This is a genomic window from Pseudomonas sp. WOUb67, from assembly GCF_050058005.1.
GTDB classification, from domain to species: domain Bacteria; phylum Pseudomonadota; class Gammaproteobacteria; order Pseudomonadales; family Pseudomonadaceae; genus Aquipseudomonas; species Aquipseudomonas putida_R.
Genome location: NZ_CP170112.1, coordinates 57,672 through 284,248, shown reverse-complemented (window position 1 = coordinate 284,248; position 226,577 = coordinate 57,672). Strand labels below are relative to the sequence as shown.

At 62.2% G+C, this 226,577-nt stretch carries 209 protein-coding genes, 6 tRNA genes, 3 rRNA genes, 1 pseudogene and 1 riboswitch (1 of these 220 only partly in view); of the genes and pseudogenes, 129 read left to right on the top strand and 90 right to left on the bottom strand.

Annotated elements, in window-relative coordinates; translation table 11 throughout:
* The 4 genes from ABOC32_RS01335 to ABOC32_RS01320 form a co-directional block, all read right to left on the bottom strand.
* Positions 1-892: the 5' portion of a FecR domain-containing protein gene (locus ABOC32_RS01335; RefSeq protein WP_426809895.1), read on the bottom strand. 65 nt of this gene lie to the left of the window's left edge; only the first 892 of its 957 coding nucleotides appear in the window; the start codon lies at positions 890-892; its stop codon lies off the left edge, out of view.
* Positions 889-1,407 (bottom strand): RNA polymerase sigma factor, encoded by a 519-nt coding sequence (locus tag ABOC32_RS01330; RefSeq protein WP_234228262.1) that lies wholly within the window; start codon positions 1,405-1,407, stop codon positions 889-891. The genes ABOC32_RS01335 and ABOC32_RS01330 overlap by 4 nt, the downstream gene beginning before the upstream one ends.
* Before the next feature lie 235 nt (positions 1,408-1,642).
* On the bottom strand, positions 1,643-2,353 hold the full coding sequence (locus ABOC32_RS01325) for a 3'-5' exonuclease (RefSeq protein WP_426809894.1): 711 nt from the start codon (positions 2,351-2,353) through the stop codon (positions 1,643-1,645).
* Positions 2,350-4,287 carry a DUF294 nucleotidyltransferase-like domain-containing protein gene (locus ABOC32_RS01320; RefSeq protein ID WP_426809893.1) on the bottom strand — a complete coding sequence of 646 codons (1,938 nt, stop codon included), beginning with the start codon at positions 4,285-4,287 and terminating at the stop codon, positions 2,350-2,352. Before ABOC32_RS01320 ends, ABOC32_RS01325 begins: the two co-directional genes overlap by 4 nt.
* A gap of 116 nt (positions 4,288-4,403) precedes the next feature.
* Here ABOC32_RS01320 and ABOC32_RS01315 point away from each other — a divergent pair.
* Positions 4,404-4,942, top strand: a pseudogene (locus ABOC32_RS01315) (response regulator).
* Positions 4,943-5,080: 138 nt separating this feature from the next.
* Here the strand turns inward: ABOC32_RS01315 and ABOC32_RS01310 are convergent.
* Complete coding sequence (locus ABOC32_RS01310; RefSeq protein WP_086976874.1) at positions 5,081-7,258, bottom strand: malate synthase G; 2,178 nt, start codon at positions 7,256-7,258, stop codon at positions 5,081-5,083.
* Positions 7,259-7,707: 449 nt separating this feature from the next.
* On the opposite strand from ABOC32_RS01310, the gene ABOC32_RS01305 reads away from it, so the two are divergent.
* On the top strand, positions 7,708-8,226 hold the full coding sequence (locus ABOC32_RS01305) for a glycine cleavage system protein R (RefSeq protein ID WP_426809892.1): 519 nt from the start codon (positions 7,708-7,710) through the stop codon (positions 8,224-8,226).
* Positions 8,227-8,560: 334 nt separating this feature from the next.
* On the opposite strand, the gene rarD is transcribed toward ABOC32_RS01305, so the two are convergent.
* From rarD to ABOC32_RS01285, 4 genes are all read right to left on the bottom strand, one after another.
* Positions 8,561-9,448 carry an EamA family transporter RarD gene (rarD, locus tag ABOC32_RS01300; protein ID WP_426809891.1) on the bottom strand — a complete coding sequence of 296 codons (888 nt, stop codon included), beginning with the start codon at positions 9,446-9,448 and terminating at the stop codon, positions 8,561-8,563.
* 64 nt (positions 9,449-9,512) lie between these two features.
* On the bottom strand, positions 9,513-10,487 hold the full coding sequence (locus ABOC32_RS01295) for a serine/threonine protein kinase (RefSeq protein ID WP_426809890.1): 975 nt from the start codon (positions 10,485-10,487) through the stop codon (positions 9,513-9,515).
* A gap of 164 nt (positions 10,488-10,651) precedes the next feature.
* Positions 10,652-11,416 carry a TOBE domain-containing protein gene (locus ABOC32_RS01290; RefSeq protein ID WP_426809889.1) on the bottom strand — a complete coding sequence of 255 codons (765 nt, stop codon included), beginning with the start codon at positions 11,414-11,416 and terminating at the stop codon, positions 10,652-10,654.
* A gap of 59 nt (positions 11,417-11,475) precedes the next feature.
* Entirely contained in the window at positions 11,476-12,207 is a 732-nt protein-coding gene (locus ABOC32_RS01285; protein WP_426809888.1) for a ComF family protein, read from the bottom strand.
* 89 nt (positions 12,208-12,296) lie between these two features.
* Here ABOC32_RS01285 and bioB point away from each other — a divergent pair, with 89 nt between their 5' ends.
* The 9 genes from bioB (at position 12,297) to ABOC32_RS01240 (ending at position 22,841) form a co-directional block, all read left to right on the top strand.
* Complete coding sequence (bioB, locus tag ABOC32_RS01280) at positions 12,297-13,355, top strand: biotin synthase BioB (protein WP_016497669.1); 1,059 nt, start codon at positions 12,297-12,299, stop codon at positions 13,353-13,355.
* A gap of 1 nt (position 13,356) precedes the next feature.
* Positions 13,357-14,529, top strand: a complete 1,173-nt coding sequence (gene bioF / locus ABOC32_RS01275; RefSeq protein WP_426809887.1) for an 8-amino-7-oxononanoate synthase — start codon at positions 13,357-13,359, stop codon at positions 14,527-14,529.
* Complete coding sequence (locus ABOC32_RS01270) at positions 14,522-15,253, top strand: alpha/beta fold hydrolase (RefSeq protein WP_426809886.1); 732 nt, start codon at positions 14,522-14,524, stop codon at positions 15,251-15,253. The genes bioF and ABOC32_RS01270 overlap by 8 nt, the downstream gene beginning before the upstream one ends.
* Positions 15,246-16,064, top strand: coding sequence for a malonyl-ACP O-methyltransferase BioC (gene bioC, locus ABOC32_RS01265; RefSeq protein ID WP_426809885.1), 819 nt, complete (start codon positions 15,246-15,248; stop codon positions 16,062-16,064). Before ABOC32_RS01270 ends, bioC begins: the two co-directional genes overlap by 8 nt.
* 10 nt (positions 16,065-16,074) lie before the next feature.
* A complete protein-coding gene (gene bioD, locus ABOC32_RS01260; protein ID WP_426809884.1) occupies positions 16,075-16,755 on the top strand; it encodes a dethiobiotin synthase in 681 nt (226 codons plus the stop codon).
* Between the two features lie 238 nt (positions 16,756-16,993).
* Entirely contained in the window at positions 16,994-17,290 is a 297-nt protein-coding gene (locus tag ABOC32_RS01255; protein ID WP_174370944.1) for a pyrroloquinoline quinone biosynthesis protein PqqE, read from the top strand.
* A 291-nt stretch (positions 17,291-17,581) separates the two neighbouring features.
* Positions 17,582-19,387, top strand: coding sequence for a phenylacyl-CoA dehydrogenase (locus ABOC32_RS01250; RefSeq protein ID WP_426809883.1), 1,806 nt, complete (start codon positions 17,582-17,584; stop codon positions 19,385-19,387).
* A gap of 267 nt (positions 19,388-19,654) precedes the next feature.
* Complete coding sequence (locus ABOC32_RS01245) at positions 19,655-20,938, top strand: diguanylate cyclase (RefSeq protein ID WP_426809882.1); 1,284 nt, start codon at positions 19,655-19,657, stop codon at positions 20,936-20,938.
* Between the two features lie 124 nt (positions 20,939-21,062).
* Entirely contained in the window at positions 21,063-22,841 is a 1,779-nt protein-coding gene (locus ABOC32_RS01240; protein ID WP_426809881.1) for an acyl-CoA dehydrogenase C-terminal domain-containing protein, read from the top strand.
* Between the two features lie 380 nt (positions 22,842-23,221).
* Here the strand turns inward: ABOC32_RS01240 and ABOC32_RS01235 are convergent, their stop codons facing one another.
* A complete protein-coding gene (locus ABOC32_RS01235) occupies positions 23,222-24,145 on the bottom strand; it encodes a LysR family transcriptional regulator (protein ID WP_016484586.1) in 924 nt (307 codons plus the stop codon).
* 210 nt (positions 24,146-24,355) lie between these two features.
* On the opposite strand from ABOC32_RS01235, the gene ABOC32_RS01230 reads away from it, so the two are divergent.
* Positions 24,356-25,636 (top strand): aspartate aminotransferase family protein, encoded by a 1,281-nt coding sequence (locus ABOC32_RS01230; protein WP_426809880.1) that lies wholly within the window; start codon positions 24,356-24,358, stop codon positions 25,634-25,636.
* A 152-nt stretch (positions 25,637-25,788) separates the two neighbouring features.
* Positions 25,789-25,947, top strand: a complete 159-nt coding sequence (locus ABOC32_RS01225) for a YqaE/Pmp3 family membrane protein (RefSeq protein WP_003177654.1) — start codon at positions 25,789-25,791, stop codon at positions 25,945-25,947.
* Between the two features lie 126 nt (positions 25,948-26,073).
* Here ABOC32_RS01225 and ABOC32_RS01220 read toward each other — a convergent pair whose 3' ends face one another.
* The 9 genes from ABOC32_RS01220 to ABOC32_RS01180 all read right to left on the bottom strand — a co-directional run bounded on the left by ABOC32_RS01220 (position 26,074) and on the right by ABOC32_RS01180 (position 36,336).
* Positions 26,074-27,897, bottom strand: a complete 1,824-nt coding sequence (locus ABOC32_RS01220) for a S9 family peptidase (RefSeq protein WP_426809879.1) — start codon at positions 27,895-27,897, stop codon at positions 26,074-26,076.
* A complete protein-coding gene (pqqE, locus tag ABOC32_RS01215; protein ID WP_426809878.1) occupies positions 27,863-29,023 on the bottom strand; it encodes a pyrroloquinoline quinone biosynthesis protein PqqE in 1,161 nt (386 codons plus the stop codon). The genes ABOC32_RS01220 and pqqE overlap by 35 nt, the downstream gene beginning before the upstream one ends.
* Complete coding sequence (gene pqqD / locus ABOC32_RS01210; protein WP_426809877.1) at positions 28,995-29,270, bottom strand: pyrroloquinoline quinone biosynthesis peptide chaperone PqqD; 276 nt, start codon at positions 29,268-29,270, stop codon at positions 28,995-28,997. The genes pqqE and pqqD overlap by 29 nt, the downstream gene beginning before the upstream one ends.
* Positions 29,267-30,022, bottom strand: coding sequence for a pyrroloquinoline-quinone synthase PqqC (pqqC, locus tag ABOC32_RS01205; RefSeq protein ID WP_043202436.1), 756 nt, complete (start codon positions 30,020-30,022; stop codon positions 29,267-29,269). Before pqqC ends, pqqD begins: the two co-directional genes overlap by 4 nt.
* A 155-nt stretch (positions 30,023-30,177) precedes the next feature.
* Positions 30,178-31,089 (bottom strand): pyrroloquinoline quinone biosynthesis protein PqqB, encoded by a 912-nt coding sequence (gene pqqB, locus ABOC32_RS01200; protein ID WP_426809876.1) that lies wholly within the window; start codon positions 31,087-31,089, stop codon positions 30,178-30,180.
* Between the two features lie 79 nt (positions 31,090-31,168).
* Positions 31,169-31,240, bottom strand: coding sequence for a pyrroloquinoline quinone precursor peptide PqqA (gene pqqA / locus ABOC32_RS01195; RefSeq protein WP_008365141.1), 72 nt, complete (start codon positions 31,238-31,240; stop codon positions 31,169-31,171).
* A 172-nt stretch (positions 31,241-31,412) separates the two neighbouring features.
* Positions 31,413-33,701 (bottom strand): pyrroloquinoline quinone biosynthesis protein PqqF, encoded by a 2,289-nt coding sequence (gene pqqF / locus ABOC32_RS01190; RefSeq protein ID WP_426809875.1) that lies wholly within the window; start codon positions 33,699-33,701, stop codon positions 31,413-31,415.
* Between the two features lie 143 nt (positions 33,702-33,844).
* On the bottom strand, positions 33,845-34,639 hold the full coding sequence (locus ABOC32_RS01185; RefSeq protein ID WP_426809874.1) for a carbon-nitrogen hydrolase family protein: 795 nt from the start codon (positions 34,637-34,639) through the stop codon (positions 33,845-33,847).
* A 14-nt stretch (positions 34,640-34,653) separates the two neighbouring features.
* Positions 34,654-36,336, bottom strand: coding sequence for a flavin monoamine oxidase family protein (locus ABOC32_RS01180; protein WP_426809873.1), 1,683 nt, complete (start codon positions 36,334-36,336; stop codon positions 34,654-34,656).
* An 813-nt stretch (positions 36,337-37,149) separates the two neighbouring features.
* Here ABOC32_RS01180 and ABOC32_RS01175 point away from each other — a divergent pair.
* Positions 37,150-37,440, top strand: coding sequence for a hypothetical protein (locus ABOC32_RS01175; RefSeq protein ID WP_016484596.1), 291 nt, complete (start codon positions 37,150-37,152; stop codon positions 37,438-37,440).
* A 4-nt stretch (positions 37,441-37,444) separates the two neighbouring features.
* Here the strand turns inward: ABOC32_RS01175 and ABOC32_RS01170 are convergent, their stop codons facing one another.
* On the bottom strand, positions 37,445-37,906 hold the full coding sequence (locus ABOC32_RS01170; protein WP_426809872.1) for an Lrp/AsnC family transcriptional regulator: 462 nt from the start codon (positions 37,904-37,906) through the stop codon (positions 37,445-37,447).
* A 288-nt stretch (positions 37,907-38,194) separates the two neighbouring features.
* Here ABOC32_RS01170 and ABOC32_RS01165 point away from each other — a divergent pair, with 288 nt between their 5' ends.
* The 4 genes from ABOC32_RS01165 (at position 38,195) to ABOC32_RS01150 (ending at position 43,006) form a co-directional block, all read left to right on the top strand.
* Positions 38,195-38,773, top strand: a complete 579-nt coding sequence (locus ABOC32_RS01165) for a serine acetyltransferase (RefSeq protein ID WP_426809871.1) — start codon at positions 38,195-38,197, stop codon at positions 38,771-38,773.
* Positions 38,774-39,006: 233 nt separating this feature from the next.
* Positions 39,007-39,516, top strand: a complete 510-nt coding sequence (locus tag ABOC32_RS01160) for a sigma-70 family RNA polymerase sigma factor (RefSeq protein WP_426809870.1) — start codon at positions 39,007-39,009, stop codon at positions 39,514-39,516.
* Entirely contained in the window at positions 39,513-40,481 is a 969-nt protein-coding gene (locus ABOC32_RS01155) for a DUF4880 domain-containing protein (protein WP_426809869.1), read from the top strand. The genes ABOC32_RS01160 and ABOC32_RS01155 overlap by 4 nt, the downstream gene beginning before the upstream one ends.
* A gap of 107 nt (positions 40,482-40,588) precedes the next feature.
* Positions 40,589-43,006: a TonB-dependent siderophore receptor gene (locus ABOC32_RS01150; RefSeq protein WP_426809868.1), complete on the top strand. Its 2,418-nt coding sequence runs from the start codon at positions 40,589-40,591 to the stop codon at positions 43,004-43,006.
* 150 nt (positions 43,007-43,156) lie between these two features.
* On the opposite strand, the gene ABOC32_RS01145 is transcribed toward ABOC32_RS01150, so the two are convergent.
* The 5 genes from ABOC32_RS01145 to rpsU all read right to left on the bottom strand — a co-directional run bounded on the left by ABOC32_RS01145 (position 43,157) and on the right by rpsU (position 51,643).
* Positions 43,157-43,233 (bottom strand) — tRNA-Ile (locus ABOC32_RS01145).
* Positions 43,234-43,249: 16 nt separating this feature from the next.
* The gene (locus ABOC32_RS01140; protein ID WP_426809867.1) at positions 43,250-46,993 is read right to left on the bottom strand and encodes an EAL domain-containing protein; all 3,744 of its coding nucleotides are present in this window, start codon (positions 46,991-46,993) and stop codon (positions 43,250-43,252) included.
* A gap of 229 nt (positions 46,994-47,222) precedes the next feature.
* Positions 47,223-49,073: an RNA polymerase sigma factor RpoD gene (gene rpoD, locus ABOC32_RS01135; protein WP_086976849.1), complete on the bottom strand. Its 1,851-nt coding sequence runs from the start codon at positions 49,071-49,073 to the stop codon at positions 47,223-47,225.
* A 67-nt stretch (positions 49,074-49,140) separates the two neighbouring features.
* Positions 49,141-51,123: a DNA primase gene (gene dnaG / locus ABOC32_RS01130; protein ID WP_426809866.1), complete on the bottom strand. Its 1,983-nt coding sequence runs from the start codon at positions 51,121-51,123 to the stop codon at positions 49,141-49,143.
* Between the two features lie 304 nt (positions 51,124-51,427).
* Entirely contained in the window at positions 51,428-51,643 is a 216-nt protein-coding gene (gene rpsU, locus ABOC32_RS01125; protein WP_003255575.1) for a 30S ribosomal protein S21, read from the bottom strand.
* A 204-nt stretch (positions 51,644-51,847) separates the two neighbouring features.
* Here rpsU and tsaD point away from each other — a divergent pair, with 204 nt between their 5' ends.
* Positions 51,848-52,873, top strand: a complete 1,026-nt coding sequence (tsaD, locus tag ABOC32_RS01120; protein WP_426809865.1) for a tRNA (adenosine(37)-N6)-threonylcarbamoyltransferase complex transferase subunit TsaD — start codon at positions 51,848-51,850, stop codon at positions 52,871-52,873.
* A gap of 17 nt (positions 52,874-52,890) precedes the next feature.
* Here tsaD and plsY read toward each other — a convergent pair whose 3' ends face one another.
* Positions 52,891-53,460 carry a glycerol-3-phosphate 1-O-acyltransferase PlsY gene (plsY, locus tag ABOC32_RS01115; protein ID WP_086976846.1) on the bottom strand — a complete coding sequence of 190 codons (570 nt, stop codon included), beginning with the start codon at positions 53,458-53,460 and terminating at the stop codon, positions 52,891-52,893.
* 74 nt (positions 53,461-53,534) lie between these two features.
* On the opposite strand from plsY, the gene folB reads away from it, so the two are divergent.
* Positions 53,535-53,891, top strand: coding sequence for a dihydroneopterin aldolase (gene folB, locus ABOC32_RS01110; RefSeq protein ID WP_004375185.1), 357 nt, complete (start codon positions 53,535-53,537; stop codon positions 53,889-53,891).
* Positions 53,882-54,391: a 2-amino-4-hydroxy-6-hydroxymethyldihydropteridine diphosphokinase gene (folK, locus tag ABOC32_RS01105; RefSeq protein WP_426809864.1), complete on the top strand. Its 510-nt coding sequence runs from the start codon at positions 53,882-53,884 to the stop codon at positions 54,389-54,391. The genes folB and folK overlap by 10 nt, the downstream gene beginning before the upstream one ends.
* Positions 54,392-54,499: 108 nt before the next feature.
* On the opposite strand, the gene ABOC32_RS01100 is transcribed toward folK, so the two are convergent.
* The 11 genes from ABOC32_RS01100 to ABOC32_RS01050 all read right to left on the bottom strand — a co-directional run bounded on the left by ABOC32_RS01100 (position 54,500) and on the right by ABOC32_RS01050 (position 68,533).
* On the bottom strand, positions 54,500-55,606 hold the full coding sequence (locus ABOC32_RS01100; protein WP_426809863.1) for a multifunctional CCA addition/repair protein: 1,107 nt from the start codon (positions 55,604-55,606) through the stop codon (positions 54,500-54,502).
* A gap of 55 nt (positions 55,607-55,661) precedes the next feature.
* Positions 55,662-57,230 carry a SpoVR family protein gene (locus ABOC32_RS01095; protein WP_426809862.1) on the bottom strand — a complete coding sequence of 523 codons (1,569 nt, stop codon included), beginning with the start codon at positions 57,228-57,230 and terminating at the stop codon, positions 55,662-55,664.
* Positions 57,227-58,501, bottom strand: a complete 1,275-nt coding sequence (locus ABOC32_RS01090; protein ID WP_019470207.1) for a YeaH/YhbH family protein — start codon at positions 58,499-58,501, stop codon at positions 57,227-57,229. Before ABOC32_RS01090 ends, ABOC32_RS01095 begins: the two co-directional genes overlap by 4 nt.
* Positions 58,502-58,632: 131 nt before the next feature.
* The gene (locus ABOC32_RS01085) at positions 58,633-60,555 is read right to left on the bottom strand and encodes a PrkA family serine protein kinase (protein WP_426809861.1); all 1,923 of its coding nucleotides are present in this window, start codon (positions 60,553-60,555) and stop codon (positions 58,633-58,635) included.
* A gap of 284 nt (positions 60,556-60,839) precedes the next feature.
* A complete protein-coding gene (gene glpE / locus ABOC32_RS01080; RefSeq protein ID WP_426809860.1) occupies positions 60,840-61,172 on the bottom strand; it encodes a thiosulfate sulfurtransferase GlpE in 333 nt (110 codons plus the stop codon).
* A gap of 14 nt (positions 61,173-61,186) precedes the next feature.
* A complete protein-coding gene (locus tag ABOC32_RS01075; protein ID WP_426809859.1) occupies positions 61,187-62,053 on the bottom strand; it encodes a symmetrical bis(5'-nucleosyl)-tetraphosphatase in 867 nt (288 codons plus the stop codon).
* Positions 62,053-62,433 (bottom strand): Co2+/Mg2+ efflux protein ApaG, encoded by a 381-nt coding sequence (apaG, locus tag ABOC32_RS01070; protein WP_086974404.1) that lies wholly within the window; start codon positions 62,431-62,433, stop codon positions 62,053-62,055. Before apaG ends, ABOC32_RS01075 begins: the two co-directional genes overlap by 1 nt.
* 206 nt (positions 62,434-62,639) lie before the next feature.
* Entirely contained in the window at positions 62,640-63,443 is an 804-nt protein-coding gene (rsmA, locus tag ABOC32_RS01065) for a 16S rRNA (adenine(1518)-N(6)/adenine(1519)-N(6))-dimethyltransferase RsmA (RefSeq protein WP_426809858.1), read from the bottom strand.
* Complete coding sequence (gene pdxA, locus ABOC32_RS01060; RefSeq protein ID WP_426809857.1) at positions 63,440-64,429, bottom strand: 4-hydroxythreonine-4-phosphate dehydrogenase PdxA; 990 nt, start codon at positions 64,427-64,429, stop codon at positions 63,440-63,442. The genes rsmA and pdxA overlap by 4 nt, the downstream gene beginning before the upstream one ends.
* Positions 64,426-65,745 carry a peptidylprolyl isomerase SurA gene (surA, locus tag ABOC32_RS01055; RefSeq protein WP_426809856.1) on the bottom strand — a complete coding sequence of 440 codons (1,320 nt, stop codon included), beginning with the start codon at positions 65,743-65,745 and terminating at the stop codon, positions 64,426-64,428. Before surA ends, pdxA begins: the two co-directional genes overlap by 4 nt.
* Entirely contained in the window at positions 65,726-68,533 is a 2,808-nt protein-coding gene (locus ABOC32_RS01050) for an LPS-assembly protein LptD (protein ID WP_426809855.1), read from the bottom strand. Before ABOC32_RS01050 ends, surA begins: the two co-directional genes overlap by 20 nt.
* A gap of 130 nt (positions 68,534-68,663) precedes the next feature.
* On the opposite strand from ABOC32_RS01050, the gene ABOC32_RS01045 reads away from it, so the two are divergent.
* Genes ABOC32_RS01045 through ABOC32_RS01035 form a run of 3 tightly spaced genes read left to right on the top strand, consistent with a single transcriptional unit; the run spans position 68,664 to position 71,120 of the window.
* Positions 68,664-69,683: an aminoglycoside phosphotransferase family protein gene (locus ABOC32_RS01045; RefSeq protein WP_426809854.1), complete on the top strand. Its 1,020-nt coding sequence runs from the start codon at positions 68,664-68,666 to the stop codon at positions 69,681-69,683.
* On the top strand, positions 69,680-70,351 hold the full coding sequence (murU, locus tag ABOC32_RS01040) for an N-acetylmuramate alpha-1-phosphate uridylyltransferase MurU (protein WP_426809853.1): 672 nt from the start codon (positions 69,680-69,682) through the stop codon (positions 70,349-70,351). Before ABOC32_RS01045 ends, murU begins: the two co-directional genes overlap by 4 nt.
* Position 70,352: 1 nt before the next feature.
* A complete protein-coding gene (locus tag ABOC32_RS01035) occupies positions 70,353-71,120 on the top strand; it encodes a TerB family tellurite resistance protein (RefSeq protein WP_426811553.1) in 768 nt (255 codons plus the stop codon).
* Positions 71,121-71,424: 304 nt separating this feature from the next.
* On the opposite strand, the gene ABOC32_RS01030 is transcribed toward ABOC32_RS01035, so the two are convergent.
* Positions 71,425-72,423: an alpha/beta hydrolase family protein gene (locus ABOC32_RS01030; protein ID WP_426809852.1), complete on the bottom strand. Its 999-nt coding sequence runs from the start codon at positions 72,421-72,423 to the stop codon at positions 71,425-71,427.
* Between the two features lie 95 nt (positions 72,424-72,518).
* On the opposite strand from ABOC32_RS01030, the gene ABOC32_RS01025 reads away from it, so the two are divergent.
* The 9 genes from ABOC32_RS01025 (at position 72,519) to trpE (ending at position 83,477) form a co-directional block, all read left to right on the top strand.
* Positions 72,519-74,906, top strand: coding sequence for a PAS domain-containing sensor histidine kinase (locus ABOC32_RS01025; protein ID WP_426809851.1), 2,388 nt, complete (start codon positions 72,519-72,521; stop codon positions 74,904-74,906).
* A gap of 10 nt (positions 74,907-74,916) precedes the next feature.
* On the top strand, positions 74,917-75,546 hold the full coding sequence (locus ABOC32_RS01020; RefSeq protein WP_086974414.1) for a response regulator: 630 nt from the start codon (positions 74,917-74,919) through the stop codon (positions 75,544-75,546).
* Between the two features lie 297 nt (positions 75,547-75,843).
* Entirely contained in the window at positions 75,844-76,968 is a 1,125-nt protein-coding gene (locus ABOC32_RS01015) for an ABC transporter ATP-binding protein (RefSeq protein WP_426809850.1), read from the top strand.
* A 40-nt stretch (positions 76,969-77,008) separates the two neighbouring features.
* Positions 77,009-78,043, top strand: a complete 1,035-nt coding sequence (locus tag ABOC32_RS01010; RefSeq protein ID WP_426809849.1) for an ABC transporter substrate-binding protein — start codon at positions 77,009-77,011, stop codon at positions 78,041-78,043.
* Positions 78,044-78,109: 66 nt separating this feature from the next.
* Positions 78,110-79,357 carry an ABC transporter permease gene (locus ABOC32_RS01005; RefSeq protein ID WP_341797403.1) on the top strand — a complete coding sequence of 416 codons (1,248 nt, stop codon included), beginning with the start codon at positions 78,110-78,112 and terminating at the stop codon, positions 79,355-79,357.
* Between the two features lie 11 nt (positions 79,358-79,368).
* Entirely contained in the window at positions 79,369-80,196 is an 828-nt protein-coding gene (locus ABOC32_RS01000) for an ABC transporter permease (RefSeq protein ID WP_016497719.1), read from the top strand.
* A gap of 240 nt (positions 80,197-80,436) precedes the next feature.
* Positions 80,437-81,111: a ribulose-phosphate 3-epimerase gene (gene rpe, locus ABOC32_RS00995; RefSeq protein ID WP_019472940.1), complete on the top strand. Its 675-nt coding sequence runs from the start codon at positions 80,437-80,439 to the stop codon at positions 81,109-81,111.
* Complete coding sequence (locus tag ABOC32_RS00990; RefSeq protein WP_426809848.1) at positions 81,108-81,926, top strand: phosphoglycolate phosphatase; 819 nt, start codon at positions 81,108-81,110, stop codon at positions 81,924-81,926. Before rpe ends, ABOC32_RS00990 begins: the two co-directional genes overlap by 4 nt.
* A gap of 69 nt (positions 81,927-81,995) precedes the next feature.
* Positions 81,996-83,477, top strand: a complete 1,482-nt coding sequence (gene trpE, locus ABOC32_RS00985) for an anthranilate synthase component I (RefSeq protein WP_426809847.1) — start codon at positions 81,996-81,998, stop codon at positions 83,475-83,477.
* 131 nt (positions 83,478-83,608) lie between these two features.
* On the opposite strand, the gene estP is transcribed toward trpE, so the two are convergent.
* Positions 83,609-85,498 carry an esterase EstP gene (gene estP / locus ABOC32_RS00980; RefSeq protein ID WP_426809846.1) on the bottom strand — a complete coding sequence of 630 codons (1,890 nt, stop codon included), beginning with the start codon at positions 85,496-85,498 and terminating at the stop codon, positions 83,609-83,611.
* A gap of 367 nt (positions 85,499-85,865) precedes the next feature.
* Here estP and ABOC32_RS00975 point away from each other — a divergent pair, with 367 nt between their 5' ends.
* From ABOC32_RS00975 to ABOC32_RS00960, 4 genes are all read left to right on the top strand, one after another.
* Positions 85,866-86,459: an aminodeoxychorismate/anthranilate synthase component II gene (locus tag ABOC32_RS00975; RefSeq protein ID WP_039613257.1), complete on the top strand. Its 594-nt coding sequence runs from the start codon at positions 85,866-85,868 to the stop codon at positions 86,457-86,459.
* 9 nt (positions 86,460-86,468) lie between these two features.
* Positions 86,469-87,518 (top strand): anthranilate phosphoribosyltransferase, encoded by a 1,050-nt coding sequence (gene trpD, locus ABOC32_RS00970; RefSeq protein ID WP_426809845.1) that lies wholly within the window; start codon positions 86,469-86,471, stop codon positions 87,516-87,518.
* A complete protein-coding gene (trpC, locus tag ABOC32_RS00965) occupies positions 87,515-88,348 on the top strand; it encodes an indole-3-glycerol phosphate synthase TrpC (protein WP_426809844.1) in 834 nt (277 codons plus the stop codon). The genes trpD and trpC overlap by 4 nt, the downstream gene beginning before the upstream one ends.
* Before the next feature lie 166 nt (positions 88,349-88,514).
* On the top strand, positions 88,515-89,219 hold the full coding sequence (locus ABOC32_RS00960; protein ID WP_043202800.1) for a lipoate--protein ligase family protein: 705 nt from the start codon (positions 88,515-88,517) through the stop codon (positions 89,217-89,219).
* On the opposite strand, the gene crp is transcribed toward ABOC32_RS00960, so the two are convergent.
* Positions 89,216-89,860 (bottom strand): cAMP-activated global transcriptional regulator CRP, encoded by a 645-nt coding sequence (gene crp, locus ABOC32_RS00955; protein WP_016497727.1) that lies wholly within the window; start codon positions 89,858-89,860, stop codon positions 89,216-89,218. The two genes, ABOC32_RS00960 and crp, sit on opposite strands and share 4 nt — an antisense overlap.
* A gap of 189 nt (positions 89,861-90,049) precedes the next feature.
* Between crp and ABOC32_RS00950 the strand changes: the two genes are divergently transcribed.
* A complete protein-coding gene (locus ABOC32_RS00950; RefSeq protein WP_004376171.1) occupies positions 90,050-90,472 on the top strand; it encodes an OsmC family protein in 423 nt (140 codons plus the stop codon).
* A gap of 137 nt (positions 90,473-90,609) precedes the next feature.
* On the opposite strand, the gene ABOC32_RS00945 is transcribed toward ABOC32_RS00950, so the two are convergent.
* From ABOC32_RS00945 to hemJ, 6 genes are all read right to left on the bottom strand, one after another.
* Positions 90,610-91,650, bottom strand: coding sequence for a DUF2157 domain-containing protein (locus tag ABOC32_RS00945; protein WP_426809843.1), 1,041 nt, complete (start codon positions 91,648-91,650; stop codon positions 90,610-90,612).
* Positions 91,651-91,660: 10 nt separating this feature from the next.
* The gene (gene coq7, locus ABOC32_RS00940) at positions 91,661-92,308 is read right to left on the bottom strand and encodes a 2-polyprenyl-3-methyl-6-methoxy-1,4-benzoquinone monooxygenase (protein ID WP_086974424.1); all 648 of its coding nucleotides are present in this window, start codon (positions 92,306-92,308) and stop codon (positions 91,661-91,663) included.
* A 65-nt stretch (positions 92,309-92,373) separates the two neighbouring features.
* Positions 92,374-92,712, bottom strand: coding sequence for a histidine triad nucleotide-binding protein (locus ABOC32_RS00935; protein ID WP_003255518.1), 339 nt, complete (start codon positions 92,710-92,712; stop codon positions 92,374-92,376).
* A 63-nt stretch (positions 92,713-92,775) separates the two neighbouring features.
* Complete coding sequence (locus ABOC32_RS00930; protein ID WP_426809842.1) at positions 92,776-93,558, bottom strand: SDR family NAD(P)-dependent oxidoreductase; 783 nt, start codon at positions 93,556-93,558, stop codon at positions 92,776-92,778.
* A gap of 67 nt (positions 93,559-93,625) precedes the next feature.
* A complete protein-coding gene (locus ABOC32_RS00925; protein ID WP_426809841.1) occupies positions 93,626-94,582 on the bottom strand; it encodes an NAD(P)H-dependent flavin oxidoreductase in 957 nt (318 codons plus the stop codon).
* A 28-nt stretch (positions 94,583-94,610) separates the two neighbouring features.
* Positions 94,611-95,036 carry a protoporphyrinogen oxidase HemJ gene (gene hemJ, locus ABOC32_RS00920; RefSeq protein ID WP_049275156.1) on the bottom strand — a complete coding sequence of 142 codons (426 nt, stop codon included), beginning with the start codon at positions 95,034-95,036 and terminating at the stop codon, positions 94,611-94,613.
* 142 nt (positions 95,037-95,178) lie between these two features.
* On the opposite strand from hemJ, the gene argC reads away from it, so the two are divergent.
* On the top strand, positions 95,179-96,213 hold the full coding sequence (argC, locus tag ABOC32_RS00915) for an N-acetyl-gamma-glutamyl-phosphate reductase (protein ID WP_012270224.1): 1,035 nt from the start codon (positions 95,179-95,181) through the stop codon (positions 96,211-96,213).
* Between the two features lie 146 nt (positions 96,214-96,359).
* Positions 96,360-96,710: an iron-sulfur cluster insertion protein ErpA gene (gene erpA, locus ABOC32_RS00910; RefSeq protein ID WP_086974427.1), complete on the top strand. Its 351-nt coding sequence runs from the start codon at positions 96,360-96,362 to the stop codon at positions 96,708-96,710.
* Positions 96,711-96,769: 59 nt separating this feature from the next.
* On the opposite strand, the gene ABOC32_RS00905 is transcribed toward erpA, so the two are convergent.
* Positions 96,770-97,861 carry an anhydro-N-acetylmuramic acid kinase gene (locus ABOC32_RS00905; RefSeq protein ID WP_086974428.1) on the bottom strand — a complete coding sequence of 364 codons (1,092 nt, stop codon included), beginning with the start codon at positions 97,859-97,861 and terminating at the stop codon, positions 96,770-96,772.
* A 4-nt stretch (positions 97,862-97,865) separates the two neighbouring features.
* Positions 97,866-99,287 carry a peptidoglycan DD-metalloendopeptidase family protein gene (locus ABOC32_RS00900; RefSeq protein ID WP_426809840.1) on the bottom strand — a complete coding sequence of 474 codons (1,422 nt, stop codon included), beginning with the start codon at positions 99,285-99,287 and terminating at the stop codon, positions 97,866-97,868.
* 213 nt (positions 99,288-99,500) lie between these two features.
* On the opposite strand from ABOC32_RS00900, the gene tyrS reads away from it, so the two are divergent.
* The 54 genes from tyrS to bfr all read left to right on the top strand — a co-directional run bounded on the left by tyrS (position 99,501) and on the right by bfr (position 143,099).
* On the top strand, positions 99,501-100,700 hold the full coding sequence (gene tyrS / locus ABOC32_RS00895; RefSeq protein WP_426809839.1) for a tyrosine--tRNA ligase: 1,200 nt from the start codon (positions 99,501-99,503) through the stop codon (positions 100,698-100,700).
* Between the two features lie 734 nt (positions 100,701-101,434).
* Positions 101,435-102,971: ribosomal RNA gene (locus ABOC32_RS00890) — 16S ribosomal RNA — on the top strand.
* Positions 102,972-103,249: 278 nt separating this feature from the next.
* Positions 103,250-106,142: ribosomal RNA gene (locus tag ABOC32_RS00885) — 23S ribosomal RNA — on the top strand.
* 135 nt (positions 106,143-106,277) lie between these two features.
* Positions 106,278-106,393 (top strand): 5S ribosomal RNA (rrf, locus tag ABOC32_RS00880).
* Together the 16S, 23S and 5S rRNA genes form the textbook arrangement of a ribosomal RNA operon.
* A gap of 206 nt (positions 106,394-106,599) precedes the next feature.
* Entirely contained in the window at positions 106,600-107,559 is a 960-nt protein-coding gene (gene birA, locus ABOC32_RS00875) for a bifunctional biotin--[acetyl-CoA-carboxylase] ligase/biotin operon repressor BirA (protein WP_426811552.1), read from the top strand.
* Positions 107,549-108,298: a pantothenate kinase gene (locus ABOC32_RS00870; RefSeq protein ID WP_426809838.1), complete on the top strand. Its 750-nt coding sequence runs from the start codon at positions 107,549-107,551 to the stop codon at positions 108,296-108,298. The genes birA and ABOC32_RS00870 overlap by 11 nt, the downstream gene beginning before the upstream one ends.
* A gap of 7 nt (positions 108,299-108,305) precedes the next feature.
* Positions 108,306-108,731: a hypothetical protein gene (locus tag ABOC32_RS00865; RefSeq protein WP_234229351.1), complete on the top strand. Its 426-nt coding sequence runs from the start codon at positions 108,306-108,308 to the stop codon at positions 108,729-108,731.
* A gap of 152 nt (positions 108,732-108,883) precedes the next feature.
* Positions 108,884-108,967: transfer RNA gene (locus ABOC32_RS00860), tRNA-Tyr, on the top strand.
* 24 nt (positions 108,968-108,991) lie between these two features.
* Positions 108,992-109,065, top strand: a tRNA-Gly gene (locus tag ABOC32_RS00855).
* 29 nt (positions 109,066-109,094) lie between these two features.
* Positions 109,095-109,170: transfer RNA gene (locus tag ABOC32_RS00850), tRNA-Thr, on the top strand.
* Between the two features lie 78 nt (positions 109,171-109,248).
* Entirely contained in the window at positions 109,249-110,442 is a 1,194-nt protein-coding gene (tuf, locus tag ABOC32_RS00845) for an elongation factor Tu (RefSeq protein WP_426809837.1), read from the top strand.
* A gap of 54 nt (positions 110,443-110,496) precedes the next feature.
* Positions 110,497-110,572 (top strand) — tRNA-Trp (locus ABOC32_RS00840).
* Between the two features lie 44 nt (positions 110,573-110,616).
* A complete protein-coding gene (gene secE, locus ABOC32_RS00835) occupies positions 110,617-110,985 on the top strand; it encodes a preprotein translocase subunit SecE (protein WP_016484648.1) in 369 nt (122 codons plus the stop codon).
* A gap of 9 nt (positions 110,986-110,994) precedes the next feature.
* Positions 110,995-111,528: a transcription termination/antitermination protein NusG gene (gene nusG, locus ABOC32_RS00830; protein WP_003255501.1), complete on the top strand. Its 534-nt coding sequence runs from the start codon at positions 110,995-110,997 to the stop codon at positions 111,526-111,528.
* 119 nt (positions 111,529-111,647) lie between these two features.
* On the top strand, positions 111,648-112,079 hold the full coding sequence (rplK, locus tag ABOC32_RS00825; RefSeq protein WP_003255500.1) for a 50S ribosomal protein L11: 432 nt from the start codon (positions 111,648-111,650) through the stop codon (positions 112,077-112,079).
* On the top strand, positions 112,079-112,774 hold the full coding sequence (gene rplA, locus ABOC32_RS00820; RefSeq protein WP_234229350.1) for a 50S ribosomal protein L1: 696 nt from the start codon (positions 112,079-112,081) through the stop codon (positions 112,772-112,774). Before rplK ends, rplA begins: the two co-directional genes overlap by 1 nt.
* Positions 112,775-112,971: 197 nt before the next feature.
* The gene (gene rplJ, locus ABOC32_RS00815) at positions 112,972-113,472 is read left to right on the top strand and encodes a 50S ribosomal protein L10 (RefSeq protein WP_234229349.1); all 501 of its coding nucleotides are present in this window, start codon (positions 112,972-112,974) and stop codon (positions 113,470-113,472) included.
* 77 nt (positions 113,473-113,549) lie between these two features.
* On the top strand, positions 113,550-113,915 hold the full coding sequence (gene rplL / locus ABOC32_RS00810) for a 50S ribosomal protein L7/L12 (RefSeq protein WP_007957596.1): 366 nt from the start codon (positions 113,550-113,552) through the stop codon (positions 113,913-113,915).
* Positions 113,916-114,135: 220 nt separating this feature from the next.
* Positions 114,136-118,209 (top strand): DNA-directed RNA polymerase subunit beta, encoded by a 4,074-nt coding sequence (gene rpoB, locus ABOC32_RS00805; protein WP_258654899.1) that lies wholly within the window; start codon positions 114,136-114,138, stop codon positions 118,207-118,209.
* Between the two features lie 64 nt (positions 118,210-118,273).
* Positions 118,274-122,473 (top strand): DNA-directed RNA polymerase subunit beta', encoded by a 4,200-nt coding sequence (gene rpoC / locus ABOC32_RS00800; RefSeq protein WP_063426236.1) that lies wholly within the window; start codon positions 118,274-118,276, stop codon positions 122,471-122,473.
* A gap of 211 nt (positions 122,474-122,684) precedes the next feature.
* Complete coding sequence (gene rpsL / locus ABOC32_RS00795) at positions 122,685-123,056, top strand: 30S ribosomal protein S12 (RefSeq protein ID WP_003255492.1); 372 nt, start codon at positions 122,685-122,687, stop codon at positions 123,054-123,056.
* Between the two features lie 106 nt (positions 123,057-123,162).
* The gene (gene rpsG / locus ABOC32_RS00790; RefSeq protein WP_008089143.1) at positions 123,163-123,633 is read left to right on the top strand and encodes a 30S ribosomal protein S7; all 471 of its coding nucleotides are present in this window, start codon (positions 123,163-123,165) and stop codon (positions 123,631-123,633) included.
* A 30-nt stretch (positions 123,634-123,663) separates the two neighbouring features.
* Positions 123,664-125,808 carry an elongation factor G gene (gene fusA, locus ABOC32_RS00785; protein WP_063426234.1) on the top strand — a complete coding sequence of 715 codons (2,145 nt, stop codon included), beginning with the start codon at positions 123,664-123,666 and terminating at the stop codon, positions 125,806-125,808.
* Between the two features lie 27 nt (positions 125,809-125,835).
* Entirely contained in the window at positions 125,836-127,029 is a 1,194-nt protein-coding gene (gene tuf / locus ABOC32_RS00780) for an elongation factor Tu (RefSeq protein WP_086974834.1), read from the top strand.
* A gap of 142 nt (positions 127,030-127,171) precedes the next feature.
* A complete protein-coding gene (gene rpsJ / locus ABOC32_RS00775) occupies positions 127,172-127,483 on the top strand; it encodes a 30S ribosomal protein S10 (protein ID WP_003186070.1) in 312 nt (103 codons plus the stop codon).
* A gap of 80 nt (positions 127,484-127,563) precedes the next feature.
* Positions 127,564-128,199, top strand: coding sequence for a 50S ribosomal protein L3 (gene rplC, locus ABOC32_RS00770; RefSeq protein WP_003257089.1), 636 nt, complete (start codon positions 127,564-127,566; stop codon positions 128,197-128,199).
* 12 nt (positions 128,200-128,211) lie between these two features.
* Complete coding sequence (gene rplD / locus ABOC32_RS00765) at positions 128,212-128,814, top strand: 50S ribosomal protein L4 (RefSeq protein WP_086974835.1); 603 nt, start codon at positions 128,212-128,214, stop codon at positions 128,812-128,814.
* Positions 128,811-129,110: a 50S ribosomal protein L23 gene (rplW, locus tag ABOC32_RS00760; RefSeq protein WP_003255484.1), complete on the top strand. Its 300-nt coding sequence runs from the start codon at positions 128,811-128,813 to the stop codon at positions 129,108-129,110. Before rplD ends, rplW begins: the two co-directional genes overlap by 4 nt.
* A gap of 14 nt (positions 129,111-129,124) precedes the next feature.
* Complete coding sequence (gene rplB / locus ABOC32_RS00755; RefSeq protein ID WP_016393391.1) at positions 129,125-129,949, top strand: 50S ribosomal protein L2; 825 nt, start codon at positions 129,125-129,127, stop codon at positions 129,947-129,949.
* Positions 129,950-129,965: 16 nt separating this feature from the next.
* Positions 129,966-130,241 (top strand): 30S ribosomal protein S19, encoded by a 276-nt coding sequence (gene rpsS, locus ABOC32_RS00750; protein ID WP_234229346.1) that lies wholly within the window; start codon positions 129,966-129,968, stop codon positions 130,239-130,241.
* Between the two features lie 11 nt (positions 130,242-130,252).
* Positions 130,253-130,585: a 50S ribosomal protein L22 gene (gene rplV / locus ABOC32_RS00745; protein WP_003103908.1), complete on the top strand. Its 333-nt coding sequence runs from the start codon at positions 130,253-130,255 to the stop codon at positions 130,583-130,585.
* A gap of 13 nt (positions 130,586-130,598) precedes the next feature.
* Entirely contained in the window at positions 130,599-131,285 is a 687-nt protein-coding gene (gene rpsC, locus ABOC32_RS00740; RefSeq protein ID WP_003255481.1) for a 30S ribosomal protein S3, read from the top strand.
* Positions 131,286-131,297: 12 nt separating this feature from the next.
* Positions 131,298-131,711, top strand: coding sequence for a 50S ribosomal protein L16 (gene rplP / locus ABOC32_RS00735; RefSeq protein ID WP_003255479.1), 414 nt, complete (start codon positions 131,298-131,300; stop codon positions 131,709-131,711).
* The gene (gene rpmC / locus ABOC32_RS00730; RefSeq protein ID WP_002555481.1) at positions 131,711-131,902 is read left to right on the top strand and encodes a 50S ribosomal protein L29; all 192 of its coding nucleotides are present in this window, start codon (positions 131,711-131,713) and stop codon (positions 131,900-131,902) included. Before rplP ends, rpmC begins: the two co-directional genes overlap by 1 nt.
* A gap of 2 nt (positions 131,903-131,904) precedes the next feature.
* A complete protein-coding gene (gene rpsQ / locus ABOC32_RS00725) occupies positions 131,905-132,171 on the top strand; it encodes a 30S ribosomal protein S17 (protein WP_023534981.1) in 267 nt (88 codons plus the stop codon).
* Positions 132,172-132,194: 23 nt separating this feature from the next.
* Positions 132,195-132,563 (top strand): 50S ribosomal protein L14, encoded by a 369-nt coding sequence (rplN, locus tag ABOC32_RS00720; RefSeq protein WP_002555479.1) that lies wholly within the window; start codon positions 132,195-132,197, stop codon positions 132,561-132,563.
* Positions 132,564-132,574: 11 nt separating this feature from the next.
* A complete protein-coding gene (gene rplX / locus ABOC32_RS00715; RefSeq protein WP_003255476.1) occupies positions 132,575-132,889 on the top strand; it encodes a 50S ribosomal protein L24 in 315 nt (104 codons plus the stop codon).
* Between the two features lie 20 nt (positions 132,890-132,909).
* Entirely contained in the window at positions 132,910-133,449 is a 540-nt protein-coding gene (gene rplE, locus ABOC32_RS00710) for a 50S ribosomal protein L5 (RefSeq protein WP_003255474.1), read from the top strand.
* A 13-nt stretch (positions 133,450-133,462) separates the two neighbouring features.
* A complete protein-coding gene (gene rpsN / locus ABOC32_RS00705; RefSeq protein ID WP_426809836.1) occupies positions 133,463-133,768 on the top strand; it encodes a 30S ribosomal protein S14 in 306 nt (101 codons plus the stop codon).
* A gap of 209 nt (positions 133,769-133,977) precedes the next feature.
* Positions 133,978-134,370 carry a 30S ribosomal protein S8 gene (gene rpsH / locus ABOC32_RS00700; protein WP_003255471.1) on the top strand — a complete coding sequence of 131 codons (393 nt, stop codon included), beginning with the start codon at positions 133,978-133,980 and terminating at the stop codon, positions 134,368-134,370.
* Between the two features lie 12 nt (positions 134,371-134,382).
* A complete protein-coding gene (gene rplF / locus ABOC32_RS00695; RefSeq protein WP_003255469.1) occupies positions 134,383-134,916 on the top strand; it encodes a 50S ribosomal protein L6 in 534 nt (177 codons plus the stop codon).
* Between the two features lie 10 nt (positions 134,917-134,926).
* A complete protein-coding gene (rplR, locus tag ABOC32_RS00690) occupies positions 134,927-135,277 on the top strand; it encodes a 50S ribosomal protein L18 (RefSeq protein WP_003255467.1) in 351 nt (116 codons plus the stop codon).
* A 3-nt stretch (positions 135,278-135,280) separates the two neighbouring features.
* Positions 135,281-135,781 carry a 30S ribosomal protein S5 gene (gene rpsE, locus ABOC32_RS00685; RefSeq protein WP_003255465.1) on the top strand — a complete coding sequence of 167 codons (501 nt, stop codon included), beginning with the start codon at positions 135,281-135,283 and terminating at the stop codon, positions 135,779-135,781.
* A 2-nt stretch (positions 135,782-135,783) separates the two neighbouring features.
* A complete protein-coding gene (gene rpmD / locus ABOC32_RS00680) occupies positions 135,784-135,960 on the top strand; it encodes a 50S ribosomal protein L30 (RefSeq protein WP_016497744.1) in 177 nt (58 codons plus the stop codon).
* A 3-nt stretch (positions 135,961-135,963) separates the two neighbouring features.
* Entirely contained in the window at positions 135,964-136,398 is a 435-nt protein-coding gene (gene rplO / locus ABOC32_RS00675; RefSeq protein WP_003255461.1) for a 50S ribosomal protein L15, read from the top strand.
* Positions 136,399-137,730 carry a preprotein translocase subunit SecY gene (secY, locus tag ABOC32_RS00670; RefSeq protein WP_003255459.1) on the top strand — a complete coding sequence of 444 codons (1,332 nt, stop codon included), beginning with the start codon at positions 136,399-136,401 and terminating at the stop codon, positions 137,728-137,730. It abuts the gene before it with no gap.
* Positions 137,731-137,758: 28 nt separating this feature from the next.
* On the top strand, positions 137,759-137,875 hold the full coding sequence (gene rpmJ / locus ABOC32_RS00665) for a 50S ribosomal protein L36 (RefSeq protein WP_002555468.1): 117 nt from the start codon (positions 137,759-137,761) through the stop codon (positions 137,873-137,875).
* 131 nt (positions 137,876-138,006) lie between these two features.
* Positions 138,007-138,363, top strand: coding sequence for a 30S ribosomal protein S13 (gene rpsM / locus ABOC32_RS00660; protein ID WP_003255457.1), 357 nt, complete (start codon positions 138,007-138,009; stop codon positions 138,361-138,363).
* A gap of 18 nt (positions 138,364-138,381) precedes the next feature.
* Positions 138,382-138,771 carry a 30S ribosomal protein S11 gene (rpsK, locus tag ABOC32_RS00655; RefSeq protein WP_003255454.1) on the top strand — a complete coding sequence of 130 codons (390 nt, stop codon included), beginning with the start codon at positions 138,382-138,384 and terminating at the stop codon, positions 138,769-138,771.
* Between the two features lie 15 nt (positions 138,772-138,786).
* On the top strand, positions 138,787-139,407 hold the full coding sequence (gene rpsD / locus ABOC32_RS00650) for a 30S ribosomal protein S4 (protein WP_012270238.1): 621 nt from the start codon (positions 138,787-138,789) through the stop codon (positions 139,405-139,407).
* Between the two features lie 22 nt (positions 139,408-139,429).
* Positions 139,430-140,431 (top strand): DNA-directed RNA polymerase subunit alpha, encoded by a 1,002-nt coding sequence (locus tag ABOC32_RS00645; RefSeq protein ID WP_003255452.1) that lies wholly within the window; start codon positions 139,430-139,432, stop codon positions 140,429-140,431.
* Between the two features lie 42 nt (positions 140,432-140,473).
* A complete protein-coding gene (gene rplQ, locus ABOC32_RS00640) occupies positions 140,474-140,860 on the top strand; it encodes a 50S ribosomal protein L17 (RefSeq protein WP_003255451.1) in 387 nt (128 codons plus the stop codon).
* Positions 140,861-141,031: 171 nt separating this feature from the next.
* A complete protein-coding gene (locus ABOC32_RS00635; RefSeq protein WP_426809835.1) occupies positions 141,032-142,471 on the top strand; it encodes a catalase in 1,440 nt (479 codons plus the stop codon).
* A gap of 163 nt (positions 142,472-142,634) precedes the next feature.
* Positions 142,635-143,099, top strand: coding sequence for a bacterioferritin (gene bfr / locus ABOC32_RS00630; protein WP_003257116.1), 465 nt, complete (start codon positions 142,635-142,637; stop codon positions 143,097-143,099).
* A gap of 72 nt (positions 143,100-143,171) precedes the next feature.
* On the opposite strand, the gene uvrA is transcribed toward bfr, so the two are convergent.
* Complete coding sequence (uvrA, locus tag ABOC32_RS00625; RefSeq protein ID WP_426809834.1) at positions 143,172-146,006, bottom strand: excinuclease ABC subunit UvrA; 2,835 nt, start codon at positions 146,004-146,006, stop codon at positions 143,172-143,174.
* Positions 146,007-146,135: 129 nt separating this feature from the next.
* Between uvrA and ABOC32_RS00620 the strand changes: the two genes are divergently transcribed.
* Together ABOC32_RS00620 and ABOC32_RS00615 are read left to right on the top strand one after the other, a co-directional pair.
* Entirely contained in the window at positions 146,136-147,530 is a 1,395-nt protein-coding gene (locus ABOC32_RS00620; RefSeq protein WP_016497748.1) for an MFS transporter, read from the top strand.
* 9 nt (positions 147,531-147,539) lie between these two features.
* Positions 147,540-148,091 (top strand): single-stranded DNA-binding protein, encoded by a 552-nt coding sequence (locus tag ABOC32_RS00615; protein WP_426809833.1) that lies wholly within the window; start codon positions 147,540-147,542, stop codon positions 148,089-148,091.
* A gap of 70 nt (positions 148,092-148,161) precedes the next feature.
* On the opposite strand, the gene ABOC32_RS00610 is transcribed toward ABOC32_RS00615, so the two are convergent.
* A complete protein-coding gene (locus ABOC32_RS00610) occupies positions 148,162-148,638 on the bottom strand; it encodes a heme-binding protein (protein ID WP_265100713.1) in 477 nt (158 codons plus the stop codon).
* A 256-nt stretch (positions 148,639-148,894) separates the two neighbouring features.
* On the opposite strand from ABOC32_RS00610, the gene fdnG reads away from it, so the two are divergent.
* The 7 genes from fdnG (at position 148,895) to ABOC32_RS00575 (ending at position 158,099) form a co-directional block, all read left to right on the top strand.
* A complete protein-coding gene (gene fdnG, locus ABOC32_RS00605) occupies positions 148,895-151,963 on the top strand; it encodes a formate dehydrogenase-N subunit alpha (protein WP_426809832.1) in 3,069 nt (1,022 codons plus the stop codon).
* Positions 151,963-152,913: a formate dehydrogenase subunit beta gene (gene fdxH / locus ABOC32_RS00600; RefSeq protein ID WP_234229338.1), complete on the top strand. Its 951-nt coding sequence runs from the start codon at positions 151,963-151,965 to the stop codon at positions 152,911-152,913. The genes fdnG and fdxH overlap by 1 nt, the downstream gene beginning before the upstream one ends.
* Positions 152,910-153,566 (top strand): formate dehydrogenase subunit gamma, encoded by a 657-nt coding sequence (locus ABOC32_RS00595; RefSeq protein WP_426809831.1) that lies wholly within the window; start codon positions 152,910-152,912, stop codon positions 153,564-153,566. Before fdxH ends, ABOC32_RS00595 begins: the two co-directional genes overlap by 4 nt.
* Positions 153,567-153,570: 4 nt before the next feature.
* The gene (gene fdhE / locus ABOC32_RS00590) at positions 153,571-154,491 is read left to right on the top strand and encodes a formate dehydrogenase accessory protein FdhE (protein ID WP_426809830.1); all 921 of its coding nucleotides are present in this window, start codon (positions 153,571-153,573) and stop codon (positions 154,489-154,491) included.
* 159 nt (positions 154,492-154,650) lie between these two features.
* The gene (selA, locus tag ABOC32_RS00585) at positions 154,651-156,078 is read left to right on the top strand and encodes an L-seryl-tRNA(Sec) selenium transferase (protein WP_426809829.1); all 1,428 of its coding nucleotides are present in this window, start codon (positions 154,651-154,653) and stop codon (positions 156,076-156,078) included.
* Complete coding sequence (selB, locus tag ABOC32_RS00580) at positions 156,075-157,997, top strand: selenocysteine-specific translation elongation factor (RefSeq protein ID WP_426809828.1); 1,923 nt, start codon at positions 156,075-156,077, stop codon at positions 157,995-157,997. Before selA ends, selB begins: the two co-directional genes overlap by 4 nt.
* Before the next feature lie 6 nt (positions 157,998-158,003).
* Positions 158,004-158,099: transfer RNA gene (locus tag ABOC32_RS00575), tRNA-Sec, on the top strand.
* A 121-nt stretch (positions 158,100-158,220) separates the two neighbouring features.
* Here the strand turns inward: ABOC32_RS00575 and ABOC32_RS00570 are convergent.
* Positions 158,221-159,219, bottom strand: coding sequence for an asparaginase (locus ABOC32_RS00570; protein ID WP_426809827.1), 999 nt, complete (start codon positions 159,217-159,219; stop codon positions 158,221-158,223).
* Positions 159,220-159,282: 63 nt separating this feature from the next.
* Positions 159,283-160,725: an alanine/glycine:cation symporter family protein gene (locus ABOC32_RS00565; RefSeq protein WP_086974846.1), complete on the bottom strand. Its 1,443-nt coding sequence runs from the start codon at positions 160,723-160,725 to the stop codon at positions 159,283-159,285.
* A gap of 178 nt (positions 160,726-160,903) precedes the next feature.
* Here ABOC32_RS00565 and ABOC32_RS00560 point away from each other — a divergent pair, with 178 nt between their 5' ends.
* Entirely contained in the window at positions 160,904-161,713 is an 810-nt protein-coding gene (locus ABOC32_RS00560) for a helix-turn-helix domain-containing protein (RefSeq protein WP_043199392.1), read from the top strand.
* An 11-nt stretch (positions 161,714-161,724) separates the two neighbouring features.
* Here the strand turns inward: ABOC32_RS00560 and ABOC32_RS00555 are convergent, their stop codons facing one another.
* The 3 genes from ABOC32_RS00555 to ABOC32_RS00545 are packed head-to-tail and all read right to left on the bottom strand — an operon-like array spanning position 161,725 to position 164,426.
* Positions 161,725-162,570, bottom strand: coding sequence for an alpha/beta hydrolase (locus ABOC32_RS00555; protein ID WP_426809826.1), 846 nt, complete (start codon positions 162,568-162,570; stop codon positions 161,725-161,727).
* A gap of 8 nt (positions 162,571-162,578) precedes the next feature.
* Positions 162,579-163,370, bottom strand: a complete 792-nt coding sequence (locus tag ABOC32_RS00550; protein ID WP_426809825.1) for a TSUP family transporter — start codon at positions 163,368-163,370, stop codon at positions 162,579-162,581.
* Between the two features lie 15 nt (positions 163,371-163,385).
* Positions 163,386-164,426 carry a hypothetical protein gene (locus ABOC32_RS00545; RefSeq protein ID WP_426809824.1) on the bottom strand — a complete coding sequence of 347 codons (1,041 nt, stop codon included), beginning with the start codon at positions 164,424-164,426 and terminating at the stop codon, positions 163,386-163,388.
* A 265-nt stretch (positions 164,427-164,691) separates the two neighbouring features.
* Between ABOC32_RS00545 and ABOC32_RS00540 the strand changes: the two genes are divergently transcribed.
* A complete protein-coding gene (locus ABOC32_RS00540) occupies positions 164,692-165,576 on the top strand; it encodes a sugar nucleotide-binding protein (protein ID WP_391131071.1) in 885 nt (294 codons plus the stop codon).
* The gene (locus ABOC32_RS00535) at positions 165,569-166,501 is read left to right on the top strand and encodes an NAD-dependent epimerase/dehydratase family protein (RefSeq protein WP_426809823.1); all 933 of its coding nucleotides are present in this window, start codon (positions 165,569-165,571) and stop codon (positions 166,499-166,501) included. The genes ABOC32_RS00540 and ABOC32_RS00535 overlap by 8 nt, the downstream gene beginning before the upstream one ends.
* Positions 166,502-166,618: 117 nt before the next feature.
* Here ABOC32_RS00535 and ABOC32_RS00530 read toward each other — a convergent pair whose 3' ends face one another.
* Positions 166,619-167,062 (bottom strand): winged helix-turn-helix transcriptional regulator, encoded by a 444-nt coding sequence (locus ABOC32_RS00530; RefSeq protein WP_426809822.1) that lies wholly within the window; start codon positions 167,060-167,062, stop codon positions 166,619-166,621.
* A gap of 102 nt (positions 167,063-167,164) precedes the next feature.
* Between ABOC32_RS00530 and ABOC32_RS00525 the strand changes: the two genes are divergently transcribed.
* Positions 167,165-168,370 (top strand): MFS transporter, encoded by a 1,206-nt coding sequence (locus ABOC32_RS00525; protein ID WP_426809821.1) that lies wholly within the window; start codon positions 167,165-167,167, stop codon positions 168,368-168,370.
* Here the strand turns inward: ABOC32_RS00525 and ABOC32_RS00520 are convergent.
* From ABOC32_RS00520 to ABOC32_RS00500, 5 genes are all read right to left on the bottom strand, one after another.
* A complete protein-coding gene (locus ABOC32_RS00520; RefSeq protein WP_014589498.1) occupies positions 168,358-169,041 on the bottom strand; it encodes an OmpW/AlkL family protein in 684 nt (227 codons plus the stop codon). The genes ABOC32_RS00525 and ABOC32_RS00520 overlap by 13 nt on opposite strands.
* 109 nt (positions 169,042-169,150) lie before the next feature.
* Positions 169,151-169,663 (bottom strand): DUF3299 domain-containing protein, encoded by a 513-nt coding sequence (locus ABOC32_RS00515; protein WP_426809820.1) that lies wholly within the window; start codon positions 169,661-169,663, stop codon positions 169,151-169,153.
* A 126-nt stretch (positions 169,664-169,789) separates the two neighbouring features.
* Positions 169,790-171,055 (bottom strand): ABC transporter permease, encoded by a 1,266-nt coding sequence (locus ABOC32_RS00510; protein ID WP_086974853.1) that lies wholly within the window; start codon positions 171,053-171,055, stop codon positions 169,790-169,792.
* Positions 171,055-171,765 carry an ABC transporter ATP-binding protein gene (locus tag ABOC32_RS00505; protein WP_426809819.1) on the bottom strand — a complete coding sequence of 237 codons (711 nt, stop codon included), beginning with the start codon at positions 171,763-171,765 and terminating at the stop codon, positions 171,055-171,057. Before ABOC32_RS00505 ends, ABOC32_RS00510 begins: the two co-directional genes overlap by 1 nt.
* Positions 171,766-172,344: a DUF2796 domain-containing protein gene (locus ABOC32_RS00500; protein ID WP_426809818.1), complete on the bottom strand. Its 579-nt coding sequence runs from the start codon at positions 172,342-172,344 to the stop codon at positions 171,766-171,768.
* Positions 172,345-172,474: 130 nt separating this feature from the next.
* On the opposite strand from ABOC32_RS00500, the gene ABOC32_RS00495 reads away from it, so the two are divergent.
* Positions 172,475-172,819 carry a hypothetical protein gene (locus ABOC32_RS00495; protein ID WP_426809817.1) on the top strand — a complete coding sequence of 115 codons (345 nt, stop codon included), beginning with the start codon at positions 172,475-172,477 and terminating at the stop codon, positions 172,817-172,819.
* Between the two features lie 143 nt (positions 172,820-172,962).
* On the opposite strand, the gene trxA is transcribed toward ABOC32_RS00495, so the two are convergent.
* From trxA to ABOC32_RS00480, 3 genes are read right to left on the bottom strand one after another with little or no spacing between them, the layout of a single operon-like run.
* Complete coding sequence (gene trxA, locus ABOC32_RS00490; RefSeq protein ID WP_426809816.1) at positions 172,963-173,835, bottom strand: thioredoxin; 873 nt, start codon at positions 173,833-173,835, stop codon at positions 172,963-172,965.
* A 31-nt stretch (positions 173,836-173,866) separates the two neighbouring features.
* Positions 173,867-174,526 (bottom strand): class I SAM-dependent methyltransferase, encoded by a 660-nt coding sequence (locus ABOC32_RS00485; RefSeq protein WP_086974858.1) that lies wholly within the window; start codon positions 174,524-174,526, stop codon positions 173,867-173,869.
* The gene (locus tag ABOC32_RS00480; RefSeq protein WP_426809815.1) at positions 174,527-174,979 is read right to left on the bottom strand and encodes a YbaY family lipoprotein; all 453 of its coding nucleotides are present in this window, start codon (positions 174,977-174,979) and stop codon (positions 174,527-174,529) included.
* 106 nt (positions 174,980-175,085) lie between these two features.
* Between ABOC32_RS00480 and nrdR the strand changes: the two genes are divergently transcribed.
* The 12 genes from nrdR to ABOC32_RS00420 all read left to right on the top strand — a co-directional run bounded on the left by nrdR (position 175,086) and on the right by ABOC32_RS00420 (position 183,967).
* Positions 175,086-175,550 carry a transcriptional regulator NrdR gene (gene nrdR / locus ABOC32_RS00475; RefSeq protein ID WP_009685710.1) on the top strand — a complete coding sequence of 155 codons (465 nt, stop codon included), beginning with the start codon at positions 175,086-175,088 and terminating at the stop codon, positions 175,548-175,550.
* 2 nt (positions 175,551-175,552) lie between these two features.
* Positions 175,553-176,683, top strand: a complete 1,131-nt coding sequence (gene ribD / locus ABOC32_RS00470; protein WP_426809814.1) for a bifunctional diaminohydroxyphosphoribosylaminopyrimidine deaminase/5-amino-6-(5-phosphoribosylamino)uracil reductase RibD — start codon at positions 175,553-175,555, stop codon at positions 176,681-176,683.
* Positions 176,684-176,725: 42 nt separating this feature from the next.
* Positions 176,726-177,391, top strand: a complete 666-nt coding sequence (locus ABOC32_RS00465) for a riboflavin synthase (RefSeq protein WP_016497780.1) — start codon at positions 176,726-176,728, stop codon at positions 177,389-177,391.
* Positions 177,392-177,409: 18 nt separating this feature from the next.
* Complete coding sequence (gene ribBA, locus ABOC32_RS00460; RefSeq protein WP_019472340.1) at positions 177,410-178,501, top strand: bifunctional 3,4-dihydroxy-2-butanone-4-phosphate synthase/GTP cyclohydrolase II; 1,092 nt, start codon at positions 177,410-177,412, stop codon at positions 178,499-178,501.
* Positions 178,502-178,592: 91 nt separating this feature from the next.
* The gene (ribH, locus tag ABOC32_RS00455) at positions 178,593-179,069 is read left to right on the top strand and encodes a 6,7-dimethyl-8-ribityllumazine synthase (protein ID WP_003255395.1); all 477 of its coding nucleotides are present in this window, start codon (positions 178,593-178,595) and stop codon (positions 179,067-179,069) included.
* A complete protein-coding gene (gene nusB / locus ABOC32_RS00450; RefSeq protein WP_016497782.1) occupies positions 179,066-179,566 on the top strand; it encodes a transcription antitermination factor NusB in 501 nt (166 codons plus the stop codon). Before ribH ends, nusB begins: the two co-directional genes overlap by 4 nt.
* Before the next feature lie 18 nt (positions 179,567-179,584).
* Entirely contained in the window at positions 179,585-180,553 is a 969-nt protein-coding gene (gene thiL / locus ABOC32_RS00445; protein ID WP_063424852.1) for a thiamine-phosphate kinase, read from the top strand.
* Positions 180,550-181,053, top strand: coding sequence for a phosphatidylglycerophosphatase A family protein (locus ABOC32_RS00440; protein ID WP_003255391.1), 504 nt, complete (start codon positions 180,550-180,552; stop codon positions 181,051-181,053). The genes thiL and ABOC32_RS00440 overlap by 4 nt, the downstream gene beginning before the upstream one ends.
* A 15-nt stretch (positions 181,054-181,068) precedes the next feature.
* Entirely contained in the window at positions 181,069-181,812 is a 744-nt protein-coding gene (locus tag ABOC32_RS00435; RefSeq protein WP_426809813.1) for a substrate-binding periplasmic protein, read from the top strand.
* 309 nt (positions 181,813-182,121) lie between these two features.
* Entirely contained in the window at positions 182,122-182,739 is a 618-nt protein-coding gene (gene ribA / locus ABOC32_RS00430; protein WP_043199361.1) for a GTP cyclohydrolase II, read from the top strand.
* Positions 182,736-183,155 (top strand): MFS transporter, encoded by a 420-nt coding sequence (locus ABOC32_RS00425; RefSeq protein WP_426809812.1) that lies wholly within the window; start codon positions 182,736-182,738, stop codon positions 183,153-183,155. Before ribA ends, ABOC32_RS00425 begins: the two co-directional genes overlap by 4 nt.
* The gene (locus ABOC32_RS00420; RefSeq protein WP_426809811.1) at positions 183,155-183,967 is read left to right on the top strand and encodes a cobalamin-binding protein; all 813 of its coding nucleotides are present in this window, start codon (positions 183,155-183,157) and stop codon (positions 183,965-183,967) included. Before ABOC32_RS00425 ends, ABOC32_RS00420 begins: the two co-directional genes overlap by 1 nt.
* Here the strand turns inward: ABOC32_RS00420 and ABOC32_RS00415 are convergent.
* The 5 genes from ABOC32_RS00415 to ribB all read right to left on the bottom strand — a co-directional run bounded on the left by ABOC32_RS00415 (position 183,945) and on the right by ribB (position 189,981).
* Positions 183,945-185,816: a TonB-dependent receptor domain-containing protein gene (locus ABOC32_RS00415; protein WP_426809810.1), complete on the bottom strand. Its 1,872-nt coding sequence runs from the start codon at positions 185,814-185,816 to the stop codon at positions 183,945-183,947. The two genes, ABOC32_RS00420 and ABOC32_RS00415, sit on opposite strands and share 23 nt — an antisense overlap.
* A gap of 104 nt (positions 185,817-185,920) precedes the next feature.
* On the bottom strand, positions 185,921-187,816 hold the full coding sequence (gene dxs, locus ABOC32_RS00410; protein ID WP_426809809.1) for a 1-deoxy-D-xylulose-5-phosphate synthase: 1,896 nt from the start codon (positions 187,814-187,816) through the stop codon (positions 185,921-185,923).
* Positions 187,817-188,006: 190 nt separating this feature from the next.
* The gene (gene ispA, locus ABOC32_RS00405) at positions 188,007-188,894 is read right to left on the bottom strand and encodes a (2E,6E)-farnesyl diphosphate synthase (protein ID WP_426809808.1); all 888 of its coding nucleotides are present in this window, start codon (positions 188,892-188,894) and stop codon (positions 188,007-188,009) included.
* Positions 188,891-189,133, bottom strand: a complete 243-nt coding sequence (locus tag ABOC32_RS00400; protein WP_003255380.1) for an exodeoxyribonuclease VII small subunit — start codon at positions 189,131-189,133, stop codon at positions 188,891-188,893. The genes ispA and ABOC32_RS00400 overlap by 4 nt, the downstream gene beginning before the upstream one ends.
* A 197-nt stretch (positions 189,134-189,330) precedes the next feature.
* Positions 189,331-189,981, bottom strand: coding sequence for a 3,4-dihydroxy-2-butanone-4-phosphate synthase (ribB, locus tag ABOC32_RS00395; protein ID WP_426809807.1), 651 nt, complete (start codon positions 189,979-189,981; stop codon positions 189,331-189,333).
* An 80-nt stretch (positions 189,982-190,061) separates the two neighbouring features.
* Positions 190,062-190,203: riboswitch (FMN riboswitch) on the bottom strand.
* A 90-nt stretch (positions 190,204-190,293) separates the two neighbouring features.
* Between ribB and ABOC32_RS00390 the strand changes: the two genes are divergently transcribed.
* Together ABOC32_RS00390 and ABOC32_RS00385 are read left to right on the top strand one after the other, a co-directional pair.
* Positions 190,294-191,499: an RtcB family protein gene (locus ABOC32_RS00390; RefSeq protein ID WP_426809806.1), complete on the top strand. Its 1,206-nt coding sequence runs from the start codon at positions 190,294-190,296 to the stop codon at positions 191,497-191,499.
* A gap of 94 nt (positions 191,500-191,593) precedes the next feature.
* Positions 191,594-192,580 (top strand): zeta toxin family protein, encoded by a 987-nt coding sequence (locus tag ABOC32_RS00385; protein ID WP_426809805.1) that lies wholly within the window; start codon positions 191,594-191,596, stop codon positions 192,578-192,580.
* A 38-nt stretch (positions 192,581-192,618) separates the two neighbouring features.
* Here ABOC32_RS00385 and ABOC32_RS00380 read toward each other — a convergent pair whose 3' ends face one another.
* The 3 genes from ABOC32_RS00380 to ABOC32_RS00370 all read right to left on the bottom strand — a co-directional run bounded on the left by ABOC32_RS00380 (position 192,619) and on the right by ABOC32_RS00370 (position 195,630).
* Complete coding sequence (locus ABOC32_RS00380) at positions 192,619-193,509, bottom strand: alpha/beta hydrolase (RefSeq protein ID WP_426809804.1); 891 nt, start codon at positions 193,507-193,509, stop codon at positions 192,619-192,621.
* Between the two features lie 82 nt (positions 193,510-193,591).
* Positions 193,592-194,938 carry a HAMP domain-containing sensor histidine kinase gene (locus ABOC32_RS00375; protein WP_426809803.1) on the bottom strand — a complete coding sequence of 449 codons (1,347 nt, stop codon included), beginning with the start codon at positions 194,936-194,938 and terminating at the stop codon, positions 193,592-193,594.
* Positions 194,938-195,630: a response regulator transcription factor gene (locus tag ABOC32_RS00370; protein WP_426809802.1), complete on the bottom strand. Its 693-nt coding sequence runs from the start codon at positions 195,628-195,630 to the stop codon at positions 194,938-194,940. The genes ABOC32_RS00375 and ABOC32_RS00370 overlap by 1 nt, the downstream gene beginning before the upstream one ends.
* A gap of 181 nt (positions 195,631-195,811) precedes the next feature.
* On the opposite strand from ABOC32_RS00370, the gene ABOC32_RS00365 reads away from it, so the two are divergent.
* Together ABOC32_RS00365 and ABOC32_RS00360 are read left to right on the top strand one after the other, a co-directional pair.
* Positions 195,812-197,989 (top strand): TonB-dependent siderophore receptor, encoded by a 2,178-nt coding sequence (locus ABOC32_RS00365; RefSeq protein ID WP_426809801.1) that lies wholly within the window; start codon positions 195,812-195,814, stop codon positions 197,987-197,989.
* Positions 197,990-198,279: 290 nt separating this feature from the next.
* Entirely contained in the window at positions 198,280-199,500 is a 1,221-nt protein-coding gene (locus ABOC32_RS00360) for a glycosyltransferase family 4 protein (RefSeq protein WP_426809800.1), read from the top strand.
* A 3-nt stretch (positions 199,501-199,503) separates the two neighbouring features.
* Here the strand turns inward: ABOC32_RS00360 and ABOC32_RS00355 are convergent, their stop codons facing one another.
* Together ABOC32_RS00355 and ABOC32_RS00350 are read right to left on the bottom strand one after the other, a co-directional pair.
* A complete protein-coding gene (locus tag ABOC32_RS00355) occupies positions 199,504-200,460 on the bottom strand; it encodes a FecR domain-containing protein (RefSeq protein ID WP_426809799.1) in 957 nt (318 codons plus the stop codon).
* Positions 200,453-200,992 (bottom strand): sigma-70 family RNA polymerase sigma factor, encoded by a 540-nt coding sequence (locus ABOC32_RS00350; RefSeq protein WP_426809798.1) that lies wholly within the window; start codon positions 200,990-200,992, stop codon positions 200,453-200,455. The genes ABOC32_RS00355 and ABOC32_RS00350 overlap by 8 nt, the downstream gene beginning before the upstream one ends.
* A gap of 189 nt (positions 200,993-201,181) precedes the next feature.
* Here ABOC32_RS00350 and ABOC32_RS00345 point away from each other — a divergent pair, with 189 nt between their 5' ends.
* Positions 201,182-204,121, top strand: a complete 2,940-nt coding sequence (locus ABOC32_RS00345; protein ID WP_426809797.1) for a TonB-dependent receptor domain-containing protein — start codon at positions 201,182-201,184, stop codon at positions 204,119-204,121.
* A 289-nt stretch (positions 204,122-204,410) separates the two neighbouring features.
* Here ABOC32_RS00345 and ABOC32_RS00340 read toward each other — a convergent pair whose 3' ends face one another.
* The 9 genes from ABOC32_RS00340 to exaC form a co-directional block, all read right to left on the bottom strand.
* Positions 204,411-205,112, bottom strand: a complete 702-nt coding sequence (locus tag ABOC32_RS00340) for a LexA family transcriptional regulator (RefSeq protein WP_426809796.1) — start codon at positions 205,110-205,112, stop codon at positions 204,411-204,413.
* 185 nt (positions 205,113-205,297) lie between these two features.
* Complete coding sequence (gene ppa, locus ABOC32_RS00335) at positions 205,298-205,825, bottom strand: inorganic diphosphatase (RefSeq protein ID WP_016497835.1); 528 nt, start codon at positions 205,823-205,825, stop codon at positions 205,298-205,300.
* A gap of 92 nt (positions 205,826-205,917) precedes the next feature.
* Positions 205,918-206,733, bottom strand: coding sequence for a zinc-dependent peptidase (locus tag ABOC32_RS00330; RefSeq protein WP_426809795.1), 816 nt, complete (start codon positions 206,731-206,733; stop codon positions 205,918-205,920).
* Positions 206,734-206,753: 20 nt separating this feature from the next.
* Positions 206,754-207,401: a DedA family protein gene (locus ABOC32_RS00325; protein ID WP_041167541.1), complete on the bottom strand. Its 648-nt coding sequence runs from the start codon at positions 207,399-207,401 to the stop codon at positions 206,754-206,756.
* 276 nt (positions 207,402-207,677) lie between these two features.
* Positions 207,678-208,136 (bottom strand): GNAT family N-acetyltransferase, encoded by a 459-nt coding sequence (locus ABOC32_RS00320; protein ID WP_086975001.1) that lies wholly within the window; start codon positions 208,134-208,136, stop codon positions 207,678-207,680.
* Positions 208,137-208,245: 109 nt separating this feature from the next.
* Positions 208,246-209,064, bottom strand: a complete 819-nt coding sequence (gene eutC / locus ABOC32_RS00315) for an ethanolamine ammonia-lyase subunit EutC (RefSeq protein WP_426809794.1) — start codon at positions 209,062-209,064, stop codon at positions 208,246-208,248.
* Between the two features lie 8 nt (positions 209,065-209,072).
* Positions 209,073-210,467, bottom strand: a complete 1,395-nt coding sequence (locus ABOC32_RS00310; RefSeq protein ID WP_426809793.1) for an ethanolamine ammonia-lyase subunit EutB — start codon at positions 210,465-210,467, stop codon at positions 209,073-209,075.
* Between the two features lie 46 nt (positions 210,468-210,513).
* On the bottom strand, positions 210,514-211,962 hold the full coding sequence (gene eat / locus ABOC32_RS00305; protein WP_426809792.1) for an ethanolamine permease: 1,449 nt from the start codon (positions 211,960-211,962) through the stop codon (positions 210,514-210,516).
* Between the two features lie 227 nt (positions 211,963-212,189).
* On the bottom strand, positions 212,190-213,710 hold the full coding sequence (gene exaC, locus ABOC32_RS00300) for an acetaldehyde dehydrogenase ExaC (protein ID WP_426809791.1): 1,521 nt from the start codon (positions 213,708-213,710) through the stop codon (positions 212,190-212,192).
* A gap of 255 nt (positions 213,711-213,965) precedes the next feature.
* Here exaC and ABOC32_RS00295 point away from each other — a divergent pair, with 255 nt between their 5' ends.
* The 4 genes from ABOC32_RS00295 (at position 213,966) to ABOC32_RS00280 (ending at position 218,265) form a co-directional block, all read left to right on the top strand.
* Positions 213,966-215,939: a sigma-54-dependent Fis family transcriptional regulator gene (locus ABOC32_RS00295; protein WP_426809790.1), complete on the top strand. Its 1,974-nt coding sequence runs from the start codon at positions 213,966-213,968 to the stop codon at positions 215,937-215,939.
* A 66-nt stretch (positions 215,940-216,005) separates the two neighbouring features.
* A complete protein-coding gene (mpl, locus tag ABOC32_RS00290; RefSeq protein WP_043199317.1) occupies positions 216,006-217,355 on the top strand; it encodes a UDP-N-acetylmuramate:L-alanyl-gamma-D-glutamyl-meso-diaminopimelate ligase in 1,350 nt (449 codons plus the stop codon).
* Positions 217,352-217,981 carry a flavin prenyltransferase UbiX gene (gene ubiX, locus ABOC32_RS00285; protein WP_019472370.1) on the top strand — a complete coding sequence of 210 codons (630 nt, stop codon included), beginning with the start codon at positions 217,352-217,354 and terminating at the stop codon, positions 217,979-217,981. Before mpl ends, ubiX begins: the two co-directional genes overlap by 4 nt.
* Entirely contained in the window at positions 217,978-218,265 is a 288-nt protein-coding gene (locus ABOC32_RS00280) for a YceK/YidQ family lipoprotein (protein ID WP_426809789.1), read from the top strand. The genes ubiX and ABOC32_RS00280 overlap by 4 nt, the downstream gene beginning before the upstream one ends.
* Positions 218,266-218,372: 107 nt before the next feature.
* Here the strand turns inward: ABOC32_RS00280 and ABOC32_RS00275 are convergent, their stop codons facing one another.
* The 7 genes from ABOC32_RS00275 to ABOC32_RS00245 form a co-directional block, all read right to left on the bottom strand.
* Positions 218,373-219,017, bottom strand: coding sequence for an oxidoreductase (locus tag ABOC32_RS00275; RefSeq protein ID WP_426809788.1), 645 nt, complete (start codon positions 219,015-219,017; stop codon positions 218,373-218,375).
* A 27-nt stretch (positions 219,018-219,044) separates the two neighbouring features.
* Positions 219,045-220,778 (bottom strand): C13 family peptidase, encoded by a 1,734-nt coding sequence (locus tag ABOC32_RS00270; protein ID WP_426809787.1) that lies wholly within the window; start codon positions 220,776-220,778, stop codon positions 219,045-219,047.
* Positions 220,779-221,021: 243 nt separating this feature from the next.
* On the bottom strand, positions 221,022-222,086 hold the full coding sequence (locus ABOC32_RS00265) for a 2,3-butanediol dehydrogenase (RefSeq protein ID WP_241496074.1): 1,065 nt from the start codon (positions 222,084-222,086) through the stop codon (positions 221,022-221,024).
* A gap of 52 nt (positions 222,087-222,138) precedes the next feature.
* On the bottom strand, positions 222,139-223,245 hold the full coding sequence (locus ABOC32_RS00260; RefSeq protein ID WP_426809786.1) for an acetoin dehydrogenase dihydrolipoyllysine-residue acetyltransferase subunit: 1,107 nt from the start codon (positions 223,243-223,245) through the stop codon (positions 222,139-222,141).
* Positions 223,242-224,264: an alpha-ketoacid dehydrogenase subunit beta gene (locus tag ABOC32_RS00255; RefSeq protein ID WP_013970705.1), complete on the bottom strand. Its 1,023-nt coding sequence runs from the start codon at positions 224,262-224,264 to the stop codon at positions 223,242-223,244. The genes ABOC32_RS00260 and ABOC32_RS00255 overlap by 4 nt, the downstream gene beginning before the upstream one ends.
* Before the next feature lie 33 nt (positions 224,265-224,297).
* Positions 224,298-225,275 carry a thiamine pyrophosphate-dependent dehydrogenase E1 component subunit alpha gene (locus ABOC32_RS00250; RefSeq protein ID WP_426809785.1) on the bottom strand — a complete coding sequence of 326 codons (978 nt, stop codon included), beginning with the start codon at positions 225,273-225,275 and terminating at the stop codon, positions 224,298-224,300.
* A gap of 22 nt (positions 225,276-225,297) precedes the next feature.
* Positions 225,298-226,353 (bottom strand): ATP-NAD kinase family protein, encoded by a 1,056-nt coding sequence (locus ABOC32_RS00245; protein WP_426809784.1) that lies wholly within the window; start codon positions 226,351-226,353, stop codon positions 225,298-225,300.
* Positions 226,354-226,577 lie beyond the last annotated feature (224 nt).

Here is a 226,577-nt window from a genome sequence, read left to right as displayed (position 1 = left end):
CCAGCGACTCCAGCGCCAGGTCGGTGTTGGTCAGCGGGAAGCTGCCTGTCACGCGCAAATCGGCGACCTGCTCGTCCACCCCGAGGTGGCCGCTGCGGTACTTGCCAAGGGCAGCCAGCAAGTCGCCCAGGCGTACGTTGTCCACCACCAGCATGCCGCGGGTCCAGGCGTCGGCCCCGACCGGTACGGCGCCGACCTGGCCAAGGCCGTTGGCGTTCATCAGCACCTGCTGGCCTTCGCGCAGCACGTGTTCGTCGCCGCTGTTGTGCGGCATGGCGGCGACCGAGGCTTGCAGCACTTCCAGGCGGGTACCGCCGGTTTCGCGGCGCACCAGGAAGCGCGTGCCCAAAGGCCGCAGGCGGCCATCGTCGGTGCGTACCAGCAGCGGACGCGGGTCCTGGTGACCGGTTTCGACCGAGATCTCGCCCTGGTGCAGCACGATTACCCGCTGCTCGCCGGCGTAGTCGATGTCTACGGCGGTGTGGGTGTTCAGGCTCAGCAGTGTGCCGTCTTCAAGGCGCAGGGTACGCAGCTCACCGGTAGCGGTACGCTGGTCGGCCAGCCAGTAGCTTGGGGCCAGCGATGGTGCGCCGACCCAGGCCAGCAGCGAACCCAGCATGAACATGCCGGCCAATCCGCCGCCAACTTTGCCGATGCGTCGACTCAGGCTGGCGCGCGATTGCAGCAAAGCCTGGCGTGCCGGGCCGGCCGCTGCGCTGACGCGCTGGTCCATGGCACCCAACTGGCGCCAGGCACGGGCGTGTTCTTCGCTGGCGGCATGCCAGCGCATGAACGCATTGCGTTCATCAGGCGTGCCGCTGGTGTCTCCGAGGCTGAGCTTCCAGGCGATGGCGGCTTCCAGGACCCGGGACGAAACCGGTGCGTTGCTCACGTCGGCTCCCCGTACAGGGCCACGTAGCACTGGCGCATGCCTTGGGCGATGTACTGGCGCACCCGCGACACCGACACACCCAGGCGTTCGGCAATTTCGGCATGGCCCATGCCGTCCAGGCGGTTGTGCAGGAATGCCGCGCGGGCCTTGCTCGAGAGCTTGCCGAGCAGACGGTCGATGGCCTTGAGGTCCTCGAGGATCAGCAGCTGCACTTCCGGGGACGGTTGTTCGGCTTCCGGGATCAGTGCCAGCTCGGCCAGGTAGGCCTGTTCCAGCGCGGCGCGGCGGAAGTGGTCGAACATCAGCCCTTTGGCCACGGCGGCCAGGAACGCGCGGGGTTCGCGGGGCGTGTCCAGCTGCTCACGGCCGAGCAGGCGCACGAAGGTGTCCTGGCTCAGGTCTTCGGCACGTTGGCGGCAGGCCATGCTGCGTTGCAGCCAGGCGAGCAGCCAGCCGCGGTGGTCGCGGTACAGCGTACCGACCAGATCGGCGTGTGGGCTCTGTGCTGAAGACAAGCAGCGTCCCCCCGGAACGAATGCATTAACTAACGATAATTATTCGCGATTGTTGCAGAGGGGAGGGGGTGGGTGCAATGGACGCTTATCGGATTGCCATCACTAGGGATGTGTTGCCTGTGCCGGCCTCTTCGCGGGTAAACCCGCTCCCACAAGATTTCATCGGCCTCACGGGTAGCGCAGTCCCTGTGGGAGCGGGCGTGCCCGCGAAGAGGCCAGCAAAGCCAATACAAAGCTAAAGGCCGTGACTCTGCACGTTACGCCTGCGCCACCCCCGCAACCGCTGCTCCAGCTGCAACGGGCTGTCCAGCTGCTGGCGCCGGGCCTGGCTGAACAGGATCAGCGCCAGCTCTGCCGTCACCTGGGCATCGGCACTGGCATGGTGGCGCTCTTCCACCTGCAAACCAAACCGCGCCACCCAGTCATCCAGCCCGGCCTCGCGCAGCACCGTGTCGGGGTTGAGCATCGGCGCCAGTTCGGCAACGTCGAGGAACAGTGACTGCAGGCGATGCCCAAGGCTCTCCTTCAGGGCACGGGCCAGCATGCGCTGGTCGAAGGGTGCGTGAAACGCCAGCACCGGGCTGTTGCCAATGAAATCGAGCAAGTCGAGCAAGGCCTCGGCCGGGTCGCAACCGGCGGCCAGGGCGCTGGGGCCCAGGCCATGAATCAGCACGCTGGCGTTGGTCTTCTGCAAAGGCCTGTGCAGGGTGCGTTCGAACTGCTGGGCAAAATCAATGGCGCCGTCTTCGATGGCCACTGCGCCAATCGACAACACCTGGTCCCGGTTGGGGTTGAGCCCGCTGGTTTCCAGGTCCAGCACCACCCAGCGCTGTTCGCGCAGGGTGCATACCCCCAGCGGCGCGGGCTTGGGCAACCGGCTCAGGCGCTGGCGTGTGGCGTGGTCCAGTTCGGGCGCGCTGGGGCGCAGCCAGGCGAACAGGCTCATAGCTGGTACCGCAGGGCCAGGCTGCTTTGCAGGCGCTGGGCCTGGCGCAGTGCCTCGCGCAGGATGCGCCGGTCGAGGTGGTTGAGGCTGTCCGGGTCCAGGCGGTTGGAGTAAGGCAGGTTGTCGCGGGCCTGGCGCTGGTGCTGTTGCATGCGGGTTTGCTGGATGAAGTGGTAAGCCTCTTCATAGGCCGCGCCATCCAGTGGCTCGATCACGCCTTGGGCCACCAGCTGGCGCAGCCGCTCCAGGGTATTGCAGGCACCGACGCCATTGGCCAACGCCAATAGCCGGGCACCGTCGACGAAGGGCGTCAGGCCCTGGACCTTGAGGTCGAGGGTGGCGGCCTTGTCATTGCCCTGACGGGTCAGCACGAACTCGCGCAGGCGGCCCACCGGCGGGCGCTGGCGCAAGGCGTTATCGGCCAGCATGCGCTGGAAGATGCGGTTGTCGGCCACCTGCTCCAGCAGGCGTTGGCGCAGTTGTTCGCAACCTTGCTCATCGCCCCACACCACGCGCAGGTCGAAGTAGATGCTCGAACCCAGCAGGTTCTCCGGGCTGGCTTCACGCACAAAGCCGGCAAAGCGCCGCGCCCATTCGCTGCGCGACAGGCACAAGTCAGGGTTGCCGGCCATGACGTTGCCCTTGCACAGGGTAAAGCCGCACTGGGCCAGGCACTGGTTGATGTATTGCGCCAGCGGCAGCAGGCGGGCACGTATGGCGTCGGCTTCAGCGCTGTCGGCGGCTTCGAAGAGGATGCCGTTGTCCTGGTCGGTGTGCAGGGTCTGCTCGCGGCGCCCTTCGCTGCCAAAGCACAACCAGCTGAACGGCACGCCCGGGTCACCGCGCTCGGCCAGTGCCAGCTCGATTACCCGGCACACGGTGTGGTCGTTGAGCAGGGTGATGATCTGGGTGATCTGCGTCGACGACGCGCCATGGGCCAGCATGCGTTCCACAAGCTGGCTGATTTCCCCGCGCAGCGAGACCAGGGTGTCCAGCCGGGGCGCATGGCGGATGGTACGTGCCAGGTGCACCAGGTCGACCCGTTGCAGCGAGAACAGGTCACGCTCGGACACCACCCCGCACAGGCGCCGGTTTTCCACCAGGCACACGTGGGCGATATGCCGCTCGGTCATGGCCATGGCCGCGTCGAAGGCGCTGGCCTGAGGGCTGAGGTAGAAGGGTTTGACCGTCATGTGCCGCTCAATGGGGGCGCCCAGGTCGGCATCCGCCGAGGCCACCACCTGGCGCAGGTCGCGCAGGGTGAAGATGCCGGTGGGGTAGCGCTGCGGGTCGACCACCACGATGCTGCCGACCTGCTGTTCGTGCATCAACCGTACGGCTTCGCGCAGCGGGGTTTGTGCAGTGCACACCACCGGGTGCCGCATGGCCAGTTCACCCAGGGGCGTGTTCAGCGAATACTGGGTGCCGAGGGTTTCCACAGCGCGCTGGCGCACCTGCTGGTTGACCTGGTCGAGCAGGCTGCTGACCCCGCGCAGGGCAAAATCCCTGAACACTTCAGACATCGAGAACACGCGGATGAACGCGGCCTTGTTCAACTGCAGGCAGAAGGTGTCTTCACCGGCCAGGTGCTCGGTGCGGGTCGCCCGCTCGCCCAGCAGGGCGGCCAAGGGGAAGCATTCGCCACTGGTGATTTCGAAGGTGGTCTCCACGCCAGGCCTGACCAGGTGCTGGCGCTCGCCAACCACGCGGCCCTGCTTGACGATGTAGAAGTGCTCGACCGGCCCGTCGGCAGGTTTGACGATGCTTTCGCCGCAGGCATAGAACCGCAGCTGGCACTGCTCGACCAGGTAGGCCAGGTGGCTGTGCTCCATCTGGTTGAACGGCGGAAAGCGCTGCAGGAACTGCAGGGTGCCTTGGATGTTCTGCAGTACTGCTGTTCTGCCCGCCTGGCTGTAGGCGTCCTTTTTGCTCATGAAACTGACCGTATCGCTACGCCGAACTATATATATCTATATATAGGTGCCGGCCTTGTTGTTCTCTGCCTCCATGGTCGGCTTGCGGCGGGGTGGTGCCCATTGGACGTAAGTCTATGAACGCCCCTGTCAAAGACCCGACGAAAGGCGAATCGGGTGACGCAAGTAATGTGGTCCTAATGCTGAAGCGGAATTTTTTGACGAGATGGCCATGCCTGAGCAAACCGACATCCTGAGCGACGCCGAGCGTGAGGCCTTGGCCGTGGTGAGTGCGCCAGTGGCGCCCAAACCGTTGGTGCTGGTGGTGGATGACAACGCGGTCAACCGCGAGGCGCTGATCCTGTACCTGAAAAGCCGGGGCATCGATGCGGTGGGGGCGGACGGCGCGGAAGAAGCCAGGTTGTACCTGCATTATCAGCAGCGGATCAGTTTGATGATCACGGATTTACGCATGCAGCCAGAAGATGGCCTGGATTTGATCCGCACGATTCGTGAGTCGGAGCGGGCGGCGTTGTCGATCATCGTGGTGTCGGGCGACACCGATGTGAAAGAGGCGGTGGACGTGATGCACCTGGGGGTGGTGGACTTCCTGCTCAAGCCGGTGGACCTGGGCAAGCTGTTGGAGCTGGTGAAGAAGGAATTGAAATTGGAGTAAGCACAGGCCTGTTCCGGCCTCATCGCCGGCAAGCCAGCTCCCACAAAGACCGCACAGATTTCAAGGCCTGTGCAGTCCCTGTGGGAGCTGGCTTGCCGGCGATAGGGCCGCAAAGCGGCCCCCTTGCACAAATGCTACTTACAACCCGTTACGCGCCTTGAACTCGCGGCGACGGCGGTGCAGCACCGGCTCGGTGTAGCCGTTCGGCTGCTTGCCACCTTCCACCACCAGCTCTACAGCGGCCTGGAACGCGACGTTGTCGTCGAAGTTCGGCGCCATGGGGCGGTACAGGGCGTCACCGGCGTTCTGCTGGTCGACCACCACGGCCATGCGCTTGAGGCTTTCCAGTACCTGATCCTGGCTGACCACGCCATGGCGCAGCCAGTTGGCCAGCAGCTGGGCCGAAATACGCAGGGTGGCACGGTCTTCCATCAGGCCGACGTTGTTGATGTCCGGCACCTTCGAGCAACCCACACCCTGGTCGATCCAGCGCACCACGTAGCCGAGGATGCCCTGGGCGTTGTTGTCCAGTTCGTTGCGGATTTCTTCGTCCGACCAGTTGGTGTCGGCGGCCAGCGGGATGGCCAGGATGTCGTCCACCGATGCCGGGGTACGCGAAGCCAGTTCACGCTGGCGCGCCTGTACGTCCACCTTGTGGTAGTGCAGGGCGTGCAGGGTGGCGGCAGTCGGCGACGGCACCCAGGCGGTGTTGGCACCGGCCAGCGGGTGGGCGATCTTCTGCTCGAGCATGGCAGCCATCAGGTCGGGCATGGCCCACATGCCTTTGCCGATTTGCGCACGGCCTTGCAGGCCGGTGGCCAGGCCAACGTCGACGTTGTTGTTCTCGTAGGCGCCGATCCACTTCTCGTTCTTCATGGCACCTTTGCGCACCACGGCGCCGGCTTCCATCGAGGTGTGGATTTCATCGCCAGTGCGGTCGAGGAAGCCGGTGTTGATGAACGCTACGCGCTCGGCGGCTGCCTTGATGCAGGACTTGAGGTTGACCGTGGTACGGCGTTCCTCGTCCATGATGCCGACCTTGACGGTGTTGCGTGGCATGCCCAGCAGGTCTTCGACCTGGCTGAAGATTTCGGCGGCGAAAGCGACTTCCTCCGGGCCGTGCATCTTCGGCTTGACGATGTACACGCTGCCGCTGCGGGTGTTCTTGCGGCTGGTATTGCCGTTGAGGTTGTGCAGGGCGATCAGGTTGGTGAACAGGCCGTCCTGGATACCTTCGGGGATTTCGTTGCCTTGGGCATCGAGGATTGCCGGGTTGGTCATCAGGTGGCCAACGTTACGCACGAACAGCAGCGAACGGCCGTGCAGGGTCACGCTGCCGCCATTGGGCGCGGCGTACTCGCGGTCCGGGTTCATGGTGCGGGTGAAGGTTTTGCCACCCTTGCTCACGGTTTCGGCCAGGTCGCCTTTCATCAGGCCCAGCCAGTTGCGGTAGACGACGACCTTGTCGTCGGCGTCGACGGCGGCAACCGAGTCTTCGCAGTCCATGATGGTGGTCAGTGCCGATTCCATCAGGATGTCTTTGACGCTGGCGGCGTCGGTGCTGCCGACCGGGGTGTTGGCATCGACCTGGATTTCGAAGTGCAGGCCGTTGTGCTTGAGCAGCACCGCGGTTGGTGCGGCGGCGTCACCGTGGAAGCCGATGAGCTGGGCGTCGTCACGCAGGCCGCTGTTGCTGCCGCCTTTCAGCGCAACAACCAGCTTGCCGCCTTCGATGCGGTAGCCGGTGGAATCAACGTGGGAGCCGGCAGCCAGTGGCGCGGCCTCGTCGAGGAAGGCGCGGGCGAAGGCGATGACCTTGTCGCCACGGACCTTGTTGTAACCCTGGCCTTTTTCGGCGCCGCCTTCATCACTGATGGCGTCGGTGCCGTACAGGGCGTCATACAGCGAACCCCAGCGGGCGTTGGCAGCGTTCAGGGCGAAGCGGGCGTTCATGACCGGCACCACCAGCTGCGGGCCGGCCATGTGGGCGATTTCTTCGTCCACGTTCTGGGTGGTGGCCTGGAAATCGTCGGCTTGTGGCAGCAGGTAGCCGATTTCCTGGAGGAATGCTTTGTAGGCTACGGCGTCGTGTGCCTGGCCTTTGCGTGCCTGGTGGTAGGCGTCGATCTTGGCTTGCAGCTCGTCGCGCTTGGCGAGCAGGGCTTTGTTCTTTGGAGCGAGGTCATTGATGATCTTCTCTGCACCCGCCCAGAACTGCTCGGCGACGATGCCGGTCCCGGGGATGGCTTCGTTGTTCACGAAGTCGTACAGGACCTTGGCGACCTGAAGGCCACCGACTTGAACGTATCCAGTCATTGCTTGCCTCACTCTGCTCAGCTATTTCGCTCTTCTGTATTAAGCCTGTAGCGCTTCTCTAAACACGGCACCAGTGCGTGCTCCCGGGTTGTACCGGGCGCGGCTGGGTGCGGCTTGCCAGACAGGCCGGCAGGCAGTGTGCGTATTTTCACAGGCGCCTTGGCAGACATCCAAACGACGTTTTGTAGTCCGCGCCACGGGATACTACATGAAGCAGTAGGCGGGGCAAAATCAGACTAAAAGCGCCGTTATGCGACCCGTTGGTCGCGTATGGTCACGCTGGGAGTGGGTATGTTCGCAAAAAACAGGTGGATTGTTCCAGATAAATCTTGAAACAGTACACGATTCGTTGTGCTGGCCGCCCTGCGGCAGGTTGCCGCGCCTTGCCTATACTGAGTCGATCCCCCGATTTTCTGCCGCCGGGCGCGGTCCGACACGAGGAAGGGCTTGTGGATCATCTTGTACTGACTGTTATTGCCCCTGACAAGGCCGGCCAGGTCGAACGCATTGCCCAGTGCATCGCCGACCACAGTGGCAACTGGCTGGAAAGCCGCATGTCGCGTATGGCCGGGCAGTTTGCCGGCATCTTGCGGGTGGCGGTGCCGGCTGAAAATTACGCTGAACTGGTGGCGTCGTTGCAGGGGTTGGCCCGGTATGACATTCGCGTGCTGATTGCCGAGAGCGGCATCGAGCCGTCGTGTACCTGGAAGCCGATTGCCATGGAGCTGGTGGGTAATGACCGGCCGGGGATCGTGCGGGACATTACCCGGTTGCTGGCGGATCTGGGGGTGAACCTTGAGCGGTTTACCACGGAGGTGCGGCCGGCACCGATGAGCAGCGAGCCGCTGTTTCATGCCGATGCATTGCTGGCGCTGCCGTTGACACTTTCGCTGGATGAACTGCAGCTGAAGCTGGAGAGCCTGGCGGATGATTTGATGGTGGAGTTGAACTTGCGGGCGGAGGATTGATTCGGGATTGCCGGGGCTGCCTTGCAGCCCATTCGCAGCACAAGGCTGCTCCTACAGGAGTTATGCATTCCCCTGTAGGAGCAGCCTTGTGCTGCGAATGGGCTGCAAGGCAGCCCCTTGGGGTTATCCCGATATCACGGGGAAGGCCCTGTGGATAACCTGGGGGCGTACCTCTCCAGCCCAGGTATCCTGTGCCTTGCACAGTTCTGATCAAAAAACACCCAATAATCAGCAGCTTGTGCACAAAGCACGGGGACGAGGGTGTGGATAACCTTTGGAGATGTCTCTGCAGGCCCCGAACCGCATGGCTTGCAGAGTTTTGATCGTTTTTTGATCAGCTGCGCTTGCGCAAATTCATCCACGCATCGACGCTGTAGATCGCCAAACCTGCCCAGATGAACATGAACGCCACCAAGGTGCTCGACGACAAATGCTCATCGAATAGCAGTACGGCCTGCAACAGCACCAGGGTGGGCGCCAGGTATTGCAGGAAGCCCAGGGTGGTATACGGCAGGTGCCGGGCCGCAGCGTTGAAGCACACCAGCGGTATCAGCGTCACCGGCCCGGCCGCCATCAACCACAGTGCTTCGCTGCTGGTGTAGAACGCCCCCTGGGCACTCATCGCCGCCGGGTGTAGCAGCAGCCAGCCAAGGGCCAGCGGCACCAGCATCCAGGTTTCCACCACCAGGCCCGGCAATGCCGCCACTGGCGCCTGTTTGCGAATCAGCCCATAGAAGCCGAAGCTCAGCGCCAGCACCAACGACACCCAAGGCAGGCTCCCCACTTGCCACACCTGCTGGGCCACGCCCACGGCGGCCATGCCCACCGCCAGCCATTGCAGGCGGCGCAGGCGCTCGCCAAGAATCAGCATGCCCAGCAACACATTGACCAGTGGGTTGATGTAGTAACCCAGGCTGGCTTCGAGCATGCGCCCGTTGTTCACCGACCACACGTAAGTCAGCCAGTTACCGGCAATCAGTGTTCCGCTCAGCGCCAGGACACCCAGCCGGCGCGGGTTGTCGCGCAGTTCGCGCCACCAGCCGGGGTGTTTCCACACCAGTAGCAGCAGCGAGCCGAACAGTGCCGACCAGAGCACCCGGTGGACAATGATCTCCACCGCCGGCACGCTCTGGATCGCTTTGAAGTACAGGGGGAACAGGCCCCAGATGATGTAGGCACTGAGGCCCAAGATGTACCCGCGACGCGGGTTTGCGGCGTGCATGCAGAATCCTTGCTTAGGTAGCTAAATAAAGCGACACCTATTGTAGACAGAGGCAGGCATGCTTCTAGAACAATTTCAGCGGCGCTTCATCCAGCGCGGCCATTTGCTCGCGCAGGGCGAGAATCTGGTCGCCCCAGTAGCGGGGTTGGCCGAACCACGGGAAGCTGGGCGGGAACGCCGGGTCGCTCCAGCGCCTTGCCAGCCATGCGCTGTAGTGCAACTGGCGCAGGGCACGCAGGGGCTCGATCAGCGTCAGTTCGCGCGGGTCGAAGTCGTGGAACTCGTTGTAGCCGTCAATCAGCTCGGCCAGTTGCCCCAGGCGCTCCTCGCGGCTGCCGGCCAGCATCATCCACAGGTCTTGCACTGCCGGGCCCATGCGGCAGTCGTCGAGGTCGACCACGTGGTACACCTCGTCACGGTGCATCAGGTTGCCGGGGTGAAGGTCGCCGTGCAGGCGGATGAGCTTGTGCGGTGTGCGGGCGTAGATATCCTCGACACGTTTCAGCAGGTCGCGGGCCACGGATTCGAAGGCCGGCAACAGTTCGCGAGGGACAAAACCACCGTCCAGCAAGGTGTTCAGCGAGGCGTGGCCAAAGTTGTCCACAGCCAGGGCCTCACGGTGCTCGAAGGGTTTGGTGGCGCCCACGGCATGCAGGCGGCCGAGCAACTGGCCAAGGCGGTAGAGCTGGTCGAGGTTGCCCGGCTCGGGGGCATGGCCGCCGCGGCGGGGGAACAGGGTGAAACGGAAGCCCTGGTGTTCGAACAAGGTGCGGCCGTCGTGCTGCATCGGCGCAACCACCGGCACTTCGCAGTCGGCGAGTTCGGCGGTGAAGCTATGTTCTTCGAGGATGGCCGCATCGCTCCAGCGGCCTGGGCGGTAGAACTTGGCGATCAGCGGCTGCGCGTCTTCGATGCCCACCTGATAGACGCGGTTCTCGTAGCTGTTCAGTGCCAGCACCCGTGCATCGCTGAGAAAGCCGATACTTTCCACGGCGTCCAGGACCAGGTCGGGGGTGAGGGTGTCGAAGGGGTGGGACATGGTGACTCCGGAGGGTAAGCAGCGTGGGGCCATGGTAGCGCGTTCCGCCTGCGCCGGCCTCTTCGCGGCTAAAGCCGCTCCCACAGGTTTTGTGCAAATGCCTCAGGCGGCGCGGTCCTTGTGGGAGCGGGTTCACCCGCGAACCGCGCTTAAGCGCGGCCAGGCTACGCAGGAACCCCAATCAACACATAAGAGGGGTGAAACTGCGCCCGCACCGAACTGCCAGCCGCCACCGATTGCCCGGCCAACCAATCCGCCTCGGCAATGGCACACAACGTCTGCCCATTACCCAACGCCAGCCGGACCTCACTGGGCCCTTCATCCTCGGCCAGTACTTCTTCCACCGTTGCGTTCATGCAGTTGCTGCCCGCTTCGGCAGCTTCCCCCTCCGCCAGCAACCGTACCCACCCCGCCTTGAGCAGCGCCACCACCATCGTCCCCAGTGTCAGCTCCAGCCGCGCGGTACTGTCGTGGGTGATCAGCGCATCGATCTCCAGCCCACCGCCCAATGCCAGGCTGACGCGGTCATACCGGCCCTCGCGGCGCAGGCCGCTGACCTGGCCCTGTAGCTGGTTGCGCGCACTGGTACGCAGCATCAGGCGCCCGAGCAGGTCGAGGTCGCTGGATTGTTCGGCGGCTTCAAGCATTTGCGCCTGCAGTGACTGCAGCCTTTGATACAGACGCAGCACCCGCTCGCCTTCCGGCGACAAACGCGCACCGCCACCGCCACGGCCACCGGTACTGCGTTCGACCAACGGCTGGCTGGCCAGGTTGTTGAGCTCGTCGATGGCATCCCAGGCGGCTTTGTAGCTGATGCCTGCGGCCTTGGCGGCGCGGGTGATCGAGCCTTGCTCGGCAACGTGCTGCAGCAGCGCGATGCGCTGGGGGCGGCGGGCAATGTGCTGGGTAAGCAGGGTGGGTAGGGGCATGGGCATTGAGTCGTTGTAGGTTAAGGTCCTGACAGTGGATTGTGGAGGACTGCGCTGGGTCATGCATACCCCGGCTTGGGCGTACGCGCCAGGCAATACACATCCACCCGCCGCGCGCCGGCCTTGCGCAGTACCTCGGCGATGGCCTGCGCGGTGGCACCGGTGGTCAATACATCATCGACAATGGCGACGTGTTTACCGGTCAGCTCACCCGAGACCGCAAACGCTTGTCGCAAATTGCGCCGCCTTGCCTTGGCATCCAGCTGTTGCTGCGCAGGCGTCTCGCGCGTGCGCAGTAGCAAGCGCTCATCGCACGGTAGCCCAAGTTGCGCAGCCAACCACCGCCCGAGCATCCCGGCCTGGTTGAACCCGCGCTCGCGCAGTCGACGGCTGGCCAGGGGCACAGGCAACAGCAGGTCAGGGCGCGGTAGCCCCTCGGCAAAGCGATGCAGCAGCCCATACCCCAGCAGTTCAGCCATCAAACGCCCCAATGGCCAATGGCGGTTGTGCTTGAAGCGGCTGACCAGCGTGTCGACCGGAAAGCCGAATTGCCATGGCGCAATCACTTGCTCGAACGGCGGCAAGTGCCGGCAGCACTGGGCGCAGGTCAGGCCAGCCATAGGCAGCGGCAGGGCGCAGCGCAGGCACTGATCGCCCAGCCAGGGCAGTTCCTGTTCGCAGGCGACGCACATCGGGTAGGCCTGCTCGGCAGGCGCGTCACACAATAAACACATCTGATCAATAAGTGAGCACTTGTAAATCAGTCTTTTCCAGTGTGGTTGACAGTTCATGGGCCTTCCGTGAGTATGCGAGCTATCCGTGATGCGCTTGTGGGCTTTTCTGTCCCAGCGCCAGAAACAGCCTAAACAAGGAAACGCCGATGAGCGCCAGCACAACTGCAACAACACGTCACGACTGGTCCCTGGCCGAGGTCAAGGCGCTGTTCCAGCAACCGTTCAATGACTTGCTGTTCCAGGCGCAAACTGTGCACCGCGCGCATTTCGACCCTAACCGGGTACAGGTTTCGACCCTGCTGTCGATCAAGACCGGCGCCTGCCCGGAAGATTGCAAATATTGCCCACAGTCCGGCCACTACAACACCGGGCTGGAAAAACAGAAGCTGATGGAAGTGCAGAAGGTGCTGGAAGAGGCTGCCCGCGCCAAAGCCATCGGTTCCACCCGCTTTTGCATGGGCGCGGCGTGGAAGCATCCGTCGGCCAAAGACATGCCCTACGTGCTGGAGATGGTCAAAGGGGTGAAGGCCATGGGCCTGGAAACCTGCATGACCCTCGGCAAGCTCGACCAGGAGCAGACCGCAGCCCTGGCCCAGGCTGGCCTGGACTACTACAACCACAACCTCGACACCTCGCCGGAGTTCTACGGCAGCATCATCACCACCCGCACCTACAGCGAGCGCCTGCAAACCCTGGCCTACGTACGCGATGCCGGGATGAAGATCTGCTCCGGCGGCATCCTGGGCATGGGCGAGTCGCTGGACGACCGCGCCGGCCTGCTGATCCAGCTGGCCAACCTGCCCGAGCACCCGGAGTCGGTGCCGATCAACATGCTGGTCAAGGTTGCCGGCACGCCGCTGGCCGAGGAAGAGGACGTCGACCCGTTCGACTTCATCCGCATGCTGGCCGTGGCCCGCCTGCTGATGCCCAAGTCGCATGTGCGCCTGTCCGCCGGCCGCGAGCAGATGAACGAGCAAATGCAGGCCCTGGCGTTCATGGCGGGTGCCAACTCGATCTTCTACGGTGAAAAACTGCTGACCACCGCCAACCCGCAGGCCGACAAGGACATGCAATTGTTCGCACGCCTGGGCATCAAGCCCGAAGCGCGTGAAGAGCACGCCGACGAAGTGCATCAGGCGGCCATCGAGCAGGCGCTGGTCGAACAGCGCAGCAGCGAGATGTTCTACAACGCTGCATCGGCCTGACATGGCCTTCGACCTGGCGGCGCGCCTGGCCGAACGGCGCGCCGCAGACCTGTATCGGCAGCGGCCACTGCTGGAGAGCCCGCAAGGGCCGGAAGTGGTGGTCGACGGCCAGCGGTTGCTGGCCTTCTGCAGCAATGACTACCTGGGCCTGGCCAATCACCCCGAAGTCATCGCCGCCTGGCAGGCCGGCGCCGAGCGCTGGGGTGTCGGTGGCGGTGCCTCGCACCTGGTGGTCGGCCACAGCACGCCGCACCACCAGGTTGAAGAAGCGCTGGCCGAACTCACTGGCCGCCCGCGTGCGTTGCTCTTCTCCACGGGCTACATGGCCAACCTGGGCGCCATCACCGCGCTGGTGGGGCAGGGCGATACCGTGCTGCAAGACCGCCTGAACCACGCCTCGCTGCTGGATGGCGGGCTGCTCAGCGGTGCCCGCTTCAACCGCTACCTGCACAACGACGCCGCCAGCCTGGCCAGCCGCCTGGACAAGGCCGTTGGCAATACACTGGTGGTCACCGATGGCGTGTTCAGCATGGACGGTGACCTGGCCGACCTGCCGGCACTGGCCGATGTCGCCCGCGCTCGCGGTGCCTGGCTGATGGTAGATGACGCCCACGGCCTGGGCACACTCGGCGTACAGGGCGGCGGCATCGTCGAGCACTTCGGCCTGGGGGTGGATGAGGTCCCGGTGCTGATCGGCACGCTGGGCAAGGCATGCGGTACCGCGGGTGCCTTTGTTGCCGGCAGCGAAGAGCTGATCGAGGCGCTGGTGCAGTTCGCCCGCCCCTATATCTACACCACCAGCCAGCCACCGGCGCTGGCCTGCGCCACGCTCAAGAGCCTGGAACTGTTGCGCCGCGAAACCTGGCGCCGCGAGCACCTGGCGGCGTTGATTCGCCAGTTCCGCGAAGGCGCCCAGCAGATCGGTCTGGAGTTGATGGACAGCCCGACGCCGATCCAGCCGATCATGATCGGCGACAGCGCAAAGGCTTTGCGCCTGTCGCGCATGCTGCGCGAGCGCGGCTTGCTGGTGACGGCCATCCGCCCACCCACCGTGCCGGCGGGCAGCGCACGCCTGCGGGTAACCCTGAGCGCCGCGCACAGCGAGGCACAGGTGCAGCTATTGTTGAATGCATTGGCCGAGTGTTATCCACAGTTGGAGAACGCCGATGCGTAATCGTCTTGTATTGCTGCCCGGCTGGGGCCTGGGCACTGCTTCACTGGAGCCGCTGGCAGCCAGCCTGCGCGCCCAGGATGCCCGCTTGCAGGTAGAGCTGATGCCCTTGCCGGAACTGGCCGACAGCGATGTTCAGGCCTGGGTCGACCACCTTGACCGCAAGCTGCCGAGCGATGTGTGGTTGGGTGGCTGGTCGCTGGGCGGCATGCTGGCCAGCGCACTGGCGCACAAGCGCGGTGACCATTGCTGTGGCCTGCTGACCCTGGCCAGCAACCCCAGTTTCGTGGTTCGACCCGACTGGCCCCACGGCATGCCCGAAGACACCTTCGGCACCTTCCTCGACGGCTGCCGCAGCCATACCCAGGTCACCCTCAAGCGCTTCCGTACCTTGTGCAGTGATGGCGCCCAGCAGCCACGCACGTTGCTGCGCCAACTGGGTGTCGGCGTGCCGGACACCGACCCACTGTACCTGGCCACCGGGCTTGAGGTGCTGGCCAAGCTGGACACCCGCGAAGCCCTGCAGGCATACGCCGGCCCGCAATTGCACCTGTTCGCCGGCAGCGATGCGCTGGTGCCGGCAGAGGCAGCCAAGGCGTTGAGCGAGCTGCTGCCCGATGTGGAAGTGGGCCTGGTCGAAGACAGTTCCCACGCGTTCCTGCTGGAGTACCCGCAGGAGTTGGCGGCGGGCATCAAGAGTTTCCTGCATGAGAGTGGCGATGACTGACCTTTCCCGTCCGACCCTGCCCGGCGCCTTGCCCGACAAACGCCAGGTGGCGGCTTCGTTCTCCCGCGCCGCGGCCAGCTACGACAGCGTGGCGGCCTTGCAGCGCGCCGTAGGCCTGAACCTGCTGGAGCAGTTGCCGGCCGGCTTGCAACCTTCGCACTGGCTGGACCTGGGCAGCGGCACCGGCCATTTCAGCCGAAAGCTGGCCGAGTGTTTCGCACAGGCCAGCGGTGTGGCAGTGGACATTGCCGAAGGCATGCTGCGCCACGCGCGGCATGAACAAGGTGGCGCGCACTACCACGTGGCCGGTGACGCCGAGCGCTTGCCGCTGCGTGATGCCAGTGTCGACCTTGTGTTTACCAGCCTGGCCGTGCAGTGGTGCGACCAGTTCGCCAGCGTGCTGGCCGAGGCATTGCGGGTACTGCGCCCGGGTGGCGTGCTGGCTTTCAGCAGCCTGTGCGTGGGTACCCTCGACGAGTTGCGTGCCAGCTGGCAGGCCGTGGATGGCCTGGTGCATGTGAACCGCTTCCGCCGGTTCGAGGATTACCAGCGCCTGTGTGCCGGCAGCGGCTTTGAACAACTTGCGCTGCAGCGCTGCCCGCATGTGCTGCACTACCCGGATGTACGCAGCCTGACCCATGAGCTGAAGGCGCTGGGCGCGCACAACCTCAACCCGGGCCGCCCCTCGGGCCTCACTGGCCGGGCCCGCATGCAGGGCCTGTTGCAGGCCTACGAAGCATTTCGCCAGCCCGAGGGGCTGCCAGCCACCTATCAGGTGGTCTATGGTGTGTTGCGCAAGCCACAGGCGTAAGGGGAGCGAGATGAGTCAGGCCTATTTCATTGCCGGTACCGATACCGATGTCGGCAAGACCACCATCGCCGCCGGGCTTTTGCATGCGGCGCGCTTGCAGGGTATGAGCACGCTGGGTGCCAAGCCGGTGGCCTCCGGCTGCACGATGACACCAAAAGGCTTGCGCAACAGCGATGCCCAGGCGCTGATCGACGAAAGCACGATCAAGCTGCCCTATGAGCAGGCCAACCCGTTTGCCTTCGAGCCTGCCATTGCCCCGCATGTGGCAGCGCGTGAGGCGGGTGTGACGCTTTCCGTTGCAGAGCTGCTGGCCGCGATGCGCAATGTGCTGCAACAAAATGCCGATTTCACCCTGGTCGAAGGGGCGGGTGGCTGGCGTGTGCCGCTGTCGGGCCTGGAAAACCTGTCTGACCTTGCCGTTGCTTTGCAACTGCCGGTGATTCTGGTGGTGGGGGTGCGGTTGGGTTGCATCAGCCATGCCTTGCTCAGTGCCGAGGCGATCGAGCGGGATGGGCTGCAATTGGCCGGGTGGGTGGCAAACATCATCGAGCCCCGTACTTCGCGTCTTGAAGAGAACCTGGCCAGCCTGGCAGAGCGCTTGCCGGCGCCGTGCCTGGGGCGGGTGCCCAAACTGAAGCAGGCCAGTGCCGACATGGTGGCTGAGCATTTGCAGCTGGATCTGCTGGATTAGCTTTTCCAGGCCCGGCCCTTTCGCGGGCAAGCCCGCTCCCACAGAGACCGCACATTACCTGAACCTCGCACATAACCTGTGGGAGCGGGCTTGCCCGCGAAGAGGCCGGTGCAGGAATAGCAGGAATACCCAAGGCCTATCAACTGGCACCGAGCCATTAGGGATTTAAACGGGCCTTTTCGCGCCCGGCCTGCTTTAATTGGGGTTGTTCGTCATCCAGCGTCAATGGAGTCCTGACATGGAAATCACCGGTAGCTCCGCGTATTACGCGGGCCTGAGCGCAATTCAAACCGGCCAGAACCGCGTGGATCAGGCCGCCGGCCAGATCGCCAACACCACGGCCGAACGTACTGCCACCAGCCAGTCCAGCGATTTTCAGGCTGAACGCCTGCGCGCAGTAGACCGCAGCCAGCAGATGGACCTGGCCACCAGCACCGTGCAAATGGCCGTGGGCAAAACCGAAGTCGAGCTTGGCGCAAAGGTGGTCAAGGCATCCGACGAAATGCTCGGCCGGATCATCGACACCTACGCCTGACAGGTCACCCCCCTCAAATCAAACACAGCCCCCTGTGGGAGCGGGCGTGCCCGCGAATGCGTCAGGTCAGGCACCTCTATTGTCTGGCCGGGCCCTTTCGCGGGCACGCCCGCTCCCACAGAGGCTGCGGTTTTCCTGGGTGTGGCGTAAACGCCATTTTTCGTGGCGCAAATGGCACCATAGTCCCTCCTTGACATAAGCCGGAGCTAAACGTAAGTTTCAAACAACTGTTTGATAGACGGCCGCCAAGAGCTGGTCACCCCCACAGAACTCACCCAGAGGTTCATCGCAATGCCTGATTACAAAGCCCCCTTGCGTGATATCCGCTTCGTTCGCGACGAACTGCTTGGCTATGAGGCGCACTATCAGAGCCTGCCGGGCTGCCAGGACGCCACGCCCGACATGGTCGACGCGATCCTCGAAGAAGGCGCGAAGTTCTGTGAGCAGGTGCTGTCGCCGCTGAACCGTGTGGGTGACCAGGAAGGCTGCACCTGGAGCGAATCGGGCGTTAAAACCCCGACGGGCTTCAAAGCGGCCTACGAGCAGTTCGTCGAAGGCGGCTGGCCAAGCCTGGCCCATGACGTCGAGCATGGCGGCCAAGGCCTGCCAGAATCGCTGGGCCTGGCCCTGAGCGAAATGGTCGGCGGTTCGAACTGGTCGTGGGGCATGTACCCAGGCCTGTCGCATGGCGCGATGAACACCATTTCTGCGCATGGCACTGCCGAGCAGCAGCACACCTACCTGACCAAACTGGTGTCCGGTGAGTGGACCGGCACCATGTGCCTGACCGAGCCGCACTGCGGCACCGACCTGGGCATGCTGCGCACCAAGGCCGAGCCTCAGGCCGACGGCAGCTACAAAGTGTCGGGCACCAAGATCTTCATTTCGGCTGGTGAGCACGACATGGCCGGCAACATCGTCCATATCGTCCTGGCCCGCCTGCCGGACGCACCGGCCGGTACCAAAGGTATTTCGCTGTTCATCGTGCCGAAGTTCCTGCCCAACGCCGAAGGCGGTGTGGGTGAGCGCAACGGCGTGAGCTGCGGCTCCATCGAACACAAGATGGGCATTCACGGTAACGCCACCTGCGTGATGAACTTCGATGCAGCCACCGGCTACCTGATCGGCCCGGCCAACAAAGGCCTGAACTGCATGTTCACCTTCATGAACACTGCTCGCCTGGGTACCGCGCTGCAAGGCCTGGCCCACGCTGAAGTGGCGTTCCAGGGTGGCCTGAAGTACGCCCGCGAGCGCTTGCAGATGCGCTCCCTGACCGGCCCGAAAGCACCGGACAAGGCTGCTGACCCGATCATCGTCCACCCGGACGTGCGCCGCATGCTGCTGACCATGAAAGCCTTCGCCGAAGGCAACCGCGCGATGGTGTACTTCACCGCCAAGCAGGTGGACATCGTCAAGTACAGCCAGGACGAGGAAGAACGCAAAAAGGCTGATGCCCTGCTGGCGTTCCTGACCCCGATCGCCAAGGCGTTCATGACCGAAGTCGGTTTCGAAGCCGCCAACCACGGCGTGCAGATATACGGCGGCCACGGCTTCATCGCCGAGTGGGGCATGGAGCAGAACGTGCGCGACAGCCGTATCTCCATGCTGTACGAAGGCACCACCGGCATCCAGGCCCTCGACCTGCTCGGCCGTAAAGTGCTGATGACCCAGGGCGAGGCCCTGAAAGGCTTCACCAAGTTCGTGCACAAGTTCTGCCAGGCGCAGGAAGGCAATGAAGCGGTCAAGGAGTTCGTCGAACCGCTGGCGGCCATCAACAAGGAGTGGGGCGAGCTGACCATGAAAGTGGGCATGGCCGCCATGAAGGACCGCGAAGAAGTGGGTGCGGCCTCGGTGGATTACCTGATGTACTCCGGCTACGCCTGCCTGGCCTACTTCTGGGCCGACATCGCCCGCCTGGCGGCCGAGAAGCTGGCAGCCGGCACCAGCGAAGAGGCGTTCTACACCGCCAAGCTGCAGACTGCGCGCTTCTACTTCCAGCGCATCCTGCCGCGTACCCGTACCCATGTGGCAACCATGCTGTCGGGTGCCAACAACCTGATGGCGATGGACGAAGAGCACTTCGGCCTGTCGTACTGATTCACCCGCTGCACCCAAAACCCGCCTGCCCTCACCGGTAGGCGGGTTTTTTCATTCTGCAGCCGGATGCCTATCCCTTGTAGGAGCAGCCTTGTGCTGCGAAGAGGCCATAACTGCCAAAGAAAACCTTCTGTCATACCGGCCCTTTCGCAGCACAAGGCTGCTCCTACAGGGACCGCGTCGGAACTGAAATTCAACTGTTCATGTGCGCTGCCGATGAAGTAAGGGCACAATGCCACTATTGATCTGCCGGGTTGGAGATTACCCTTGTTTCGTCTTAACGCTGTTCGCGCAAGCCACTTCCTGCCTTCGCTGATCTTGTTGCTGGCAGGGCTCGCCGCAGCCTATGTGAGAGACCTCAGTGTCTTTTTCACATCGCTGTTCAACGTCCTGCCCACCCTGGTGCTGTTGCTGGGCGGTGCCTACTGCGCGGTGTACCGCCGCCAGCGTGAGCTGTTCATGATGCTCACGGTGTACATCGCCTACTACCTGCTCGACACCCAGACTGATTTTTACCGTGACCACGGCCGCGTGCGCGAGGACGCGGCCGTGACCTTCCACCTGGTATGCCTGCTGCTGCCCGCCCTGTTCGGCCTGTACGGCGCCTGGCAGGAACGCACCCACCTGCTGCAGGACATGGTCGCCCGCGGCGCCGTGCTGTTCGCGGTGGGCAGCGTGGCGGTAGCCCTCGAACAAAGCTACCCCGAAGTGCTGCTGACCTGGCTGGCGGAGATCCGCTGGCCAACCTTGCATGGCCAGTGGATGAGCCTGATCCAGATGGTCTACCCCTTGTTCCTCGGCGTGTTCATCTTGCTGGTGGTGCAATACCTGCGCGCACCGCGGCCGCTGCACGCCGCGTTGATAACCGGCCTGTTGGGCATTTTCTGGATGCTGCCGCAAACCTTCATCCTGCCGTTCACCCTGAACATCATGTGCAGCCAGGTGATGTTGATGATCGCCGCAGCGGTTGCGCACGAGGCCTACCAGATGGCCTTCCGTGACGAACTGACCGGGCTGCCGGGGCGCCGTGCGCTGAATGAGCGCATGCAGCGCCTGGGGCGCAACTACGTGATCGCCATGACCGATGTCGACCACTTCAAGAAATTCAACGATACCCACGGGCACGACGTGGGCGACCAGGTGTTGCGCCTGGTGGCCAGCCGCTTGTCCAAGGTGACTGGCGGTGGCCGCGCGTACCGATATGGCGGCGAGGAGTTCGCCCTTGTGTTCGCCGGCAAGACGGCCGAAGAGTGTGTGCCCCACGTGGAGGCCGTGCGTGAGGTGATCGCCAACTATGTGATGCACTTGCGCGACCAGAGCAGCCGCCCACAGGACGATACCAGTGGGCGCCAGCGCCGGGCGGGCAACAGCGGCGGGACGGTGTCGGTCACCATCAGCATCGGGGTGGCCGAGCGCCAGGTTGACCACCGTAACCCCGAGGCGGTGCTGAAATCCGCTGACCAGGCGCTGTACAGCGCCAAAGGCGCAGGGCGCAATTGTGTCATGGTGTATGGGCAACAATCGCAGCGAGGTGCAGTGCGGACGGTGTGACCGAACAAGACTGTATGGTCAGGTGATGACCCTATGTCTCGTAAAAGTTGTTCGGTTACACTGCCAGTAACCCCAGTGTCGCGGTTCCCCGAGACCGCCCCGACCCGACTAGCGAGAGGTTGTCATGGCTGACTATAAAGCGCCCCTGCGCGACATGCGCTTCGTACTGAATGAAGTCTTCAACGTGGCCGAGCAGTGGGCGCAGTTGCCCGGGCTGGCTGAGGTAGTCGATGCCGACACGGCCATGGCCGTGCTGGAAGAAGCCGGCAAGGTCACCGCCAAGACCATCGCGCCGCTCAGCCGCGCCGCCGATGAAGAAGGCTGCCACTGGGACAACGGTGCGGTACGCACACCGGCCGGTTTCATCGAGGCCTACAACACCTACGCCGAAGGCGGCTGGGTAGGCGTGGGCGGCGACCCGCTGTTCGGCGGCATGGGCATGCCCAAGGCCATCTCGGCCCAGGTCGAGGAAATGGTCAACGCCTCCAGCCTGGCCTTCGGCCTGTACCCGATGCTGACCGCCGGCGCCTGCCTGTCGATCAACGCCCACGCCAGCGAAGCGCTGAAGGACAAGTACCTGCCGAACATGTACGCCGGCGTGTGGGCAGGTTCGATGTGCCTGACCGAGCCGCATGCCGGTACCGACCTGGGCATCATCCGCACCAAGGCCGAGCCCCAGGCCGACGGCAGCTACAAGGTCAGCGGCACCAAGATCTTCATCACCGGTGGCGAGCACGACCTGACCGAGAACATCATTCACCTGGTGCTGGCCAAGCTGCCTGATGCACCGGCAGGGGCGAAAGGCATTTCGCTGTTCCTGGTGCCGAAGTTCCTGGTCAACGAAGACGGCAGCCTGGGTGCGCGCAACCCTGCTACTTGCGGCTCGATCGAGCACAAGATGGGCATCCAGGCCTCGGCTACTTGTGTGATGAACTTCGACGAGGCCGTCGGCTACATCGTCGGTGAGCCGAACAAGGGCCTGGCGGCCATGTTCACCATGATGAACTACGAGCGCCTGGGCGTTGGCATCCAGGGCCTGGCCTCGGCCGAGCGCTCCTACCAGAACGCCGTGGAATACGCCCGCGACCGCCTGCAGAGCCGCGCCCCGACCGGCCCGCAAGCGAAGGAAAAAGCCGCCGACCCGATCATCGTCCACCCGGACGTGCGCCGCATGCTGCTGACCATGAAGGCGCAGATCGAGGGTGGCCGCGCCTTTTCCACCTATGTCGCGATGCAGCTGGACAGCGCCAAGTACAGCGAAGACGCCGCCGTGCGCAAGCGCAGCGAAGAGCTGGTGGCCCTGCTGACACCGGTGGCCAAGGCGTTCCTCACCGACCTGGGGCTGGAGAGCACGGTGCACGGCCAGCAGGTATTCGGTGGGCACGGTTACATCCGTGAGTGGGGGCAGGAGCAACTGGTGCGTGATGTGCGCATTACGCAGATCTACGAAGGCACCAACGGCATCCAGGCCCTCGACCTGATGGGGCGCAAGGTGGTGGCCAGCGGTGGCGCGTACTACCGGTTGTTCTCCGATGAAATTCGCCAGTTCATTGCCGGCGCGGGTGGCGAGCTGGGCGAATTTGCCAAGCCGTTGGCGGCCAGCCTCGACCAGCTCGACGGGCTGACCGAGTGGGTGCTGGAACAGGCCAAGGCCAACCCGAATGAGATCGGCGCGGCGTCGGTCGAGTACCTGCATGCCTTTGGTTATGTGGCCTATGCCTACATGTGGGCACTGATGGCGCGGGCGGCCCAGGCCGGTGAGGGGGACGAGGCGTTCTACTCGGGCAAGCTGGGGACGGCGCGGTTCTACTTTGCACGGTTGCTGCCACGGGTGGATTCGCTGGTGGCTTCGGTGAAGGCGGGGAGCGAGTCGCTTTACCTGCTGGATGCTGAGCAGTTCTGACGGTTTTCGGGGGGCTGCTGCGCAGCCCATCGCCGGCAAGCCAGCTCCCACAGGTAATGCACAAGCCTTGAGGGTTGTGGAGTTCCTGTGGGAGCTGGCTTGCCGGCGATTGGGCCGGTACAGGCAACACATTACCCAGATTTGGTAATGAATCCCCTTTGTAAGCTTTTTCCTACACGACGTGGTGACTTTTCACCACTGTTCTCAGATTGGATCCACGGTTAATCTTTACCACATGGACGTTGCGCAGGAAGCGCAAAGGACAGATCAAGGACGACGACGAAGGACCACCTGCCAGGACGGCGGGGCGATACGGATGTCACAGGGAAACAGTCTGGGAAACCCCGCTTCGGCGGGGTTTTCTTTGTGCGCGTGTTTTTTCAGGCCAGCACATCCAGCGGCGACGCCCCCAACAGGCGGGCGTCCGTCTCTTCCTCCAGCAGCGTGCGCAGCAGCTCCACAGAGGCCTGCTGGCGCTGTGCATCGCGGAACACCAGGCCAACCTTCAGCGGCACCCGCGGCTCGCTCAGCGGCTTCCACAGCAGCCCCTGATCATCCTCGGCGGCTTCCTTGGCCCGGCCCGGCAGAATGGTCGCCAGTGCCGTGTGCGCCAGGCTGTCGAGAATCCCCGCCATGTTGTTCATCTCTGCCTGCACGTGTGGCCGTCGGCCCTGGCTGGCCAGCTGCGCCTGCCAGATCTGGCGGATCTGGAACTCCTCGCCCAGCATCAGCATGGGCAACTCGGCGGCCTGGCGGATGGACACCTTCTTGAAATCCTTCAGCGGGTGGGTATCTGGGATTACCAGCTGCAGTTCGTCTTCGTACAGCAGCAGGCCATGCAGCCCAGGCTGGCGCGGTGGCAGGTAGCTGATGCCGATGTCCAGGCTGCCGTTGAGCAGCCGCCGTTCGATCTCCAGCCCCGACAACTCGTAGATCTGCACGACCAGGTGCGGCTGTGCCTTGCGCAGCCGTTCGAGCAGCTGCGGCACCAGGCTTGGCCGCACGGTCTGCAACACGCCGATAGCCAAGGTGCGCAGCGACTGGCCCTTGAAGTTGCGCATGGCCTCGTGGGCGCGCTGCAGGCCATCGAGCAATGGCAAGGCGTGGTTGTACAGGGTGTGGGCAGCCAGGGTGGGCAGCAGGCGCTTGTTGCTGCGCTCGAACAGGCTCAGGTCGAGGCTGTGTTCCAGCTGGCGGATCTGCTGGGAGAGGGCCGGCTGGGACAGCGACAGGCGCTCGGCGGCACGGCCCACGTGGCCTTCTTCGTACACCGCGACGAAATAACGCAGTTGGCGGAAATCCATAAGTAACACTTATCGAAAATGCTGGAAAAACGAAATGGTCGAAAACCCTCGCGAAGCCTAGTCTATCGCCGTATTCCAACGGGTTACAGCGATCATTGGGTCGATTGTTACCCCGGATGAAAAACACTTTTGATAGGCAAGGCAAAATATCGAGTGCCGGCACCAAGACCGCACCGTAGCCGCCCTTTACCGTGATTGGTTGGAGCCCTGATGAACCTGTTCAACCTGCGCCGCTCGGCCCCTGCCGCTGTCGCCGAGCCCAAGCGTGCGCCGGTGATCGTGCCGCACGCTGATGAGTTGTCGCGTGATCGCCTGATGCCCAGCGCCGAACGGGCAGCGCAGGTGTTCGTGCGTGGTCAGGGCTCCTGGTTGTGGGACAACGAAGGGCGTGCCTATCTGGACTTTACCCAGGGTGGCGCGGTCAACAGCCTGGGCCATAGCCCCAGCGTGCTGGTGAAAGCGCTGGGCAACCAGGCCCAGGCGCTGATCAACCCGGGCTCGGGCTTCCACAGCCGTGGCCTGCTGGGTTTGGTCAACCGCCTGTGCCAGAGTACCGGCAGCGAACAGGCCTACCTGCTGAACAGCGGTGCGGAAGCCTGTGAAGGTGCGATCAAACTGGCGCGCAAGTGGGGCCAGCTGCACCGCAACGGCGCCTACCACATCATCACTGCCAGCCAGGCCTGCCACGGCCGCAGCCTGGGCGCGCTGTCGGCGTCCGACCCGCTGCCATGCAACCGCTGCGAGCCTGGCCTGCCGGGCTTCAGCAAGGTGCCGTTCAACGACCTGGCCGCTCTGCATGCCGCCGTGGATTCGCGCACCGTGGCCATCATGCTTGAGCCCATCCAGGGCGAGGCGGGTGTCATCCCCGCCACGCAGGAATACCTCAAGGGCGTGGAAACACTGTGCCGTGAACTGGGCATCCTGCTGATCCTCGATGAGGTGCAGACCGGTATTGGCCGCTGTGGCGCACTGTTGGCCGAGGAGTTGTATGGCGTGCGCGCCGACATCATCACCCTGGGCAAGGGCCTGGGCGGCGGTGTGCCACTGGCTGCCTTGCTCGCCCGGGGCACGGCATGCTGCGCCGAGCCCGGCGAACTGGAAGGCAGCCACCATGGCAATGCGCTGATGTGCGCTGCGGGCCTGGCCGTGCTGGACACCGTGCTGGAGCCTGGCTTCTTCGCCCAGGTGCAGGACAACGGCCGCCACCTGCGCGAAGGCCTGAGCCGCCTGGCCGGGCGCTATGGCCAGGGTGAGGTGCGCGGGCAGGGCCTGCTGTGGGCGCTGCAACTGAAAGAAAACCTGGCCAAAGAGCTGGTGGCAGCGGCACTGCACGAAGGCCTGCTGCTGAATGCACCGCAAGCGGATGTGGTGCGTTTTTCGCCAGCGCTGAGCGTAAGCAAGGGCAACATCGATGAGATGTTGCTGCGCCTGGCCCGCGCCTTTGCCCGCCTGCATGCCCAGCAGCAGGCCCGCCGCGAAGTCCCGGCGTAGCTGTTTGGCAAGACCGAGAATTCTACGAACCGTCTGGCGTTCCTGCGCATCGCCCCTGGCCTGTTTCATTCGGCCCGGGGCGTTTTTTTTTGCCTGTGGAACCTCTGTGGCGGGCGGCTAGTCTTTGATGTAACCCTTCAGGAGAGACTCGCATGGACTTTATTCGCATCATCATCGCCATTCTTCTGCCACCGCTGGGTGTGTTTCTGCAGGTGGGGTTTGGCGGGGCGTTCTGGCTGAATATTCTGTTGACCTTGCTGGGTTACATTCCGGGGATCGTGCACGCGGTGTACATCATCGCCAAGCGGTAAGCGGCGAACACGGTCCCTGTAGGAGCAGCCTTGTGCTGCGAAGAGGCCATTACAGGCGCAGCAAATGCGCGGCCTGTGACGGCCCTTTCGCAGCACAAGGCTGCTCCTACAAAGGGCTAGCTCGGCTTACTGCGACAACACCCGGCAATAGAATTTCCACTCTTCTTCCAGCGCGTGCGCCAGGTTCTCCGCCTTGCGGAACCCATGCCGCTCCCCCGCATAGAAGTGCCCCTCAGCCTCGATACCGTTAGCCTGCAACGCCGCCAGCATGGCGCGTGTCTGCTCCGGCACCACTACAGCATCCAGCTCACCCTGAAAGAAAATCACCGGCACCTTGATCTGCCCTGCGTGCAGCAGCGGCGTGCGCTGGCGGTAGCGCTCGGCATCCTGCTGCGGGTCGCCGATCAGCCAGTCCAGGTAATCGCCTTCGAACTTGTGGGTGGCACGGCCCAGGGCAACCGGGTCGCTGACCCCGTACAGGCTGGCGCCGGCGCGGAACACGTCATGGAACGCCAGGGCGCACAGGGTGGTGTAGCCACCGGCGCTGCCGCCGCGGACGAACGCCTTGTGCTTGTCGACCAGGCCTTGAGCAGCCAGGTATTCGACCGCCGCGCAGGCGTCGGCCACATCGCTCTCGCCCCAGCGCAGGTGCAGTGCCTGGCGGTATTCCCGGCCATAGCCGGTGCTGCCCCGGTAGTTCAGGTCGGCCACGGCAAAGCCGCGTTGGGTCCAGTACTGGATGCGAGGGTCTAGCACGGGGTAGCAGGCCGACGTCGGCCCGCCGTGGATGAACACCACCAGTGGTGCGGCGCCTTTTGCCTGCGCTGGAGGGTAGAAGAAACCATGGGCCTGCTCGCCGTCGCTGCCATAGTGGATCGACTGCGGCAGGCTGATCTGCTCTGCCGGCAGCATCTCGGCACCACCGGCCAGCACGCGTACCTCGTGGTTGATGCGGTCGATGGCGATCACGGCCGGCGGGCTGATGGGCGAGGCGGCAATGGCATACAGGTGTTCGCTGTCCATGGTCAGGCTGCGAAAGCGTGTGTAGGCACTGGCGAAACGCTCCATGCGGCCATCTTCATGACGCAGCCCCAGTTGCCCGAAGCCGTCTTTGAACCAGCTGGCCAGGTAGCTTTGTGGGCCCAGCGCCAACCAGGTACAGGTGCCCAATTGCCAAGGCGCAGCCGCGTGGTCCGCAGGCCCGGCAGGCAACGCCTGCCAGTGGCCATCGACTTCACCCCAGGGTTGCCAGAAGCCATTGCGGTCGGACAGGCAGTAGAGCCGGCCTTCGGCATCGAAGCGTGGCTGTTGCAGCGATTCATCATCGTTGGCCACGCACTGCGCGGGTCCCCAGTGGCCACTGCTGTCGCGTATGCGGCACATCAATCGGGTGAGGGTCCAGGACTGTGCCGGGCGGTCCCACTCGATCCACGCCAGGCGCATGCCATCGGCACTCACCGTGGGTGAGGCGTAAAAATCGGCGCCCTCGGCGAGCACCTCGCGGCTGCTTTCAGCCAAAGCGACCAGGCGATGCTCCACCTGCTCGGCATGGCGTTCCTCGACAGCCAGCACCTGGCCATCGTGCCACTGCACATCGCCGTAGCGGCAACTGGCATCCTGGGTCAGCGCACGCGGTTGCGAATCGTCCAGCGGCTGGGTGTAGACCTGCTGGTCCTTTTCGTTGACGAACACCAGCCCGTCGCCACCCAGGCAGAAGCTGCCACCGCCATACTCGTAGACCCGGCTGCGCACACTGAAGCCATCCGGGGTCAGGCAGCGGGCCTGGTGGTACAGCCAGTGCCAGACACGGCAGGCACCGTCGGCGGGGCGAAATTCGACCCAGAACAGCCCGTCGGCACTGACTTTGAGTTCGGCGAAGTCGGTACCGGCGGCAACTGCCTGGGCCGCGCTGAATTCAGCCGCGGGCGATGACACGGGAGTTTCGATCATTGCGGAAAGTCATCTGTTCAATGGCGAGCTGGGCGGTTTCCGCCTCCTCGCGGGCCTTGAGGATGATGCCATGCTCGGCCGACTTGGCGCACACCGGGTCGGCGTTGCTGGCATCGCCGGTCAGCATGAAGGCCTGGCAGCGACAGCCGCCGAAGTCCTTTTCTTTTTCGTCACAGGAGCGGCACGGTTCGCGCATCCATTCATAACCACGGAAGCGGTTGAAGCCAAACGACTCATACCAGATATGGTGCAGGTCGTGGTCGCGTACATTGGGGAACTGCACGGGCAACTGGCGGGCGCCGTGGCAGGGCAGCGCGGTGCCGTCCGGGGTAATGGTGAGGAACAGGTTGCCCCAGCCATTCATGCAGGCTTTGGGGCGCTCTTCGTAGTAGTCCGGGGTGACGAAGATCAGCTTGCACGGGTTGCCCTCGGCCTTGAGCTTCGCCCGGTATTCGTTGGTGATGCGCTCGGCCCGCTCCAGCTGCGCACGGGTTGGCAGCAGCCCCAGGCGGTTGAGGTGCGCCCAGCCGTAGAACTGGCAGGTGGCAAGCTCGACAAAGTCGGCTTCCAGGGCAATGCACAGCTCGATGATGCGGTCGGTCTTGTCGATGTTGTGCCGATGGGTGACGAAGTTGAGCACCATCGGGTAGCCGTGGGCCTTTACCGCACGGGCCATCTCCAGCTTTTGCGCAAAGGCCTTCTTCGAGCCGGCCAGCAGGTTGTTGACCTGCTCGTCACTGGCCTGGAAGCTGATCTGGATATGGTCCAGGCCGGCCTTCTTGAAGTCGGCGATGCGCGCTTCGGTCAGGCCGATGCCCGAGGTAATCAGGTTGGTGTAGTACCCCAGCCGGCGGGCTTCGCCGATCAGCTCGGCAAGGTCCTGGCGCACCAGCGGTTCACCGCCGGAAAAGCCGATTTGTGCCGCGCCCATTTCCCGCGCTTCGGCCATGACCTTGAACCACTGTTCGGTGCTCAGCTCTTGGCCCTGGGCGGCAAAGTCCAGCGGGTTGGAGCAGTATGGGCACTGCAGCGGGCAGCGGTAGGTCAGCTCGGCCAGCAGCCACAGCGGCAGGCCGACCGCAGGCGTTGGCGGCAACTCAGGCGAGGACGATCCAGTGTTCGGCACGGGCCACCTCCATGAACTGCTCGATGTCGTCGGCTACTTCCGGGGCATCGGGGAATTGCTGTTCGAGTTCGCTGATGATCGCTGCCACGTCACGCTGGCCGTCGATCAGGCCACCGATCAGGCTGGCGCTTTCGTTGAGCTTGATCATGCCTTCGGGGTACAGCAACACATGGCCCTTTTGCGCCGGCTCGTACTGGAAGCGGTAGCCGGGGCGCCAGCTCGGCACTTGATTGCGATCAAGACTCATAGGGTGATTCCCTTGTGCCACACCCGGTCCTGGGTGACGGAGTGATAAGGCGGGCGGTTCAGCTCGTAGGCCATGCTCATGGCGTCGAGCATGCTCCAGAGGATATCCAGCTTGAACTGAAGTATCTCCAGCATACGCTCCTGGCCCGCGCGGGTGGTGTAGTGCTGCAGGGTAATCGCCAGGCCGTGTTCCACGTCACGCCGGGCCTGGCCCAGGCGGGTGCGGAAGTACGCGTAGCCGGCCGGGTCGATCCACGGGTAATGCTGTGGCCAGCTGTCCAGCCGCGACTGGTGGATTTGCGGGGCAAACAGTTCGGTCAGCGAGCTGCTGGCGGCTTCCTGCCAGCTGGCGCGGCGGGCGAAGTTGACGTAGGCATCCACCGCAAAGCGTACGCCGGGCAGTACCAGCTCCTGGGAACGCAGCTGGTCCGGGTCGAGGCCGACGGCCTGGCCCAGGCGCAGCCAGGCTTCGATGCCGCCGTCCTCGCCGGGTGCGCCGTCGTGGTCGAGCAGGCGCTGGATCCACTCGCGGCGTACTTCGCGGTCCGGGCAGTTGGCCAGGATCGCGGCATCCTTCATCGGGATGTTGACCTGGTAATAGAAGCGGTTGGCTACCCAGCCCTGGATCTGCTCGCGGGTAGCGCGCCCCTGGTACATCGCCACGTGGTACGGGTGATGGATGTGGTAGTAGGCGCCCTTGGCGCGCAGGGCCTGCTCGAATTCGGCAGGGGACATTGGCAGTGCGTCGCTCATTCGGCTGGCTCCTGTAAAGCTGAGTCTCGGCTCGATCCCTGTGGGAGCGGGTTTACCCGCGAACACCGGCAGAGCCGGTGCCATACACCGTGTTGGATTCTTCGCGGGTGAACCCGCTCCCACAGGGGTGCTGTGTTGCTTGTGCGCTCTCGGTGTTACAACTCGATGCTCATGCCATCGAAGGCCACTTCCACACCGCGGCGCAGGACTTCGGCGCGCTCGGGGGAGTCTTCATCGAGAATCGGGTTGGTGTTGTTGATGTGGATAAGTACCTTGCGCTGGCGCGGGAAGCCGTCGAGCACTTCCAGCATGCCGCCTGGGCCGTTCTGGGCCAGGTGACCCATCTCGCGGCCGGTGCGGGTGCCCACGCCACGGCGCTGCATCTCGTCGTCTTCCCACAGCGTGCCGTCGACCAGCAGGCAGTCGGCACCGTGCATCATCGCCAGCAGCTTTTCGTCTACCTGGCCCAGGCCCGGGGCGTAGAACAGCTTGCCGCCGGTGCAGGTGTCTTCGACCATCAAACCCAGGTTATCGCCCGGGTGCGGGTCGAAGCGGTGCGGGGAGTAGGGCGGCGCGGCGCTGCGCAGCGGGAACGGGGTGAAGCGCAAGTTGGGGCAGGCGTCGATCACGAAGCTGCCTTCCAGCTCGATGCGGTTCCACTGCAGGCCACCGTTCCAATGGCTGAGCATGTTGAACAGCGGGAAACCGGTGGTGAGGTCCTGGTGGACCATGTCGGTGCACCACACCTGGTGCGGGCAACCCTCGCGCAGGCTGAGCAGGCCGGTGGTGTGGTCGATCTGGCTGTCCAGCAGGACAATGGCGTTGATGCCGGTGTCGCGCAGCGCCCGGGCCGGCTGCATCGGCGCAAAGGCCTGGAGCTGGGCGCGGATGTCGGGCGAGGCATTGCACAGTACCCAGTGCACGCCGTCGTCGGACAGGGCGATGGACGACTGGGTGCGCGCCGTGGCCCGGAGGGTGCCGTCACGGTAGCCCTTGCAGTTGACGCAGTTGCAGTTCCACTGCGGGAACCCGCCACCGGCGGCGGAGCCGAGAACCTGGATGTACATGGCCACTCTCTATGCAAAAAACCGTGTCGTAAAAACGAAAACGCCCCGGCGGGCCGAGGCGTTGAGGCGCAAGCCTGGCTTAGCGGCTTGCGAAGTACATGGTGACTTCGAAGCCGATACGCAGGTCAGTGTAAGCAGGTTTGGTCCACATGGGATTACTCCTTCCGGATGAGGGTTGGGTTGCTCAGCTACTACTTGGGTACCGCCAATGCGTGGACAGTTCCCTGAAACTGGGATTGCGCTATCTTACAAGAAAATTTTGTACCGAAAGGTTAATTATTCGAAAAGCGCCGTTGCGTATGGCGTAACAATCGGTACGTTGCTCACTGCCATGAAGGGATTGGCGCGGCAGCGTTGGCCAAGCAGAGCCAAGGGCAATCCTTGTCGAGCAGGGTGCCCAGCAGCTGGTCCAGATCCGTCTGCCGCGTCTTCAAGATAGCCCTGCGCAGCGCATCCAGCGTACCGGGTTGTGTAGCCAGGTGTGTCTGCCATGCCCATTCAGCCACGTCGGCGTTGGCCATGGCGGGTTCGTCGAATTGCCCGGCCAAGGCCAGGCGAGCGCCCGGATCCAGCGTGATGCCTTGCCTCAGCAGGGTAAGCAGGTGGTCGAGGATCTGCGCCTGGCGGGTCTGTGGCGACTGCACCCCGAACAACAGGCCGCCGACACCCTCGACCTGACGAAAGGTACTGAATACCGCGTAGCCGAGTTGCAGCTCCACCCGCAGCCGCTGGTAAACCGGCCCTTGCAGCAATTGTGCGAGCAGGCGGCCGCTGGCTTCGCTGGCCGCAGGGAGCGGACAGAACAGCAGCAGTGCATGTTCACTGCCCGGTACTTCGGCGTGCTGCCAACGACGTGTGGTCCATGTGGGCGGGGGGCCAGGTAACGCGCCTTGCCCAGGGCAGTGCTGTAACGCAGTGCCCAAAGCGCTTAGCGCAACATCGTCGAAACCCGTGGCAAGGCCATGCCAGTGTGCGTGCTGCCACAGGCTGTCGAGTTGCGACTGCGTCGGCATGCCGGCAGGCGCACTTGTGGGGTGGGCGCCCAGTACCGCGTCGGGCAGTTGCTTGAGCAAGGCCCTGATGGGGATCAGTGGCGGTGGCGTCGCCGTGTTGGGCTGCCAGCAACTGGCTGTCGGCTTGATCATCAGTGCCAGGGCCTGCTCCACAGCCCGAAGCACTGCTGCCGGTTGCCCGGCGCAGCGCAATTGCCAGTATTCGCCAACGGCACTGAACTGCAGTTGCACCGACGCGCGCTCGCAGCGCTCCTGCAGTGGGGCGAGCGCCTGTTCCAGCACGCCCTGCAAGCGCTGGCGGAAGGGCGAAGGCAGGTGCCAGCGCAGGTAAAGTGCGGCGTACTGACGAGCACCAGGAAGCAGGCTGCTGGTCTTCAGGGCCGCCGGCAGCGGTTGCGCTGGGGCATTGGGTAAATCTGCCATTAGCAAGGGGTCGATTGGGGGCAGTTGCCATTGCCCATGCGCGTGGCCTGGCAGGCCTTTCAGCAGCGCGCCCAGGGCCTGCAGGCCTTGCGCATCCAGGTTGGCGAACGGCTGGCCGGTGCTGTCCCGGCGGGCCAGCTCAAGCGCGCCGGCGCTGCGTTCGCGGCTGCGTTGCAGCAGGCCGAATTCGTGGTTCACCTGCTCAAGGTGGGCCTGGCGAATGAAGCTGAACCAACCTTGCAGCAGGGCATCTGCTTCGTCCGGGTTGGCGTCTGCGCTCAGTTGCAGGTCAATGTGCCAAAGTACCTGCCCGGCGAAGGCGTACAGCACCTCGGCCTTGAAGCTTTGCAGCCATCCACGTTGGCGAAGCGCATCCAGCCAGGTACCTGGGCGGTTGTCGCCGAGGCAACTGATCAGTAATTCCAGGGCCTGCTCGGCACCTGCCGGGAGCCTTTCGTGGGTGAAGACCCGGCGTGCGTTCGTTGGCGACAGCGGCGGTGCCAGCGCTTGTGGCACCTGCCTGCCCGTTGAGAACAGGCTGGCATGCTGCCTGGCCAACTGTTCCAGCTCATCCAGCGGCTGTGGGCCACACAGGCTCAAAGTCATCTGGCCGCCCTGGTAATACCGTTGGTGAAAGCCTTCGAGGGCTTGCTGGAAGGCCGGGTCCTGCAAGGCCAGGGTGTGCCGGTTACCAGCGTGAAAAGCGCCTAGCGGATGGCCCGGCGACACGGATTGCAGCAAGGCGAACTGCTGCTGAGCCTGCGGGTTGCGCGACCAGGCAATGAACTCGGCGTGGATCACTTCGCGTTCGCGGCGTTGGCGCTCGATGCCCAGATCCGGTTCGGCCAGCATCTGGCACAGGCGCTCCAGGCCTCCGGCCAAGGCATTGGGCTGGACTTCGAAGAAAAAATCGGTGGCGCGTTCCCGGGTGCTGGCGTTGACCTGGCCACCGAGGGCCTGCACGTAGCGCATCAGGCCATCGTCCAGGGGGAAGCGCGCGGTGCCGAGGAAGAACAGGTGTTCGAGGAAGTGGGCCAGGCCGGGCCATTTGCCCGGTGCGTCGTGGCTGCCCGCATGCACCCGCAAGGCGGCTGCCGAGCGCTTCAGGCGCGGGGCGTGGCGCAGGGTGAGCTGCAGGCCGTTGACGAGGGTGAGGTGGCGGGTGGCGGGTGGCATGGGGGCTCCAGTTGCTGTTATCCATCCTAACCCATTTGTTTCCAGGCCCGGCCTCTTCGCGGGCACGCCCGCTCCCACAGGTACTGTGGGATCTGCAGATCGACGTCAATCCTGTGGGAGCGGGCATGCCCGCGAAAGGGCCGTCAGCTTTTACGCAGGTGCAGGTCCTGGCGCAGGTCAGTCAGGTAAGGAAATGCCTGCCGCCCCTGCACAATCCGTTCATGTTCCAGCTCCGCCAGCAGCAGGCATTCATCCTGCCCGCCCATGGCCAGCAGGCTGCCGTCCGGGGCGATGATGCTGCTCTGCCCGCAATACTGGATCTCGTCTTCCGAGCCGCAATAATTGGCATACACCAGGTAGCACTGGTTTTCCTGCGCCCGTGCCCTCACGGTCACCTGGCAGACGAAGTCGTACGGGGCCATGTTCGCCGTCGGCACCAGGATCAGTTCGGCACCGCCCAGCGCCAGGCGTCGGGTGTTCTCCGGGAACTCGATGTCGTAACAGATCAGCAGGCCGACTTTCCAACCGTCCAGTTCCACCACCGGGAAGTGGTCGGCGCCGGCGCTGAACATCGCGCGGTCCAGCTCACCGAACAGGTGGGTCTTGCGGTAGTTGCTCAGGCTGCGGCCGTGCGCATCGATCAACTGCACACTGTTGTAGATCGCCCCGTCATCGCCACGCTCGGGGTAGCCATAGACGATAGCGATGCGGTGCGCCTGGGCGATCTCCACCACGTCCATCGCCGCCTGGCCATCGTTGGCTTCAGCCAGCCGTTCGACCTGGGCCAGGCCGATGTTGTAACCGGTCAGGAACATTTCCGGGCACACCAGCAACTGTGCGCCGCGTTCGGCTGCCTGCTGCGCCTGATGGCGCAGCCGTTGCAGGTTGCCGGGCACGTCCAGTGGCTTGGGGGCGCCCTGGAACAGAGCAATGCGCATGGTGCCTCCTTGGGTCAGTCTGCCAGGGCGATCGGGCCGATTTTGTCGAACACATCGCCCGGGCCGGGGTTGTCCGGGTGGGTCTGGCCACCGAAGTGGTTCATGATACCCCACACCGCATTCAACGACGTCTGCACCGCGCCTTCCACCCACGCCGGGGTCCACGACACGTCGTCACCGGCGATGAACATGCCACGCTGCTCGGCAGGCATGTCCTGCTGCATGAAGTGTGCGTACATGCGCTGGTTGTAGCGGTAGTGGCCCGGCAGTGCGCCCTTGAAGGCGCCGAGGAAGTGCGGGTCGGCTTCCCAGGAAATGGTGATCGGGTCGCCGATGATGTGCCCGGCGATATCGGTCTTGGGGTAGATCTTCTTCAGCGCATCCAGGGCCAGCTGCACGCGTTTTTCCACCGGGTGCGGCAGCATCTTCAGCGCGTCGCTCATCCAGGCGTAGGACAGGCAGATCACCCCTGGCTTTTCGTCGCCGTTGTCGAACAGGTAGGTGCCGCGGGTGAGGCGGTCGGTGAGGGTCATGCTCATCAGGTCGCGACCGGTTTGCGGGTCTTTGTCCTTCCAGAACGGCCGGTCGACCATGACGAACGTCTTGGACGACTGCATGTAGCGGGTGCGGTCCAGGGCCATCCACATCTTCTGCGAGAACAGCGATTCCTCGCAGTCGATCTGGGTGGTCAGCAGCCAGGTCTGGCAGGTGGCGAGCACGGCGCCGTAGTGCCGGGTATCACCCCAGTTGTCGGTAACCGCCAGGCGGCCATCGGCGGCACGGGCAATGCGCTTGACCCCGGTACGCGGCGCGCCGCCATGCAGGCCGCTGAGGCTGGTGCCTTCCGGCCAGTGGGCGCAGCGCTCCGGCACGTGCCGCCAGATACCTTGTGGCACCTGCTCCACACCGCCGACGACCAGGTGTTGGTGGTCGTCGCAGTTGGTCATCACCACGCGGAAGATTTCCAGCATCGAGTTGGGGAAGTCCGAGTCCCAGCCGCCGGTGCCAAAGCCGACCTGCCCGAACACTTCGCGGTGCTGGAAGCTCAGTTTGGCGAACGAGCGTGAGGTGGCGACGAAGTCGTAGAAGGTGCGGTCGTCCCACAGCGGAACCAGCTTGTTCCACAGTTCCTTCAAGCGCGGTACATCCCGGTCGCGGATGGCTTGCTGGATGTCGGCGAACTGGGCGCCGCTTTCCAGCGCGTCGGCCCAGGCGTCGGCCACTTCGTGGAACAGCGTGGGCAGGTCGGCGGTTTTTTCCGCGTAGTAGGTCTGGCCTTCCAGGTCGATCACCGTGCTGCCCGACGCCGGGGTCAGCGGGTTGGGGAAGGGCTTGGTCTCCAGGCCCAGCTTGTCCACATAGTGGTAGAAGGCAGTGGACGACACCGGGAAGCGCATGCCGCCGAGTTCGGCGATGATCCCGTCGGTGCCGTTGAAGGCTTGCGAACGCAGCCGACCACCCAGCTTGGACGCCTCGTACACCACCGGCTTCAAGCCCAGCTTCATCAGCTCGTAAGCCGCCACCAGGCCAGCGATACCGGCACCCACGATGGCCACTTCCTCACCCTGGCGGTCAGCCGGAATGCTGCCCAGGCCTGCGGGGTGTTCCAGCCAGTCGTCGAAGGCGAACGGGAAGTCCGGGCCGAAGATGGTGATGGGCTGCTTGCCGTCGGCGGGGTGGCGGTTTTTCTTGTTCATGAAGTGACCTTGCCAGAGGGGCTGCGCGGGGAGCGGAGCCTGAGTATAGGAGATGCCTGGCGGTCATTTTAGGGAGTGGGGCGTTCGTAATTAAGGTTCAGAGTGGTGTCTGAATGTATGACTTTTCGTCGAAAGCATAAGTTTGAAGTTATTTATGACGAAATGCTTGTAGTGCGATTTGCTGTGCCTATCCGATCGAGCGCCGCCCGCGCGGCGCATCGCGAGCTGCGCTCGCTCCTACGTTTGTTTCGGGCCAGTCATGCCTGTGACAGGCGCGCGCAACCGCCCTGTTTGTACGACGCGGTAGTGGGATATGCGCCAAGGCGTTCGCGCGCGAATCTCCCAGGAATAATTGGCCGGAAACAAACGTAGGAGCGAGCGCAGCTCGCGATGCGCCGCGCGGGCGGCGCTCGGTCTGATAGGCGCAGTAAATTGCAAGGCAAGCACCTGGTGGCCTCATGCGCCTCTCTGGCGGGCATAAATACAATTTGGATGGGGTGTGATCAGCCAATTCCTACACCCAAGGCTCGAATTAAAGAATTACCCTACGCTCGCTATCGCCTCAGTCTGGCATCGCGGGAACGGCTTCATCGTTAACTTCAACGGGTCGCCGAAAATTCGGTGATCGGGCGTGAGAACCCGCTGATCTTTCTAGAGGCGCACTGCTATGGCAGCTGTGCGCGGGCAGGCTTTGCCTGGCCGGGTATACGCCTCCAAGTTCGCCGGTTCTCACCTCGCGCATGGCTGCCACCCAATTCCCGTGAGAAGGAAGCGATTGGCCGCCAGTCATCCCTGTGATCTGGAGGCTATACCATGACTGACCGTTTGCCCGATCAACCTGTAAAACTGCAACCCACCGCTGAAAAACCCTTTTGCAACTGCGAATCCAGCCACCCGCCGTTATTCGCCATCCGCCCCGGCATCGACGCCGCAGACGCCTTGGTCCACGCCTGCCTATTGGCCCGAGGCCTCAACCAGATCGCCACCGACTACGCCCAACACCATGCCCCCGAGCGCAGCCGTGACATCGTCTGGTCGATGCAGCATTCTGCCGAGAGCCTATCGGCAATTCTGGAGGGACTGCTAGACGGGCAGGAGGCCTGATTGATCAGAGCGGCTGCCCGCGATCCACCTTGCTGCTGAGAATGATCGACGTGGTGGTTTTCTCCACCCCGTCGACACTGCCGATCTGGTCGAGCAACTGGTCCAACTGTTCGGGCGAATCCGTACGTAGCCAAGCCACATAGTCGAATTCGCCGCTCACTGCACACAGCTGCTGCACCTGGCCCATGGCACTCAACCGGCGCACCACTTCCTTGCCGGAACGCGGCTGCACCTTGATCCCCACGTACGCTTGCAGCCCGCCGCCTAACACACTCTGGCCCAGGCGCACGCCATAGCCCGAGATGACCTTATTCTTCTCCAGCCGTTCCAGGCGCGAGTTCACGGTGGTGCGGGCGATACCCAGCTGCCGGGCGAGGGTGGCGACGCTTTCGCGTGCGTTGATCTGTAGCAGGGCGATCAGCTGGCGATCGATTTCATCCAGCGTGATGGAGCGGGAATCTGACATGGCGAGTCTCTACGGTTGGCCCGCTAGCCTAGCCAGCCAGTGGCAATCGGGGCAAGGCCGGGCACAGGTGACCAATCTGACGCGATCCTCTGTAGGAGCGGCCTTGCCGGGGCGCCGGACCGGTCGGAAAGGGCCGCAAAGCGGCCCCAGGATTTCAGCAGTGACGCAAATATTGCTGGGGCTGCTGTGCAGCCCTTTCGCGACACGAGGCCGCTCCTACAACGACCGCTCTGGCCTGGTGACTGTGCCTTCGGCATGATGAAGCGCTAGTCCATCGGGAGTTTCGGTGTGAACCTCGACAATCTGCTCGAATGCTGGCGACTGGAAGTCTCCAACAAGAAAAGGCCCGGACGCCGCATCAGCCTGCTGTTCAACGTGCTGCGCCGCGCACGCAAGGACAACAAACTGCGTTTCCTCTTCACCTATCGCCTGGCTCAGTACCTCGACGCCCGCGGCGGACTGGCCCGGCGCCACGCCCGGCGCATGCAGCAGCGCCTCAACCTCAAATACGCCGTAGACATCGATATCGGCGCCCAGATCGCCCCCGGCCTGCGCATCGCCCATCTGCCGGGGGTGGTAATTACCCGACACGTGAGCATCGGGCGCAATTTCTTCATCCGCCAGAATTGTTCGATCGGCATCAAGACCCTCGATCAGGAAGACTATGCCCTGCGCATTGGCGACAATGTGAGCATGGGCGCCAACAGCTGCATCGTTGCCGACCGTATCGAGATTGGCGACGACGTGGTGATCGGCGCGATGTCCCTGGTTACGCGGGATATTCCGGCTGGGATGACCTTCTATAACCCTCGGCAGGCGGAGATGCGGCCGACGGGCGAGCAAGGGCTCACAAAATCTAACGATTAATCCCTGCGGACTTGGCCGTTGTGGGGTCGAGAATCGTCCGCTCCTGAGGCGGAGATCGGAGCCGAACCCATGGGCACCCATCATTTTCAGTTGATCAAAGTCCGTGGCCAAAGAGGATCCTGAGGCCCCGGATGACACTCCCAGGCCGGGCGGGGGATAAACTCCTAACCCATCCCTAATGAGAAGTATTATCATGCGCGTCATTCTTAAGCCGCCCGCTGGATATCACGCCGATGGCCACATCTTCTTCTGCCCATCGTGTTGTGGGTGAGCTTTATGCCCAGCACCATGATTGGGTGGTGCAGTTGCTCCGGCGCAGGTTGGGAGGGCACGAACTGGCCCTGGATCTGGCGCAAGATACATTCGTGCGGATTCTGAGCAGTGGGACCGTGCCAATCTTTCGCGAGCCCCGGGCCTACCTCACCACCGTTGCCGGTCGCCTGTGCGGGCAATATTATCGGCGACGGGCGCTGGAGCGGGCGTATGAGCAGTCGCTGACGCTCCTTGAGCCGGAACTTGTGCCCTCGCCGGAAACCCGCCTGCTGGTGCTGGAAGCGCTAGACGCAGTCGGGCAGGTATTGGATGGGCTGGGCAGCAAGGTGCGTGAGATTTTCCTGCTCTCACAACTCGATGGCCTGACTTATCCACAGATCGCCGAACGCATGGGTTTAAGCGTGAATGTGGTGCAGAAAGCCATGCTCAAAGCCTATCGCCATTGCTACCTGGGGGTGTACGGCGCATGAACCGCCTCCCGGCGGCCAGCGATCAAGCGTTGGACGAGCGAGTGCTGGACGAGGCCTTGCATTGGATCGTCACGCTGCAATCGGGCACCAGCGATGCCGCCGAGCAGCATGCCTGCCAACAATGGCGCAATGAAAACCCCCAGCATGAATTAGCCTGGCAACGATTGGCCGGTCTCAGCCGCGACATGCGCATCAACACCTACGCGCTGTCGGCACCCAATGCCCGGCAATTATTGCGCGCCCGTAGCACGCCTTCGCGACGCACCTTGCTCAAAGGCTTTGCTGGCCTGGGTGTGGTCACCGCCCTGGGGTTGAGCGTGCGCGAGCGGGTGCTGTTGCCGGAATTGTTCAGTGATTACCACACCACCACGGGCGAGCGACGGCATCTGCGCCTGGCTGACGCGGGGGCGTTGCAGCTGGATACCCGTACGGCGGTGGATATTCGTGGCGCCGACATGGCACTGAACCTCGGCAGGCTGTTGCTGAGCTCCGGCACCAGCGGCATGACGGCGATCAAGACCACCAATGGCTGGGTGCGGCCGACCGCCTTGTCACGGTTGATCATCAGCCAGGGTCTGCCCCGCCAGCAGGGAACCGAAGTGCAATTGCTTTTGGGTAGCGCGTCTGTCGAGCCGCTGCATGGCGTCGGTATCAGGCTCAGTGCTGGCCAGCAATTGACCTTCGACAGCCACCACAGCGGGCAACCGGCAAGCGTGCCATCAACCGCCGAAGCCTGGACCCAGGGCCTGCTGATCGCCGAGCGCATGCCCTTGATTGAAGTGGTCGAGCAACTCGACCGCTACCGGCGTGGCATGCTGCGCTGCGATCCGGCCATCGCTGGTCTGCAGGTGTCGGGTTCCTTCTCGCTGGATCGTCCGGAGGACAGCCTCGGCTTGCTGGCCAAGGTGCTGCCGGTGCGTGTGCAACGGGTGTTTGGTTATCTGGCGATGGTTGTACCGGCCTAGTCCCGAATTTTTTGTCACTGCACCGGCAGTATTTTTCATTTCGAGCATCAAGACAGGCAAGACGCTGAAAAAGCGCCCACCCAACCCTTCTCCACAGGACAGTCTTTATGCTCAGCCGCGTCACTCCGCTTGCCAGCGCCTTGCGCACCGTCATCTTCGGTTTATCGGTGGCTATCACCAGTTATGGCGTCATGGCCGCGACCCCGGCACCCGACCGGGAACACACCCAACGCCAGGCTTATGACATTCCCGCCGACAGTCTCGATCGCGTGCTGGGCGCTTTCGGGCAGCAGGCGAGCGTGATGATCGGCATTGACGCCTCATTGGCTGCCGGCATCCAGAGCCAGGGCCTGAAAGGCAACTTTGCTGTGGATGAAGGGCTCGAGCGGCTGTTGAGCCCGGTGGGTTTAAAGGCCGAGCACGAGCAAGGCGGGTATCGTGTGATTGCCAAACCCGCCTCTCAGGATGGACAGGTGGAGTTGCAAGCGACGCAAGTCAGTGCGAACCAGTTGGGTACGGTGACCGAGGGCACTGGCTCGTACACGCCAGGCACCATCGCCACAGCCACGCGCCTGGTGCTGACCCCGCGGGAAACGCCGCAATCGATCTCGGTGGTGACGCGTCAGGTGATGGATGATTTTGGCCTCAATGCCATCGACGATGTGATGCGCCACACGCCGGGCATTACCGTGTCCACGTACGACACCGAGCGTACCAACTACTATTCCCGCGGTTTCTCCATCGTCAACTTCCAGTACGACGGTATCCCCACCCTGCGTGATGCCCAATACTCGGCGGGCCAGACCCTGACTGACATGGCGATCTATGACCGCGTCGAAATACTCAAGGGTGCCACCGGCCTGCTTACCGGTGCTGGCGGCCCTGGCGGCACCATCAATCTGATTCGTAAAAAGCCCACCTCCGAGTTCAAGAGCAGCATCGAGCTGGGCGCCGGCTCCTGGGACAACTATCGCTCGCAAGTCGACGTCAGCGGGCCTTTGACCGAGACCGGCAACGTTCGCGGCCGGGCGGTGGCGGCGTATCAGGACAAACATTCGTTCCTCGACCATTACTCCCGCAAGACTGGCGTGCTGTACGGCATCCTTGAGTTCGACCTGGACGAAAACACCCTGCTGACATTGGGCGCCGACTATCAGGACAGCGACCCGAAAGGCTCCAGCTGGACCGGCACGCGTACCATTTTCGACGCGACTGGCAACAAGCTGGACCTACCGCGTTCGTTCAACAACGGCCCGAAATGGGGTTCATGGGAACAGTACAGCCGCACGGCATTCGCCACCCTGGAACATACGTTTGATAGCGGCTGGGTCACCAAAGGCCAATACAACCATCAGATCAATGGCTATAACGCACCCCTGGGCTACATCTCCCAGGACTCGGCCACCGCCAGCTCCATCTATGCGCGCAAATACGTTGGTGACACCACCAGTGACAGCCTGGATGTCTACGCCTCTGGGCCGTTCGAGCTGTTGGGCCGTGAACACGAACTGGTGATTGGTCAATCCTTGTCCATCTCCAAGTGGAAAGCCAAGGACTACACCGCGACCACTTACTTCGACAACAGTTATGACTTCTACAATTGGCATGGCCAAGCCATCGAGCCACTGTGGACTGCCACCAAGGTCAATGACGAAACCACCCGCCAGACCGGTACCTACGTCACCGGCCGCTTCAGCCTGACGGATGAACTGCACCTGTTGCTCGGTTCGCGCATCGCCAACTACCAGGTCACCGGTACCAGCGACACCCAGGAAAGCGGCAAGGTAGTGCCGTACGCTGGTCTGACGTATGACCTGAACGATAACTTCACGGCGTATGCCAGCTATACCGAGATCTTCCAGCCACAAACCCAATACCGCGACCGAACGCGCTCCATGCTGGACCCCAACGAGGGCAAGAACTATGAACTGGGCCTCAAGGGCGAATTCTTCGGCGGTCGCCTGAACTCCAGTCTCGCCTACTTCGAAGTCCACGAAGAAAACCGTCCAATCGCTGACACCGCCTGGAACTCCCAGCCGGGCGTTGACTACTCGTACGTGGGCACCAAAACGAAGACCAAGGGTTACGAAGCGGAAGTCTCCGGTGAACTCGCGCCAGGCTGGCAGTTGCAGGCGGGCTACACCCATAAGATCGCCCGAGATGACGACAACAAAAAGGTCGCCACCTGGGAGCCGGAAGACCAGGTCAGCTTCTATACCACCTACAAGCTCAAGGGCAACCTCGATAAGCTCACAGTGGGCGGTGGCGCACGCTGGCAGAGCGCTGGCTGGCAGACGGTGAATAACTGGGGCTATCCCGGGGGCGGACGCTCGGAGAAGTTCACGCAAGACCCGTACTGGCTTGTCGATTTGATGACCCGCTACCAGCTCACCGACAACCTGTCGGCGACCCTCAACGTCAACAACCTGTTCGACAAACACTATTACACCAACATTGGTTTTTATGACTCGGCGTATCCGGGCGACCCGCGCAATGTGATGGTGACGACGCGTTGGGATTTCTAAGAGAGGTGTGACGCGTTAAAGCCGAGGTGTTACGGCATCTCGGCGTTCAGACACATTGTGGACACATGAAGAGTTTTGAAAGGTGAGCGAGGGGGAAATGGCAGGGGCTAGAGACGACAAAGCCGCGCAATGGCGCGGCTTTGTCGTATTTGGTGGGCCCACACGGACTTGAACCGTGGACCAAAGGATTATGAGTCCTCTGCTCTAACCAACTGAGCTATAGGCCCTCAGTAAGTGGCCGGATTATAACGAGGGTTTCGCACCGGTGCCATCTGAAAGATCCGATAGTGCTATGCGAAGAAACGTTGCCGCGAACTCCCCTGGTGGCAGCGGCAGGCTGACGATGTAGCCCTGGATCTGCTCACACCCTTCCGCTGCCAGGAAACGCTGCTGGGCCTGGTTTTCCACGCCCTCGGCAATGATGGTCAGTTGCATGCTGCGGCCCAGGGCAATGATCGCACGGGCGATGGCGGCGTCGTGCGGGTCGTCGGGCAGGCCGCGGATGAACGACTTGTCGATCTTGAGAATGTCCAGCGGCAGGCGCTTGAGATAGCTCAGCGATGAATAGCCGGTGCCAAAATCGTCGATGGCCAGCTGCACGCCCAGTTTTTTCAGCTGGTACAGCACGGCCAGGGCTTCTTCCGCCTGGCTCATGATGAAGTTTTCGGTGATCTCCAGTTGCAGGTCACCCGCTTTGAGCTGGTAGTGCTTGAGCAACTGTTCGATGCGCCGGGCCAGGTGTGGCTGGCGTAGCTGGGCGCCGGCGAGGTTGATCGACAATGGGCCGAAGGGTTCGTAGTGCTGCTTCCAGGCCTGCATTTGCCGGCAGGCCTGTTCCAGTACCCAGTCGCCGAGCTGGAGGATGGTGCCGTTCTCTTCTGCCAGGTGAATGAAGTGCTCCGGCGGCACTTCACCAAACGTCGGGTGGCTCCAGCGGATCAGCGCCTCGGCGCCGACCAGGTTCTGGGTCTTGAGGCTGAGCTTGGGCTGGAAGCACAGGCTCATTTCGTTGCGTTCGACGGCACGGCGCAGCTCGTGCTCCAGGGCGATGCGCTCGCTGGCCTGGGCAGTCAGGTCGCGGGTGTAGGCTTCGACGCGGTTGCGGCCTTTGGCTTTGGAGCGGTACATGGCCGCGTCGGCGTTACGGATCAGTGTGGCCACGTCGGTGCCGTCCTGCGGGTACAGGCTGATGCCGATGCTGGCGCTGGTGAAGAACTCGTGCTCACCGGCCTGGAACGGTGCGACGAAGCAGGCCAGCAGCTTGTTGGCGATGGTGCTGGCGTCGCTGGGCTTGTGCAGGCCGGGCAACAGGATGATGAACTCGTCGCCGCCCAGGCGGGCCACGGTGTCGACATCACGCACCTGCTCCTTCAGGCGCTGGGCAATGCCCTTGAGCAGCAGGTCGCCGACCGGGTGGCCGAGGCTGTCGTTGATGTGCTTGAAGCGGTCGAGGTCGAGGAACAGCACCGCACCCTGACGGTTGGATACCTGCGAGCAGGTGAGCACGGCCTGCAGGCGGTTTTCGAACAAGGCACGGTTGGGCAGGCCGGTCAGCGGGTCGTGGTGGGCCTGGTAATCGAGCTTGGCCTGGGCGTGCTTGAGACTGGAAATGTCGGCGAACACGGCAACGAAGTGGGTGATCTCGCGCTCGCTGTTGCGCACGGCGCTGATGGTCAGCCAGCCGGGGTACAGTTCGCCGTTCTTGCGCTTGTTGTAGATCTCGCCTTGCCAGTGGCCCTCGGCGGTAAGCTGGTGCCACATGGCGGCATAGAAGGCGCTGTCGTGCTGGCCGGAGGCAAGCAGGCGCGGGGTCTGGCCGAGGGCTTCGATCTCGCTGTAGCCGGTGATTTCGCTGAAGGCGCGGTTGACGGCACTGATGCGCTGGTCGATGTCGGTGATCAGTACGCCTTCGGCAGTGTTCTCGAACACGGTGGCGGCCAGCTGCAGTTTTTCCTGCATCAGGTGGCGCTCGGTGATGTCGCGGGCGATGGTCAGCATGCAGTCGACGCCGGCAATCGGCAGGGGCCTGGCGGACAGCTCGCACAGACGGATCTGCCCGTCGCTGCGGCGGATGTGGCAGGTGAAGTCGCGCACGAAGCCGTCGCGGTTGAGCTGGTCGACCATGCGTTTGCGTTCGTTGAGGTCGACCCAGATACCCAGATCGAGCGAGGTCTGGTCGATGGTCGGGTTCAGGTCGTAGCCTGTGAGGCGGCAGAAGCCTTCGTTCACCTCAAGCAGTAAACCGTCGCTCTGGCGCGACAGCAGCAGGCCGTCGGGCGAAGCGTGGAAGGCCTTGGCGAATTTCTCTTCCGAGGTTTGCAGTTGCCCCTGGGTTTCCTTCAGCTGGCTGATGTCGCGCACCGCTACCACCAGCGCCGGGGTGCCGTCGAGCTCGAAGGTTTCGGCCGAGGTGAGGCCGGTGAACAGTTGGCCATTGCTGCGCCGGAAGCTCATTTCCAGGTTGCGGATGCCGCCCTGGTGCAGGCGCTCGAGCAGCGGCGGGCCGGAGCCTTCGACACCCCACAGGTTCAGCTCGGTGGCGCTGCGGCCAATCACCTGGCCCGGGGTCAGGCCAATCTGCTCTTCGAAGGCTTCGTTCACCTCCAGCAGGCAGCCGTCGCTGTGACGGGCGATCAGCAGAATGTCGGGGCACTGCTGGAACACCGAGGCAAACTTTTGCTCGGAAAGGCGCAGGGCGTCCTCGGTGCGCTTGGTTTCGCTGATGTCGATCATCAGGCCGCGCATCACCGGCTGGTGCCCGTGTTCGATCATGCTGACGATATTGCGCACCCACAGGGGCTGGCCGTCGGCCCGGATTACCCGGTAGTCCAGGCTATGGTCGCGCCCGGCTGCGGTTTCGCTGTCGCAGTAAGCCTGGGCCCAGAGGGCGTCCTCCGGGTGCAGGATGCTGCGCCAGAAGCCCGGCCTGAGCCAGTCGCTCAGCGGGTAACCAAGCAGGTCTTCGGCATGGGGGGAAACGTAGCTGTAGGTATAGTCGTTGGCATCGGCTTCCCAGGCGATGGCTGACAGGCTCTCGACCAGGCCGCGGTAGTGGTACTCGCTGCTGCGCAGCTCCTGCTCAAGCGCGATGCGCCGGGAAATTTCCGAGCTGAGGCGGCGGTTGATACGGATGACCACGGCCAGAACGGCCATCAGCAACAGCACCGTTGGCAGGCCATACACCAGCAGGTCGGACCAGAACATTCGCTGGTCAACCACATTGCCCACCCAGCGCTGCTGGATCTGGCTGACTTCGCCGCTGCTCATGTCGGCCATGACTTTGTCCAGAATCCCCACCAGCACCTTGTTGTCGCGGGGTGCGGCCATGGCCAGCTGGTAGCGGTAGGGCGTTTCGCCACTGACGTAGAGGCCATCGAGCTTGAGCTGACGCAGGCTCCAGATGCTTGAAGCGAGGTCGCCGACCACGGCGTCCACCTGATCGGTGGCCAAGGCCTGCAAGGTGGAGCTTACATTGGGCAGCGCCACCAGGTTGAGGTCGGGGTGATGGGTGCGCAGCAGTTCGTGCGGGGCGTAGTTTTCGACCACGGCGATCTTCAGGCCGTACAGGTCGTCCAGTTTGCGCGGTTGTGCGCCGCCTTTGTGGGCGAGGATGACGATGGGGAAGTCGAGGTACGGGCGGGTGAAGGCCAGGTAGCCCTGGCGTTCGGGCGTGGACATGATGCCGGGCAGCAGGTCGATGCGGTTTTCCCGCGCCTGCGCCAGTACCTCGGTCCAGCTGCTGGGCTCGACCGGTTTGAGCGTCACGCCCAGGCGTTGCTGGATCGCGGCGATGTAATCGGCGGCCAATCCCTGGTACCGGCCCTCCTGGTCGCGAAACTCGAACGGTGGCCAAGAGGCGTCTACGCCCAGGCTCAGCTGCGGGTGGGCAGCCAGCCAGGCTTTTTCCTCGTCTGTCAGGGTCAGGGCGCCGGCCGTAGTGTTCCACAAAATCAGGAGCAGCAGCAGAATGGCCGGCATGAGCGGCATAGCGGCCTCGCATTTTTGGGGTCTGACGTCGAGTGTAGACGGGCATTGCGCAAGCGTGGGGTAAGCGAGATAGGTGTAGGAGCAGCCTTGTGCTGCGAAAGGGCCGGTATGGGCGAAGGTAGTCGGTGACCCGCATGGCCTCTTCGCAGCACAAGGCTGCTCCTACAGGGACCGCGAGCGTTTCAAAAGGCAGAAAAGAAAAACCCCGGCCTGGGCCGGGGTTTTGTCATCACTCGTCGAGGAAGGAGCGCAAATGCTCGCTGCGAGTCGGGTGGCGCAGTTTGCGCAACGCCTTCGCTTCGATCTGACGGATCCGCTCACGCGTTACGTCAAACTGCTTGCCCACCTCTTCGAGGGTGTGGTCGGTGTTCATGTCGATACCGAAGCGCATGCGCAGCACCTTGGCTTCGCGTGCTGTCAGGCCCGAGAGCACGTCACGGGTGGCTTCCTTGAGGCTTTCGACCGTGGCCACGTCGATCGGGGACTGCATGGTCGAGTCCTCGATGAAGTCGCCCAGGTGCGAATCTTCGTCGTCACCGATCGGGGTTTCCATGGAGATCGGCTCTTTGGCGATCTTCAGTACCTTGCGGATCTTGTCCTCAGGCATTTCCATGCGCTCGCCCAGCTCTTCCGGGGTCGGTTCGCGACCCATTTCCTGCAGCATCTGGCGGGAAATACGGTTGAGCTTGTTGATCGTCTCGATCATGTGCACCGGAATACGGATGGTGCGTGCCTGGTCGGCGATCGAACGGGTGATCGCCTGACGGATCCACCAGGTGGCATAGGTCGAGAACTTGTAGCCGCGACGGTATTCGAACTTGTCCACCGCTTTCATCAAGCCGATGTTGCCTTCCTGGATCAGGTCAAGGAACTGCAGGCCACGGTTGGTGTACTTCTTGGCGATGGAGATAACCAGACGCAGGTTCGCCTCGACCATTTCTTTCTTGGCGCGACGGGCCTTGGCTTCACCGATCGACATGCGACGGTTGATGTCCTTGATCTCGGCAACGGTAAGGCCGGTTTCGGTCTCAAGGTCAATCAGCTTCTGCTGGCAAGCAACGATGGCGGCGTCCTTTTCACCCAGGGCGGCAGCCCATTTGGTGTTGCGCTTGGCCAGGTCACCGCTCCAGGTCTGGTCGGTTTCGTTGCTCGGGAACATGCGCAGGAAGTCGGCACGCGGCATGCGGGCATCACGCACGCACAGCTGCATGATGGCGCGTTCTTGCTGACGCAGACGGTTCAGGGCATCACGAACACGCTCTACCAGGACCTCGAACTGCTTGGGTACCAGCTTGATCGGCATGAACAGGTCGGCGAGGGCTTGCAGGGCCGCGATGCTTTCCTTGTGGGCACGACCGTTCTTCTTCACGACCTTGACGGTCGCCTGAAGCTGGTCGGATACCGCACCGAAACGTTGGGCTGCGACTACCGGGTCCGGACCGCTCTCGGTCTCTTCCTCGTCGTCACTGCTCTCGGCTTCTTCCTCTTCGTCGTCGGACTCTTCCTTCGCGGCGGCGGCCTTGGCGCCAGGGATCGGCACCTCTTCGGTCGGCGCGGCGATGTTGTCGTCAGGGTCGATGTAACCGCTGAGCACGTCCGACAGACGGCCGCCCTCGGTGGTGACGCGGTCATATTCGCCGAGAATGTAATCGACAGTGCCCGGGAAGTGAGCGATGGCGCCCATGACTTCACGGATGCCTTCCTCGATACGCTTGGCGATTTCGATCTCGCCTTCGCGGGTCAGAAGCTCGACGGTACCCATTTCACGCATGTACATGCGCACCGGGTCGGTCGTGCGGCCGATATCGGTTTCAACTGCCGCCAACGCAGCAGCGGCTTCTTCGGCCGCGGCTTCGTCGGTGTCGGCTTCCGCCAACAGAAGGGCATCCGCATCCGGAGCACTCTCGAATACGTTGATCCCCATGTCGTTGATCATGCGGATGATGTCTTCCACCTGTTCAGGATCTGAAATATCCTCAGGCAGGTGGTCGTTGACCTCCGCGTAAGTCAGGTAGCCCTGCTCACGACCGCGGGTGATCAACTCTTTGATACGAGACTGCTGTTGCGCTTTTCCGGACATAACACCCTATCCACTGAAGGTCTTGGCGGGCAAAAAACAAGCCGAGGATTATACCCGAGCATGGGCCTCACGCGCCAGATGAGGTCGGCGTTTGTGCGGGAACATTCCGGCTCAGCAGGGCGAGAAGCTGGGTTTTTTCCTCGCTGGTCAATTCACTTTGACGTGATTTCCTGAGCAGTTGTTCCAGGCTGCGCTCGCGTTGGCGGGCGGACAAGCTAGTTATAGTGTCGAAAAACTGTTGTTCAAGGTTGTCGGCTACGATCAGCCATTCCTTTTCCGCCAGGGCCCGCAGCAGGCGGCCCTGTTCGGTGCCGTGCCAGCGTGCAATCAACTGCATTGAGCTTAGCCCAGGATTTTTCTGTGCGGCTTCGATCAATGCCACCAGCAGCTGGCTGTACAGGTGTTCTTCGTCGGCGAAGTGGCTGGCATCTTCCACCTTGCCGGCCAGCAACGGGTGGTGCAGCAAGGTGCGCAGGGCCGCCAGGGTAGGCGGCTCGACCGGGGCTGGCACACGCGGTGGCGCTTCGTCACGTTGCTGCCAGGGCTTACCGCCCTTGCGGTTCTTGTCCCAGGGCTTGTCGCTCCACTGCTTCTTGCCACCGCCCTTGTTCGGCTTCCACGCCTGCTCCTGCTGAGCGGGGGCGAAGTCATGCTGCGGCATGTCGCCGTAATCAGGGGTGTAGCTGGCCATGGCGTCGTAGTCGTAGCCAGGGTCGTAGTCCGGCACACTGCTGGCCGCTGGCGCTTGTTGCGCCAGTTGCTCGACCTGCTGCGGGTCCAGGCCGGTGATTTCCTTCAGGCGGTTGCGCATCAGTTGGCGCAGGTTGGCGCCGGGGATCTTTTCGATCAACGGTGCCGCCAGGGTCGCCATGTGCGCCTTGCCTTCCAGCGAGCGCGGGTCGGCTTCAACGCCCAGTTGCTCGAAGAAGTAGTCGGCCAGCGGCTGGGCGTGCTGGTTGATGCGGGCCCTGAAGGCATCGGTGCCTTCGGCGCGCACCAGGCTGTCCGGGTCTTCGCCTTCGGGCAGGAACAGGAAGCGCGCGCGGCGGCCGTCCTGCAGGTTCGACAGGGTCGACTCCAGCGCACGCCAGGCGGCCTTGCGCCCGGCCTGGTCGCCGTCGAAGCAGAACAGCACGCTGGGCACTACCCGGAACAGGCGCTTGAGGTGCTCTTCGCTGGTGGCGGTGCCAAGGGTGGCCACGGCATTGCGCAGGCCCTGTTGAGCCAGGGCGATGACGTCCATGTAGCCCTCGACGACGATGATCTCGTCGAGGTTGCGGTTGTGCTTGCGCGCCTCGTACAGCCCGTACAGTTCCTGGCCCTTGTGGAACACCGGGGTTTCCGGGGAGTTCAGGTACTTGGGCTTGTCGTCGCCCAGTACCCGGCCGCCGAAGGCGATGATGCGCCCGCGGCTGTCGCGAATGGGGAACATCACCCGGTCGCGGAAACGGTCGTAGCGCTTGCCGCTTTCGGCGTTTTCGATCAGCAGGCCGGCGTCGATCATCACCTTCTGCTGCAAGGCATCAGCACCCAGGTGCCTGAGCAGGTTGTCCCAGCCGGGCGGGGCGAAGCCCAGGCAGAAATCGCGGGCGATTTCCCCGGACAGGCCGCGGCCCTTGAGATAGTCCACCGCGGCCTTGCGGGTCGGGTGGCTGCGCAGGGCCTGGCGGTAGAATTCCGAGGCGGCGTCCAGCAGCGGGTACAGCGGCGAGTCGGTTGGCTGGCGAGGCTTCTGGTCGCGGCGGCCTTGCTCGCGGGGCACTTCCATGCCAGCGGCGCGGGCCAGTTCTTCGACAGCCTGGGGGAAGTCCAGATTGTCGTGGTCCATGACGAAGCCCAGGGCGTTGCCGCCGGCGCCGCAGCCGAAGCAGTAGTAGAACTGCTTGTCGGGGCTGACCGTGAAGGACGGTGTCTTCTCTTTGTGGAACGGGCAGCAGGCCGAGTAGTTTTTGCCGGTTTTTTTCAGCTGGACGCGCGAACTCACCACGTCGACGATGTCGAGGCGGTTGATCAGGTCGTCAATGAAACTCTGGGGAATCAGCCCGGCCATGGCAGTCTCGTCATCTGGCAACTGGCAAGTCTAATCGCTCACGCGCCGAATGGGGCAGGTGATGCTTGGGGAAGTGCGAGGGAATGTGTGCTCGTCGCCAGCCCCTAAGGGCCCGTCAGTCGGACGTGCACGTCTGGTCATACAGCAAGAAAGACCAGCTCTGACGTTTCAGGCAGGTTGCCCCTGTGCAGTTTGCGTAAAGCTAATGCGGGGGCCTTGAGCTAGCTGCTCAAGTTTGAAACGACCGCTGCCATCACCCGGCGGTTAGCCGGGCAGGGCAGAAGCTTTGCGTAGAACGTCTGTATTAGTACAGACGAACGGCGCGGCGCTGTTCGCGCTGTACTTTCTTGGCGTGACGCTTAACAGCAGCAGCTGCTTTGCGCTTACGCTCGGCGGTCGGCTTCTCGTAAAACTCGCGGCTACGAACTTCAGCCAGTACACCGGCTTTTTCGCAGGAGCGCTTGAAACGACGCAGAGCTACGTCGAAGGGTTCGTTCTCTTTAACTTTGACGGCTGGCATCCAGGGCTACCTTAATTCATTACCGGGGTAGACGTGCTCCTGGCAAAACAAAGGTGTGCTGGAGAACGTCGGTTTTCAAGGGTTGCGGATGTTAACCCTTAGCAAGCCGGAATGCAAAGCCTCTGATCGAAAACCGCTGGTCGGCACCCGACACGGGGACTATCATGCGCGCCTTCGAATTCAGCCCCCACAAGGGACGAACCCATGCTAGTACTGGGATTGGAAACATCCTGCGACGAAACTGGCGTCGCATTATACGACAGTGAGCGCGGCTTGTTGGCCGACGCACTGTTCAGCCAGATTGACCTGCATCGCGTGTTTGGCGGTGTGGTGCCCGAGCTTGCCTCGCGTGACCACGTGAAGCGCATGTTGCCGCTTATCCGCCAGGTGCTGGAGGAGGCGGGCTGCGTCGCCACCGAGATCGACGCCATTGCCTACACCGCGGGTCCTGGCCTGGTCGGTGCATTGCTGGTGGGCGCCTCCTGCGCCCAGGCGCTGGCCTTTGCCTGGGACATTCCGGCGATTGGCGTGCACCACATGGAAGGCCACCTGCTGGCGCCCATGCTGGAAGAAAACCCACCTGAGTTTCCGTTCGTCGCTTTGTTGGTTTCGGGCGGACACACCCAGCTGGTACGCGTCGATGGCATCGGTCAGTACGAGCTGCTGGGCGAAAGCCTGGACGATGCCGCCGGCGAAGCGTTCGACAAGACCGCCAAGCTGATCGGCCTCAACTACCCCGGCGGCCCGGAAATCGCGCGCCTGGCCGAGCAGGGCGTACCTGGGCGCTTCGTGTTCCCGCGGCCGATGACCGACCGCCCTGGGCTGGAATTCAGCTTCAGTGGCCTCAAGACCTTTGCCCTGAACACCTGGCAGCAATGCAAGAACGCTGGGGACGACAGCGAGCAAACCCGTTGCGACCTGTCCCTGGCATTCCAGCAGGCGGTGGTGGAGACTTTGACCATCAAGTGCAAGCGGGCGCTCAAGCACACCGGCCTCAAGCGCCTGGTCATCGCGGGTGGCGTAAGTGCCAACAAGGCCTTGCGCGCGTCGCTTGAGGACATGCTCGGCAGCATCAAGGGCAATGTGTACTACGCGCGTCCGCAGTTCTGTACCGACAACGGCGCGATGATCGCTTACGCCGGTTGCCAGCGCCTGTTGGCCGGGCAGCAGCAGGACCTGGCGATCAGCGTGCAGGCACGCTGGCCGATGGAGCAGTTGCCGCCGCTGTAACGTGTGAAGCCGAAAGCTCAGAAGTGCCGTTCGCGACCGGCGAACAGGTCGCGCAGGTTTTTGCGGTGGCGCCATACGATCATCACGGTCAGCACGGTGATCGGCAGCAGGGCTTCGGGCTCGCGCCAGGCCAGCAATGGCAAGGTCAGCGGCGTGGCAATCAGCGCCGCCAGCGAGCTGGTGCGGGTGAGGTAGAACGTCAGCAGCCAGGCGCCGATGGCCAGCAGCGCGGCCGGGAAATACAGGCCCATGAGCATGCCGGCAGCCGTCGCCACACCCTTGCCGCCCTGGAAGCGGAAGTACAGGGGGAACAGGTGGCCCAGCACCGCGCACACGCCCACCCAGGCTTGCGCGTGCAGGTCCAGCCCGGCAAGGCGGGCAAGCAATACCGGCAAAAGGCCCTTGCACAGGTCGCCAAGCAGGGTCAGGATCGCCAGTTTACGGCCTGCCAGACGTAGCATGTTGGTGGCGCCGGCATTGCCTGAGCCGCTGGAACGCGGGTCCGGGCTGCCCGAAAGGCGGCTGAGGAGAATGGCGAAGGACAGTGAGCCGAGCAGGTAGGCGAGCAACGCCAGTAACCAAAACATGCTAACTATTCCGGGCGAGGACGCCCTGATTCTAACGGCGCCAGTCGCCCTTGTCGTGCTGTGGAGAGAAGTGCTTGGACAGAGTGTTCATCGAAGGCCTGGAAGTCGATACCGTCATCGGTGCCTATGACTGGGAGCGGGATATTCGCCAGTGCTTGCGCCTGGACCTTAGCTTTGCCTGGGACAACCGCCCGGCCGCAGCGGGTGACGACCTGAACCTGGCGCTGGACTACGCCAGCGTCTCGGCACGCATCCAGGCGTTTGCCGAGCAGGCGCGTTTCGAGTTGGTGGAAACCTTTGCCGAGCGCCTGGTGGCAACCTTGATGGAAGAATTCCATATCCCCTGGGTGCGGTTGAAACTGACCAAGCCGGGTGCGGTACCGGCGGCCCGTGGCGGTGTTGGCGTGGAGATCGAGCGCGGATGTCTCTGAGCACGGTTTACCTGGGCCTTGGCAGCAACATCGACCGTGAGGCGCACTTGTGCGCCGGGCTCGATGCGTTGGCGGGCATCCTGACCGACATGCGCTGCTCGCCGGTGTTCGAAAGCCAGCCGGTGGGGATCAAGAGCGGGCCGTTCATCAATTTCGTGGTGACTGGGCAAACCGCGCTGCCACTGATCGAACTGGACCGTCGGCTGAAGTTCATCGAGGCCGAAAATGGCCGTTACGCGCCGGACCGCAAAGGGCTGCCGCTGGATATCGATGTGCTGATGTATGGCGATCTGCACGGCACCTTCGATGGGCTGGTGCTGCCCCGGGCTGAGATCCTGAAGAACGCGTTTGTGCTGTGGCCGCTGTCGTTGCTGGCCCCTGAGCTGGTGCATCCGGGGGCAGGCAAGAGCATGGCCCGGTTGTGGCAAGAGGCCCAGATCGACCAGGTACTGGCCCCGGTCGCCTTCGAGTGGCGTGGGTTGCAGCTGACTCCAGCTTAAGCCTGTGTTGGCCTCTTCGCGGCTAAAGCCGCTCCCACTGGGACCGCAGATGCCAAGTGTTGTGCGGTCCCTGTGGGAGCGGCTTTAGCCGCGAAGAGGCCGGTATGGTCAGCTGCGTTTGTAAGCCTCGAGCGCCTTCAACCGCTCGCTCTTGAGGGCTTCGCCCAGTGCCTGGCCTGTCAGCCCAGCCTGCACCAACGGCTTCACATCCACCGCTCGCGCCGCTGCTGCTGCGCCACGCAGGTAATCGGCCTGTGGATAACCTGGCTTGCCATCGCCCAGCGCCGCCATCTCGCAAGCGACCACAAAATCCTCGAACCGCTGGGGCCGTCGGTAAACATCGAACTTCTGCAACAGCTCCAGAAGTGCCGTGGCTGGCAGCTCCAGCGCCTGGTTGGCCTGTGCCAGGCACTCTCCGGTCAGTAAGGCCAGCTCCTGGCAATCCCTTGGCGCCTTGAAGCGCTGGTTGACGGCTTTGATCGAGGCCGGTGCAAGCCCGCGCAACAGGCAGGCCCAGCGCACGTGCAGAGGCTGTTCGTGCGCCGCTGCCTGCTCCAGCGCCGCCAAGGCCCGGGCATCATCAACAAGCTCAGGCAGCAGCGCCTGCAGGGCATCGCAGTCGCGCAGCACCTGGAAGAAAACCTGGGGTTGTGCCTCCATCAGCGCGCGCTCGATTTCCTTCCAGCTGCGCTCGGCAGTCAACGCCTGCAGTTCGCCAGAGGCGCTGATCTGACGCATCAGTTCAAGCGTTGCTTCGGCAACCCCGAAACCCAGCGGTGCATACCGGGCAGCAAAGCGTGCAACGCGCAGCACGCGCAAAGGATCTTCGGCGAATGCCGGTGAAACGTGGCGTAAAATTCGTCTTTCGAGATCGTCTTTGCCGTGGTGGGGGTCGTACACCGTGCCCGCTTCGTCCTCGGCCATCGCGTTGATGGTCAGGTCACGGCGAATCAGGTCTTCCTCCAATGTCACGTCAGGGCTGGCGTGAAAAGTGAACCCGCCATAACCGCGCCCGCTCTTGCGCTCGGTACGCGCCAAGGCATATTCCTCGCCGGTTTTCGGGTGCAGGAACACCGGGAAATCAGCGCCCACCGGCCGGTAACCCTTGGCGTGCATTTCTTCAACGGTAGCGCCTACCACCAGCCAGTCGATATCGCTGACAGGAAGGCCGAGCAGGCGGTCGCGCACGGCGCCGCCGACTTTGTAGATGTGCATGTGCAGCTCTCCATAACTGCCGACAGGATAACCCGTCGGCAGCCATGGCGTTGCACTAGAGGTGGTGAATGACAGCCAGGTCCATGCGCCCGTAGTCGGCGCTTTCGCCGTGCTCGCCACGGGGTGGCATGTGGTGGGTTTTCATCACTTGCTCGCCCTGCACGGTCTCCAGGTGGATATCGAAGCCCCACAGGCGATGCAGGTGCTTGAGCACTTCATCGGTCGAGTCGCCCAGCGGTTTGCGGTTGTGTTGCTGGTGGCGCAGGGTCAGCGAGCGGTCACCGCGACGGTCGACGCTCCAGATCTGCACGTTCGGTTCACGGTTACCCAGGTTGTACTGCGCGGCCAGCAGCTCACGAATCACCCGGTAGCCGGCTTCATCGTGGATGGCGGGCACCAGCAGGTCGTCGCGCTGGTCGTCGTCGAGGATGCTGAACAGCTTGAGGTCGCGCATCACCTTGGGCGAAAGGTACTGCAGGATGAAGCTCTCGTCCTTGAAGCTGCTCATGGCAAACTTGATGGTAGAAAGCCAGTCACTGCCGGCAATGTCGGGGAACCAGTGGCGATCTTCTTCAGTCGGGTTTTCGCACATGCGGCGGATGTCGGTGTACATCGCAAAGCCCAGTGCGTAGGGGTTGATGCCGCTGTAGTAGGGGCTGTCGAAGCCGGGCTGGAACACCACGCTGGTGTGCGACGTCAAAAACTCCATCATGAAGCCTTCGGTGATCAGCCCCTCGTCGTACAGGTCGTTCATGAGTGTGTAGTGCCAGAAGGTTGCCCAGCCTTCGTTCATTACCTGGGTCTGGCGCTGCGGGTAGAAGTACTGGGCGATCTTGCGCACGATGCGCACCACTTCACGCTGCCAGGGTTCGAGCAGCGGGGCATTCTTCTCGATGAAATACAGGATGTTCTCCTGCGGTTCGGCGGGGAAGCGCCCTTCATCGCGTTCGTTGCCCCTTTCGGCGCTTTTCGGGATGGTGCGCCACAGGTCATTGATCTGGCGCTGCAGGTGCTCCTCGCGCTCCTTCTGGCGCCGCCGTTCCTCTTCTGCGGAGATGGGGTAAGGGCGCTTGTAGCGGTCCACGCCGTAGTTCATCAGGGCATGGCAGGAGTCGATCAGGTCCTCCACGGCGTCGATGCCGTGGCGCTCTTCACATTGGGCGATGTACTGCTTGGCAAACACCAGGTAATCGATGATCGAGCTGGCGTCGGTCCAGGTGCGGAACAGGTAGTTGCCTTTGAAGAAGCTGTTGTGGCCATAGCAGGCGTGGGCAATCACCAGTGCCTGCATGCACATGGTGTTTTCTTCCATCAGGTAGGCGATGCAGGGGTCGGAGTTGATCACGATTTCGTAGGCCAGGCCCATCTGGCCCCGGCTGTAGGACTTTTCTGTGCTGAGGAACTGTTTGCCGTAGGACCAGTGGTGGTAACCCAGTGGCATGCCGACCGAGGCATAGGCGTCCATCATCTGCTCGGCAGTGATTACCTCGATCTGGTTGGGGTAAGTGTCCAGGGCGTAACGTTCAGCCAGCCGGCCGATTTCCCGGTCGTAGGTCTGGATCAGCTCGAACGTCCACTCGGACCCGGTGGAAATGGGTTGGCGTCTCTGTGCTCTGGCGGTCATGTGGCTAACCTGCGCTGGAAGAGTTCACGGAAGACCGGGTAGATGTCGCCGGCCGATACCAACTGCTGCTGGGCGAACGTGTCGGGGAAGGCTTCGCCGATGCGTTCGTATTCGTACCACAGCGCCTGGTGCTCACGGGGGGTGATCTCGACGTAAGTGTAGTACTGCACGTGCGGCATGATCTGTTTGGACAGGATGTCGCGGCAGATCGGCGAGTCGTCGTTCCAGTTATCGCCGTCAGAAGCCTGGGCGGCGTAGATGTTCCAGTCGCTGGCCGGGTAGCGTTCGGCCATGATCTCCTGCATCAGCTTGAGCGCGCTGGAGACGATGGTGCCGCCGGTTTCCCGCGAGTAGAAGAACTCTTCCTCGTCGACTTCCCGGGCGCTGGTGTGGTGGCGGATGAACACCACTTCGATGCGGTCGTAGTTACGCTTGAGGAACAGGTACAACAGGATGAAGAAGCGCTTGGCGATGTCCTTGGTGGCCTGGGTCATGGAGCCGGACACGTCCATCAGGCAGAACATCACTGCCTTGGAGCTGGGGTTGGGCTGCTTGACCAGCAGGTTGTACTTGAGGTCGAAGGTGTCGAGGAAGGGCAGGCGGTTGATGCGTGCCTTCAGGCGTTCGATTTCCTGTTCGACTTCCTGGATATCGGTGAAGTTGTCCGGCTCCTCGACCCGCAGGCGGTCGAGTTCCTTTTGTGCTTCGCGCAGCAGTGCGCGGCTGCTGCCGGTCAGGGCAATGCGCCGGGCATGGGCCGAGCGCAGGGTGCGCACGATGTTGATGCGTGACGGGTTGCCCTCGTTGGCGATGCCCGCGCGCACGGTCTTGAAGGTGTCGGTCCCGGTCAGGTGACGTTTGACCAGGTTGGGCAGTTCGAGGTCCTCGAACATGAATTCGAGGAATTCTTCCTGGGTGATCTGGAAGACGAAATCGTCCATGCCGTCGCCGGAGTTGCCCGCTTTGCCGCGGCCGCCTCCGCCCCCCCCACCACCTTGCGGCCTGGGGATATGTTCGCCGGCAGTGAATTCCTTGTTGCCTGGGTGCACGACGGTCTGTTTGCCGCCGCGACCGTGGTGAAGCACGGGCTCGTCGATGTCACGCCCCGGAATGCTGATCTGCTCGCCATGTTCCATGTCCATGATGGAACGGCGGCTTACCGCCTCTTCGACGGCTTTCTTGATGTGTTCACGGTACCGCCGCAGAAAGCGCTGGCGGTTGACCGTGCTCTTGTTCTTGCCGTTCAGGCGTCGGTCTATAACGTAGCTCATGGTCCCTCCGGTAGCTGGGAACAGCTGCACGCTTCAAGCTACGGGCTTGCTGCAGCCAAAGGCAGCAAGGCAGTTGCTGCCGCCCGGGGCTGGCGTAGCAGCCCTGGGCGCGCAGTGTGTAGCTTGTCGCTTTATTGCGATTTCCTGACCCGCAGGTACCATTCCGACAGCAGACGAACCTGTTTGTCGGTGTAGCCACGCTCCACCATGCGCGTGACGAAGTCGTTGTGCTTCTGTTGGTCTTCCTTGCTGGCCTTGGCGTTGAAGCTGATGACCGGCAGCAGGTCTTCGGTGTTGGAGAACATTTTCTTCTCGATCACCACCCGCAGCTTTTCATAGCTGAGCCAGCTCGGGTTCTTGCCGTTGTTGTTGGCACGGGCACGCAGCACGAAGTTGACGATTTCGTTGCGGAAATCTTTCGGGTTGCTGATGCCGGCCGGTTTCTCGATCTTCTCCAGTTCTTCGTTGAGGGCGATGCGGTTGAGGATTTCGCCGGTTTCCGGGTCGCGGTATTCCTGGTCCTGGATCCAGAAGTCGGCGTACAGCACGTAGCGGTCGAAAATGTTCTGGCCGTATTCGCTGTAGGACTCCAGGTAGGCAGTCTGGATTTCCTTGCCGATGAACTCGATATAGCGCGGTGCCAGGTACTCCTTCAGGTAGCGCAGGTAGCGTTCGCGCACTTCGGCAGGGAACTGTTCCTGTTCGATCTGCTGTTCGAGCACATACAGCAGGTGAACCGGGTTGGCCGCAATCTCGTGTGGGTCGAAGTTGAAGACCTTGGAAAGGATCTTGAAGGCGAAGCGGGTCGACAGGCCGTTCATGCCCTCGTCGACGCCTGCCGAGTCCCGGTACTCCTGGATCGACTTGGCCTTCGGATCGGTGTCCTTGAGGTTCTCGCCATCGTAGACGCGCATCTTCGAGTAGATGTTGGAGTTCTCTGGCTCTTTGAGGCGCGAAAGTACAGTGAACTGGGCAAGCATCTTGAGGGTGTCGGGCGCGCAATGGGCCTTGGCCAGCGAGCTGTTGACCAGCAACTTGTCGTAGATCTTGATCTCATCGCTGACGCGCAGGCAGTACGGCACCTTGACGATGTAGATCCGGTCGATGAACGCCTCGTTGTTCTTGTTGTTGCGGAAGGTGTGCCACTCCGATTCGTTGGAGTGGGCCAACAGGATGCCCGTGTAGGGAATGGCGCCCAGCCCCTCGGTACTGTTGTAGTTACCTTCCTGAGTGGCCGTGAGCAGTGGGTGCAGGACCTTGATCGGGGCCTTGAACATCTCGACGAATTCCATCAGGCCCTGGTTGGCCCGGCACAGCGCGCCCGAATAGCTGTAGGCGTCGGCGTCGTTCTGCGGGAATTCTTCGAGCTTGCGGATATCGACCTTACCGACCAGGGCGGAAATGTCCTGGTTGTTCTCGTCGCCCGGTTCGGTCTTGGCGATGGCGATCTGGTTGAGGATCGACGGGTACAGCTTGACCACCTTGAACTTGCTGATGTCGCCGCCGAACTCCTGCAGGCGTTTGGTGGCCCAGGGCGACATGATGGTGTTCAGGTAGCGCCGCGAGATGCCGTACTCTTCCTCGAGGATGGCCCCGTCTTCGGTGGCGTTGAACAGCCCCAGGGGCGACTCGAATACCGGCGAGTCCTTGATGGCATAGAACGGTACCTTTTCCATCAGCTGCTTGAGTTTTTCGGCCAGCGACGATTTACCACCACCCACCGGGCCCAGCAGATAGAGGATCTGTTTCTTTTCTTCCAGGCCTTGGGCGGCGTGGCGGAAATAAGACACGATCTGGTCGATGCACTCTTCCATGCCATGGAAGTCGGCAAAGGCCGGATAGCGGCGGATAACCTTGTTGGAGAAGATGCGCGACAGCCTGGAGTTGGTAGAGGTGTCGATCAGCTCTGGCTCACCGATGGCCAGCAACAGCCGTTCGGCCGCCGATGCGTAGGCACTGCGATCCCCTTTGCACAGCTCGAGGTACTCCTGCAGCGAGAGTTCTTCCTGGCGCGTGGACTCGAAACGTTGTTGGAAGTGGCTAAAAATACTCATGACGTCACCTCGCTCGATACGTGGAGACGACGCCGGATCAGTCAGCTGATGCTGGCATGCAACCGGTTTCGCCGGTTGCTGTATACCCCCCAGAACACCCTGTAACGCTACCGATGACCCGCACGCCGGTGTACCGGCTCTCCCCTTTTTCTGGATGGCCTGCGCTTAAGAATAGTTGGTTATCGGTAAGTTCAAGGGAGAGGGGCGGAGAAGTTGCGAACGACCGTTCGTCAGATAAGCCGCAAGCCCGCACAGGGCGCGGGCTGCAGTAAAAATGAAAATATTTATTCGGCGGTGCCTTGGGCGGTCTCGGCCGGGTAGGTGGCGCGCCACAGCTCAAAGCCGCCGTCCACGCTGTACACGTTGGAGAAACCCTGGCCCACCAGGTAGGCGGCGGCGCTCTGGCTGGAGTTGCCGTGGTAGCAGACCACCAGGGTCGGGGCGTCGAGGTCGGCATTGCGGATGAAATCGGCAACCGACGTGTTATCCAGGTGGCGGGCGCCGGTGATGTGGCCGGCGGCGAAGGCTTGCGAGTCACGAATGTCGACGACGACCGCACCTTCTTGCTTGCGAAGCTCCAAGGCCTGCTCGGGAGGGATGCGCTTGAATTCGCTCATGGGTACTACTTCCTTCAGGTGTGGTCGTTGAGTGTAGTGGGTTGTGCCGGCTGGCGCAGGGTGCCGTCGTCGGCACAGTCGCAGCGGTGGTATTCGCCGCTGTCGACGTTGTACAGGGTCATGGCGCCGCCCCACACGCAGCCGGTGTCCAGGGCGATGACGCCCGGCTCGTCGACGCGGCCTTCGAGGGCGGCCCAGTGGCCGAAGATGATCTTCACATGCCGCGAGCGGCGGTCCTTGTGGGCAAACCAGGGCTTGTAACCCTTGGGCGCGGTGCCCAGGCCTTCCTTGCTCTTGAGGTCGAGCTTGCCCTCGGCGGTGCAGAAGCGCATGCGTGTGAAGTAGTTGGTAATGACCCGCAGGCGCTCGATGCCGGTGAGGTTCTTGCTCCACTTGTTCGGCTCGTTGCCGTACATGCCGTCGAGGTACAGCTTCAGGCGGCCATCGTCGCGCAGTACCTCTTCCACCTCTGCTGCATAACCCAGGGCCTGGCCGAGCGTCCACTGTGGCGGGATGCCGGCGTGCGCCATGGCAATGCCGCGTGCCTCGTCGTAATGCAGCAGCTTTTGCTGTCGCAGCCAGTGGAACAGCAGGTCGGCGTCCGGTGCTTCGATGATCTCGCGCAGCGTATCGCTTTTTTTCAGGCGCTCGACGTTGTGCCAGGCGGCCAGCAGGTGCAGGTCATGGTTGCCCAGCACGCAGACCAGCGACTGGCGGATCGAATACAGGAAACGCAGGGTTTCCAGTGACTCGGGGCCGCGGTTGACCAGGTCGCCGACCAGCCACAGGCGGTCGACGGCCGGGTTGAAGCTGACACGTTCGAGCAGGCACTTGAGGGGCTGCAGGCAGCCCTGCAGGTCACCGACAGCGTAGGTTGCCATCAGTGCAGCGCCCCGGGCACCGCAAGGCGGAAGGGGGCAATCTCGGCGTCGAAGCGCTTACCGTCTTCGGCGAACATCTGGTAACTGCCCTGCATGGTGCCCACGCGGGTACTGATAACCGCACCGCTGCTGTAGGTGTGGCTTTGGCCCGGGTCAATGTTGGGCTGCTGGCCGACTACACCGGAGCCGCGCACTTCCTCGACCTCGCCGTCACCATTGGTGATCAGCCAGTGGCGTGACAGCAGCTTGGCCTTGAGCGAGCCGCCGTTGTGCACGGTGATGGTGTAGGCGAAGGCGAAACGACTATTTTCGGGGTCGGATTGTTCTTTGAGGTAGCGGGTCACGACGCTGACGTCGATCAGATAGCGAGGATCGGACATGCAATGGCCTTGGGCGAGCTGACGCAATAATGCAGTCTAGGCCATTGGGAGGGGGGAGGGCCAGCGGTGTAAGGCATGCGGATTTGTGTTGTCGGTGCTGGCCCTATCGCCGGCAAGCCAGCTCCCACAGGTACAGCACAGATCTTGAGTGCTGTGGAGTTCCTGTGGGAGCGGGCGTGCCCGCGAAAAGGCCAGTGCAGGCTGGATCAGGCTTGTTGCTGATCAGCCAGCTGGTCAGCCAGGCGCACGAAGGCGGCCAGGTCCAGCTGTTCGGGGCGCAGGCTGCCGTCCACGCCGGCTGCCTCGATGGTCGCGCTGTCGAGCAGGCCTTTCAGGGTATTGCGCAGTGTCTTGCGACGCTGGTTGAAGGCTTCGCGAACGACGCGCTCCAGCAGCAGGTGGTCCTTGGCCGGGAACGGCAGCACTTCGTGCGGTACCAGGCGGACGATGGCCGAGTCCACTTTCGGCGGCGGGTTGAAGGCGCCAGGGCCCACGTTGAACAGGTGTTCTACGCGGCAGTGGTACTGCACCATGATCGACAAACGCCCCCAGTCACCACCGCCAGGGCCGGCGGCCATACGCTCGACCACTTCCTTTTGCAGCATGAAGTGCATGTCGCGGATCAGCCCGGCATGGCTGAGCAGGTGGAAGATCAGCGGGGTGGAGATGTTGTACGGCAGGTTGCCGACCACCTTCAGGCTGCGCGGTGGCACGCCCAGCTGGTTGAAGTCGAACTTCAGGGCGTCGCCCTGGTGCAGGCGGAAGTTGCTGCGGTTACCGAACTTGTGCTGCAGGATCGGCACCAGGTCCTTGTCCAGCTCCACCACGTCCAGTTGAGCACCGCTGCCCAGCAGGCCTTCGGTCAGGGCGCCCTGGCCCGGGCCGATCTCCAGCAGGTGTTCGCCGGCCTTGGCGTTGATGGCGCGCAGGATGCGGTCGATGATGCCGGCGTCGTGCAGGAAGTTCTGGCCGAAGCGCTTGCGCGCCCGGTGTTGGTATTGCTCGTTCATGGTCGGTTCTCGGCCATCTGGTAGGCGGTTTCCAGCGCGACGCGCAGGCTTCCGGTGTCAACGTTGCCGGTGCCGGCGAGGTCCAGGGCGGTGCCGTGGTCGACCGACGTGCGGATGATCGGCAGGCCCAGGGTCACGTTGACTGCAGCGCCGAAACCTTTGTACTTGAGCACAGGCAGGCCTTGGTCGTGGTACATCGCCAGCACTGCGTCGCAGTGCTCCAGATATTTGGGGGTAAACAGGGTATCGGCCGGCAGCGGCCCGCGCAGGTCCATGCCTTCGGTGCGCAGGCGGGCCAGGGTCGGCTCGATGATGTCGATTTCTTCGCGGCCCAGGTGGCCGCCCTCGCCCGCGTGCGGGTTGAGGCCACATACCAGTATGCGCGGGTTGGCAATGCCGAACTTGTCGCGCATGTCGGCATGCAGGATACGGGTTACACGTTCGACGCGCTCGGCAGTGATGGCGTCGGCGATGTCACGCAGCGGCAGGTGCGTGGTCACCAGGGCCACACGCAGGCCGCGGGTGGCCAGCATCATTACCACCTGCGCGGTGTGGGTCAGCTCGGCAAGGAACTCGGTATGCCCGGAGAAGGGGATACCGCTTTCGTTGATCACGCCCTTGTGCACAGGGGCGGTGATCATGCCGGCAAAATGCCCATCGAGGCAGCCTTGCCCGGCGCGGGTCAGGGTTTCCAGCACGAACGCCGCGTTGGCTTCGTCGAGCTGGCCTGGCACTACCGGGGCTGCCAGCGGGGTATCCCATACGTACAGGCTGCCCGCGGGTGCCGGCCGGTCGGGCCATTGGCCCGGGGCGGCTGGCAGCAGGCTGACGGCCAGCCCCAGCTGCGTGGCCCGCTCGGCGAGCAGGTCACGGCTGGTGATGGCGATCAGGGGGTGAGGCTGGGCGTCTGCGGCGAGCAGCAGGCACAGGTCGGGACCTATGCCGGCAGGCTCGCCAGGGGTGACGGCGAAGCGCAGGGGCTTCACTGGGCGGCCTGGTCAGCGCCAGGCAGCTTGATTTCAACGTAGGCTTCATCGCGAATCTGGCGCAGCCAGGTTTGCAGCTCTTCGTCGTACTTGCGGTTGCGCAGGACGCTCTGGGCCTGTTGCTCACGTGCCTGTTCGGTGCTGTCGGTGGCACGGCGGCCGAGCACTTCCAGAACGTGCCAGCCGTACTGGGTCTTGAACGGCTTGGTCACTTCGCCTTGTTGGGCGTTGGCCATCTGTTCGCGGAACTCCGGTACCAGGCTGTTCGGGTCTACCCAGTTGAGATCACCGCCGTTGAGCGCCGAACCCGGGTCTTCCGAGAAGCTCTTCGCCAGCTCGCCGAAGTCTTCACCGTTCTTGATGCGATCGTACAGGCGCTCGGCCAGCTGCTCGGTGGCCGCTTCGCTGCGGATTTCACTTGGCTTGATCAGGATGTGGCGTACATGCACTTCGTCACGCAGCACGTTTTCACTGCCGCCGCGCTTCTCCTCGAGCTTGAGGATGATGAAGCCGTTGGGGATGCGAATAGGCTGGGTGATTTCACCGACCGGCATGCTGCTGAGCATCTTGGCGAAGTCTGGTGGCAGCTGGCCGGCTTTACGCCAGCCCATCTCGCCGCCTTCCAGGGCGTTTTCGCTGGCGGAACGGGCAATGGCCATCTGGCCGAAGTCCGCGCCTTGCTTGAGCTGCTTGTAGACATCGCCGACCTGGCGTGCGGCCGCCTGGATGGCTTCCGAGTTGGCGCCTTCCGGGGTGGGGATGAGGATGTTGGCCAGGCGGTACTCTTCCGACATCTGCATCTTGCCCATGTCGGAGTTGAGGAAGTTCTTCACTTCCTGCTCCGTCACCTGGATGCGCTCGGCCACGCGGCGCTGACGCACGCGGCTGATGATCATCTCGCGTTTGACCTGCTCGCGAGCGTCGTCGAACGACAGGCCGTCATGGGCCAGGGCGGCGCGGAACTGGTCCAGCGACATGCCATTGCGCTGGGCAATGGTGCCGATGGCCTGGTTCAGCTCTTCGTCGGTGATGCGGATGCCGGAACGCTCGCCGATCTGCAGCTGCAGGTTCTCGACGATCAGGCGTTCCAGTACCTGCTGTTCCAGGGCACCGGTCGGCGGCACGCCGCCGCCGCGCTTGGCGATGGTTTGCTGTACCTCGTGGACACGCTGGTCCAGCTGGCTTTGCATGACCACGTCGTTGTCGACGATGGCCACCACGCGATCAAGAGGTTGCACCGCGGCATGCACCGCGCCACTCAGCAAAGCGGCGCCCAGCAACACTGGGCGCAGACGATCAATAAGCTTGGTCTTCACGTTCACGGTAACCTTGAATGCCTTGGTCGAGGAAAGATTCGACCTTGTTGCCCACTACACCACCGAGGCCTTTCAGAACGATCTGAAGGAAGATACCGTGGTCGCCTTTTTCGTTCTGCGGAAGCGCCTGGCTGAAGTCGTCGTAATCGATCCAGTAACGGTTGATCAGGCGCAGCTTCCAGCAGCAGTTGTCGTACTCGAAACCACCCATGGCTTCCAGGGTACGGTTGCGGTTGTAGTCATGCTGCCAGCGGGCGATGACGCTCCACTGCGGAACGATCGGCCAGATGACCGAGAAGTCATGCTGCTGGATCTTGTAGTAGTCCTTGATGTAGTTCGGATCACCCGGCGTGCCGTAGTCGCCACCGCCCACTTTCCAGGTACCTGTGGTCGAGTCGAAGGCAATGGTGTCGTTGCGGTAGCGATAGCCGAGGTTGACCACCTTGTTCGGGTTGTCTTCAGGCTGGTAGTGGAACATCGCGCTGCCCGAACGGGTGCTGCGGCTGTCCGGGTCCCAGTTGAAGTCCGAATTGAAGCGCCAGTCGCGGTTGAAGTAGTAGTTGTACACCAGCGCGTATGGCGACACATCGGACTGTGCATCCTTGCGGGTGCGGTAGTCGATGCCCGGCAACTGGACCTTGCGATCCTTGAAGTAGTAAGCCTGGCCGATGCTGAAGTTCTGGCGCTCGAAACCGCTGTCTTCGATCCAGCGGGTGGTCACGCCCAGCGACAGCTTGTTCTCGTCGCCAATACGGTCGGTACCGCTGAAACGGTTGTCGCGGAACAGCGAGTCGTAGCTGAACAGCGTTTCGCCGGTATCGAACAGCGGGATGTCCTTCTGGTCCTTGTACGGGACGTAGAGGTAGAACATGCGCGGTTCGAGGGTCTGCTTGTAACTGGTACCGAACAGCGACGTGTTGCGGTCGAAATACAGGCCGCTGTCGACGCTGAAGATCGGCACATCGCGGCTCACGGTGCTGTCATAGCTACCGTAGGCGCTTGGGTTCGCGTTGCGCAGGTTGATTGCGTCGGCTTTGCCTTTGCTGTCCAGGTCGAGATCGTACTGGGTGTAGGCATACTTCAGCTTGGGCGTGAGGAAGCCGTAGCTGGCAGTCATCGGGTAGCTGATTGACGGCGCGACGTTCAAACGTGTTCCGTTGGCGCGTTCAATACCCTGGATGTTCTCGTCAAGCCGGCGACCGGCTGCCCCGGCAGAGAAGTCCGGGTTGCCATCTTTGTCCCGAACGAAGTCGTTCTTCAGATCACGTTCGAAGCGTGCAGCCTCGGTTTCGTAAGCGAAGTTCAAACCACCCGGCTGATAGGGCAGCACGCCATTGAAGGTGATCTGCGGCAGGCGATCGTAAGGCGTGATCTGCGAAATGGTCGCTGCCTCGTAGGCATGCACGTTCAACCGCGCGGTGTAGCTGTCGCCGCGGTAGGTCAGCGCGCCCTGCTGATCGAGGAAGTCCTTGCTTTCAACGCCGATCTGGTCGGACTCCAGGTCCTGGAAGTAGAACGGGTCGCTGATGTCGGTGTAGTTCACCTCGGTCATCAGGCGCTCGTCCAAACCGCCTTTGTGCTGCCAGTTGACCATCCAGCGCTGTTCTTTGTAGTCAGTCTGGTCTTTGCGGTCGTCGTTCTTGTCGTTCAGGTAGGCGCCGCCGAACTGGCCTTCGCTGGAAGGTGTCAGGTAGCGGAACTCGCCTTCCATCAGCAGGCCGCGTTTGGTCATGTAACGCGGGTACAACGTGGCGTCGTAGTTCGGTGCCAGGTTGAAGTAGTACGGCGTGACCAGCATGAAGCCGGTGTCGCTGCTGCTGCTGAACGAGGGCGGCAGGAAGCCGGACTGGCGACGGTCGTCGATCGGGAAGTAGATGTACGGTGTGTAGAACACCGGGAAATCCTTGACCCGCAGCGTAACGTTGGTCGCAGTACCGAAACCGGTGGCCGGGTTCAGGGTGATGTTGTTGCCCTTCAGCTGCCAGGCGTTGCTGCCCGGTTCGCAGGTGGTGTACGTACCGTCCTTGAGGCGGATGATGGCGTTTTCACCACGCTTGGCATACAGGGCACTGCCGCGGATGTGCGACTTGTGCATCACGTATTCGGCGTTGTCGACCTGGGCTTCGCCCGTATCGAGCTGGATCTGTGCCTGGTCACCGACCACCAGCGACCCGTTGTCACGGATCTTGACGTTGCCCTTGAGCTCGCCACGGTTTTCGGTCTGGTAGAGGTTGGCCTCGTCGGCCTCGGCCTGCATGCTGCCCTGGCGCATTACCACGTCACCGGCGAGGGTAGCGATCTGCTGCTCCTGCTGGTACTTGGACACCTTGGCGTTGATGTAGGTCGGCGACTCGTCCTTCGGCGTGGTGTCGGCCATGCCCGGGCGGGTTGGCTCGATATAGGCGCCACCGCAGTACGGGCCGGTTTCGGCCAGCTGTGCGGCGGTGAGCTTGTCACGCGGTACCCAGTCGAGGTGGCTGTAGTCTTCGCTGCGCGACTTCAGGCCACGGCCCTTGGCCTCGGTGACCAGCATCGGCTGGTCTGCGGTTTCGGCCTCGCTCGCGGCTTCTGTGCCGGAGCTGACGGCCGCACCCTCGTGCACCGGGCGCGGCGGCAGGTTGTTGACTGGCGCTTTGGGCTTGCAGTCCCAACCACCGGAGGCGGACACTTGGCAGTCGAACTGTTCGGCTGCCACTACATATGAGGTGGCCAGAGGTTGCAGGGCCAGCAGACCGCCGGTTACCAGCAACGGAAACTTTCTACGAAACGCGGGGGATTTCAATGCCATCTTATTAGTCCGGGCTTCCTGCGTGCCATCTGCCCGCGTGTGGGGCCGCACGCCTCTCGATGGTCTGAAAAAGATGCTGGATAATAAAGCATGACCCGCTTGACGGCTAGGGCCGTCGGAGACCCTTGTAATGCCTGAACACGATGTACGCCTGCAACAACTGACGGTCTGGCTCCATGAGCAGCTCAATGATCTTTTCCTGAACAACGGCTGGGGCGACGTGCCCGCAGGCAGCCTGACCGCGGCCAGCAGCGACGCCAGCTTCCGCCGTTACTTCCGCTGGCAGGGGGCTGGGCACAGCTTCGTGATCATGGACGCGCCCCCCCCGCAGGAAAACTGCCGACCGTTCGTCGCCATTGATCACTTGCTGGCCAGCGCGGGTGTGCATGTGCCGCAGATCCATGCCCAGGACCTGGAGCGCGGTTTCCTGTTGCTGGGGGATCTGGGCCACCAGACATACCTTGATGTAATTGATGCCGACAACGCTGATGGCCTGTTTGCCGATGCCATCGAGGCCTTGCTGGCCTTCCAGCGCCTGCCGATGGATGCGCCGCTGCCCAGCTACGACGATGCGCTGTTGCGCCGTGAAGTAGAGCTGTTTCCCGAGTGGTACGTGGGGCGTGAGCTGGGCCTGGCCTTGAGCGAAGCGCAGAAAGCCACCTGGCAGCGCGTCAGCCAACTGCTGATCGACAGCGCCCTGGCCCAGCCCAAGGTGCTGGTGCACCGCGACTACATGCCGCGCAACCTGATGCAGAGCACCCCCAACCCGGGTGTACTGGACTTCCAGGACGCGGTGTACGGCCCGGTCACCTACGACATCACCTGCCTGTTCAAGGATGCCTTCCTCAGCTGGCCGCAGGCACGGGTCGAAGGTTGGCTGCGAAATTACTGGCAGCAGGCCAAGGCGGCCGGCATCCCGGTGCAGGACGGCTTCGAAGCATTCCAGCGTGCCAGCGACCTGATGGGTGTGCAGCGCCACCTGAAGGTCATCGGCATTTTCGCCCGCATCTGCCACCGTGATGGCAAACCGCGCTACCTGGGCGACGTGCCGCGTTTCTTCGCCTATATAGAAGAAGTGATTGGCCGCCGGCCCGAATTGTCGGAGCTGGGTGAGCTGATTGCCGAGTTGCAGGCCGGAGTGCGTGCATGAAGGCAATGATTCTGGCAGCGGGCAAAGGCGAGCGCATGCGCCCGTTGACCCTGCATACCCCAAAACCACTGATCCCGGTCGCCGGCCAGCCGCTGATCGAGTACCACCTGCACGCCCTGGCGGCGGCGGGTGTTACCGAGGTGGTGATCAACCATGCCTGGCTTGGCCAGCAGATCGAAGACCACCTGGGCGATGGCAGCCGCTTCGGGGTGAGCATCCGTTATTCACCCGAGGGCGAGCCGCTGGAAACCGGTGGTGGCATCTTCAAGGCCCTGCCGTTGCTGGGTGACGCGCCGTTCCTGCTGGTTAACGGCGATGTCTGGAGCGACTACGATTTCACTGGCCTGCAGGCCCCCTTGCAAGGCCTTGCTCACCTGGTACTGGTCGACAACCCTGGCCATCACGGCCGCGGTGACTTCCGCCTGGTGGGCGAGCAGGTCGTCGATGGCGATGACGCTCCCGGCACGCTGACCTTCAGCGGCCTTTCGGTGCTGCACCCGGCATTGTTCGACGGTTGCCGGCCCGGTGCCTTCAAGCTGGCGCCGCTGCTGCGTCAGGCCATGGCGGATGGCAAGGTCACTGGCGAGCACTACCGTGGGCATTGGGTGGATGTAGGCACGCTTGAGCGCCTGGCCGAGGCTGAGCGTTTGATTGGCGAGCGCGCCTGAGATGTGGTGGCCAGGCACGGTGATTGGTGTGGGTGCCGGTTTTGCTGTTGCCAGCATTCCGGGGGCCTTGCTCGGTGGGTTGCTTGGGCAGGCCATGGACCGCCGCCTGCGCTTGCAAGGCTGGGACGATATGCGCGAACGCCTGGGCGGGCGCTCGGCCTTGCGCGACGACGAGTTGCTGTTCGTGATGCTCGGGCGCCTGGCCAAATGCGATGGCCGTGTGGCCGAGCAGCATATCCGCCAGGCGCGCCAGGAAATGCTGCGTCTGGACCTGGCCGAAGCGGCCCGGCTGCGCGCGATAGCCGCGTTCAACCGTGGCAAGGCGGGCAAGGACCGGCTGGGCAGCCATTTGCGCCGCATTCGTCAGCAGCCGCATGCGGCGGAAGGCACTCTGCGTGCGTGTTGGCGCATGGTCTGGGCCGACGGCAAGATGGGTAACAAGGAGCGTGAGCTGCTGCTGGACTGGGGGCAGAAGCTGGGCCTGAGCAGGCGGCAGGTGCAGGCGATGTCGCTGGAGTACGAGCCGCGCAAGGCCGCCGGAACGGAAGGGCTGGCCATGACCTATGCCGCAGCGTTGCGCTTGCTGGCGGTTGAGGCGGACACCGAGACCGACAAGGTCAAGCAGGCTTATCGCCGGCTAGTCAGCCGGCATCACCCGGACAAGCTGGCCGGCACCGGTGCCAGCGAGGCGCAGGTGCGTGAGGCGACCGAGCGCACCCGCGAGCTGCACCAGGCCTATGCCATGATCCGTAAGCGGCGGGGCCTGTAAGGGCCTCTTCGCTGTAATGATGTGCCTGCCTTGGGTTTTACAGTGCCCGTGAAATCGAGCGCCGCCCGCGCGACGCATCGCGAGCTGCGCTCGCTCCTACGTTTGTTTCGGGCCAATGTCTCCTGGGGGATTTGCGCGCGAACGCCTTGGCGCATGGCGCGATGTTGCGGCGTACAAACAAGGCGGTCGCGCGCGCCTGCCACAGGCGTGACTGGCCCGAAACAAACGTAGGAGCGAGCGCAGCTCGCGATGCGTCGCGCGGGCGGCGCTCGATCTCACAGGCGGCAAAGCTTCGCAGTCGGACTCAACCCTGCGGGCTCAACCACCCGCGTACCCTGCGGAACAACTGCTCTTGTTCCGCCGCCTTGTTCCCTGGCATGGCAATCAACGACAACTGCCGGTACTGGCTGTCCTTCTGCCGCTTGCTGGCCTGCAGGCGCTGCTCGGCCGCGTTGCGGTCGCTGCTACGGGTGACGTAGTAGATATCGGCAGTCGGCACCTTCAAGGTCGGTGCCAGGCTTTCCAGGTCATGTTCAACCCTGGCCGGTGTCTGTGCGGCGACCATCACCAGCTTTTGGACCTGTGGTGGCTGTTTCTCGCTCAGGTAGCGGGCCGCCCAATACGCCCCGCTACCATGGCCGATCAGCACGATGCTGCGGGCGTTGTGTTGCTGGGCGTACGCCACGGCGGCATCGAGGCGGGCGAAGATACGCTCGGCATCTGCCGGGTCGGCCTGCTCGCTGGCCTGTTCGGCGTCTGTGCTTTCTGCGGTATCGGCATCGGCTGCCGTGGCCTGGGCCACGTTGGCGTTGGCGTCGGCCGGTACGTCCTTGGCCGGTGCGCTTTCGCCTTTGTCTTTTTCAGGCTCGGCAGGCGGAGCGGCCTCGACCCTTGCCTGGGGGCTGTCGGCGAGCAGGTCGGGCAGGCTGACGCTCAGGCTGTGCCAGCCGACATCAGGGAATTTCTGCCGCAGTGGGCCGACCGCATTTGGCCAGTCGGCCGTCTCGCCTGCACCTGGGATGATGATGACTGCCCCTTGCGGGTCGTTGTCATTGGCGGGTTTCCACAGGGCCAGGAAACTGTCGGCACCGGCCTGCAGGGTCTGCTGCTCGGCCTTGGGCACCAGCCGCTCCAGCGCCTGGGCATCTTCCTGGCTGCGCTCCAGCAAGGGCGGGCGCGGGGCCTCGGCGGCTGGAGCCTCGGTGGTGGCAGGTGGTTTTTCGGCATCGGCAGCCAGGGCGCCGAGTGGAAGGATCGAGGCCAGGCAGCACATTGCCAGCGTCGTGCGATAAAGTGTGGACATGAGTCAACCCAGGGCCAGAATGATACCGGCAGCCTAATAGTATTTGCCCGTGACGGCCATGCTGCATGGCCGCCTTTGCCAAGACGAGCGTTTAGATGAAGCGAGTGCGTCGCCTGTTGGTTATCGGCTGCTTGTGGCTGCCCTTGATTGCATTGGCCCGGCCCGAGGTGGTGCCCGCCGTTACGCTGGAGCCTGCGCAGCAGCAGTGGCTGGACGCGCACCGCAGCTTGCGCGTCGGCCTGGTATTACAAGCACCCTACGCTCAGTTCGACCGGCGCCTGCAGCAACTGTACGGGGCCAACGTAGAGCTGGTGAACAGCCTGGCGCAGGCATTGCGCCTGGACCTGACCTGGCGCAACTTCAGCGACCAGGCCAGCCTTGAACACGCCCTGCTGGCCGGGGAAATCGACTTCGCTCCGGGCCTGACCCAGACGCCAGCCAGCCTGCGCCTGTGGTTGTTCAGTGACCCGTACATGCGCGTGCCGCAACTGGTGGTGGGCCCGCGCACCGGGGCCATGGCCGTAGAGCTGGAAAAGCTTGAAACCGAGCAGCGGGTGGTGGTTCGCATGCCCAGCCAGTTGGCGGATTACCTGCGCAGCAACTACAGCAACCTCAACCTGCAAGGGGTGCCCAACGAGCGTGAGGCCCTGCAACTGGTAGTGGGTGGCCAGGCCAGTTTCGCGGTGATGGATGAAGCCCAGCTCAGCCGCCTGTCACGCGAAAGCGAGTTCAGTGAGCTGGCGGTAGTCGGCGATATCGGCCTGCCGCAGTTGCTGCGCATCGGCTCGCGGCGTGACTGGCCGCTGCTGGCCGATGTGCTCGAACGCGGCCTGCAGGCGCTGCCGGCCAAGGAGCTGGAGCAACTGCACCAGCGGTGGTTGCAGCCCAAATACCCACGCCTGAGCGAGTCACCCGGCTTCTGGCAGAACCTGGCCTTGCTGTTCGGTATGTTGCTGTTGTGTGCCTTGGCAACCCTGGTGTGGCAACGCCGGCAGCAGCGCCAACTGGAGCGCAGCCTGCTGACCACCCGGGAAAGCCTGGTGGAGCGGCAAGTACGTGAAGAGGCCCTGCGCCTGAGCCAGTTCGCCATCGACCAGAGCACGGTGGGCATTCTCTGGGTCAACTGGGACAGCCACGTACGCTACGCCAATCACGCCGCCGAGCGCATGCTGGGGTATGGCGACGGCGAACTGCTGGAGCGGCCGTTGAGCACCTTCGAACCGAGCCTGAACATGGACCGCTGGCTGGAGTTGTGGAAAGGCGCACGCACGGGGGAGGGCGGTGTCGGGCAGTTCGAGGCGCAGTGCCGGCGGGCCGACAACAGCCTGCTGCCGGTCGAGCTGTCACTGAGCTTTCTGCGCTTTCGTGATTCCGAATACCTGGTGGTGTACCTCGCCGATGTTACCGAGCGCCACCGCGCCCTGGCGGCACTGCGCGAAAGCGAGGCGCGGCTCAAGGGCATTGCCGGCAACGTGCCGGGGCTGGTGTTTCGCCTGGAGCGTGACCCGGCCGAGGGCGAGCTGGAGTTCCCCTACATCAGCGAGGGCAGCGAGGCGCTGGTGGGGTATGCGCCTGTCGAGATCCAGCACCCGCAGATGGGCCTGCGCAACCTTGTTCATCCCGAAGACCGCGCCGACTACCACCGGGTCCAGGACCTGGCCTTGGCCAGCGACCAGGACTGGTCCTGGCAGGGACGCATCCTGACCCGCCAGGGTGAACAACGCTGGGCCGACATCAAGGCCAGCACCCGGCGCCTGGCCAACGGCCAGGTGGTGTGGGACGGTGTGGTATGGGACATCACCCAGGGCAAGCGGGCCGAGTTGGCGTTGGCGAAATCCCAGGAGCAGCTGCGCGAGCTGTCGGCCCACCTGGAAAGCGTGCGCGAGGAAGAAAAGGCCCGCATCGCCCGGGAAGTGCATGATGAGCTGGGGCAGATGCTGACCGTGCTGAAGCTGGAAGTGTCGATGTGCGAGCTGGCGTTTGCCGAGCTGGACCCCGGCCTGAATGAGCGCCTGACCAGCATGAAGCGCCTGATTGCCCAGCTGTTCCAGCTGGTGCGTGATGTCGCCACTGCCTTGCGCCCGCCGATCCTCGATGCCGGCATTGCCTCGGCCATCGAATGGCAGGCACGGCGCTTTGAGGCCCGCACGCAGATTCCCTGCCTGGTACAGGTGCCGGATAATCTGCCAGCATTGAGCGATGCCAAGGCCACCGGCCTGTTCCGTATCCTGCAGGAGGCGCTGACCAACGTGATGCGTCACGCCCAGGCCCACAGCGTGGAGATCGAACTGGTGCGTGAAGACGGGCAATTGCGAATGACGGTCAGCGATGATGGCCAGGGCTTTTGTCACGAGCAGACCCGGCCCACGTCATTCGGCCTGGTGGGTGTACGCGAGCGGGTGCTGATGCTGGGGGGCAGCATGGCGCTGCACAGTGAACCGGGCGAAGGCACCAGCCTGAGCGTGGCCATTCCGTTGGAGTAGGAGAGCAAGCGTGATTCGAGTACTGGTGGCCGAAGACCACACCATTGTCCGTGAAGGCATCAAACAGTTGATTGGCCTGGCCAAGGACATGCAGGTGGTGGGGGAGGCGGGGAATGGCGAGCAGCTGCTCGACACCCTGCGCCACACGCCGTGCGAAGTGGTGCTGCTGGATATCTCGATGCCGGGGGTGAACGGCCTTGAGGCGATCCCGCGGATCCGTGCGTTGCACGATGCGCCGGCAATCCTGATGCTGTCGATGCACGACGAGGCACAGATGGCGGCGCGGGCGCTGAAGGCCGGTGCGGCGGGCTATGCCACCAAGGACAGTGACCCGGCGCTGCTGCTGACCGCGATACGTCGGGTGGCCGGTGGCGGGCGTTATATCGACCCATCGCTGGCCGACCGCATGGTGTTCGAAGTGGGCCTGACCGAGTCGCGGCCACTGCACACGCTGCTGTCGGAGCGGGAATTCTCGGTGTTCGAGCGCCTGGCCCAGGGGGCCAACGTCAACGACATCGCCCAGCAGCTGGCGTTGTCGAGCAAGACCATCAGCACCCACAAGGCGCGCTTGATGCAGAAGCTGAAAGTGAACTCGCTGGCGGAGCTGGTGAAGTACGCCATGGAACACAAGCTGGTCTGATTGCGACATAGGCTCTTCGCCGCATGCACCACCCCCCTGTGGGAGCGGGTTTACCCGCGAAAGGGCCTGGCCTGCCATGTGCGGTGCCTGGGCTGGCCTCTTCGCGGGTGAACCCGCTCCCACAGGGGGCGAGGTGATACTGATCGCGAGCATTCCAATCCCGTCATCCTTGTAGGGCAATCCCTACGGCAAATCTTCCATCCGGATGATGGCATTCTCTCTGCACCCCCGATTTTCGGGCGCTTGTGCCTCTTCTACTCTTTTGCCTACGCAGTCATCCAACAAGAAGGTGCAGGCATGAGCGAGGCGAAGTCGAACGCTGCAACCAGCGAAACGCTGGTCAGCTTCCGTGGTGTGCAGAAGAGCTACGACGGCGAGTCGCTGATCGTCAAAGACCTCAACCTGGACATCCGCAAAGGTGAGTTCCTCACCCTGCTCGGCCCGTCCGGCTCGGGCAAGACCACCAGCCTGATGATGCTCGCCGGCTTCGAAACCCCTACCGCCGGTGAAATCCAGCTGGCCGGGCGCTCAATCAACAACGTGCCGCCGCACAAACGCGACATCGGCATGGTGTTTCAGAACTACGCGCTGTTCCCGCACATGACCGTGGCCGAGAACCTGGCCTTTCCGCTGACCGTGCGCAACCTGAGCAAGACCGACGTCAGCGAGCGGGTCAAACGCGTGCTGAACATGGTGCAGCTCGATGCCTTTGCCAAACGCTACCCCGGCCAGCTCTCCGGTGGCCAGCAGCAGCGGGTGGCGCTGGCCCGTGCGCTGGTGTTCGAGCCACAGCTGGTGCTGATGGACGAACCGCTCGGCGCGCTGGACAAGCAACTGCGTGAACACATGCAGATGGAGATCAAGCACATCCACCAGCGCCTTGGCGTGACCGTGGTGTACGTGACCCACGATCAGGGCGAAGCGCTGACCATGTCCGACCGCGTGGCGGTGTTCCACCAGGGCGAGATTCAGCAGATCGCCGACCCGCGCACCCTGTACGAAGAACCCTGCAATACCTTCGTCGCCAACTTCATCGGCGAGAACAACCGCATCAACGGCACCCTGCTGGCCAGCGATGGCAAGCGCTGCCAGGTGCAGCTGCCGCGCGGCGAGCGGGTCGAGGCGCTGGCGGTGAACGTCGGCCAGGCCGGCGAGGCGGTAACCCTGTCGATCCGCCCCGAGCGCGTCCGCCTGAATGGCCACAGCGAAAGCTGCGTCAACCGCTTCTCGGGCCGGGTGGCCGAATTCATTTACCTGGGCGACCACGTGCGGGTACGCCTGGAAGTTTGCGGCAAGGCCGATTTCTTCGTGAAACAGCCGATTGCCGAGCTCGACCCGGCCCTGGCCGTGGGCGATGTGGTACCGCTGGGCTGGGAGGTGGAGCACGCCCGCGCGCTCGATCCGATTGCCGAAGCCCATTGATGGATTGCTTCACCAACCCTGTACTGTGGAGAGAATAAGAATGCGCAAGCAGTTGAAACTGACCGCCCTGGCCCTGGGGCTGTTCGCCGCTGGCCAGGCCATGGCCGCAGACCTCACCGTGATCTCGTTCGGGGGCGCCAACAAGGCCGCCCAGGTCAAAGCGTTCTACGAGCCATGGGAGAAGGCAGGCAATGGCAAGATCGTCGCCGGTGAGTACAACGGCGAAATGGCCAAGGTAAAGGCGATGGTCGACACCAAGAGTGTGTCGTGGAACCTGGTAGAGGTGGAGTCGCCGGAGCTGGCGCGCGGTTGCGATGAGGGCATGTTCGAAGAGCTCGATCCGGCACTGTTCGGCAACGAGGGGGATTATGTACCCGGTGCCATCCAGCCGTGCGGTGTGGGCTTCTTCGTCTGGTCCACGGTCATGGCCTACAACGCCGACAAGCTCAAGACCGCGCCCACCAGCTGGGCCGATTTCTGGGACACCAAGCAGTTCCCGGGCAAGCGTGGCCTGCGCAAGGGCGCCAAGTACACCATGGAATTTGCACTGATGGCCGATGGCGTTGCGCCCAAGGACGTCTACAAGGTGCTGGCCACCAAGGAAGGCCAGGACCGCGCCTTCAAGAAACTCGATGAACTCAAGCCCAACATCCAGTGGTGGGAAGCGGGTGCACAGCCACCGCAGTTCCTGGCCTCGGGCGACGTGGTCATGAGCTCTGCGTACAACGGCCGTATTGCCGCAGTGCAGAAAGAGAGCAACCTCAAGGTGGTGTGGAACGGCGGCATCTACGACTTTGATGCCTGGGCGATCCCTAAAGGTGCCAAGAACGTCGAAGAGGCGAAGAAGTTCATCGCCTACAGCGTCAAGCCCGAGCAGCAGAAGATCTACTCCGAGAACATCGCCTACGGCCCGGCCAACTCCAAGGCCGTGAGCCTGCTGTCGGACGAGGTGAAGAAGGACATGCCGACCACGCCTGAAAACATTGCCAACCAGGTGCAGATCGACGTGGCCTTCTGGGCTGACAACAGCGAGCAGCTGGAGCAACGCTTCAACGCCTGGGCGGCGAAGAAGTAAGGCGCATCAAAGGGGCGCTGACCATTGGGCCGGCGCTCCCCGTTTCCCTGTTTTGCGGAGTTCGCCATGGCCATTGCAGTGCCCCTCAACGAAGGCGCAGGTCCAAGTCTCAAGCAGCGCCTGAAACACGCCGAGCGGGTCAACCGCTGGAAGGCGCAGGCGTTGATCGCGCCGCTGGCGCTGTTTCTTCTGCTGGTGTTCCTGGTGCCGATTGCGGCGCTGCTGTACAAGAGCGTCGGCAACCCGGAAGTGGTCGCCGGCCTGCCACGCACGGTCGACATCATCAGCCAGTGGGATGGCAAGAGCCTGCCGGGCGAGGATGTGTACAAGGCGCTGAGCCAGGACCTGGCCGAGTCGCGCAAGAACCAGACCCTTGGCGACCTGTCCAAACGCTTGAACATGGAACTTGCCGGCTACCGCAGCCTGTTGACCAAGACCGCCCGGGCACTGCCATTCAAGGCTGAACCGGCCTCTTATAAAGACGCGTTGCAGGCCGTCGACGAGCGTTGGGGCGACCCGGCCTACTGGCAGGCGATACGCCGCAATACCAGTACGGTGACCTCGTTCTACCTGCTGGCCTCTGTGGACCACCGCATCGACGACCTGGGTGAGCTGGCCAAGGCCACGCCGGACCAGGCCATTTACCTGGATATCTTTGCCCGCACGCTGTGGATGGGTGTGGTGATTACCGCCATCTGCCTGGTGCTGGCTTACCCGCTGGCCTACCTGCTGGCCAACCTGCCGACCCGGCAGAGCAACCTGCTGATGATTCTGGTGCTGCTGCCGTTCTGGACCTCGATCCTGGTGCGGGTGGCCGCGTGGATCGTGCTGCTGCAATCGGGTGGCCTGATCAACAGTGCACTGATGGCCATGGGCATCATCGACCAGCCGCTGGAACTGGTGTTCAACCGCACCGGTGTGTACATCTCCATGGTGCACATCCTGCTGCCGTTCATGATCCTGCCGCTGTACAGCGTGATGAAGGGCATTTCGCCCAGCTACATGCGTGCCGCGATCTCGCTGGGCTGCCACCCCTTCGCCAGCTTCTGGCGGGTGTACTTCCCGCAGACCTATGCCGGTGTTGGCGCGGGTTGCCTGCTGGTGTTCATCCTGGCCATCGGCTACTACATCACCCCGGCGCTGCTGGGAAGCCCGAACGACCAGATGGTCAGCTACTTCGTTGCCTTCTATACCAACACCAGCATCAACTGGGGCATGGCCACCGCGCTGGGCGGGCTGTTGCTGCTGGCTACCGTGCTGTTGTACCTGATCTATAGCTGGCTGGTCGGCGCCAGCCGCCTGCGCCTGAGCTGAGGAGCCTTGCCATGTTGAGCCCCTATATGTCGCCCGTGGAGCGGGTCTGGTTCTACAGCCTGCGCATTCTTTGCGGCCTGGTTTTGCTGTTCCTGATCTTGCCGGTGCTGGTGATCGTGCCGCTGTCGTTCAACAGTGGCAGCTTCCTTGTGTACCCGCTGCAGGGCTTCTCGCTGCAGTGGTACCAGGACTTCTTCGGCTCTGCCGAATGGATGCGGGCGCTGAAGAACAGCATCATCGTCGCCCCGGCGGCCACGGTGCTGGCCATGGTGTTCGGCACCCTGGCGGCCATCGGCCTGACCCGTGGCGATTTCCCCGGCAAGTCGCTGGTGATGGCGCTGGTGATTTCACCGATGGTGGTACCGGTGGTGATCATCGGCGTGGCCAGCTACCTGTTCTTCGCCCCGTTGGGGATGGGCAACAGCTTTACCTCGCTGATTCTGGTGCATGCGGTGCTGGGCGTGCCGTTCGTCATCATTACCGTGTCGGCAACCTTGCAGGGCTTCAACTACAACCTGGTGCGGGCGGCTGCCAGCCTGGGTGCGTCGCCGCTGCTGGCCTTCCGTCGGGTGACCCTGCCGCTGATTGCGCCCGGGGTGATCTCGGGGGCGCTGTTCGCCTTTGCGACGTCGTTCGACGAGGTGGTGGTGACACTGTTCCTGGCCGGGCCGGAGCAGGCGACCCTGCCGCGGCAGATGTTCAGTGGTATCCGCGAAAACCTGAGCCCGACCATTGCGGCTGCGGCGACCTTGCTGATTGCGTTTTCGGTTGTGTTGCTGCTGACCCTGGAGTGGCTGCGTGGGCGCAGCGAGAAGCTGAGAACCCAGCAGCCTGCCTGATTAGTAGCTCAAGAGCTGCGCATCCTCCTGTAGGAGCAGCCTTGTGCTGCGAAGAGGCCGGTAAGGCACAAGTTGTTCGTCGGCCATACCGGCCTCTTCGCAGCACAAGGCTGCTCCTACAGCCGCGAAGAGGCCAGTACGGGTTGAAGCAGCTGGTCGACACGGATTGATACCAATCAGCCTCTACCCGTTTCCCTGAGTTACAATGCGCGCCACCGTGATTCTGCCAACAGGTGCGCCATGCAGCCCTACGCTATTGCCCCCTCCATCCTCTCCGCCGATTTCGCCCGCCTGGGTGAGGACGTCGACAAGGTCCTGGCTGCGGGTGCCGACATCGTCCACTTCGATGTCATGGACAACCACTACGTTCCCAACCTGACCATTGGCCCGATGGTCTGTACCGCCCTGCGCAAGTACGGCGTCACTGCCCCCATCGACGTGCACCTGATGGTCAGCCCGGTCGACCGCATCATCGGCGACTTCATCGAAGCCGGCGCCACCTACATCACCTTCCACCCGGAAGCCTCGCAGCACGTCGACCGTTCGCTGCAACTGATCAAGGACGGCGGCTGCAAGGCCGGCCTGGTGTTCAACCCGGCCACCAGCCTGGACGCCCTGAAGTACGTGATGGACAAGATCGACATGGTGCTGCTGATGAGCGTCAACCCAGGCTTTGGCGGGCAGAAGTTCATCCCGGGCACCCTCGACAAGCTGCGCGAGGCGCGTGCGCTGATCGACGCCAGTGGTCGTGATATCCGCCTGGAAATCGACGGTGGCGTGAACGTCAACAACATCCGCGAGATCGCTGCCGCTGGCGCTGACACCTTCGTGGCCGGTTCAGCGATCTTCAACGCCCCGGACTACCAGGAAGTCATCGCCAAGATGCGCGCCGAACTGGCTCAGGCCCGCCCATGAGTGGCTTCGAGCAGCTGTTCCCGGGGACGCTGCCCAGGCTGGTGATGTTCGATCTGGACGGTACCCTGATCGACTCTGTGCCAGACCTGGCCGCCGCCGTGGACCGCATGCTGCTCGAACTGGGTCGCCCGCCCGCCGGCCTTGAGGCCGTGCGCCACTGGGTTGGCAACGGCGCCCAGGTGCTGGTGCGCCGGGCGCTGGCGGGTGGCATCGACCACGCCGCCGTGGACGATGCGCTGGCCGACCAGGCGCTGGCGCTGTTCATGGATGCTTATGCCGAAAGCCATGAGCTGACAGTGGTCTACCCCGGTGTGCAGGACACCCTGCGCTGGCTGCGCAAGCGGGGCGTGGAGATGGCCCTGATCACCAACAAGCCCGAGCGTTTCGTCGGCCCGCTGCTGGACCAGATGAAAATCGGCAACTACTTCCGCTGGATCATTGGCGGCGACACCCTGCCGCAGAAAAAGCCCGACCCGGCGGCGTTGTTGTTTGTCATGCAGATGGCCAGCGTTACCCCGCAGCAGTCGCTGTTTGTCGGCGATTCGCGCAGTGACGTGCTGGCGGCCAAGGCGGCTGGCGTGCAGTGCGTGGGGCTGACCTACGGCTACAACCATGGCCGTCCGATCCACGACGAATCCCCCAACCTGGTAATCGACGATCTGCGCGCATTGCTGCCTGGTTGCGCAGACCCGGCCACTGGGATAACGTTGGCCAACCTTCAAGCCTCACAAGACAGAGAGCCCACCGTGGTGGTTACTGGCAAATTCTGGATGAAAGTCATCAAGGCCCTGGCCCGTTGGCGTTGGCGCGCCTGACTTCAGCCTGCCGGCGCGTGCCGGCCCGTCCGTTTGCCTGACCTATTGCTGCTTGCCACGAGGCTACTCATGAACCGCGAAGAATTCCTGCGCCTGGCCGCTGCCGGCTACAACCGCATCCCCCTGGCCTGCGAAACCCTGGCCGACTTCGACACGCCGCTGTCGATCTACCTGAAACTGGCTGACCAACCCAACTCGTACCTGCTCGAATCGGTACAGGGCGGCGAGAAATGGGGCCGTTACTCGATGATCGGCCTGCCGTCGCGCACCGTGATGCGTGTGCACGGCTACCACATCAGCATCCTGCAGGATGGTGTCGAGGTTGAAAGCCATGATGTCGAAGACCCGCTGGCGTTCGTTGAAACCTTCAAGGACCGCTACAAGGTTGCAGACATCCCCGGCCTGCCGCGCTTCAACGGCGGCCTGGTCGGTTACTTTGGCTACGACTGCGTGCGTTATGTGGAAAAGCGCCTGGGCGCCAGCCCTAACCCGGACCCGCTGGGCGTGCCGGATATCCTTCTGATGGTGTCCGATGCGGTGGTGGTGTTCGACAACCTGGCAGGGAAGATGCACGCCATCGTGCTGGTCGACCCGGCTGAAGAGCAGGCCTTCGAACAGGGCCAGGCACGTCTGCAAGGCCTGCTGGAAACCCTGCGCCAGCCGATCACCCCGCGCCGCGGTCTGGACCTGAGTGGCCCGCAAGCCGCCGAGCCGGAATTCCGCTCCAGCTATACCCGCGACGACTACGAGAACGCGGTCGGCCGTATCAAGGAGTACATCCTGGCCGGTGACTGCATGCAGGTGGTGCCGTCGCAGCGGATGTCGATCGACTTCAAGGCTGCGCCCATCGACCTGTACCGTGCGCTGCGCTGCTTCAACCCGACGCCGTACATGTACTTCTTCAACTTTGGCGACTTCCATGTGGTCGGCAGCTCGCCTGAGGTGCTGGTGCGTGTCGAGGACAACCTGGTCACCGTGCGCCCGATTGCCGGTACCCGCCCGCGTGGCGCGACCGAAGAGGCTGACCGCGCGCTGGAAGACGACCTGCTGTCGGACGACAAGGAAATCGCCGAACACCTGATGCTGATCGACCTGGGCCGCAACGACGTGGGCCGTGTGTCCTCGACCGGCAGCGTGCGCCTGACCGAGAAGATGGTGATCGAGCGTTACTCCAACGTGATGCACATTGTCTCCAACGTCACCGGCCAGCTGCGTGAAGGGCTGACGGCGATGGATGCACTGCGGGCGATCCTGCCGGCTGGCACGCTGTCGGGTGCGCCGAAGATCCGCGCGATGGAGATCATCGACGAGCTGGAGCCGGTCAAGCGTGGGGTCTACGGTGGTGCGGTCGGCTACTTTGCCTGGAACGGCAACATGGACACCGCGATTGCCATCCGTACTGCGGTGATCAAGGACGGCGAACTGCATGTGCAGGCCGGGGGCGGCATCGTTGCCGATTCGGTACCGGCGCTGGAGTGGGAAGAAACCATCAACAAGCGCCGGGCGATGTTCCGTGCGGTGGCGCTTGCTGAACAGTCCTTGGCTAAATAAACAGATTGGGGCTGCTTTGCAGCCCTTCGCGGGCTCGCCCGCTCCCACAGGTAAATTACAGGCGTCAAGGTCTGTGGAGTACCTGTGGGAGCGGGCGAGCCCGCGAAGGGCCGCAAAGCGGCCCCAAAAATTCAGAAGTCCACGCTCACTCCCAAGCTAACCCCCTGCTGCGTCAACTCATCACTCTTGCGCCAGTTGTAGTTCCCGCGCAGATGCACCCCCGCCACCACTTCATGGCTCACCCCCAGGCTCGCCCGGGTCAGGTCGCTGTGCGGCGTATACCCGGTCAAGGTGAAGTCATTGGCCGGCAAGCTGGTCAGGTGCATCGTCACATCCTGCTGGTCATCCTCGAATTCATGCTCCTGCGCCACTTCGGCAAACAGCCGGGTACTCGGCAACACTTGCACACTGCCCAGCAACCCCAGGCCCAGGCGGCGTGACGTGCGTTCCTGGTCATCGAAGCCCAGTGCCGTCGAACGCCCGCTCTTCTCGTCATAGCCATCCACCTTCACCCGCGCATAATCTGCACTGATGAACGGCGCCAGCTGCCAGCGGCTGCTTTCGGCTGCCAGGTTGTAGCCCAGCCGCCCGGACATCGCCCAGGCCTCGCCGTCGGTGTCACCCTTTTCACTGCGCTCGCTCACGCCAAGGGCGAAGGTGCGCTTGAGGTCGCTGTAGTCCAGGTGCCCGGCGCTCAGTGCAGCATCGGCCCACCAGCGGTCCTGGCGGTACTGGGCGAAGGCGCTGGCCAGGTAGCTGTTCAGCTTGTAGTCCGAATCATTGGCGCCGGCCTCGAGCTTTTGCCGGTACGCGCCGCCGGCCAGGCCCAGGCGCCAGGCGTCGTTCAGGCGATAGCTGCCGCCCACGGTCAGGTTGTAGCCACGGCCATCGCCGCTGGCCGCGCTGCGCTGGCTGTCGAAGTCCAGGTCCTGGGCACCGGTGGCGACGAAGGCCTGCCACTGGCCAACGGCTTGCCAGGGTGTCTGCCATTGGTTGCGCAGTTCGTCCTGGTGGGCGCGCAGGCTGGCATGGGCCATTTCCGGTAGTAGCGTCAGTTCCCACGGTGCGGAAATGATCGAATAGGCGTAATCGGCAATCAGTTGCTGGCCAGCAATGGTCGGGTGCACCAAGTCGTTGAACAGCAGCTTTGTCGGGTCTGGGTTTGTACCGTTGATGCCGTACACCGGGTTTTCCACACAGCTATTGCCGCTGTAGCAGGTGCCCACCAGGTTCTGGTCGCTGGCCAGGCCGAACTGGTTGGGGCTGGCCAATGCCTCGCTCAGCAGCACGGGGATGTTAAGCGGGATGATCTCGGCATCGATCTGCCCGAGTTGGCTGATCAGTGACTGGTTGAACGCGCCAGACAGCAGTGACAGCGGGTTTTGCTGCGGCGTGCCGCTGAAGTTGGGTGTCTGGCCGAGGTCGGGCAGCAGCCAGACCATGATGTAGCGCGCGCCACCTTGTTGCAGGGCCTGAGCGCTGGCCGCAAGGCGGGCACCGGCTGCCACGGCGTCGGCGGGGCTGTTCACTAGCCCTTGCAGGAAGTCGTTGCCGCCGCCCGTCAGGTAGTAAAGGGCGCTGGGGTCGGCACGCAGGCCATTGGCTAGGTAGCCGGGTTTTTCCCGCAGTACCAGCCCGCCGCCGGGGTTTCCTGGCGGGATGACGGTCTCGGAGGTTGTGGTGATCGAATCCAGGATTTGCTGGGTGGTATAGCCGCCGACAGCCCAGTTGTTGCCATCGGGGCGGATGCCTATCGATGTTGATGGGTTCAGATCGTCTGGTGTGACCCCCAGTCGGCCACCGAGGATCATCGGTGACACCGGGGCGAAGTTGCCGTCGGCATCGCGGTTGGTGGACCGCAGGCCTGAAGTACCGCCGGTCAGGTCGGGAAACTGCCCCGCATCGGCGAGGCTGTCGCCGAACACGATAAGCGTGGAGTAGGGCGAGGGGGCAGCGAACGCCTGGCTGCAGGCCAGGGCCAATGAAGCGAGGGTAAAGCGCAATAACGGGGCTTTTCGCATCTGGGAACATCCTTTTCTTTGTTTTTATCTGGACAACCTGATCGACCTTAGCAAATCGCAGTGCATCCCTCCCAAGTGCATTCGTTTCCCCGTGTTTACAGGCATATTGCGCCCGCCGCCCCGGTAAGCTACTGTGCCGGGACGTATGAGCGAGACCTATCCTGTGTTGATCGTCAGTAAACTCTTGATGCGCGTAATCAAGGCCCACGCCCGCTGGCGTTGGCGCGCCTGACTTTATCCCCTGCCGGCCCGCCCGGCCCGCCCCCGTTTGCCTTCTTCTTCACTGCCCTTTGTGGCGAAGCCGTGCCTGTAGCGGCTGCAAGAAGGTTCGAATTCTGAAGTCAGTAAATTCAAGAGGTTCAACACCATGTTACTGATGATCGACAATTACGACTCATTCACTTACAACGTCGTTCAGTACCTTGGCGAGCTGGGTGCCGAGGTCAAGGTCATTCGCAATGACGAAATGACCATCGCCCAGATCGAAGCCCTAAACCCCGAGCGCATCGTCGTATCCCCGGGCCCGTGCACGCCGAGCGAAGCGGGCGTGTCCATCGAGGCCATCCTGCATTTTGCCGGCAAGCTGCCGATCCTGGGTGTGTGCCTGGGCCACCAGTCCATCGGCCAGGCCTTTGGCGGTGACGTGGTGCGTGCCCGCCAGGTCATGCATGGCAAGACCAGCCCGGTACACCACCGTGACCTGGGCGTGTTCGCCGGCCTCAACAACCCGCTGACCGTTACCCGCTACCACTCGCTGGTGGTCAAGCGCGAAACCTTGCCTGATTGCCTGGAAGTCACTGCCTGGACCGCTCATGCAGACGGTTCGGTGGACGAGATCATGGGCCTGCGCCACAAGACGCTGAATATCGAAGGGGTGCAGTTCCACCCCGAGTCGATCCTGACCGAGCAGGGCCACGAGCTGTTCGCCAACTTCCTCAAGCAGACCGGCGGCCGCCGCTAAGGATCGAACATGGATATCAAGAGCGCGTTGAGCCGTATCGTCGGCCACCTGGACCTTTCTACCGAAGAAATGCGCGATGTGATGCGCCAGATCATGACCGGCCAATGCAGCGAGGCGCAGATCGGCGCCTTCCTGATGGGCATGCGCATGAAGAGTGAAAGCATCGATGAAATTGTCGGTGCGGTGTCGGTGATGCGCGAGTTGGCCGACAAGGTTGAACTGAAAAGCCTGGAGGGCGTGGTCGATATCGTCGGCACCGGCGGTGATGGTGCCAATATCTTCAACGTGTCCACCGCCTCTTCGTTCGTCCTGGCGGCGGCGGGCTGCACCGTGGCCAAGCACGGCAACCGCGCAGTGTCGGGCAAGAGCGGCAGTGCCGACCTGCTGGAAGCGGCCGGCATCTATCTGAACCTGACGCCAGTTCAGGTGGCCCGCTGCATTGACAGCCTGGGCATCGGCTTCATGTTCGCGCAAAGCCATCACTCGGCCATGAAATATGCTGCCGGCCCGCGCCGCGAGCTGGGGTTGCGTACCCTGTTCAACATGCTCGGCCCGCTTACGAATCCGGCCGGAGTGAAGCATCAGGTGGTCGGCGTGTTCGCCCAGGCCCTGTGCCGCCCGTTGGCTGAAGTACTGCAACGCTTGGGTAGCAAGCATGTGCTGGTGGTGCACTCGAAGGATGGCCTGGATGAGTTCAGCCTGGCTGCCCCCACCTTCGTTGCCGAACTGAAAAACGACGAAATTACGGAATACTGGGTCGAGCCGGAAGACCTCGGCATGAAGAGCCAGAGCTTGCATGGCCTTGCCGTCGAGAACCCGCAGGCGTCGCTGGAGCTGATCCGCGATGCGCTGGGCCGCCGCAAGACCGAAAACGGCCAGAAGGCTGCGGAAATGATCGTGCTCAACGCAGGCGCGGCACTGTATGCCGCCGATCATGCAATGACCCTGGCTCAAGGTGTGGAACTGGCCCACGACGTGCTGCACACCGGGCTGGCCTGGGAGAAGCTGCAGGAACTGGGTGCCTTTACTGCAGTATTCAAGGTGGAGAACGAAGCATGAGTGTGCCGACGGTGCTGGAAAGGATCATTGCCCGCAAGTTCCAGGAAGTGGCCGAGCGCAGCGCGCGCGTCAGCCTTGCCGAGCTGGAAGGCCTGGCCAAGGCTGCCGATGCCCCGCGTGGCTTTGCCAACGCGCTGATCGAGCAGGCCAAGCGCAAGCAGCCAGCGGTTATCGCCGAGATCAAGAAGGCTTCGCCGAGCAAGGGCGTGATCCGCGAGCACTTCGTGCCGGCGGAAATCGCTGTCAGCTACGAGAAGGGCGGCGCTACCTGCTTGTCGGTGCTGACCGATGTCGATTACTTCCAGGGTGCCGACGAATACTTGCAGCAGGCCCGTTCAGCCGTTTCGTTGCCGGTTATCCGCAAGGATTTCATGGTCGACCCTTACCAGATCGTCGAAGCCCGGGCACTGGGTGCGGATTGCGTGCTGCTGATCGTCTCGGCGCTGGACGACGTGAAGATGGCCGAACTGGCCGCGACCGCAAAAGACGTCGGCCTCGACGTGCTGGTGGAAGTGCACGATGGCGATGAGCTGGAGCGTGCGTTGAAAACCCTGGATACGCCGCTGGTCGGGGTGAACAACCGCAACCTGCACACCTTCGAGGTCAGCCTGGAAACCACCCTCGACCTGCTGCCGCGCATTCCGCGTGATCGCCTGGCGATTACCGAGAGCGGCATTCTCAACCGGGCCGATGTCGAGCTGATGGCGATCAACGAGGTTTACTCGTTCCTGGTGGGCGAGGCGTTCATGCGCGCTGAGCAGCCTGGGCTGGAGTTGCAGCGGCTGTTCTTCCCCGATCAAGTGAAGAAGACTGTTCAGCCACTGGACTGATCAAATGAAGCCGGCTTTTTTGCCGGCTTTTTTGTATGCCTGACATGGCCTCTTCGCGGGTAAACCCGCTCCCACAGGTTCCCCACCACCTTCGGGCCTATGGTATTGCTGTGGGAGCGGGCGTGCCCGCGAAGAGGCCCTCCAAAACTACATCAAAGGTGGATCAATGACCGATCAACCCCTGGCCCTGACTGTCGAACAAGGCCTGCACGCCGAACAGGACCTGCTGGCTGCCGTGTGCCGCGGCGAACGCGAAAGCGGTGTGCTGTTCTGGCGCCCCACCGACCATGCGCTGGTCATGCCCCGGCGCATGAGCCGCCTGGACAACTTCGAGGCCGCCTGCTCGGAGCTGGCGATTGCCGGCTGGCCGGTGCTGCTGCGCGAGACTGGCGGTGAGCCGGTGCCTCAGTCCCATTCCACCGTCAACGTTGCACTGGTCTACGTTGCCCCGCGCAGCGAAGGCGATCATGGCCGCATCGAAAGCGCCTACGAGCGCCTGTGCCTGCCGCTGTGCGATGTACTGCGCGAGTGGGGCGGGGTGGCGTCGGTGGGTGAAATCGACGGGGCGTTCTGCGATGGCCGCTACAACGTCAACCTCAATGGCCGCAAGCTGGTGGGCACCGCCCAGCGCTGGCGTCAGGGCCTGGGTGGCAAGCGCCCGGTAGTGCTGGTGCACGGTGCGTTGCTGCTGGACAACGAGCGTGAGTCGATGGTGGCGGCGGTCAACCGCTTCAACGAGTGCTGCGAGCTGGAGCAACGTTGCCGCGCCGATGCACACATCGCCTTGCATGAAGTGGCGCCTGCGGCGCCCTGGTTCGAGCGCTTGTCGCAGGCCTATGCCAAGGTACTTGCAGACCTGCCGAAGGACTAGCGGGTACCGTAGACCACCATGGTCTTGCCCTTCACCTGCACCAGGCTGCGTTCCTCAAGGTCCTTGAGGACGCGGCCGACCATTTCCCGGGAGCAACCGACGATCCGCCCGATTTCCTGACGGGTGATCTTGATCTGCATGCCGTCGGGATGGGTCATGGCATCGGGTTGCTTGCACAATTCCAGCAGGCAACGGGCAACCCGCCCGGTGACGTCGAAAAATGCCAGGTCGCCGACCTTGCGCGTGGTGTTGCGCAGGCGCTGGGCCATCTGGCTGCCCAGGGCATAGAGTATTTCCGGGTCCTGGCGCGCCAGTTCGCGAAACTTCTCGTAGCTGATCTCGGCCACTTCGCACTCGGTCTTGGCGCGCACCCAGGCACTGCGCTGCTGTTCGCCGTCAACCGGCTCGAACAACCCCAGCTCGCCGAAGAAATCGCCATTGTTGAGATAGGCAATGATCATTTCACGGCCGTCGTCGTCTTCGATGAGGATGGTCACCGAACCCTTGATGATGAACGACAGTGTCTCGGCCCGATCGCCGGCGCAGATGATGTTGCTTTTGGCGGTATAGCGGCGGCGCTGGCAGTGTACCAACAGCTTGTCGATGTTCTTGATCTTGGCGGGTAGGGCAGAGGCAACCATCACGAAATCCTGTTCGATACGACCCATAGGCTTTTTATAAGGCTGTCTGGCGCAAGCGCCATTCATTTGGCGCCAGCTTATCAGACGCCGCCGGATGTTTCGGTACTAAACCGACACGTCTCGTGCTTTTCCCACAGCCACACAAGGTCTAAGCTGACACCCTTTTCCGAATATCAGGAGTCCGGGTAGATGAAGGCACGTATCCAGTGGGCCGGTGAGGCCATGTTCCTCGGCGAATCGGGGAGTGGCCATGTCGTCGTAATGGACGGCCCGCCCGAGGCCGGCGGCCGCAACCTGGGTGTGCGCCCGATGGAAATGTTGCTGTTGGGCCTGGGTGGCTGCAGCAGCTTTGACGTGGTGAGCATTCTGAAGAAGTCGCGCCAGGCGGTGGAAAGCTGCGAGGCGTTTCTGGAGGCCGAGCGCGCCAGCGAAGACCCGAAGGTGTTCACCAAGATCCACATGAACTTCGTGGTGAAAGGGCGTGGGCTGAAAGAAGCGCAGGTCAAGCGGGCGGTGGAGCTATCGGCAGAGAAGTACTGCTCGGCTTCGATCATGCTCGAGCGTGCCGGGGTAGAGATTACCCATGGGTATGAAATCGTAGAGCTTGGTTAAGGCCACGATTTTGGGGCTGCTTCGCAGCCCATCGCCGGCAAGCCAGCTCCCACAGGGACCGCACCAGACTCAAAGCCAGCGCAGTACCTGTGGGAGCTGGCTTGCCGGCGATGGGCCGCAAAGCGGCCCCGGCATTATCAGCTCCGAAGCGCCGGCAGTGCAGCCAGCGCCCAGCTTGGCAACCATCTGCGCATCACCTGGCTCAACCGCTCCCGCCGCTTCTGGTAAACCAGCCCGAGCCAGATAACCCCCAGCCCGATCAGGGTCACCACCACCGGGAACAGCAGCGACTCGGCAAACACCTCGTACGACAGGTACCCCAGGTAAGCCGCCACCCCCAGCGCACCAAACACCATGAACACCGGCCGGCGCAGCAGCACCGCCATGCCCATCAGCACAACGTTGATCAGGCAGTACAGGGCCTTGCCCAGCTCACTGCCACTGTCCACCAGCGTCAACCCGCCCCAGAATGCCGCCAGCCCGGCCAGGTAGCCCCAGCGGGCGTAGTCCTCTCGCGTGCGGCCGTCTATCACCAGGAACACCACCAGCAAAGCCAACCCGAACCACAGCGAAACCTCGCGGCGCTGCTCCCAGCTGAACGGCGAGCCGAAGAACCATTCGCTCAGGTCCATCGACATGAACCACAAGGCCACGGCTATCGGCATGACGACGAACGGGTAGGGGATCAGCCGCAGCATCAGCAGCCCGGCGAGCACCGTGGCCGCTTCCATCGCCAGCCAGCCGCCCTGCACGTAGGTGTAATACTGGTGATAGTTGGCTTGCGCGTCGTCCAGTGGCCACCAGCCCACCAGGCGTTCGATGGCGAACACTGCCAGCGGCACGATGCTGACCGCGACGGCCGCCAGCACTCCGGCAGCAACAGGCTGGGCGCGGCGTTGCAGATTGAGGGCGAACAAGGTGATCAGCAGGATATAGAGGCTGGCGATGACCAGCAGGGCGCCGTCACCGATGCTCATCCAGGCTTCGGTGAGCAACCAGCCCATGGCGGCCATGATCAGCATGGCGCCGAAGTAGAAGGCGACATGGGCCAGTTGGAAGCTGCCCCGGTGTGCCGGTTGCTGGCGCAGGAATACCAGCAGGGCCTGGTCCTGGCCTGGCTGGAGAATGCCGGCTTGCACGGCGCGCGCCAGGTCCTTGGCGTCGAATCGATCCGTCATGGCGTTGCCTTCAGATGCGGTAGGTGCTCTTGGTCATGACCTTGGCCAGCAAGCTCATGCCAAAGCGGACAGGGGCCGGGAAGCGATAACCACCGGCTTCCAGTGCAGACTCGGCGTGCTGCTCTTCGTCGATGCGCATCTGTTCGAGAATGGCACGGGACTTTTCGTCTTCGTGCGGGATCTGCTCCAGGTGCTCGTCGAGGTGCTTGCACACCTGGTGCTCGGTGGCGGCGACGAAGCCCAGGCTGACCTTGTCGCTGACCAGGCCGGCGAGTGCGCCGATGCCGAACGACATGCCATAGAACAGGGGGTTGAGCACGCTGGGGTGGCTGTTCAGCTGGCGAATGCGCTGCTCGCACCAGGCCAGGTGGTCCACTTCTTCCTCGGCGGCATGCTCCATGGCTTTGCGTACCTGGGGCAGCTTGGCGGTCAGCGCCTGGCCCTGGTACAGCGCCTGGGCGCACACTTCACCGGTGTGGTTGATACGCATCAGCCCGGCAATGTGGCGGGTCTGTTGCTCGTCCAGGTCTGCGTCCGGCTGGACGATGGCCGGCGATGGCCGGGCGGGTTGGCCGCTGAAGGGCAGCAAGGTGCGCATGGCGGTATCGGCCTGCAGCAACAAGCGGTCGAGCGGCGAGTAGTGACGTTCGGTAGCCATCGGGCACCTCCGCAAGAATGTGCCCGACAGTTTACCGCAATAGCGGCAGGGTCGCTTGCCGTGGATCAGCCCGGTGGCCAGTTCATCTGGCGCTGGCCAAGCACGTGCATATGGATGTGATAGACGGTCTGGCCGCCTTTGGGGTTGCAGTTCATGACCACGCGGAAACCTTCTTCGCAACCTTGCTCGACAGCCAGGCGCTGGGCGGTGAACAGGATGTGGCCAGCCAGGGCCTTGTCTTCTTCGGTCAGGTCATTGAGCGTGCGGATGTGTTTTTTCGGGATGACCAGAAAATGTACCGGTGCCGCGGGTGCAATGTCCTTGAAGGCCAGGATCTGGTCGTCTTCGTAGATGATATCCGCCGGGATTTCCCGATTGATGATTTTGAGGAATAGATCGTCCACAGCACTTGCTCCATGGTGAGGGTCGGGCCGAGTGTACTCAGCCGAGCGCCGCTCGCCCAGTGGCTATTCCATGCCGGCCGGGCAATAGCGGCGGTGGATGGCCCCGGCCAGTTTGCACACCAGCCAGCGCGGCAGCAGGCGCGGGGCAAATGCCAGCCAGCGGTTGCGCCGGCCGGGCATGATCAGCGCGCGGTTCTTGTCCAGCGCACGCACGGTGTACAGCGCGACTTCCTCGGGGCTGAGGCAGCGCGGGTTGCCGTCGAGCCGAGCAATGCGCCGGCGCGGGGAGCGTACCGGGCCGGGGCACAGCACCGAGACCTTGATGCCCGCACGCTTGAGCTCCTCGCGCAGGGCCTGGGAAAAGCTCAGTACGTACGCCTTGCTGGCGGCATAGGCCGCCATCCACGGGCCAGGTGCCACCCCGGCCAGGCCGGCGACGTTGAGGATCTGCCCGCCACCCTGCACGGCCATCAGGTTGCCGATGGCGTGGCACAGGCGGCTCAGGGCCAGCACGTTGACCTCCAGCAGGTCCTGCTCGTCGGCCCACTCATGGGCCAGAAACGGCCCATAGGTGCGCAGGCCGGCACAGTTGACCAGCAGGTCGATACGCCGCTCGCCTTCTTCCAGTTCCAGCACGAAGCCCGACAGGCGCAGCGGCTGGCTGAGGTCGCAGGCGCGAAACAGCACCTCGACACCAAAGCGCTGGGTTAGCTCGATGGCCACGGGTTCAAGCGTTTCACGCTGACGTGCCACCAGGATCAGGTTGCGCCCGCGCCGTGCCAGCGCTTCCGCCAGGGCCAGGCCCAGGCCGCTGGAAGCACCAGTGATCATGGCGTAACGGGTCATGCAAGGCTCCTGGGGGCGAAAGAGGGCGCCTAGTGTACAGCTTGGCCGGGCAAGGTGTTGCCTTTTGCTACAAGGTGCGGGCGTGCAGAATCTGGCAGCGCTCCAGGGCTTCCCGGTACTCATTGTGCAGGCGTTCGATCAGTGCGCCGGCGCTGGGCAGGTCTTGGATTTCGCCGACGCCCTGGCCCGCCGACCATACGGTCTTCCAGGCTTTGGCTTCATCGTCGATCGGCTTGAGCTTGCCTTGTTCGTGGCTGCCTTTGAGGGCATTCATGTCGTAGCCAGCCTGCTCCAGACTCGGGCGCAGGAAGCTGGCAGGGATGCCGGACACTGCCGGGGTGTGGATGATGTCGGCGGCATGGGCATCGAGCAGCATCTGCTTGTAGGCATCCTGCGCCTGGCTTTCTGCGGTGGCGATGAAGCGCGTGCCCATGTAGGCCAGGTCGGCGCCCAGCACTTGTGCGGCGAGGATTTCGTGGCCGTGGTTGAGGCAGCCGGCCAGCAGCAGGGTCTTGTCGAAGAACTGGCGAATCTCTGCGGCCAGGGCGAACGGGCTCCAGGTGCCGGCATGGCCGCCCGCGCCGGCAGCGACGGCGATCAGCCCGTCGACACCCGCTTCGGCGGCTTTCTCGGCATGGCGGCGGGTGGTGACATCGTGGAACACCAGGCCGCCGTAGCCATGCACGGCATCGACCACTTCCTTGACCGCCCCCAGGCTGGTGATGACGATCGGCACGCGGTGTTCCACGCACAAGGCCAGATCGGCCTGCAGGCGTGGGTTGGTCGGGTGCACGATCAGGTTGACGGCATAGGGGGCGGGCGCCTGCAATTGCGCCAGGCCTGCCTCGATCTCCTCCAGCCAGGCCTTGAAGCCGGCGCTGTCGCGCTGGTTAAGGGCCGGGAAGCTGCCGACCACGCCGCTGGCGCAGCACGCCAGCACCAGTTTGGGGTTGGAGATCAGGAACATCGGCGCCGCGACCACTGGCAGGCGCAGGCGTTGTTCGAGCGAGGCAGGTAGCGACATGGCAAGGCTCCTTGAACGGGTGGTGATGTCAGAACGGTTTGACCACCACCAGAATTACGATGCCCAGCAGGAACAGCACGGGCACTTCGTTGAACCAGCGATAGTAGACGTGGCTGCGGGTGTTGTTGCCGCTGGCGAAGCGTTTGCGTTGGGCGCCGCACATGTGATGGTAGCCGGTCAGCAGGATGACCAGGGTCAGCTTGGCGTGCAGCCAGCCCTGGCTCAGCCAGCCGGGGGTGAGGTAGAGCATCCATGCGCCGAACACGTAGGTGGCGATCATCGCCGGGTTCATGATGCCGCGGTACAGCTTGCGCTCCATGGTGACGAAGCGGTCCTTGCTGATGCTGTCCTCGCTCTGGGCGTGGTAGACGAACAGCCGCGGCAGGTAGAACAGGCCGGCGAACCAGCAGACCACGCTGACGATATGCAGCGCTTTGATCCATAGGTAAAGCATGGAGGGAGTTCCTTCAGGTATTCACGGTCGTCAGATAGTAGTGGTCAAGCGCCCGAAGGGTCACCCGAAGAGTTGTTACAGGCGCTTCGCGCCCCTATTATCGTGCGCTTTCCAGACGGCTCGTTGATAAGGGGCAAGCGTTATGATCAAGGTCGGTATTGTCGGCGGCACGGGTTACACCGGCGTCGAACTGTTGCGTCTGCTGGCACAGCATCCACAGGCCGAAGTGGCGGTCATCACTTCGCGCTCCGAGGCGGGCGTGGCGGTGGCGGACATGTACCCGAACCTGCGCGGCCACTATGACGGGCTGGCGTTCAGCGTGCCGGACAGCAAGGCCCTGGCCGCCTGCGATGTGGTGTTCTTCGCCACGCCGCACGGTGTTGCCCATGCCCTGGCTGGCGAACTGCTGGCGGCCGGTACCAAGGTGATCGACCTGTCGGCCGACTTCCGCCTGCAGGATGCTGCCGAGTGGGGCAAGTGGTATGGCCAGCCGCACGGTGCGCCAGAGCTGCTCAAGGATGCGGTATATGGCCTGCCTGAAGTCAACCGCGAGAAGATCCGCCAGGCGCGCCTGATCGCCGTGCCGGGTTGCTACCCGACCGCCACCCAGCTGGGCTTCCTGCCGCTGCTGGAAGCGGGCCTGGCCGACCCGTCGCGCCTGATTGCCGACTGCAAGTCGGGTGTCAGCGGCGCTGGTCGTGGTGCGGCAGTGGGTTCGCTGTTCTGCGAGGCCGGCGAAAGCATGAAGGCCTATGCGGTCAAGGGCCATCGTCACCTGCCGGAAATCAGCCAGGGCTTGCGCCTGGCCGCTGGCAAGGACATCGGCCTGACCTTCGTGCCGCACCTGACGCCAATGATCCGTGGCATCCACGCCACCCTGTACGCGAACGTTGTCGACACCTCGGTCGACCTGCAGGCGCTGTTCGAAAAGCGCTACGCCGACGAACCGTTCGTCGATGTGATGCCAGCGGGCAGCCACCCGGAAACCCGCAGTGTGCGCGGCGCCAACGTCTGCCGCATTGCCGTTCATCGCCCGCAGGGTGGTGACCTGGTGGTGGTGCTGTCGGTGATCGACAACCTAGTCAAGGGCGCGTCGGGCCAGGCGGTACAGAACCTGAACATCCTGTTTGGCCTGGATGAGCGCATGGGCCTGTCCCACGCGGGCTTGTTGCCGTAAGCAAGCCGCTATCGAAATGGCCCGCCTCGTGCGGGCCATTTTGTTTGTCGCGACTAAAGCCGCACAATTGTTGACCGATTTTCTCGGGAAAGCGGATAATGCGCGTCATCGAGTTTTAAGGCGGCAACTGCGCCGGGAGAGTCAACATGAGCGTCGAAACCTTCACCCCTACCGGTCTGGAATTCACCCATGGGGCAGCCCAGAAAGTGAAGAACCTGGTCGATGAGGAAGGCAATGAGCGTCTGAAGCTGCGGGTGTTCGTGACCGGTGGTGGTTGCTCGGGCTTCCAGTACGGCTTCACTTTCGATGAGGATGTGGCCGAAGACGACACCATCGTCGAGCGCGAAGGCGTGTCGCTGGTGGTCGACCCGATGAGCTTCCAGTACCTGGCTGGCGCTGAGGTGGACTATCAGGAAGGCCTGGAAGGTTCGCGCTTTGTGATCAAGAACCCGAACGCTGCCACTACGTGCGGTTGCGGCTCCTCGTTCTCGATCTGAGGGCTGGCCATACGAAAACGCCGCGCAATTGCGCGGCGTTTTGCTTTCTGGCGTAGCGGTTATGCCGGGTAGATTGCGCCCAGTACCCGCAGGCCCTTGGCCGCCGTCACGCTTGGGCGGTTGGCGCTGATGCCTTCCAGGCAGCAGTGAGCCAGCCAGGCAAAGGCCATGGCCTCAACCCAGTCAGGGTCTACGCCATGGGCGCCGGTGCTGGCGACACGGGCTTCGGGTAGCAGCTGGCCGAGGCGGGCCATCAGGGCGCCGTTACGCGCGCCACCCCCACACACCAGCAACGCCTTGGTGCCTTGCTGGGCATTGCTCAGCGAGTCGATGATGCTGCGAGCGGTAAGCTCCAGCAGCGTCGCCTGGACGTCCTCGTCCTGGTAAGCGGGCAGGCCTGCCAAGTGGCTATCCAGCCAAGGCAGGTTGAACACCTCGCGGCCCGTACTCTTCGGGCCGCTGCCGGCGAAGAACGGGTCGGCCAGCAATACACTGAGCAAGCCCGCCTGTACCACGCCCGAGGCCGCCCAGGCACCATCGGCATCGTAGGCCTGGCCGCGCTTGCGCTCTATCCAGGCATCCAGCAGCACGTTACCCGGGCCGCAGTCGAAGCCGTGGACCGGCTTGTCCTGCTCGATCAGGCTGAGGTTGCTGAAACCGCCCACGTTCAGGACTGCCAGGCGCTGGCCCAGGTGGCCAAACAGGGTTTCGTGGAAGGCCGGTACCAGGGGCGCACCTTGGCCACCGGCAGCCACATCGCGCCGGCGGAAGTCGGCAACCACGCTGATGCCGGTAAGCTCGGCGAGCAGCGCGGGGTTGCCGATCTGCACGGTAAAACCGCGTGCGGGTTCGTGGCGGATGGTCTGGCCGTGGCTGCCGATGGCGCGGATGGCATCAGCCTGCAGACCCTGACGGGCCAGCAGTTCACGGATACCTTCGGCTGCCAGGCTGGCCCAGCGGTTTTCTGCCAGCGCCGCGCGCGCGATCTCGTCAGGGCCGCTGCTGCACAGGGCAAGCAGGTCCTGACGCAGGTCGCCTGGCATGGGCAGGTAATGGGTGGCGAGCAGTTCAAGCTGCTCGCCTTGTTTGATCAAGGCAATGTCCAGGCCATCGAGGCTGGTGCCGGACATCACCCCCAGGTAGAGCGCCATGGGCTTAGCGCTTGTTCGCTGCGAGCAGGGTGGCTTTTTCCTGATCCATACGGGCGATCAGGGGCTGGCTCTGCTGCTGGAAGCGCTGGCGCTCGTTTTTGGCGATCGGGTCGGCCATTGGCACTTTCTGGCTGAGCGGGTCGACGTGCACACCGTTGACCTGGAACTCGTAGTGCAGGTGCGGGCCGGTGGACAGGCCGGTGGTGCCGATGTAGCCGATGATCTGGCCCTGCTTCACCGAACTGCCAGTCTTGATGCCCTTGGCAAAGCCTTGCATGTGACCGTACAGCGTCTTGTAGCGGTTGCCGTGCTGGATGATCACGGTGTTGCCGTAACCGCCACGGCGCCCGGCCAGTTCGATGCGGCCGTCACCGGCAGCTTTGATTGGCGTACCGCGCGGGGCGGCGTAGTCGACGCCTTTGTGGGCGCGGATCTTGTTCAGAATCGGGTGTTTGCGGCCGGCGGAAAAGCGCGAGCTGATGCGGGCGAAGTCCACCGGAGTACGGATGAAGGCTTTGCGCAGGCTGTTGCCGTCGGCAGTGTAGTAGGTGGTGTTGCCCTGCTTGTTGGTGTAGCGCACGGCGGTGTAGGTCTTACCGCGGTTGGTGAAGCGGGCGGACAGGATGTTGCCGGTGCCGACGACCTTGCCGTCCATTACCTTCTGCTCGTAGACCACGTCGAACTCGTCGCCCGGGCGAATATCCTGAGCGAAGTCGATGTCGTAACCCAGCACCCGGGCCATGTCCATGGTCATGCTGTGGGACAGGCCGGCGCGCTGGGCCGAGGCCGACAGCGAGCTCTTGATCACGCCGTGGGCGTAGGCAGTACGCACCACCGGCTTGCTGATTTCACGGTTGAAGGTGTAGCCCTTGGCGGACTTGGTCAGGCGAATGGTTTCGAGGTTGCTGACCTTGCTGTGCAGGCTGGCCAGTTGGCCGTCCTTGTCGAGCTCGAACTGCAGCACCTGGCCGTGCTTGAGCTGGCTGAACTGCTTGGCCTGCTTGTTGCTGGCCAGCAGGTCGTGCACCGCATTGCTCGGCAGGCCAACCTTGGCGAACAGGGTGGACAGGGTGTCGCCACGGGCCACGGTGACCTCGCGGTGGCCAGGCTGCTTGGCGGCTTCGGCGACGGGGTCGGCGGCAGGGGCTGGCTGCTCGGCCTTTTGGGTCTCGGGGGCGGCCTCTTCGATCTGGGCGAATGGCGAGCCTTGCTCACCTTCGGCCTGCACCAGGGGCGCAGCGCGGGATTCGTCTTTCAACTGCTCGGCTGGGCTCTCCAGCTCGAGGTTGAGGGTGGTTTTCTTGGCTTCCACTTCGCTGGAGGGGAATACCAGCAGAGCAAGACTGAGCAGGGCGGCAATGCCGCTGGCGGCCAACAGATGGCTTTTCGGATAAAGCGGGGGCGCTTTAGGCGGTTCGTTGGTCATGGGTAAGGTGACTTTGAAAAAAGTGAAATGGAAAAGATGAATGACATGATGAAGATGAAATAACTGTATAAAATATAACCAAATCCATTTTCACGCAAGGGCGCGTAGACGCCGCAAGCCCGTGCCCGGGTCACATTCCTTTGCGAAACTTGTATTTGACGGCCGATCTTGTATGGTTGGCTCCCCCTGAATCTGAGCCTTGCGGGTTTGTCTATGAAGTCGGTTGAAGAGCAGCTGGCGCTTATAAAGCGCGGCGCGGAAGAAGTACTGGTCGAGTCGGAACTGGTGGAGAAGCTCAAGCGCGGCCAGCCTCTGCGCATCAAGGCCGGCTTTGACCCGACTGCGCCTGACCTGCACCTGGGTCACACGGTGTTGATCAACAAGCTGCGCCAGTTCCAGGAGCTGGGCCACCAGGTCATCTTCCTGATCGGTGACTTCACCGGCATGATCGGTGACCCCAGCGGCAAGAGCGCCACGCGCCCACCGCTGACCCGTGAGCAAGTGCTGGACAACGCCGAGACCTATAAACAGCAGGTGTTCAAGATTCTCGACCCGGCCAAGACCGAGGTCGCGTTCAACTCCACCTGGATGGACAAGCTGACCCCAGCCGACTTCATTCGCCTGGCGTCGCAGTACACCGTGGCGCGCATGCTTGAGCGCGACGACTTCGACAAGCGCTACACCACCAACCAGCCGATCGCCATCCACGAGTTCCTCTACCCGCTGGTGCAGGGCTATGACTCGGTGGCGCTGAAGGCAGACGTCGAGCTGGGTGGTACCGATCAGAAGTTCAACCTGCTGATGGGGCGCGAGCTGCAACGCGCCTACGGCCAGGAAGCGCAGAACATCGTGACCATGCCGCTGCTCGAAGGGCTCGACGGCGTGAAGAAGATGTCCAAGTCGTTGGGCAACTATGTAGGCATCCAGGAAGCGCCGGGGGTGATGTACAGCAAGCTGGTCTCGATCCCGGATACCTTGATGTGGCGCTACTTCGAACTGCTGAGCTTCCGTTCGATGGAAGAGATCGAGCAGTTTCGTGCCGACGTCGCCAAGGGTGCCAACCCGCGCGACATCAAGATCAAGCTGGCCGAAGAGATCGTTGCGCGCTTCCATGGTGAGGAGGCTGCGGCCAACGCTCACCGTGGTGCAGGTAACCGCATGAAGGAAGGTGAGTTGCCGGAAGACCTGCCGGAAGTCGAAGTCACTGCAGAGGAGGCCTTGCCGATTGCGGCCGTGCTGAACCGGGCCGGCCTGGTGAAGAACTCGGCTCAGGCGCGGGATCTGCTGAGTGGTGGTGCTGTTAAGGTCGACGGTGCGGTAGTTGACCGTGACTTCGTGTTTGCGCTGGGTGCGACCCATGTGTGCCAGGCGGGCAAGAAGTCGTTTGCGCGGGTTACCCTCAAGGCTGAGTGAGTGCTTGCAGGTGTAGCTATATAGAAGCGGGGAGGCCGAAAGGGCTCCCCGCTTTGTTTTTGGGGTTCTGGTTGTTGCTGTTGTGGGCGTCGGGGGCGGCTATGGGCCTGCCTCTAGATGGCATTGGCTTTGAAAGGTGTCCGCCTTTGTTTCTTTTGCGCCTGGGAGATCGAGCGCTGAATATGTTGTGGCGGGCACCTGGTGGCCTTTTTAGGGTCTTTTGCCCTTATATTTCACTTTCTTGAAATTAAGTGTTGACGCCCTTTCGAATCCCCTTATAATGCGCCCCACTTCCAGCGACATCGGAACGACAAACTCCTTGAAATTCAACGAGTTAAGTAGTTAAGGTGATGCTGTAAGGGCTACGATCGAAAGATCGCAAGCGATTGAAATGGTGGTTGACAGCGCTTCTAAACGCTGTATGATTCACCTCCCGCTACGAGAGATCGCAGCGAGTTAAGTGTTTGAAGCTAAACGAGTTTCTCGGAAAAAACTTCAAAATAAACGCTTGACAGGCTCTGAGGAAAGCGTAGAATGCGCGCCTCGGTTGAGACGAAAGGCTCTTAACCAAACGCTCTTTAACAAATTGAATCAAGCAATTCGTGTGGGTGCTTGTGAGTACGGACTGATAGTCAAAAAGATTATCAGCATCACAAGTGACCATGCGAGAAATCACATAGTCATTTGAGATTGCTGAGCCAAGTTTAGGGTTTCTTAAAAACCCAAGCAGTATTGAACTGAAGAGTTTGATCATGGCTCAGATTGAACGCTGGCGGCAGGCCTAACACATGCAAGTCGAGCGGATGAGAAGAGCTTGCTCTTCGATTCAGCGGCGGACGGGTGAGTAATGCCTAGGAATCTGCCTGGTAGTGGGGGACAACGTTTCGAAAGGAACGCTAATACCGCATACGTCCTACGGGAGAAAGCAGGGGACCTTCGGGCCTTGCGCTATCAGATGAGCCTAGGTCGGATTAGCTAGTTGGTGAGGTAATGGCTCACCAAGGCGACGATCCGTAACTGGTCTGAGAGGATGATCAGTCACACTGGAACTGAGACACGGTCCAGACTCCTACGGGAGGCAGCAGTGGGGAATATTGGACAATGGGCGAAAGCCTGATCCAGCCATGCCGCGTGTGTGAAGAAGGTCTTCGGATTGTAAAGCACTTTAAGTTGGGAGGAAGGGCATTAACCTAATACGTTAGTGTTTTGACGTTACCGACAGAATAAGCACCGGCTAACTCTGTGCCAGCAGCCGCGGTAATACAGAGGGTGCAAGCGTTAATCGGAATTACTGGGCGTAAAGCGCGCGTAGGTGGTTTGTTAAGTTGAATGTGAAAGCCCCGGGCTCAACCTGGGAACTGCATCCAAAACTGGCAAGCTAGAGTACGGTAGAGGGTGGTGGAATTTCCTGTGTAGCGGTGAAATGCGTAGATATAGGAAGGAACACCAGTGGCGAAGGCGACCACCTGGACTGATACTGACACTGAGGTGCGAAAGCGTGGGGAGCAAACAGGATTAGATACCCTGGTAGTCCACGCCGTAAACGATGTCAACTAGCCGTTGGAATCCTTGAGATTTTAGTGGCGCAGCTAACGCATTAAGTTGACCGCCTGGGGAGTACGGCCGCAAGGTTAAAACTCAAATGAATTGACGGGGGCCCGCACAAGCGGTGGAGCATGTGGTTTAATTCGAAGCAACGCGAAGAACCTTACCAGGCCTTGACATGCAGAGAACTTTCCAGAGATGGATTGGTGCCTTCGGGAACTCTGACACAGGTGCTGCATGGCTGTCGTCAGCTCGTGTCGTGAGATGTTGGGTTAAGTCCCGTAACGAGCGCAACCCTTGTCCTTAGTTACCAGCACGTTATGGTGGGCACTCTAAGGAGACTGCCGGTGACAAACCGGAGGAAGGTGGGGATGACGTCAAGTCATCATGGCCCTTACGGCCTGGGCTACACACGTGCTACAATGGTCGGTACAGAGGGTTGCCAAGCCGCGAGGTGGAGCTAATCTCACAAAACCGATCGTAGTCCGGATCGCAGTCTGCAACTCGACTGCGTGAAGTCGGAATCGCTAGTAATCGCGAATCAGAATGTCGCGGTGAATACGTTCCCGGGCCTTGTACACACCGCCCGTCACACCATGGGAGTGGGTTGCACCAGAAGTAGCTAGTCTAACCTTCGGGAGGACGGTTACCACGGTGTGATTCATGACTGGGGTGAAGTCGTAACAAGGTAGCCGTAGGGGAACCTGCGGCTGGATCACCTCCTTAATCGACGACATCAGCCTGCTGATGAGCTCCCACACGAATTGCTTGATTCATTTGCTGATCAGAACTCAGAAATGAGCATTCCCTGCGAATGTTGATTTCTGGCTTTTGTCAGATCGTTCTTTAAAAATTCGGATATGTGATAGAAATAGACTGACATGCACTTTCACTGGTGTGTGATCAGGCTAAGGTAAAATTTGTGAGTTCTGCTCGAAAGAGCAACGTGCGAATTTTCGGCGAATGTCGTCTTCACAGTATAACCAGATTGCTTGGGGTTATATGGTCAAGTGAAGAAGCGCATACGGTGGATGCCTTGGCAGTCAGAGGCGATGAAAGACGTGGTAGCCTGCGATAAGCTTTGGGGAGTCGGCAAACAGACTGTGATCCAGAGATCTCTGAATGGGGGAACCCAGCCAGCATAAGCTGGTTATCTTGTACTGAATACATAGGTGCAAGAGGCGAACCAGGGGAACTGAAACATCTAAGTACCCTGAGGAAAAGAAATCAACCGAGATTCCCTTAGTAGTGGCGAGCGAACGGGGACCAGCCCTTAAGTTGGTTTGAGATTAGTGGAACGCTCTGGAAAGTGCGGCCATAGTGGGTGATAGCCCCGTACACGAAAATCTCTTATCAATGAAATCGAGTAGGACGGAGCACGAGAAACTTTGTCTGAATATGGGGGGACCATCCTCCAAGGCTAAATACTACTGACTGACCGATAGTGAACTAGTACCGTGAGGGAAAGGCGAAAAGAACCCCGGAGAGGGGAGTGAAATAGATCCTGAAACCGTATGCGTACAAGCAGTGGGAGCCTACTTTGTTAGGTGACTGCGTACCTTTTGTATAATGGGTCAGCGACTTATATTCAGTGGCGAGCTTAACCGAATAGGGGAGGCGTAGCGAAAGCGAGTCTTAATAGGGCGTTTAGTCGCTGGGTATAGACCCGAAACCGGGCGATCTATCCATGGGCAGGTTGAAGGTTAGGTAACACTGACTGGAGGACCGAACCGACTACCGTTGAAAAGTTAGCGGATGACCTGTGGATCGGAGTGAAAGGCTAATCAAGCTCGGAGATAGCTGGTTCTCCTCGAAAGCTATTTAGGTAGCGCCTCATGTATCACTGTAGGGGGTAGAGCACTGTTTCGGCTAGGGGGTCATCCCGACTTACCAAACCGATGCAAACTCCGAATACCTACAAGTGCCGAGCATGGGAGACACACGGCGGGTGCTAACGTCCGTCGTGAAAAGGGAAACAACCCAGACCGTCAGCTAAGGTCCCAAAGTCATGGTTAAGTGGGAAACGATGTGGGAAGGCTTAGACAGCTAGGAGGTTGGCTTAGAAGCAGCCACCCTTTAAAGAAAGCGTAATAGCTCACTAGTCGAGTCGGCCTGCGCGGAAGATGTAACGGGGCTCAAACCATGCACCGAAGCTACGGGTATCACCTTTTGGTGATGCGGTAGAGGAGCGTTCTGTAAGCCTGTGAAGGTGAGTTGAGAAGCTTGCTGGAGGTATCAGAAGTGCGAATGCTGACATGAGTAACGACAATGCGAGTGAAAAACTCGCACGCCGAAAGACCAAGGTTTCCTGCGCAACGTTAATCGACGCAGGGTTAGTCGGTCCCTAAGGCGAGGCTGAAAAGCGTAGTCGATGGAAAACAGGTTAATATTCCTGTACTTCCAGTTATTGCGATGGAGGGACGGAGAAGGTTAGGCCAGCCTGGCGTTGGTTGTCCAGGTTTAAGGTGGTAGGCTGGAATCTTAGGCAAATCCGGGATTCCAAGGCCGAGAGCTGATGACGAGTTGCCTTTAGGCGACGAAGTGGTTGATACCATGCTTCCAAGAAAAGCTCCTAAGCTTCAGATAACTGGGAACCGTACCCCAAACCGACACAGGTGGTTAGGTAGAGAATACCAAGGCGCTTGAGAGAACTCGGGTGAAGGAACTAGGCAAAATGGCACCGTAACTTCGGGAGAAGGTGCGCCGGCGAGGGTCAAGGACTTGCTCCGTAAGCCCATGCCGGTCGAAGATACCAGGCCGCTGCGACTGTTTATTAAAAACACAGCACTCTGCAAACACGAAAGTGGACGTATAGGGTGTGACGCCTGCCCGGTGCCGGAAGGTTAATTGATGGGGTTAGCGCAAGCGAAGCTCTTGATCGAAGCCCCGGTAAACGGCGGCCGTAACTATAACGGTCCTAAGGTAGCGAAATTCCTTGTCGGGTAAGTTCCGACCTGCACGAATGGCGTAACGATGGCGGCGCTGTCTCCACCCGAGACTCAGTGAAATTGAAATCGCTGTGAAGATGCAGTGTATCCGCGGCTAGACGGAAAGACCCCGTGAACCTTTACTATAGCTTTGCACTGGACTTTGAATTTGCTTGTGTAGGATAGGTGGGAGGCTTTGAAGTGGGGACGCCAGTTCTCATGGAGCCATCCTTGAAATACCACCCTGGCAACTTTGAGGTTCTAACTCAGGTCCGTTATCCGGATCGAGGACAGTGTATGGTGGGTAGTTTGACTGGGGCGGTCTCCTCCCAAAGAGTAACGGAGGAGTACGAAGGTGCGCTCAGACCGGTCGGAAATCGGTCGTAGAGTATAAAGGCAAAAGCGCGCTTGACTGCGAGACACACACGTCGAGCAGGTACGAAAGTAGGTCTTAGTGATCCGGTGGTTCTGTATGGAAGGGCCATCGCTCAACGGATAAAAGGTACTCCGGGGATAACAGGCTGATACCGCCCAAGAGTTCATATCGACGGCGGTGTTTGGCACCTCGATGTCGGCTCATCACATCCTGGGGCTGAAGCCGGTCCCAAGGGTATGGCTGTTCGCCATTTAAAGTGGTACGCGAGCTGGGTTTAGAACGTCGTGAGACAGTTCGGTCCCTATCTGCCGTGGACGTTTGAGATTTGAGAGGGGCTGCTCCTAGTACGAGAGGACCGGAGTGGACGAACCTCTGGTGTTCCGGTTGTCACGCCAGTGGCATTGCCGGGTAGCTATGTTCGGAAGAGATAACCGCTGAAAGCATCTAAGCGGGAAACTTGCCTCAAGATGAGATCTCACTGGGATCTTGAATCCCCTAAAGGGCCGTCGAAGACTACGACGTTGATAGGTTGGGTGTGTAAGCGCTGTGAGGCGTTGAGCTAACCAATACTAATTGCCCGTGAGGCTTGACCATATAACACCCAAGCAATTTGCTAGCGCAGATTGCGGTGGTGAAGATGATACGAACCGAAAGTTCGAACGTAACCCACAAATATCGCATATCCGAATTCGCTGGGCTGTCCATCTGGACATTCTGGCTACAGAATTTCTTGACGACCATAGAGCATTGGAACCACCTGATCCCATCCCGAACTCAGTAGTGAAACGATGCATCGCCGATGGTAGTGTGGGGTTTCCCCATGTGAGAGTAGGTCATCGTCAAGATTCATTTCGCAAAACCCCTATCTGCGCATGCAGGTAGGGGTTTTGTCTTTGCGGCTAAAAATTTCCCTGCCTGCTCGAATCCCTCGGGGAACGGGCATGCACGCGAAGCAGGCGGTGCGACGCAAGGCCGCTCCTGCAGGCCCTTTTCCTATGCAAGCCAACAGCCCATGGCTATCATGCGTGCCTTATTCCAAGTCGAGACTGGCATGCTGAAGTTGTTGAATCTCCTCAAGGATGGCCGGTTCCATTCCGGAGAAGCTCTGGGGGCAGCCCTCGGGGTGAGTCGCAGCGCCGTTTGGAAGCAGCTGCAGCACCTGGAGAGCGAGCTGAACCTCACCATTCACAAGGTTCGTGGGCGCGGCTATCAGCTGGCGGCACCACTGGCTTTGCTCGAGGCGCAGGCAATCGCCGGGTTTGCCGAAGGCGAGCAGTGGCCGGTTGTCATCCACGAAATCATCGACTCGACCAACGCCGAAGGCTTGAGGCTTGCCAATCAAGGGCAGGTAGCCCCATTTGTGGTCCTGGCCGAGCGACAAAGCGCCGGCCGCGGCCGACGGGGCCGGCAATGGGTCAGCCCGTTTGCCGAAAACCTCTATTACAGCCTTGTCTTGCGTGTGGATGGCGGCATGCGCCAGCTTGAAGGCTTGAGCCTGGTGGTAGGGATTGCGGTAATGCGCACTCTGCAGTCGTTCGGGGTCAAGGATGTAGGGCTCAAATGGCCCAATGACGTGCTGGTTCGCGGGCAGAAGATCACCGGCATTCTCCTCGAGCTGGTGGGTGACCCCGCCGATGTCTGTCATGTGGTACTGGGTATCGGTATCAATGTGAACATGCAGGTCAATGACCAGGTCGACCAGGAGTGGACTTCGATGCGGCGTGAGGTGGGCGCGGCTATAGACCGTAACCACTTGGTGGCTTCGCTCAATCAGCAAATGGAGCACGAATTGGCACGCCATCGTCGCTACGGGTTTGCCGCATTCCAGGAAGAATGGGAGCAGGCCCACCTTTGGCAGGGGCGCAATGTTTCGCTGGTTGCCGGTAATACGCGCATCGATGGCGTGGTTCTTGGCGTCGACGGGCAGGGCGGCTTACGCCTTGAGGTGGACGGAGTTGAAAAGAGCTTCAGTGGTGGTGAGCTCAGTTTGAGGTTGCGTGATGATTCTTGAGCTCGATTGCGGTAACAGCTTCATAAAGTGGCGCGTGATCCATACCGCTGATGCAGTGATTGAAGGTGGCGGGATCGTCGATTCCGATCAAGCGCTGCTGGCTGAAGTGGCTGCGCTGGCTTCAGTGCGCCTGACGGGATGCCGCATTGTCAGTGTGCGCAGCGAGGAAGAAACCGCCGCGCTTTGTGCGTTGATTGCCCAGGCATTTGCCGTGCAGGCGCATGTTGCGCATCCGGCCCAGAGCATGGCCGGCGTACGCAACGGCTATGACGACTATCAGCGTTTGGGCATGGACCGTTGGCTGGCTGCGCTCGGTGCATTTCACCTGGCCAAGGGCGCGTGCCTGGTGATCGACCTCGGTACGGCAGCCAAAGCGGACTTTGTGGCCGCAGACGGCGAGCATCTGGGTGGCTACATCTGCCCGGGCATGCCACTGATGCGCAGTCAGTTGCGTACCCATACCCGGCGCATTCGCTATGACGATGCTTCCGCCGAGCGCGCATTGACCAGCCTGTCGCCGGGGCGCTCTACCGTCGAAGCTGTCGAGCGTGGTTGCGTGTTGATGCTCCAGGGCTTTGCGCGTACCCAGCTTGAGCAGGCGCGTGCGCTGTGGGGTGAAGAATTCGCGGTGTTCCTCACCGGGGGCGATGCGCCGCTGGTGCGGGAGGCCGTGCCGCAGGCGCGTGTCGTCCCTGACCTGGTTTTCGTTGGCCTGGCCATGGCCTGCCCATTGGATTGAGGTGCCTATGCGTTGGTTGTTTCTGTTGTTACTGGTGCTCAACGTCTTCTATTACGTGTGGCATCAGCAGGAAGCACCGCTGAAGGTCAAGGAAGTCGCCCCCCTGTCACTGTACAAGGGAAATCAGCAAGAAATCCGCCTGTTGCGTGAAACGGGTGTGTCGGCACCACCCAGGCGCCGCGACGAATGCCTGGTAGTGGGGGGTGTGGCAGGGCAGGAGCAGCTGGATGCGCTGCGTCAGCGCTTGCTGAGCCTGGATATTGCCACCTTGCCGGTGGCGGGTCAGCTGCCTGGGGCCGATGGTCGCTGGCTCAAGGTTGCCCCGGAAAGCGAGCGTTTACTGGACCAAACGGTCCTTTCGGCTCTTTCCAATGATTTCAAAGACTTAAAACATAAAATTATTTTCTGCCAGGGTATTGCAACTGGTGAATAGCTTGATAGAATGGCGCCCGCTTCACAGGGAACACCACTCAGGTGGTAGAACTGGAAGCGGTGTCAAAGCAGCTAAGTTTCAGATTTGATTGAAAAAATTTGAAAAAACGCTTGACACTAGGACGGCAGACACATAGAATGCCGGCCACATCTGGAGGGATTCCCGAGCGGTCAAAGGGGACGGACTGTAAATCCGTTGCGAGAGCTTCGAAGGTTCGAATCCTTCTCCCTCCACCAGTTTTAGCGAGAGCCGCAAGCTCCGCGGGTATAGTTTAGTGGTAGAACCTCAGCCTTCCAAGCTGATGATGCGGGTTCGATTCCCGCTACCCGCTCCAAGTTTGCTGGATTTTGCACAAAGTGTTTCGCTCTTGTAGCTCAGTTGGTAGAGCACACCCTTGGTAAGGGTGAGGTCAGCGGTTCAAGTCCGCTCAAGAGCTCCATTTAAACAAGGCAGATATGAAAATATCTGCCTTTGTTTTATCAGCGCAAGACTATTTCTTCTGCGGAGGATTGTATCGATGGCTAAGGAAAAGTTTGATCGTTCCCTTCCCCACGTTAACGTCGGCACTATCGGCCACGTTGACCACGGTAAGACCACTCTGACCGCAGCTCTGACTCGCGTCTGCTCCGAAGTTTTCGGTTCGGCAGTCGTTGAGTTCGACAAGATCGACTCGGCTCCGGAAGAAAAAGCGCGCGGTATCACCATCAACACCGCTCACGTCGAGTACAACTCGAACATTCGTCACTACGCTCACGTTGACTGCCCAGGTCACGCTGACTACGTGAAGAACATGATCACCGGTGCTGCCCAGATGGACGGCGCGATCCTGGTTTGCTCGGCCGCCGATGGTCCGATGCCACAAACCCGTGAGCACATCCTGCTGTCCCGTCAGGTTGGCGTTCCGTACATCGTGGTCTTCCTGAACAAGGCTGACCTGGTAGACGACGCTGAGCTGCTGGAACTGGTCGAGATGGAAGTTCGCGACCTGCTGTCCACCTACGACTTCCCAGGCGACGACACTCCGATCATCATCGGTTCGGCTCGTATGGCGCTGGAAGGCAAAGACGACAACGAAATGGGCATCACCGCTGTCAAGCGTCTGGTTGAAACTCTGGACAGCTACATCCCAGAGCCAGAGCGCGCTATCGACAAGCCGTTCCTGATGCCAATCGAAGACGTATTCTCGATCTCGGGTCGTGGTACCGTTGTTACCGGCCGTATCGAGCGTGGTATCGTCCGCGTTCAAGAGCCGCTGGAAATCGTTGGTCTGCGTGACACTCAAACCACCACCTGCACCGGTGTTGAGATGTTCCGCAAGCTGCTGGACGAAGGCCGTGCTGGCGAGAACTGCGGCGTTCTGCTGCGTGGTACCAAGCGTGACGACGTTGAGCGTGGCCAGGTTCTGGTCAAGCCAGGTTCGGTCAAGCCGCACACCAAGTTCACCGCAGAAGTCTACGTCCTGTCGAAGGAAGAAGGCGGCCGTCACACTCCGTTCTTCAAAGGCTACCGTCCTCAGTTCTACTTCCGTACCACTGACGTGACCGGTAACTGCGAACTGCCGGAAGGCGTTGAAATGGTAATGCCAGGTGACAACATTCAGATGACTGTTACCCTGATCAAGACCATCGCAATGGAAGACGGTCTGCGCTTCGCTATCCGTGAAGGCGGTCGTACCGTCGGCGCCGGCGTCGTAGCAAAAATTATTGAATAAGTAGTTGATTTACTTGATCAGGCCGGTATAATGGCCGGCCTGATACAGCGTTACAGGTCAGTAGCTCAATTGGCAGAGCGACGGTCTCCAAAACCGTAGGTTGGGGGTTCGATTCCCTCCTGACCTGCCATTTCACTTCGGTGTGATGGCTTTCTTCTTACAGGATCCTCCTCGATGACTCCCAAAACTGAAGCCCAAGAATCGCGTTTTGATCTATTCAAGTGGCTGGCTGTAGTTGCTTTGGTGGTTGTAGCTGTTGTGGGTAATCAATATTACTCCGCGTCTCCGATCCTGTATCGCGTCCTCGCACTTCTCGTCCTGGCTGCTGTCGCGGGCTTTGTAGCTCTGCAGACTGCGAAGGGCAAGTCGTTCTTTGCGCTGGCGAAGGAAGCTCGTACCGAAATCCGTAAAGTCGTGTGGCCGACCCGCCAGGAAACCACCCAGACCACGCTGATTGTCGTGGCTGTCGTGCTGGTTATGGCACTGCTGTTGTGGGGTCTTGATTCCCTGCTCGGCTGGGCGGTCTCCCTGATCGTTGGCTAAAGGTGTCCCGTGGCTAAGCGTTGGTATGTTGTGCATGCTTACTCGGGTTACGAGAAGCATGTAATGCGCTCCCTGATCGAGCGCGTCAAGCTGGCTGGCATGGAAGACGGTTTCGGCGAGATCTTGGTTCCGACCGAAGAAGTCGTCGAAATGCGCAACGGCCAGAAGCGCAAGAGTGAGCGTAAATTCTTCCCTGGCTATGTACTGGTCCAGATGGAGATGAACGAAGGGACTTGGCACTTGGTCAAGGACACCCCTCGCGTGATGGGCTTTATCGGCGGTACCGCAGATAAGCCTGCACCGATCACCGATAAAGAAGCTGAAGCTATCCTGCGTCGCGTTGCCGACGGCAGCGACAAGCCGAAGCCGAAGACGCTGTTCGAGCCAGGTGAAGTGGTTCGTGTCATTGACGGTCCGTTCGCCGACTTCAATGGTAGTGTCGAAGAAGTTAACTACGAGAAGAGTCGCCTCCAGGTGGCGGTGCTCATTTTCGGTCGCTCTACTCCGGTGGAGCTCGAGTTCAGCCAGGTCGAAAAGGTCTAGGCGGACGAAGCATCCCAAACCCCGCAGCCCTGTGTGTTGCGGGGTTTTGTCGTCACTGGGATAAAACGCAAGTCATCCGGGGAGCCATCAGGCGTTCGTACCCGATTTTGGAGTAGCTCATGGCTAAGAAGATTCAGGCTTACATCAAGCTGCAAGTTAAGGCCGGCCAGGCCAACCCAAGCCCACCCGTCGGTCCAGCACTGGGCCAACACGGTGTGAACATCATGGAATTCTGCAAGGCCTTCAACGCCCGTACTCAGGGTCAAGAAGCCGGCCTGCCGACTCCTGTGATCATCACTGTCTACAGCGACCGTAGCTTCACCTTCGAGACCAAGAGCACCCCTGCCTCGGTTCTGCTGAAGAAAGCTGCTGGCCTGACCAGTGGTTCGGCTCGTCCGAACACCGTTAAAGTCGGTACCGTTACCCGCGCTCAGCTGGAAGACATCGCCAAGGCAAAACAGGCTGATCTGACCGCTGCTGACCTGGACGCTGCTGTACGCACCATCGCTGGCTCTGCCCGCAGCATGGGCCTGAACGTGGAGGGTGTGTAATGGCTAAGCTGACCAAACGCCAAAAGGCAATCGCCGAGAAAATCGAAGCAGGCAAGTCCTACAACTTCGAAGAAGCGGCAACTCTGCTGGCCTCGCTGCCTGCTGCCAAGTTCGTCGAGTCCTACGACATCGCCGTTAACCTCGGTGTTGACCCGCGTAAATCCGACCAGGTCGTTCGTAGCGCTACTGTGCTGCCACACGGCACTGGCAAGACTGTTCGCGTTGCCGTCTTCACCCAGGGCCCAGCTGCTGAAGCCGCTCTGGCTGCCGGCGCTGACCGTGTAGGTATGGACGATCTGGCTGCCGAAATGAAAGCCGGCGACCTGAACTATGACGTAGTCATCGCATCGCCTGATGCCATGCGCGTTGTAGGTCAGCTGGGTCAGGTTCTGGGTCCTCGCGGCCTGATGCCTAACCCAAAAGTTGGTACCGTTAGCCCAGACGTAGCCACTGCCGTGAAAAACGCCAAGGCTGGTCAGGTTCGCTACCGTACCGACAAAAACGGTATCATCCACACCTCCGTTGGCAAAATCGGCTTTGAAGCTGACAAGCTGAAGGAAAACGTTGAAGCCCTGATCGCTGATCTGAAGCGTATCAAGCCAGCTTCCTCGAAAGGTATCTACGTCAAGCGCGTTACCCTGAGCACCACCATGGGCCCAGGTCTGGTCATCGATCAGAGCTCGCTGAACGTGTAAGAACATGGCGGTGCGACTTGTCGCGCCGCCAGCAAAAATTGGGGTCCCTGCCTGGCGGGGGCTATCCAAGACCGTAGGTGGCGCAAGCCTTAAAACACCAGCCCACGCAGATGGTGCTCCCGATTCGTTACCGAATCAGACACCAAAACGACATCCGGCTTCGGCCAGATGAAACGGTAAAAACCAGGAGTAAACCCGTGGCAATTAAACTCGAAGACAAGAAGGCCATCGTCGCTGAAGTCAACGAGGCTGCCAAAGTCGCTCTGTCCGCTGTTGTGGCTGATGCCCGTGGTGTGACTGTAAGCGCAATGACCGGACTCCGTAAAGAGGCCCGCGAAGCTGGCGTTTACGTACGTGTCGTACGTAACACCCTGCTCAAGCGCGCTGTTGAAGGCACCGAATTTTCGATCCTCAGCGACGCGTTCAAAGGCCCGACCCTGATTGCTTTCTCCAACGAACACCCGGGCGCTGCTGCCCGTCTGTTCAAAGAGTTCGCCAAGGGTCAGGACAAGTTCGAGATCAAGGCAGCTGCGTTTGACGGCAATTTCATTGCAGCGAACCAGATCGACGTGTTGGCTACCCTGCCGACCCGCGACGAAGCTATTGCACGACTGATGAGCGTTATTCAAGGCGCCACCAGCAAGCTGGCTCGTACTCTGGCAGCCATTCGCGACCAGAAAGAAGCTACCGCTGCCTAAGGCACGCGAACTCTTTCAAAATCATTTGTTTAATTTGATGGCTGCGTAGGCCTTCACCCCAATACAGGATTTAAGTCATGTCCCTGACTAACGAGCAAATCATCGAAGCAATCGGCCAGAAAACCGTTCTGGAAGTTGTTGAGCTGATCAAAGCAATGGAAGAAACCTTCGGCGTTACCGCTGCTGTTGCCGCTGCTGGCCCAGCTGCTGCTGCTGCCGTTGTTGAAGAGCAGACCGAGTTCAACGTTGTTCTGGTTGAAGCCGGCGAGAAGAAAGTGAACGTGATTAAAGCCGTTCGCGAGCTGACCGGTCTGGGCCTGAAAGAAGCCAAAGAGAAAGTCGATGGCGCTCCTCAGGTTGTAGCTGAAGGCGTTTCGAAAGAAGCCGCTGAAGACGCTAAGAAGAAGCTGGAAGAAGCAGGCGCTAAAGTCGAGCTGAAGTAATTTCGACTTTGCGATGCCAGCCTGAGCGTTGAGCACAAGGCTGATGGCTGGTGGCTTATGCCACCGGCCTTTTTCCGTTATTGGCGGTCGGTCAAGCCGGCCCCGATAACAAGCTGCAAGACACCCACGTGGGTGGCGCAAACCAAGGGGTTTGCACGATTTTCTGGCTGCTCCCGCCGGGAGAAGCCAAACAAGCAGGTGACCAAGCTGGGGAACGCTGATGGCTTACTCATACACTGAGAAAAAACGTATCCGCAAGGACTTTAGCAAGTTGCCGGACGTCATGGATGTGCCTTACCTCCTGGCCATCCAGCTGGATTCGTATCGCGAATTCCTGCAAGCGGGAGCATCCAAGGATCAGTTCCGCGACGTCGGCCTGCACGCGGCCTTCAAATCGGTATTCCCGATCATCAGCTACTCCGGCAATGCTGCCCTGGAGTACGTAGGCTATCGCCTGGGCGAGCCTGCCTTCGATGTTAAGGAATGTGTCCTGCGTGGCGTGACCTTCGCGGTCCCACTGCGGGTCAAGGTGCGCCTGATCATCTTCGACAAAGAATCGTCGAACAAAGCGATCAAGGACATCAAAGAGCAAGAAGTCTACATGGGTGAAATCCCCCTGATGACTGAGAACGGTACCTTCGTTATCAACGGTACCGAGCGTGTGATCGTTTCCCAGCTGCACCGTTCGCCTGGTGTGTTCTTCGACCACGACCGTGGCAAGACTCACAGCTCCGGCAAGCTGCTGTACTCCGCTCGCATCATCCCTTACCGCGGTTCCTGGCTGGACTTCGAGTTCGACCCGAAAGACTGCGTGTTCGTGCGTATCGACCGTCGCCGCAAACTGCCGGCGTCGGTGCTGCTGCGCGCCCTGGGTTACAGCACTGAAGAAGTGCTGAACACCTTCTACACCACCAACGTGTTCCATATTTCCGGCGAAAAACTCAGCCTGGAACTGGTACCGCAGCGTCTGCGTGGTGAAGTTGCAGTCATGGACATCCATGACGAAACCGGCAAGGTCATTGTCGAGCAGGGCCGCCGTATTACCGCGCGCCACATCAACCAGCTCGAGAAGGCCGGCGTCAAGCAGCTGGACGTTCCAATGGAATACGTCCTGGGTCGCACCACTGCCAAGGCCATCGTGCACCCGGCTACCGGCGAGATCCTGGCTGAGTGCAACACCGAGCTGACCACTGATCTGCTGATCAAAGTCGCCAAGGCGCAGGTCGTCCGTATCGAGACCCTGTACACCAACGACATCGATTGCGGTCCGTTCATCTCCGACACCCTGAAGATCGACACCACCAGCAACCAGCTGGAAGCTCTGGTCGAGATCTACCGCATGATGCGTCCAGGCGAGCCGCCGACCAAGGATGCTGCCGAGACCCTGTTCAACAACCTGTTCTTCAGCGCCGAGCGTTACGACCTGTCCGCAGTCGGCCGCATGAAGTTCAACCGTCGTATCGGTCGTACCGAGATCGAAGGTTCGGGCGTGCTGAGCAAGGAAGACATCGTCGAGGTCCTCAAGACCCTGGTCGATATCCGTAACGGCAAAGGCATCGTCGACGACATCGACCACTTGGGTAACCGTCGCGTACGTTGTGTCGGCGAGATGGCCGAAAACCAGTTCCGCGTTGGCCTGGTGCGTGTAGAGCGCGCGGTCAAGGAACGTCTGTCGATGGCGGAAAGCGAAGGCTTGATGCCACAAGACCTGATCAACGCCAAGCCGGTTGCGGCGGCGGTGAAAGAGTTCTTCGGTTCCAGCCAGCTGTCCCAGTTCATGGACCAGAACAACCCGCTCTCCGAGATCACCCACAAGCGCCGCGTCTCTGCACTCGGCCCGGGCGGTCTGACCCGTGAGCGTGCTGGCTTCGAAGTCCGTGACGTACACCCGACCCACTACGGCCGTGTGTGCCCGATCGAGACCCCTGAAGGTCCGAACATCGGTCTGATCAACTCCCTGGCAGCTTATGCCCGCACCAACCAGTACGGCTTCCTGGAAAGCCCGTACCGCGTGGTGAAGGAAGGCGTTGTCAGCGACGACATCGTGTTCCTGTCGGCAATCGAAGAAGCGGATCACGTCATCGCCCAGGCTTCGGCTGCGATGAACGACAAGAAGCAACTGATCGACGAGCTGGTAGCTGTTCGTCACCTGAACGAATTCACCGTCAAGGCGCCGGAAGACGTCACCCTGATGGACGTTTCGCCGAAGCAGGTTGTTTCTGTTGCAGCGTCGCTGATTCCGTTCCTCGAGCACGACGACGCCAACCGTGCGTTGATGGGTTCGAACATGCAGCGTCAGGCTGTACCGACCCTGCGTGCCGACAAGCCGCTGGTAGGTACCGGCATGGAGCGCAACGTTGCCCGTGACTCCGGTGTCTGCGTGGTTGCTCGCCGTGGTGGCGTGATCGACTCGGTCGACGCCAGCCGTATCGTTGTTCGCGTCAACGACGACGAAGTGGAAACCGGCGAAGCAGGTGTAGATATCTACAACCTGACCAAGTACACCCGTTCGAACCAGAACACCTGCATCAACCAGCGTCCGCTGGTGAGCAAGGGTGACAAGGTTCAGCGTAGCGACATCATGGCCGACGGCCCGTCCACCGACATGGGTGAACTGGCGCTGGGTCAGAACATGCGCATCGCGTTCATGGCATGGAACGGCTTCAACTTCGAAGACTCCATCTGCCTGTCCGAGCGTGTGGTTCAGGAAGATCGCTTCACCACCATCCACATTCAGGAACTGACCTGTGTGGCGCGTGACACCAAGCTTGGCCCAGAGGAAATCACTGCGGACATCCCGAACGTGGGTGAAGCTGCACTGAACAAACTGGACGAAGCCGGTATCGTTTACGTGGGTGCTGAAGTCGGCGCTGGCGACATCCTGGTTGGCAAGGTCACGCCAAAAGGCGAAACCCAGCTGACTCCGGAAGAAAAACTGCTGCGTGCAATCTTCGGTGAGAAGGCCAGCGACGTTAAAGACACTTCCCTGCGCGTGCCAACCGGCACCAAGGGTACCGTCATTGACGTACAGGTCTTCACCCGTGATGGCGTCGAGCGCGACAGCCGCGCCCTGGCCATCGAGAAGATGCAGCTGGACGAGATCCGCAAGGACCTCAACGAAGAGTTCCGCATCGTCGAAGGCGCAACCTTCGAGCGTCTGCGTTCGGCTCTGAACGGCCAGGTGGTCGATGGTGGTGCGGGTCTGAAGAAAGGCACCGTGATCGCTGACGACGTGCTGGACGGTCTGGAGCACGGCCAGTGGTTCAAACTGCGCATGGCTGAAGATGCACTGAACGAGCAGCTGGAAAAGGCTCAGCAGTACATCGTCGACCGTCGCCGTCTGCTGGACGACAAGTTCGAAGACAAGAAGCGCAAGCTGCAGCAGGGCGATGACCTGGCACCGGGCGTACTGAAGATCGTCAAGGTCTACCTGGCAATCCGCCGTCGCATCCAGCCGGGTGACAAGATGGCTGGTCGTCACGGTAACAAGGGTGTTGTCTCGGTAATCATGCCGGTTGAAGACATGCCGCACGATGCCAACGGTACTCCGGTCGACGTCGTACTGAACCCGCTGGGCGTACCTTCGCGTATGAACGTCGGTCAGATCCTCGAAACCCACCTGGGCCTCGCGGCCAAGGGCCTGGGCGAGAAGATCGACCGCATGATCGAAGAGCAACGCAAAGCCGCTGAGCTGCGTGTATTCCTCACCGAGGTCTACAACGAGATCGGCGGTCGTCAGGAAAACCTCGCCGAGTTCACCGACGAAGAGATCCTGGCCCTGGCCCACAACCTGAAGAAAGGCGTGCCAATGGCTACCCCGGTCTTCGATGGTGCCAAGGAAAGCGAGATCAAGGCCATGCTGAAACTGGCCGATCTGCCAGAGAGCGGCCAGATGGTGCTGTTCGACGGCCGTACCGGCAACAAGTTCGAGCGTCCAGTGACCGTTGGTTACATGTACATGCTCAAGCTGAACCACTTGGTGGACGACAAGATGCACGCGCGTTCCACTGGTTCCTACAGCCTGGTTACCCAGCAGCCGCTGGGTGGTAAGGCGCAGTTCGGTGGTCAGCGTTTCGGGGAGATGGAAGTGTGGGCGCTGGAAGCATACGGCGCGGCATACACCCTGCAAGAAATGCTCACAGTGAAGTCGGACGACGTGAACGGCCGTACCAAGATGTACAAGAACATCGTGGATGGCGATCACCGTATGGAGCCGGGCATGCCCGAGTCCTTCAACGTGTTGATCAAAGAGATCCGTTCGCTCGGTATCGATATCGATCTGGAAACCGAATAACACGTGACGCGAAGGGGAGTGGGGCAGGTATTGCCCGCTCCCTGCTCCGCCAGGAGGAAAGGCCTTGAAAGACCTACTGAATTTGCTGAAAAACCAGGGTCAAGTCGAAGAGTTCGACGCCATCCGTATCGGGCTGGCGTCACCTGAGATGATCCGTTCGTGGTCGTTCGGTGAAGTTAAGAAGCCGGAAACCATCAACTACCGTACGTTCAAACCTGAGCGTGACGGCCTGTTCTGCGCCAAGATCTTTGGCCCAGTCAAGGACTACGAGTGCCTGTGCGGCAAGTACAAGCGCCTCAAGCACCGCGGCGTAATCTGCGAGAAGTGTGGCGTTGAAGTTGCCCTGGCCAAGGTTCGTCGTGAGCGCATGGCGCACATCGAACTGGCCTCGCCGGTTGCCCACATCTGGTTCCTGAAGTCGCTGCCGTCCCGTATCGGCCTGCTGATGGACATGACCCTGCGTGATATCGAGCGCGTTCTCTACTTCGAGAGCTACGTCGTTATCGACCCGGGCATGACCACCCTGGAAAAGGGTCAGCTGCTGAACGATGAGCAGTACTTCGAAGCGCTGGAAGAGTTCGGTGACGACTTCGACGCCCGCATGGGTGCCGAGGCTGTCCGCGAGCTGCTGCACGCTATCGACCTGGAGCACGAGATCGGTCGCCTGCGTGAAGAGATTCCGCAGACCAACTCGGAAACCAAGATCAAGAAGCTGTCCAAGCGCCTGAAGCTGATGGAAGCTTTCCAGGGCTCGGGCAACCTGCCTGAGTGGATGGTCCTGACCGTCCTGCCAGTGCTGCCGCCGGACCTGCGTCCGCTGGTACCGCTGGATGGCGGCCGCTTCGCGACCTCCGACCTGAACGACCTGTATCGTCGGGTGATCAACCGTAACAACCGTCTGAAGCGCCTGCTCGATCTGTCCGCGCCGGACATCATCGTGCGCAACGAAAAGCGCATGCTGCAGGAGGCGGTCGACGCCCTGCTGGACAACGGCCGTCGCGGTCGCGCCATCACTGGCTCGAACAAGCGTCCGCTGAAGTCCCTGGCCGACATGATCAAAGGTAAGCAAGGTCGCTTCCGTCAGAACTTGCTCGGTAAGCGTGTTGACTACTCCGGTCGTTCGGTAATTACCGTAGGCCCGACCCTGCGTCTGCACCAGTGCGGTCTGCCGAAGAAGATGGCCCTCGAGCTGTTCAAGCCGTTCATTTTCGGCAAGCTGGAAATGCGTGGTCTGGCGACCACCATCAAAGCTGCCAAGAAGATGGTCGAGCGCGAGCTGCCAGAGGTGTGGGACGTTCTCGCTGAAGTGATTCGCGAACACCCCGTACTGCTCAACCGTGCACCGACCCTTCACCGTCTGGGTATCCAGGCGTTCGAGCCTGTGCTCATCGAAGGTAAGGCCATCCAGCTTCACCCGCTGGTCTGTGCCGCGTACAACGCCGACTTCGACGGTGACCAGATGGCCGTTCACGTGCCGCTGACCCTGGAAGCTCAGCTCGAAGCGCGCGCGCTGATGATGTCGACCAACAACATTCTGTCGCCAGCCAACGGTGAGCCAATCATCGTTCCGTCGCAGGACGTTGTACTGGGTCTGTACTACATGACCCGTGAAGCCATCAACGCCAAGGGCGAGGGTCGCGTATTCGCCGACCTGCAGGAAGTCGACCGCGTATTCCGCGCCGGCGAAGCTGCCCTGCACGCGAAAATCAAGGTCCGTATCAACGAGACCGTGAATGACCGTGATGGCAGCTCGACCAAGAACACCCGTATCGTCGACACCACTGTCGGCCGTGCGCTGCTGTTCCAGGTTGTGCCAGCAGGCCTGCCGTACGATGTCGTCAACCAGCCGATGAAGAAAAAGGCGATCTCCAAGCTGATCAACCAGTGCTACCGCGTGGTTGGTCTGAAAGAGACCGTTATCTTCGCCGACCAGCTGATGTACACCGGTTTCGCTTACTCCACCATCTCTGGCGTGTCCATTGGTGTGAACGACTTTGTCATCCCGGATGAGAAAGCGCGCATCATCAACAGCGCTACCGATGAAGTGAAGGAAATCGAGAGCCAGTACGCCTCCGGCCTGGTAACCCAGGGCGAGAAGTACAACAAGGTCATCGACTTGTGGTCGAAGGCGAACGACGAAGTGTCCAAGGCGATGATGGCCAACCTCTCGAAAGAGAAGGTCATCGACCGCGAAGGCAAGGAAGTCGAGCAAGAGTCCTTCAACTCGATGTACATGATGGCTGACTCCGGTGCGCGGGGTTCCGCAGCCCAGATCCGTCAGCTGGCCGGTATGCGTGGCCTGATGGCCAAGCCGGACGGCTCGATCATCGAGACGCCGATCACCGCGAACTTCCGTGAAGGTCTGAGCGTACTCCAGTACTTCATCTCGACTCACGGTGCTCGTAAAGGTCTGGCGGATACCGCCTTGAAGACTGCGAACTCCGGTTACCTGACCCGTCGTCTGGTGGACGTTGCGCAAGACCTGGTTGTGACCGAGATCGACTGCGGTACCGACCATGGCTTGCTGATGACTCCGCACATTGAAGGCGGTGACGTTGTAGAGCCGTTGGGTGAGCGTGTACTGGGCCGTGTCATCGCCCGCGACGTGTTCAAGCCAGGCACCGAGGACGTCATCGTTCCGGCCGGTACCCTGGTAGACGAGCAGTGGGTCGAGTTCATCGAGCTCAACAGCATCGACGAAGTTATCGTGCGTTCGCCGATCAACTGCGAAACCCGCTTCGGTATCTGCGCCAAGTGCTACGGTCGTGACCTGGCGCGCGGTCACCAGGTGAACATCGGTGAAGCTGTCGGCGTTATCGCTGCACAGTCGATCGGTGAGCCGGGTACCCAGCTGACCATGCGTACGTTCCACATCGGTGGTGCTGCAAGCCGTACTTCGGCTGCCGACAGCGTCCAGGTGAAGAACGGCGGTATGGTACGTCTGCACAACCTGAAGCATGTCGTGCGCGCCGATGGCAACCTGGTTGCTGTTTCGCGTTCCGGCGAGCTGGCCATTGCCGACGAATTCGGTCGTGAGCGTGAGCGTTACAAGCTGCCTTACGGTGCGGTAATTTCGGTCAAGGAAGGCGAGAAGGTCGAAGCTGGCGCCATCGTCGCCAAGTGGGACCCGCACACCCACCCGATCGTTACCGAGCTGAAAGGTACCGTGACCTTCGTGGGCATGGAAGAAAACATCACCATCAAGCGTCAGACCGACGAACTGACCGGCCTGACCAACATTGAAGTACTGGACGTCAAGGATCGCCCTGCCGCAGGCAAGGAAATCCGTCCGGCAATCAAGATGGTCGACGCCAATGGCAAGGACCTGTACCTGCCAGGTACCGACGTACCGGCGCAGTACTTCCTGCCAGCCAACGCCTTGGTGGGTGTTGCTGACGGTGCTCAGATCGGTGTTGGTGACGTTATCGCGCGTATCCCGCAAGAAACGTCGAAGACCCGTGACATCACCGGTGGTCTGCCACGCGTAGCTGACTTGTTCGAAGCGCGTCGTCCGAAAGAAGCCTCGATTCTGGCTGAAGTCAGCGGTACCATCGCGTTCGGTAAAGAGACCAAGGGCAAGCGTCGTCTGGTCATCACTCCGACCGACGGTAGCGATCCGTACGAAGAGCTGATTCCGAAGTGGCGCCACCTGAACGTCTTCGAAGGCGAACAGGTAAACCGCGGCGAAGTTATCTCCGACGGCCCGAGCGATCCGCACGACATCCTGCGTCTGCTGGGTGTGAGCGCGCTGGCGAAGTACATCGTCAACGAGATTCAGGACGTTTACCGTCTGCAAGGCGTTAAGATCAACGACAAGCACATCGAGACCATCCTGCGTCAGATGCTGCGCAAGGTCGAGATCTCCGAGTCGGGCGATTCCAGCTTCATCAAGGGCGACCAGATGGAACTGACTCACGTACTGGTCGAGAACGAGCGTCTCGCCGGCGAAGACAAGTTCATCTCGAAGTTTACCCGTGTGCTGCTGGGTATCACCAAGGCGTCGCTGTCGACCGAGTCGTTCATCTCCGCGGCTTCCTTCCAGGAAACCACCCGCGTACTGACCGAAGCGGCGGTAACCGGCAAGCGCGATTACCTGCGCGGCCTGAAAGAGAACGTCGTCGTGGGTCGTCTGATCCCGGCGGGTACTGGTCTGGCCTACCACAGCGAGCGCAAGCGTCGCCGTGAAGCCGACAAACCGCTGCGTGTAAGCGCCAGTGAGGTGGAAGCCGCACTGACCGAAGCGCTGAATTCCAGCGGTAACTAAGTACAGGGCAGGGCCCCGGCAAGCCTCGAACGGCCATCGGTGACATGAATTGTTGCCGATGATCGGGCGAGGAGGGCCGGGGCCTTGTCTTGACTGGGTGCAAGATCCTCCGTAGACTTTTGTACCCTTAAATTTGGTGAGGCTCCGTCTCGCCAATTTTTGGCTTTCTTGCAAGACAATAGAGTCGCAAGACAATCAGTGGAGCTAGTAGATGGCAACTATCAACCAGCTGGTACGTCAGCCGCGTAAGCGTTCGGTCGAGAAATCCGACGTTCCTGCGCTGCAGAACTGCCCGCAACGTCGTGGCGTGTGCACCCGTGTGTACACCACCACGCCGAAAAAACCTAACTCGGCACTGCGTAAAGTATGCCGTGTGCGTCTGACCAACGGTTTCGAGGTTTCCTCGTACATCGGCGGTGAAGGCCACAACCTGCAAGAGCACAGCGTCGTCCTGATCCGTGGCGGCCGTGTAAAAGACTTGCCAGGTGTTCGTTACCACACCGTTCGCGGCTCTCTGGATACTTCGGGCGTTAAAGGCCGTAACCAGGGTCGTTCGAAGTACGGTACCAAGCGTCCGAAGTAATCGGCCGTTTGCACACATCCATTTTTTTGAGTCGATAAGAGTAAGGTCGGGCAGGGGTCGAAGACCCACGTCCCGGGCTAACCTGAAGACCGTTTGAGGGCTTATCATGCCAAGACGTCGTGTAGCAGCAAAACGTGAGATTCTGGACGATCCTAAATACGGATCCCAAATCCTCGCCAAGTTCATGAACCACGTGATGGAAAGCGGCAAGAAGGCCGTGGCCGAGCGCATCGTTTACGGTGCACTGGACAAGGTCAAAGAGCGCAAGAACAGCGACCCCCTGGAAATCTTCGAGAAAGCTCTCGACGCCATCGCTCCGCTGGTCGAAGTAAAGTCCCGTCGTGTCGGCGGTGCCACTTACCAGGTTCCGGTTGAAGTTCGTCCATCCCGTCGTAATGCTCTGGCAATGCGCTGGCTCGTAGACTACGCCCGCAAGCGTGGCGAGAAGTCGATGGCTCTGCGCCTGGCTGGCGAGCTGCTGGATGCTGCCGAAGGCAAAGGTGCTGCAGTCAAGAAGCGTGAAGACGTTCACCGTATGGCTGAAGCCAACAAAGCGTTCTCGCACTACCGCTTCTAATTCAGGCATCAATCATTTTGCGAGGGCTTTATGGCTCGTACTACAGCAATTAACCGCTACCGTAACATTGGTATCTGTGCCCACGTTGACGCGGGCAAGACCACCACTACCGAGCGGATCCTGTTCTACACAGGCCTGAGCCACAAGATGGGCGAGGTGCATGATGGCGCCGCGACCACCGACTGGATGGTGCAGGAGCAGGAGCGGGGTATCACCATTACCTCCGCTGCCGTTACCACCTTCTGGAAAGGTTCTGTTGGTCAGTATGACAACTACCGTGTAAACGTTATCGATACCCCTGGCCACGTTGACTTCACCATTGAAGTAGAGCGTTCGCTGCGCGTACTCGACGGCGCGGTCGTTGTGTTCTGCGGTACCTCCGGCGTTGAGCCTCAGTCCGAAACTGTATGGCGTCAGGCCAACAAGTACGGCGTTCCACGTGTTGTCTACGTGAACAAGATGGACCGTGCCGGTGCAAACTTCCTGCGCGTCGTAGGTCAGATCAAGAACCGCCTGGGTCACACCCCGGTTCCTGTTCAGCTGGCCATCGGCTCGGAAGATAACTTCCAGGGTCAGGTCGACCTGATCAAGATGAAGGCTATCTACTGGAACGACGACGACAAAGGCACCACTTATCGCGAGGAAGAAATTCCTGCCGATATGCTGGAGCTGGCTCAAGAGTGGCGCTCCAACATGGTTGAAGCGGCTGCCGAGTCCAGCGAAGAGCTGATGAACAAGTACCTGGAAGGCGAAGAGCTGACCGTCGAAGAGATCAAAGCCGGTCTGCGCGCGCGCACCCTGGCCAGCGAAATCGTACCGGCCGTCTGCGGTTCGTCGTTCAAGAACAAGGGCGTTCCCCTGGTTCTCGACGCCGTCATCGACTACCTGCCTGCTCCGACCGAGATCCCTGCAATCCAGGGTATCAACCCGGACGACAAGGAGCTGGACAAAGAAGATCCGGCTGTTCGTAAAGACGTGCGTCACGCCGACGACGACGAGCCGTTCTCGGCTCTGGCGTTCAAGATCGCAACTGACCCGTTCGTAGGTACTCTGACCTTCGTTCGCGTCTACTCGGGCGTTCTGACCTCCGGTGACTCCGTCATCAACTCGGTCAAAGGCAAGAAAGAGCGCGTTGGTCGTATGGTGCAGATGCACGCCAACCAGCGTGAAGAAATCAAGGAAGTGCGCGCTGGCGACATCGCCGCACTGATCGGCATGAAAGACGTGACCACAGGCGAAACCCTGTGCAACGCCGACAAGCCAATCATCCTTGAGCGTATGGACTTCCCTGAGCCGGTGATTTCGCTCTCCGTAGAGCCGAAAACCAAGGCTGACCAGGAGAAGATGGGTATTGCACTGGGCAAGCTGGCCCAGGAAGACCCGTCGTTCCGCGTCAAGACCGACGAAGAGACTGGCCAGACCATCATCTCGGGCATGGGTGAGCTGCACCTGGACATCCTCGTTGACCGCATGAAGCGCGAGTTCAACGTCGAAGCCAACATCGGCAAGCCTCAGGTTTCGTACCGCGAGAAGATCACCAAGTCCAACGTCGAGATCGAAGGCAAGTTCGTTCGTCAGTCGGGCGGTCGTGGTCAGTTCGGTCACTGCTGGATCCGTTTCTCGGAGCCAGAAGTCGACGAGAAAGGCAACATCACCGAAGGTCTGGTGTTCTCCAACGAAGTCGTTGGTGGTGTGATTCCTAAGGAATTCATCGCCCCGATCCAGAAGGGTATCGAAGAGCAGATGAAGAACGGCGTTGTTGCCGGCTATCCTCTGATCGGCCTGAAGGCCGCGGTATTCGATGGTTCGTATCACGACGTCGACTCCAACGAAATGGCGTTCAAAATCGCCGCTTCGATGGCGACCAAGCAACTGGCCCAGAAGGGCGGTGGCGTGGTTCTCGAGCCGATCATGAAGGTCGAAGTTGTAACCCCGGAAGACTACCTGGGTGACGTGATGGGTGACCTGAACCGTCGTCGTGGTCTGGTCCAGGGTATGGATGAATCGGTCTCTGGCCGTGTCGTCCGCGCTGAAGTACCGCTCGGAGAAATGTTCGGTTACGCAACCGACGTTCGTTCCATGTCTCAGGGTCGCGCAAGCTACTCCATGGAATTCTCCAAATACGCCGAAGCTCCGTCGAACATCGTCGAAGCACTCGTTAAAAAACAAGGCTAATCCCCTTTAGGCAAGAGGTTCACTGTCGTGGCTAAAGAAAAATTTGATCGTTCCCTTCCCCACGTTAACGTCGGCACTATCGGCCACGTTGACCACGGTAAGACCACTCTGACCGCAGCTCTGACTCGCGTCTGCTCCGAAGTTTTCGGTTCGGCAGTCGTTGAGTTCGACAAGATCGACTCGGCTCCGGAAGAAAAAGCGCGCGGTATCACCATCAACACCGCTCACGTCGAGTACAACTCGAACATTCGTCACTACGCTCACGTTGACTGCCCAGGTCACGCTGACTACGTGAAGAACATGATCACCGGTGCTGCCCAGATGGACGGCGCGATCCTGGTTTGCTCGGCCGCCGATGGTCCGATGCCACAAACCCGTGAGCACATCCTGCTGTCCCGTCAGGTTGGCGTTCCGTACATCGTGGTCTTCCTGAACAAGGCTGACCTGGTAGACGACGCTGAGCTGCTGGAACTGGTCGAGATGGAAGTTCGCGACCTGCTGTCCACCTACGACTTCCCAGGCGACGACACTCCGATCATCATCGGTTCGGCTCGTATGGCGCTGGAAGGCAAAGACGACAACGAAATGGGCACCACCGCTGTCAAGCGTCTGGTTGAAACTCTGGACAGCTACATCCCAGAGCCAGAGCGCGCTATCGACAAGCCGTTCCTGATGCCAATCGAAGACGTATTCTCGATCTCGGGTCGTGGTACCGTTGTTACCGGCCGTATCGAGCGTGGTATCGTCCGCGTTCAAGAGCCGCTGGAAATCGTTGGTCTGCGTGACACTCAAACCACCACCTGCACCGGTGTTGAGATGTTCCGCAAGCTGCTGGACGAAGGCCGTGCTGGCGAGAACTGCGGCGTTCTGCTGCGTGGTACCAAGCGTGACGACGTTGAGCGTGGCCAGGTTCTGGTCAAGCCAGGTTCGGTCAAGCCGCACACCAAGTTCACCGCAGAAGTCTACGTCCTGTCGAAGGAAGAAGGCGGCCGTCACACTCCGTTCTTCAAAGGCTACCGTCCTCAGTTCTACTTCCGTACCACTGACGTGACCGGTAACTGCGAACTGCCGGAAGGCGTTGAAATGGTAATGCCAGGTGACAACATTCAGATGACTGTTACCCTGATCAAGACCATCGCAATGGAAGACGGTCTGCGCTTCGCTATCCGTGAAGGCGGTCGTACCGTCGGCGCCGGCGTCGTAGCCAAAATCATCGAGTAATCACTCGACCGATTGAAAAAGGCCTCCGCTCAGCGGGGGCTTTTTTTATTGGGTTGACACTAAATTGGGGCGTCTATAGAATCACGCCTCCTTTTAGCGGGCGTAGTGCGTCCGTTGGGAACAGCCTGGAGTCTGAAATCCAATGCAAAATCAGCAAATCCGAATCAGGTTGAAGGCTTTCGACCATCGCCTGATCGACCAATCCACCCAGGAAATCGTGGAAACCGCGAAACGTACTGGTGCACAAGTGCGTGGTCCGATTCCACTGCCTACCCGCAAAGAGCGTTTCACCGTTCTGGTCTCCCCGCACGTCAACAAAGACGCGCGTGACCAGTACGAGATTCGCACTCATAAGCGTGTTCTGGACATCGTCCAGCCAACGGATAAAACCGTTGACGCGCTGATGAAGCTTGATCTGGCGGCAGGTGTGGAAGTTCAGATCAGCCTCGGCTAAGACTTCGGTCTAGTCGTGTAACGCTCTGAAATGGGCGGCCATAGCGGGTGAAAGCCCCGTACACTCATGAGGTTTACAACATGACTATTGGTGTAATCGGTCGCAAGTGCGGTATGACCCGCATTTTCACCGAAGAAGGTGTCTCCATTCCGGTCACGGTCATTGAGATCGAGCCGAATCGTGTCACCCAGTTCAAAACTGAAGAAACCGATGGCTACCGTGCAGTGCAAGTCACTGTCGGCGAGCGTCGTGCTTCGCGTGTGACTGCCGCTCAGGCAGGCCACTTCGCCAAGGCTAACGTTGCCGCTGGTCGCGGTGTTTGGGAGTTCCGTCTTGAAGAAGGCGATTTCCAGGCTGGCGATCTGATCAAAGCTGAACTCTTCACTGCAGGCCAGCTGGTAGACGTTACTGGTCAGTCCAAAGGTAAAGGCTTCGCCGGTACCATCAAGCGCTGGAACTTCCGTGGTCAGGACAACACCCACGGTAACTCCGTGTCGCACCGTGTTCCTGGTTCCATCGGCCAGTGCCAGACTCCTGGTCGTGTGTTCAAGGGCAAGAAAATGTCCGGCCACATGGGCGCCGAGCGCGTGACTGTTCAGTCCCTGGAAGTAGTTCGCGTAGACGCTGAACGCAACCTGCTGCTGGTCAAGGGTGCCGTTCCTGGCGCTACTGGCGGCGACGTGGTTGTACGTCCAGCTGTCAAGGCTCGCGGTTAAGGGGAAACTGACATGCAACTCAATGTAAATGACGCTCAGGCGATCGAAGTTTCCGAACTGACTTTCGGTGGCGAATTCAACGAGACGCTGGTACACCAAGCAGTCGTGGCCTACATGGCCGGCGGCCGTCAGGGCACCAAGCAGCAAAAGACCCGTTCCGACGTGGCTGGTGGCGGTAAGCGCCCATGGCGTCAGAAGGGTACTGGCCGTGCTCGTGCTGGTACCACTCGTGGTCCGATCTGGCGTGGCGGTGGTGTAACCTTCGCAGCTCGCCCTCAAGATCACTCGCAGAAGCTCAACAAGAAGATGTACCGCGCAGCTCTGCGCTCCATCCTCGCTGAGCTGGTGCGTAGCGACCGTCTGGTCGTGGTTCAGGACTTCGCTGTTGAAGCACCGAAAACCAAAGATCTGCTGAACAAGCTGAACGGCATGGGTCTGACCGACGTACTGATCGTTTCGGACGCTGTTGATCAGAACCTGTACCTGGCTGCTCGCAACCTGCCGCACGTCGACGTACGTGACGTACAAGGTTCCGACCCGGTCAGTCTGATCGCATACGAGAAAGTGTTGATCACTGTCTCGGCCGTGAAGAAATTCGAGGAGCTGCTGGGATGAACCAGGAACGCGTATTTAAAGTCCTCCTTGGCCCGCACGTTTCCGAGAAGGCTACCGTTCTGGCTGAGAAGAAAGGCCAGTTCGTATTCAAGGTTGCTACCGACGCAACCAAGCTGGAAATCAAGAAAGCTGTCGAAGGCCTGTTCAACGTAAAAGTTGAAAACGTGTCGACTGTTAACGTTCTGGGTAAAACCAAGCGTACCGCACGTGGTCTGGGCAAGCGTAATGACTGGAAGAAGGCGATCGTCTCCCTTCAGCCAGGCCAAGATCTCGATTTCAGCAGCAGTGCTGAGTAAGGAAGGGGTGCATCATGGCAATCGTTAAATGCAAACCGACTTCCCCTGGCCGCCGTTTCGTGGTCAAGGTGGTCAACAAGGAGCTGCACAAAGGCGCTCCTCACGCACCGCTGCTCGAGAAGAAATCGAAGTCTGGTGGTCGTAACAACAATGGCCGCATTACCACTCGTCACGTTGGTGGTGGTCATAAGCAGCATTACCGTCTGGTTGACTTCCGTCGCAACGACAAAGATGGCATTCCAGCCACTGTCGAGCGTATCGAATACGACCCGAACCGTACTGCTCACATCGCCCTGCTGTGCTACGCAGACGGTGAGCGTCGCTACATCATCGCCCCTAAAGGCGTGAGCGCTGGCGACCAGCTGATCGCAGGTGCCCTGGCCCCAATCAAGGCCGGTAACTCCCTGCAGCTGCGCAACATCCCAGTAGGTAGCACCATTCACGGCATCGAACTGAAGCCGGGTAAAGGTGCTCAGATCGCTCGTTCCGCTGGTGCTTCGGCTCAGCTGATCGCTCGTGACGGCGTATACGTGACTCTGCGTCTGCGTTCCGGTGAAATGCGTAAAGTACTGGCTGAGTGCCGTGCGACCCTGGGCGAAGTCTCGAACTCCGAGCACAGCCTGCGTTCGCTGGGTAAAGCAGGTGCCAAACGCTGGCGCGGCGTTCGCCCAACCGTTCGTGGCGTTGCCATGAACCCGGTTGACCACCCACATGGTGGTGGTGAAGGTCGTACCTCCGGTGGTCGTCATCCGGTATCGCCATGGGGCTTCCCAACCAAGGGTGCTAAAACCCGTGGTAATAAGCGTACCGACAACATGATCGTCCGTCGTCGCAAGTAACTAGAGGGATACGACAGTGCCACGTTCTCTGAAAAAAGGTCCTTTTATCGATCTTCACCTGTTGAAGAAGATCGAAGTGGCGGTGGAGAAGAACGATCGCAAGCCAGTTAAAACCTGGTCGCGCCGTTCGATGATCCTGCCACAAATGGTCGGTCTGACCATCGCGGTACACAACGGTCGCCTGCATGTTCCAGTTCTCGTGAACGAAGACATGGTCGGCCACAAACTGGGCGAGTTTGCCGGTACCCGCACCTACCGCGGGCACGTGGCTGACAAGAAAGCCAAGCGTTAAGGGGTTAGGAAATGGAAGTAGCCGCTAAGTTGTCGGGCGCTCGCATCTCCGCCCAGAAAGCCCGCTTGGTCGCCGACCAGATCCGCGGGAAGAAGGTGGGCGAAGCGCTCAACCTGTTGGCCTTCAGCAGCAAAAAAGCCGCTGAAATCATGAAGAAAGTCCTCGAGTCGGCCGTTGCCAACGCCGAACACAACGAAGGCGCAGACGTTGATGACCTGAAGGTCTCCACCGTCTTCGTCAACGAAGGGCGTTCGCTGAAGCGCATCATGCCGCGTGCCAAAGGCCGCGCAGATCGCATCGTCAAGCGGTCTTGCCATATCACTGTCAAGGTTGCGGACAAGTAACGGAGTCGATCAGATGGGTCAGAAAGTACATCCCACTGGCATTCGCCTGGGAATCGTCAAGGAGCACACCTCCGTCTGGTACGCAGACGGTGCTACTTACGCAGATTACCTGTTGAAGGATCTGAAAACACGTGAGTACCTCCAAGACAAACTAAAAAGCGCGTCCGTAAGCCGTATCGATATTCATCGTCCGGCTCAAACTGCACGCATCACCATCCACACTGCTCGTCCCGGTATCGTTATCGGCAAGAAAGGTGAAGATGTTGAGAAGCTGCGTCAGGACCTGACCAAGCAGATGGGTGTGCCTGTGCACATCAACATCGAAGAGATCCGCAAGCCGGAACTCGACGCTATGCTGGTTGCGCAGAGCGTAGCTCAGCAGCTGGAACGCCGCGTAATGTTCCGTCGCGCCATGAAGCGCGCCGTACAGAACGCCATGCGTATTGGTGCCAAGGGCATCAAGATCCAGGTGAGCGGTCGTCTCGGCGGTGCCGAGATTGCTCGTACCGAGTGGTATCGCGAAGGTCGTGTGCCTCTGCACACCCTGCGTGCCGATATCGACTACAACACCTACGAAGCTCACACCACTTACGGTGTGATCGGTGTGAAGGTTTGGATCTTCAAAGGCGAAGTTATTGGTGGTCGCCAAGAAGAACTGAAACCACAAGCACCAGCGCCTCGTAAAAAAGCTGCTAAGTAAGGGGTACGCCAAATGTTGCAACCAAAGCGTACAAAATTCCGCAAGCAGATGACCGGCCACAACCGTGGTCTGGCACTGCGCGGTAGCAAAGTCAGCTTCGGCGAGTTCGCCCTGAAAGCTGTTGCTCGCGGTCGCCTCACCGCTCGCCAGATCGAGTCCGCACGTCGTGCGCTGACCCGTCACGTTAAACGTGGCGGCAAGATCTGGATCCGTGTGTTCCCGGACAAGCCGATCTCCAAGAAGCCTCTCGAGGTTCGTATGGGTAAAGGTAAGGGCTCCGTGGAATACTGGGTTGCCCAGATCCAGCCAGGCAAAGTCCTGTACGAGATCGAGGGTGTTTCTGAAGAGCTGGCGCGCGAAGCTTTCGCCCTGGCTGCTGCAAAGCTGCCTCTCGCCACCTCCTTTGTTAAGCGGACGGTGATGTGATGAAAGCGAATGAACTTCGTGAAAAATCGGCACAGCAGCTGAACGAGCAACTGCTCGGCTTGCTGCGTGACCAGTTCAATCTGCGTATGCAGAAAGCAACTGGCCAGTTGGGGCAGTCGCACCTGCTCTCGCAAGTTAAGCGTGACATCGCTCGCGTGAAAACTGTGCTCAACCAGCAGGCAGGTAAGTGATCATGGCTGAAGCTGAAAAAACCGTCCGTACGCTGACTGGCCGTGTCGTCAGCGACAAAATGGACAAGACCATCACCGTTCTGATCGAGCGTCGCGTAAAGCACCCGATCTACGGTAAATACGTTAAGCGTTCGACTAAGCTGCACGCGCACGACGAAACCAACCAGTGCAAGATCGGCGACAAGGTTTCGATTACCGAAACCCGTCCGCTGGCCAAGACCAAGTCCTGGGCACTGGTTGAAGTCCTCGAACGCGCTGTTGAAGTCTAAGGGCTAGGGGTCGGAGAAATTTTATGATTCAGACTCAATCCATGCTCGATGTGGCCGATAACAGCGGCGCTCGTCGCGTCATGTGCATCAAGGTGCTCGGCGGCTCGCACCGTCGTTACGCCGGCATCGGTGACATCATCAAGGTTACTGTCAAGGAAGCAATTCCGCGCGGTAAGGTCAAAAAAGGCCAAGTGATGACCGCTGTTGTCGTGCGCACCCGTCACGGTGTTCGTCGCGCTGACGGTTCCATCATTCGTTTCGACGGCAACGCTGCTGTTCTGCTGAACAACAAGCAAGAGCCGATCGGCACTCGCATCTTCGGGCCAGTGACCCGTGAACTTCGTACTGAGAAGTTCATGAAGATCGTCTCGCTCGCCCCTGAAGTGCTGTAAGGAGATCCGACATGCAAAAGATTCGTCGTGACGACGAGATCATCGTGATCGCCGGCAAAGACAAAGGTAAGCGCGGTAAGGTGCTGAAGGTTCTCGCTGATGACCGTCTGGTCATCGGTGGTGTAAACCTGGTCAAGCGTCATACCAAGCCTAACCCGATGGCGGGCGTTCAGGGCGGTATCGTCGAGAAAGAAGCGCCTCTGCACGCTTCCAACGTTGCCATCTTCAACGGCGAAACCAACAAGGCTGACCGCGTTGGTTTCAAAGTAGAAGACGGTAAGAAAATTCGTGTCTTCAAGTCGACCCAAAAAGCGGTTGATGCTTGAACACTGCTAGGTAGAAGACCATGGCACGACTGAAAGAGATTTACCGGAACGAAATCGCTCCTAAGCTTAAGGAAGAACTTAAGCTGTCGAACGTGATGGAAGTTCCGCGCGTTACCAAAATCACCCTGAACATGGGTCTGGGCGAAGCGATCGGCGACAAGAAAGTCATCGAGCACGCAGTAGCTGACCTGGAAAAGATCACCGGTCAAAAGCCGGTCGTGACTTTCGCTCGTAAATCCATCGCTGGCTTCAAAGTCCGCGAAGGATGGCCGATCGGTGTCAAGGTGACCCTGCGTAGCGACAAGATGTACGAATTCCTGGACCGCCTGCTGGCGATCTCCCTGCCTCGGGTTCGCGACTTCCGCGGCCTGAATGCCAAGTCCTTCGATGGCCGTGGCAACTACAGCATGGGCGTGAAAGAGCAGATCATCTTCCCGGAAATCGATTACGACAAGATCGATGCTCTGCGCGGTTTGGACATCACCCTGACCACCACTGCTCGTTCGGACGACGAAGGCCGCGCTCTGCTGCGTGCTTTCAAGTTCCCGTTCCGCAACTGATTGGAGTAGGAAAATGGCCAAGAAGAGCATGAAAAACCGTGAGCTGAAACGTCAGCTGACGGTAGCCAAGTTCGCTAAGAAGCGTGCTGAGCTGAAAGCGACCATCGTCAACGCTAACGCCTCTCCAGAAGAGCGTTTCGCTGCCGTTGTCGCTCTGCAGAAGCAGCCACGTGACGCTAGCGCTTCGCGCCTGCGCAACCGTTGCCGCCTGACCGGTCGTCCTCACGGTGTATACCGTAAGTTCGGCCTGGGCCGTAATATGCTGCGTCAAGCTGCAATGCGCGGCGACGTACCAGGTCTGGTCAAGGCCTCCTGGTAATCGCTGTCGGTGTGATCCCGGCGCAAGGGGAGCAATCTTCCGACCGCCGGTGACCTCGCCAAGAAACAAGCCCCTATATGGGGCTTGTTTCGTTTCTGCCTTGTGTCTAGAATGACCGGCTCACCCGAGCCTGGGTTTTTTGCCCAATCCGCTCAGGTGGTTGTCATAGCCGCAAGGCTAATAATTCTTGTATCAGGAGCATCTAGCCCATGAGTATGCAGGACCCGTTAGCGGACATGCTAACTCGCATCCGTAATGCCCAGATGGCTGAAAAGTCCGTCGTAAGCATGCCTTCTTCTACCCTGAAGGTCGCGGTTGCCAAAGTTCTGAAGGACGAAGGTTACATCGCTGGCTACCAGGTAACTGGTGAAGCCAAGCCTTCCCTGTCGATCGAACTGAAGTACTTCGAAGGCCGTCCGGTCATCGAGGAACTGAAGCGCTCCAGCCGTCCAGGCCTGCGCCAGTACAAGGCCGTCACCGATCTGCCGAAAGTACGTGGCGGTCTGGGCGTGTCTATTGTCTCCACCAACAAAGGTGTGATGACTGATCGCGCTGCGCGCGCTGCCGGTGTCGGCGGCGAAGTTCTGTGCACAGTGTTCTAAGGGGGGATAGACATGTCTCGCGTCGCTAAGAACCCCGTTAAGCTGCCGTCCGGTGTCGAAGTCAAATTCGCAGGTCAGCAGCTTTCGGTGAAGGGTGCCAAGGGCACTCTCGAACTGAACGTTCACTCGTCTGTTGAAGTTACCGAAGAGTCTGGTGAGCTGCGTTTCGTCGCTCGCAATGGTGACCAGCAAGCTCGTGCCATGGCCGGTACCACCCGCGCTCTGGTTAACAACATGGTCCAAGGCGTAAGCCAAGGCTTCGAGCGCAAGCTCCAGCTGGTCGGTGTTGGTTACAAGGCACAGGCTAAAGGCACCGTCCTGAACCTGGCCCTGGGCTTCTCTCACCCAGTGGACTACGAACTGCCAGCCGGTATCACCGCTGAAACGCCTAGCCAGACCGACATCCTGATCAAGGGTATCGACAAGCAGCTGGTAGGTCAGGTGGCCGCTGAAATCCGCGACTTCCGTCCGCCAGAGCCTTACAAAGGCAAAGGTGTGCGTTACGCGGACGAAGTAGTCCGTCGTAAAGAAGCCAAGAAGAAGTAGGGCCTAGTAAATGACCGACAAAAAAGTTATTCGACTGCGTCGCGCTCGCAAAGCACGTCTCAAGATGCACGAACTCGAAGTCGTGCGCCTGTGCGTGTTCCGCTCCTCGCAGCACATCTATGCCCAGGTCATTTCGGCCGACGGCAGCAAGGTTCTGGCAAGCGCCTCGACCTTGGACAAAGACCTGCGTGATGGCGCCACTGGCAACATCGACGCGGCCACTAAGGTTGGCAAGCTGGTAGCTGAGCGTGCGAAAGCCGCCGGTGTATCTCAAGTTGCCTTTGACCGTTCCGGCTTCAAGTACCATGGCCGCGTCAAAGCGCTGGCTGATGCTGCTCGTGAAGGCGGGCTGGAGTTCTAAGTTATGGCAAATAACGATCAAAAGCGCGACGAAGGCTACATCGAGAAGCTGGTTCAGGTTAACCGCGTTGCCAAGACCGTAAAAGGCGGCCGTATCTTCACCTTCACCGCGTTGACCGTGGTTGGTGATGGTAAAGGTCGTGTCGGCTTCGGCCGTGGCAAATCGCGCGAAGTACCTGCTGCGATTCAAAAAGCCATGGAAGCTGCTCGCCGCAACATGATCCAGGTTGACCTGAAGGGCACCACCCTGCAGTACGCCACCAAGGCTGCCCACGGCGCCTCGAAGGTTTACATGCAGCCTGCCTCGGAAGGTACCGGTATCATCGCTGGTGGCGCAATGCGTGCTGTCCTGGAAGTTGCTGGTGTTCAGAACGTTCTGGCCAAGTGCTACGGTTCGACCAACCCAGTGAACGTGGTTTACGCCACTTTCAAGGGTCTGAAAGCCATGCAATCTCCTGAATCCATTGCTGCCAAGCGCGGCAAGAGCGTCGAGGAGATCTTCTGATCATGGCAACCGTAAAAGTAACGCTGATCAAGAGCGTCTCGGGTCGTCTGCCTAACCACAAACTGTGTGTTAAGGGCCTGGGTCTGCGTCGCATCGGTCACACTGTAGAAGTCCTGGATACTCCCGAGAATCGCGGGATGATCAACAAGGCTTACTACATGCTGCGCGTCGAGGGTTAATCGATGAAACTCAATGATCTGAGTCCAGCGCCGGGTTCCCGTCGCGAAAAGCATCGTCCGGGTCGTGGTATCGGTAGCGGTCTGGGTAAGACCGGCGGCCGTGGCCACAAAGGTCAGACCTCCCGTTCGGGTGGTTCGATCGCTCCGGGCTTCGAAGGCGGTCAACAGCCGCTGCACCGTCGTCTGCCGAAATTCGGCTTCGTTTCCCTGAAAGCCATGGACCGCGCAGAAGTGCGTCTGTCCGAGCTGGCCAAAGTGGAAGGCGACGTGATCTCCGTGCAATCCTTGAAGGATGCCAACGTGATCAACCAGCACATTCAGCGTGTGAAAATCATGCTGTCTGGCGAAGTTACTCGCGCAGTCACCATCAAGGGCATCGCAGCCACCAAGGGTGCGCGTGCGGCTATCGAAGCAGCTGGCGGCAAATTCGAGGAATAAATGGCTAAGCAAGGTGCTCTCTCTTCGCTCGGTAAGGGCGGGATGTCGGAACTCTGGGCTCGTCTGCGCTTTCTGTTCATGGCGATCATCGTCTATCGGATAGGTGCGCATATCCCGGTTCCTGGCATCAATCCGGACCGTCTGGCGGATCTGTTTCGGCAGAATGAGGGGACCATTCTTAGCTTGTTCAACATGTTTTCCGGTGGCGCGCTCGAGCGCATGAGCATCTTTGCACTGGGGATCATGCCGTACATTTCGGCATCGATCATCATGCAGCTGATGACGGCGGTCAGCCCGCAACTGGAGCAGTTGAAGAAGGAAGGTGAAGCTGGCCGTCGCAAGATCAGCCAGTACACCCGCTACGGCACCGTTATCCTGGCACTGGTTCAAGCCATTGGCATGTCCATTGGCCTGGCCAACCAGGGCGTGGCGTTTTCTGCGGGCCTGGGCTTCCATGTCGTTGCGGTCTCCACGTTCGTGGCAGGCGCGATGTTCATGATGTGGCTGGGCGAGCAGATCACCGAGCGCGGTGTGGGCAACGGTATCTCGATGTTGATCTTCGCAGGTATCGTTGCCGGTCTTCCGAGAGCAATCGGGCAGTCTTTCGAGTCTGCACGCACAGGCGATATCAACATTTTCGCCCTGGTCGCAATCGGTTTGCTGGCAGTAGCGATTATCGGTTTTGTGGTGTTCATTGAGCGTGGTCAGCGTCGTATCGCCGTTCACTACGCCAAGCGTCAGCAGGGCCGTAAGGTCTTTGCTGCGCAGACCAGCCACTTGCCGCTGAAAGTGAACATGGCGGGGGTTATCCCGGCCATTTTCGCGAGCAGCATTTTGCTGTTCCCGGCTTCGCTGGGTGCCTGGTTCGGTCAGTCCGAAGGTATGGGCTGGCTGCAGGACATCTCGCAGTCGATCGCTCCTGGTCAGCCGTTGAACATTTTGCTGTTTAGTGCAGGGATCATTTTCTTCTGCTTCTTCTACACAGCGTTGATGTTCAATCCGAAAGACGTAGCGGAAAACCTGAAGAAGTCCGGTGCCTTTATTCCGGGTATCCGTCCTGGTGAGCAGTCTGCGCGCTACATTGATGGCGTTCTGACTCGTTTGACCATGTTCGGTGCTCTATACATGATGGCCGTCTGCCTTCTGCCCCAGTTCCTGGTGGTGGCAGCAAATGTGCCGTTCTACCTTGGCGGGACCTCGTTGCTGATTGTGGTAGTGGTTGTGATGGACTTCATGTCCCAAGTACAATCGCACCTCGTTTCGCACCAGTACGAATCCCTGATGAAGAAAGCCAACCTGAAAGGCTACGGCGGCAGCGGTCTGCTGCGCTGATACGCCCCTAAGGTTCGAGGAGTCGGTAATGAAAGTTCGTGCATCGGTGAAAAAGCTGTGCCGTAACTGCAAGATCATCCGTCGCGAAGGCGTCGTTCGAGTGATCTGCAGCGCAGAACCGCGTCACAAACAGCGCCAAGGCTGAGTGTGATCGTTGCTTCAAACCCAGCAGCTAGTGTGCTGCTGGGTTGATTATTCGTTTCTACAGCGATATTATCTCGCGCCCTATTTCTTGGCTTCCGGGGCGTAGGTAGCTGTCAATTGGAGTCCCACTGAATGGCCCGTATTGCAGGCGTCAACATTCCAGATAACAAGCATACTGTTATCTCGCTGACCTACATCTATGGTGTCGGTCGCACAACTGCACAGAAGATCTGTGCAGACGCTGGTGTAAACCCAGCCGCTAAGATCAAGGATCTGAGCGACGAGCAAATCGAAACCCTGCGTGGCGAAGTTGCGAAGTTCACCACCGAAGGTGACCTGCGTCGTGACATCAACATGAAGATCAAACGCTTGATGGACCTGGGTTGCTACCGCGGCCTGCGTCATCGTAAAGGTCTGCCGGTTCGCGGTCAGCGCACCAAGACCAACGCACGCACCCGTAAGGGCCCGCGTAAGCCGATCCGCAAGTAACCGCCCAGGAATATAGACATGGCAAAACCTGCTGCTCGTCCTCGTAAGAAAGTCAAAAAGACAGTGGTTGATGGCATCGCCCACATCCACGCTTCTTTCAACAACACCATCGTGACCATCACCGACCGTCAGGGCAATGCTTTGTCCTGGGCGACCTCCGGTGGTTCGGGTTTCCGTGGTTCGCGCAAATCCACTCCGTTCGCAGCCCAGATTGCTGCTGAACGTGCTGGTCAAGCTGCGCTGGAATACGGCCTGAAGAACCTCGACGTAAACGTCAAGGGTCCAGGTCCGGGTCGTGAATCCGCCGTTCGTGCACTGAACAGCTGCGGCTACAAGATCGCCAGCATCACCGACGTGACGCCAATCCCGCATAACGGGTGCCGTCCGCCGAAGAAGCGTCGCGTGTAATCAGGAGACAGAAGAATGGCACGTTACATTGGTCCAAAATGCAAACTGTCTCGTCGTGAAGGCACCGATCTGTTCCTGAAGAGCGGCGTTCGCGCTCTGGAATCGAAGTGCAACATCGAAGCAGCCCCAGGTATCCACGGCCAGCGCCGTGGCCGTCAGTCCGACTACGGTACCCAGCTGCGCGAGAAACAAAAAGTCCGTCGTATCTACGGTGTTCTGGAGCGTCAGTTCCGCGGTTACTACCAAGCTGCAGCCTCGAAAAAAGGCGCAACCGGTGAGAACCTGCTGCAACTGCTCGAGTGCCGTCTGGATAACGTCGTCTACCGTATGGGCTTCGGTTCGACTCGTTCCGAATCCCGTCAGCTGGTTTCGCACAAAGCGATCAGCGTCAACGGTAAGACTGTAAACATTCCATCCTACCAAGTTCGTCCGGGTGACGTGGTCGCGGTCCGCGAGAAGTCGCTGGCCCAGCTGCGCATTGTTCAAGCCCTTGAACTGTGCGCCCAGCGTGGCCGCGTTGAGTGGGTTGACGTGGATGCTGCTAAAAAGTCGGGCGTTTTCAAGAACGTTCCTGCTCGCAGCGACCTGTCTGCCGACATCAACGAAAACCTGATTGTCGAGCTCTACTCCAAGTAAGGGCTAGAAAATAGGTGCATCCATGCAGATTTCGGTAAATGAGTTCCTGACTCCCCGCCACATTGATGTGCAGGTAGTCAGTCCGACCCGCGCCAAGATTACGCTCGAGCCTCTCGAGCGTGGTTTCGGCCATACCCTGGGCAACGCGCTGCGCCGCATCCTGTTGTCCTCCATGCCTGGCTGTGCAGTAGTCGAGGCCGAGATCGATGGCGTACTCCACGAGTACTCCGCGATCGAAGGTGTTCAGGAAGACGTAATTGAAATCCTGTTGAACCTGAAAGGCCTGGCTATCAAACTGCACGGTCGTGACGAAGTTACGCTGACCTTGTCGAAAAAGGGTTCGGGGGTGGTTACCGCTGCCGATATTCAGCTGGATCACGATGTCGAGATCGTCAACCCCGATCACGTAATCGCGAACCTGGCGTCGAACGGCGCCCTGAACATGAAGCTCACTGTAGCTCGTGGTCGCGGTTACGAGCCGGCTGACTCCCGTCAAACCGACGAAGACGAAAGCCGTAGCATTGGCCGTCTGCAGTTGGACGCTTCGTTCAGCCCGGTGCGTCGTATCGCCTATGTGGTCGAAAACGCCCGTGTTGAACAGCGTACCAACTTGGACAAGCTGGTCATTGATCTGGAAACCAACGGTACCCTGGATCCTGAAGAGGCAATCCGCCGCGCTGCGACCATCCTGCAACAGCAGCTGGCCGCGTTCGTCGACCTCAAAGGTGACAGTGAGCCCGTCGTAGTCGAGCAGGAAGACGAGATCGATCCGATCCTGCTGCGTCCGGTTGACGACCTGGAACTGACTGTACGTTCGGCCAACTGCCTCAAGGCGGAGAACATCTACTACATCGGCGACCTGATTCAGCGTACCGAAGTAGAGCTGTTGAAGACTCCTAACCTGGGCAAGAAGTCCCTGACTGAAATCAAGGACGTCCTGGCCTCTCGTGGTCTGTCTCTCGGCATGCGCCTCGACAACTGGCCGCCTGCAAGTCTTAAGAAAGACGACAAGGCGACCGCCTGATCGTCGTAATCACCGAACGTAGTGTTTGGTAAGGAATGAATCATGCGTCATCGTAAAAGTGGACGTCACCTGAGCCGTACCAGCTCTCACCGCAAAGCTATGTTCCAGAACATGGCAGTGTCGCTGATCGAGCACGAGCTGATCAAAACCACCCTGCCGAAAGCCAAGGAACTGCGCCGCGTTGCCGAGCCGCTGATCACCCTGGCCAAGGAAGACAGCGTTGCTAACCGTCGTCTGGCCTTCGACCGTACCCGTTCGAAGTCCGCTGTTGGCAAACTGTTCAACGACCTGGGCAAGCGTTACGCCACCCGTCAGGGCGGCTACCTGCGCATCCTGAAGTGCGGTTTCCGCGCTGGCGACAACGCGCCTATGGCGTACGTCGAGCTGGTTGATCGTCCGGTCGGCGGTGCTGTAGAAGCTGCTGAGTAAGACGTTCTGTCTGCTACAAAGAACCGGGCCTAGTGCCCGGTTTTTTGTGTCTGCTTGTATTGTCATTTTCTATTGATACAAGTCATGTAATGAATTTGTCCCGGTAATCTTGCTCGTCAATACTCTCTCCAAGCCGATTAGCCGGCGCTTGAAGACCGATAAGGAGAGCCCATGAGCAAGATTCTTACCACCGCCAGCGGTGCGCCAGTAGCCGACAACCAGAACTCCCGTTCCGCCGGCCCGCGTGGCCCGCTGTTGCTCGACGACTTCCACCTGATCGAGAAGCTCGCCCATTTCAACCGCGAGAACATTCCTGAGCGTCGTGTGCACGCCAAGGGCTCGGGCGCCTATGGCACCTTCACCGTCAATCGCGATATTACCCACTACACCAGCGCCAAGCTGTTTGAGCAGATCGGCAAGCAAACAGAAACCTTCCTGCGTTTCTCCACTGTCGGCGGCGAACGTGGCTCTGCAGACACCGAGCGCGATCCGCGTGGCTTTGCCGTCAAGTTCTACACCGAGGAAGGCAACTGGGACATCGTGGGTAACAACACGCCAGTGTTCTTCATTCGCGACCCGCTGAAGTTCCCGGACTTTATCCACACCCAGAAGCGCCATCCGCAATCCAACCTGAAGAACGCCCAGATGATGTGGGACTTCTGGTCGCACTCGCCCGAGGCGCTGCACCAGGTCACCATCCTGTTCTCGGACCGTGGCATTCCGGACGGCTATCGCCATATGCACGGCTTTGGCAGCCACACGTACAGCTTGATCAACGCCAAGGGCGAGCGCACGTGGGTCAAATGGCATTTCAAGACCCAGCAAGGTATCAAGAACCTCACCCCGGCAGATGCTGCACGCCTGGCGGGTACTGACCCGGACTACGCCCAGCGCGACCTGTTCGAAGCCATTGAACGTGGTGACTACCCGCGTTGGACCGTATGCATTCAGATGATGAGCGAAGCCGAGGCCGCCAGCCGTGACGAGAACCCCTTCGACGTCACCAAGACCTGGTCGCAGAAGGACTATCCGCTGATCGAGGTGGGCGTGCTGGAGCTCAACCGTAACCCGCTCAACTACTTCGCCGAAGTCGAGCAGGCTGCGTTCGGGCCGAGCAACATGGTGCCAGGGGTTGGCCTGTCGCCGGACCGCATGCTGCAGGGCCGTGTATTCGCCTATGCAGACGCACACCGCTACCGTGTGGGCACCAACCACCAGCATTTGCCGGTGAATGCGCCACGCTGCGCAGTCAACAGCTACCAGCGCGACGGCTCCATGGCCACTGGCAGTTACGGCAGCGCGCCGAACTACGAGCCCAACAGCTACGCTGATGCACCGAAGCAGTCGCCACGCCATGCTGAACCCGCGCTGGCCCTGAACGGTTCGGCGGACCGTTACGATCACCGTGAGGACACTGACTACTTCAGCCACGCCGGCGCGTTGTTCCGCCTGATGAGCCAGGAGCAGAAGGCGCTGTTGATCAGCAACATCGCCGGGACCATGGCGGGTGTCAGCGAAGACGTGATCCAGCGCCAGTTGCAGTACTTCTTCAAGGCCGACCCGGCCTATGGCGAAGGGATTGCCAAGGCGTTGGGCATCAATCTCGCCTAACTCTAAGTGATAAGCAGAACCGCCCTCATTTGGGCGGTTTTTCAATGAATATCACTACTGTTTAACCGATTTTTTGTGTCTGATTGCGCGTTTTTCAGTGACCGCAGGCAAAAGCTGGTTCACACTATGTGACATAGATGTTTTCACATGGAGAAGCAGGGCGATGCAAGGCCACCCAGACGTAATCAACTACCTCGTCACGTTGCTGAAGGGCGAACTGGCGGCACGCGACCAGTACTTCATTCATTCGCGCATGTACGAAGACTGGGGCCTGTCCAAGCTCTACGAGCGCATCAACCACGAGATGGAAGAGGAGACGCAGCACGCCGATGCCCTGATGCGTCGCATCCTCATGCTCGAAGGCACCCCTGACATGCGTGCGGACGACCTCGAAGTCGGTAGCACCGTGCCGGAAATGATCGAGGCTGACCTCAAGCTCGAGTACAAGGTGCGTGGCGCCCTGTGCAAAGGCATCGAGCTGTGTGAGCTGCACAAGGACTACATCAGCCGTGACATTCTCCGTGCGCAATTGGCGGATACCGAAGAAGATCACACCTACTGGCTGGAAAAGCAGCAAGGGTTGATCAAGGCCATTGGCCTGGAAAACTACCTGCAGTCGCAGATGTAAGTTATCCACAGCCTCAAGAAAAAGCCCCTGGCACCAACGGTACCAGGGGCTTTTTCATTGCAGCGGAAACACTCAGGCCCGATCCCGCTCCAGCAGCGGTTTCAGGTAATGCCCGGTGTACGACTGTTTCATCTCACTCAGCTCTTCAGGTGTACCGCAGGCAATGATCTGGCCACCTTTGGAGCCACCCTCCGGCCCCAGGTCCACCAGCCAGTCAGCGGTCTTGATCACATCCAGGTTGTGCTCGATCACCACCACGGTGTTGCCGTGGTCGCGCAGGCGATGCAGTACGTCCAGCAACTGCTGGATGTCAGCAAAGTGCAGGCCTGTAGTCGGTTCATCAAGGATGTACAGGGTCTTGCCGGTATCGCGCTTGGACAGCTCGCGTGACAGCTTCACCCGCTGCGCTTCACCGCCAGACAGTGTGGTCGCCGACTGGCCCAGCTTGATGTACGAAAGCCCCACATCCATCAGCGTTTGCAGCTTGCGCGCCAGCGCCGGTACTGCGTCGAAGAACTCGCGGGCATCCTCGATGGTCATTTCCAGCACCTCGTGGATGTTCTTGCCCTTGTACTTGATCTCCAGGGTTTCGCGGTTGTAGCGCTTGCTCTTGCACACGTCGCACGGCACGTAGATGTCTGGCAGGAAGTGCATCTCCACCTTGATCAGGCCGTCGCCCTGGCAAGCCTCGCAGCGGCCGCCCTTGACGTTGAACGAGAAGCGCCCCGGGCCGTAGCCGCGTGAGCGCGATTCCGGCACGCCGGAGAACAGCTCACGGATCGGCGTGAAGATGCCGGTGTAGGTCGCCGGGTTCGAGCGCGGGGTGCGGCCGATCGGGCTCTGGTCGATATCCACCACCTTGTCCAGGTGCTGCAAGCCGTCCATGCTGCTGTGCGGGGCCGCTTCCAGGGTGCTTGCACCATTGAGGGCCGTGGCTGCCAGCGGGAACAGGGTGTTGTTGATCAGCGTCGACTTGCCCGAGCCGGAGACCCCGGTCACACAGGTCAGCAGGCCGATCGGGACTTCCAGGTCGACGTTCTGCAGGTTGTTGCCACGCGCGCCCTTGAGCTTGAGCTGCAGCTTCTTGTTGCGCGGTGTGCGCTTGGCCGGCACGACGATCTTCTTGCGCCCGGACAGGTACTTGCCGGTCAGCGAGTCAGGGTGGTCCATGACCTCCTGCGGCGTGCCCTCGGCGACGATCTGGCCACCGTGCACCCCGGCACCCGGCCCAATGTCGACCACGTAGTCGGCCAGGCGAATGGCGTCCTCGTCATGCTCCACCACGATCACCGTGTTACCCAGGTCGCGCAGGTGGTTGAGGGTGGCCAGCAGGCGGTCGTTGTCGCGTTGATGAAGGCCGATGGACGGTTCATCGAGGATGTACATCACCCCGACCAGGCCAGCGCCGATCTGGCTGGCCAGGCGGATACGCTGCGCTTCGCCACCGGACAGGGTATCGGCGCTGCGGTCGAGGGTGAGGTAGTCGAGGCCGACGTTGACCAGGAACTGCAGGCGTTCGCAGATCTCCTTGAGGATCTTCGAGGCAATTTCGCCACGGCGGCCGGTCAGGGTCAGTTCGCCGAAGTAGTTGCTGGCTTCACCGATCGGCAGGTTGGTCACTGCCGGCAGGGTCTTTTCGCCAACCCATACATGCCGCGCCTCGCGGCGCAGGCGGGTACCACGGCAATCCGGGCAGGGCTGTGTACCGAGGAACTTCGCCAGCTCTTCACGCACGGTGGCCGATTCGGTCTCGCGGTAGCGGCGCTCCAGGTTCGGCACGATGCCTTCGAACGGGTGCGAGCGCTTGACGATATCGCCACGGTCGTTGAGGTACTTGAAGTCGACAGTCTGTTTTCCACTGCCTTGCAGGATGACCTTCTGGTGATCGGCCGACAGCTCGCCGAACGGTTCTTCCAGGCTGAAGCCGTAATGCGCGGCCAGCGAGCCTAGCATCTGGAAGTAGTACACGTTGCGCCGGTCCCAGCCGCGGATCGCACCTTCGGCCAAGGTGAGTTCGGCATTGACCAGGCGCTTGGTGTCGAAGAACTGTTTTACCCCCAGGCCATCGCAGGTCGGGCAGGCGCCAGCCGGGTTGTTGAAGGAAAACAGCTTCGGTTCCAGTTCGCTGATGGCATGGCCGCAGACCGGGCAGGCGAAGCGGGCGGAGAAGATCATCTCTTCGCCTTGCTCGTCGTCCATGGGGGCTACCAGGGCGATGCCGTCGGCTAGCTTGAGTGCGGTCTCGAACGATTCGGCCAGGCGCTGCTGGAGGTCGGCGCGGACCTTGAAGCGGTCCACCACCACATCGATGCTGTGCTTCTTCTGCTTGTCCAGCTTGGGCAGTTCATCAAGCTCGTAGAGCTTGCCGTTTACCCGGGCGCGGACGAAGCCCTGGGCGCGCATTTCGTCGAACACCGCCAGGTGCTCACCCTTGCGCTCGCGCACGACCGGTGCCAGCAGCATCAGCTTGCTGCCTTCCGGGCGCTCCAGCACCAGATCGACCATCTGGCTGATCGTTTGCGCCTCCAGCGGAATGTCGTGGTCCGGGCAACGAGGCGTGCCGACGCGGGCATACAGCAGGCGCAGGTAGTCGTAGATTTCGGTGATGGTGCCAACCGTGGAGCGCGGGTTGTGCGAAGTCGACTTCTGCTCGATGGAAATGGCCGGCGACAGGCCTTCGATGGTGTCGACGTCGGGCTTTTCCATCATCGACAGGAACTGCCGGGCGTAGGCCGACAGCGACTCCACGTAGCGGCGCTGGCCTTCGGCGTACAAGGTATCGAACGCCAGGGACGACTTGCCGGAACCGGACAGGCCGGTGATCACGATCAGCTTGTCCCGGGGCAGGGTCAGGTCGATGTTCTTCAGGTTGTGGGTACGTGCCCCACGAATCAGGATCTTGTCCACTGCGGCCTCGCTTGGCGGGCATAAACAAGGAAGTATACGGCGCGCCAGTATGGCGCGGCAAAGCGTCGCGTAGATGCCGTCAAGCTGTCGGACTGATAGAATCGCCGCCGGTTCACACGAGGTTATTCCATGCACGACACCCACAACGAGCGCATGAGTGGCGGCGAAACCCGCGCCGCTGGCGGCCTTGCCCTGGTCTTTGCCTTTCGTATGCTGGGCATGTTCATGGTCTTGCCGGTGCTGGCCACCTACGGCATGGACCTGGCCGGCGCCACGCCAGCGCTGATCGGCCTGGCCATCGGTGCCTATGGCCTGACCCAGGCGGTATTGCAGATCCCGTTCGGGATGATTTCCGACCGCATCGGCCGTCGGCCGGTGATTTACCTGGGGCTGGTGATCTTTGCCCTGGGCAGTGTGCTGGCGGCCCAGGCCGACTCCATCTGGGGGGTGATCGCCGGGCGTATCCTGCAGGGCGCCGGGGCGATTTCTGCCGCAGTCATGGCGTTGCTGTCCGACCTCACCCGCGAGCAGCACCGGACCAAGGCCATGGCCATGATCGGCATGAGCATCGGGCTGTCGTTCGCGGTCGCCATGGTCGTCGGCCCATTGCTGACAAGTGCCTTTGGTTTGTCAGGATTGTTCCTCGCCACGGCCGGTCTTGCCCTGGTCGGCATCCTGCTGGTCGCGTTTGTCGTGCCCAACTCGCACAGCATCCTGCAGCACCGCGAGTCGGGTGTGGCGCGCCAGGCCATCGGCCCGACCCTGCGCCATCCGGACCTTCTGCGCCTGGACGTGGGTATTTTCGTTCTGCACGCCATTCTCATGGCCAGCTTCGTCGCATTGCCACTGGCCTTTGTCGAGCGCGGGGGGCTGCCGAAGGAGCAACACTGGTGGGTGTACCTGACCGCGTTGTTCATCTCATTTTTTGCAATGGTCCCGTTCATCATCTACGGCGAAAAGAAGCGCAAGATGAAACGTGTGTTGGCCGGTGCGGTCAGTGTCCTGCTGCTGACGGAGATATACTTCTGGGAGTGGGCTGACGGTTTGCGCGGACTGGTGATTGGCACCGTGGTATTCTTTACCGCATTCAACCTGCTGGAGGCTTCGCTGCCTTCGCTGGTCAGCAAGGTGTCGCCTGCCGGTGGCAAGGGGACGGCAATGGGGGTTTATTCCACCAGCCAGTTCCTCGGCGCTGCCTTGGGAGGAATCCTCGGTGGCTGGTTGTTCCAGCACGGCGGGCTGAACATGGTGTTCCTCGGTTGCGCGGTACTGTGTGCCATCTGGCTGGTGGTCGCGCTTCGCATGAACGAGCCGCCCTATGTGACCAGCCTGCGCATGCCGCTGACGCCAGAGGCAGTCCGGGAAGCCGGCCTGACCGAGCGCCTGATGGCCGTGCCGGGTGTGACCGACGCCGTTGTGGTAGCTGAAGAAGCCGCCATCTATATCAAACTGGATACGAAAATTTTGGACCGTACGACCCTCGAGCGCCTGGTGAACCCGGCCTCTTCGGCGTGCGAAGCCTAGGAGAACGTTATGGCCCGTGGGGTTAACAAAGTCATTCTGGTCGGCACCTGTGGCCAGGATCCCGAAGTCCGCTACCTGCCCAACGGTAACGCCGTGACCAACCTGAGCCTGGCCACCAGCGAGCAGTGGACCGACAAGCAGTCGGGCCAGAAGGTCGAGCGTACCGAGTGGCACCGTGTGTCGCTGTTCGGCAAGGTTGCCGAAATCGCCGGCGAGTACCTGCGCAAGGGTTCGCAGTGCTACATCGAAGGCAAGCTGCAGACCCGCGAGTGGGAAAAAGACGGCATCAAGCGCTACACCACTGAGATCATCGTCGACATCAACGGCACCATGCAGCTGCTCGGCGGCCGTCCTCAGGGCCAGCAGCAAGGCGGTGATCCGTACAACCAGGCTGGCGGCAACTACAACCAAGGTGGTGGCCAGCAGCAACAGTACAACCAGGCCCCGCCGCGTCAGCAGGCCCAGCGCCCGCAACAGGCACCTCAGCGCCCAGCGCCGCAGCAACCTGCGCCGCAGCCGGCCGCTGACTTCGACAGCTTCGATGACGATATTCCGTTCTGATTCGAGCGCTCAGGCGTCAAGCAAAACCAGAAACCCAGGGCCGTTGCCCTGGGTTTTTTTGTGCGCGATTTCAGGCATCGCCATCCAGCGCCGCCTGGGCAAACTGCGCATCCAGCTCTGGCGTAGCGCCGCTGATACCAATACCGCCGATATGCTCACCGTTCGCATCCCTGATCGGCAGGCCGCCACCCAGCAGCGTGAAGCCTGGCAGTGATGCGTAGGGGTTTGCCGGGAGCGAGGCACTTCGTTCTGCGAGTGAACTGGACGATAGCGGGAAGCGGGCGGAGGTCGAGGCCTTGAGCTGTGCGACTTTTATACTGCCGCTGCTGGTGCCGTCCATGCGATGGAAGTGTTTCAGGTTGCCGTGGTTGTCGACGATGCTGATGACGATGGCATGCCCCTGGGCGCGGGCTGCCCGTTCGGCGGCGGCGGCCATGCTGCGAGCGGCTTCGGCGGTGATAGGGGTGGGAGCGTCTGCTGCCAGTGAGCTTGCCGCGAAAAACACAGAGCACAAGAAAAGGCTGACACGGCTGTAGTTCGAATTCATGCGAGCTTTACCCCTGAGGACAGTTCGGACGGGCAACCTAGCAAGAGGTTGTCGCTCATGGATGTAGTCCATTTCCGAAACTGATGTCGGATGAGGGGGCGCTGCTGGCTCCGTCTCCGCTAACCCTGACCCAAGTCATCGCACCTTCCTGATTCTTGACTAGTCTTATCCATTGGCGGCCGTCAAAACCGCCACCGTGACTACCAAGAGGCGCCGGCCATGTTCCGTGCGTCCACCACCTGATCAGGAGTGCACGATGGACCTCAACCGTCGGCAATTCTTCAAGGTCGCCGCCGTCGGCCTTGGAGGCTCGAGCCTGGCGGCGTTGGGCATGGCCCCGACGCCGGCATTCGCCGAGCAGGTGCGTCACTTCAAGCTGGCGCATACCAAAGAAGCACGTAACACCTGCCCGTACTGCTCGGTCGGCTGCGGCCTGATCCTGTACAGCCAGGGTGATGCGGGCAAGAACGTCAAACAGAGCATCATCCATATCGAAGGCGACGCCGACCACCCGGTCAACCGCGGCACCCTGTGTCCGAAAGGCGCCGGCCTGCTCGACTTTATCCACAGCCCGAGCCGCTTGCAGTACCCCGAGGTACGCAAGCCGGGCAGCAAGGAGTGGGTGCGGGTCAGCTGGGACGAGGCGCTCGACCGCGTTGCCGACCTGATGAAGCAAGACCGCGACGCCAACTTCATCGAGAAGAACGCCCAGGGGCAAACCGTCAACCGCTGGCTCACCACCGGTTTTCTGGCTGCCTCCGCCGCTTCCAGCGAGGCTGGCTACCTGACCCACAAGGTGGTTCGCGCAACAGGCATGCTGGGGTTCGATAACCAGGCACGTGTCTGACACGGCCCGACGGTGGCAAGTCTTGCCCCGACGTACGGCCGTGGCGCCATGACCAACCACTGGTCCGATATCGCCAACGCGAATCTGGTCCTGGTGATGGGTGGCAACGCAGCAGAAGCGCACCCGTGCGGCTTCAAGTGGGTGACCGAAGCCAAGGCGCACAACAAGGCGCGGCTGATCGTGGTCGACCCGCGGTTTACCCGTACCGCTTCGGTGGCGGACTACTACGCACCGATCCGTACCGGTACCGATATCGCCTTCATGGGCGGGCTGATCAATTACCTGCTGAGCACCGACAAGATCCAGCACGAATACGTGCGCAACTACACCGACGTGTCGTTCATCGTCAAAGAGAGCTATGGCTTCGAGGACGGGCTGTTCAGCGGCTACGACGAGGCCAAGCGCGTGTATGCCGACAAGTCCGGCTGGGGTTACGAGCTGGGTGAGGACGGTTTTGCCAAGGTCGACCCGACCCTGCAGCACCCACGTTGCGTGTTCCAGCTGATGAAGCAGCATTACAGCCGCTACACGCCTGAGCTGGCGAGCATGATCTGTGGCATGCCACAGGACGCCATGATGAAGGTGTGGGAAGAGATCGCCACCTGCTCGGTACCGGGCAAGACCATGACGATTCTCTATGCACTGGGCTGGACGCAACACTCGATCGGTGCGCAGATCATCCGCAGCGCGGCCATGGTCCAGTTGCTGCTGGGCAACGTCGGCATGCCGGGTGGCGGGGTCAACGCCCTGCGCGGGCACTCGAACATCCAGGGCCTGACCGACCTCGGCCTGCTGTCCAATTCGCTGCCGGGTTACCTGACCCTGGCTGGCGATGCCGAGCAGGACTACGCCACCTACATCGACAAGCGCGCTTCCAAGCCGCTGCGCCCAGGGCAACTGTCGTACTGGCAGAACTACGGCAAGTTTCACGTCAGCCTGATGAAGGCCTGGTACGGCGCCAACGCCACGGCAGAAAACAACTGGGGCTACGACTGGCTACCCAAGCTCGACGTGCCGGCCTACGACGTACTGCGCATGTTCGAGATGATGGGCCAGGGCAAGGTCAACGGCTACCTGTGCCAGGGCTTCAACCCGATTGCCGCGCTGCCGGACAAGAACCGCGTTACTGCGGCACTGGCCAAGCTCAAGTGGCTGGTGATCATGGACCCGCTGGCCACCGAGACCTCGGAGTTCTGGCGCAACGCCGGGCCGTTCAACGACGTCGACACGGCCAATATCCAGACCGAAGTGATCCGCCTGCCCACCACCTGCTTTGCCGAGGAAGACGGCTCGCTGGTCAACAGCAGCCGCTGGCTGCAGTGGCACTGGAAGGGTGCCGACGGCCCGGGCGAGACCCGTACCGACGTGCAGATCATGAGCGAGCTGTTCCTGCGCCTGCGCCAACGCTATCAGGCCGAGGGCGGCGCTTACCCTGACGCGATGATGAACATCAGCTGGCCGTACAAGATTCCTGATGAGCCATCCCCGGAGGAACTGGCCAAGGAAATGAACGGCTGGGCCGTCACCGACCTTACCGACGCCACCGGCGCCACGCTCAAGGCCGGCCAGCAGCTGTCTGGCTTCGGGCAGATGAAGGACGATGGCAGCACAGCATCTGGCTGCTGGATCTTCGCCGGTTGCTGGACCGAACAGGGCAACCAGATGGCTCGCCGCGACAACAGCGACCCTTACGGAATGCATCAGGTGCAGAACTGGGCCTGGGCCTGGCCGGCCAACCGCCGCATCCTCTACAACCGTGCCTCCAGCGACCCGCAAGGCAAACCGTGGGACCCGGAGAAAAAGCGCCTGGTGTGGTGGAACGGCAAGGCCTGGACCGGCACCGACGTGCCGGACTTCAAGGTCGATTCGCCACCGGAAGCGGGAATGAACCCGTTCATCATGAACCCCGAAGGCGTGGCGCGCTTCTTCGCCATCGACAAGATGGCCGAAGGCCCGTTCCCCGAGCATTACGAGCCATTCGAAACGCCGATCGGCATCAACCCGCTGCACCCGCAGAACAAGAAGGTGGTCAGCAACCCGGCCGGGCGCATCTTCGACTCGGTGTGGGAAACCCTCGGCACCCACGACGAGTTCCCCTATGCGGCGACCACCTACCGGCTGACCGAGCACTTCCACTTCTGGAGCAAGCATTGCCGGCTCAACGCCATTGCCCAGCCCGAGCAGTTCGTCGAGATCGGCGAGGTGCTGGCCAATGAAAAAGGCATCAAGGCCGGCGACCGGGTGCGGGTGTCGAGCAAGCGCGGGCATATCGATGCGGTGGCGGTGGTGACCAAGCGGATTCGCCCGCTGCAGGTCAACAACCAGACCGTGCACCAGATCGGCATCCCGTTGCACTGGGGCTTCACCGGCGCAACGCGGCATGGCTACCTGACCAACACGCTGGTGCCATTCCTGGGTGACGGCAACACGCAGACGCCAGAGTCCAAGTCGTTCCTCGTCAAAGTGGAGAAACTCTGATGGCCAGCCAAGACATCATCGCCCGCTCGGCCACCACTACCGTACCGCCTTCGGTACGCCAGCAGCAGGAAGTCGCCAAGCTGATCGACACCACCAAGTGCATCGGCTGCAAGGCCTGCCAGGTGGCGTGCTCGGAGTGGAACGAACTGCGTGACGAGGTCGGCCACAACCACGGCACCTACGACAACCCCCAGGACCTCACGGCCGAGACCTGGACCCTGATGCGCTTCACCGAGCACGAGCGCGACGACGGCAACCTGGAGTGGCTGATCCGCAAGGATGGCTGCATGCACTGCGCCGACCCCGGTTGCCTGAAGGCCTGCCCGAGCCCGGGGGCGATCATCAAGCACGCCAACGGCATCGTCGACTTCAACCAGGACCACTGCATCGGTTGCGGTTACTGCATCACCGGCTGCCCGTTCAACATCCCGCGTATCTCGCAGAAGGACCACAAGGCCTACAAGTGCACCCTGTGTTCCGACCGCGTGACCGTGGGCCTGGAGCCGGCCTGCGTGAAAACCTGCCCCACCGGGGCAATCGTGTTCGGCAGCAAGGACGAGATGAAGGTGCATGCCGCCGAGCGCATTGTCGACCTGAAGTCGCGCGGCTACGACAAGGCCGGGCTGTACGACCCGGATGGCGTCGGTGGTACCCACGTGATGTACGTGCTGCACCATGCCGACACGCCCAGGCTGTACGCCGGCCTGCCGGACCAGCCGGTGATCAGCCCGCTGGTGGGGCTGTGGAAGGGCTTCACCAAACCGCTGGCGCTGCTGGCCATGGGCGCGGCGGTGCTGGCCGGGTTCTTCCACTATGTGCGGGTTGGCCCGCAGCGGGTAGAGGAGGACGAGCACCCCACGCCGCCCGATGACAGCGTGCATCAGGTAGACCCGGCGGTGCATGTCTACGATCCGAAGCAGCCCGGTGGGCAAGGGGAGCAGCGGCCATGAACGACAACAAACCCATCCTGCGCTACAACGCCAACGAGCGGACCAACCACTGGATCGTCGCCATCCTGTTCTTCATGGCCGGGCTTTCCGGGCTGGCGCTGTTTCACCCGGCGCTGTTCTGGCTAAGCCACCTGTTCGGCGGCGGGCCGTGGACGCGCATCCTGCACCCGTTCATGGGCGTGGCGATGTTCGTGTTTTTCCTCGGCCTGGTGTTCCGTTTCTGGCGTGCCAACTTCATCACCGCCAACGACCGCCTGTGGTTGCGTCGCATTGATAGGGTGATGGTCAACCGCGAAGATGGCGTGCCGCCCATCGGCAAATACAACGCCGGGCAGAAGCTGCTGTTCTGGACGCTTCTGTTTTGCATGCTGGTGTTGTTGATCAGCGGCGTGGTGATCTGGCGGGCCTATTTCAGTCATTTCTTCGACATAGGCTCAATTCGCCTGGCATCGCTTGCCCACGCACTGGCGGGCTTCGTGCTGATCCTCAGCATCATCGTGCACATCTACGCCGGCATCTGGATCAAAGGCTCGATCGGCGCCATGCTGCATGGCTGGGTCAGCCGTGCCTGGGCACGCAAGCACCATGCGTTGTGGTACCGCGAAGTGACCGGCGACAAGACGCCGGGCAATCACGGACGAAAGGAAGGATGAACGCTTGAGCACGATACTTGAACCCGGGCAGATAGAAGCGTCGGCGGTGATGCCGCCGTTTCTGCATCTGCCGCCCAAGGACCTTTTCGCCCTGCGTGCCGAGCGGTTGGAGCAGTTGGCCGAAGGCAACGCCCTGGGCGATTACTTGCGGTTTATCGCGTGGCTGTGCCGCTTGCAGCAGCATCTTGTGGATAACCCACCGGGTGGTTTGCCGGTGGCCGAAGAGCGTCAGCGCCTGTGTATAAGTCATGGTTTGCCGCCCCTGGCGGCCGATAGCCTGGTGCGCGAAGGGCCGTGGCTGGTCTGGATGCAGGCGTTGATCGATCATTTTGATGAAGAGGCCAGCGGCCCGCTCGCTGCGGCGTTGCATGCCCTGCGTGCCAGTGATGACAGCCAGCGAAAGGCGTGGGGTATCGCATTGCTTGCAGGGCAGTTCGACGCCGTGCCTGCGGCGTTGGTGCCGTTCCTCGGTGCCGCGCTACAGGCTGCCTGGTTCAGCTGGCTGCTGGCGCTGCCGTCACCCGAACTCAAGCCTTCCGGCAGTCTGGCCCAGTGCCCGGCCTGCGGCTCGCCGGCAATGGCCGGGGTGGTGCGCAACCGTGGCAAGCACAACGGTTTGCGGTACCTGGCTTGCTCCTTGTGTGCCTGTGAATGGCATGTGGTGCGGGTCAAGTGCGTGTACTGCGAGTCGAGCAAGGACTTGCGCTATACCAGCCTTGAAGATGACCGCCATGCGCCGGGCAAGGCGCCGCTGCGTGCGGAGTGCTGCCCCGGGTGCAATACGTACCTGAAGCAGAATTATCTGGAAAACGACGCTGCGGCCGAGCCGCTGGCCGACGACCTGGCCAGCCTGGCGCTGGATATGCGCCTGGACGAGGAGGGCTTCCATCGCCTGGCACCCAACCTGATGCTCGCGCCTGGGTAGAGGGTGAGTGTCTACACTGAAACACCGAGTCGCCTTCTTCGCGGGTAAACCCGCTCCCACAGGTACTGCGCAAGCTTCAAATGCTGCGCGGCCCCTGTGGGAGCGGGTTCACCCGCGAAGAGGCCAGCACAGACACCGGATTAGCCAAGGTAGTACCGCATGTCTTCAAACCTCGCCAGCGACACCCCACGCCTGCCTTCCATCGACACCCTCCTGCGCCACCCGGCCTGCCTCCCGTTGGTCGACCGCCACGGCCGCGACGCGGTCCTGGCCACCCTGCGCCAGCTGCTCGACGACCTGCGCGCCCCCGCCCGCAACGGTGAGCTCACCCCCGCCGAACTGGCCCCAGAAATCCTCCTGGGCCGCACCGGCGAACGCCTGGCCGCTCAGCAGCGCAGCCAGGTCCGCCGCGTGTTCAACCTCACCGGCACCGTGTTGCACACCAACCTCGGCCGCGCCCTGTTGCCCGAAGAAGCCATCGAGGCCATGCAGACCGCCGCCCGCTATCCCCTCAACCTGGAATTCGACCTGGCCACCGGCAAACGGGGCGATCGTGATGACCTGATTGAAGGCCTGATCCGCGAGCTGACCGGCGCCGAAGCCGTCACCGTGGTCAACAACAATGCCGCCGCCGTGCTGCTGGCGCTCAACAGCCTGGGCGCGCGCAAGGAGGGCATCATTTCTCGTGGCGAGCTGATCGAGATCGGCGGCGCCTTCCGCATCCCCGACATCATGGCCCGTGCCGGCGTGAAGCTGCATGAGATCGGCACCACCAACCGCACCCACGCCCGCGACTACGAGGCTGCCATCGGCCCGCGCACCGGCTTGCTGATGCGCGTGCATTGCAGCAATTACAGCATCCAGGGCTTCACCACCCAGGTGCCCACGGCCGAACTGGCGCGCATCGCCCACCAACATGAGCTGCCGCTGCTCGAAGACCTGGGTAGCGGCAGCCTGCTGGACCTTACCCGCTGGGGTCTACCCGCCGAACCGACGGTGCGCCAGGCGCTGGCCGACGGCGCGGATATCGTCACCTTCAGTGGCGACAAACTGCTGGGCGGGCCGCAAGCCGGGATCATCGTTGGCCGCAAGGAGCTGATCGCCAGGATCAAGAAGAACCCGCTCAAGCGCGCGCTGCGCGTCGACAAGATCACCCTCGCCGCACTCGAAGCGGTGCTGGCGCTGTACCGCAACCCCGACCGCCTGGCCGAACGCCTGCCCAGCCTGCGCCTGCTGACCCGCAGCCAGGCCGAGATCCAGGCCCAGGCCGAGCGCCTGGCCCCTGGGCTGAAGGCCCACCTCGGTGAACAATGGTCGGTCAGCGTGCAGCCCGCGCTTGGCATGATCGGCAGTGGCAGCCAGCCGGTGGCGCGTCTGCCCAGTGCAGCCCTGTGCCTGCGCCCGCAGGTGTCGAAGAAGTTGCGCGGGCGCAGCCTGCATGTGCTGGAACGGGCACTGCGTGACCTGCCGGTGCCGGTGCTTGGCCGTATCGATGACGACGCCCTGTGGCTGGACCTGCGCCAACTGGATGACGAAGCCCAGTGGCTGGCGCAGTTGCCCGCCCTGCAACTGGGGCCGGTGCAGTGATCGTCGGTACCGCCGGCCATATCGATCATGGCAAGACCGCACTGCTGCAGGCGCTGACCGGGCAGGCCGGCGACCAGCGCCAGGAGGAGCGTGCCCGCGGCATGACCATCGACCTGGGGTATCGCTACGCGGCGCTGGCCGAAGGTGCACCGCTGACCGGCTTCATCGATGTGCCGGGCCACGAGCGTTTTATCCACAACATGCTGGCCGGTGCCCACGGTATCGACCTGGTGTTGCTGGTGGTGGCTGCCGACGACGGGGTCATGCCACAGACCCGCGAGCACCTGGCGATCATCGAGCTGCTGGGCATTCCTCAAGCGTTGGTGGCAATCAGCAAGTGTGACCGGGTCGAGCCGGCGCGCCTGGCTGAAGTGCGGGCGCAGGTCAGCGAATTGCTGGCGCCCGGGCCGTATGCCGGGGCCCAGCAGTTTCCGTTGTCGAGCATCAGCGGTGAAGGCATAGGCGCGCTGCGTCAGGCTTTGCTGGAGGCTGAAGCAGCGGTGCGCAAGCGAAGCGATGGCGGCGGTTTTCGCCTGGCTGTCGACCGCGCTTTCGCGGTTACCGGTGCCGGCGTGGTGGTGACGGGCACGGCGCTGGCCGGGCGGGTCAGTGCCGGCGACACCTTGTTGCTGGGCAAGGCCGGCAAACCGGTGCGGGTGCGTGGCCTGCACGCGCAGAACCAGGCCGCGCTGGTGGCCGAGGCGGGCCAGCGGGTGGCGCTGAATATCACGGCCGAACGCCTGGCGATGGAGCAGGTGCATCGGGGGGACTGGCTGGTGCCCGAGTGGCTGCACGCGCCCAGCGTGCGGGTGGATATCGAGTTGAACCTGCTACCGGGCGAGCCCCGCACGTTTGAGCATTTCAGCGCTGTGCACGTGCACCTCGGCACCCAGGACGTAACGGCCCGGGTGGCCTTGCTCGAAGGCGAGTCCCTGGCGGCGGGCCAGCGCATGTTCGCCCAGTTGCTGCTCAATGCGCCGTTGCAGGCCGTGCACGGCGACCGCCTGGTGCTGCGTGACCAGCGTGCCCAGCGCACTTTGGGGGGCGGCAAGGTACTCGACCCGTTCGCGCCCAGCCGACAGCGCCGCAGCGATGAGCGCCTGCGCCAGTTGCAGGTGCTGCGGAATGCCGAGGACCTGGAGCAGGCGCTGCCGGCACTGCTCGCCAGCGCGCCCGGTGGCCTTGACCCCCAGCGGCTTGAGCGGCAGTTCAATCGCCCGCGCGCGACCTGGCAGTTGCCAGAAGGGGTATTGGTGGTGGCCACGCGGCAGGGCCAGCTACTGTTCGCCAACGTCCAGTGGCAGGCGCTGAAGCAACAGGTGCTGGAGCACTTGGCGCGGTTCCATGAGCAAGAGCCTGACCAACTGGGCCCGGACCGTGACCGCCTGCGCCGCTTTGCGGCCTTGGCGCTGGAGCGGCCGGCATTCGTCAGCCTGCTGGATGAATTGCTCGATGACGGCGCCATCGCCAGCAGCGGGCCCTGGTTGCACTTGCCCGATCACAAGGTGCAGTTGAGCGAAGCCGACAGTGCGCTGTGGGCGCGCTTGCAGCCGAAGTTGCTGGAGGGGCAGTACGATCCGCCCTGGGTCAGGACGCTGGCACGTGAGGAGAACTGCGCCGAAGCCGAAGTGCGCCTGCTGCTGCGCAAGCTGGCCCGGCTTGGAGTGGTGCATCAGGTGGTGCGTGACCTGTTCTACCCAGAGGCGACGCTACAGCGCATGGCAGAGCTGTTGCTGGGGCAGGCCAGCGAAATGCCGATAGTGCAGGTGGCCGCGTTTCGCGATATGTTGGGCATCGGTCGCAAGCGCAGTGTGCAGATTCTGGAATATTTCGACCGCATCGGCCTGACCCGGAGGGTGGCCGACCAGCGTCACATCCGCGCCGACAGCGCCCTGGCCCAGCAACAGGCCAGGCACTGAGCTCAAGGAAGGCAATCGCGCCCGGTGGCGCGGCCGGGCTTCAAACCCGGTTGGGGACGGCAGCCGTTCCCGGGCAGGTTCGACTCCCGCTGCCTTCCGCCATTCATGTGTACTGGGGCTGCTCCGCAGCCCATCGCGACACAAGGCCGCTCCTACAGGTACAGCGCAGTCCTGTGTAGGAGCGGCCTTGTGTCGCGATGGGGCGCGAAGCGGCCCCCGTCAATCAGGCCCGCTCACCACACAGATCCAGGGCAAACCACTGTTCTGCCGCGTCAGCATTCAACCCAGCCCCCAGCAGCGCAACCATCTTGCCCAGCGCCGCCTCACGGGTCATGCCGCCACCACTGACCAGCCCGGCCCCACGCAGGCGGTTGCCCGCCGCATAGGTATCGAACACTACCGAACCCTCAGGGCACTGGCTGATAGCCGCCAGCATCACGCCCCGCTGGCGCGCTGCGCTCAGCACATTCAGCAGCGCCTGGTCATCCGACGGCCCGGTACCGCTGCCGTAGCACTCCAGCAGCACACCCTGCACGCCACTGTCGATCAATGCCTGCAAGTGCCCGGCCTGCAGCCCCGGGAACACCGGCACGACCGCCAGGTTGACCGGCTGGCGCGGGTGCTTGTAACCAAGTTCGGCAGGGAGCGTATCGGCCCGTTCGCCGTCACGATGACGCGGCAGCGCAGCAAAGGCATCGAACGCTTCGCTGCGCAGCTTCGACACCCGGCAGCCATGCAGCAGCTGGCCGTGGAAGTACAGCTGCACGCCATCCTCCAGCCCTTGTTCGAACTGGCGCAGCGCGCCGCACAGGTTGCCCCAGGCATCGCTGTCTGCGGCACCTGCCGGCAGCATCGAGCCGGTCAGCAGCACCGGTACGGGCAGGCCCAGCAGCAAAAACGACAACGCCGCGGCGCTGTAAGCCATGCTGTCGGTGCCATGCAGCACCAGCACGCCATCATGGCCTGCCACATCCACTGCTTCGACGATGGCATCGCGCATCGCCAGCCAGTTGTGCTGCTGCATGTTGGCGCTGTCGAGCAGCGGGTTCAGCTCCTGCAGGGTCCATTGCAGCTGGGGCGCATTGGCCATGTGGGCGAAGTGTTCGCGCATCCGCGCTTCGAAGCCACCGGCCGGCGCCAGGCCTTCCGGGGTTTCGAGCATGCCGATGGTGCCACCGGTATAGAGAACGAGAAGATTCTTTACTGCACGCATGGAAAACATCCGTAGCGGTGAGCGGAGAAAGAAAAGCCGCCCGCGGAAGGGGCGGCTGGGCAGGGGAGGATATCAGCGCTGCGGCTGAGCCTGGCCGGCTGCTTTGTCAGCGGCTGTTTCCACCTGAGGATTGGCAGGCCAGGCATTGCGGTCCAGGTCCAGGTCGGCGAACTTGGTCGAGTCGAACACAGGCTGGCCGATACCGGCTTTGCGCTGGTCGTCGTAGTCGCGCATCACGCGCAGGCCGACCTTGAACAGCAGGGCCAGGGCCACCAGGTTGACGAAGGCCAGGCAGGTCATGGTGATGTCGGCGAAGGCGAACACGGTCGACAGGTCTTGCATCGAGCCCCACACCACCAGTGCCAGCACCAGGCCACGGAACGCCATCAGCACCACGCGGTTGCGGGTGAGGAACTGCAGGCTGTTCTCGCCCAGGTAGTAGTTGTAGAGGATGCAGGTGAACACGAACAGCGACAGTGCCACGCTGACGAACACACGGCCCCAGTCACCGACCACGGCAGCCAGCGAGTTCTGGGTCAGGACAATGCCGTCACCTTCGAAGCCCGGGGTGTAGAAGCCCGACAGCAGGATCAGCAGCGCGGTGCAGGTGCAGATCACGAAGGTATCGAGGAACACACTGAAGGCCTGGACCACGCCCTGGGCGCCCGGGTGTTTCACGGCAGCCACGGCGGCGACGTTCGGCGCACTGCCCAAACCCGCTTCGTTGGCGAACACACCACGCTTCACGCCCATGACGATCGCGCTGCCGAGCAGGCCGCCAAACGCCGGGTCGAGGCCGAAGGCGCTCTTGAAGATGGTTTCCAGCATGGCTGGCACGTGTTCGATCTGGGTGCCGATCACGTACAGGGTCACGCCGATGTAGGCCAGGGTCTTGATCGGTACCAGCAGGTCCGACACCGCAGCGATGCGCTTGATGCCGCCGATGAAGGTGATGGCCAGCAGCACGGCCAGAACGATACCGGTCTGGCTTGGCGCGAAGTTGAAGGCGTTCTGCAGCGAGTGGGTCACGGTGTAAGACTGCAGGCCAATGAAGGCGAAGCCGTAGGTGACCAGCAGCAGGATCGAGAACACGATGGCCATGCCTTTACGCTTCAGGCCGTGCTGGATGTAGTAGGCCGGGCCGCCACGGTACAGGCCGTCGCCGTCGGCGCGCTTGTAGACCTGGGCCAGGGTGCATTCGAAGAAGCTGCTGGACATGCCCACCAGTGCGGTGACCCACATCCAGAACACGGCGCCCGGGCCACCCAGGGTCACGGCGATACCGACACCGGCAATGTTACCGGCGCCAACGCGGCCGGCCAGGCTCAGCATCAGGGCCTGGAAGGAGCTCAGCTGGCCTGCCTGGCCACGCAGCGATTCCTTGAACACCGTGAACATGTGGCCGAAATGGCGGAACTGAACGAAACGCGAACGGATAGTGAAGTAGCTACCCAGCCCTACGATCAGCACGATGAGGAGTTTCCCCGAAAGGAAATCGTTGAGTACTTCGAGCATTGGAAAATGACCTCGATTCTTATTCTTCGTGTGGAATGACCAGCGGACGGCAGGCGCACCGCTATTCGTTGGGGCGAATGGTTGGCCATGACAAGAGTCGTTACAATTTCGCGGGTTGCTCTGACTTGATGCGACTTGATGCTACAATGGCGTCATTCGCGTCACCTGGATTCCGCACATGAGCGATCATTTCGCCACCAACCTCAAACTGGCCTGCAGCCACTACCGCTCTATCTCGGAAGTTTGCCGGCAGCTCTCGATCAACCGCGCGCAGTTCAACAAGTACCTGAGCGGGCAGAGCCGTCCGACGGCGTTCAACCTGAAGCGCATTGGCGATTTCTTCGGGGTCGAGGATTACGAGCTGAACCTGCCGGCCGAGCAGTTCGCCCGGCTGATTGGCGCCCGGGTGTCGACCTTGGCCGAGCAGCCCAGCGACCCGATCAGCGAACTGTTTCGCCCGCTGCACGACCATGCTGGCAACCTGTCGCGCTATTGCGGTTATTACTTCGAGTATTCCAACTGCATGTCGGTGCCGGGCACGATCCTGGTGTCGCTGGTGCACCTGTGGGAAGAGCGCGGCCGCTTCCTGTTCGAGCGCCAGGAGCGCCAGGAGCGTTCCAGTGCCAACGACCAGCATGCCGAGGTACGTTGCCGCTACCTGGGCGCGGCGTTCCAGCTGCAGGACCGGGTGTTCCTCATCGACTACGAGTCGCTCACCTTCAACGAAATGAGCCAGACCATCCTCATCCCCAGCTTCAAAAGCCGCATCACCCGCCTGAACGGCCTCAAGGCCGGGGTTTCCAGCGGCGACCGACGCAACCCGGCCTGCACCCGGGTGGTGTGGGAGTACCTGGGTGAGGAGATCAATCGCATCAATGCTTATCGGCAGGTGAAACTGTACCGGCCGGATGATCCGCGTATAGATGATGATGTACGGGAGCGTTTGAGCGTGGGGCCGTTACGTAACAGTCTGTTCGAGATCGAGTAATCCTCAAACTGTCAGGCGTCTTCGAGGATGAAAGCCTCCACGGCGCGGGCAACCTGATCCGCAATCGCTGGCGTACTGCGTAAGTGCGCGGCGATGCCATGGTCGCAGTCGGTGAGAAACAGGCATTGCAAACGTGCTGCTGGAACTGACTGCATCAGGGCCTGGGTAACTTCTTCAGGAATCGGGCTGTAGCGCTCGCCACCGGCAAGCCACAGGCTACCTGCACTGGTGCCCGGGCCTTTGCCGAATCGTTGTGAGTTGAGCCCGTCATACTCGCCAATCACCATCAGCACTCTGCCTTGGAACTGCTTGAGGAAGGCGTAGCTGTCGCTGTCCAGAAAGCCGTAGGGTTTGCTGATGGCTGCGGTGAATGCCGGGCCAAACGGCGCCCGGTGGGCATCATCTGGATAAACTGCCGGGCAGATCAACACGATGCTGTCCACTTGCGGCAAGCGTGCTGCAAGTTTCAGCGTGATTGCTGCGCCCAGGCTGTGGCCGATCAGTGTTCGGCATCGAGGTGCGATATGCGTATGAAACCGCTGTGCCTCTTCGAGGTTGGTCGCCAGTGACGGTGCCACTGCACCTGGCTCGCTGGCGAGGCTGTGACCAGAAAGATTGCCAGTGAGCGACCCGATGCCGGCGGCTTGCAAGCGATAGAGCAGTGGGTTGAGCCGGGTAAAGTCCGAGCGCGCGCCACCCAGCACGAATGCCGGCGCTGCGCGTTCGGTATCAGGTACCAGCAACCGGGCCTGTTGCTGGTAGCTTCCGAACTGTTCGTCGATGAACAGTTCCTTGCCCGGGGCGGGTTCGTCAAATTGCCATTTCAGACGCTGAGAAGATCCCGTTTGCAAGTGCATGGCGCCCTCTAGAAAAACTGATCAAGCCATTCGCCGAGTGGATTGCCCGTGTCGAGCAGTAGTTTGAATGCCATGATGATGCAGACACTGACCAGCAGTGGCTTTATGAGGCGAGAGCCGAAACGAACTGCGCAGCGGGCACCTAATTGTGCGCCCAGAAAGGCGGCAATCGCCATTGCCAGCGCCAGCGGCCAGATGATCGCTCCGCTGAGTAAAAAGACTGACAGCGCGCCCAGGTTGCAGGCTGCGTTCAAAAGCTTGCTGGTACACACGGCTTGTATCAGCTGTTGGCCTAATAGAACTACGCAGGCCAGCATGAAGAACGAGCCGACGCCAGGGCCGAAGATGCCATCATAAAACCCAATGATTGGCGCAACCGTTACGCAGAACAGGCTAGTCGATAACTTCGCCTTGCGCGCTTGCTCATTCGGTTTTGGACTAAAGGCAAAGTAAATGGCTATCAGGATCAGCAAAGGTGGGACGCATGCCTGCAAAAGGCTTTTGGGCACGTAGGTTATAGACAAGGCCCCCAGAGCCCCTCCGATAAACGACATGACCGCCATTGGGCTGCCTCGCCTCCAGTCGATCATGCCTTTTCGGGCGAAAGCGCATGTAGCCGAGACGGTAGCCGAAGCGGCTTGGAATTTATTGGTGGCAATGGCTGCCAAGGGCTCTATACCGGCGATAAAAAGCACTGGGAGCGTGATCAAGCCTCCGCCTCCGGCGATAGCATCGAAAAAGCCGGCCATGAGTGCGACCAGCGCGAGTATCAGAACAAGCGTCAAATCGAATTCGATCATCGTTTTTCTCAGTGATTAACCACGAACCAGAAGCGGGTCTTCAACGAGAACCAGCGGCTCCGCGAAGGGGGAGTATCCGAACTGACGGATGAGCAGGCGCCGGTTGTCCTGAACCCTGTCGCGACCGTGCAAGGCTCGGCTGTTGTTGATCAACAATGCGCTATCGGGCTGGAGGACGAACGCCAGCGGTTGTGCGTTATCGAGCTTTTTTTGAAAGGTAGTGAAAGCACGCGCGGCGGCGCTGCAAGCACGGTCACTCAGGCGGAAGCGGTAGCTGTTGTAACGAATTGAGAAACCACCATTGGGCTCGAACTGAAGTATTGAAACTTCTTTGCCCGCATTGCCCTTGCCTTTAGCGAAACAGTCACTGCGCGTGAAGTCGAAAGACCTTGAAGTCAGCGCAAGTGTATCCAGGCTGCTCAAGCATTCGATGATTTCCCGGAGCGGGAAGACATGCGTAGGCTCATTGGCGGGATTCCAGCGCGCAGTGAGGATTAGCGCGGAGGGGGCCGGGGAGTGACCGTTGCTGGAGATTGTTGAGCAGTTGTACGGGGCTTCAGTGTGCGGTCCCAAGTACAAGCCGGCATGTGAGCTGGTTTCCACTGCCAGGCAGGGTGCTTCGTTGTAGCGTGGGATACGGCCACCACCCTTGAAGTTACCAACCAGGCGGACCTGTTTGCCTTCATTGTCGATATCAAAAGCGAAACTGCGATGACGCGCGAGTTCCAGCAGCAGTTGATTTCGTGAAGCGAGGTATAGGCAGCGGGGGCTTTGCGCCAGGTCGTTGATATCGGGTAGGTGTTCAGGTATCGGCTCGTCGGCACAACGCATTTGCCTGAACATCAAGGTTGACACGTTGCCTTCGTTGAAGCGCTGCAGCAGCGAACGTTGTTTTTCACCCAAGCCTTTTTCGAGCTGATCGGCGAAGGCGCGAGCTTGAAATGCTGCCCCTTTGGCTTCCGGTCCGCCCAAGTCCGCAATGGTCTGACTTGCAAGGGCTATGGACCGACTTTGTTCCGGGCAAAAATCCAGGTAAGCGGCTTCGGGATGAGACATTGAACGTTCCTTGTACTTATTGTGAGGAAGCTCCCCGGCTGGCAAGCAAGAGAGTCAACTATTCAATGCATTTACGCCTCTGTGGGGGAAGTCAGCTCTTTCCTGGTGTGTCGTAGGACTTTTCTCTGCGGGTTGTGTTGTGCAGTGAAACTCCAGATCCACGACTCCCCCTGAAGCCTTGACGAGGCTCGACGTTGGACTTCCCCGCCCGGAAACCGCAAAATGGCCCCTTTCCTTCATCAACCTCTCCGGATCTGCTGACTCTATGCGTATGCGCCTAATGCTGTTGGGTGGTGGCAATGCCCTCGGGCAAGCGCTGATTCGTCTTGGGGCCGAGGAGGACATTGCTTTCCTGGCACCGCGCCCGCCCGAGAACGGCTGGACGCCGGCCAACCTCACTCAGTTGCTCGACGATCACCGCCCCGACGCCCTGGTCAACCTGGCCTATTACTTCGACTGGTTCCAGGCCGAGTCGGTCAGCGAGCAACGTCTGGCTCAGCAGGAGCGGGCAGTGGAGCGGCTGGCGGAGCTGTGCCAGCACCACCAGATCACCCTGGTGCAGCCATCCAGCTACCGGGTATTCGATGGTTCGCGGGCCACTGCCTACAGCGAAAAGGACGAGCCCGTGCCGCTGGGCCTGCGGGGCCAGGCCTTGTGGCGCATCGAACAGAGTGTGCGCGCAGCCTGCCCGCAGCATGTGCTGCTGCGCTTCGGCTGGTTGCTCGACGAGAGCATCGACGGGTCGCTGGGCCGCTTCCTGACCCGTGCCGAGCAACCGCAGGAGCTGCTGCTGGCCGATGACCGGCGTGGCAACCCGACACCGGTCGACGATGCCGCCCGGGTGATCCTGTCGGTGCTCAAGCAACTCGATTGCAGTGCGCCGCTGTGGGGCACTTACCATTACGCCGGTAACGAGGCGACCACGCCGCTGGCGCTGGGCCAGGCGATCCTTACCGAAGCAGGGCAGTACCGCCAGCTGGCTGTGCAGGCGCCGACGCCGCAGGCCCATGCCGCGCGGCCGGATGCCAGCGAAGAGCCGCAGCATGCGGTACTGGCCTGCAAGAAAATCCTTCATACCTTCGGTATCAAGCCGCGCGCCTGGCGCGCTGGCCTGCCGCCTCTACTGGACCGGTTCTACCGCCATGGCTGACGCCCCCATCCTGATCACCGGCGGTGCCGGCTTCATTGGCTCCCACCTGTGCGATGCGTTGTTGGACAAAGGCTACGCCGTACGCATTCTCGACGACTTCTCCACCGGCCGGCGCAGCAACCTGCAGGTTGACCACCCACGGCTGGAGCTGATCGAAGGCGATGTCGCCGACGCCGGGCTGGTCACGCAGGTTGCGGCAGGCTGCAGTGCCGTGGTGCACCTTGCAGCGGTGGCCTCGGTGCAGGCCTCGGTCGAAGACCCGGTGCGCACCCACCAGAGCAACTTCATCGGCACCCTCAACGTGTGCGAAGCCATGCGCGTGCATGGTCTGCGCCGGGTGCTGTTTGCCTCAAGTGCGGCCGTGTACGGCAACAATGGCGAAGGTGAGTCGATTGCCGAAGACACACCCAAGGCGCCACTGACGCCCTATGCCGTGGACAAGCTGGCCAGTGAGCAGTACCTGGACTTCTACCGTCGTCAGCATGGCCTGGAGCCGGTGGTGTTCCGCTTCTTCAATATCTTCGGGCCACGCCAGGACCCGTCCTCGCCGTATTCCGGGGTCATCAGCATCTTCTGCGAGCGGGCAGTGCAGGGCTTGCCGATCACCATTTTCGGCGATGGCGAGCAGACCCGCGACTTCCTTTATGTGGGCGACCTGGTCCAGGTGATGGTGCAGGCGCTGGAGCAGCCGCAGGTCGAGGAGGGGGCGGTGAACATCGGCCTGAACCAGGCCACCTCGTTGAACCAGTTGCTGGTGGCGCTGGAGAAGGTGGTGGGCAGTTTGCCGGCGATCAGCCATGTGGCGGCGCGTTCGGGTGATATCCGCCATTCGCGGGCGGACAACCAGCGGTTGCTGGCGCGGTTCGAGTTTCCGCAGGCGACGCCGATGGTAGAGGGCCTAGCCAGGCTTCTCGGTAAAGGCTGAGTCCCTGGGGGCGCTTTGCGCCCCTTTCGCGACGCAAGGCCGCTCCCACAGAGGCCTCTTACGCTATCCCTGTGGGAGCGGCCTTGTGTCGCGATGGGCTGCGCAGCAACCCCAAAATCACCCATGCCGCACAACTCTGCGCAGGCAATCCTCGCCCCCGAGGACCCGCCCATCCAAAGCCCGCACCTGCAAAGTCTCAAGCGCCTGCCCCGTAGCACCCTCCACCAACTCCGAACGCGCCTCACCCACCTCAAACAGATGCCGCTCCCCCCACTGCCTCAAGCCAACCACCACCGGAAACACCGACCGCCCTTTCTCGGTCAGCACATATTCCTTGTAGGCACTGCCATCCGAAGCCGGCTGTGTCATCAGCAACCCGCTTTCCACCAGCAGCTTGAGCCGTGAGGCGAGGATGTTCTTCGCCAGCCCCAGGTTCTTCTGAAATTCACTGAAGCGCCGCAGGCCGTCGAAGGCGTCGCGCAGGATCATCAGCGCCCAGCGATCACCCAATACCTCCAGGGCTCGGGCCACGGGGCATTGCGCATTGTTTTCATCGAGCATGGGGTAGGCCTGTTTCTGAAAGTCTGGTTGCAGATTAAAACCACATTTGCTAAATAGCCAGAAGTGGTTTCAAATCAAAACCAATTTGACGAGGCCTGACCGATGACATCTGCGCTGACACGCGGGATAACCCTGCTGCTTGCCATCACCAGCGCCATGGCGGTGGCGACGGTGTACTTCGCCCAACCTTTGCTTGAATCGATGGCCGCCGACCTGGGGGTGGCGCAGCAGCAGATTGGCTGGGTGGTCGGCGCGACCCAGGCCGGTTATGCCCTGGGGCTGCTGCTGATCGTGCCACTGGGGGACCTGATCGACCGCAAACGCCTGTTGCTGGGCCAGTTGCTGTTTTCGGCCCTGGCGCTGGTCGGCGTCGGTATGGCGCCCAGCTGGGCGATGTTGCTGTTGGCCTTGGCCATCACCGGGCTGATGGCCGTCATGGTGCAGATCATGGTGGCGCATGCGGCCAGCCTGGCCTCACCCGGTCAGCAAGGGCAGGCTGTGGGCACCGTCACCAGTGGCGTGGTGCTGGGGATTCTATTGGCGCGCCTGGTGGCAGGCGGGCTTGCTGACCTGGCCGGTTGGCGCAGTGTGTATCTGGTTGCCGCCGGGCTGCTGATGCTGCTGGCCCTGGTGCTGTGGCGCAGCCTGCCCGGCGGGCAGCCGCTCGTAAACCGGCCTGGCTACCGGGCGCTGATCGTGTCCCAGTTCCGTTTGTATCGGGAAGACAGGCTGCTGCGCCAGCGCGGCGTGTTTGGCGTATTGATCTTCGCCGCATTCAGTGTGCTGTGGAGTGCCATGGTCATGCCCCTCAGCGCTGCGCCATTGGCGTTGAGCCATACCGAGATTGGCCTGTTCGGCCTGGCAGGGGTTGCGGGTACTTTGGCGGCAGCGCGCGCCGGTCGCTTGGCCGACCAGGGGCTGGGGGAGCGCACCACCGGGCTGGCGCTGGTCCTGCTGACGCTGTCGTGGTTGCCCACGGCCTTTGTCGGGCAGTCGCTGATGGTCTTTGTGCTGGGTGTGCTGATGCTGGACTTTGCCGTGCAGGCGGTGCATGTCACCAACCAGACGCTGTTGCTGGCAGGGCGTGGCGCCATGGCCAGCCGCTTGATCGGTGCCTACATGTGCTGCTATTCACTGGGCAGTGGGCTGGGGGCGGTGCTGGCAAGTTGGGTGCATGCCCATTGGGGGTGGACTGCGGTGTGTGGGCTTGGCATGGCCATCAGTGCGGCAGCGCTGGGCTACTGGCTATGGTTGCAACACGCAAGGGCGGCCGAAGCCGCCCTGCAGTGTTCAGGTCAGAACTTGTAGCCAAGGCCGACCATGTACACCCACGGGTCGACGTCTACGTCGACCTTGGTCTTGCTGTAGCCCAGCGCGGTCGGGCCGTTGACGCTGGCTTTGGTGTCGATGTCGACGTACCAGACCGAGGCGTTGACCAGCAGGTTGTCGGTCAGCATGTAGTCCATGCCCAGTTGGCCGGCAATACCTACCGAATCCTGCAGCTTGAGGTTGCTGAAGCCTTGTTGCTTGCGTGCGCTGCTCAGGTCTTCGTCAAAGAACAGGGTGTAGTTGATACCGACACCGGCGTACGGCTGGAAGCGCGAATTCGGCTCCATCGGGTAGTACTGCAGCGACAGGGTCGGTGGCAGTTGCTTGATGTCTGCCAGCTTGCCGTCCAGCCCGCCGCCCAGGCCTTTTACGCCGACGGTGTGCTTGAACGGGGTGGCTGCCAGCAGCTCCAGGCCGATGTGGTCGGTGAGCATGTAGGCAAAGGTCAGGCCCAGCTGGGTGTCGCTGTCCAGGGTCGCCTTGGTGCCCGACACCTTGTTGCCGTCGAACTTCAGGTCGCCGCTGCTTTCGTTCGGGGCGGTGGTGATGGCGCCTGCGCGCAGGATCATGTCCCCCGCCTGGTAGGCGTGGGCGGCAGGGGCGGCGAGCGCAAGGGCCACAAGCGAGGCGCCGAGCAAGGACTTGTTCATGGAAGCTCCCAAAGGACGTTATTAATCAAGTAGTCCAATGGTACGGAGCTGGTTAAACAGAAAGTTTGACCCAGCTCAAAGAAGCGTCTTCACGAATTCGAAACAGTTCTCATCTCAGCTCATAAACGTATATTTTCTCGGCTTCCATCTGGTAGCCGGCGTCGGCCAGTTCGCTGCTGGAGGCTCTAACCTGCATCTTTCCCTCGATCCAGTAGGGCTGGTAGAGGTCTTCGACGCGCACGCCCATCTCGCTGAAAATATGCACGATCTGGTTCGACGGCGGAGGTGGCACGTGGATGCACGCACCGTAGTAAGGGACCAGCAGGAATTCGGTGGTGCGGCCTTCTTCGCTGACCTCCAGCGGCACGATGTAGCCCGGCAGCTTGACCTGCTGGCCGTCGAGGCCTTTCACCACCGGGGCGTCGGGGGCTTGCTGGCGCGCGGCGGGGGCGGACTCGGCAGACAGGGCGTTGCTGAGTTGCGACATGTCGTGCAGCGGCGCCAGTTGCGGCGGGATGACCGGGGCGCCTTCGGGGATCAGGGCGGGCCAATCCAGCTCTTTGGGCTCTGAGGCCCATAGCGGCATTGCTATAAGCAACAGCAGGGCCAGCAGCATGTGCATTGCCGGCCTCTTCGCGGGCATGCCCGCTCCCACAGGTCCTTTAAAAAGCCTGAGGCTTGTGGAAAACCCTGTGGGAGCGGGCGTGCCCGCGAAGCAGGCGGTGAGGTTTCGGATCATTACGAGGTCTCAGAGGTGGATCGACAAACCATCGGCCAGCGACTGCCGATAGGCCCGCCACGCCGGCACGCTGCCCATAAGCAACGCCGCCCCCAGGATGATAGCCAGCAAGGTCCATTCATGAGCACTCGGCAGGGCCAATGGCAGATACAAGCCGTAGTTGGCCTGCACGTACCCCTGCGCCAGAGCAATCCCCGCATACAGCAAGCCAAGCCCGGCCACGATCCCGACCGCTGCCAGTGACAGCGCTTCCAGCACCAGCAGCCCCGCGATATGCCACGGCCTGGCCCCGACCGAACGCAAGATCGCCATCTCCCGTCGGCGCTCGTTAAGGCTGGTGAGAATCGCCGTGAGCATGCCGATCAGGCCGGTCAGTACCACGAACAGCGACACCACGAACAACGCTTGCTCCGCCGTACCCATCAAGCTCCACAGCTCTTGCAGGGCTACTCCAGGCAAAATCGCCAGCAACGGCTCGCTGCGGTACTCGTTGATCTCCCGCTGCAGGCTGAACGTTGCGATCTTGTTGTTCAGCCCCAGCATGAACGCGGTGATGGCGGCAGGTTGCAGGTCCATCGTGCGTGCCTGGTCGGCGCTGATGCGCCCGGCGCCTCGGGCCGGTACGCCGTTGTGCCAGTCGATGTGGATGGCCTCCATACCGCCCAGGCCGATATGCAGGGTGCGGTCGACCGGTGTGCCGGTGCGCTTGAGCACACCGACCACGGTAAACGGCTTGTCGTCATGCTTGACCAAGCTGATGGCTGCCACGCCGTGGGCCAGCACCAGCTTGTCACCCAGCTTGTAGTGCAACGCCTCGGCCACTTCGGCGCCAAGCACCACCTCGAACGGGTCGCTGGCGAACTCACGCCCCTGGCTCAGTTCCAGGTGCTGGCGGCGGCCGTACTGGTAATGGCTGAAGTAATCCGTCGTGGTGCCCATCACCCTGTAGCCGCGGTGCGAGTCGCCCAGCGAGATAGGGATCGCCCACTTCACTCGCGGGTCTTGTGCATAGTGCTGGAAGCTGTCCCAACGGATGTTGTTGGTGGCATTGCCAATGCGGAACACCGAATACAGCAGCAGGTTTACCGAGCCGGAGCGGGCGCCGACGATCAGGTCGGTGCCGCTAATGGTGCTGGCGAAGCTGGCGCGCGCTTCGGTGCGAACACGTTCCACCGCCAGCAGCAGGCACACTGACAGGGCGATGGCGAAGGCGGTGAGAAAGGCGGTGAAGCGGCGGTTGGCCAGGCTGGCCAGGGCAAGGCGGAGCAGGTACATCAGGCCTCCCGGGGCTTGGCGGCGCGGTTGAGGTCGGCCAGGGAAAGGTGACGGTCGAACAGTGGCGCCAGGCTCTGGTCGTGGCTGACAAACAGCAGGCTGGCACCAGCTGCGCGGCATTCATCGAACAGCAGGCGGATGAACGCTTCGCGGGTGTCGGCATCCAGCGCCGAGGTCGGTTCGTCGGCAATCACCAGCTCCGGCTGGCCGATCAGTGCGCGGGCAGCGGCCACGCGCTGCTGCTGGCCGATCGACAGGCTGTCGGCGCGGCGGGCGAGCAGGGCGGGGTCGTCCAGGCCCAGGTGGGCCAGCAGCGTGCTGGCGGCCTGGTCGACACTGCCGTGGCGCTGCTCGGCGCGGGCCTTGCGGCTGTGCGAAAAGCGGCAGGGCAGCTCGACGTTTTCGCGTACCGAAAGGAACGGCAGCAGGTTGAACTGCTGGAAGATGTAACCGGTGTGATCGACCCGAAAGCGGTCTCGGGCACCCTGGCCCAGCATGGCGAGGTCCTGGCCGAGCAACTGGATGCGGCCCTTGGCCGGCACGTTCACCCCGCCCAGCAGGCCGAGCAAGGTAGTCTTGCCACTGCCACTGGGGCCCTTCAGGAACAGGGCTTCACCCGCGTCCAGGTGAAATGCCGGAATATCCAGCAACGGCGGCTGACCTGGCCAGGCGAACACCAGGTCATGCAGTTCGATCAACGGCTGGTTCATTCAGAAGGTAACCACTGCCTTGGCCGGCGTGGTTTCCACGCCTTTCTGGCCGTTGGGGCCGATCAATTGCACGTTGATCTTCTGGGTGGCCGGGAAGGCCTTGAACAGTGGCGTCAGGTCCACCTGTGCCAGTTTGTCGGGGTTGGCGCAGGTCAGTTGGTAATGGGCGCCGATGTCACTGTGCTGGTGACCGTGCTCATGTTCGTCGCCATTGTCGTCGGCTTTCGGGGCGTCACCGAACAGCGGGCTTTCCAGCTCTTGCTGGTCCTCTTTGCAGCCTGCAGCAGCAGAAAGGCCGAACAGTTGCTGGGGTTGTTCGAGTTGCTGGCGCACGCCAGCGACCTTGGCCTTGTCGGCATCGCTGCTGGCGGCATGCTCGAAGCCCACCAGGTTCATTGCCGGGCTGTCCAGCTCCAGCTCCAGGGTGTTGCCATCAAGCACGACGTTGAGCTTGGCCACGCCATGCTCGTGGGCGCCGAGCGTACCGTGGGCGTGGTCATGATCATGGTCGTCATCGTGGGCATGGGCCACGGCCAGTGGCAGCAAGGCGAAGGGCAGGGCGAGCAGCAGGCGACGCATGGACGACTCCGGGGCGGGCTGGAAGATTGGGTAATGTTATAACAACTTTTCTGCGCGCCGCCAGCCTGCGTGGCTAAGGTTTCATGTTGCGGTAGCATGGTTGCATTGACCTGGGCTCAAGGAATGCATCATGAGAATTCGTGGACAGATTGGTGACTGGCCGGTGGACCTGACCATCGAGCTGGCGCCTGAAGAGTGGGCGCAACTGGGTAGGCAAATCGAGGTGCCGGCAGTGGCGCAGGGTGCTGCGACGGCTACTGTTGCGGCGCCGCGCCAGGATGACGAGCAATGGACTGCAGCGCGTGATGTGCTGCGCCTTGCCGGGCAAATGAGCGGGCCGGAGTTGCTGGACCGGCTGGAAGGGCTGGCGGGGAGTACGGCGGCGGGCAAACGGCTGCTGGTGCGCTTGCGGCACAGCAGTGAGGTGAAGGTGGAAAGTGGCGTGGACGCGCCGGTCTATCACTGGGTTGGGTGAGAGGGGCAGGAATTTGGGGCTGCTTTGCAGCCCATTCGCAGCACAAGGCTGCTCCTACAAGGATCAGGTGGCCGTCGGCTTCGTACGGTCCCTGTAGGAGCAGCCTTGTGCTGCGAATGGGCCGCAAAGCGGCCCCGGCATTCTCAGAACATGGCCGCCGAGAGCTTGCGGCGATAAACCCCAACCAGCGGGTGATCACCACCCAGCAATTCGAACACCTGCAGCATCGCCTTCTGCGGCAGCCCGTTCTCGTAGCCACGGTTGCGCTGGAACAGTTTCAGCAGCCCATCCAGCGCCGCCTCGTACTGCTGGCGCGCCAACTGCTGGATGCTCAGCTGGTAAGCCGCTTCATCATCCTGCGGGTTCTGCGCCAGGCGGGTTTTCAGGTCGGCCACTTCCGGCAGGCTGGCGGCCTGGCGCAGGAAGGTCAGCTGGGCCTTGGCGCCGGCCAGGGCAGCCTTGTGCTCGTCGGTCTTGACCGCATCCAGCACCACCTGGGCCTCGCCCAGTTCACCGCGTTCGGCCAGGCAGCGGGCGTACAGGATCAGCGCCTCGGCATTGCTGTTGTCTTCACCCAGCAGCACCTGCAACAGCGCTTCGGCTTCGGCAAAGCGGCTTTCGGCAAACAGTGCCTTGGCCTGTTCCAGTGGCGAAGCGGTGGGGGCGGCGGGCATCTGCACGTGCGGCTCGAGCATGGCGCGAATCGCCGATTCCGGCTGAGCCCCGGCAAAACCGTCCACCGGCTGGCCGTCCTTGAACAGCACCACGGTCGGCAGGCTGCGGATACCGAACTGGGCAACCACCTGTTGTTCCACGTCGCAGTTGATCTTGGCCAGCAGCAACTCGCCCTGGTAACCCTCGGTGATCTTGGCCAGCAACGGCATCAGTGCCTTGCACGGCGCACACCACTCGGCCCAGAAGTCCACCAGCACCGGCTTGTGGAAAGAGTTCTCGATTACCAGTTGCTGGAAGGTGGCATCGGTAGCGTCGAAAATGTAAGGCGTGTCTTGGGTCATCGCGACTCTCGCAAACTCGTGAATGGCACCACTATAAGGCGTCGCGGCTGGCGTGGTACAGGCTGACCCGGCGGAATTCGTGTGGCTCGGCCAGGTCTGGCAGGGTCAGTGCTTCGAGCACGCCCAGCTGCTGGTACAGCGGGTGGCTGAAGTCGCGTACCCGCGAGTCGGCCACCAGCGCCTGGCGGCCGCGGCCGAGGAAGGCATCCAGCAGCGGCAGGTTGGCGCGGTCGTACAGCACATCGGCAACCAGGATCAGGTCGAAGCGGTCGTCCTCGGCAAAGAAGTCGCTGCTGTAACTGAGTTCGACCCCGTTCAGCGCGGCATTGGCGCGGCAGGCATCGAGGGCCAGCGGGTCGAGGTCGCAGGCCACCACCTCCAATGCACCGGCGCGCGCGGCGGCAATGCCGGCGATACCGGAGCCGGCGCCAAAGTCCAGCACGCGCTTGCCGGCCACCCATTCCGGGCGCTCGGCCAGGTAGCGGGCCATGGCCAGGCCACTGGCCCAGCAAAAACTCCAGTAGGGCGGTTCTTCAAGAATGCGCCGGGTTTCGTCGCTGCTGAAGGCGCGGTCCATGTTCTGGTCGTCGATCAACCACAGCTTCAGGTCACAGCCGGGCAGCTCGCTCACGATCAGGCGCGCTTCGCCGATCAGGCCGCTGAGGGCCTGTTGCAGGGCCAGCGGCGGCACTTACGGCGCCTTCTCGAAACGCAGAGGGCCGGTGGCCTGGGTCTGGGCCTGGCTGATACGCACCGGGGGCAGGTGCATGATCAGCTGGCCGGAGCTGCTGGCGCGGCCACGCAGCTCGACCCGCGCGCCGGCCGGGAAGGCCTCGGGGTTGAAGCGAAGGTGGTAGGGCAGGGCCTGCCCGGTGCCGGTCAGGTTGCTGCTGGCCAGCAGGCGTTGCGGGCGGTCGCGTTCGTCGATGACCAGCAAGGCCAGTTCCACGTCGGCACCGGCCGGGATTTCCAGCAAGGTGCCGCTCAGCTCGCGCTGGTAGGCCGGCAGCGGGCCCAGTACTTCGACCGGTTTGGCCGAGCGGGTTGGCGTGGGCGCCGGGGGCGTATCGGTCTTCGGCCTGTCGCTGCCGCAAGCGGCGAGCAGGGCGGCGCAGCACAGCACGACGAGCGCTCGGTAGTGCATAGGGGAGTCCTTAACGGGCAGATTTCCCATGGATGTTAACCCCTTTGGCTTGTCTTGCCAGTGCAATGCGCTACCATGGCCCTCCCTTTTTTTGTTGCCTGCCACCATGCACTGTCCCTTTTGCGGTGCCAACGACACCAAGGTCATCGACTCTCGCCTCGTTGCCGAGGGCGAGCAGGTGCGCCGCCGCCGCGAATGCGTGGCCTGTGGCGAGCGCTTCACCACCTTCGAAACCGCCGAGCTGGTGCTGCCCCGGCTGATCAAGCAGGACGGCACGCGCCAGCCTTTCGACGAAGACAAGCTGCGCGCCGGTATGCAACGGGCCCTGGAAAAGCGCCCGGTCAGCGTCGAACGCCTGGAAGCGGCACTGGCGCACATCAAGAGCCGCCTGCGTGCCACTGGCGAGCGCGAAGTCAAATCGCTGGTGGTGGGTGAAATGGTCATGGCCGAGCTGCGCAAGCTCGACGAGGTGGCCTATATCCGCTTTGCCTCGGTGTACCGGCGTTTCCAGGACCTGGACGAGTTCCGCGAAGAAATCGACCGCCTAGCCCGTGAGCCGGCTAAAGAGTGAACATGCCCAGCCAAGCCGCCATCCTTGATGCCCACTACATGGCCCGCGCGCTGGAGCTGGCGCGCAAAGGCCTGTACACCACCCACCCGAACCCGCGCGTAGGCTGCGTGATCGTGCGCGACGGCGAAGTGGTCGGCGAAGGCTGGCACGTGCGCGCCGGCGAGCCGCATGCCGAAGTGCATGCCCTGCGCCAGGCCGGTGAGCGTGCCCGTGGCGCCTGTGCCTACGTGACCCTGGAGCCGTGCAGCCACCATGGCCGCACGCCGCCGTGTGCCGAGGCGCTGGTCAAGGCAGGTGTGGCGCGGGTGGTGGCAGCCATGCAGGACCCTAACCCGCAAGTGGCGGGGCAAGGCCTGCGGCGCCTGGCCGAGGCCGGTATCGAGGTGGCCAGTGGCGTGCTCGAAGCCGAGGCCCGCGCACTCAACCCAGGCTTTCTCAAGCGCATGGAAACGGGCCTGCCGTTCGTGCGCGCCAAGTTGGCCATGAGCCTGGACGGCCGCACCGCCATGGCCAGTGGCGAAAGCCAGTGGATCACCGGCCCGGCAGCCCGTTCGGCGGTACAGCGGCTGCGCGCCCGCTCCAGCGTGGTGCTGACCAGTGCTGCCAGCGTGCTGGCCGACAATGCACGGATGACCGTGCGGGGCACCGAGCTGGGCCTGGATGCCGAAACCACTGCCCTGGCACTCAGCCGCACACCGCTGCGCGTACTGGTCGATGGCCGCCTGCGCCTGCCACTGGATGCGCCGTTCTTCCAGGCCGGCCCGGCACTTGTGGTGACCGCTGTCGCAGATGACCCGCGCTATGCCGCTGCCGGCCACGAATTGTTGAGCCTGCCAGGTGACAATGGCCAGGTCGACCTGCCAGCGCTGCTGCAGGCCCTGGCAGCCCGAGGCGTCAACGAAATCCTGCTGGAAGCCGGTGCCGGCCTGGTCGGTGCCTTTGCCCGCCACGGCCTGGTCGACGAGTATCAGCTGTTCGTCGCTGGCACCTTCCTCGGCTCCCAGGCCCGCCCGTTGCTGGACTGGCCGCTGGACAGGATGAGCGAAGCGCCGCGCTTGAAAATTACCGAAATGCGCGCAGTGGGCGATGACTGGCGGGTCACGGCCATCCCCCTGCCGGCGCCCGGCGTATAATGCCGGGCTTGCCCCGTGCAAACCGTTTTTGAGGAAGACCCCATGTTCACCGGCATCATCGAATCCATCGGCACCATCCGCAGCCTCACCCCCAAGGGTGGCGACGTGCGCGTCTACGTCGAAACCGGCAAGCTCGACCTGGGTGACGTCAAACTGGGCGACAGCATCGCCGTCAACGGGGTATGCCTGACCGCCGTCGAACTGCCGGGCAATGGTTTCTGGGCCGACGTCAGCGTCGAAACCCTCAAACGCACCGCGTTCATCGACCTCAAGAGCGGCAGCAAGGTCAACCTGGAGAAAGCCCTGACCCCCACCACCCGCCTGGGTGGGCATCTGGTCAGCGGCCATGTCGACGGCGTCGGCGAAATCATCTCGCGCAGCGATAACGCCCGCGCCATCCAGTTCCGTGTGCGTGCACCCAAGGAGCTGGCCAAGTACATCGCCCACAAGGGTTCGATCACCGTCGACGGCACCAGCCTGACGGTCAATGAGGTCAATGGCGCCGAGTTCGAGCTGACCATTGTCCCGCACACCCTGTCCGAAACCATCATGGCCGACTACCGCGCAGGGCGTCGGGTAAACCTTGAGGTCGACCTGCTGGCCCGTTACCTGGAGCGCTTGCTGCTGGGTGACAAGGCCGCCGAACCGAGCAAGGGCAGTGGCATTACCGAAAGCTTCCTGGCCGCCAACGGCTTCTTGAAATCCTGATTGAGAAGGGGGTGCCGCGTGGCGCTCAACAGCATCGAAGAACTGGTCGAAGACATCCGCCAGGGCAAAATGGTCATCCTCATGGATGACGAAGACCGCGAGAACGAAGGCGACATCATCATGGCAGCCGAATGCTGCCTGCCCGAGCACATCAACTTCATGGCCAAGCACGCCCGTGGCCTGATCTGCATGCCGATGACCCGCGAGCGTTGCGAAACGCTGAAGCTGCCGCTGATGGCGCCGCGCAACGGCTCGGGCTTCGGCACCAAGTTCACCGTGTCGATCGAAGCCGCCGAAGGCGTCACCACCGGCATCTCCGCCGCCGACCGTGCACGCACCGTGCAGGCCGCTGCCGCCAAGGATGCCAAGGCCGAAGACATCGTCAGCCCTGGCCACATCTTCCCGCTGATGGCCCAGCCTGGCGGTACCCTGGCCCGCGCCGGCCACACCGAAGCTGCCTGCGACCTGGCGCGCATGGCCGGTTTCGAGCCAAGCGGCGTGATCTGCGAAGTGATGAACGACGACGGCACCATGTCGCGCCGCGCCGAGCTGGAAGTATTCGCCGCCGAGCATGGCCTGAAGATCGGCACCATTGCCGACCTGATCCACTACCGCATGATCCACGAGCGCACCGTGCAGCGTGTATCCGAGCAGCCGGTGGAAAGCGAGCTGGGCGAGTTCAACCTGGTCACCTACCGCGACGCGGTGGAAGGCGACGTGCACCTGGCCCTGACCCTGGGCAAGATCTGCGCCGAAGAGCCGACCCTGGTGCGTGTGCACAACATGGACCCGCTGCGCGACCTGCTGCTGGTCAAGCAACCCGGCCGCTGGAGCCTGCGTGCTGCCATGGCCGCCGTGGCCGAGGCCGGCAGCGGCGTGGTCTTGCTGCTGGGCCACCCGCTGGACGGCGACGTGCTGCTGGCGCATATCCGCGAAAGCGCGGGCGACGCGCCGACCAAGGCACCGACCACTTACAGCACCGTGGGTGCTGGTTCGCAGATCCTGCGCGACCTTGGTGTGCGCAAGATGCGCCTGATGAGTTCGCCGATGAAGTTCAACGCGATATCCGGATTCGATCTGGAAGTTGTAGAATACGTGCCCTCCGAGTGACTTGAGGCGGCATTGACGCCCTCTGCTCGAGTCCAGACCCCTGTCGAGGCCGCTTGTAAGCGGCCTCGCTCTTGAAGATGAGAATATCGGAATGACCCTGAAGACCATCGAAGGTACCTTCATCGCCCCCAAAGGTCGCTATGCTTTGGTGGTTGGCCGCTTCAACAGCTTCGTCGTTGAAAGCCTGGTAAGCGGTGCCGTTGATGCCCTGGTACGCCACGGTGTCAGCGAAAGCGACATCACCATCATCCGTGCCCCGGGCGCATTTGAAATCCCGCTGGTAGCACAGAAGGTCGCCCAGCAAGGCGCCTACGACGCGATCATCGCCCTGGGCGCCGTGATCCGTGGTGGTACCCCGCACTTCGAATACGTGGCGGGCGAATGCACCAAGGGCCTGGCCCAGGTGTCCATGGAGTTCGGTGTTCCGGTGGCCTTCGGCGTACTGACCGTCGACTCCATCGAACAAGCCATCGAGCGTTCCGGCACCAAAGCCGGCAACAAAGGTGCTGAAGCTGCCCTGTCCGCACTGGAAATGGTCAGCCTGCTGGCGCAGTTGGAGGCCAAGTGATTAGCGACGAAAGCGATCGTTTCAACCCGCGCGATCCAAAACCTGCGGATGCCGGCAAGCCCTCGAAAAGCGCCAAGCGCCGCGAAGCCCGCAAGCTCGCGACCCAGGCGCTGTACCAGTGGCACATGGCGCAGCATTCGCTGAACGAGATCGAAGCACAGTTCCGGGTGGATAACGATTTCACCGATGTCGACGGTGCCTATTTCCGTGAAATCCTGCATGGAGTTCCGGCAATCAAGGGCGAAATCGACAAGGCGCTGGTGCCTTGCATGACCATGACGCTGGAAGAGCTCGACCCGGTCGAGCTGGCCGTGCTGCGCCTGTCCACCTGGGAGTTCATCAAGCGCGTCGACGTACCGTACCGCGTGGTGATCAATGAAGGTGTCGAGCTGGCCAAGGTCTTCGGTGCCACCGACGGCCACAAGTTCGTCAACGGCGTGCTGGACAAGCTGGCACCGTCGCTGCGTGAAGCCGAAGTCAAGGCGAACAAGCGCTGATTCTGGCGCTGTAGAGCCATGGGTGAGTTCGAGCTGATCAACCATTACTTCGCCGCCGCGCCTTGTGCGCAGGGCGGCGAGGGCGTGGCCCTGGGTATCGGCGACGACTGCGCCCTGCTAGCCCTTCCCCCCGGTGAGCAACTGGCGGTGTCGACCGACACCCTGGTCGCCGGGGTGCATTTCCCCGCTGTCTGCGATCCGCTGCTGCTTGGCCAGCGTTCGTTGGCCGTGGCCGCCAGTGACCTGGCCGCCATGGGCGCGACCGCGATCGGCTTCACCCTCGCCCTGACCCTGCCTGACGTTGGCCCTGACTGGCTGGCGGCGTATGCCGACGGCCTCAGCCGTATGGCCCACCGTTGCCGCATGAGCCTGATCGGGGGTGACACCACCCGCGGTCCGCTGAGTATCACCGTCACCGTGTTTGGCCGCGTGCCGGCAGGCCAGGCGTTGCGCCGTAGCGGTGCACGCCCAGGCGACCTGCTGTGCGTCGGTGGTGTGCTGGGCAAGGCGGCCGGCGCGCTGCCGCTGGTGCTGGGTGAACGCGAAGCACCTGCCGAGCAGGCCGAGCCGCTGTTGGCCCATTACTGGTCGCCAATGCCGCAGCTCACCCTTGGCACCCTGCTGCGGGGCCGGGCCACGGCGGCGCTGGACATCTCCGACGGCCTGCTCGCCGATTGCGGGCATATCGCCAAGGCGTCCGGCGTTGCGCTGGAGGTGAACCTGGCCCAGGTGCCAGTGTCTCCTGCTGTAGAGGCGTTTCTCGGCCGCGAAGCGGCAGTGCAGGCCGCCCTCGCCGGCGGCGACGATTACGTGCTGGCTTTCACGCTGCCGCCGGAGGCGCTGGCGCCCCTGGCTGACCTCGGCCTTGTCGAGGTGCATACCATTGGCCGTGTGCTCGAAGGGCAGGGCGTGACCTTGCGCGACGCGCAGGGCCGGGACATCACCCCCGTTCAGCGGGGCTATCAACACTTTAGGGAGACACCGTGACCGATCACCCCAATCAGGTGCCTGCGGAGTTCGTTCCGCCTTCGGTCTGGCGCAACCCGTGGCACTTCATCGCGTTTGGCTTTGGTTCTGGCACCTTGCCCAAGGCCCCGGGTACCTGGGGTTCGCTGGTGGCCATACCGTTCATCCCGTTGTGGCAGATGCTGCCAGACTGGGGCTACTGGCTGTTGCTGGGCGTAAGCATGCTGTTTGGCTTCTGGTTGTGCGGCAAAGTCGCCAATGACTTGCGCGTACACGACCATGAAGGCATTGTCTGGGATGAGATCGTCGGCATGTGGATCACCCTCTGGCTGGTGCCGGAAGGCTGGCAGTGGCTGCTGGCAGGGTTCCTGATGTTCCGCTTCTTCGACATCCTCAAGCCATGGCCGATCCGCTGGATCGACCGCCATGTGCACGGGGGCGTCGGCATCATGCTCGACGATATCCTGGCCGGCGTGTTTGCCTGGCTGGGCATGCAGGTTCTGGTGTGGGCGGTTGCCTGAACAGGGAGCGCGTGAATGGCCATAAGGACTGTGCTGTTGGCAATGCTGCTGAGCGTTGCCCCATGGGTGGCGGCTGCTGAAGGCGTGCCGAAGCAGATCCACCTGGTCAGTGAAGAGTGGCTCGACTACACCAACGCTGACGGTACCGGGGTAGCCTGGGACGTGCTGCGCAAGGTGTTCGAGCCAGCAGGCGTCAAGGTGGTGACCCAGAGCGCGCCCTACAGCCGTGCAGTCGGGCTGGTCAAACGTGGCGAAGCCGATGCCTGGGTGGGCTCGTACAAGCAGGAGAACGAAGACAACCTGTACCCGCGTTGGCACTTCGACATGGACCACATCTACGCCCTGGGGCTGGCCAGCAAACCTGCGCCTACTCCGCAGAATGTGGGCACGTATCGCCTGGCCTGGGTGCGTGGCTACGATTACGGCAGCTACCTGCCAGGTGTGCATGAATTTCGTGAAATCCAGCGCCGCGAAGGCATTCTGCCGATGCTCGAGCATGACCGGGTGGACTTCTACATCGATGCCCAGACCGAAGTCGATTATGTTTTGAGCCAGGCATCCCGGCCCGATAACTTCCGCCGTACCCATGTGGCCGAACTGCCGCTGTACCTGGCTTTCGCCCGCAACGACCAGGCCAAGGCACTGTGCGACCTGTTCGACAAGCGTATGGACGCGCTGGTGCGCAGCGGCGAGCTGAAGCCGATCTTCGAGCGCTGGAAGCAGCCGTACCCGTTCAGCCCGGATAGCCGCCCTCATTAGCATCCAAGGGGCTGGCGCGGTACTCCCTGACCAGCGTCGACTCCAAGGTAAGCACAAGCCCTGTAGGAGCAGCCTTGTGCTGCGAAGAGGCCATTGCAGGCGAAGATTCCTTTAGCATTGCCGGCCTCTTCGCAGCACAAGGCTGCTCCTACAGGGTGATGGGATCCCACGAGGTACAGGCAGAGCAATGGCTTTTAATAAGCATCGAACTTTTCGATCTTAACCCACCGTATTCAGCCCGCCCATAGCCTGCAACCGGCTGATACAATCGCCCCACGAGAAATTTCCAACTTATTCCAGGAGCACAACGTGCCCGTCGTCTTTGTTGCCGCCTCTAAACTCCCGACGCCATTCGCGACCTTCACCATGCATGGCTTCCTCGAAGAAGCCACTGGCCGCGAGCACGTAGTGCTCAGCCTGGGTGACATCGCGGACGGCCAGCCGGTGCTGGGGCGCCTGCACTCCGAGTGCCTGACCGGTGATGCCCTGTTCAGCCAGCGCTGCGACTGCGGTTCGCAGCTGGAAGCCGCGCTGCAGGCCATCGCCCGTGAAGGCCGTGGGGTGCTGCTGTACCTGCGTCAGGAAGGCCGTGGCATCGGCCTGTTGAACAAGATCCGCGCCTATGAGCTGCAGGATGGTGGCGCCGATACCGTCGAAGCCAATGAACGCCTGGGCTTTGCCGCCGACCAGCGCGACTACGCCATCTGCTTGCCGATGCTGGAGCACCTGGGTGTGAAAGCCCTGCGCCTGATGACCAACAACCCGCGCAAGGTCAAAGCCCTGACCGACATGAACATCGTGGTTGCCGAACGTGTGCCGCTGCACACCGGGCATAACCCGCACAACCGCTACTACCTGGCGACCAAAGCCGGCAAACTCGGCCACATGCTGGGCAATGAACACCAGGGCGAGGTGCCCCAAGCGTGACCCGCGCCGAGGTCAAGCGGCGCCTGGCACTGGCCTGGTGGCAGTACCTGGCGATGGGCCTGGTGCCGCTGCCGGTCATGGCCTGGGCCTTTGGTGGTGGTGACGCGTTGATCCCGGTGCTGGCCATGCCACTGTTCATCGCCGGCGCGGCGACCATGTTCCTCAGCCTGCCGCGCTTCGGCGCCTACAAGCGGGCACTGATCGCCACCGCCAAGGTGCTCGGCACGGGCGAAGAGCCTGCGGCCTGGATCGAACTGGCCCGGGTAAGGCGCATGGCCATGCTGTACGCCTGCTTCCCGGCCTGGGTCGCCGCCCTCTCGGTGCTGGTCGGCCTTGAGGCGGTGCCGCAGGTCCTGCTCGCGCTGTCTACCGTGGTGGTGCTGTACCTCTATCGCATTCCACGCCAGCTCGGCTGATGCGCCTGCTGCCAGGCCTGCTGGCGCTGTTCGCCTGCACCGTGATGGCCGCTGACCCCCTGCGGGTGGTCAGCCTGGCGCCTTCGATGACTGAAATCATGCTCGAACTGCAGGCCGACGACCTGCTGGTGGGCGTGCTCGACGGTGGCGAGCGGCCGCCAGCGCTGCGCGGCCTGCCCTCGGTCGGGCGCCAGGGGCAGCTGAACATGGAGCGCCTGCTCAGCCTGCGCCCCGACCTGTTGCTGCTCTGGCCGGGCAGCGTGCCACCTGCCCAGCGCGATCAACTCAAGCGCCTGGGCATCGCCACCTTCAGTGCAGAACCCCACGATATCGACCAGTTGATCGCGCAGATCGAAGCCATCGCCGAGCGTATCGGCCGTGCCGAACAAGGCCATCAGTACGCCCAGGCCCTGCGGGAACGGCTGCGGCAGTTGCGCGAGCAGTACCGGCGTGACGAGCCATTACAGGTGTTCTACCAGGTGTGGGACCAGCCGTTGTACACCCTGGGTGGCCGGCAGGTGGTGAGCGATGCCCTGGCCGTGTGCGGGGCGCGCAATGTGTTCGCCGACCTCACCCAGCCGGCACCGCAGGTGAATGTGGAGTCTGTGCTGCTGCGCAATCCACAGGTAATACTGGCTGGCGATCAGGCGCAACTGGCGAGCTGGAAGGCCTGGCCGCAACTGCGTGCGGTTGCCGACGGCCGCTTGCTGGTGGTGCCCGACAAAGGCCTTGAGCGGCCCAGCGGGCAGATGATCGAAGCCACCGCCCGGTTGTGCGCGTTGCTCGCGGCTAAAGCGCCGGCGTCCAGGTAACGCTGAACAACAGCGTGCGGCCTTCTTCGCGGTAGGGGTGGTAGGCACCCTCGTAGCTGTACAGGGCACGGCTGTGAGTGTGGTCCAGCAGGTTATCCAGCTTCGCTTCCAGTTTCAGTTCGTCAGTGGCTGCCCAGCTACCGCGCAAACCGAGCAGGCCATAGCCGGCGATGCGGTTGCGGTTGGCCTCATCGTCATAGCTGCCGCTGACCGCTTGCCAGCCTGCGCCCACGGTGAAAGGCCCGATTTCACGGTCCAGGTCCAGGCTCAGTGTGCGGCGTGCCCGGCGGGCGAGGGTGTGGCCGCTGTCACGGTCACGAGGGTCGATCAGTGCCACGCCGAGCTGGCTGTGCCAGGCGCCCCATTGTTGCGCCAAGGCCATTTCGAAACCGTTGATACGGGCCGAGGCGACGTTGCGGGGTATCGAGTCCTCGCCGAACACGATCGCATCGCGCAGGTCGGTGCGGTACAGCGAGGTCTCCAGGCGGCTGTCCGCCGTCAGCTGGCTGCGCCATTGCAGCTCGTAGCTTCTGGAGTGCTCGGGGTCCAGGTCCGGGTTGCTGAACTGGGGGTAATACAGGTCGTTGAAGGTTGGCGCCCGAAAGCCTTCGCTGTAGGACAGCAGCACATCATTCTGCGCGTTCAACGGTACGGTCAGGCTGCCGCTCCAGGTGGTCTGGCCGCCGAACTGCTGGTTACGGTCATGCCGCACACCCACCTCGGTGGAGAACTGCTCGCCCTGGTAGCGGTGCTGGACGAAGACGGCGCGGTTCCAGCGGCTGTCCTCGGTGAAGTCGGTGCTGGCGTGCACGCGGTCTTCGTACCAGTCACCACCCAGCAGCAGGCTGTTCCGCTCGCCCAGGGCCAGGTCGTTCTGCCAGGTGACCTGATCACGGTAGGTATTGAACACGAAGCGTTCGGCGCTGAGCTTGTCGCGCTTGTCGTCGCGGTTCTCGCTGTGGGCCAGTTCCAGCCGTGAATGCCAGGCGTCGGTGAGCTGGGCATCGAAGTAACTGCCCAGGCTGCTGACGCTGAAATCGGTGTAGGGCTTTTGGCCGAAGCTTTCGAAGGTGACCGGATCGAAGCCGCCGAACGGGTTGTCGTACTCGCTGCGGCCACGGCTGTCGAGCAGGTTCAGCCCGGCCTCGAAGCGCTCACCGAAGGTGTGGCTCAGGTTCAGGTTGAGCGAATTGTTGCGGTAGGCGTCGTGGTCACCATCGCTTGCGAACGACGGCCCGGTCGAGTCAATGCCGGCAGTTTCATCCAGGCTGGCGCCAAGGTTGAAGCGGGTTGCGCCGTTGCCGCCAGAAAGCCCCAAACTGCGTTGGAACGTCTGGTTGCTGCCCGCCGCCAGGCGCAGGCGCGGTTGCAGGCCGGGGCCACTGCTGCGGCGGGTAAAGATCTGGATCACCCCGCCAATGGCATCGCTGCCGTACACCGCCGAACGCGAGCCACGCAGTACCTCCACCCGCTCGATCTGGTCAACGTCGAGAAACTGCAGGCCGCTGTCGCCGGAGGTGGCGTTGGCAATGCGCACGCCATCCACCAGCACCAGGCTTTGTGCGGCCTTGGTGCCACGGATGAAGATGCCGGGCAGGCTGCCACGGCCACCGGTAGGCGCCACCTGTACGCCGGGCACGCGGCTGAGCAGGTCGGTGACGCTGGTGGGTTGCAGGCGGTCGATGTCGGTGCGGGTAAAGACGGTGTTGGCGGCGCTGGTCGCGGTACGGGACTCGACCTGGCGGCTGGCGCTGATCAGCACGTCGGGGAGCTTGAGGGCGTCGTCGCGCTCAGTGGCCAGCAGCGGGAGGGGAAGGCAGAGCAGGGTGGCAAAGGTTGGGTTTCTCATTTTCTGCACCATAGCATTCGCGGGCACGCCCGCCCCCACAGGTAATCCACTGCCCTTAAGGCTGGTGATATCCCTGTGGGAGCGGGCGTGCCCGCGAAAAGGCCCTAGAGGCCGAGCCTGGCCATGCGAGCCTTGACCGAAGCCTCGATCCCGGCCGCATCCAGCCCGCACTCAGCCAGCATCTGCGCAGGCTTGGCATGCTCGACATAAATATCTGGCAAGCCCAGGTGCAGCAGCGGCTTGAGCACTGCCTGGCTGGCCAGGAACTCACCTACCGCAGCACCCGCACCACCCATGATGGCGTTCTCTTCGATGGTTACCAGCAACTCGTGGCTGCCCGCCAGCTCCAGCACCAAGGCTTCGTCCAGCGGCTTGACGAACCGCATGTCGACCACCGTGGCGTTGATCTGCTCGGCCACCTGCATGGCCTCGGCCAACTGCACGCCAAACACCAGCAGGGCGACTTTCTCGCCTTGGCGGCGAACCACGCCCTTGCCGATTTCCAGTGGCTCCAGGTCGCCGCTGATCGGCGCATTCGGGCCGGTGCCACGCGGGTAGCGCACGGCTGCCGGGCCGTTGTACAGGTGGCCGGTGCTGAGCATCTTGCGCAGCTCGTTTTCGTCGCTCGGGGTCATCACCAGCATGCCCGGGATGCAGCGTAGGTACGACAAGTCGTAGCTGCCCGCATGGGTCGGGCCGTCTTCGCCGACCAGGCCGGCGCGGTCGATGGCGAACAGCACGTCGAGGTTCTGCACGGCCACGTCGTGGATCAGCTGGTCGTAGGCACGCTGCAGGAACGTGGAGTAGATCGCCACCACCGGTTTGCTGCCCTCGCAGGCCATGCCGGCCGCCAGGGTAACGGCGTGCTGCTCGGCGATCGCCACGTCGAAGTAGCGTTCCGGGTAGCGTTCGCTGAAGTCGACCAGGTCGGAGCCTTCCTTCATCGCCGGGGTGATGCCCACCAGGCGGTTGTCGGCGGCGGCCATGTCGCACAGCCACTGGCCGAACACGGCGGAATATTTCGGGCCGCTGACTTTCTTCGGCGCGGCCGGTTTGTCGGCCGGCTCCAGCTTGGTGATGGCGTGGTAGCCGATCGGGTCGACCTCGGCCGGGGCGAAGCCCTTGCCCTTCTTGGTCACCACGTGCAGGAACTGCGGGCCCTTCAGGTCACGCATGTTGCGCAGGGTAGCGATCATGGTCGGCAGGTCGTGGCCGTCGATGGGGCCGATGTAGTTCCAGCCCAGTTCCTCGAACAGCGTGCCCGGCACCAGCATGCCCTTGGCGTATTCCTCGGTGCGGCGGGCGATTTCCCAGGCGCCTGGCAGGCGCGACAGCACCTTCTTGCTGCCCTCGCGCATGCTCGCGTAGGTGCGGCTGGAAAGGATCTTGGCCAGGTAGTTGGACAGGCCGCCGACATTGCGCGAAATCGACATGTCGTTGTCGTTGAGGATCACCAGCATGTCGGCGTTGACTTCCTGGGCGTGGTTCAACGCCTCGAAGGCCATGCCGGCAGTCAGCGCGCCGTCCCCGATCACCGCAATCGACTTGCGTGCGCTGTTCTGCAGACGGGCGGCAATGGCCATGCCCAGTGCGGCGCTGATCGAGGTGCTGGAGTGGCCGACGCCAAAGGTGTCGTACTCGCTTTCGCTGCGGCGCGGGAAGGCGGCAATGCCGTCCTTCTGGCGCAGGCTGAGCATGCGGTTACGGCGCCCGGTGAGGATCTTGTGCGGGTAGGCCTGGTGGCCCACGTCCCACACCAGCCGGTCGTCCGGGGTGTCGAACACGTAGTGCAGGGCAATGGTCAGCTCGATCACGCCCAGACCGGCGCCAAAATGCCCACCGGTCTGACCCACGGTGTAGAGCAGTTCCTGGCGCAGTTCGTCGGCCAGGGTCTCCAGGTCGGCTTCGGCCAGCCGGCGCAGGCCGGCAGGCGTGTCAGCGCGGTCGAGCAACGGCGTGACCGGGCGTTCGCGGGGGATCTCTTGAAACGTCGTGGGCATCAGGCGAGTCGTTATAGGTGTGTTAAGACGCGGCAGTTTACCCCATTGTGGGAAAAGTGCCCATTCGACCACTGTTTGCGACACCCCATTGTAGGCGCGGGCTTGCCCGCGAATGCGGTGCTGAATGCGGTGCTGAATGTACCGCCGCATTCGCGGGTGAACCCGCTCCCACAGGGATAGGTGTAGCTGTCTAGTTACGGCGTTCGACGATGTAGCGCGCCAGGTCCCGCAGCGGCTCGGCCGCTTCACCGAAGCCTTGCAGTGCAATCAGCGCCTGGTCGCGCAGTTCGATTGCATAGGCCTTGGCCGCTTCCAGGCCCAGCAGGGCCGGGTAGGTCGGTTTGTCACGCGCTATGTCGGCACCCTGGCGTTTGCCCAGGGTGGCGGTGTCGCTTTCCACGTCGAGGATGTCGTCCTGCACCTGGAATGCCAGGCCGATGGCCTGTGCATAAACCTGCAGGGCATCCAGCTGCGCCTGTTCGGCGCGGGCGCTGGCCAGGGCGCCGAGGCGTACGCTGGCTTCAATCAGTGCGCCGGTCTTGTGCCGGTGCATGAACTCCAGTGCCTGCTGGTTTAGCTTCAGGCCCACCGAACCGAGGTCGATGGCCTGGCCGCCGACCATGCCTGCCGGGCCGGCAGCCTTGGCCAGGGCCTGGACCATGGCCAGGCGAATGCTGTCGGCCTGCGGGCTCAGGCCTGGGTCGAGCAGGGCACTGAACGCCAGGCTCTGCAAGCCGTCGCCAGCGAGAATGGCGCAGGCTTCGTCGAAGGCTTTGTGGGTAGTGGGTTGGCCGCGACGCAGGTCGTCGTCGTCCATGGCTGGCAGGTCGTCATGCACCAGCGAGTAAGCGTGGATCAGTTCGACCGCGCAGGCCGCGCCGTTGGCCTGTTCGGCCGGGGCGCCCAAGGCTTCGCAGGCCGCGTAGGCCAGCAACGGGCGTACGCGCTTGCCGCCGTTCATCACGCTGTAGCGCATGGCGGCGTAAAGGCGTTCCAGCTCTTTGGACGGGGCGACGAACAGCGGTTCGAGGGCGGCGTCGACCCGAGCCTGGCAACTGGCCTGGTAGGTGCCGATCATGCTTCCGGCTCCGCGTCGAAGGGCTGTGCAGCCAGTTCGCCGTCGCGCTCCAGCAGGATTTGCACTTTCTGCTCGGCCTGGGCCAGGGCACCCTGGCAATCACGGGTCAGGGCGATGCCTTGCTCGAAGGCGGCCAGCGACTCTTCCAGCGACAACTCGCCGTTCTCCAGGCGCTCGACCAGTGCTTGCAGGTCTGCGAGGGATTGCTCGAAATCGAGGGAGGCTTTTTTGCGGGCCATGGCGACTGTCTCGGTGGCATTCAGAACGGCGCGACACTAGCAGAGCGGGGCGGGGGGAGCAAACTTCCGGGGCAATGTGTCTGGATTTGTCGGCCTCTTCGCGGGCTTGCCCGCTCCCACAGGTATTGCACCGGCTCTGAACCCGGCGCAGACCCTGTGGGAGCGGGCAAGCCCGCGAAGAGCCCCAAGGTGCTCTATCAGGCTGGCTCGGCTTCGAGCTCCAGCATCGCTTCGCGGTATCGCGCCAGCTCTTCGATGGTCAGCACCGGCAAGTTGTACTGGCGCGCATACACCGCCACTTGCTCGCCACGGGCCATGCTGCCGTCGGGGTTCATCAGTTCGCACAGCACCGCCGCCGGGCGCAGGCCGGCCAGGCGCGCCAGGTCCACCGAGCCTTCGGTGTGCCCACGGCGGGTCAGTACCCCGCCATTGCGGGCGCGCAGCGGGAACACATGCCCCGGGCTGACGATATGGCGCTGTTCGGCGCTGGAGCGCAGTGCCGCGCCAATGGTGGTGATGCGGTCCTGGGCAGAAACCCCGGTGGTGATGCCTTCTGCGGCCTCGATGGTGACCGTGAAGCCGGTGCCGTGGCGGGCCTGGTTGTTCTGCACCATTGGCGCCAGTTGCAGGGCGTCGACGGTGGCTTCGTCCAGGCACAGGCAGACGATGCCGCTGCAGTCGCGGATCATCATGGCCATGGTCTGCAACGTAATGTTTTCGGCAGCGGCAATGATGTCCGCTTCGTCCTCGCGGTCGTCATCGTCAAGCAGCAGCACAGGGCGCCCGGCCTGGAAGGCGGCGATGGCGGCGGAAACAGCGGGGAATTGCGGGTGGTTACGGATGGACATGAAACGCTCCTCGTGAATGATCGATGAACGTCTCGGGGCGAACAAAATGCGTGCGCAGGGGCGCCCGGATGGCCCCTGCCTGACGCCTTCTTTCATCCGGACTATGACCGTCGGCTCTGGAGTTGCACCAGATCTGCTGACCCCCGGCATGACCGGGGCGCTCGCGGGCTCATCTTTCGATTTACCGCCGGTGGGGACTTGCACCCCGCCCTGAAGACCGCCCAAGCATACCGCACCTGGCCACCCCGCTGGCAACCCACGGTTCTACGACCTTTGGCGGTATCATGCCGTCATGCATTCGAGGAACAACCCATGGATATTCTCCAGGTCGCCGGTGGCAAGCCGATCAAGCTGTGGACCGATGGCGTGCCGGTCGAAGACGAGGCCCGCCAACAACTGCTGAACACGGCCAGGATGCCGTTCATCTTCAAGCACCTGGCGGTGATGCCCGACGTGCACCTGGGCAAGGGCTCGACCATCGGCAGCGTGATCCCCACGGTCGGCGCGATCATTCCCGCAGCGGTTGGCGTGGACATCGGCTGCGGCATGATCGCCGCGCGCACCTCGCTGCACGCCCGTGACCTGCCAGACAACCTGCATGGCTTGCGCAGTGCCATCGAGCAGGCGGTGCCCCATGGCAAGACCTTCGGCAAACGTGACCAGGGCGCCTGGGCCGATGTGCCGGCCAAGGCGGACAAGGCCTGGGGCCAGCTGGCGGGGGGCTTCAAGGCCATAACCGACAAGTATCCGCGGCTGGAGAAGACCAATAACCGTCACCACCTGGGCACCCTGGGCGGTGGTAACCACTTTATCGAGGTGTGCCTGGATGAGGCCGACCGCGTCTGGTTCATGCTGCACAGCGGCTCGCGCGGTGTGGGCAATGCCATCGGCAACCTGTTCATCGAGCTGGCCCAGGCCGATATGCGTCAGCACCTGGCCAACCTGCCGGACAAGGACCTTGCCTATTTCGAAGAAGGTAGCCGCCATTTCGCCGACTATGTCGAAGCGGTGGAATGGGCGCAGGACTACGCCCGGCAGAACCGCGAGCTGATGATGCTGGCGGTGGTCGGTGCTGCCCGCAAGGCGCTGGGCAAAGCGTTCGAGGCCCGCCTTGAGGCGGTGAACTGCCACCATAACTATGTACAGCGTGAGCAGCATTTTGGCCGCGAAGTGTTGGTCACGCGCAAAGGGGCGGTGTCGGCACAGAAGGGCGAGCTGGGCATCATCCCGGGCTCGATGGGGGCCAAGAGCTTCATCGTGCGTGGGCTGGGCAACGAGGAGTCGTTCTGTTCGTGCAGCCATGGCGCCGGCCGGGTGATGAGCCGGACCAAGGCCAAAAGCCGCTTTACCGTCGAGGACCAACGGCGCGCCACGGCGCATGTGGAGTGCCGCAAGGACAAGGAAGTCATCGACGAGATCCCGATGGCGTACAAGGACATCGACGCAGTAATGCGTGCCCAGCAGGCGCTTGTCGAAGTGGTTCACACCCTGCGCCAGGTGGTGTGTGTGAAGGGGTAGCGAGCAGCGCCTTAACTAACTACCACACTGTGCAGCGGGGCAATTCCTAGAGTGTCGGCCAGCCCATTTCGGGCAGACACCTGAGGATTGCAGAATGGCCACGCTTTACCCGTTCACCGAAAGCGACGTGGAGGATGCCTTCGCCCAGCTCGACAATGCGCTGTTCGACAAGGCGCGCGAAGCTGATGGGCCTGAAAGCGACCCAACCCCGAACATGCTCATCGTTGCCGGAGCGCAAGGGTCGGGCAAGACTTACCTGCTGGAGAAGCAGTTGCTGCCCAGCGAGCGCTACCCGAATCATGTGCGGCTTTATTTGCCAGCGTTCCGCAAACTGCACCCGCACTACAGCGATATGAGCCAGCACGGTGTGTTGCATGTATACGAGCACACCGAAACCTTCATCAGGGCACTGAGCGGCAAGGTTTTCGCGTACGCCTTCGCCAATCGCTACAACATCATCATGGAATCGGCACTGGATGACGAAGCATTCGCCAGTTTCCCGCCTGCGGCTGTGGCGGCGGGTTACCGCTTCGAGATTCACATGATCGCTTGCAAGGAGGAGTTCAGCCATTGGGCGACCCTCGACCGTGGCGTCAAGAGCATTGCCAAGGGCGAAATCGAGCGGTTCGTGGCGTTGTCGCAGATCCAGGCCTCCCAGGCGAATGCCAAAAAGATCCTCAACGCTTTCGAACACGCCTGCACACAGGCCGTCGGGTCGCAGATTACGCTTTATGAGCGAGGCTTCGAGACGGACCAGCAGAGCAAGGTGCTGTGCCACAGCACGTGCGATGCCCAGGGCGTGTTGACCCCGCAGGCGGACTACAACGGCCAGGCCTTTTTCCGGGCGGCTTACCACGACACACCGGTCGAAATCCGTCGCAGCCGTGAAAGCAGCGGCTCTGGCGCCTACCTTCAATTCTTCCAGGTGGTGCATGCCGGCATGCTCGATGAGCCGGTGCGCCAGCAGATGGTCATGGCCTGTTGCAAGACCCTTGGCCGTAGCACGGACCTGGTACCCCGGATTTCCAGGGATGCCTTCCGCGACTTGAGCCAGTACCTGCTCAAGTACACCTACCCCTGATGACAAGAGGGCGCAGCAGGCCGGAGCCGGTTTAGCCGTTATCTGGCCAGCTGCCCGAGCACCGTCTTCAACGATGCCCCCAGCATTTGCCCATGGTCCAGCCCCTCGAACCGTTCGAAACGTACCTGCAGGCCTTTTACCTTGGCCAGGTCCGCTGCCAGTTCGCGCGCCGGTCTCTCGACATCGCCCTTTACCGGCGCCCTGGGGTTGGCAGGTTCCTCGCTGCCGCGCATCAGTAGCAGCCGCGCCGGGGTGTTGCCCATGCGTTGTTCAAGCCCCTGCGCCTCATGCACGATTGCCCCGTCATGCCACCACAGCGAAGGGCTGGCTGCCGCGTATTCACTGAACGCCCCGGGCCGGGTGAACAGCGCATGAAGCACGGCCAGCCCGCCGTAGGAATGGCCCCACAGCGTCTGTCGTTGCAGGTCGATGGGGGCCACCCCGGCCACCATCGGCCGCATGCGCTCGGTCAGCAGGTCCAGAAATGCATCCACGCCGCCACTGGGCTGGCCGGTCAGCGGGTCACGCTGCTCGGCCTGCCCGGGCAACGTCGGGGTGTAGTCGTAAGTACGCCCAGCCCGCTCGATACGCTGTTCGGTCTGGTAGCCCACGGCCACCAGCAAGGGCGCCTGGCCGGCGGCAAGCCTGGCCAGTTGCTGGCTGTCCAGCGCGCCAAGCGCAGCATTGCCGTCGAGCATCCACAGCACCGGGTATCCGGAGGCTGGCGCGGGGCGGTTCGGCGTGCCGACCCACACACGGTAATGACGCTGGCCATCGGCCGAATCCAGGTCGAGTTGGCTGAAACGGTAGGCCAGGTCCTGACGCTGCAGCAGCGAGGTGTCCATCTTCTGGCTGCGCTCGGGCTGCGCCAGGGCAAGGGGGGCTGCAAGGGCCAGTGCCAAAGCCAGCGTCAGGGTGATCTTGCTCATCAGGCGTCTCGTCAGGGCTTTGCGAGGAGCGCAAGGCTGGAACGCCCAGATGATAATCAGTCCTGATTGGGCGTAAAGCGCATTAACTTTCTAAACAGTCCCTGGCAATCGGCAAGGCCATGTGAAGGCACAGCCCAGGGTGGCCATTGCTGGCCCACAAACGGCCGCCTTGCAGCTCGATGGCGCGACGGGCGATGGCCAGGCCCAGGCCGAAGCCCGCGCCGCTGTCGGCCAGGCGCTGGTAAGGCTTGAAGATGCGTTCAAGGTCGGCGTCAGGTACGCCGGGGCCCTGGTCGCTGAGGCGCAGGTGCCAGCAGCCGCCTTCACGCCAGCCGTCCAGGCTGACCCGGCCCTCGGCAGGCGAGTGGCGAATGGCATTGCGTATGAGGTTTTCCAGTGCCTGGGCCAGGCTGTCCAGATGGGCCTGTACCAGGCAATCGGTATCCAGTGAGCACGGCAGGCGCGCACGGTCCCAGCCGCTTTCGAAGCAAACGTCCTGGCACAACGCTTCCCACACGGAAACCATCAATACCGGCTCGGTCGGCAAGCTGGGCTGTTCGGTGTCCATCCAGGCCAGGTCCAGCGTGTCTTCCAGCAGCTTCTGCATGTCGGCGACTTCGCGGTCCAGGCGCTCGCGCAACTGCGGCGGCGGCAAGTCGCTGTCATGGGCGATGCGCAGCCGCGCCAGGGGTGTGCGCAACTCGTGGGACAGCGTCCGCAACAGCAGGCGCTGTTGTTCCAGGCTCTGGCGCAGGCGCCCGGCCATGTGCTCGAAGGCCTGTGCCAGTTCACCCAGCTCGTCGCGGCGTGCCAGCAGGGGCAGTGCGGGGCTGTCCAGGTCATCGGCACGCAGGGCGTCGGCGCGGTCGCGCAGGCGGTTCAGCGGTACGACTAGATGCCGGTACAACGCCAGGCCCAGCAGCAGGGCGAGCAGTGCGGGGGCGACGCCGTGGGTGATCACATGGGTCCACGGCGTCAGGCCGGTGGGCAGCAGGCGTTCGGGCAGTTGCAGCACCAGCCGGCCGTGCTCGGGGTGTTGCGGGAATTCGATGCTGACGTAGGGCAGTTCATCCTGCAGGCGCCGGCTCATGGGCCAGTCCAGTTTGCGCATGAAGGTCAGGTGGCTGGCCTCCTCGGCGCTCAGCGGTGTGGTGCCGAGGCTTTGCAGGTGCGGGCCGATCACCGCCACCCAGGTGTCCTCGGCCTGTTCCAGTTGCCGCCGCCAGGCCTCGGCGCCGACTGCGCCGCCCTGGGTCCAGGCGTCTTCAGCTTGTTGCGCATAGCGCGCCAGGTAGTTCTGGTCGGCCGGGGACAGAAAATAGGTGCTGCGCTCCACCGACAGGCCCCAGGTCCAGATCAGCCAGATCAGCAACAGGCAGAAGCTGACCTGCAGTACGGCCAGTTTCCACAGCAACGGGTGGCGACGCATCAGGGCTGTTCCGTGTCGACCAGGATGTACCCCTGCCCACGCACGGCCTGGATCTGCAGGTGTTGGGCACTGATGTCGGCCAGTTTGCGGCGCAGGTTGCACACATGCACATCCAGGCCCCGGTCCAGGCGGGTATAGGCCCGGTGCAGCACGGTCTGGTACAGGAAGGGTTTGCTCAAGGCTTCGCCGGGGTGCGCCCGCAGCGTCACCAGCAAGCGGAACTCGGACGCGGTGAGGCCAGCGGCGTTGCCGTTGTGGATAACGTCCTGGCGGTCGTGGTCCAGCATCACCTCGCCAACGTCGGCACGCAGCGCCGTGCCGCGATCAAATGCCACGCGCCGCAGCAAGGCATCGACCCGTGCGTCCAGCTCCGCCAGGCTGAAGGGCTTGGGCAGGTAGTCGTCAGCACCACGGGTAAAGCCACTGATGCGGTCCTGCTCGGCGCCCAGCGCCGACATCAGCATGACCGGCACCGCCTGCTGCCGGCGCAGCTCGTCGAGCAGGCTGAGGCCATCGATACCCGGCAGCATGATGTCCAGCAACACCAGTTCGAACGGTGTTTGCCGAATGGCGTCCAGGGCCTGGGTGCCGGTAGCGCAGGCGTTTACCCGGAAACCACGTTTGAGGAAATGGCGTTCCAGGTCCTGACGCAGGCTTGCGTCGTCTTCGGCGAGGAGAAGTGAGGTGGGCACGGCGAGCCTTGAATGAGAACCTGTATCAGTTACGAATCATCCCATTGCCAGCAGGGGAGGGCAACGCCTGGGAGTGTTAAGAAGGTTAATCCTGCTGCGCCCCCGTTTTCCCTCCGGTATCGTTCGCAAAAAGCAACTTGTTTCGTTTGCGAATTACTATCATTTGGGCGAAGGGTGTGTCATGAACGGTTTCAAACGTGTGGGGAGCCCGCGACGGGCTCGGGGCTGGCTGGTGCTGGGGTTGCTGGCGCCGTTCTCGTTGTCGGCACTGGCTGAAACGGTGGCCACCCAGGCGGCAGCCGAGGACAGCTCGCTCGACCTGCCGGCACTGACCATCGAAGGCAACCGCCTGTACGACATGCTGCCCTCGGAAGCCACCGGTGGCTACAGCGTCGATGCCGCGACCGTGGGCACCAAGACGCCAGCAGCGCTGAAGGACATCCCCCAGTCGATCACCGTGTACACCCAGGACTACGTCAAAGACCGCCAGTTCGTGCACCTGGATGACCTGGCCAAGTACACCGCCGGCCTGCGCACCTTGACCAACGACAGCGGCCGGTCGTCGATCTATGCCCGTGGCTACGAGTACAGTGAATTCAACATCGACGGCCTGCCGGCACCGATGGCCAGCATCTTCGGTACCGTACCGTCACTGGCGGCGTTCGACCGTGTCGAAATCATGCGCGGCCCGGCCGGGCTGTTCAGCAGCACCAGTGAACTGGGTGGCATCGTCAACATGGTGCGCAAGCGCCCGACCGCGGAGTTTCAGGGCCACGTCGAAGGCAGCTATGGCACCTGGGACACCAACCACGAAGAAATCGACCTGAGCGGGCCGCTGGATGGCGCCGGCCGTGTGCGCGGGCGGTTCATCGCGTCGCGTGACGACACCAATGGCGAAGTCGATTACAACGCCAACACCAGCAACAGCTACTACGGCGCGCTGGATGTCGACCTGGACGACGCCACCACGCTGTCGTTCGGCCTGATGCACGAAGTGAAGAACATCACCCCGCACAATGGCTACCCGGCAACCCTTTCTGGCGACGTGCCCGATTTCAGCCACTCCCGTTTCCTGGGGGCTGACTGGAACTACTTCGATGGCAAGACCACCGACCTGGTCGCCGAGCTGACCCACCGCTTCGACAACGGCGGCTATGGCCGTATCGCGGCGCGCGGCTCGCACCGCGACACCAACTACCTGTACGCCTTCACCGCAACCAATGCCACCACTGGTGCCAACTCCGAGCGCGCCAGTGCTCGCGACTTCACCCAGGACACCTACTCGCTGGACGCCAGCTACAGCCAGCCGTTCGAAACCCTTGGCCAGGTCAGCGAGTTTGTGGTCGGCACCGACTACAAGAACTACGACACCGAATACCTCAACGGCACCACCAACCTGGGCGCCATCAACGTCAACACCTACTCGCCGACGCGGTTCGCCAAACCATCGCCCAACTACAGCACCGAGACCGGCATGCAGGAAGAGGAATACGGCCTGTATTCCAAGGTCACCTTCCGCCCGATCGAGCGCCTGGCGCTGATCGCCGGGGGCCGCTTCAGCTGGTACCGCGGTGATTTCTACACCACCACCCTGAGCAGCGGTGCCAGCACCAACGACAGCAAGCGCGTGGACGGCCACTTCACACCGTATGGCGGCCTGGTCTACGACCTGACCGAGAACCATGCGCTGTACGCCAGCTACTCGCAGGTGTTCAAGCCGCAGTCCGACACCGACAGCAACGGCCGGGTGCTGAAGCCGCGTGAAGGCGAGCAGTACGAGTTCGGCCTCAAGAGCAGCTACTTTGGCGGCGACCTGAATACCCGCTTTTCGGTGTTCCGCCTGACCGACAAGAACCGCGCCACCACCGAGTACGACGAGGATGGTGTAGACACCAACTTCTCGGTGGCCTCCGGCAAGACCCGTGTCAAAGGCGCCGAAGTGGAAGTGAGCGGCAAGCTGACGCCAAACTGGGAACTGCTGGCCGGCTACACCTGGATGGAAACCGAAACCCTCAAGGGTGACGCCGAAACCACGTTCTTCATCATGCCGCGCAACCAGGCTTCGCTGTGGAGCAAGTACACCATCAGCCAGGGCCCGCTGACCGGCCTGGCCATTGGCGGCGGTGTATCGGCGATGAGCAACTTCTACTCCGAGAACGGTGGCGTGCGTATCGATGCACCCGGCTATGCCACGGTCGACGCCATGCTGTCGTACCCGGTTACCTCGAAGCTGACGGCCACCTTCAACGTCAACAACCTGTTCGACCGGGATTACCTGTCGCGTGTGGGGTCGACGTCGACGTTCAACTTCTACGGGCCGTCGCGCAGCATGATGGTCGGGGCGCGGTACGACTTCTGATGAGGCCATATCGCACCTCCCGCCCTCATTGAAAAATAGATAACTTGATAGTTTGGCAGGACTGTTTTTGGCGCCGGCTTACCGGCGCCATGGGCAAGTGAAATTTTTGTAGTAAGTCGTGTGCAATCGATGAAGGCGCACTAAAGTGTAGCGCAAGCGGAGCGCTTGCTGCGTACGCAGGAGGTCTGCAAGGACGCTACAACGTTGTTGAGATGGACGGCTGGTATTGAGGAGTAGGCCCCATGTAGACAATTCAATCGTTAGTGTCCTGGCATCCCTGTGAGGGGAATATGATTGAAGACCCATACATGCTGTTCACCCGAATTCCTGTTGTCGTAGACGAGCAAGGTGGTTTGTTTACAGACCCCTTGTGGGTCAAAGACATAGAGCTTCATTTAACCTACATAGAAAACTTCGGCATGTGCTGCCCTGTCGAGAGAGGCGACAACGTCGACGGGCTGCAAAGCATCAGTCATCTGGATGTGAAGTGGCTTTATAAATTGCGCAAGGACCATGGGCTTGCGTCAGTAGTAAAGAACTTCTTCCCGAATTTCATAACCGTCATCAATGCCTGCAAACGCGCCAGGATCGTTCATTCTGACGGCGCCGGTTGGGCATTCCCCTTGTCCTTTTACCTGTTGCCGCTCAAGCCGTTGTTCCGCTTTCAGTGGGTGATTGTCATAGAGTCTTCATTCTGGATGTTGGCTCAGGGGCAGGCGCGCACCCTCAGGGCAATCATCGAACACCATGTGCACACCCTGTTATTGAAGTGCTGCCTGAAGTTGGCGAATGCCAGGATATTTACCCAGTCCTTCTACAAGGAATATTTTCTTGGGCGCAATAACAGTCGCACGTTGATCAACCCCGCCAGCTGGCTCGACAAGAAATTCATGGCGTCCCCTGAGGCAGTCAGAAAAAGATTCGAAGGCAGGCACAGCCGTACACTCAACGTGCTTTACCCCTCCCGCCTTGTTCTGGACAAAGGTGTACTGGTAGTCCTTGAAGCCATTGAACAGCTGAAAACCGAAGACGTAGATATCACCGTCACCCTCATGGGTGAAGGTGATTTGAAAGAGCACTGCCGACGCTTTGCTGCTGAAAAGCGTGGCGGCGTCGAGGTGAGGTTCCAGAACGCAGTTGATTACGGCAAAGACTTTTTCAGGATCATTGCCGAGCATGACTGGCTGTTGGTGCCGACACTGAAGCAGGAGCAACCCCGAATCATTTTTGACGCATTCAGCCAGGGCGTTCCCGTCATCGGTTCTGACACATCCGGGGTGCTGGACATTACCAGCGAGCACACCGCCCTCACGTTTGAAACCGGGAACCCGTCCAGCCTGGCAGACCGCATTCGTCATGCTGCCCGGCATCCCGAGCTGGCGCTGGAAATGGGGCTGGCGGGGTTGGATTATGCGACGGGGAAGACACACTTGCAGATGCATCAGGTGCGCGAGGAATTCCTGAAAAGCAGTTTGACGCCCTGTGCCAGTTCGCGCGCCCAAAAAGACTGACGATCACCGACCGATAACCAGCCGCCCACCATCCTGACGAACCTGCAGCGCATAGGTCTGGGCCAGCATGGCCAACGCCAGCGGCAGATCATCGACCGGGAAGGTGCCAGACACCCGCAGCTCGCTCAACGCGGGGTCGCACTCGAGGGGGCGGTCGGCGTAGCGCATCAAGGCCTGCGCCCACTGTTGCAATGGCATGTCGTCGGCCACCAGCAAGCCGCGTTGCCAGGCCAGGCTGGTTTCACGCACTTCCCCGACAACGCCCAGACGCTCCCGGCTGAATCGTACCTGCTGCCCGGCGCGGATGATGTTCTCGCCTGCCGCCACGCTGGCGCTTTCGGGGCGTACCTGCACGGCGCCTTCGTACACCTCGAGCAAGGTTTCATCGGCCAGCTGGCGCACGCTGAAGCGCGTGCCCAGCGCGAGCAACTGCCCCTGCACGGTCTGCACCCTCAGCGGCCGTGGGTCGGCAGCGGTCACGATGTACACCTCGCCACGGCGCAGATGCAGCAGCCGTTGCGCGCTATCGAAAAGCAGCTGCAGGGCACTGTCGGTATTGAGGATGATCTGCGTGCCGTCGGCCAGCCGCGCGTGTGTGCGCTCGCCCACCGCCGTCTGGTAATTACTGGCAAAACGCCCGGCCTGCGAGTGCCAGCCCCACCAGCCAAGCGGTGCGGCACCCATCAGCAGCACCAGCCCGCGCAGTACCGCGCGCCTGCCCGGGGGGCGTTGCAGGGTCTGCCTGGCCAGCGTTGGCGGCAGGCTGCCCAGGCGTGAAAGCAGGCGCTGGGCCCTTTTCCATGCCCGTTCGTGCTCATCACTGGCAAGCCGCCAGCGTTCCAGTTCGAGCTGCTGGGCAGGCAGCAGCGGCCCTTCCTGCATCAGCATCAGCCACGAGGCTGCCTGGGCAAGCACATGCTGCGCGATGGCAGCGTCGGGCGTTGCAGTACCGTTAGTCATCGGGCATCTGCGTCAGGCACGCCAGGTAGCCCTCGTGGATGTACTTCTTCACCGTCGGCAGCGCTATGTTCAAGGCCACGGCGATGTCCTTCTGCTTCATGCCGTCCAGTGTCGCCATCAGGAATGCCTGCCTTGCTCGCGGTCGCAGCTTGTCCAGCACTGCGTCGATCTCGTGCAGGGTCTCGAGAATCACACATTGCAGCTCGGGGGAAGGGCATTCGGGCTCTGGCAGCAACAGCAGCGCTTCGAGCCACGCCTGCTCCAGCGACTGCCGGCGACGCCAGCTCACCAGCACGCAGTTGGCGATGCGCGTCAGGTAGGCGCGGGGTTGACGAATCGGCTCGACCCGCGCGCCCTCGCGGCTGGCCAGCACACGCAGGAACGTATCCTGGGCCAGATCGTCGGCCACCCCGCGCCCCCAGGACCTCAGCCGGTAGGCAAGCCAGTTGCGCAGCCAGGCGTGATTCTCGATGTACAGCGTTTCGATACTGCACGGCTCGGTACTGTTCGGCGGGGAGAGGGGAGCATTCATCGTCGATTGAATTGATACATGGGCTGTCGCAAATGCAAACCATTATCACTAGAATTGCTCAAGTCACAAGGCCCGTTCGGCAAAATTGGACGCTGCCCATTCATTCATATCCTTTTTTCGACCTCGTGCGACAGAGGAGGTAACAGCCCGCTGCCAGTGGTGGGCGCGAACCCTACGAGCGAGAAAAGCATGCTCCCAGTACGTTGTCCTTCACCTGCTCCGCGCCCTCGGCCTTGCCTGTCGCCCATCACCTTTGCCCTGCGTTGCGCGATGACCAGTTGCTGCGCTGCAGGCCTGCTGCACACCAGCGCGGTGTTGGCCCAGGATGCCCACAAGGCTGCGCTCACAGCTACCCGCCTGGACGACGTCACGCTGCGTGACTACAACATTCCAAAAGGCCCGTTGGGGGCAGCCCTCGGCAGCTTCAGCAGCCAGGCCGGGCTGCTGCTGTCGTACGAGCCTGAGCTGATCCGCGGGCGAACGGCACCCGCCTTGAAAGGGCGGTATACCGTCAGCGAGGGCATGCAGCGGTTGCTCGCCAATACCGGTTTGCAGCTGGTGCCAAGTGCTACCGGTACCTACGTGCTGATGGCGCAAGGCACCGCTGCCCGTGCTGCAGCAGAGTTGTCGCCGACGATGGTCGAGGCCGCCGCACAGGGCCCAGAGGTGGAAACCTACAGAGCGCCACGTTCGTCAGTGCACCTGACCAGCGAGCAGATCGACCGCTTCGGCCGGGTGTCTGCGGGCGACCTGCTCAACGGTATCCCTGGCGTGCAGGTTGGCGACACGCGCAATGGCGGCGCGCTGGACGTCAACATCCGCGGCATCCAGGGCCAGAGCCGGGTGGCGGTCAAGGTGGATGGTTCTGAGCAGGCCCTGGATGTCTATCGAGGTTATGGCGGTACCCAGCAGCGCAGCTATATCGACCCCGACCTGATCAGCAGCCTGACCGTGAACAAAGGGCCGTCGACCAAGTCCGGGGCGATAGGCGGCACGGTGGAGATGCAGACGATCGGTGTGCAGGACATTCTGGTGGACGGCAACCAGGTCGGCGTGCGCCTCAAGGGCGATTTCTGGGACAACGGCGTAGCCCCTGCTCACCGCAGCGCCACCTCCAGGGATGAAAGCCTGTCGGCGCCGCCACGCGACAGCCGGGGTAGCCTGTTTGGCTCCGAAGCTGAGTCTGGCAGCGCTGCCTTTGCCTTCACCACTGAGCGGCTGGACGTGGTGGCGGCGTATGCACACCGCAACCAGGGCAACTACTTTTCCGGCAAGAAAGGCCAGGAGCGCTATCGCATCCATGGCGAAGACGGCCGCGAGCAGCCGAGCGTGGCAATGACCTACAACGCCGGCGAAGAAGTGCTCAACTCGTCATCGAAAACCGACTCGTACCTGCTGAAGGCAACCTGGCGGATAGCCGACGACCACACGCTGGACCTGGGCTATCGCCGCTACGACGGCCGCACTGCCGAGATCATGCCTTCCGACATCTACCGTTTCGGCACCGCGGGTATCTACCAGTACCCCTTGGGGGAGGTGCAGATCGACACCTACACGGCGCGCTACCATTACCTGCCTGCCGGCAACCCCTGGGTCGACCTGACCAGCAACCTGTGGATGACAGACGCCAAGACCAGCACCTTGAGTTCGGCCTGGACGGCGCCTGCTTCGCAGTTGTTTCGTTCTGACCGCAGCTGGACCCGCCAGGACAACCGCCGTATTGGTGGCGATCTGAACAACGTCTCCCGGTTCGAGACGGCCCACGGCGACTTCAAGCTCGACCTGGGCGGCGCCTTCCAGCTCGAAGACCTGCAACCGCAGAAAAGTGTGCTGATCACCCAGCATGACATCGACGCCAACCGCACCCTGCGCGATGCCTCCCGGCAGGAGTTCAGCTTCAACGGCAAGCTCGAGTACCAGCCGATCGAGCAACTGACCCTGTGGGGCGGTGGCCGTTACAGCCACTTCCACACCAAGGACAACACTGTGCTGGCCACCGCCCGGCGTCAGGACCGCGAGGTCCGATACATCTCGGCGAGTGGCCCGAAAGGCTGGGGCAGCATGACCTGGTTCCCCGACCAGAACGGCCAGTACACCGATGCCACCGACCCGAGGCTGAACAACGGCATCGTCTTCGGCAACAGCAACGAGCCGTTCAATGGCGTGCGTTTCAACGACTTTGGCGCGACCAGCGTGGACGTCGGCACTGAAGGCATCAGCAGCGTGGTCACAGGCTACGACCATAACCCGCAGGGCAGCAGCAGTGGCGGCGGCTTCTCGCCGGCATTCGGCATCAACGTCGAGCTGATGCCCGACACGTTCTTCTACGTCACCTACACCCAGGGCCTGCGCCTGCCTTCTTTGTTCGAGACCAGCCAGGGTACCCAGCAGGTCGCCCCCGGTAAAAGCCTGAAGCCTGAACGCTCGCAGAGCTGGGAGATCGGCGTCAGTGCGCTGCGCGACAACCTGTTTACCGAGCACGATTCGGCCGCGCTCAAGCTTGCCTACTTCGACAACGTGATCAAGAACTACATCACCCGTTACTACGACCCAAGCCCGGGGCTGTGGGGCCTGATGACCTTCAGCAACACCGACAGCTTCAGCACCCGCGGCCTTGAGCTGCAATCGCACTACGATGCCGGCCGTGTGTTCGCCGACCTCTCGGCCACCTACTACCTCAAGACCGAGACCTGCGACGCGGACTTTGCCGGCAAACTCCGCGCCACGGCCAACCCGTACCAGAAGACCGAGAACACACCCAACTGCACGCCGGGCAGTTTCATGGGCTCTTATACCAACACCCAGAACCCGCCACGGTTTTCAGCCAACCTGACCAGCGGCGTGCGCTTCTTCGACGAGGCATTGACCGTGGGTGGACGGGTGACCTACACGTCCGGGCCGACCAATACCCTCGACAAGCCCTGGCAGTCCGGTGCTACCACGCCGCAGGTCGAATACCGCTCGGTGGCGCTGTTCGATCTGTTCCTCAAGTACAAGCTGCTTGAGAACACCGAGGTGAATGCCTCGCTGCAGAACCTGACCGATCGCTACTATCTGGACCCGCTGGCGCAAAGCTTCATGCCGGCACCGGGGCGCACGCTACGGGTGGGGGTAGTGACGCGGTTCTGAAGGCCGCAGAGGGCGTTGGCGCAGAGGGTTGCGCCAGCGGCCCCGACATTTCTGCGGGCATTAAAAAGCCGGCTTGTGGCCGGCTTCTCGGGGACGCTTCCGACTAATTTATGGTAAGTCGCAATCGCCTTAACTGTGTGGCCATCAAGGGCCTGAAAGAGATGGCAGATGCCCGTGTGGGATATCGCCGAGCCCTCTGGACCGCGGCTCGCGCCGGTCGGGGCTTAATGTGCGGCGTAGCATACAAGGGCACGCGCAGGATGCCCAGCAAAAAATGGCACAGGTTGTTTCAGCCGGGCCGCTGCTGGCGGAAATGCGACCAGTGGAATACCCAACCGATAATCTCCAGGCCCTGCGCGTGGCGCTGGGCCCAGGTGTAGCGTTCGACGGCGTAATTGCGCCGGTCATGGCTGTGCAGGTACAGCGTGCCCTGCGGGCCGAGGCTGAGGTTGTTTACCCTGAGCACGCCATTGTGCAGCAGGGCATAGGTTTCGCCTTCTATGACCCGCGTGATGCCCAGGTCCACCGCCAGGGTGGCCTCCAGCGGAATCAGCGGAACCATGTTGCTGGCGGGCATGGCCAGGCAAATGGCGTGATGGGCTTGCACGCCCAGCTTTTTCAGCGCTTTTGCCGGCAGGCGCAGGTGTTTGCTGGCCACTGGCGCAAGCAGGCCGTTTCGCAGTTCGTAAAAAGGCACCCTCAGCACCCGGGCACGGTGTGCCGCCAGTGGGCTGGGCGGGTTGGCAGGTGCCTGGCGTGGCGGGTGGTTGCGCTGGATCGGGTTTGGGTGTTTGGGCCCTTCGCCCGTGCGTAGCCAGCGCCGATGCACACAGAACAGGTCGGCCAGTTCGTCCAGGCGGGCCAAGGGCACGCCGCGGTTGAACCAGTTGTTGACGTGCTGCGGTGTGACGCTGCGCTGAGCGGCGAAATCGGAAGGGGACAGGCCACATTCGTGGAGAAGGGCTTTGAGGCGGTCGCCGGAAGTGTTCATAGGGGCGAGTGTAGCGACGGGGTACCCGCAAGGAAATGAACTGCTTGTTGACGGAATTTGTACGAAAAGTGCCTGCTTGTAGGGCGTTGGTGTAGGACTGCGTAGGACTTTTTACCGATGAAGCTGTTGTCGCCGCTTCGGGCATAAAAAAACCCGCCGAAGCGGGTTTTTTTTTACAACCGGTATCAGCCTTTGTAGGCAGCAACCGATTTGGTGATCGCAGCACGGGCGGCGTCAGCGCCATCCCAGCCTTCGATCTTGACCCACTTGCCCTTCTCGAGATCTTTGTAGTTGGCAAAGAAGTGCTCGATCTGCTGGATCAGCAGGGCTGGCAGGTCGGTGTATTCCTTCACGTCGACGTACAGCTGAGACAGCTTGTCGTGAGGAACAGCGATGACCTTGGCGTCGCCGCCGCCGTCGTCGGTCATGTTCAGGATGCCAACCGGACGGGCGCGGATAACCGAGCCTGGCGCTACCGGGTAAGGGGTAACCACCAGCACGTCCAGCGGATCACCGTCGTCAGCCAGGGTGTTCGGGATGAAGCCGTAGTTGGCTGGGTAGAACATCGGGGTAGCCATGAAACGGTCGACGAACAGGGTGTCGCTGTCCTTGTCGATTTCGTATTTGATCGGCGCGTGGTTGGCCGGGATCTCGATGGCGACGTAGATGTCGTTCGGCAGGTCTTTGCCCGCCGGAATCTTGCTGTAGCTCATTGGGCAGTGCCCCCGTGTTTGACCAAAAAGTGGCGGCGATTATAGGCACATTCTGCCGGGGCATGCCACGCCTGGCCTGATGTGCGGCCCCGTCAGGCGTGGCTTTCGCGGTACTCGGGGTGTTCGGCCTGCAGCCGCAGCAGCCGCGCCAGCGGGTCTTGCCGGTAGAACTGCGACAACTGGTGGTAGACCCGTGGATAAGCCTGATGCAGCAGGTCGGGGGCACTAAAGAAGTATTCGCTGGTGACGGCAAAGAACTCCGCCGGGTTTTCCGCGGCATACGGGTCGATGGCGGTTTCGGCGTCGGGGTTGTTGTCCAGCTGGCGGTTGAGGTCGTCGTAGGCCTGCTGCATGGCCGTTGCCCACTCATCCACCGGCATGCCGCTGTGCAGCGGCGGCAGGCCGTTGGCATCGCCATTGAGCATGTCGAGCTTGTGCGCCAGTTCATGGATGACCAGGTTGTAGGCCTCCCAGCCACCGCTGGCCAGCACGCCGTTCCAGGCCAGGATGATCGGCCCCTGTTGCCAGGCCTCGCCGCTGTGCTCACCGTCCCACACGTGCTCCACGCCACTGGCATCGCGGTGGCGCTGGGGGCTCTTGAAGTCGTCGGGGTACAGGATGATTTCGTGGAAGCCCTGGTACCAGTTCAGCTCACCCAGGTGCAGCAGCGGCAACTGCGCCTGGGCGGCCAGCAACAGGCGCTGCTCGTCGTCGGGTTCGACGCCTGGCAGGCAGGTGAGGTGCTTGTCGAGCAGGAACAGGATGCAGGCTTCGCGCAGCCAGTGGTCTTCGTCGTCGTTGATGCCGTCCAGCATGGGCAGGCGCTCGCGCACGGCCTGCCACTGCTTGGGCTCGATGGGGTAGCGCGCCAGCGCGCGCTTGCGCCGCCAGGCGCTGAACGACCACATGCCTGCTGTTCTCTGAGGGTTCAGTGGGCCTTGGCCGCACGGCCCAGGCGGCCGCGCAACAGGCCGAGGATCATCGGCACCAGCGACAGGATGATGATGCCCACCACCATCAGCGACAGGTGCTGCTTGATGAATGGCACGTTGCCGAAGAAGTAGCCCAGGGTAACGAGGCCGCCGACCCACAGGATTGAACCGGCAACGCTGAAGCCCAGGAAGCGTGGGTAGTGCATGTGGGCGATGCCGGCGACGAACGGTGCGAAGGTGCGCAGGATGGGCAGGAAACGCGCCAGGGTCACGGTCTTGCCGCCATGGCGTTCATAGAACTCGTGGGTGCGCTGCAGGTAGTCGCGGCGGAATATTTTCGAGTTGGGGTTGTTGAACAACCGCTCGCCGGCTGTTCGGCCGATCACGTAGTTGGTGCTGTCGCCCAGTATGGCGGCAGCCATCAACAGGCCAGCCAGCAGCACCGGGTCCATGCCGCCACCCGCCGCTACGGCGCCGGCGATGAACAGCAGCGAGTCGCCCGGCAGGAAGGGCATTACCACCAGCCCGGTTTCGCAGAAGATCACGGTGAAAAGGATGGCGTAGATCCAGGGACCGTAATTGGTGACCAGCAGATCGAGGTAGGCATCGAGATGCAGGATAAGGTCCAACGGGTTGAAATCCATGTACAGCACCTGTGTTCTGGGGCGTAGGCTGAGTTACCTGGGGATGGGTAAATTTTCACACATGACAGGTGGGGCATTATACGGCGAAGTGAGGATCATGCCCGGGGAGTTTGTAGCGGGGGGTTACGATAGGGAGGGTTTCTGTCAACACAGAGCACCTGTAGGAGCAGCCTTGTGCTGCGAAGAGGCCAGTACTGCCACAGGCAATTTTTTGCCATACCGGCCCTTTCGCAGCGCAAGGCTGCTCCTACAAATGCGGTGCGGTGTGTTGGGAGATCAATCCTGGCTGATGGGCAGGATGTAACTCTTGAACTCGGTATCTTCACGAAACCCGATGGATTCGTAGGTCTTGTGCGCAACCTCATTGTCCGCGCTGGTCGACACCCGCATGCGCACGGCGTTGGTCTCCTTGGCCATTTTCTTCGCTTCACGCATCAGGTGGTCGGCCACCAGCATGCGTCGCGAGTCTTCGGCCACGTAGATGTCGTTGAGAATCCACACCCGCTTGAGCGAAAGCGACGAGAAACTCGGGTAAAGCTGGCAAAAGCCCATCAACTTGCCGTCGTCATCATCGGGAAGTGCCAGGTAGATCACCGATTCATCCCGCTTCAGGCGCTTTTCCAGGAAGCTGCGCGAGCTGTCGGGGTAGGGGAGCTGCCCGTAGAACTCACGGTATCTGACGAACAAGGGTGTGAGCAGGTCGAGGTGTTCCAGGGTTGCCTTGATGATGCGCATGTGCGGCCCTCAGAGTCCATTTAGGGAAACAGCGGAATGCCAGCGGCTTTCAAGGGCATGCTGCCCCAATGCGCGTCACAAGTGCAATCCGCCTTCCGTGACATGTTGTTTACCCTTTGCCGAGCAGGAAGTTGCCTTTCTGGTTGCCAGGGTGCTCGCTTTCCAGGCTATGGACCTCGGCTTCGTCCTTAAGATTCACCCCGGAAAGCTGCCGCCGGCAGGCTTCGCGCATCAAGTACAGCAGGCGGTGCGCCGCCATGCCATAGCTCAACCCCTCCAGGCGGATGTTGGAGATGCAGTTGCGGTAGGCATCGGTCAGGCCGACCTTCGGCCCGTAGGTGAAATACAGACCAAGGCTGTCGGGCGAACTCAGCCCCGGGCGTTCGCCGATCAACATCACCGTCATCCGTGCGCCCAGCAGTTCACCGACCTCGTCAGCCACCGCCACGCGGCCCTGCTGCACCAGCACCACCGGGGCGCTGGTCCAGCCGTCGGCTGCGGCCTGTTCCTCGAAACGGGTCAGGAACGGCAAGGTGTGGCGGTGCACGGCCAGGGCTGAAAGGCCATCGGCAACCACGATTGCCAGGTCGACGCCACCGGGGTTGGCCTGGGCATGCTGGCGCAGGGTGGCAATCGACTCTTCGTTCAGGCGCCGGCCCAGGTCCGGGCGTTGCAGGTACTGGTGGCGGTCACTGGCAGCGCTGTGGAGCACCAGGCTTTCGCGCCCGCGGTCACCCAGCTGGGTAGCCAGGCCGGCATGGTCGAAGGCCAGGTGCACGGCGTCGCGGGCCTGGGCATGGGCGAACTGGAAGTCCAGCTGCGCCCCGGTCGGCAAACTGGTGCCGGCACGGCCCAGGGCGATGCGCGCCGGGGTCAGGTTGCGCAGGGCCAGCCAGGGGTTGTCGGGGGTAGGCGTGCGATGGTCCATGGTCATCCCTATGCAAGCTGTGCCAAGGCCTGGCGGAAGGCCGGTGGCAGGTTGTCACCAAAGCGCACCCGGCCATCGGCCTGGGTGAGGATGCCGGTGCGGGCCAGCCATGCCTCGAATTCCGGCCCGGGCTTCAGGCCCAGGGTCTGGCGCGCGTACAGCGCGTCGTGGAACGAGGTGGTCTGGTAGTTGAGCATGATGTCGTCGGAGCCGGGGATGCCCATGATGAAGTTGATCCCGGCCACCCCCAGCAGGGTCAGCAGGGTGTCCATGTCGTCCTGGTCGGCTTCGGCGTGGTTGGTGTAGCAGATGTCACAGCCCATCGGCACGCCCAGCAGCTTGCCGCAGAAGTGGTCTTCCAGGCCCGCGCGGATGATCTGCTTGCCGTTGTACAGGTACTCCGGGCCGATGAAACCGACCACGGTGTTGACCAGAAACGGCTTGAAGTGGCGGGCCACGGCATAGGCGCGGGTTTCGCAGGTTTGCTGGTCGACGCCATGGTGGGCGTTGGCCGACAGTGCGCTGCCCTGGCCGGTTTCGAAATACATCAGGTTTTGCCCGAGGGTGCCGCGTTTCAGCGACAGGCCCGCTTCGTAGCCTTCCTGCAACACGTTCAGGTTGATGCCAAACCCGGCGTTGGCCGCCTCGGTGCCGGCAATGGACTGGAACACCAGGTCCAGCGGCACGCCGCGGTTGATTGCCTCGATCGAGGTGGTGACATGGGTCAGCACGCAGGCCTGGGTGGGGATGTCATAGCGCTGGATGATGGCGTCGAGCATTTCCAGCAGGGCACAGATCGAGGCGATGCTGTCGGTGGCCGGGTTGATGCCGATCATCGCGTCGCCGTTGCCGTACAGCAGGCCGTCAAGAATGCTGGCGGCGATACCGGCCGGCTCGTCGGTCGGGTGGTTGGGCTGCAGCCGGGTAGACAAGCGCCCGCGCAAGCCCATGGTGCCGCGGAACCGGGTGACCACGCGGATCTTTTGCGCCACCAGTACCAGGTCCTGCACGCGCATGATCTTCGACACCGCTGCCGCCATTTCCGGCGTCAGCCCGGGCGCCAGGGCGCGCAGGGTCCCTTCATTGGCCTCTTCGCCCAGCAGCCAGTCGCGCAGGCCGCCCACGGTCAGGTGGCTGACCGGGGCAAAGGCCTGGGCATCGTGGGTGTCGATGATCAGCCGGGTGACTTCGTCGGCTTCGTAAGGGATCAGTGCTTCATTGAGGAAGTGGGTCAGCGGGATATTGGCCAGCGCCATCTGCGCGGCGACTCGCTCGCCGTCATTGCTGGCCGCAACGCCTGCCAGGAAATCCCCCGAGCGTGCCGGGCTGGCCTTGGCCATCACGTCCTTGAGGCTGTCGAAGCGGTAGACCAGGTGGCCTACCGTGTGTACGAAACTTGCCATACAGAATCTCCAGAGCCGCGGGTTGCCCCGCGGCGGGTGGCGGCAATCAGTGCAAGGCCTCTTCGGCCTGCTGGATGGCGGCGAATTCCTCTTCCGGCGTGCCCGCGACCAGGTGGTGGCGGCTGTAGAAAGCAAAGTAGGCAATCAATACCGCATAAATCACTGCGGCGCCAATCACCACCCGCGGGTCGACCAGGAAGCCGGCAACCACGGCAATGCACGCCAGCACCAGCGCCACGCCCGAAGTGAAGATGCCACCGGGGGTGCGGTACGGGCGCTCCATCTTCGGCCGGCGGATGCGCAGGGTGATGTGCGCGGCCATCATCAGCACATAGGACAGCGTAGCGCCGAACACCGCCACCAGGATCAGCAAGTCGCCCTGGCCGGTCAGCGACAGGGCAAAGCCGATGATGCCGGGGATGATCAGGGCCAGTACCGGGGCCTTGCTCTTGTTGGTCTCCGACAGCTTGCGCGGCAGGTAGCCGGCACGGGACAGGGCGAAGATCTGCCGGGAATAGGCGTAGATGATCGAGAAGAAGCTGGCGATCAGCCCGGCCAGGCCGACCAGGTTGACGAAGCCGCCCATCCAGGTGCTGCCGCCGTAGGCCTTGGACAGCGCTTCGACCAGTGGATTACCGGATGCCTTCAGTGCTTCGGAGCCGGCACCGCCGGGGCCGACCACCAGGATCAGCAGGGCGAAGGCCAGCAGTACCAGCATGGCGCCGATCAGGCCGCGTGGCAGGTCACGCTTGGGGTTCTTGGTTTCTTCGGCGGCCAGCGGAACGCCTTCGACGGCCAGGAAGAACCAGATGGCGTAAGGGATGGCTGCCCACACGCCGACATAGCCGAACGGCAGGAAGCTGCTGGCGCCTGCTGCGTCCGTTTTGGCGATGTCGAACAGGTTGGCTGCATCAAAATGGGGCACCATGCTCACCAGGAACACCGCCAGGGCGATGGCGGCGACGGCGGTGATGATGAACATCAGTTTCAACGCTTCACCCACGCCGAAGATGTGGATGCCGATAAACACGATATAGAACGCCAGGTAGATCACCCAGCCGCCGATGCCGAACAGTGACTCGCAGTAGGCGCCGATGAACACGGCGATTGCCGCAGGCGCAATGGCGTATTCGATGAGGATTGCCGTGCCGGTCAAAAAGCCGCCCCACGGGCCGAAGGCACTGCGGGCAAAACCGTAGCCGCCGCCAGCGGTGGGGATCATCGACGACAGTTCGGCCAGCGAGAAGCACATGCACAGGTACATGGTGGCCATCAGCAAGGTGGCGAGGAACATGCCGCCCCAACCGCCCTGGGCCAGGCCGAAGTTCCAGCCGGCATAGTCGCCGGAGATGACATAGGCCACGCCCAGGCCGACCAGCAGTACCCAGCCGGCGGCACCTTTTTTCAGTTCACGTTGCTGGAAATAGTCCGACCCGACTTTTTCGAAGTCGACGGAAGAGCCTGCCGGCGCGCCGGCGGAATGATCGCTTGGCATAGATTCACCTGTTGTTTTTCTTGGTGGCCGGAAGGGGTTCGGGCCGATGGTGATGGGTACTGCAGGAAGCGAGCCAGAGCGGCTGGTGCACGGTTGCCGCCCTGTTTTTGTGTAAGCAGGCTTGGCCTCTTCGCGGGTAAACCCGCTCCCACAGGGTGCGCGGTCCCTGTAGGAGCGGCCTTGTGTCGCGATGGGCTGCAAGGCAGCCCCCGAGGCCATCCCAGGTTTTAGAAGAAGCCCAGCGGGTTGATGTCGTAGCTCACCAGCAGGTTCTTGGTCTGCTGATAGTGGTCGAGCATCATCTTGTGGGTCTCACGGCCCACACCGGACTTCTTGTACCCGCCAAACGCCGCATGCGCCGGGTACAGGTGGTAGCAGTTGGTCCACACACGCCCGGCCTTGATCCCGCGGCCCATGCGGTAGGCACGGTTGATGTCGCGGGTCCACACGCCGGCCCCCAGGCCGAACTCGGTGTCGTTGGCAATCGCCAGTGCTTCGGCTTCGTCCTTGAAGGTGGTGACGCTGACCACCGGGCCGAAGATTTCTTCCTGGAACACGCGCATCTTGTTGTTGCCCTTGAGCAGGGTCGGCTGGATGTAGTAACCGGTGGCCAGCGAGCCTTCCAGCTTCTCGACCTTGCCGCCGGTCAGCAGCTCGGCGCCTTCTTCCTGGGCGATCTGCAGGTACGAAAGAATCTTCTCGAACTGCTGCTGCGAAGCCTGGGCGCCGACCATGGTGTCGGTGTCCAGCGGGTCGCCGCGCTTGATCTGCAGCACCTTCTTCATCACCACTTCCATGAACTGCGGGTAGATCGACTCCTGTACCAGCGCACGCGACGGGCAGGTGCACACCTCGCCCTGGTTGAAGAACGCCAGCACCATGCCTTCGGCAGCCTTGTCGATGAAGCTCGGCTCGGCCTGCATGATGTCTTCGAAGTACACGTTCGGCGACTTGCCGCCCAGCTCGACGGTGGACGGAATGATGTTTTCGGCTGCGCATTTCATGATGTGCGAGCCCACCGGGGTAGACCCGGTAAAGGCGATCTTGGCGATACGCTTGCTGGTGGCCAGGGCTTCACCGGCTTCGCGGCCATAGCCTTGCACCACGTTGAGTACGCCAGGTGGCAGCAGGTCGCCGATCACTTCCAGCAGCACGGTGATGCCCAGTGGCGTCTGCTCGGCAGGCTTGAGCACCACGCAGTTACCGGCGGCCAGTGCAGGCGCCAGCTTCCAGGCGGCCATCAGGATCGGGAAGTTCCACGGGATGATCTGCCCGACCACGCCCAGCGGCTCGTGGATGTGATAGGCCACGGTGCCTTCGTTGATTTCGGCAGCGCCGCCTTCCTGGGCGCGGATGCAGCCGGCGAAGTAGCGGAAGTGGTCGACGGCCAGCGGAATGTCGGCGTTCAGGGTTTCGCGGACAGGCTTGCCGTTGTCCCAGGTTTCGGTAATGGCCAGCAGTTCAAGGTTCTGCTCGATGCGGTCGGCAATCTTCAGCAGCACGTTGGAGCGGTCCTGCACTGAAGTGCGGCCCCAGGCGTCGGCAGCGGCGTGGGCGGCGTCGAGCGCCTTATCGATGTCTTCGGCAGTGGAGCGGGGGAATTCGGCGATCAGTTTGCCATTCACCGGGGACGTATTCTCGAAGTACTGCCCCTTGACCGGAGCTACGAACTCGCCACCGATGTAGTTGCCGTAGCGGCTCTTGAAGGAAACCTTCGCGCCCTCGGTACCGGGATGTGCGTAACGCATGGTGTGTCTCCTGGCTGTTATGTTTGTTGAGGAGTTGAGAAGCGTAGAGCAAAGGTTGGGCCAGCGTTGCGCACGCCAGGCAAATCAATGACTTGGGTCAGTTGCCTGGCCCCGGTGAGCGGCCGTTGTGCCAGTGCCGGTACACGCAGGGGTGACACTTTGTGCCATTTGCGACACGTCACCGCAGGCTGCATTGCAAAGCCTTGCCGGGTGGAGGATGCTGGTGTGACTCTCTATCTGCAGAGAACTACAACAATGCAGAGCAATCATTTCAGTCGCCATGCCCAGCAAGTCCATACCGTTGCCCATGGTGGCGCGGGGGAGGGCGGCAGTGACCCGTCCATCGCCCGCTCCTGGCTGCGTTGCCTGGAGGACTACCACCTCGACCCTGCCGTGATTGCGGCCCCTGTGGTGCTTGAGCACGGGCGCCTGCTGGAAAGCCGCGAGCGCCTGCGCCAGGTGCTGCAAATTGCCGACCTTGAAATGAACAGCCTGCACCAGCAGCTTTCCGGGGCCGGCCACGCGGTGCTGCTGACTGACGCCCGCGGGGTGATCCTCAATTGCGTCAGCGCGCCCACCGAGCGCCGCAGCTTCGAGCGTGCCGGGCTGTGGCTGGGCGCCGACTGGAGCGAAGCGCGCGAAGGCACCAACGGTATCGGCACCTGCCTGGTCGAGCGCCAGGCCCTGACCATTCACCAGAACGAGCACTTCCGTGGCCGCCATACCGGCCTGACCTGCTCGGCAAGCCCGGTGTTCGACCCCCATGGCGAATTGCTGGCGGTGCTTGATGTGTCGTCAGCCCGGCCCGATGTGTCGCGCCAGAGCCAGTTCCACACCATGGCGTTGGTCAACCTCTCGGCGAAGATGATCGAAAGCTGCTATTTCCTGCGCCATTTCGAGCAGCAGTGGCTGCTGCGTTTCCACCTGCAGGCCGAATCGGTCGGCCTGTTCAGCGAAGGGCTGCTGGCCTTCGACGGTGACGGGCGCATTTGTGCGGCCAACCAGAGCGCGCTGAACCTGCTGGGTACCGTGCGCGGTGGCGTGCTGGGCAAACCCATGCAGCGCTTCTTTGCGTGCAGCCACGACGAATTGTTCAACCGCGCCATGCCCGCTGGCAGCACGGTATGGCCGTTACACACCCTGGACGGCCGCCAGGTGTTTGCCAGCCTGCGTGGCCAGGCACGCACGCCGGTGTGGTCAGTGCCCACCGCCTACCGGCAGCCCGTGCGCGAAGCGGAGCCGGCCATCTGCCTGCTCGACCCGGCGTTGCAAAACGACTTTCGCCGCTGCGTGCGGGTGTTCGAGCGTGACGTGCCGTTGTTGCTGCGCGGCGAGACCGGCTGTGGCAAGGAGGCGTTCGCCCAGGCCGTGCATCAGGCCAGCGAGCGGCGCGGCAAGCCATTTGTCGCCATCAACTGCGCCTCGATCCCCGAGAGCCTGATCGAGAGCGAGTTGTTCGGTTATCGCGGTGGCAGCTTTACTGGCGCGCGCAAGGAGGGCATGCGCGGCAAGCTGCTGCAGGCTGACGGCGGGACCTTGCTGCTGGACGAGATCGGCGACATGCCGCTGGCCCTGCAAACCCGCCTGCTGCGGGTGCTGGAAGAGCGCCAGGTGGTGCCGATCGGTGGTGAGCCGCAAGCGGTTGACGTGCGCATTGTCAGCGCTACCCACCGCGACCTGCTGGAGCGGGTGGAGCAGGGCAGTTTCCGCGAGGACCTGTATTACCGCCTGAATGGCCTGGAGGTGGCGTTGCCGGCGGTGCGCGATCGCAGTGACAAGGCGCAGTTGCTGGACTTCCTGCTGCGTCAGGAGGCGCAGGGGCAACGGGTCGAAATCGAACCCCGGGCGCGGCAGGCACTGCTCGATTTCGCTTGGCCGGGGAACGTGCGGCAGATGCGCAATGTGCTGCGTACCCTGGTGGCGCTTTGCGAAGAAGCCCGAATCGACTTCGCGGATCTCCCCGCCATTGTCCGCGAGGGCTTCGCCCTCGATCGCCGGCAAGCCAGCTCCCACCCCGACCGCGCCGACCTCAGGCCATCTGCTATCCCTGTGGGAGCTGGCTTGCCGGCGATAGGGCCAGCCGCGTTGAAAGATGCCGAGTGCCATGCGCTGCTGGCGACTCTAGAGGCAAAACACTGGCACCTGACCCGCGTCGCCGAGCACCTGGGCATCAGCCGCAATACCTTGTATCGAAAACTGCGCAAACACGGCATCACCCGGGCTGACTGAGCGAAACAGCGGGTGCGATTTGTCGCGCCCTGGGCTACCCTGCCTCGATGTTTTGCGAGGTCGACCATGCATATTCACATTCTCGGTATTTGCGGCACTTTCATGGGTTCGCTGGCGGTGCTGGCCAAGGAACTTGGCCATCGCGTCACCGGCTCGGACGCCAACGTCTATCCCCCGATGAGCACCCAGCTCGAAGCCCAGGGCATCGAGTTGACCCAAGGCTATGACCCGGCCCAGCTGGACCCGGCGCCAGACCTGGTGGTCATTGGCAATGCCATGTCGCGTGGTAACCCGGCGGTGGAGTACGTGCTGAACAAGGGCTTGCCTTATGTGTCCGGCCCGCAATGGCTGGCGGACCACGTGCTGCAAGGCCGCTGGGTACTGGCCGTTGCCGGCACCCATGGCAAGACCACCACCAGCAGCATGCTGGCCTGGGTGCTGGAACATGCCGGCATGAGCCCGGGCTTCCTGATTGGCGGTGTGCCGCAGAACTTCTCGGTGTCGGCGCGCCTGGGCGATACGCCGTTCTTCGTGGTCGAAGCCGACGAGTACGACAGCGCCTTCTTCGACAAGCGCTCGAAATTTGTCCACTACCACCCACGCACCGCGATCCTCAACAACCTTGAGTTCGATCATGCGGACATCTTCCCTGACCTGGCCTCGATCGAGCGGCAGTTCCACCACCTGGTGCGCACCATCCCGGGCGAAGGCCTGGTCATTCACCCCACCACCGAGCCAGCGCTGGAGCGGGTGATCGGCATGGGCTGCTGGACCCCGGTGCAGACGACCGGCGAAGGTGGCCAGTGGCAGGCGCGCCTGCTCAGCCCCGACGGCTCGCGTTTCGAAGTGCTGTTCGAGGGCGAGGCCCAAGGCGTGGTGGACTGGGCAATGACTGGCCAGCACAACGTCGCCAACGCCCTGGCTACCTTGGCAGCGGCTCGCCATGTCGGCGTGGTACCGGCCATGGGTATCGAAGGCCTCAGCGCCTTCAAGAGCGTCAAGCGGCGCATGGAGAAGGTTGCCGAAGTACAGGGCGTGACCATCTACGATGACTTCGCCCACCACCCCACGGCCATCGCCACCACCCTCGACGGCCTGCGCAAGCGCGTTGGCGAGGCGCCGGTGATTGCCGTGATCGAGCCACGCTCCAACTCGATGAAGCTCGGCGCCCACCGTGACGGTTTGCCGGAAAGCGTCAACGACGCCGACCAGGTGATCTGGTACGCCCCGGCCAACCTCGGCTGGGACCTGGCTGCCACTGCGGCGAAGTGCAAGGTACCGAGCGTGGTGGCCGACAGCCTCGACGCGATCATCGAGCGGGTCAAAGGCCAGGCACGCCCCGGTACCCACGTGGTAATCATGAGCAACGGCGGCTTTGGTGGCCTGCACGGCAAGCTGGCCGAGGCCCTGAAGTGAGCGGGCCGGAACGCATCACCCTGGCCATGACGGGCGCCTCGGGCGCCCAGTATGGCCTGCGCCTGCTCGATTGCCTGGTTCGCGAGGACCGTGAGGTGCATTTCCTGATCTCCAAGGCCGCGCAGCTGGTGATGGCCACCGAGACCGACGTGGTGCTGCCGGCCAAGCCCCAGGCGATGCAGGCATTCCTTACCGAATACACCGGCGCCGCCGACGGGCAGATCCGTGTGTACGGCAAGGAAGACTGGATGTCGCCGGTCGCCTCCGGCTCCGGCGCCCCGGCGGCGATGGTGGTGGTGCCCTGTTCCACCGGCACCCTGTCGGCGATTGCCACGGGCGCCTGCAACAACCTGATCGAACGCGCTGCCGACGTGACCCTCAAGGAGCGTCGCCAGTTGATCCTGGTGCCGCGCGAAGCGCCGTTTTCCACTATCCATCTGGAGAACATGCTCAAGCTGTCGCAAATGGGCGCGGTGATCCTGCCGGCGGCGCCGGGCTTCTATCACCAGCCGCAGACCATCGACGACCTGGTCGACTTTGTCGTGGCCCGCATTCTCAACCTGCTGGCCATTCCCCAGGACATGTTGCCGCGTTGGGGCGAGCACCACTTCGGGGTGGATGATTGAAGCGAGCGCTGTTGGGTGTGGCGGCGCTGGTGATGCTGGGTGGCTGCGCCACGGTGCGCACGCTGGATGCTGCAAAACCAGGCGCGCCGGTAGTGTATGCCGGTACCCGACTGGATTTGTACATGATCAATGGCGGGTGCTGCCCGCGGGACCGTTACGGGGCTGATGCACCGGCCTATCCAGGCCTGGACCTGCCGGGCAGCATGTTGCTCGATACCCTGTTGTTGCCGTTGTCGTTGCTGACTGCGGCCGGTGTTGGCTTCCAGGCCACCGGTGGCCTGTGATGGCCCTTTCGCGGGCTTGCCCGCTCCCACAGGATTGTGTGCTCTTCAGCTGATCACTGTACCTGTGGGAGCGGGCAAGCCCGCGAAGAGGCCCTTTCAGGTGAAGCTTATATCTTGCCCAACTTGCGGAGCTCATCCGACTCCACAACCCGCACCCCGTCCTCTTCCTCCAGCGCCAGCCGCCACAAGGCCCGGGCCAAGGTACAAGCCTCGATCCCCCGGTACTTGCCAGGGATCAACCGGGAAAACGGCGAAACCAGCTGTTCTGCCAGCCGTGGCTCGATCCGCTCGCCCAGCAGCAACGACGGCCGCACGATGGTCAGCTGCGGCCAGTCCTGGGCCTTGAGCGCTTCTTCCATCTCGCCCTTGACCCGGTTGTAGAAAATCGACGATTTCGGGTCGGCGCCCAGCGCACTGACCACCAGCAGATGCCGCGCACCCATCTCCCGGGCGCGCTTGCTGAACGCCACGACCATGTCCAGGTCCACTGCGCGGAAGGCCGATTCGGAGCCGGCCTGCTTCAGCGTGGTGCCCAGGCAGCAGTAGGCGATATCGACCCGCCCGGCCAGCTGTGGAAGGAATACCGCCGGGTCGCCCACCGGGTTTTCCAGGTGCGGGTGCTCCGCCAGCGGCCGGCGGGTAGGCGCCAGTACGCGGGTGATGGTGGGTTCGTTGAGCAGGCGGTCCAGCAGGTGTTCACCGGTCAGGCCGGTGGCACCGGCAAGCAGGACATGCTGAGGCGTCAAATACATGATGTCTCTCCCTTGTTACACACAAGTTTAGTGGCTGCCAGGCGTTTTTGCCTGTGACCCCACGTTGGCCTGTGCGGCGTTACGCAATGCTTCTTCGGCCTGTTGCCGGCGCAGGTGCTGCCAGTGTTCAAGTACGGCTGGCGGTGCCCACAGCTGCGGTTCCGAGGCCTCGAAGCCTTCCCTTTGTTCTCTTTCGGCAACGCTGGCGCGTGCCAGTTCAAACGCCTGTTTCAGGTCGTCGGTCTGGTTCAGTGCTTCTGCGAAGAGCGCATCGCCAAAGTAGGTGAAGTCGGCCTCTTCCGAGCACCCGAAGGACACGCGGTCGGCCCGGGCGGCGGTCATGATCACCGTGCGGTCGTCCTTGAGCGGGGCGATGTAGCCCCCTGAATAGCAAGCCGAGATGACGATTACCTTGTCGCGGTCCTTCAGCGGCGCCAGGGCAGTGGCCAGTTCGTCGGCAGAAAGGTCGGCCAGTTGCAGGCGCGGCTGGTCGAGCACCAGTTGGTGGTCCTGGCTGCCATGGCTGGTGAGGTAGATGAACACCAGGTCTTCGGGGCCGCTGCGCTCGGCCAGGGTACTGGCGGCGCGGGTGAGGTTCTCGCGGGTGGCCATGGGGCGGGTGGCCATGTGGTCGCGATGGTTGACCAGGGTCACTTGGCCGCGGGCGCCAAAGCGCACCTTGAGCATGTTGCTGACGTAGTCGGCTTCGCGCAGGAACACGCTTTGCTGGCCATCGCCGGCCACCACCAGGCTGTACAACTGAATGGGCGGCGTGGAGCGCGGTACCCGGGCCAGCGACTCTTCCAGCAGACGGCCCTGGTTGAGCAGGGCCAAGTCCAGTGGGTCGGGCAGCAACTTGCCTTTCTGGTCGCGTACACGCACGCCGTTGGCCCAGGTGCCGCCTTCGACCTGGCCGCTGGGCAAGGTCAGCTGCCCATGGCCATGGTAGGCATCGTTCAGGAAGCCGCCGACGTAGGTGCTGCCGTCGGCCAACTGCAGGCGGCCCTGGCCCGACAGGCGCCAGTCGACGAACTCGCCCTTGTAGTGGCTGCCGTCGCTGCCCAGCAGTTCGCCTTCCCCCATCAGCGAGCCGTCCTTGAATTCACCGATCCAGACATCGCCATCGGCGTTTTCGTAGCGGCCACGGCCTTCCAGGCGGTTGTCCTTGAACTCACCGATGTACTGCTCGCCGTCGACGCTGTCGTAAGTGCCGCTGCCTTGCAGCTGGCCGTTTACGAAACGCCCACTGAACTGGTTGCCGCTGGCATCGCTGCGCACCCCGGCGCCGTTGGGCTTGCCCTTGGCAAACAGGCCCTGGTAGCGGCTGCCGTCGGCCAGCTCCAGTTCGCCTGCACCTTCGTACAGGTCGTCCTTGAACTGGCCGCGGTAGGTCTGGTCGGCTTGCTTGAGGGTGCCTTCGCCGTCGCGGCGGCCGTGCTTGAAGGTGCCGCCATAGTGGCTGCCCGGGGTGGTCAGGTCGCCCAGCCCTTGAAACAGCCCCTCGGCGAACTGGCCACGGTACACCTCGCCGTTCTGGCCATGCCATTCGCCCTGGCCATGCCACTGGCCGTCCTTGAAACCGCCGGCGTACCAGCTGCCGTTGGGGTAGTCGATACGGCCCTCGCCCTGCAGCAGGCCATCGACCACCTGCCCCCGGTAACGCCCCCCGTCAGGCAGGCGTGCGTCCGGCGGAAGCAGCGATTCGCCATCGCCACAGGCGGCGAGCAGCAGGACCAGGGTAATGGGGAGCAGTGGACGCATGGCGAGGACCGGGCAATAGGTCTGCCGAGTATGACGCAGAATGGGATCCCGAGACAGGGAGGGCAAGGCTTGTACGTCGTCTGAAGCTTACGCGGCACCTGTGGGAGCGGGCGTGCCCGCGAACACCGGCGAAGCCGGTGCCATCCACCGCGGCGCATTCTTCGCGGGCAAGCCCGCTCCCACAAGATTCTGCACTGCCCCGGCGTCTTGTGCAGTACCTGTGGGAGCAAGATGTTGCTGCAGTCAGCGCACGCCCGGTGAAACGATGATCTTCACGTTCTCCTCTTTGTTGTTCACCAGTTCCTCGAAGCCCAGCTCGACAATCTGCTCCAGCCCGATCCGCCCGGTCACCAGCGGGCGAATGTCCAGCCTGCCGTCAGCGATAAAGGCAATCACATCGGCAAACTCGCCGTTGTACGCCAGTGCTCCCAGCACCTGCTTTTCGGTGGACACCAGCTCGAAGAAGTTGAACTCGCTGGGCTCTTCGAAAATGCCCACCAGTACACATTTGCCCGCCTTGCGGATGGTGTCGATGGCCAGCTTGGCCGTGTGCTTGTTGCCGATGCACTCAAAGCTCACATCCGCCCCCAGCCCGGCGGTCAGCGCGCGGATTTCCGCCAGGGCGTCGCACTGGCTGGGGTCCAGCACCACGCTTGCACCCACCTCTTTCGCTTTGGCTTTACGCGCCGTGGACATCTCCAGGGCGATGACCTTCGCCGCCCCGGCGGCTTTGGCGCACATGATGGTGCACAGGCCGATGGTGCCGGCGCCTACCACCACAACCGTTTGCCCAAGCAGGCTGCCGGCCTTTTTTACCGCGTGCATGCCCACCGCCAGCGGTTCGATCAGTGCCCCTGCTTCTGCCGGGAAGCCTTGTGGCAGGCGGTACAACAGATTGGCAGGCACGTTGACCAGCTCGGCGAAGGCGCCGTTGTTCATAAGGCCGGTGAAGGCCAGGCGTTCGCAGATGTTGTACAGGCCGTGGGTGCAGTAATAGCAGGTGCCGCAATGCTGGCACGCGTCCGCCGCCACGGGGTCTCCCACCGCGAACCCTTCCACACCTTCACCGAGCTTGGCGATCTGCCCGCAGAATTCGTGGCCGAGGATGCACTGGCCCTGGATGCCGGTCAGCGGGTGAGGGGCCTCCACCGGGATGAAAACCGGGCCGGCGACGTATTCGTGCAGGTCGGAGCCGCAGATGCCGCACCAGTCCACCTTGATCTGTACCCAGCCGGGCGCAGGGTCGGCTGGCAAAGGAACCTGTTCGACGCGAATGTCGTTGCGGCCATGCCAGACGGCGGCGCGCATATGGTTGTGGCTCAGGTCATTCATTGTTGTTCTCCAGGCTCACGAAAAGGGCTTAGTGCTTGCGCAGGAACGCGAGCAATTGCTGGTTGACCTGTTCGGCCGCCTCCATCTGCACCATATGCCCGGCCTGCGGAAGCACCAGCACTTCAGCCTCCAGGCCCTCGGCATGGCTGGCCGGGATGATCGCGTCCTTGCCGCCCCACACCACCAGTGCCGGATGCTGCCCCAGCACCCCGCGCAGGTCGTGGCGCTGGCGGTCGCCGTCGGCAATGGCCGATGCCAGCTGGCGCAAGGCGTCATCAACACCTTCCAGGCGCTTGAACTTGAGCATGTCCTCCAGCATTTGCCGGGTGACCAGCGTCGGATCGGCAAACAGTTGCACCATCTGCGGCTTGAGGGCGTTGCGGTTGGCCGCGGCGACGAAACCTTGCAGGTACTGCCCGTTGATCGCTTCGCCCAGGCCGGCACTGGCCACCAGGCTCAGGCTGGCCACCCGCTGCGGCGCCAGGCGTGCCACGTTGAGGCTGACCGCGCCGCCCATGGAATGGCCCGCCAGGTGGGCCTTGGCGATGTCCAGGTGGTCGAGCAGGGCCAGCACGGTTTCGCTCAGTTCATCCAGGTCGCCCCGTTGCAGGGCCTTGGCCGACTCGCCGTGCCCCGGCAGGTCGAGGGCGATCACGCGGCGTTCGGCGGCCAGCGCCGGGTGGTTGAACAGCCAGTTGTTGAGGTCGCCGCCAAAACCGTGCACCAGCACCAACGGCGTGCCGCCTTCCCCCAGCTCGAACCAGCGCAGCAGGCGGCCGCCAACCTCAGCCTTTTGTGGGATCGGGCCCTGGGCCTGATCGGCGCCCCCTTCGGCGACGAACTCGGCCTGGAAGCGCTGTACCACTGCATCGATTTCTGCTTCTTCGGCTTCGCCTTCCACCACCACGGCCAGCAACGCGCCGACCGGCAAGGTTTCATCCGGCTTGGCCACCTGGCGGCGCAACACGCCACTGAACGGGGCTTCGACGCTGCTGCTGATCTTGTCGGTCTCGACGTCCAGCACCTCGTCGCCCTTGTTGATTTCGTCACCTTCCTGCTTGAGCCAGGTGTCCACCCGGCCTTCGGTCATCGACAGGCCCCACTTGGGCATGGTCAGGGTATGGATCTGGCTCATGCGGCACTCCTTGCGGCTTCGATCACCTTGCGCACGGCCGCTTCGATCTTCGCCGCGTCAGGGATGTACAGGTCTTCCAGGGCATCGGAGAACGGCACCGGGGTGTGCGGTGCGGTGACCATTTCGATCGGGCCCTTGAGTGCGCCGAAGGCCTTTTGTGCCACCAACGCACTGATGTCGGTGGCCATCGAGCAGCGCGGGTTGGCTTCGTCGATCACCACCAGGCGGCCGGTTTTTTCCACACTTTCAAGAATGCTGTCTTCGTCCAGCGGGCTGGTGGTGCGCAGGTCCAGCACTTCGCAGTCGATGCCCTGGCGGGCCAGGTTGTTGGCAGCTTCAAGTGCCACGTGGACCATGCGGCCATAGGTGACCAGGGTCACGTCGTCGCCATCACGCAGGAAGTTGGCCTCGCCGAACGGCACGGTGTACACCTCTTCCGGCACCTCGCCCTGCATGCTGTACAGCAACTTGTGCTCGCAGAAGATCACCGGGTCGTTGTCGCGGATCGCCTGTATCAACAGGCCCTTGGCGTCGTACGGCGAGGATGGGCACACCACCTTCAGGCCGGGGATGTGCGTCCACAGCGAGGTGAGCATCTGTGAATGCTGGGCGGCCGCACGCAGGCCGGCGCCGTACATGGTGCGCATCACCAGCGGGGTGACCGCCTTGCCGCCGAACATGTAGCGGAATTTGGCGGCCTGGTTGAGGATCTGGTCCAGGCAGCAGCCGGCAAAGTCGACGAACATCAGTTCGCACACCGGGCGCAGGCCTTGGGTGGCGGCACCGACGGCCGCGCCGACGTAGCCGATTTCCGACAGCGGTGCGTCCAGCACGCGGCCGGGGAACTGGTGATACAGGCCCTTGGTCACGCCCAGCACGCCACCCCAGGCGTCATCCTCGCCGGGTGCACCGGCACCGCCGGCAACGTCTTCGCCAATGATGAACACCGTGTTGTCGCGGCGCATTTCCTGGGCCAGGGCTTCGTTGATGGCCTGCTGGTAGCTGATCTTTCTTGCCATGGTGGTTCTCCTGTTGTTCTTGTAATCCGCGGCTCAGGGGTAGCTGACGTAGACGTCGGTGAGCAGGTCGGCGGGCTGTGGCTTGGGATCGGACTTGGCGCGGCGCACGGCGTCTTCGATCAGGTCCTCGATGCGCGCGTCGATGGCGTCCAGTTGCTCGGCAGTAAGCAGGCCGGCACGGGTGGTCTTGTTGCGGAACTGCATCAGGCAGTCGCGGGATTCGCGCAGGTTCTTCACTTCATCGGGGGCGCGGTAGGTCTGCGCATCGCCTTCGAAGTGGCCGTAGTAGCGGCTGAGCTTGACCTCGATCAGCGACGGCCCTTGCCCGGCACGGGCGCGGTCGATGGCGGCCCCGGCGGCCTCGTACACGGCAAAGAAGTCGAAGCCGTCGATGGTGACGCCCGGCATGCCGAAGCCGGCAGCGCGGTCGGCAATGTGGTCGCAGGCGACGGACCAGTTGGAGGCGGTGGCCTCGGCGTAACCGTTGTTCTCGGCCACGAAGATACACGGCAGGTTCATGATCGACGCCATGTTCATGGCTTCGAACACGGCGCCTTCGTTGGAAGCGCCATCGCCGAAGAAGGCCACCGACACGTCATCCCGGCCCTTGAGCTTGGCCGCCAATGCCGCCCCGGCCACCAGCGGCGCACCGGCGCCGACGATGCCGTTGGCGCCGAGCATGCCTTTTTCCAGGTCGGCAATGTGCATCGAGCCGCCCTTGCCGCCGCACACGCCGGTTTTCTTGCCGTAGATCTCGGCCATCATGCCGTACACATCCACGCCCTTGGCGATGCAGTGGCCATGGCCGCGGTGGGTCGAGGCGATGCAGTCGCTGTCGCGCAGGTGGGCCATGACCCCGGTGGCGGAGGCTTCTTCGCCGGCGTACAGGTGGACGAAGCCGGGGATCTCGCCAGTGGCGAATTCCACGTGCAGGCGTTCTTCGAAGGCGCGGATGGTGCGCATCACTTCATAGGCATGCAGCAGTTGTTCGGTACTGAGTTGATTGGACATCTTGTTGTTCTCCAGGGTTGTCTCAACGCGGGTTTGCAGGGTGCAGCCGGTGGCCGCGCGGGACGGCCAGCAAGTGATGGCGGGCGGCATGCGCCAGGACGGCCTCGACATCCACGCTCAGCGGGCCTTGGTGGTCGAGGGTGATGGTGGGCGTGTCGCGCTCGGCGAATTCGATTTCGCGCTCGCCGTCCAGGGCCAGGGTGCCGCTGGCCAGGCTCAGGCGATGGGCGACGCCAGGCGTCAGCGGGCCGCTGGCGGTGATGCCGCAGCCTTGCAGCAGGCCGGGCGCCAGCGGTGCGAGCAGCGCCTGTTCGGCAGTGGGGTTCAGGCGGACCCAGGCACCGTGCGGGTCTTGGCGCGACACCGGGCACCACAGCCCGCACAGGGCTGACAGGCCAATGGCATGGGGCTCGGCGAAGCAGGCAAAGACTTCGCTTACGTCTTCGCTGCGGCTGAGCGCCCGGGCACCGATGAAGCGCTGGGGCGATACCGCCACTTCCACCAGGGCCCACTCGGCAAGCTGTTGCTCGGGCACGTTCACCAGCAGGCGCTTGTTGCGGCGCAGGCCGATGCTGGCCGGTACCTGGCCGCTGGCGAGCAGGCCGCCGGCCAGGCCCGCGCTGGTGGCTTCGCGCAGTTCGGGGAAGGCATTGTTGGTGCCGGTGGACAGCGTCAGCAGTGGTACGTCACCGGCCTCGGCAGCGACCGCCTTGTGGGTGCCGTCGCCACCGAGCACGGCGATCATCGCCACGCCACGCTCGACCATGCGTCGGGTGGCCAGGCGGGTATCGGCGACGGTCTGGGTCAGCGGCAGGTCGAGTATCTCGATCGCCGGCCACTGTTGGTCACGGGCGCCTGGGCCCTGGCTGGCCTTGAGCACGGCGGCGGCGATACCGGTCATGTCGCTGGGCAGCAGCACCTGGCCGATGCCAGTGGCACCGAAGGCCGCCAGCAGGCGCTGGATAGCCGAGGCCTTGTCGGTGCTCGAATAGAGCCCGGCATTGGCGGTCAGCCGGCGCAGGTCGCGGCCAGAGGCAGGGTTGGCAATGATCCCGACGGTCGGGGCGGGTAGCGGCATGGCGCACCTCGTATTTTTGTTTGCAAAGGCAGGAGCAAGCGCGGTGCCAGCTTTCTATCGCGTGACTGAAATGGCCGCGCCAGAGCGGTTTGTTTGCGCTCGCGCAGGTGCTCATTGCGGCGCTGGCGAGACGCTGGGTGCCAGCGCGGGGCCTGGCTTGGCGAGACGCTGAGACGCAGCGTCTCAAGCGGGCCGGTAATCACACAGTGCTTGTCGGGGCATGC

What these genes read in the sequence shown, in the direction of transcription:
- ABOC32_RS01325 (WP_426809894.1), bottom strand. Translation starts at nt 2,353, where the DNA reads ATGAGCCTGTTCGCCTGGCTGCGCCCCAGCGCGCCCGAACTGGACCAC.
- ABOC32_RS01320 (WP_426809893.1), bottom strand. Translation starts at nt 4,287, where the DNA reads ATGAGCAAAAAGGACGCCTACAGCCAGGCGGGCAGAACAGCAGTACTG.
- ABOC32_RS01310 (WP_086976874.1), bottom strand. Translation starts at nt 7,258, where the DNA reads ATGACTGGATACGTTCAAGTCGGTGGCCTTCAGGTCGCCAAGGTCCTG.
- rarD (WP_426809891.1), bottom strand. Translation starts at nt 9,448, where the DNA reads ATGCACGCCGCAAACCCGCGTCGCGGGTACATCTTGGGCCTCAGTGCC.
- ABOC32_RS01295 (WP_426809890.1), bottom strand. Translation starts at nt 10,487, where the DNA reads ATGTCCCACCCCTTCGACACCCTCACCCCCGACCTGGTCCTGGACGCC.
- ABOC32_RS01290 (WP_426809889.1), bottom strand. Translation starts at nt 11,416, where the DNA reads ATGCCCCTACCCACCCTGCTTACCCAGCACATTGCCCGCCGCCCCCAG.
- ABOC32_RS01285 (WP_426809888.1), bottom strand. Translation starts at nt 12,207, where the DNA reads ATGAACTGTCAACCACACTGGAAAAGACTGATTTACAAGTGCTCACTT.
- bioB (WP_016497669.1), top strand. Translation starts at nt 12,297, where the DNA reads ATGAGCGCCAGCACAACTGCAACAACACGTCACGACTGGTCCCTGGCC.
- bioF (WP_426809887.1), top strand. Translation starts at nt 13,357, where the DNA reads ATGGCCTTCGACCTGGCGGCGCGCCTGGCCGAACGGCGCGCCGCAGAC.
- ABOC32_RS01270 (WP_426809886.1), top strand. Translation starts at nt 14,522, where the DNA reads ATGCGTAATCGTCTTGTATTGCTGCCCGGCTGGGGCCTGGGCACTGCT.
- bioC (WP_426809885.1), top strand. Translation starts at nt 15,246, where the DNA reads ATGACTGACCTTTCCCGTCCGACCCTGCCCGGCGCCTTGCCCGACAAA.
- bioD (WP_426809884.1), top strand. Translation starts at nt 16,075, where the DNA reads ATGAGTCAGGCCTATTTCATTGCCGGTACCGATACCGATGTCGGCAAG.
- ABOC32_RS01255 (WP_174370944.1), top strand. Translation starts at nt 16,994, where the DNA reads ATGGAAATCACCGGTAGCTCCGCGTATTACGCGGGCCTGAGCGCAATT.
- ABOC32_RS01250 (WP_426809883.1), top strand. Translation starts at nt 17,582, where the DNA reads ATGCCTGATTACAAAGCCCCCTTGCGTGATATCCGCTTCGTTCGCGAC.
- ABOC32_RS01240 (WP_426809881.1), top strand. Translation starts at nt 21,063, where the DNA reads ATGGCTGACTATAAAGCGCCCCTGCGCGACATGCGCTTCGTACTGAAT.
- ABOC32_RS01235 (WP_016484586.1), bottom strand. Translation starts at nt 24,145, where the DNA reads ATGGATTTCCGCCAACTGCGTTATTTCGTCGCGGTGTACGAAGAAGGC.
- ABOC32_RS01230 (WP_426809880.1), top strand. Translation starts at nt 24,356, where the DNA reads ATGAACCTGTTCAACCTGCGCCGCTCGGCCCCTGCCGCTGTCGCCGAG.
- ABOC32_RS01225 (WP_003177654.1), top strand. Translation starts at nt 25,789, where the DNA reads ATGGACTTTATTCGCATCATCATCGCCATTCTTCTGCCACCGCTGGGT.
- ABOC32_RS01220 (WP_426809879.1), bottom strand. Translation starts at nt 27,897, where the DNA reads ATGATCGAAACTCCCGTGTCATCGCCCGCGGCTGAATTCAGCGCGGCC.
- pqqD (WP_426809877.1), bottom strand. Translation starts at nt 29,270, where the DNA reads ATGAGTCTTGATCGCAATCAAGTGCCGAGCTGGCGCCCCGGCTACCGC.
- pqqC (WP_043202436.1), bottom strand. Translation starts at nt 30,022, where the DNA reads ATGAGCGACGCACTGCCAATGTCCCCTGCCGAATTCGAGCAGGCCCTG.
- pqqB (WP_426809876.1), bottom strand. Translation starts at nt 31,089, where the DNA reads ATGTACATCCAGGTTCTCGGCTCCGCCGCCGGTGGCGGGTTCCCGCAG.
- pqqF (WP_426809875.1), bottom strand. Translation starts at nt 33,701, where the DNA reads ATGCCACCCGCCACCCGCCACCTCACCCTCGTCAACGGCCTGCAGCTC.
- ABOC32_RS01185 (WP_426809874.1), bottom strand. Translation starts at nt 34,639, where the DNA reads ATGCGCATTGCTCTGTTCCAGGGCGCCCCCAAGCCACTGGACGTGCCC.
- ABOC32_RS01180 (WP_426809873.1), bottom strand. Translation starts at nt 36,336, where the DNA reads ATGAACAAGAAAAACCGCCACCCCGCCGACGGCAAGCAGCCCATCACC.
- ABOC32_RS01175 (WP_016484596.1), top strand. Translation starts at nt 37,150, where the DNA reads ATGACTGACCGTTTGCCCGATCAACCTGTAAAACTGCAACCCACCGCT.
- ABOC32_RS01170 (WP_426809872.1), bottom strand. Translation starts at nt 37,906, where the DNA reads ATGTCAGATTCCCGCTCCATCACGCTGGATGAAATCGATCGCCAGCTG.
- ABOC32_RS01160 (WP_426809870.1), top strand. Translation starts at nt 39,007, where the DNA reads ATGGCCACATCTTCTTCTGCCCATCGTGTTGTGGGTGAGCTTTATGCC.
- ABOC32_RS01155 (WP_426809869.1), top strand. Translation starts at nt 39,513, where the DNA reads ATGAACCGCCTCCCGGCGGCCAGCGATCAAGCGTTGGACGAGCGAGTG.
- ABOC32_RS01150 (WP_426809868.1), top strand. Translation starts at nt 40,589, where the DNA reads ATGCTCAGCCGCGTCACTCCGCTTGCCAGCGCCTTGCGCACCGTCATC.
- ABOC32_RS01140 (WP_426809867.1), bottom strand. Translation starts at nt 46,993, where the DNA reads ATGCCGCTCATGCCGGCCATTCTGCTGCTGCTCCTGATTTTGTGGAAC.
- rpoD (WP_086976849.1), bottom strand. Translation starts at nt 49,073, where the DNA reads ATGTCCGGAAAAGCGCAACAGCAGTCTCGTATCAAAGAGTTGATCACC.
- dnaG (WP_426809866.1), bottom strand. Translation starts at nt 51,123, where the DNA reads ATGGCCGGGCTGATTCCCCAGAGTTTCATTGACGACCTGATCAACCGC.
- rpsU (WP_003255575.1), bottom strand. Translation starts at nt 51,643, where the DNA reads ATGCCAGCCGTCAAAGTTAAAGAGAACGAACCCTTCGACGTAGCTCTG.
- tsaD (WP_426809865.1), top strand. Translation starts at nt 51,848, where the DNA reads ATGCTAGTACTGGGATTGGAAACATCCTGCGACGAAACTGGCGTCGCA.
- plsY (WP_086976846.1), bottom strand. Translation starts at nt 53,460, where the DNA reads ATGTTTTGGTTACTGGCGTTGCTCGCCTACCTGCTCGGCTCACTGTCC.
- folK (WP_426809864.1), top strand. Translation starts at nt 53,882, where the DNA reads ATGTCTCTGAGCACGGTTTACCTGGGCCTTGGCAGCAACATCGACCGT.
- ABOC32_RS01100 (WP_426809863.1), bottom strand. Translation starts at nt 55,606, where the DNA reads ATGCACATCTACAAAGTCGGCGGCGCCGTGCGCGACCGCCTGCTCGGC.
- ABOC32_RS01095 (WP_426809862.1), bottom strand. Translation starts at nt 57,230, where the DNA reads ATGACCGCCAGAGCACAGAGACGCCAACCCATTTCCACCGGGTCCGAG.
- ABOC32_RS01090 (WP_019470207.1), bottom strand. Translation starts at nt 58,501, where the DNA reads ATGAGCTACGTTATAGACCGACGCCTGAACGGCAAGAACAAGAGCACG.
- ABOC32_RS01085 (WP_426809861.1), bottom strand. Translation starts at nt 60,555, where the DNA reads ATGAGTATTTTTAGCCACTTCCAACAACGTTTCGAGTCCACGCGCCAG.
- glpE (WP_426809860.1), bottom strand. Translation starts at nt 61,172, where the DNA reads ATGAGCGAATTCAAGCGCATCCCTCCCGAGCAGGCCTTGGAGCTTCGC.
- ABOC32_RS01075 (WP_426809859.1), bottom strand. Translation starts at nt 62,053, where the DNA reads ATGGCAACCTACGCTGTCGGTGACCTGCAGGGCTGCCTGCAGCCCCTC.
- apaG (WP_086974404.1), bottom strand. Translation starts at nt 62,433, where the DNA reads ATGTCCGATCCTCGCTATCTGATCGACGTCAGCGTCGTGACCCGCTAC.
- rsmA (WP_426809858.1), bottom strand. Translation starts at nt 63,443, where the DNA reads ATGAACGAGCAATACCAACACCGGGCGCGCAAGCGCTTCGGCCAGAAC.
- ABOC32_RS01050 (WP_426809855.1), bottom strand. Translation starts at nt 68,533, where the DNA reads ATGGCATTGAAATCCCCCGCGTTTCGTAGAAAGTTTCCGTTGCTGGTA.
- ABOC32_RS01045 (WP_426809854.1), top strand. Translation starts at nt 68,664, where the DNA reads ATGCCTGAACACGATGTACGCCTGCAACAACTGACGGTCTGGCTCCAT.
- murU (WP_426809853.1), top strand. Translation starts at nt 69,680, where the DNA reads ATGAAGGCAATGATTCTGGCAGCGGGCAAAGGCGAGCGCATGCGCCCG.
- ABOC32_RS01035 (WP_426811553.1), top strand. Translation starts at nt 70,353, where the DNA reads ATGTGGTGGCCAGGCACGGTGATTGGTGTGGGTGCCGGTTTTGCTGTT.
- ABOC32_RS01030 (WP_426809852.1), bottom strand. Translation starts at nt 72,423, where the DNA reads ATGTCCACACTTTATCGCACGACGCTGGCAATGTGCTGCCTGGCCTCG.
- ABOC32_RS01025 (WP_426809851.1), top strand. Translation starts at nt 72,519, where the DNA reads ATGAAGCGAGTGCGTCGCCTGTTGGTTATCGGCTGCTTGTGGCTGCCC.
- ABOC32_RS01015 (WP_426809850.1), top strand. Translation starts at nt 75,844, where the DNA reads ATGAGCGAGGCGAAGTCGAACGCTGCAACCAGCGAAACGCTGGTCAGC.
- ABOC32_RS01010 (WP_426809849.1), top strand. Translation starts at nt 77,009, where the DNA reads ATGCGCAAGCAGTTGAAACTGACCGCCCTGGCCCTGGGGCTGTTCGCC.
- ABOC32_RS01005 (WP_341797403.1), top strand. Translation starts at nt 78,110, where the DNA reads ATGGCCATTGCAGTGCCCCTCAACGAAGGCGCAGGTCCAAGTCTCAAG.
- ABOC32_RS01000 (WP_016497719.1), top strand. Translation starts at nt 79,369, where the DNA reads ATGTTGAGCCCCTATATGTCGCCCGTGGAGCGGGTCTGGTTCTACAGC.
- rpe (WP_019472940.1), top strand. Translation starts at nt 80,437, where the DNA reads ATGCAGCCCTACGCTATTGCCCCCTCCATCCTCTCCGCCGATTTCGCC.
- ABOC32_RS00990 (WP_426809848.1), top strand. Translation starts at nt 81,108, where the DNA reads ATGAGTGGCTTCGAGCAGCTGTTCCCGGGGACGCTGCCCAGGCTGGTG.
- trpE (WP_426809847.1), top strand. Translation starts at nt 81,996, where the DNA reads ATGAACCGCGAAGAATTCCTGCGCCTGGCCGCTGCCGGCTACAACCGC.
- estP (WP_426809846.1), bottom strand. Translation starts at nt 85,498, where the DNA reads ATGCGAAAAGCCCCGTTATTGCGCTTTACCCTCGCTTCATTGGCCCTG.
- ABOC32_RS00975 (WP_039613257.1), top strand. Translation starts at nt 85,866, where the DNA reads ATGTTACTGATGATCGACAATTACGACTCATTCACTTACAACGTCGTT.
- trpD (WP_426809845.1), top strand. Translation starts at nt 86,469, where the DNA reads ATGGATATCAAGAGCGCGTTGAGCCGTATCGTCGGCCACCTGGACCTT.
- trpC (WP_426809844.1), top strand. Translation starts at nt 87,515, where the DNA reads ATGAGTGTGCCGACGGTGCTGGAAAGGATCATTGCCCGCAAGTTCCAG.
- ABOC32_RS00960 (WP_043202800.1), top strand. Translation starts at nt 88,515, where the DNA reads ATGACCGATCAACCCCTGGCCCTGACTGTCGAACAAGGCCTGCACGCC.
- crp (WP_016497727.1), bottom strand. Translation starts at nt 89,860, where the DNA reads ATGGTTGCCTCTGCCCTACCCGCCAAGATCAAGAACATCGACAAGCTG.
- ABOC32_RS00950 (WP_004376171.1), top strand. Translation starts at nt 90,050, where the DNA reads ATGAAGGCACGTATCCAGTGGGCCGGTGAGGCCATGTTCCTCGGCGAA.
- ABOC32_RS00945 (WP_426809843.1), bottom strand. Translation starts at nt 91,650, where the DNA reads ATGACGGATCGATTCGACGCCAAGGACCTGGCGCGCGCCGTGCAAGCC.
- coq7 (WP_086974424.1), bottom strand. Translation starts at nt 92,308, where the DNA reads ATGGCTACCGAACGTCACTACTCGCCGCTCGACCGCTTGTTGCTGCAG.
- ABOC32_RS00930 (WP_426809842.1), bottom strand. Translation starts at nt 93,558, where the DNA reads ATGACCCGTTACGCCATGATCACTGGTGCTTCCAGCGGCCTGGGCCTG.
- ABOC32_RS00925 (WP_426809841.1), bottom strand. Translation starts at nt 94,582, where the DNA reads ATGTCGCTACCTGCCTCGCTCGAACAACGCCTGCGCCTGCCAGTGGTC.
- hemJ (WP_049275156.1), bottom strand. Translation starts at nt 95,036, where the DNA reads ATGCTTTACCTATGGATCAAAGCGCTGCATATCGTCAGCGTGGTCTGC.
- argC (WP_012270224.1), top strand. Translation starts at nt 95,179, where the DNA reads ATGATCAAGGTCGGTATTGTCGGCGGCACGGGTTACACCGGCGTCGAA.
- erpA (WP_086974427.1), top strand. Translation starts at nt 96,360, where the DNA reads ATGAGCGTCGAAACCTTCACCCCTACCGGTCTGGAATTCACCCATGGG.
- ABOC32_RS00905 (WP_086974428.1), bottom strand. Translation starts at nt 97,861, where the DNA reads ATGGCGCTCTACCTGGGGGTGATGTCCGGCACCAGCCTCGATGGCCTG.
- ABOC32_RS00900 (WP_426809840.1), bottom strand. Translation starts at nt 99,287, where the DNA reads ATGACCAACGAACCGCCTAAAGCGCCCCCGCTTTATCCGAAAAGCCAT.
- tyrS (WP_426809839.1), top strand. Translation starts at nt 99,501, where the DNA reads ATGAAGTCGGTTGAAGAGCAGCTGGCGCTTATAAAGCGCGGCGCGGAA.
- birA (WP_426811552.1), top strand. Translation starts at nt 106,600, where the DNA reads ATGCTGAAGTTGTTGAATCTCCTCAAGGATGGCCGGTTCCATTCCGGA.
- ABOC32_RS00870 (WP_426809838.1), top strand. Translation starts at nt 107,549, where the DNA reads ATGATTCTTGAGCTCGATTGCGGTAACAGCTTCATAAAGTGGCGCGTG.
- ABOC32_RS00865 (WP_234229351.1), top strand. Translation starts at nt 108,306, where the DNA reads ATGCGTTGGTTGTTTCTGTTGTTACTGGTGCTCAACGTCTTCTATTAC.
- tuf (WP_426809837.1), top strand. Translation starts at nt 109,249, where the DNA reads ATGGCTAAGGAAAAGTTTGATCGTTCCCTTCCCCACGTTAACGTCGGC.
- secE (WP_016484648.1), top strand. Translation starts at nt 110,617, where the DNA reads ATGACTCCCAAAACTGAAGCCCAAGAATCGCGTTTTGATCTATTCAAG.
- rplK (WP_003255500.1), top strand. Translation starts at nt 111,648, where the DNA reads ATGGCTAAGAAGATTCAGGCTTACATCAAGCTGCAAGTTAAGGCCGGC.
- rplA (WP_234229350.1), top strand. Translation starts at nt 112,079, where the DNA reads ATGGCTAAGCTGACCAAACGCCAAAAGGCAATCGCCGAGAAAATCGAA.
- rplL (WP_007957596.1), top strand. Translation starts at nt 113,550, where the DNA reads ATGTCCCTGACTAACGAGCAAATCATCGAAGCAATCGGCCAGAAAACC.
- rpoB (WP_258654899.1), top strand. Translation starts at nt 114,136, where the DNA reads ATGGCTTACTCATACACTGAGAAAAAACGTATCCGCAAGGACTTTAGC.
- rpsL (WP_003255492.1), top strand. Translation starts at nt 122,685, where the DNA reads ATGGCAACTATCAACCAGCTGGTACGTCAGCCGCGTAAGCGTTCGGTC.
- rpsG (WP_008089143.1), top strand. Translation starts at nt 123,163, where the DNA reads ATGCCAAGACGTCGTGTAGCAGCAAAACGTGAGATTCTGGACGATCCT.
- fusA (WP_063426234.1), top strand. Translation starts at nt 123,664, where the DNA reads ATGGCTCGTACTACAGCAATTAACCGCTACCGTAACATTGGTATCTGT.
- rpsJ (WP_003186070.1), top strand. Translation starts at nt 127,172, where the DNA reads ATGCAAAATCAGCAAATCCGAATCAGGTTGAAGGCTTTCGACCATCGC.
- rplC (WP_003257089.1), top strand. Translation starts at nt 127,564, where the DNA reads ATGACTATTGGTGTAATCGGTCGCAAGTGCGGTATGACCCGCATTTTC.
- rplD (WP_086974835.1), top strand. Translation starts at nt 128,212, where the DNA reads ATGCAACTCAATGTAAATGACGCTCAGGCGATCGAAGTTTCCGAACTG.
- rplW (WP_003255484.1), top strand. Translation starts at nt 128,811, where the DNA reads ATGAACCAGGAACGCGTATTTAAAGTCCTCCTTGGCCCGCACGTTTCC.
- rplB (WP_016393391.1), top strand. Translation starts at nt 129,125, where the DNA reads ATGGCAATCGTTAAATGCAAACCGACTTCCCCTGGCCGCCGTTTCGTG.
- rplV (WP_003103908.1), top strand. Translation starts at nt 130,253, where the DNA reads ATGGAAGTAGCCGCTAAGTTGTCGGGCGCTCGCATCTCCGCCCAGAAA.
- rpsC (WP_003255481.1), top strand. Translation starts at nt 130,599, where the DNA reads ATGGGTCAGAAAGTACATCCCACTGGCATTCGCCTGGGAATCGTCAAG.
- rplP (WP_003255479.1), top strand. Translation starts at nt 131,298, where the DNA reads ATGTTGCAACCAAAGCGTACAAAATTCCGCAAGCAGATGACCGGCCAC.
- rpmC (WP_002555481.1), top strand. Translation starts at nt 131,711, where the DNA reads ATGAAAGCGAATGAACTTCGTGAAAAATCGGCACAGCAGCTGAACGAG.
- rpsQ (WP_023534981.1), top strand. Translation starts at nt 131,905, where the DNA reads ATGGCTGAAGCTGAAAAAACCGTCCGTACGCTGACTGGCCGTGTCGTC.
- rplN (WP_002555479.1), top strand. Translation starts at nt 132,195, where the DNA reads ATGATTCAGACTCAATCCATGCTCGATGTGGCCGATAACAGCGGCGCT.
- rplX (WP_003255476.1), top strand. Translation starts at nt 132,575, where the DNA reads ATGCAAAAGATTCGTCGTGACGACGAGATCATCGTGATCGCCGGCAAA.
- rplE (WP_003255474.1), top strand. Translation starts at nt 132,910, where the DNA reads ATGGCACGACTGAAAGAGATTTACCGGAACGAAATCGCTCCTAAGCTT.
- rpsN (WP_426809836.1), top strand. Translation starts at nt 133,463, where the DNA reads ATGGCCAAGAAGAGCATGAAAAACCGTGAGCTGAAACGTCAGCTGACG.
- rpsH (WP_003255471.1), top strand. Translation starts at nt 133,978, where the DNA reads ATGAGTATGCAGGACCCGTTAGCGGACATGCTAACTCGCATCCGTAAT.
- rplF (WP_003255469.1), top strand. Translation starts at nt 134,383, where the DNA reads ATGTCTCGCGTCGCTAAGAACCCCGTTAAGCTGCCGTCCGGTGTCGAA.
- rplR (WP_003255467.1), top strand. Translation starts at nt 134,927, where the DNA reads ATGACCGACAAAAAAGTTATTCGACTGCGTCGCGCTCGCAAAGCACGT.
- rpsE (WP_003255465.1), top strand. Translation starts at nt 135,281, where the DNA reads ATGGCAAATAACGATCAAAAGCGCGACGAAGGCTACATCGAGAAGCTG.
- rpmD (WP_016497744.1), top strand. Translation starts at nt 135,784, where the DNA reads ATGGCAACCGTAAAAGTAACGCTGATCAAGAGCGTCTCGGGTCGTCTG.
- rplO (WP_003255461.1), top strand. Translation starts at nt 135,964, where the DNA reads ATGAAACTCAATGATCTGAGTCCAGCGCCGGGTTCCCGTCGCGAAAAG.
- secY (WP_003255459.1), top strand. Translation starts at nt 136,399, where the DNA reads ATGGCTAAGCAAGGTGCTCTCTCTTCGCTCGGTAAGGGCGGGATGTCG.
- rpmJ (WP_002555468.1), top strand. Translation starts at nt 137,759, where the DNA reads ATGAAAGTTCGTGCATCGGTGAAAAAGCTGTGCCGTAACTGCAAGATC.
- rpsM (WP_003255457.1), top strand. Translation starts at nt 138,007, where the DNA reads ATGGCCCGTATTGCAGGCGTCAACATTCCAGATAACAAGCATACTGTT.
- rpsK (WP_003255454.1), top strand. Translation starts at nt 138,382, where the DNA reads ATGGCAAAACCTGCTGCTCGTCCTCGTAAGAAAGTCAAAAAGACAGTG.
- rpsD (WP_012270238.1), top strand. Translation starts at nt 138,787, where the DNA reads ATGGCACGTTACATTGGTCCAAAATGCAAACTGTCTCGTCGTGAAGGC.
- ABOC32_RS00645 (WP_003255452.1), top strand. Translation starts at nt 139,430, where the DNA reads ATGCAGATTTCGGTAAATGAGTTCCTGACTCCCCGCCACATTGATGTG.
- rplQ (WP_003255451.1), top strand. Translation starts at nt 140,474, where the DNA reads ATGCGTCATCGTAAAAGTGGACGTCACCTGAGCCGTACCAGCTCTCAC.
- ABOC32_RS00635 (WP_426809835.1), top strand. Translation starts at nt 141,032, where the DNA reads ATGAGCAAGATTCTTACCACCGCCAGCGGTGCGCCAGTAGCCGACAAC.
- bfr (WP_003257116.1), top strand. Translation starts at nt 142,635, where the DNA reads ATGCAAGGCCACCCAGACGTAATCAACTACCTCGTCACGTTGCTGAAG.
- ABOC32_RS00620 (WP_016497748.1), top strand. Translation starts at nt 146,136, where the DNA reads ATGCACGACACCCACAACGAGCGCATGAGTGGCGGCGAAACCCGCGCC.
- ABOC32_RS00615 (WP_426809833.1), top strand. Translation starts at nt 147,540, where the DNA reads ATGGCCCGTGGGGTTAACAAAGTCATTCTGGTCGGCACCTGTGGCCAG.
- ABOC32_RS00610 (WP_265100713.1), bottom strand. Translation starts at nt 148,638, where the DNA reads ATGAATTCGAACTACAGCCGTGTCAGCCTTTTCTTGTGCTCTGTGTTT.
- fdxH (WP_234229338.1), top strand. Translation starts at nt 151,963, where the DNA reads ATGGCCAGCCAAGACATCATCGCCCGCTCGGCCACCACTACCGTACCG.
- ABOC32_RS00595 (WP_426809831.1), top strand. Translation starts at nt 152,910, where the DNA reads ATGAACGACAACAAACCCATCCTGCGCTACAACGCCAACGAGCGGACC.
- selA (WP_426809829.1), top strand. Translation starts at nt 154,651, where the DNA reads ATGTCTTCAAACCTCGCCAGCGACACCCCACGCCTGCCTTCCATCGAC.
- ABOC32_RS00570 (WP_426809827.1), bottom strand. Translation starts at nt 159,219, where the DNA reads ATGTTTTCCATGCGTGCAGTAAAGAATCTTCTCGTTCTCTATACCGGT.
- ABOC32_RS00565 (WP_086974846.1), bottom strand. Translation starts at nt 160,725, where the DNA reads ATGCTCGAAGTACTCAACGATTTCCTTTCGGGGAAACTCCTCATCGTG.
- ABOC32_RS00560 (WP_043199392.1), top strand. Translation starts at nt 160,904, where the DNA reads ATGAGCGATCATTTCGCCACCAACCTCAAACTGGCCTGCAGCCACTAC.
- ABOC32_RS00555 (WP_426809826.1), bottom strand. Translation starts at nt 162,570, where the DNA reads ATGCACTTGCAAACGGGATCTTCTCAGCGTCTGAAATGGCAATTTGAC.
- ABOC32_RS00550 (WP_426809825.1), bottom strand. Translation starts at nt 163,370, where the DNA reads ATGATCGAATTCGATTTGACGCTTGTTCTGATACTCGCGCTGGTCGCA.
- ABOC32_RS00545 (WP_426809824.1), bottom strand. Translation starts at nt 164,426, where the DNA reads ATGTCTCATCCCGAAGCCGCTTACCTGGATTTTTGCCCGGAACAAAGT.
- ABOC32_RS00540 (WP_391131071.1), top strand. Translation starts at nt 164,692, where the DNA reads ATGCGTATGCGCCTAATGCTGTTGGGTGGTGGCAATGCCCTCGGGCAA.
- ABOC32_RS00535 (WP_426809823.1), top strand. Translation starts at nt 165,569, where the DNA reads ATGGCTGACGCCCCCATCCTGATCACCGGCGGTGCCGGCTTCATTGGC.
- ABOC32_RS00530 (WP_426809822.1), bottom strand. Translation starts at nt 167,062, where the DNA reads ATGCTCGATGAAAACAATGCGCAATGCCCCGTGGCCCGAGCCCTGGAG.
- ABOC32_RS00525 (WP_426809821.1), top strand. Translation starts at nt 167,165, where the DNA reads ATGACATCTGCGCTGACACGCGGGATAACCCTGCTGCTTGCCATCACC.
- ABOC32_RS00520 (WP_014589498.1), bottom strand. Translation starts at nt 169,041, where the DNA reads ATGAACAAGTCCTTGCTCGGCGCCTCGCTTGTGGCCCTTGCGCTCGCC.
- ABOC32_RS00515 (WP_426809820.1), bottom strand. Translation starts at nt 169,663, where the DNA reads ATGCACATGCTGCTGGCCCTGCTGTTGCTTATAGCAATGCCGCTATGG.
- ABOC32_RS00510 (WP_086974853.1), bottom strand. Translation starts at nt 171,055, where the DNA reads ATGTACCTGCTCCGCCTTGCCCTGGCCAGCCTGGCCAACCGCCGCTTC.
- ABOC32_RS00505 (WP_426809819.1), bottom strand. Translation starts at nt 171,765, where the DNA reads ATGAACCAGCCGTTGATCGAACTGCATGACCTGGTGTTCGCCTGGCCA.
- ABOC32_RS00500 (WP_426809818.1), bottom strand. Translation starts at nt 172,344, where the DNA reads ATGCGTCGCCTGCTGCTCGCCCTGCCCTTCGCCTTGCTGCCACTGGCC.
- ABOC32_RS00495 (WP_426809817.1), top strand. Translation starts at nt 172,475, where the DNA reads ATGAGAATTCGTGGACAGATTGGTGACTGGCCGGTGGACCTGACCATC.
- trxA (WP_426809816.1), bottom strand. Translation starts at nt 173,835, where the DNA reads ATGACCCAAGACACGCCTTACATTTTCGACGCTACCGATGCCACCTTC.
- ABOC32_RS00480 (WP_426809815.1), bottom strand. Translation starts at nt 174,979, where the DNA reads ATGCACTACCGAGCGCTCGTCGTGCTGTGCTGCGCCGCCCTGCTCGCC.
- nrdR (WP_009685710.1), top strand. Translation starts at nt 175,086, where the DNA reads ATGCACTGTCCCTTTTGCGGTGCCAACGACACCAAGGTCATCGACTCT.
- ribD (WP_426809814.1), top strand. Translation starts at nt 175,553, where the DNA reads ATGCCCAGCCAAGCCGCCATCCTTGATGCCCACTACATGGCCCGCGCG.
- ABOC32_RS00465 (WP_016497780.1), top strand. Translation starts at nt 176,726, where the DNA reads ATGTTCACCGGCATCATCGAATCCATCGGCACCATCCGCAGCCTCACC.
- ribH (WP_003255395.1), top strand. Translation starts at nt 178,593, where the DNA reads ATGACCCTGAAGACCATCGAAGGTACCTTCATCGCCCCCAAAGGTCGC.
- thiL (WP_063424852.1), top strand. Translation starts at nt 179,585, where the DNA reads ATGGGTGAGTTCGAGCTGATCAACCATTACTTCGCCGCCGCGCCTTGT.
- ABOC32_RS00435 (WP_426809813.1), top strand. Translation starts at nt 181,069, where the DNA reads ATGGCCATAAGGACTGTGCTGTTGGCAATGCTGCTGAGCGTTGCCCCA.
- ABOC32_RS00420 (WP_426809811.1), top strand. Translation starts at nt 183,155, where the DNA reads ATGCGCCTGCTGCCAGGCCTGCTGGCGCTGTTCGCCTGCACCGTGATG.
- ABOC32_RS00415 (WP_426809810.1), bottom strand. Translation starts at nt 185,816, where the DNA reads ATGAGAAACCCAACCTTTGCCACCCTGCTCTGCCTTCCCCTCCCGCTG.
- dxs (WP_426809809.1), bottom strand. Translation starts at nt 187,816, where the DNA reads ATGCCCACGACGTTTCAAGAGATCCCCCGCGAACGCCCGGTCACGCCG.
- ispA (WP_426809808.1), bottom strand. Translation starts at nt 188,894, where the DNA reads ATGATCGGCACCTACCAGGCCAGTTGCCAGGCTCGGGTCGACGCCGCC.
- ABOC32_RS00400 (WP_003255380.1), bottom strand. Translation starts at nt 189,133, where the DNA reads ATGGCCCGCAAAAAAGCCTCCCTCGATTTCGAGCAATCCCTCGCAGAC.
- ribB (WP_426809807.1), bottom strand. Translation starts at nt 189,981, where the DNA reads ATGTCCATCCGTAACCACCCGCAATTCCCCGCTGTTTCCGCCGCCATC.
- ABOC32_RS00390 (WP_426809806.1), top strand. Translation starts at nt 190,294, where the DNA reads ATGGATATTCTCCAGGTCGCCGGTGGCAAGCCGATCAAGCTGTGGACC.
- ABOC32_RS00385 (WP_426809805.1), top strand. Translation starts at nt 191,594, where the DNA reads ATGGCCACGCTTTACCCGTTCACCGAAAGCGACGTGGAGGATGCCTTC.
- ABOC32_RS00380 (WP_426809804.1), bottom strand. Translation starts at nt 193,509, where the DNA reads ATGAGCAAGATCACCCTGACGCTGGCTTTGGCACTGGCCCTTGCAGCC.
- ABOC32_RS00375 (WP_426809803.1), bottom strand. Translation starts at nt 194,938, where the DNA reads ATGCGTCGCCACCCGTTGCTGTGGAAACTGGCCGTACTGCAGGTCAGC.
- ABOC32_RS00365 (WP_426809801.1), top strand. Translation starts at nt 195,812, where the DNA reads ATGAACGGTTTCAAACGTGTGGGGAGCCCGCGACGGGCTCGGGGCTGG.
- ABOC32_RS00360 (WP_426809800.1), top strand. Translation starts at nt 198,280, where the DNA reads ATGATTGAAGACCCATACATGCTGTTCACCCGAATTCCTGTTGTCGTA.
- ABOC32_RS00355 (WP_426809799.1), bottom strand. Translation starts at nt 200,460, where the DNA reads ATGACTAACGGTACTGCAACGCCCGACGCTGCCATCGCGCAGCATGTG.
- ABOC32_RS00350 (WP_426809798.1), bottom strand. Translation starts at nt 200,992, where the DNA reads ATGAATGCTCCCCTCTCCCCGCCGAACAGTACCGAGCCGTGCAGTATC.
- ABOC32_RS00345 (WP_426809797.1), top strand. Translation starts at nt 201,182, where the DNA reads ATGCTCCCAGTACGTTGTCCTTCACCTGCTCCGCGCCCTCGGCCTTGC.
- ABOC32_RS00340 (WP_426809796.1), bottom strand. Translation starts at nt 205,112, where the DNA reads ATGAACACTTCCGGCGACCGCCTCAAAGCCCTTCTCCACGAATGTGGC.
- ppa (WP_016497835.1), bottom strand. Translation starts at nt 205,825, where the DNA reads ATGAGCTACAGCAAGATTCCGGCGGGCAAAGACCTGCCGAACGACATC.
- ABOC32_RS00330 (WP_426809795.1), bottom strand. Translation starts at nt 206,733, where the DNA reads ATGTGGTCGTTCAGCGCCTGGCGGCGCAAGCGCGCGCTGGCGCGCTAC.
- ABOC32_RS00325 (WP_041167541.1), bottom strand. Translation starts at nt 207,401, where the DNA reads ATGGATTTCAACCCGTTGGACCTTATCCTGCATCTCGATGCCTACCTC.
- ABOC32_RS00320 (WP_086975001.1), bottom strand. Translation starts at nt 208,136, where the DNA reads ATGCGCATCATCAAGGCAACCCTGGAACACCTCGACCTGCTCACACCC.
- eutC (WP_426809794.1), bottom strand. Translation starts at nt 209,064, where the DNA reads ATGGACCATCGCACGCCTACCCCCGACAACCCCTGGCTGGCCCTGCGC.
- ABOC32_RS00310 (WP_426809793.1), bottom strand. Translation starts at nt 210,467, where the DNA reads ATGGCAAGTTTCGTACACACGGTAGGCCACCTGGTCTACCGCTTCGAC.
- eat (WP_426809792.1), bottom strand. Translation starts at nt 211,962, where the DNA reads ATGCCAAGCGATCATTCCGCCGGCGCGCCGGCAGGCTCTTCCGTCGAC.
- exaC (WP_426809791.1), bottom strand. Translation starts at nt 213,710, where the DNA reads ATGCGTTACGCACATCCCGGTACCGAGGGCGCGAAGGTTTCCTTCAAG.
- ABOC32_RS00295 (WP_426809790.1), top strand. Translation starts at nt 213,966, where the DNA reads ATGCAGAGCAATCATTTCAGTCGCCATGCCCAGCAAGTCCATACCGTT.
- mpl (WP_043199317.1), top strand. Translation starts at nt 216,006, where the DNA reads ATGCATATTCACATTCTCGGTATTTGCGGCACTTTCATGGGTTCGCTG.
- ABOC32_RS00275 (WP_426809788.1), bottom strand. Translation starts at nt 219,017, where the DNA reads ATGTATTTGACGCCTCAGCATGTCCTGCTTGCCGGTGCCACCGGCCTG.
- ABOC32_RS00270 (WP_426809787.1), bottom strand. Translation starts at nt 220,778, where the DNA reads ATGCGTCCACTGCTCCCCATTACCCTGGTCCTGCTGCTCGCCGCCTGT.
- ABOC32_RS00265 (WP_241496074.1), bottom strand. Translation starts at nt 222,086, where the DNA reads ATGCGCGCCGCCGTCTGGCATGGCCGCAACGACATTCGCGTCGAACAG.
- ABOC32_RS00260 (WP_426809786.1), bottom strand. Translation starts at nt 223,245, where the DNA reads ATGAGCCAGATCCATACCCTGACCATGCCCAAGTGGGGCCTGTCGATG.
- ABOC32_RS00255 (WP_013970705.1), bottom strand. Translation starts at nt 224,264, where the DNA reads ATGGCAAGAAAGATCAGCTACCAGCAGGCCATCAACGAAGCCCTGGCC.
- ABOC32_RS00250 (WP_426809785.1), bottom strand. Translation starts at nt 225,275, where the DNA reads ATGTCCAATCAACTCAGTACCGAACAACTGCTGCATGCCTATGAAGTG.
- ABOC32_RS00245 (WP_426809784.1), bottom strand. Translation starts at nt 226,353, where the DNA reads ATGCCGCTACCCGCCCCGACCGTCGGGATCATTGCCAACCCTGCCTCT.